General features: G+C 71.3%; 126 protein-coding genes, 3 tRNA genes and 8 pseudogenes. 65 read left to right on the top strand and 72 right to left on the bottom strand.

Going from position 1 to position 175,493, the window contains the following annotated elements; all coding sequences use genetic code 11:
- Positions 1-152: 152 nt before the first annotated feature.
- The 5 genes from clpX to ACGF2V_RS02665 form a co-directional block, all read right to left on the bottom strand.
- Positions 153-1,451, bottom strand: coding sequence for an ATP-dependent Clp protease ATP-binding subunit ClpX (clpX, locus tag ACGF2V_RS02685; protein ID WP_362023220.1), 1,299 nt, complete (start codon positions 1,449-1,451; stop codon positions 153-155).
- 176 nt (positions 1,452-1,627) lie between these two features.
- A complete protein-coding gene (locus tag ACGF2V_RS02680) occupies positions 1,628-2,311 on the bottom strand; it encodes an ATP-dependent Clp protease proteolytic subunit (protein ID WP_351522557.1) in 684 nt (227 codons plus the stop codon).
- Between the two features lie 78 nt (positions 2,312-2,389).
- The gene (locus tag ACGF2V_RS02675; protein WP_362622729.1) at positions 2,390-2,995 is read right to left on the bottom strand and encodes an ATP-dependent Clp protease proteolytic subunit; all 606 of its coding nucleotides are present in this window, start codon (positions 2,993-2,995) and stop codon (positions 2,390-2,392) included.
- A gap of 295 nt (positions 2,996-3,290) precedes the next feature.
- A complete protein-coding gene (gene tig, locus ACGF2V_RS02670) occupies positions 3,291-4,727 on the bottom strand; it encodes a trigger factor (RefSeq protein WP_362622526.1) in 1,437 nt (478 codons plus the stop codon).
- A gap of 233 nt (positions 4,728-4,960) precedes the next feature.
- Positions 4,961-5,037, bottom strand: a tRNA-Pro gene (locus ACGF2V_RS02665).
- A gap of 196 nt (positions 5,038-5,233) precedes the next feature.
- Between ACGF2V_RS02665 and ACGF2V_RS02660 the strand changes: the two genes are divergently transcribed.
- Positions 5,234-5,307 (top strand) — tRNA-Gly (locus ACGF2V_RS02660).
- Between the two features lie 140 nt (positions 5,308-5,447).
- On the opposite strand, the gene ACGF2V_RS02655 is transcribed toward ACGF2V_RS02660, so the two are convergent.
- Complete coding sequence (locus tag ACGF2V_RS02655) at positions 5,448-5,642, bottom strand: hypothetical protein (protein ID WP_362622528.1); 195 nt, start codon at positions 5,640-5,642, stop codon at positions 5,448-5,450.
- 498 nt (positions 5,643-6,140) lie between these two features.
- On the opposite strand from ACGF2V_RS02655, the gene ACGF2V_RS02650 reads away from it, so the two are divergent.
- Positions 6,141-7,310, top strand: coding sequence for an acyltransferase family protein (locus ACGF2V_RS02650; protein WP_362622531.1), 1,170 nt, complete (start codon positions 6,141-6,143; stop codon positions 7,308-7,310).
- Positions 7,311-7,622: 312 nt separating this feature from the next.
- Here ACGF2V_RS02650 and ACGF2V_RS02645 read toward each other — a convergent pair whose 3' ends face one another.
- The 3 genes from ACGF2V_RS02645 to ACGF2V_RS02635 are packed head-to-tail and all read right to left on the bottom strand — an operon-like array spanning position 7,623 to position 11,611.
- On the bottom strand, positions 7,623-8,078 hold the full coding sequence (locus ACGF2V_RS02645) for an HD domain-containing protein (protein ID WP_362704252.1): 456 nt from the start codon (positions 8,076-8,078) through the stop codon (positions 7,623-7,625).
- Positions 8,079-8,087: 9 nt separating this feature from the next.
- A complete protein-coding gene (locus ACGF2V_RS02640; RefSeq protein ID WP_362704250.1) occupies positions 8,088-10,589 on the bottom strand; it encodes an ABC transporter permease in 2,502 nt (833 codons plus the stop codon).
- Positions 10,589-11,611, bottom strand: a complete 1,023-nt coding sequence (locus ACGF2V_RS02635) for an ABC transporter ATP-binding protein (protein ID WP_362704247.1) — start codon at positions 11,609-11,611, stop codon at positions 10,589-10,591. Before ACGF2V_RS02635 ends, ACGF2V_RS02640 begins: the two co-directional genes overlap by 1 nt.
- 167 nt (positions 11,612-11,778) lie before the next feature.
- On the opposite strand from ACGF2V_RS02635, the pseudogene ACGF2V_RS02630 reads away from it, so the two are divergent.
- Positions 11,779-11,998: pseudogene (locus tag ACGF2V_RS02630) on the top strand (cation/H(+) antiporter); the annotation flags it as partial.
- 251 nt (positions 11,999-12,249) lie between these two features.
- Here the strand turns inward: ACGF2V_RS02630 and ACGF2V_RS02625 are convergent.
- A complete protein-coding gene (locus ACGF2V_RS02625) occupies positions 12,250-13,395 on the bottom strand; it encodes a PP2C family protein-serine/threonine phosphatase (RefSeq protein WP_362622541.1) in 1,146 nt (381 codons plus the stop codon).
- 105 nt (positions 13,396-13,500) lie between these two features.
- On the opposite strand from ACGF2V_RS02625, the gene ACGF2V_RS02620 reads away from it, so the two are divergent.
- Positions 13,501-14,733: a GNAT family N-acetyltransferase gene (locus tag ACGF2V_RS02620; protein WP_362622544.1), complete on the top strand. Its 1,233-nt coding sequence runs from the start codon at positions 13,501-13,503 to the stop codon at positions 14,731-14,733.
- Between the two features lie 213 nt (positions 14,734-14,946).
- Here ACGF2V_RS02620 and ACGF2V_RS02615 read toward each other — a convergent pair whose 3' ends face one another.
- Both ACGF2V_RS02615 and ACGF2V_RS02610 read right to left on the bottom strand, forming a co-directional pair.
- Positions 14,947-15,756, bottom strand: a complete 810-nt coding sequence (locus tag ACGF2V_RS02615) for a DNA-formamidopyrimidine glycosylase family protein (RefSeq protein ID WP_362704244.1) — start codon at positions 15,754-15,756, stop codon at positions 14,947-14,949.
- Positions 15,757-15,936: 180 nt separating this feature from the next.
- A complete protein-coding gene (locus tag ACGF2V_RS02610; RefSeq protein WP_362622549.1) occupies positions 15,937-16,425 on the bottom strand; it encodes a ribose-5-phosphate isomerase in 489 nt (162 codons plus the stop codon).
- Positions 16,426-16,943: 518 nt separating this feature from the next.
- On the opposite strand from ACGF2V_RS02610, the gene ACGF2V_RS02605 reads away from it, so the two are divergent.
- Positions 16,944-18,434: an amino acid permease gene (locus tag ACGF2V_RS02605; RefSeq protein ID WP_362622552.1), complete on the top strand. Its 1,491-nt coding sequence runs from the start codon at positions 16,944-16,946 to the stop codon at positions 18,432-18,434.
- Between the two features lie 134 nt (positions 18,435-18,568).
- On the opposite strand, the gene ACGF2V_RS02600 is transcribed toward ACGF2V_RS02605, so the two are convergent.
- A complete protein-coding gene (locus tag ACGF2V_RS02600; protein WP_362622555.1) occupies positions 18,569-19,165 on the bottom strand; it encodes a biotin transporter BioY in 597 nt (198 codons plus the stop codon).
- A 432-nt stretch (positions 19,166-19,597) separates the two neighbouring features.
- On the opposite strand from ACGF2V_RS02600, the gene ACGF2V_RS02595 reads away from it, so the two are divergent.
- Positions 19,598-21,064 carry an amino acid permease gene (locus ACGF2V_RS02595; protein ID WP_362622557.1) on the top strand — a complete coding sequence of 489 codons (1,467 nt, stop codon included), beginning with the start codon at positions 19,598-19,600 and terminating at the stop codon, positions 21,062-21,064.
- On the opposite strand, the gene ACGF2V_RS02590 is transcribed toward ACGF2V_RS02595, so the two are convergent.
- Positions 21,054-21,773: a histidine phosphatase family protein gene (locus ACGF2V_RS02590; protein ID WP_362704240.1), complete on the bottom strand. Its 720-nt coding sequence runs from the start codon at positions 21,771-21,773 to the stop codon at positions 21,054-21,056. The genes ACGF2V_RS02595 and ACGF2V_RS02590 overlap by 11 nt on opposite strands.
- Between ACGF2V_RS02590 and ACGF2V_RS02585 the strand changes: the two genes are divergently transcribed.
- Complete coding sequence (locus ACGF2V_RS02585) at positions 21,772-22,971, top strand: FGGY-family carbohydrate kinase (RefSeq protein WP_392910495.1); 1,200 nt, start codon at positions 21,772-21,774, stop codon at positions 22,969-22,971. The two genes, ACGF2V_RS02590 and ACGF2V_RS02585, sit on opposite strands and share 2 nt — an antisense overlap.
- 40 nt (positions 22,972-23,011) lie before the next feature.
- Here ACGF2V_RS02585 and ACGF2V_RS02580 read toward each other — a convergent pair whose 3' ends face one another.
- Positions 23,012-23,458, bottom strand: a complete 447-nt coding sequence (locus tag ACGF2V_RS02580; protein ID WP_362704237.1) for a hypothetical protein — start codon at positions 23,456-23,458, stop codon at positions 23,012-23,014.
- 160 nt (positions 23,459-23,618) lie between these two features.
- Between ACGF2V_RS02580 and ACGF2V_RS02575 the strand changes: the two are divergent.
- Positions 23,619-24,065 (top strand): annotated as a pseudogene (locus ACGF2V_RS02575) (superoxide dismutase); the annotation flags it as partial.
- A gap of 130 nt (positions 24,066-24,195) precedes the next feature.
- On the opposite strand, the gene ACGF2V_RS02570 reads toward ACGF2V_RS02575, so the two are convergent.
- The gene (locus ACGF2V_RS02570) at positions 24,196-25,068 is read right to left on the bottom strand and encodes an alpha/beta hydrolase (RefSeq protein ID WP_362704234.1); all 873 of its coding nucleotides are present in this window, start codon (positions 25,066-25,068) and stop codon (positions 24,196-24,198) included.
- A gap of 185 nt (positions 25,069-25,253) precedes the next feature.
- Here ACGF2V_RS02570 and ACGF2V_RS02565 point away from each other — a divergent pair, with 185 nt between their 5' ends.
- Both ACGF2V_RS02565 and ACGF2V_RS02560 read left to right on the top strand, forming a co-directional pair.
- Positions 25,254-25,931 carry a CatB-related O-acetyltransferase gene (locus ACGF2V_RS02565; protein WP_362704231.1) on the top strand — a complete coding sequence of 226 codons (678 nt, stop codon included), beginning with the start codon at positions 25,254-25,256 and terminating at the stop codon, positions 25,929-25,931.
- Positions 25,928-26,767, top strand: coding sequence for an MOSC N-terminal beta barrel domain-containing protein (locus ACGF2V_RS02560; RefSeq protein ID WP_362622578.1), 840 nt, complete (start codon positions 25,928-25,930; stop codon positions 26,765-26,767). Before ACGF2V_RS02565 ends, ACGF2V_RS02560 begins: the two co-directional genes overlap by 4 nt.
- A 72-nt stretch (positions 26,768-26,839) precedes the next feature.
- On the opposite strand, the gene ACGF2V_RS02555 is transcribed toward ACGF2V_RS02560, so the two are convergent.
- The 3 genes from ACGF2V_RS02555 to ACGF2V_RS02545 form a co-directional block, all read right to left on the bottom strand.
- Positions 26,840-27,547: a hypothetical protein gene (locus ACGF2V_RS02555; RefSeq protein WP_362622581.1), complete on the bottom strand. Its 708-nt coding sequence runs from the start codon at positions 27,545-27,547 to the stop codon at positions 26,840-26,842.
- A gap of 310 nt (positions 27,548-27,857) precedes the next feature.
- Positions 27,858-28,067: a DUF397 domain-containing protein gene (locus ACGF2V_RS02550; RefSeq protein WP_362622584.1), complete on the bottom strand. Its 210-nt coding sequence runs from the start codon at positions 28,065-28,067 to the stop codon at positions 27,858-27,860.
- Positions 28,064-28,945, bottom strand: a complete 882-nt coding sequence (locus ACGF2V_RS02545) for a helix-turn-helix transcriptional regulator (RefSeq protein ID WP_362622587.1) — start codon at positions 28,943-28,945, stop codon at positions 28,064-28,066. Before ACGF2V_RS02545 ends, ACGF2V_RS02550 begins: the two co-directional genes overlap by 4 nt.
- 216 nt (positions 28,946-29,161) lie before the next feature.
- Between ACGF2V_RS02545 and ACGF2V_RS02540 the strand changes: the two genes are divergently transcribed.
- Positions 29,162-29,566, top strand: coding sequence for an ATP-binding protein (locus tag ACGF2V_RS02540; RefSeq protein WP_362704228.1), 405 nt, complete (start codon positions 29,162-29,164; stop codon positions 29,564-29,566).
- A 197-nt stretch (positions 29,567-29,763) separates the two neighbouring features.
- Here ACGF2V_RS02540 and ACGF2V_RS02535 read toward each other — a convergent pair whose 3' ends face one another.
- Positions 29,764-30,615 carry a hypothetical protein gene (locus tag ACGF2V_RS02535; protein ID WP_362704226.1) on the bottom strand — a complete coding sequence of 284 codons (852 nt, stop codon included), beginning with the start codon at positions 30,613-30,615 and terminating at the stop codon, positions 29,764-29,766.
- A gap of 109 nt (positions 30,616-30,724) precedes the next feature.
- Positions 30,725-31,741 (bottom strand): winged helix-turn-helix domain-containing protein, encoded by a 1,017-nt coding sequence (locus ACGF2V_RS02530; RefSeq protein WP_362704223.1) that lies wholly within the window; start codon positions 31,739-31,741, stop codon positions 30,725-30,727.
- A gap of 61 nt (positions 31,742-31,802) precedes the next feature.
- Here ACGF2V_RS02530 and ACGF2V_RS02525 point away from each other — a divergent pair, with 61 nt between their 5' ends.
- Complete coding sequence (locus ACGF2V_RS02525; protein ID WP_362704221.1) at positions 31,803-33,116, top strand: MFS transporter; 1,314 nt, start codon at positions 31,803-31,805, stop codon at positions 33,114-33,116.
- Here the strand turns inward: ACGF2V_RS02525 and ACGF2V_RS02520 are convergent.
- A complete protein-coding gene (locus tag ACGF2V_RS02520) occupies positions 33,103-33,561 on the bottom strand; it encodes a GNAT family N-acetyltransferase (RefSeq protein WP_362622598.1) in 459 nt (152 codons plus the stop codon). The two genes, ACGF2V_RS02525 and ACGF2V_RS02520, sit on opposite strands and share 14 nt — an antisense overlap.
- A gap of 346 nt (positions 33,562-33,907) precedes the next feature.
- Complete coding sequence (locus ACGF2V_RS02515) at positions 33,908-34,558, bottom strand: DsbA family protein (protein WP_362622601.1); 651 nt, start codon at positions 34,556-34,558, stop codon at positions 33,908-33,910.
- Between the two features lie 221 nt (positions 34,559-34,779).
- On the opposite strand from ACGF2V_RS02515, the gene pepN (ACGF2V_RS02510) reads away from it, so the two are divergent.
- The 5 genes from pepN (ACGF2V_RS02510) to pepN (ACGF2V_RS02490) all read left to right on the top strand — a co-directional run bounded on the left by pepN (ACGF2V_RS02510) (position 34,780) and on the right by pepN (ACGF2V_RS02490) (position 46,475).
- Positions 34,780-37,413 carry an aminopeptidase N gene (gene pepN / locus ACGF2V_RS02510; protein ID WP_362622603.1) on the top strand — a complete coding sequence of 878 codons (2,634 nt, stop codon included), beginning with the start codon at positions 34,780-34,782 and terminating at the stop codon, positions 37,411-37,413.
- A gap of 210 nt (positions 37,414-37,623) precedes the next feature.
- A complete protein-coding gene (locus tag ACGF2V_RS02505) occupies positions 37,624-38,820 on the top strand; it encodes a hypothetical protein (RefSeq protein ID WP_389045445.1) in 1,197 nt (398 codons plus the stop codon).
- Between the two features lie 241 nt (positions 38,821-39,061).
- A complete protein-coding gene (locus tag ACGF2V_RS02500) occupies positions 39,062-42,370 on the top strand; it encodes a S8 family serine peptidase (RefSeq protein WP_362622609.1) in 3,309 nt (1,102 codons plus the stop codon).
- Positions 42,371-42,688: 318 nt separating this feature from the next.
- Complete coding sequence (locus ACGF2V_RS02495; protein WP_362704217.1) at positions 42,689-43,720, top strand: aspartate-semialdehyde dehydrogenase; 1,032 nt, start codon at positions 42,689-42,691, stop codon at positions 43,718-43,720.
- A gap of 178 nt (positions 43,721-43,898) precedes the next feature.
- Positions 43,899-46,475, top strand: coding sequence for an aminopeptidase N (gene pepN, locus ACGF2V_RS02490; protein WP_362622615.1), 2,577 nt, complete (start codon positions 43,899-43,901; stop codon positions 46,473-46,475).
- Between the two features lie 145 nt (positions 46,476-46,620).
- Here the strand turns inward: pepN (ACGF2V_RS02490) and alc are convergent, their stop codons facing one another.
- The 5 genes from alc to ACGF2V_RS02465 all read right to left on the bottom strand — a co-directional run bounded on the left by alc (position 46,621) and on the right by ACGF2V_RS02465 (position 51,837).
- Positions 46,621-47,802, bottom strand: coding sequence for an allantoicase (gene alc, locus ACGF2V_RS02485; protein WP_362704214.1), 1,182 nt, complete (start codon positions 47,800-47,802; stop codon positions 46,621-46,623).
- Positions 47,803-47,846: 44 nt separating this feature from the next.
- Complete coding sequence (locus tag ACGF2V_RS02480; protein ID WP_362622621.1) at positions 47,847-48,785, bottom strand: LysR substrate-binding domain-containing protein; 939 nt, start codon at positions 48,783-48,785, stop codon at positions 47,847-47,849.
- A 187-nt stretch (positions 48,786-48,972) separates the two neighbouring features.
- Positions 48,973-49,203, bottom strand: coding sequence for a hypothetical protein (locus ACGF2V_RS02475; RefSeq protein WP_362622624.1), 231 nt, complete (start codon positions 49,201-49,203; stop codon positions 48,973-48,975).
- 141 nt (positions 49,204-49,344) lie between these two features.
- Complete coding sequence (malQ, locus tag ACGF2V_RS02470; protein ID WP_362704211.1) at positions 49,345-51,555, bottom strand: 4-alpha-glucanotransferase; 2,211 nt, start codon at positions 51,553-51,555, stop codon at positions 49,345-49,347.
- A complete protein-coding gene (locus ACGF2V_RS02465; RefSeq protein ID WP_362622630.1) occupies positions 51,556-51,837 on the bottom strand; it encodes a hypothetical protein in 282 nt (93 codons plus the stop codon).
- Positions 51,838-52,270: 433 nt separating this feature from the next.
- Between ACGF2V_RS02465 and ACGF2V_RS02460 the strand changes: the two genes are divergently transcribed.
- Complete coding sequence (locus ACGF2V_RS02460) at positions 52,271-55,288, top strand: beta-N-acetylglucosaminidase domain-containing protein (protein ID WP_362704208.1); 3,018 nt, start codon at positions 52,271-52,273, stop codon at positions 55,286-55,288.
- 383 nt (positions 55,289-55,671) lie between these two features.
- Here ACGF2V_RS02460 and ACGF2V_RS02455 read toward each other — a convergent pair whose 3' ends face one another.
- On the bottom strand, positions 55,672-56,208 hold the full coding sequence (locus ACGF2V_RS02455; RefSeq protein ID WP_351518123.1) for an HNH endonuclease: 537 nt from the start codon (positions 56,206-56,208) through the stop codon (positions 55,672-55,674).
- 331 nt (positions 56,209-56,539) lie between these two features.
- Between ACGF2V_RS02455 and ACGF2V_RS02450 the strand changes: the two genes are divergently transcribed.
- From ACGF2V_RS02450 to ACGF2V_RS02385, 14 genes are all read left to right on the top strand, one after another.
- The gene (locus tag ACGF2V_RS02450) at positions 56,540-57,607 is read left to right on the top strand and encodes a mechanosensitive ion channel family protein (RefSeq protein WP_362704205.1); all 1,068 of its coding nucleotides are present in this window, start codon (positions 56,540-56,542) and stop codon (positions 57,605-57,607) included.
- A gap of 329 nt (positions 57,608-57,936) precedes the next feature.
- Positions 57,937-59,160, top strand: a complete 1,224-nt coding sequence (locus ACGF2V_RS02445) for an ROK family transcriptional regulator (protein ID WP_362704202.1) — start codon at positions 57,937-57,939, stop codon at positions 59,158-59,160.
- A gap of 147 nt (positions 59,161-59,307) precedes the next feature.
- Positions 59,308-60,645: an ABC transporter substrate-binding protein gene (locus tag ACGF2V_RS02440; RefSeq protein WP_362704200.1), complete on the top strand. Its 1,338-nt coding sequence runs from the start codon at positions 59,308-59,310 to the stop codon at positions 60,643-60,645.
- A gap of 106 nt (positions 60,646-60,751) precedes the next feature.
- The gene (locus tag ACGF2V_RS02435; protein ID WP_362704485.1) at positions 60,752-61,633 is read left to right on the top strand and encodes a sugar ABC transporter permease; all 882 of its coding nucleotides are present in this window, start codon (positions 60,752-60,754) and stop codon (positions 61,631-61,633) included.
- Between the two features lies 1 nt (position 61,634).
- The gene (locus tag ACGF2V_RS02430; RefSeq protein WP_362704198.1) at positions 61,635-62,543 is read left to right on the top strand and encodes a carbohydrate ABC transporter permease; all 909 of its coding nucleotides are present in this window, start codon (positions 61,635-61,637) and stop codon (positions 62,541-62,543) included.
- A gap of 2 nt (positions 62,544-62,545) precedes the next feature.
- Positions 62,546-63,811, top strand: a complete 1,266-nt coding sequence (locus ACGF2V_RS02425; RefSeq protein ID WP_362622648.1) for a 6-phospho-beta-glucosidase — start codon at positions 62,546-62,548, stop codon at positions 63,809-63,811.
- Positions 63,802-64,815, top strand: coding sequence for an N-acetylglucosamine kinase (locus tag ACGF2V_RS02420; RefSeq protein ID WP_389047754.1), 1,014 nt, complete (start codon positions 63,802-63,804; stop codon positions 64,813-64,815). Before ACGF2V_RS02425 ends, ACGF2V_RS02420 begins: the two co-directional genes overlap by 10 nt.
- 634 nt (positions 64,816-65,449) lie before the next feature.
- A complete protein-coding gene (locus tag ACGF2V_RS02415) occupies positions 65,450-66,862 on the top strand; it encodes a hypothetical protein (RefSeq protein WP_392910475.1) in 1,413 nt (470 codons plus the stop codon).
- Positions 66,863-66,960: 98 nt separating this feature from the next.
- The gene (locus tag ACGF2V_RS02410; protein ID WP_362704478.1) at positions 66,961-67,962 is read left to right on the top strand and encodes a glutamate ABC transporter substrate-binding protein; all 1,002 of its coding nucleotides are present in this window, start codon (positions 66,961-66,963) and stop codon (positions 67,960-67,962) included.
- 267 nt (positions 67,963-68,229) lie between these two features.
- A complete protein-coding gene (locus ACGF2V_RS02405; protein WP_362704195.1) occupies positions 68,230-69,555 on the top strand; it encodes a hypothetical protein in 1,326 nt (441 codons plus the stop codon).
- Between the two features lie 61 nt (positions 69,556-69,616).
- Positions 69,617-72,355, top strand: a complete 2,739-nt coding sequence (locus tag ACGF2V_RS02400) for a tetratricopeptide repeat protein (RefSeq protein ID WP_362704193.1) — start codon at positions 69,617-69,619, stop codon at positions 72,353-72,355.
- A gap of 2 nt (positions 72,356-72,357) precedes the next feature.
- Positions 72,358-73,800, top strand: a complete 1,443-nt coding sequence (locus tag ACGF2V_RS02395; protein WP_362704190.1) for a PP2C family serine/threonine-protein phosphatase — start codon at positions 72,358-72,360, stop codon at positions 73,798-73,800.
- Between the two features lie 203 nt (positions 73,801-74,003).
- A complete protein-coding gene (locus ACGF2V_RS02390) occupies positions 74,004-75,362 on the top strand; it encodes a VWA domain-containing protein (protein WP_362704188.1) in 1,359 nt (452 codons plus the stop codon).
- A gap of 220 nt (positions 75,363-75,582) precedes the next feature.
- The gene (locus tag ACGF2V_RS02385; RefSeq protein WP_362704185.1) at positions 75,583-76,803 is read left to right on the top strand and encodes an FHA domain-containing protein; all 1,221 of its coding nucleotides are present in this window, start codon (positions 75,583-75,585) and stop codon (positions 76,801-76,803) included.
- A 42-nt stretch (positions 76,804-76,845) separates the two neighbouring features.
- Here the strand turns inward: ACGF2V_RS02385 and ACGF2V_RS02380 are convergent, their stop codons facing one another.
- Complete coding sequence (locus ACGF2V_RS02380; protein WP_362622668.1) at positions 76,846-77,829, bottom strand: methyltransferase domain-containing protein; 984 nt, start codon at positions 77,827-77,829, stop codon at positions 76,846-76,848.
- Between the two features lie 426 nt (positions 77,830-78,255).
- On the opposite strand from ACGF2V_RS02380, the gene ACGF2V_RS02375 reads away from it, so the two are divergent.
- Together ACGF2V_RS02375 and ACGF2V_RS02370 are read left to right on the top strand one after the other, a co-directional pair.
- Positions 78,256-78,660 (top strand): globin, encoded by a 405-nt coding sequence (locus ACGF2V_RS02375; protein WP_362622670.1) that lies wholly within the window; start codon positions 78,256-78,258, stop codon positions 78,658-78,660.
- A 135-nt stretch (positions 78,661-78,795) separates the two neighbouring features.
- Positions 78,796-81,951 (top strand): Tn3 family transposase, encoded by a 3,156-nt coding sequence (locus ACGF2V_RS02370; RefSeq protein ID WP_362704183.1) that lies wholly within the window; start codon positions 78,796-78,798, stop codon positions 81,949-81,951.
- A 45-nt stretch (positions 81,952-81,996) separates the two neighbouring features.
- On the opposite strand, the gene ACGF2V_RS02365 is transcribed toward ACGF2V_RS02370, so the two are convergent.
- The 3 genes from ACGF2V_RS02365 to ACGF2V_RS02355 all read right to left on the bottom strand — a co-directional run bounded on the left by ACGF2V_RS02365 (position 81,997) and on the right by ACGF2V_RS02355 (position 84,062).
- Complete coding sequence (locus ACGF2V_RS02365; RefSeq protein ID WP_362704181.1) at positions 81,997-83,151, bottom strand: serine hydrolase domain-containing protein; 1,155 nt, start codon at positions 83,149-83,151, stop codon at positions 81,997-81,999.
- A gap of 202 nt (positions 83,152-83,353) precedes the next feature.
- Positions 83,354-83,830 carry a Clp protease N-terminal domain-containing protein gene (locus ACGF2V_RS02360; RefSeq protein ID WP_362622679.1) on the bottom strand — a complete coding sequence of 159 codons (477 nt, stop codon included), beginning with the start codon at positions 83,828-83,830 and terminating at the stop codon, positions 83,354-83,356.
- Entirely contained in the window at positions 83,817-84,062 is a 246-nt protein-coding gene (locus tag ACGF2V_RS02355; protein WP_362622682.1) for a hypothetical protein, read from the bottom strand. Before ACGF2V_RS02355 ends, ACGF2V_RS02360 begins: the two co-directional genes overlap by 14 nt.
- A gap of 260 nt (positions 84,063-84,322) precedes the next feature.
- Between ACGF2V_RS02355 and ACGF2V_RS02350 the strand changes: the two genes are divergently transcribed.
- Positions 84,323-85,249 (top strand): recombinase family protein, encoded by a 927-nt coding sequence (locus ACGF2V_RS02350; RefSeq protein WP_362704179.1) that lies wholly within the window; start codon positions 84,323-84,325, stop codon positions 85,247-85,249.
- 70 nt (positions 85,250-85,319) lie between these two features.
- Here the strand turns inward: ACGF2V_RS02350 and ACGF2V_RS02345 are convergent, their stop codons facing one another.
- The 7 genes and pseudogenes from ACGF2V_RS02345 to ACGF2V_RS02315 form a co-directional block, all read right to left on the bottom strand.
- Positions 85,320-86,018, bottom strand: a complete 699-nt coding sequence (locus ACGF2V_RS02345) for a hypothetical protein (RefSeq protein ID WP_362704177.1) — start codon at positions 86,016-86,018, stop codon at positions 85,320-85,322.
- Positions 86,015-86,437, bottom strand: a complete 423-nt coding sequence (locus tag ACGF2V_RS02340; protein ID WP_362622688.1) for a thioesterase family protein — start codon at positions 86,435-86,437, stop codon at positions 86,015-86,017. Before ACGF2V_RS02340 ends, ACGF2V_RS02345 begins: the two co-directional genes overlap by 4 nt.
- Positions 86,438-86,443: 6 nt before the next feature.
- Positions 86,444-88,108, bottom strand: a complete 1,665-nt coding sequence (gene ettA, locus ACGF2V_RS02335) for an energy-dependent translational throttle protein EttA (protein WP_362622691.1) — start codon at positions 88,106-88,108, stop codon at positions 86,444-86,446.
- A gap of 441 nt (positions 88,109-88,549) precedes the next feature.
- Positions 88,550-89,899: an LAETG motif-containing sortase-dependent surface protein gene (locus ACGF2V_RS02330; RefSeq protein WP_362622694.1), complete on the bottom strand. Its 1,350-nt coding sequence runs from the start codon at positions 89,897-89,899 to the stop codon at positions 88,550-88,552.
- 792 nt (positions 89,900-90,691) lie between these two features.
- Positions 90,692-91,099 (bottom strand): annotated as a pseudogene (locus tag ACGF2V_RS02325) (single-stranded DNA-binding protein); the annotation flags it as partial.
- Between the two features lie 168 nt (positions 91,100-91,267).
- Entirely contained in the window at positions 91,268-93,673 is a 2,406-nt protein-coding gene (locus tag ACGF2V_RS02320) for a GTPase (protein WP_392910462.1), read from the bottom strand.
- Positions 93,661-95,373, bottom strand: a complete 1,713-nt coding sequence (locus ACGF2V_RS02315; RefSeq protein WP_362622746.1) for an ATP-binding protein — start codon at positions 95,371-95,373, stop codon at positions 93,661-93,663. Before ACGF2V_RS02315 ends, ACGF2V_RS02320 begins: the two co-directional genes overlap by 13 nt.
- Before the next feature lie 326 nt (positions 95,374-95,699).
- Between ACGF2V_RS02315 and ACGF2V_RS02310 the strand changes: the two genes are divergently transcribed.
- Positions 95,700-95,772, top strand: a tRNA-Arg gene (locus ACGF2V_RS02310).
- 191 nt (positions 95,773-95,963) lie between these two features.
- Here the strand turns inward: ACGF2V_RS02310 and ACGF2V_RS02305 are convergent.
- Positions 95,964-96,164, bottom strand: a pseudogene (locus ACGF2V_RS02305) (pyridine nucleotide-disulfide oxidoreductase); the annotation flags it as partial.
- A 62-nt stretch (positions 96,165-96,226) separates the two neighbouring features.
- Here ACGF2V_RS02305 and ACGF2V_RS02300 point away from each other — a divergent pair.
- Positions 96,227-96,586, top strand: coding sequence for a zinc ribbon domain-containing protein YjdM (locus tag ACGF2V_RS02300; RefSeq protein ID WP_362622697.1), 360 nt, complete (start codon positions 96,227-96,229; stop codon positions 96,584-96,586).
- A 67-nt stretch (positions 96,587-96,653) separates the two neighbouring features.
- Here the strand turns inward: ACGF2V_RS02300 and ACGF2V_RS02295 are convergent, their stop codons facing one another.
- From ACGF2V_RS02295 to ACGF2V_RS02275, 5 genes are all read right to left on the bottom strand, one after another.
- A complete protein-coding gene (locus ACGF2V_RS02295) occupies positions 96,654-98,171 on the bottom strand; it encodes an FG-GAP repeat protein (RefSeq protein ID WP_362622699.1) in 1,518 nt (505 codons plus the stop codon).
- Positions 98,172-98,546: 375 nt separating this feature from the next.
- Positions 98,547-99,467: an ABC transporter permease gene (locus ACGF2V_RS02290; RefSeq protein WP_362704174.1), complete on the bottom strand. Its 921-nt coding sequence runs from the start codon at positions 99,465-99,467 to the stop codon at positions 98,547-98,549.
- On the bottom strand, positions 99,464-102,223 hold the full coding sequence (locus tag ACGF2V_RS02285) for an alpha/beta fold hydrolase (RefSeq protein ID WP_362704172.1): 2,760 nt from the start codon (positions 102,221-102,223) through the stop codon (positions 99,464-99,466). The genes ACGF2V_RS02290 and ACGF2V_RS02285 overlap by 4 nt, the downstream gene beginning before the upstream one ends.
- Positions 102,224-102,446: 223 nt before the next feature.
- Complete coding sequence (locus tag ACGF2V_RS02280; RefSeq protein ID WP_362622748.1) at positions 102,447-103,079, bottom strand: DUF4291 domain-containing protein; 633 nt, start codon at positions 103,077-103,079, stop codon at positions 102,447-102,449.
- A gap of 262 nt (positions 103,080-103,341) precedes the next feature.
- On the bottom strand, positions 103,342-103,836 hold the full coding sequence (locus ACGF2V_RS02275) for a transglycosylase SLT domain-containing protein (protein ID WP_362622707.1): 495 nt from the start codon (positions 103,834-103,836) through the stop codon (positions 103,342-103,344).
- 517 nt (positions 103,837-104,353) lie between these two features.
- Between ACGF2V_RS02275 and ACGF2V_RS02270 the strand changes: the two genes are divergently transcribed.
- Positions 104,354-104,779, top strand: a complete 426-nt coding sequence (locus tag ACGF2V_RS02270) for a hypothetical protein (protein ID WP_362622710.1) — start codon at positions 104,354-104,356, stop codon at positions 104,777-104,779.
- Between the two features lie 207 nt (positions 104,780-104,986).
- Here the strand turns inward: ACGF2V_RS02270 and ACGF2V_RS02265 are convergent, their stop codons facing one another.
- The 4 genes from ACGF2V_RS02265 to iolC form a co-directional block, all read right to left on the bottom strand.
- The gene (locus ACGF2V_RS02265) at positions 104,987-106,486 is read right to left on the bottom strand and encodes a CoA-acylating methylmalonate-semialdehyde dehydrogenase (RefSeq protein WP_362704169.1); all 1,500 of its coding nucleotides are present in this window, start codon (positions 106,484-106,486) and stop codon (positions 104,987-104,989) included.
- A 105-nt stretch (positions 106,487-106,591) separates the two neighbouring features.
- On the bottom strand, positions 106,592-108,472 hold the full coding sequence (gene iolD, locus ACGF2V_RS02260; protein ID WP_362704167.1) for a 3D-(3,5/4)-trihydroxycyclohexane-1,2-dione acylhydrolase (decyclizing): 1,881 nt from the start codon (positions 108,470-108,472) through the stop codon (positions 106,592-106,594).
- Positions 108,469-109,449, bottom strand: a complete 981-nt coding sequence (gene iolB, locus ACGF2V_RS02255) for a 5-deoxy-glucuronate isomerase (protein ID WP_362704164.1) — start codon at positions 109,447-109,449, stop codon at positions 108,469-108,471. Before iolB ends, iolD begins: the two co-directional genes overlap by 4 nt.
- 55 nt (positions 109,450-109,504) lie before the next feature.
- Positions 109,505-110,770: a 5-dehydro-2-deoxygluconokinase gene (gene iolC, locus ACGF2V_RS02250; protein WP_392910656.1), complete on the bottom strand. Its 1,266-nt coding sequence runs from the start codon at positions 110,768-110,770 to the stop codon at positions 109,505-109,507.
- Between the two features lie 148 nt (positions 110,771-110,918).
- On the opposite strand from iolC, the gene ACGF2V_RS02245 reads away from it, so the two are divergent.
- The 3 genes from ACGF2V_RS02245 to ACGF2V_RS02235 all read left to right on the top strand — a co-directional run bounded on the left by ACGF2V_RS02245 (position 110,919) and on the right by ACGF2V_RS02235 (position 115,399).
- Positions 110,919-111,932, top strand: a complete 1,014-nt coding sequence (locus tag ACGF2V_RS02245) for a sugar phosphate isomerase/epimerase (RefSeq protein ID WP_362704160.1) — start codon at positions 110,919-110,921, stop codon at positions 111,930-111,932.
- Positions 111,933-112,371: 439 nt separating this feature from the next.
- Positions 112,372-112,680 carry a heavy-metal-associated domain-containing protein gene (locus ACGF2V_RS02240; RefSeq protein WP_362622723.1) on the top strand — a complete coding sequence of 103 codons (309 nt, stop codon included), beginning with the start codon at positions 112,372-112,374 and terminating at the stop codon, positions 112,678-112,680.
- A 214-nt stretch (positions 112,681-112,894) separates the two neighbouring features.
- Positions 112,895-115,399 carry a heavy metal translocating P-type ATPase gene (locus ACGF2V_RS02235; protein ID WP_392910453.1) on the top strand — a complete coding sequence of 835 codons (2,505 nt, stop codon included), beginning with the start codon at positions 112,895-112,897 and terminating at the stop codon, positions 115,397-115,399.
- A gap of 591 nt (positions 115,400-115,990) precedes the next feature.
- On the opposite strand, the gene ACGF2V_RS02230 is transcribed toward ACGF2V_RS02235, so the two are convergent.
- Together ACGF2V_RS02230 and ACGF2V_RS02225 are read right to left on the bottom strand one after the other, a co-directional pair.
- Positions 115,991-117,289 (bottom strand): citrate synthase, encoded by a 1,299-nt coding sequence (locus ACGF2V_RS02230; RefSeq protein WP_362710213.1) that lies wholly within the window; start codon positions 117,287-117,289, stop codon positions 115,991-115,993.
- A 128-nt stretch (positions 117,290-117,417) separates the two neighbouring features.
- Positions 117,418-119,718 (bottom strand): ATP-dependent RecD-like DNA helicase, encoded by a 2,301-nt coding sequence (locus ACGF2V_RS02225; RefSeq protein ID WP_362710147.1) that lies wholly within the window; start codon positions 119,716-119,718, stop codon positions 117,418-117,420.
- 233 nt (positions 119,719-119,951) lie between these two features.
- Between ACGF2V_RS02225 and ACGF2V_RS02220 the strand changes: the two genes are divergently transcribed.
- Both ACGF2V_RS02220 and ACGF2V_RS02215 read left to right on the top strand, forming a co-directional pair.
- Positions 119,952-120,494, top strand: coding sequence for an SRPBCC family protein (locus ACGF2V_RS02220; RefSeq protein WP_362628373.1), 543 nt, complete (start codon positions 119,952-119,954; stop codon positions 120,492-120,494).
- Between the two features lie 386 nt (positions 120,495-120,880).
- On the top strand, positions 120,881-121,603 hold the full coding sequence (locus ACGF2V_RS02215) for a hypothetical protein (RefSeq protein ID WP_362628375.1): 723 nt from the start codon (positions 120,881-120,883) through the stop codon (positions 121,601-121,603).
- A gap of 12 nt (positions 121,604-121,615) precedes the next feature.
- On the opposite strand, the gene ACGF2V_RS02210 is transcribed toward ACGF2V_RS02215, so the two are convergent.
- Positions 121,616-121,822 (bottom strand): hypothetical protein, encoded by a 207-nt coding sequence (locus ACGF2V_RS02210; protein ID WP_362710150.1) that lies wholly within the window; start codon positions 121,820-121,822, stop codon positions 121,616-121,618.
- Between the two features lie 397 nt (positions 121,823-122,219).
- Here ACGF2V_RS02210 and ACGF2V_RS02205 point away from each other — a divergent pair, with 397 nt between their 5' ends.
- Both ACGF2V_RS02205 and ACGF2V_RS02200 read left to right on the top strand, forming a co-directional pair.
- Positions 122,220-123,041, top strand: coding sequence for a helix-turn-helix transcriptional regulator (locus ACGF2V_RS02205; protein ID WP_362628381.1), 822 nt, complete (start codon positions 122,220-122,222; stop codon positions 123,039-123,041).
- Entirely contained in the window at positions 123,028-123,234 is a 207-nt protein-coding gene (locus ACGF2V_RS02200; protein ID WP_362628384.1) for a DUF397 domain-containing protein, read from the top strand. The genes ACGF2V_RS02205 and ACGF2V_RS02200 overlap by 14 nt, the downstream gene beginning before the upstream one ends.
- A gap of 178 nt (positions 123,235-123,412) precedes the next feature.
- Here ACGF2V_RS02200 and ACGF2V_RS02195 read toward each other — a convergent pair whose 3' ends face one another.
- The 6 genes and pseudogenes from ACGF2V_RS02195 to ACGF2V_RS02170 all read right to left on the bottom strand — a co-directional run bounded on the left by ACGF2V_RS02195 (position 123,413) and on the right by ACGF2V_RS02170 (position 130,915).
- Entirely contained in the window at positions 123,413-123,811 is a 399-nt protein-coding gene (locus ACGF2V_RS02195) for a hypothetical protein (protein WP_362710153.1), read from the bottom strand.
- A 474-nt stretch (positions 123,812-124,285) separates the two neighbouring features.
- A pseudogene (locus ACGF2V_RS02190) lies at positions 124,286-124,414 on the bottom strand (hypothetical protein); the annotation flags it as partial.
- Between the two features lie 330 nt (positions 124,415-124,744).
- Positions 124,745-125,053 carry a hypothetical protein gene (locus ACGF2V_RS02185; protein ID WP_362710156.1) on the bottom strand — a complete coding sequence of 103 codons (309 nt, stop codon included), beginning with the start codon at positions 125,051-125,053 and terminating at the stop codon, positions 124,745-124,747.
- A gap of 25 nt (positions 125,054-125,078) precedes the next feature.
- Entirely contained in the window at positions 125,079-129,764 is a 4,686-nt protein-coding gene (locus tag ACGF2V_RS02180; RefSeq protein WP_362710159.1) for a putative T7SS-secreted protein, read from the bottom strand.
- A 3-nt stretch (positions 129,765-129,767) separates the two neighbouring features.
- On the bottom strand, positions 129,768-130,412 hold the full coding sequence (locus tag ACGF2V_RS02175; protein WP_362710162.1) for a hypothetical protein: 645 nt from the start codon (positions 130,410-130,412) through the stop codon (positions 129,768-129,770).
- Positions 130,409-130,915 (bottom strand): SseB family protein, encoded by a 507-nt coding sequence (locus ACGF2V_RS02170; protein WP_362710165.1) that lies wholly within the window; start codon positions 130,913-130,915, stop codon positions 130,409-130,411. The genes ACGF2V_RS02175 and ACGF2V_RS02170 overlap by 4 nt, the downstream gene beginning before the upstream one ends.
- Before the next feature lie 417 nt (positions 130,916-131,332).
- Between ACGF2V_RS02170 and ACGF2V_RS02165 the strand changes: the two genes are divergently transcribed.
- The 5 genes from ACGF2V_RS02165 to ACGF2V_RS02145 all read left to right on the top strand — a co-directional run bounded on the left by ACGF2V_RS02165 (position 131,333) and on the right by ACGF2V_RS02145 (position 142,223).
- Positions 131,333-132,496, top strand: coding sequence for a serine hydrolase domain-containing protein (locus ACGF2V_RS02165; RefSeq protein ID WP_392910446.1), 1,164 nt, complete (start codon positions 131,333-131,335; stop codon positions 132,494-132,496).
- A gap of 782 nt (positions 132,497-133,278) precedes the next feature.
- Positions 133,279-136,302, top strand: coding sequence for a type 2 lanthipeptide synthetase LanM family protein (locus ACGF2V_RS02160; protein WP_362710168.1), 3,024 nt, complete (start codon positions 133,279-133,281; stop codon positions 136,300-136,302).
- A 312-nt stretch (positions 136,303-136,614) separates the two neighbouring features.
- Positions 136,615-136,806, top strand: a complete 192-nt coding sequence (locus tag ACGF2V_RS02155) for a hypothetical protein (RefSeq protein WP_362710171.1) — start codon at positions 136,615-136,617, stop codon at positions 136,804-136,806.
- A gap of 76 nt (positions 136,807-136,882) precedes the next feature.
- Complete coding sequence (locus ACGF2V_RS02150; RefSeq protein ID WP_362710174.1) at positions 136,883-139,900, top strand: AAA family ATPase; 3,018 nt, start codon at positions 136,883-136,885, stop codon at positions 139,898-139,900.
- 202 nt (positions 139,901-140,102) lie between these two features.
- Positions 140,103-142,223: a BTAD domain-containing putative transcriptional regulator gene (locus ACGF2V_RS02145; protein ID WP_362710177.1), complete on the top strand. Its 2,121-nt coding sequence runs from the start codon at positions 140,103-140,105 to the stop codon at positions 142,221-142,223.
- A gap of 133 nt (positions 142,224-142,356) precedes the next feature.
- On the opposite strand, the gene lanKC is transcribed toward ACGF2V_RS02145, so the two are convergent.
- The 3 genes from lanKC to ACGF2V_RS02130 form a co-directional block, all read right to left on the bottom strand.
- Positions 142,357-145,041 (bottom strand): class III lanthionine synthetase LanKC, encoded by a 2,685-nt coding sequence (lanKC, locus tag ACGF2V_RS02140; protein WP_362710180.1) that lies wholly within the window; start codon positions 145,039-145,041, stop codon positions 142,357-142,359.
- A 36-nt stretch (positions 145,042-145,077) separates the two neighbouring features.
- On the bottom strand, positions 145,078-146,637 hold the full coding sequence (locus tag ACGF2V_RS02135; RefSeq protein ID WP_392910440.1) for an MFS transporter: 1,560 nt from the start codon (positions 146,635-146,637) through the stop codon (positions 145,078-145,080).
- 220 nt (positions 146,638-146,857) lie between these two features.
- A complete protein-coding gene (locus ACGF2V_RS02130) occupies positions 146,858-147,046 on the bottom strand; it encodes a hypothetical protein (protein ID WP_362628418.1) in 189 nt (62 codons plus the stop codon).
- Positions 147,047-147,489: 443 nt separating this feature from the next.
- Here ACGF2V_RS02130 and ACGF2V_RS02125 point away from each other — a divergent pair, with 443 nt between their 5' ends.
- From ACGF2V_RS02125 to ACGF2V_RS02095, 7 genes and pseudogenes are all read left to right on the top strand, one after another.
- The gene (locus tag ACGF2V_RS02125; protein WP_362710183.1) at positions 147,490-148,728 is read left to right on the top strand and encodes a radical SAM/SPASM domain-containing protein; all 1,239 of its coding nucleotides are present in this window, start codon (positions 147,490-147,492) and stop codon (positions 148,726-148,728) included.
- A complete protein-coding gene (locus ACGF2V_RS02120) occupies positions 148,725-149,570 on the top strand; it encodes an iron-containing redox enzyme family protein (RefSeq protein WP_362710186.1) in 846 nt (281 codons plus the stop codon). Before ACGF2V_RS02125 ends, ACGF2V_RS02120 begins: the two co-directional genes overlap by 4 nt.
- Positions 149,567-149,767 carry an aroma-sacti cluster domain-containing protein gene (locus ACGF2V_RS02115; RefSeq protein ID WP_283851676.1) on the top strand — a complete coding sequence of 67 codons (201 nt, stop codon included), beginning with the start codon at positions 149,567-149,569 and terminating at the stop codon, positions 149,765-149,767. Before ACGF2V_RS02120 ends, ACGF2V_RS02115 begins: the two co-directional genes overlap by 4 nt.
- Before the next feature lie 420 nt (positions 149,768-150,187).
- Complete coding sequence (locus tag ACGF2V_RS02110) at positions 150,188-153,826, top strand: adenylate/guanylate cyclase domain-containing protein (protein ID WP_362626866.1); 3,639 nt, start codon at positions 150,188-150,190, stop codon at positions 153,824-153,826.
- 161 nt (positions 153,827-153,987) lie between these two features.
- Positions 153,988-154,837 (top strand): annotated as a pseudogene (locus ACGF2V_RS02105) (S8 family serine peptidase); the annotation flags it as partial.
- A complete protein-coding gene (locus ACGF2V_RS02100; RefSeq protein WP_362626869.1) occupies positions 154,824-155,453 on the top strand; it encodes a GAF domain-containing protein in 630 nt (209 codons plus the stop codon). The pseudogene ACGF2V_RS02105 and the gene ACGF2V_RS02100, both read left to right, overlap by 14 nt.
- A gap of 101 nt (positions 155,454-155,554) precedes the next feature.
- The gene (locus tag ACGF2V_RS02095) at positions 155,555-156,352 is read left to right on the top strand and encodes a sugar phosphate isomerase/epimerase family protein (RefSeq protein ID WP_362626872.1); all 798 of its coding nucleotides are present in this window, start codon (positions 155,555-155,557) and stop codon (positions 156,350-156,352) included.
- 61 nt (positions 156,353-156,413) lie between these two features.
- On the opposite strand, the gene ACGF2V_RS02090 is transcribed toward ACGF2V_RS02095, so the two are convergent.
- Complete coding sequence (locus ACGF2V_RS02090; protein ID WP_362626875.1) at positions 156,414-156,887, bottom strand: hypothetical protein; 474 nt, start codon at positions 156,885-156,887, stop codon at positions 156,414-156,416.
- Between the two features lie 13 nt (positions 156,888-156,900).
- Positions 156,901-158,172, bottom strand: coding sequence for a helix-turn-helix transcriptional regulator (locus tag ACGF2V_RS02085; protein WP_362710190.1), 1,272 nt, complete (start codon positions 158,170-158,172; stop codon positions 156,901-156,903).
- Between the two features lie 23 nt (positions 158,173-158,195).
- On the opposite strand from ACGF2V_RS02085, the gene ACGF2V_RS02080 reads away from it, so the two are divergent.
- The 6 genes from ACGF2V_RS02080 to ACGF2V_RS02055 all read left to right on the top strand — a co-directional run bounded on the left by ACGF2V_RS02080 (position 158,196) and on the right by ACGF2V_RS02055 (position 163,312).
- Positions 158,196-158,873, top strand: a complete 678-nt coding sequence (locus ACGF2V_RS02080; protein ID WP_389047677.1) for an ATP-binding protein — start codon at positions 158,196-158,198, stop codon at positions 158,871-158,873.
- Between the two features lie 303 nt (positions 158,874-159,176).
- Positions 159,177-159,707: an NUDIX hydrolase gene (locus tag ACGF2V_RS02075; RefSeq protein ID WP_362710193.1), complete on the top strand. Its 531-nt coding sequence runs from the start codon at positions 159,177-159,179 to the stop codon at positions 159,705-159,707.
- Positions 159,708-159,814: 107 nt separating this feature from the next.
- The gene (locus ACGF2V_RS02070; protein WP_362626884.1) at positions 159,815-159,982 is read left to right on the top strand and encodes a hypothetical protein; all 168 of its coding nucleotides are present in this window, start codon (positions 159,815-159,817) and stop codon (positions 159,980-159,982) included.
- Between the two features lie 84 nt (positions 159,983-160,066).
- Positions 160,067-161,059, top strand: a complete 993-nt coding sequence (locus ACGF2V_RS02065; RefSeq protein WP_362710195.1) for an NAD-dependent epimerase/dehydratase family protein — start codon at positions 160,067-160,069, stop codon at positions 161,057-161,059.
- Between the two features lie 22 nt (positions 161,060-161,081).
- The gene (locus tag ACGF2V_RS02060; RefSeq protein WP_362710198.1) at positions 161,082-162,137 is read left to right on the top strand and encodes an NAD(P)-dependent oxidoreductase; all 1,056 of its coding nucleotides are present in this window, start codon (positions 161,082-161,084) and stop codon (positions 162,135-162,137) included.
- A complete protein-coding gene (locus ACGF2V_RS02055; RefSeq protein WP_362626893.1) occupies positions 162,134-163,312 on the top strand; it encodes a DegT/DnrJ/EryC1/StrS family aminotransferase in 1,179 nt (392 codons plus the stop codon). The genes ACGF2V_RS02060 and ACGF2V_RS02055 overlap by 4 nt, the downstream gene beginning before the upstream one ends.
- A 23-nt stretch (positions 163,313-163,335) precedes the next feature.
- Here the strand turns inward: ACGF2V_RS02055 and ACGF2V_RS02050 are convergent, their stop codons facing one another.
- Both ACGF2V_RS02050 and ACGF2V_RS02045 read right to left on the bottom strand, forming a co-directional pair.
- Positions 163,336-164,232 (bottom strand): glycosyltransferase family 2 protein, encoded by an 897-nt coding sequence (locus ACGF2V_RS02050; RefSeq protein WP_362626896.1) that lies wholly within the window; start codon positions 164,230-164,232, stop codon positions 163,336-163,338.
- Positions 164,233-164,375: 143 nt separating this feature from the next.
- Positions 164,376-165,446 (bottom strand): EamA family transporter, encoded by a 1,071-nt coding sequence (locus tag ACGF2V_RS02045; protein WP_362710201.1) that lies wholly within the window; start codon positions 165,444-165,446, stop codon positions 164,376-164,378.
- A 159-nt stretch (positions 165,447-165,605) separates the two neighbouring features.
- Here ACGF2V_RS02045 and ACGF2V_RS02040 point away from each other — a divergent pair, with 159 nt between their 5' ends.
- Positions 165,606-166,514: a LysR family transcriptional regulator gene (locus ACGF2V_RS02040; RefSeq protein ID WP_362710219.1), complete on the top strand. Its 909-nt coding sequence runs from the start codon at positions 165,606-165,608 to the stop codon at positions 166,512-166,514.
- Between the two features lie 117 nt (positions 166,515-166,631).
- Here the strand turns inward: ACGF2V_RS02040 and ACGF2V_RS02035 are convergent, their stop codons facing one another.
- The 4 genes and pseudogenes from ACGF2V_RS02035 to ACGF2V_RS02020 all read right to left on the bottom strand — a co-directional run.
- The gene (locus ACGF2V_RS02035; RefSeq protein WP_362710204.1) at positions 166,632-167,630 is read right to left on the bottom strand and encodes a hypothetical protein; all 999 of its coding nucleotides are present in this window, start codon (positions 167,628-167,630) and stop codon (positions 166,632-166,634) included.
- Positions 167,627-170,743: a helicase HerA domain-containing protein gene (locus ACGF2V_RS02030; protein ID WP_362710207.1), complete on the bottom strand. Its 3,117-nt coding sequence runs from the start codon at positions 170,741-170,743 to the stop codon at positions 167,627-167,629. Before ACGF2V_RS02030 ends, ACGF2V_RS02035 begins: the two co-directional genes overlap by 4 nt.
- A 14-nt stretch (positions 170,744-170,757) precedes the next feature.
- Positions 170,758-171,156, bottom strand: a complete 399-nt coding sequence (locus tag ACGF2V_RS02025) for a hypothetical protein (protein WP_392910676.1) — start codon at positions 171,154-171,156, stop codon at positions 170,758-170,760.
- Between the two features lie 147 nt (positions 171,157-171,303).
- Positions 171,304-171,372, bottom strand: a pseudogene (locus ACGF2V_RS02020) (zinc-ribbon domain-containing protein); the annotation flags it as partial.
- A gap of 461 nt (positions 171,373-171,833) precedes the next feature.
- On the opposite strand from ACGF2V_RS02020, the gene ACGF2V_RS02015 reads away from it, so the two are divergent.
- Positions 171,834-173,732 (top strand): glycoside hydrolase family 3 protein, encoded by a 1,899-nt coding sequence (locus tag ACGF2V_RS02015; RefSeq protein WP_362710211.1) that lies wholly within the window; start codon positions 171,834-171,836, stop codon positions 173,730-173,732.
- A gap of 131 nt (positions 173,733-173,863) precedes the next feature.
- Here the strand turns inward: ACGF2V_RS02015 and ACGF2V_RS02010 are convergent.
- Both ACGF2V_RS02010 and ACGF2V_RS02005 read right to left on the bottom strand, forming a co-directional pair.
- A pseudogene (locus ACGF2V_RS02010) lies at positions 173,864-175,135 on the bottom strand (S28 family serine protease); the annotation flags it as partial.
- A 19-nt stretch (positions 175,136-175,154) separates the two neighbouring features.
- A partial coding sequence (locus ACGF2V_RS02005; protein WP_392910425.1) for a zinc ribbon domain-containing protein occupies positions 175,155-175,493 on the bottom strand: 339 nt, incomplete at its 5' end.

The raw sequence follows: 175,493 nt of genomic DNA, 5'->3' as shown, positions 1-175,493 counted from the left end.
TACTACTTCGAACGCGAGTGCGAGCTCGTCTCCCTTCTCTCGCACGCGGCGCTGCTGGTCGTCGACGCGCGCCCCCCCGGCCCCCCCCGCCCCGCGGCGCGCCCCCCCCCCCCCCCCCCCCCCCCCCCCCCCCCCCTCACCTATGCGTACCGCTACGCGGACTTCTCGTGGCGGCCGCCGTCGTTCTTGCCGATCGTGCGCGGCTCGCGCGGGACCAGCGTCGGGTTCACGTTGTCGCGGACGACGTCCGCGGTGATGACGACGCGGGCCACGTCCTTGCGGGACGGCACCTCGTACATCACGGATTGGAGGACCTCCTCCATGATGGCCCGCAGGCCACGCGCGCCCGTGCCGCGCAGGATCGCCTGGTCGGCGATGGCCTCCAGGGCCGGGCGGTCGAAGTCCAGCTCCACGCCGTCGAGTTCGAAGAGACGTTGGTACTGCTTCACCAGGGCGTTACGCGGCTCGACCAGGATCTTGAGCAGCGCCTCGCGGTCCAGGTTGTGGACCGAGGTGAGCACGGGAAGACGGCCGATGAACTCCGGGATCATCCCGAACTTCACCAGGTCCTCCGGCATGACCTCCTGGAACTGGTCGCTCGCCTCGATCTCGCGCTTGGAGCGGATCGTCGCGCCGAAGCCGATTCCCTTGGCGCCCGCGCGCGACTCGATGATCCTCTCCAGCCCGGAGAAGGCACCGCCCACGATGAACAGCACGTTCGTCGTGTCGATCTGGATGAACTCCTGGTGCGGGTGCTTCCGGCCGCCCTGCGGCGGGACGGAGGCGGTGGTGCCCTCCAGGATCTTCAGCAGGGCCTGCTGGACGCCCTCGCCGGAGACGTCACGGGTGATCGACGGGTTCTCGCTCTTGCGGGCGACCTTGTCGATCTCGTCGATGTAGATGATCCCGGTCTCGGCCTTCTTGACGTCGTAGTCCGCCGCCTGGATCAGCTTGAGCAGGATGTTCTCGACGTCCTCGCCGACGTAGCCGGCCTCCGTCAGCGCCGTCGCGTCGGCGATGGCGAACGGGACGTTGAGCATGCGGGCCAGGGTCTGCGCCAGCAGCGTCTTCCCGGAGCCGGTGGGGCCCAGCAGGAGGATGTTGGACTTGGCCAGCTCGATGGCGTCGTCACGGCCCTGCGCGCCGCCGTTCTCGCCCGCCTGGACCCGCTTGTAGTGGTTGTACACAGCGACCGAGAGGGCCTTCTTCGCGGGCTCCTGCCCGACGACGTACCCCTCGAGGAACTCGTAGATCTCACGCGGCTTGGGGAGTTCCTCCCACCGCACCTCGGAGGTCTCCGCGAGCTCCTCCTCGATGATCTCGTTGCAGAGATCGATGCACTCGTCGCAGATGTACACACCGGGTCCCGCGATGAGCTTCTTCACCTGCTTCTGGCTCTTTCCGCAGAACGAGCACTTGAGCAGATCGCCGCCATCACCGATGCGTGCCACGAGGTGCTTCCCCTTCGCCTGGGAGCAGCTTGGTTCAGCGGCTCCTGGTGCCTCTATCCGACGGTACCTTGCCTTGCCCCCCGTTCGGGCCCCCCTTGGCGCGGTTCACGCGGTTCGCGCGGTCCAAGCGTCCTCAAACCGCCTGAATCCGCCGCGCCAAGGGATGAGGGCCGACGTCAGGCGGCCGCTCCGGCCGTGCTCTTGCGGGTCGACACGATCTGGTCGATCAGACCGTAGGCGAGGGCGTCCTCGGCGGTCAGGATCTTGTCGCGCTCGATGTCGTCGCGGATCTTCTCCAGCGGCGTGGTGGAGTGCTTGGCCAGCAGCTCCTCCAGCTGGGTGCGCATCCGCAGGATCTCGTTGGCCGCGATCTCCAGGTCGGAGAGCTGCTCACGGCCGGTCTGCGAGGACGGCTGGTGGATCAGCACCCGCGCGTTGGGCAGGGCCATCCGCTTGCCGGGCGTGCCCGCGGCGAGCAGGACGGCCGCGGCCGAGGCGGCCTGGCCCATGCAGACGGTCTGGATGTCCGGCTTCACGAACTGCATCGTGTCGTAGATCGCGGTGAGCGCGGTGAACGAGCCGCCGGGGCTGTTGATGTAGACGGAGATGTCACGGTCCGGGTCCATCGACTCCAGGCACAGCAGCTGGGCCATGACGTCGTTGGCCGAGGCGTCGTCGATCTGCACGCCCAGGAAGATCACGCGCTCCTCGAAGAGCTTCGCGTACGGGTCGTACTCGCGCACGCCCTGCGAGGTGCGCTCCACGAAGCGCGGGACGATGTAGCGGTTGTCCACCTGCGGGCCGGTGTAGAGGCCGCTCGCGGAAGCGCCGGGGAAGTTGTTCATGTGGGTGTTCACCATCCTGGTGGCGTTCTGTGGCTGGGGGTCTCGGCGTACGAGAGGTGCGCGCGGCGAGGAGCCGATCCGGCGGGTGCCGGATCAGGCGCCGGTGCCGCCGCCGCCCGGAACGCCCGATGCGAACGAGATGATCTCGTCGATGAGGCCGTACTCCTTGGCCTCCTCCGCGGTGTACCAGCGGTCGCGGTCGCCGTCGCGGATGATCGTCTCGACCGTCTGGCCGGAGTGTCGCGCGGTGATCTCCGCCATCCGCTGCTTGGTGCGCAGCAGGTACTGGGCCTGGATCTTGATGTCGGAGGCCGTACCGCCGATGCCGGCCGAACCCTGGTGCATGAGGATGTCGGTGTTCGGGAGCGCGAAGCGCTTGCCCGCGGTACCGCCGGTCAGCAGGAACTGGCCCATCGAGGCGGCCATGCCCATGCCGATGGTGACCACGTCGTTCGGGATGTACTGCATGGTGTCGTAGACCGCCATGCCGGCCGTCACCGAGCCGCCGGGGCTGTTGATGTAGAGGTAGATGTCCTTGTCCGGCTCGGCGGCGAGAAGAAGCAGCTGCGCGGTGATCCTGTTGGCGATCTCGTCGTCGACCTGCTGGCCGAGGAAGATGATGCGTTCGCCGAGCAGCCGGCTGTAGACCTGGTCGCCGAGTCCTCCACCGAGGGACGGCTCTCCGGCGGCGTAAGGCATCAGATTCGTCACGTGTCCACCTGCTCGTCTCTGACGGCTCCGGCCGTCTCAGCGTCTTCGTACCGGGTGGGCGGGGACTCCCCTGCCCTTCCTATTCATGGACCCTAACGCGCAGGTGGGACAACGCCATCCCGCTTCCCCAACTGTTCGCTGGGAGCGCAAGCTCCGCAGTCCGCACAAGGGTTGTGGGCCATCACGCGCCTGCCGTCGGCGGCCTCGACCGTGGGCCTCCGGTCCAAGTCGACGGGCTCCGGACGCACAGCGTCCGGAGCCCGTCGTACGGATCGTGCGAGGCTCAGGCCTCGTTCTTCTCCGCGGCGGCCTCGGTCTTCTCCTCCGCCTTCTCGGCGGCGTCGGCGGCTGCCTCGGCCACGGCCTCGGCGGAGCCGTCGGCGGCCTCGACCGTCTCGATGGCCTCCTCCTCGTCCTCCAGGTCGACGGGCTCACCGTTGGTGTCGACGACCTTGGCGGCCTCGACGACCACGGCCAGCGCCTTGCCGCGGGCGACCTCGCCGACGAGCATCGGCACCTGGCCGCCCTCGACGACCGCCTGGGCGAACTGGTCGGGGCTCATGCCGGAGGAGGCGGCACGGCGCATGAGGTGCTCGGTGAGCTCCTCCTGGTTGACGTTCAGCTTCTCCTTGTTGACGATCTCGTCCAGGAGGAACTGGGTCTTGATGCCCTTGACCGCCTGCTCGGAGGTCTCGGTCTCGAACTCCTCGACCGTCTTGCCCTGGATCTCCAGGTACTTGTCGAGGGTCAGGCCCATCTGACCGAGCTGGTGGTGCTCCAGGTTGTGGCGACGGGTCTTGACCTCGTCCGCGAGGAGCTTCTCCGGGATCGGGACCTCGGCCAGCTCCAGCAGGGCGTCCAGGACGCGCTCCTGGGCCTGGGTGGCCTGCTCGTACTGGCGGCTCTCCTCAAGGCGCTTGCGGCTGTCCGCCTTCAGCTCGTCGAGGGTGTCGAACTCGCTCGCCATCTGGGCGAACTCGTCGTCCAGCTCGGGGAGCTCACGGGCGGCGACGGCGGTGACCTTGACGGTGACCTCGGCCTCCTTGCCCGCGGCCGAGCCGCCCTTCAGCTCGGAGGTGAAGGTGGCCTCGCCGCCCGCCTCCAGGCCGGTGACGGCGGCGTCGATGCCGTCGAGGAGCTCACCGGAACCGATGGTGTACGAGACACCCTCGGCGACGCCGTCCTCCAGGACCTCGCCGTCGACCTTGGCCTGCAGGTCGACCGTCACGACGTCGCCCTCGGCGGCGGCGCGCTCGACCGGGCTGGTGGAGGCGAAGCGCTCGCGGAGCTGCTCCACGGCCTTCTCGACGTCCTCGTCGCCGACCGAGACGGCGTCGACGGTGACCTCGATGCCGGAGTAGTCCGGGATCTCGATCTCGGGGCGTACGTCGACCTCGGCGGTGAAGGCCAGCAGCTCGCCGTCCTTCAGCTCGGTGACGTCGACCTCGGGCTGACCGAGGACGTTCAGCTCACCCTCGTTGACGGCCTCGGTGTAGAACTTCGGGAGGGCGTCGTTGACGGCCTCCTCCAGCACCGCGCCGCGGCCGAACCGCTGGTCGATGACCCGCGCCGGGACCTTGCCCTTGCGGAAGCCCTTCACCGTGACCTGCTGGTTGATCTTCTTGTACGCCGCGTCGAGGCTGTCCTTGAGCTCCTCGAAGGGCACCTCGACAGTGAGCCGAACCCGGGTCGGGTTCAGGGTCTCCACGGCGCTCTTCACGGTTCGGTCTCCTTGTGGCTGACTTCTTGGGGTTCTGCTCCGCCGCACGGGAGGCGGCTTCGCGGACCGAGCCCGGTACATCAGACACACGGGCACGCATTTTGCATAGTAACGGCAAGGAGACGGACTCCCACAATGCGCTCTCGCCGGTGCTCCGCGATCCCGCCGGGGCGATCCCGGCCGACCCTGTCGGTGGTCCGGGATCTCGCCGGGTGGTCCGGTGTACGTGCCGGTGGTCGGGGTGGCCGGATTCGAACCGACGACCTTCCGCTCCCAAAGCGGACGCGCTACCAAGCTGCGCCACACCCCGTCGGTGCGACACGTAGGGTACATGCAGACCGTGCGGTGCATCGGCCGCTTCGCGGGGGCGGCTCGGAACGGGCGCCTCGCGCGGGTCGTATCCGGACGCGATACCGGGGGGGCGGCCAACGGGTGTGCGGGCAGCGCCCGCGACCCGCTACGATGCTTCTCGTGCCGCCGGTCGCCGGACCTGCGGTGCGGCGTATGCGGGCGTAGCTCAATGGTAGAGCCCTAGTCTTCCAAACTAGCTACGCGGGTTCGATTCCCGTCGCCCGCTCCATGCCAAGGGCCCGGTCCGACGAGATCTCGTCGGACCGGGCCCTTCGCGTTGCTCTCCTCAGCCCGTCGCCGTCCGCGGCGTACGCGCCTCAGTGGGCGTGCGCACGCGTCGTGCGTCCGGGTGGCGGCGTCGGGGCGGGGTCAGAAGCTGATCTGGCCGATGGTGTGCGCTATCGAGTCCATGAAGCGCTGGATCGTCGGCGCTATGCCGGTCGACGCGAGGAAGAAGCCGAAGAGCGCGGCGACGACCGCGGGGCCGGCCTTGATGGATCCGCCTCGGATCATGACCACCAGGATGATCGCCAACATCAGCACCACAGACAGCGAAATGGCCACAACTGATCACACCCTCGGTCGGTCCGCCTTGCCGGCCCGGAGGCATGCGGCCAAGCACCCCTCCGAATCCCTCCATCGTGCCATCAACTCCCGTCCCCACGCCGCTGAGTGACGGATCGCACTGACGGGATCACGCCATCCTTGCGCCCCCCGCGCCTCATGTGCGCCCCGGGGCGCACGACCGTACGGGGTCGGCGTCACCCCCCGCCCCCCGCGCCTCCGTGAATCACGTGAGTGCCGCATCACTCGTATGTCAGAAAATCGCAACAGCTCATGAACATGACGGTTTCCGCATTCGCACACTTCATTCACATGCAATTCTCAGGCTCGCGCACCACGGAATTCCCGCGCCAAAAGGTGTTCAATATGCCCTGCCCAAGGGGGATAAATGCGGGCATATCAGACAGTACTCCACGGTTTCACGAGGGAGTGGACGCGTACATGCAATTCCTGCGGGCGGTTTCACGAATTGCGATCGGGACGTCTATGGTGCTTTGAATGTTCAAAGCTCCGAACGTATTTCAGAGGGCCCCGCTCCCATCGGCGACCCGGGAGTCGGAGCCCAGACACCGAGGGCCGATGACCTCTGCGGCCGCGTCCGGTACCGCGACGACGGGCCCCGCGCCGGCGACGCGCGGAAATCCGGTGGCCGCCCCGGAGAAGAAACGGGATCCCTACTTCGACAACGTCAAATATCTCGCCATCGTGCTCGTGGCGATGGCGCACGCGTGGGAACCGGTGATGGAGGGAAACCGGACCGTCCGCGCGCTGTACATGGTCGCGTACACCTTTCACATGCCGGCGTTCATCGTCGTCTCCGGATATTTCTCCCGCTCGTTCGACATGTCCGCCACCAAGGTGAAGCGTCTGGTCACCGGAGTCGCCGTGCCGTACGTGGTGTTCGAGACGGCGTATTCGCTGTTCAAGCGGTACGCGGGCGACACTCCTGATCATCCGATCAGCCTGGTCGACCCCTGGTACCTCACCTGGTTCCTGATCGCCCTGTTCATCTGGCGCCTCACCACACCGCTGTGGCAGGCGCTGCGCCATCCGCTTCCGGTGGCGCTCGTCGTCGCCGTGCTCGCCTCCTTCTCACCGACCATCGGCGACGATCTCGACCTCCAGCGCGTGCTGCAGTTCCTGCCCTTCTTCGTCCTCGGTCTGCGGCTGAGGCCCGAGCACTTCGATCTGGTGCGCCGGCGCGAGGTGCGGATGCTCGCCCCGGCAGTGTTCGCCGCGGCCGTGGCGTTCGCGTACTGGGCGGCGCCGCAGATGCAGCTGGGCTGGTTCTACCGCAGCAACAGCGCGCAGGAGATGGGCGCTCCGTGGTGGTCGGGCGCCGTGATGACCCTGCTCATGTTCGGCTGCGCACTCCTGCTCACCGTCGCCTTCCTGGCCCTGGTGCCGCGCCGCGGCACGTGGTTCACCATGCTCGGCGCCGGGACCATCTGCGGCTATCTGCTGCACGGCTTCCTGGTCAAGGGCCTCGAGTACGCCGGGTTGTTCGACGCCTACGACTGGCTGTCATCGCCCGCCGGGATCGTGCTCGTCTCCGTGGTGGCGGCCGGTGCGGTGACGCTGATGTGCACGCCCCCGGTGCGGCGGGTGCTGCACCCGGTGACCGAGCCGGAGATGGAGTGGGCGTTCCGGCGGGGCGCCGGACGCTGACTGCGCAGGGCCGACCCCGTGTCGGCCCTGCGTCGGCTCCGTGCCGGCCCCGCGTCGACTCCGTGCCGGCTTCTCGACTGTCTTCTCGTCAGGAACCGGTTCCGCGCCCGGGTCGGGCCTTCGCCGGATCGGCCCCTTCGCCGGGATCAGTCCTCGCCATGTTGGCTTGAATTGAGTGCACGGTGGGTGATTCGCGCCAGGGCGTGTTTCGAAAGTGGCGTCGTCCGCCCGAAGGGCGGGGCCCGCGGCGTCCGGTGCGGTGCATCGCATCCGACGCCGCGCGCTGCTCCACCAGGGGTGACGGGACAGCCCTTAGGTGAGGCCGAGCAGTCGCCGGACGTGCGCATATTTTTCGGCCAGCCGGGTACGGGTCGCCGGTTCCAGTACGGCGAGACGGGCCGGGTCGGCGTTGTGCGCCAGGTCGGACTCCTTGATCAGCAGGGCGCCCGGCGTGTCGAGGATGCGCCGGGTGTACGCGCCGAGGTCCTCGCCGTCGCGCTTGGTGACGGCGAGGACCATGTCCTTGACCTGTTGCGGCAGTGCGGCCCCGGCCAGCCATTCCTCCGACAGGACCCCGTCCTCGACGGCGTCGTGCAACCAGGCGGCGGCGATCTGTTCGTCGGTTCCTCCCCTGACCCTGACCCCCTCGGCGACGGCGTGGAGGTGTTCCGCGTACGGACGTCCGGCCTTGTCCGTCTGCGTGCGGTGAGCGGTGCGGGCGATCGCCTCGACTTCGGCCAGGTCCAGGTTGCTGCGTGGCGTGGTCATGACCCGACTCTACGGACGGGCGGCCGTCCCGCGCAGGGCCGCCCGGGCCGGGATCGTCGCGGCGGCGAGCCCGAGCCCGATGGTCATGGCGACGAAGGTCCCGTACCACACCGGTGGGATGTGAGGGGGTTCGCCGGTCAGCCCCCTCATCATCGGGTTCAGCGTGGCCAGTGCGATGGCGGTGCCGAGCCCGGCCCCGGCCACGGTGACGAGCAGCGCCTCCCAGCGGATCATGCCCATGATCTGGCGGCGGGTGGAGCCGACGAGGCGGAGCAGGGTCAGTTCGCGGCGTCGGTCCAAAACGGTCATCACCAGGGTGTTGACGGCGGCGACGGCGGCGAATCCGCCGAGGACCGCGGCCATGACCATGTTGGCCCATGCGTTGAACTCGCGGTCACGGTCCCGCGCGGTGGCAGAGCCGGACGGGTCGGTGACGGTGCCGAGCGCGGTGAGCTTCCGTGCGGCGGCGGGGGTGGCCCGCACCAGCAGTTCGGAGGCGTACGGCGAGGTGACGCGGGCCCGTAGGTCGGCGGCGGGGAGCGTGACGAGGCCGGTGCCCAGGCCGCGGCCGTAGACGGCGACGATCTTCGGGGACGCCTCCGTGCCGTCCGGAAGGCGCAGTGGGAAGCGGTCGCCCGTCCTGCGGCCGGTGGAGTCGGCGAGGGTGGTGTCGATGGCCACAGTGCCGGGGCGCAGGCCGCCGAGCGAGCCGGTCCGGACATCGAGGTCCTGGACCTCGGTCAGTGCGTCGCCGGTGCCGATGACGCCCTGTGCGGAGGTGTTCCGCATCATTCGCCCGTCGCCCGAGCCGACGGTCACGAGGACTGAGGTGCGGAGCAGTCCGACGGCCGTGGAGACGCCGGGGGTGGCGGCGGCGCGCGCGGTGGCGTCGGAGGCGAGCCCCCCGGCGGCGGTGACGACGTGGTCGGCGGTGATGGCGTCGCGCTGCTGGTGTGCGATCACCCGCTCCTGGCTGGTGTGCATGAACACGAGGGTGGAGGAGAAGGCCATGGCGAGCACGATCGGGGTGATCGCGGAGGCCAGTCGCCGGGAGTTCGTACGGGAGTTGGCGGCGGCCAGCGAACCGGAGGCGCCCGCACCGCGCAGCGGGAGGCCGAGGACGGCGGCGCAGATCCGGGCGATCAGCGGGCCGAGCAGGCCGACGGCGAGCATGAAGAGCATGACGACGCCGAGCGCGGCGTTCGCCGCGTCCTCGCCGCTGTCGGCGCCCGCGACACCGGCGAGGACGATGCCGCCGATGAGCGCGGCGATGCCGAGCGGGGTCCGGACCCGGCCGTACGGCGGCTGTTCGACCGCTGACTGTGCGAGGGCGAGACCGGGTTCGATCCGGGACGGGCGACGGGCGGCGAAGTAGCCGGCGGCGAGCGCGGTGAGCATGGTGGTGGCCACGGCGATGGACAACGGCAGCCAGGACACGTGCAGGCCGACCGCCTCGGGAACGGCGCCCTTGTCCCGGAGCTGTCGAAACCACCAGTGGGCCAGGGCGGTTCCGGGCAGGCAGCCGAGCGCTCCGGCGAGCGGGGCGATGAGCAGCGACTCGGTGGCGATGGTGCGGCGCAGTTGGCGGGGGGTGGCCCCGATGGCGCGCAGCATGGCGAACTCGCGTCTGCGCTGGCCGACGGAGAGGGCGACCGTACCGGCGGCGGTGAAGACGGCGACCGCGGTGGCGACGCCGCCGAAGGAGCCACCGAGCGCGATGAGGAGTTCCTCGGCGTGCGCGAGGTCCGAGTCCTCGACGGCTCCCCGGCCGTCCCCGGTGTGGACCCGGGCCCCGGCGGTGTGGCCGACGCTCGCGCGCACCCGGTCGGCCAGGGTTGCGGTCGCGGTGCCGGGAGCGGCGAGCACGGCGATGGCGTCGACCCGGCCGGGGTGGCCGGAGAGCTTCACGGCCTCGCGGTCGCCGAACCAGACGGTGCCGGTGCCGTTCTCGGTGGCGACCGCGGCGTCGACGGTGCCCGCGACCCGGAACTTCCCGGCGCCCGCGGGGGTGTCGAGGTCGAGGATGTCGCCGACCTGCGCCCCGGCGCCGGTGGGGACGACGACCTCACCGGTGCGGGGGGCCTCGCCGGTGAGCAGCCGGGTGCCGGTGAGGGCGGCGGAGCCCCAGCCGTGGGCGGCGAGGAGGACGCCGTCCCGGCGTACGGGGTAACTGACGTCACCGATCGCCGTGGCCACGCCGGGGACCGAGGCCGCCTTGTCCACCAGGGATTCGGGGAGCCGTGCGGTGTCCGGTACGAGCGTGCCCACGTCGACCTCGCTCTCGCCGCGGCCGATCGTCATGTGGACCCGCTGGTCGGCGGCGACCACGACGGGCGCCTTCGCGTAGCGGTCGGCGGGGACGGAGGCGCGCAGGCCGGTCTCCAGCAGGATGCCGCAGGCGGAGACGATCGCGGCGGCAAGCAGGAGGGCGACGAACGTGCCGACGAACGCCGCGGGTCTGAAGCGGACGGCCGCGCGGGCGAGGCCGTTGGGAAGGCGTGGGACGAACATCAGGCCGCCGCTCCCGCGCGGGCGACGCGGCCGGCGGTGGCGCCCCCGGCCGCCGGTGCGGCCGGTGCGGTCTGCGCGGTCAGCGTGGTCAGCCGGGCCGCGATCCGTGCGGCGTCGGCGCGCGGCAGGCTGTCCACGATCATCCCGTCGGCCAGGAAGAGGACCCGGTCGGCCCAGGCGGCGGCGGCCGGGTCGTGGGTGACCATGACCACGGTGGCGCCGAGCCCGTCCACCGCGTGCCGGAGCAGGCCGAGGATCTCGGCGGCGGTGGTGGTGTCGAGTGCGCCGGTCGGCTCGTCCGCGAAGATCACGTCGGGGCGGGTGATCAGTGCGCGCGCGACGGCGACGCGCTGCTGCTGGCCGCCCGAGAGTTCGCCGGGGCGACGGGCCCCCTTGTCGCCGAGGCCGACCGCGGTGAGCATCTCGGCCGCGGCGCGGCGGCTGCCGGCGCCGCCGGTGCGCCGGCCGGCCAGGCGCAGGGGCAGCAGGACGTTCTGCTCGACCGTGAGGGACGGAAGCAGGTTGAACGCCTGGAAGACGAAGCCGAGACGGGTGCGGCGCAGTTCGGTGAGGCGGTTCTCCTTCATCCCGGTGATCTCGGTGCCGCCGAGGCGGACGGAGCCGGCGGTGGGGCGGTCGAGCCCGGCCGCGCACTGCAGGAAGGTCGATTTCCCGGAGCCGGAGGGGCCCATGACGGCGGTGAAACCGGAGCGCGGGAGGGCGAGGTCGATGCCCCGCAGGGCGTGCACGGCCGCGTTGCCCCGGCCGTACTGCCGACGGACGCCGCGCAGTTCGATCGCGTACTCCGCGCGGTCCGTGCGGTCGGTGGAGTCCGTGCGATCCGCGAGGTGCGGGCGGTCGGTGGAGTCCGCGCGGTCCGCGCGGTGCGTGTGGTCGGCGAACTCCGCTCCGCCGTTCCGTATCCGCTCGTCCTGCTGGGCCCACAGGGCCCGCTCGCCGCGCTGGGCCCGCTCGTGCACGTCCCGCTTCCGCGCGCCCTGCCTGGTGCGTCGCAGCGCCATGATGTCCGCCTTCCGTTGCTCACCGGCCGCCTTTCCGGCCGGCGATTCGAACGTACGGATCACGGGCAGGCGCGGACCATGGCGCCTGCTGGCGGATCGGGGGTGGGGCAAACCCGAGGTCGGCGGTCGCGAGCCCGGGCCACAGGGACGACGTGCTCTCCGGGATGGTCTCGGCACGGGTCCACGGCTTCGGCGCGCAGGCCGCGGCTGACATTCCGACCATGCTGACGGCCCGCGGCGAGTTCGCCCCGATCCTCGCCACGACGGCCGCGGGCACGGGGGCCGGACAAGCGGCTCCCACCGTTCATCGCCGGTTACGTGCTCGTCCTCGCGGTCCTGTCGCCGCCGGCCGCCGGACGCTCGCACTGGCCGGCCCGCGTCCTGCCGGCGGCCGGGACAAGGGTCCGGGCCAGGGCCGCGGCGGTGACAACGACGACAGCGCGGCAGGGCTCCCGGTCCCGGCCTGAGGGGAACAGACGTGCGCCGGCCCGTCCGCGTACCGGGTGCCGGCCCGTTCCGCAGGCCGGTGCCCGGCCCCGCAGGACCCGTCGGCCCCGTTGCGCGGACCGCGCACCGCTCGGGTGCGCGGTCGTGTGCCGCCCGGGTGCCGTACGTACGGCTCGGAGCCAGCGCCCCGCTCAGGCGGTCCGTGACAACAGCAGCAGCGCCCGGTCGTCGTTGACGTCCTTGGCGCACGCCTCGATCAGATGCCAGGCCGCGCCCTCGAATCCGGTCGCGACATAGCGGTCGGCCTCGCCCGTCAATCGGTCGATGCCCTCCGCGATGTCACGGTCGGACGCCTCCACCAGGCCGTCGGTGAACAGCATCAGCACGTCGCCGGGGGCCAGCGAGCCCTTCACGGCGTCGAACTGCGCCCCGTCGTACACGCCGAGGAGCGGCCCCTCCGCGGCCTTCTCCTCCCACCGGCCACTGCCCGCGTGCAGTTGCAGGGCTGGTGGGTGCCCGGCGGAGAAGAGTTCGTAGTCGCCCGATTCGAGGTCCAGGACCAGATGGATCGAGGTGGCGAAGCCCTCCTCCCAGTCCTGGCGCAGCAGATAGCCGTTGGCCGCGGGGAGGAAGCCGTGCGGAGGCAGCGAGCCGAGGAGACCGCCGAAGGCTCCGGACAGCAGCAGGGCGCGGGAGCCCGCGTCCATGCCCTTGCCGGACACGTCGGTGAGAACGGCCTCCAGGGTCTGGCCGCCGTTCGTACGGGCGGCGACGACGAAGTCGCCGGAGAAGGACTGCCCGCCGGCCGGGCGCAGCGACATCTCGCGGTGCCAGCCCTGCGGCAGCCGGGGCAGGGCGCTCTGCACCCGGATGCGTTCGCGCAGGTCGAAGAGCATGGTGCTGCCGCGCCGCCACGGCACCCCGACCCTGGCCCGGAACTGGGCGAGGACCAGCCCGAAGAAGCCGCAGGCCGCGACCACCAGGACGATGCCGGGCGTGACCCGGGCCGGACCGTCCTCGTAGGGGCCGAGTCCGAGCGACTCCACGATCAGGGCCAGGGCGGCGGTCGCGTACACGCTGAGCAGGCTCGCGGGGCGCAGCAGCAGACCGCCCGCCACGATCGGCAGGCCGAGCGCCGCCGGCGAGAACCACACCGGGTTCAGCAGGGTGGCGCAGGTGATCGCCGGAACGGTGAGCAGCAGACCGGCCAGCGCGATCCAGTCGGGCCCGTCGCCCCGGAAGTAGTCGACCCCGGATTTGCGCAGCGCGATGCGCGCCCGGTGCACCGATTTCCGCAATCGGGCCGGGTACGTCTCTGCTCCTGCGCGACGGGCCATTGCTGGGGACCCTATCCACCCGGCGGCTTCCGGTGCAGGGGGACCCCGTGACAATGCGTTCGAAATCGGGTCGACCGCATGCTGCGCCCCTGATAGGTATGCACCATGACGACCGAGCTTCGCGTACTGCGCCCCTCCGAGTGGAACCAATGGTTCACGTGTCTGGAACTCGCTTTCGGCGGTATCGCGGAGCCACCGGAGCAGCGTGAGCTGGATGAGCAACTGACCGAGCACGAGCGGTCGATCGGCATCTGGGACGGTCCCGACGTGGTCGCCACGTCGGGGGCGTTCAGCTTCCGGGTCGCCGTGCCGGGCGGGGCGCTGGTGCCCGCGGCCGGGGTCACGATGGTGAGTGTCGCGTCCACGCACCGCAGGCGCGGACTGCTGACCTCCATGATGCGCCGACAGCTCGACGACGTCCGGGCGCTGGGTGAGCCGTTCGCCGTTCTGACGGCGTCGGAGCCGGTGATCTACGGCCGGTTCGGTTACGGGGCGGCCAGTCGGCAGATGTCCCTGACGATCGACACGGACCGGGTGCGGCTGACGGTGCCGGAGGGCACCGACGCGGTCCGGCTGCGGCATGCGCGGCCGGACGAGGCGATGGCCGCGTGCGAGAGCGTCTACGCGCAGTTGGTGCCCGGCCGTCCCGGCACCCCTGCCCACGGCCCCGGCTGGGAGCGCAAGCCGATGGTCGATCCGCCGAGTGACCGTCAGGGGGCCTCGGCGCAGCAGTGCGTGCTGGCGGAGCTGGACGGCGAGGTCGTCGGCTATGTGACGTATCGCATCAAGCCCGACTGGGACATGTCCGGCCCCCGGGGCACGGTGATCGTGAACGATCTCGACGCGCTGGACCCGGCGGCGTACGCGGCGCTGTGGCGGTTCGTCTTCGACATCGACCTGACGTCGACGGTGGAGGCGCGGAACCGGCCGGAGGACGACGCGGTGCTGCATCTGGTGTCGGACGTGCGACGGTGCAACGTCCGGCTCCGGGACTCGCTCCATGTACGGCTGGTGGAGCTGGGGGCGGCGCTGGAGGCGCGGACGTACCGGGCGCCGGTGAACGTGGTGTTCGAGGTCGAGGACACGTTCTGCCCCTGGAACGCGGGGCGTTGGCGGCTGACGGGTGACGCGAAGGGGGCGGCGACCTGTCGGCGGACCGAGGACCCGGCCGATCTCGCACTGTCGGTACGGGAGTTGGGCTCGGCGTATCTGGGCGGCGAGTCCCTGACGGCGCTGGCGCGGGCCGGGCGGGTACGCGAGCTGCGGCCCGGCGCGCTGGCCGAGGCGTCGACGGCGTTCTCCTCGGACGTGGCACCGTGGCTGCCCCGGGGATTCTGACCCGGAGGTTCTGCCCCCAGGGGTTCTGACCAGCGTTCTGACCCGGAGGTTTTGCCCGGGAGGTTCCGAGAAGGCCCCTCGGGGCCCGGTATCCCCGCTCGAGGCCGGTCCCCCCAACGGGGTCCGGCCCCCACCGGGTCCGGTTCCGCGCCACGGCCTGGACTGGTCCCGATCGGTCCTTCCGGCCGACGGGCGGGTCGCCGACGGACCGGCTCAGGCCCGTTGGCAGCCCGGGCACCAGAAGAGGTTGCGGGCGGCGAGATCGGCGGTGCGGATCTCGCCGCCACAGATGTGGCAGGACTGCCGGGCCCTGCGGTACACGTACACCTCGCCACCGTGGTCGTCGACGCGCGGCGGACGACCCATGGCTTCCGGGGTGTGCTCGGGACGGACCGTGTCGATCCGGTTGTTCCTCACGCCCTCGCGCATCAGCGCCACCAGGTCGGCCCAGATCGCGTCCCACTCCGCGCGCCGCAGGTCCTTGCCCGGGCGGTACGGGTCGATGCCGTGGCGGAACAGCACCTCCGCGCGGTACACGTTGCCGACGCCCGCGACGACCTTCTGGTCCATCAGCAGGGCCGCGACCGTGATCCGGCTGCGGGAGATCCGCCGCCAGGCCCGCTCGCCGTCCTCGTCGGTCCGCAGCGGGTCCGGGCCGAGGCGGTCGTGTATCGCGCGCTTCTCGGGCTCGGTGATCAGGGCGCAGGTGGTGGGGCCGCGCAGATCCGCGTGGTGGTCGTCGTTCACCAGGCGCAGCCGGACCGTCCCGGTGGGCGGCGGGGCCGGGGTGGCCCCGAAACCGAGCTTGCCGAAGAGCCCCAGGTGGATGTGGACCCAGCCGAGGTCCCCGAAGCCGAGGAAGAGGTGCTTTCCGTGTGCGTCGACGCCGGTGAACGTCCGGCCGTCGAGCAGCGCGGCGCTGTCGGAGAACTTGCCCTGCGGGCTGCTCACCCGTACCGGCCGCCCGGCGAACCTGTCCCGGTGGTCCGCCGCGAGGCGGTGGATCGTGTGTCCCTCGGGCACTGCGGCGGCTCTCCTCGGTGGCAGTGACGGTGACGCCGGCGGCGACGGTGGCGGCGACCGCGGCGGGCGGTGTCGCGGACGGTCGGTCGCGCCGCCGTGACGGGGCTGACGGCGGGAACCGCACCGGGCCGGATGCGGCTGTGCCGCCGGGGGTTCCGGCGGCACAGTGGTGGTTTTCGGTCAGCCCTGCTGCGGGTGGTGGGCGGGGATCGGCGGGAGGTCGCCGGTCGTCTCGTACGCCGTCAGCATCTCGATGCGACGGGTGTGGCGCTCCTCACCGGAGTACGGGGTGGCCAGGAAGATCTCGACGAACTTGGTGGCCTCGTCCAGCGAGTGCATCCGGCCGCCGATGGCGACCACGTTGGCGTTGTTGTGCTCGCGGCCCAGGGCGGCGGTCTGCTCGCTCCAGGCGAGCGCGGCGCGCACGCCCTTGACCTTGTTGGCGGCGATCTGCTCACCGTTGCCCGAGCCGCCGATCACGATGCCGAGGCTGTCCGGGTCCGCGGCCGTCCGCTCGGCGGCACGCAGGCAGAACGGCGGGTAGTCGTCCTGGGCGTCGTAGATGTGGGGACCGCAGTCGACGGCCTCGTGGCCCTGGGCCGTCAGCCACTCGACGAGGTGGTTCTTGAGTTCATAGCCGGCATGGTCCGAGCCGAGGTACACGCGCATGTTCCGAGTGTGGCACGGAAGACGCCGGGCGGCCGTCATCGGGGTCATGTCACGGACGGCACCGGGCCCGCCCGCCACAGAAGGCCACCGCCGATGGTGCCGCGTGACGTACGGCACACCTCATGCGGCACGGCAGGAGGATGTGTGAGGCACGGCACCGCCCCGCCCACGGCATGGCGCGGATCGGCATGCGGTACCACGCGCGCGGTGAGGCGGTGCCGCGCGGGGGGACGCATACGGGACCGCCCCGGCGCGGGGCCGGACGCCCCTGGCGTGATGCGTGTGCGAGTCCTGTGTGGGAAATGCCTCACAGGCAACTTTTCTCCCAAGAAATCGGAATGAAGTCTTCCGTTCTTGGTGTCCGAGAGGCTTCAATGCACCACGCCCTGCTCGCGGTGTCCGCGGCCGGGGCGACCGCGCCCCACCGCGGTATTCGTGGCCGAGCGACCGCGCCCCACCGCGGCATTTCGCACGGCGGCCGGGGCGTGCACGAGTGATCGGCACACGTAAGGACTCCCATGACGTCGCAGACGACTCCGACCAGGCAGGACCGGTCCGACGGGCCGACCCCGGCGAACTCCTCCGGTGGCCTCCAGGCGGGCCTCAAGAACCGCCACCTCTCCATGATCGCCATCGGTGGTGTCATAGGCGCCGGCCTCTTCGTCGGTTCCGGTACCGGCATCGCCGCGGCCGGACCGTCCATCCTGATCTCGTACGCGCTGGTCGGCCTGATGGTCGTCTTCGTGATGCGGATGCTCGGCGAGATGGCGGCGGCGCGCCCCACGTCCGGTTCCTTCTCCACCTACGCCGACCAGGCGCTGGGCCGCTGGGCCGGTTTCTCGATCGGCTGGCTGTACTGGTTCTTCTGGGTCGTGGTGCTCGCCGTCGAGGCGACGGCCGGCGCCAAGATCCTGGAAGGCTGGGTACCGGGCGTCCCGCAGTGGGCGTGGGCGCTGATCGTGATGGTCGTCCTGACCGCGACGAACCTGGTGTCGGTCGGGTCGTACGGCGAGTTCGAGTTCTGGTTCGCCGGCATCAAGGTCGTGGCGATCGCCGCGTTCGTGGTCGTCGGCCTGCTGGCCGTCTTCGGGCTGCTGCCCGGCTCGGACAACCCGGCCACCGGGTTCGCCCATCTCACCGACTCCGGCGGGTTCTTCCCCTTGGGGGTGGGCGCCATCCTCACCGGTGTGCTGATGGTCGTCTTCTCCTTCATGGGCAGCGAGATCGTCACCCTCGCCGCGGGTGAGTCCGAGGACCCGCAGCGTGCCGTGCGACAGGCCACCAACAGCGTGATCTGGCGGATCGCCGTCTTCTACCTGGGCTCGATCCTCGTCGTGCTGTGCCTCGTGCCGTGGAACGACCCGTCGCTCGTGAAGGACGGCAGCTATGTGGCCGCCCTCAACGCCATCGGCATCCCGCACGCGGGCCAGGTCATGAACGTCATCGTGCTGACGGCCGTGCTGTCCTGTCTGAACTCCGGTCTCTACACCGCCTCGCGGATGGCGTTCTCGCTCGGCGAGCGCGGGGACGCGCCGAAGGCGTTCGCCCGGGTGAACAAGCGGGGCGTGCCCCAGGCGGCCATCCTGTCCTCCGTGGTCTTCGGCTTCGTCGCGGTGTTCTTCAACTACCAGTGGCCCGACACCGTCTTCCAGTTCCTGCTGAACTCGTCCGGCGCGGTCGCGCTGTTCGTCTGGCTGGTCATCTGCTTCACGCAGTTGCGGATGCGGGGCATCATCCTGCGCGAGTCGCCGGAGAAGCTGGTCGTGCGGATGTGGCTCTTCCCGTACCTGACCTGGGCGACCATCGCGATGATCTCGTTCGTCCTGGTCTACATGCTGACCGACGACAGCGGGCGTGAGCAGGTGCTGCTCTCGCTGCTCGTCGCGGCGCTGGTGGTGGCGATCGCGCTGGTGCGCGAGGTCCGGCAGCGGAAGGCCGCGGGAGCCCCGCAGGCCGTGAACGCGGCAGACGCCGCGAAGGGCGGGGCCGCGCAGGAGGCCCGGGCCTGAACGAGGGCCCCACGCCGCTCCTGACGTGGGGGCGCGAGAACGCGGAAGAGGCTCCCCGGCCGTGACGTGTCACGGCCGGGGAGCCTCTTCGGTTCGCGTGTACGGAGGTACGCGGGTGGTGCGCCCCCTGAGCGTCAGCCCCGGCGGCCGACCAGCTTCCAGGCCGCGGGCAGCACGCCCATCGCGAGCGCGGCCTTCAGTGCGTCACCGAGCAGGAACGGCACCAGGCCGGCCGCGATCGCGGCGCTCGCCGACATGCCGGTGGACAGCGCCAGGTACGGGACGCCGACGGCGTAGATGATCGCGGAGCCCAGCACCATCGTGCCCGCGGTGCGCAGCACGGAACGGTCCCCGCCCCGACGGGCGAGGGCGCCGACGGCGGCGGCGGCGAGCAGCATGCCGAGGACGTAGCCGAACGACGGGAAGCCCATTCCGGACCTGGCCTCGGCGAACCACGGCATCCCCGCCACGCCGACGAGCGTGTACACGGCGAGGGAGAGGAAGCCGCGGCGGGCGCCGAGCGCGGTGCCGACGAGGAGCGCGGCGAAGGTCTGGCCCGTGACCGGGACCGGGGAGCCGGGGATCGGGACGGCGATCTGGGCGGCGACCCCGGTGAGCGCGGCGCCCCCGAGGACCAGGGCCGTGTCGACGGCGTAACGGTGCCTGGCGGCGGGCAGCAGGTCGGCGAGGACCGCTCCGGTACGGGCAGGGGCGGCGGCAGCAGTGCTCATCGGGACTCCGCGGGGTGAGGACAGGTGGGGACAGACTGGACCGACGTTAGCCCACGGGTTGACGACCGATCACCGTCAGCGGCTGACAAGCGGTGATCGAAGCAGTGATGGAGTTCATACAAAGACGCCCGGGCAATCATGCGGTGGCGTGATGCTCATCACTGAGGCGAGAACGGACGCGTTTCACCGTTCGCTCACGCGAGCCCCTCCGGAAGAACTGTAGGTTCCCCCCAAAAGCCGGTTGCCGACGCTTTTTCCGGCACGTCCCGCCGAGGGCGCCGCGTGCCCGTATGTGCACGATGTGTGAGCATCGTGCCCGTATGGCGGACAGTGGTTCCCGGCCGCCGGTGCGCACGCTCAGACTGTGCCCGACGTCCCCCCACGCCACACCTCGCGTCCCCCCATGTGTCACCTACCGAACAGAGCACGTCCATGTCTCGGAATCCCACTTCTTCCCCCACCGAAGACCCCACGGAGCCCCGGGCCGCAGCCCGCTCCGACTCCCCCGTCGAGTCCCCCGCGACCGTCATCGCCGCCCCCGCCGACGGCGGGCTCACCCACGGGCTCAAGCAGCGGCACCTGTCGATGATCGCGCTCGGCGGTGTCATCGGCGCCGGGCTGTTCGTCGGCTCGGGCGCCGGCATCGCCGCCGCGGGCCCGTCGATCGTCATCGCGTACGCCGTCTCGGGGCTGCTGGTCATGCTCGTGATGCGGATGCTCGGCGAGATGTCGGCCGCGAACCCGGCCTCCGGTTCCTTCTCCGTCCACGCGGAACGGGCCATAGGACCGTGGGCGGGATTCACCGTGGGCTGGGCGTTCTGGGTGCTGCTCTGCGTCGCCGTCGGCCTGGAGGGCATCGGCGCCGCGAAGATCGTCACGGGCTGGCTGCCGGGCACCCCGGAATGGGCGTGGGTCGCGCTGTTCATGGTGGTCTTCCTCGGTACGAACCTGGCCTCGGTGAAGAAGTTCGGCGAGTTCGAGTTCTGGTTCGCCACCCTGAAGGTCGTGGCGATCACGCTCTTCCTCGGCCTGGGCGTACTGGCGGTCCTCGGCCTGCTGCCCGGTACGGACGCGCCCGGCACCAGCAACCTCACCGGCGCGGGCGGCTTCCTGCCCAACGGCGCCGAAGGACTGGTGATCGGTCTGCTCGCCTCCGTCTTCGCGTACGGCGGTCTGGAGACCGTCACCATCGCCGCGGCCGAGTCCGAGGACCCGGTGCAGGGCGTCGCCAAGGCCGTGCGGACCGCGATGTGGCGGATCGCGCTGTTCTACGTCGGCTCGATGGCCGTCGTCGTGACCCTGGTGCCGTGGAGCGACCCGCAGATCGTGGAGGTCGGCCCGTTCTACGCGGCCCTGAAGCACGTCGGAATCGGCAGCGCGGCACAGATCATGAACGTGGTCGTCCTGGTCGCCCTGCTCTCCGCGATGAACGCCAACATCTACGGCTCCTCGCGCATGGTCTGCTCGCTGGTGGCCCGGGGCCAGGGCCCGCGGCGGCTCGGCCGGATCTCGTCCGGCGTGCCGCGCGCGGCCGTCCTGGCCTCGTCGGTGTTCGGCTTCCTGTGCGTGCTGCTCAGCTACTGGCGTCCCGACGACGTCTTCCCCTGGCTGCTCAACATGATCGGCGCGGTGATCCTGGTCGTCTGGGTCTTCATCGCCGTCTCCCAACTGATCCTGCGCGGCCGGATGCAGCGCGAGGCCCCGGAGAAGCTCGCCGTGCGGATGTGGTGCTTCCCGGTGCTGACGCTGGTGGCGCTGCTGGCGATGGGCGGGATCTTCGTCCTGATGCTGGGCCAGCCGGACACGCGCGACCAACTGGTCGCGAGCGGCGCCCTCACCGCCGTGCTGATCGTCGCCGGTGTCGTACGCCAGCGGCGGGCCGCGGCCGTCACGGGCTGACGTCGGGTACCCGGGGCGCATCCGGCGCGTCCGGCACGGCGGGCACGTGCGGCGCGGTGGGCGCGTGCGGCGCGGCGGGGGCGTGCGGCGCGCACGGCACGTTGAGGGAGAGCAGCGCCCCGCCCCGCTCCCCGATCCGTACCTCGCTGATCGCCGTGTTCCGCAGCTTCGGGAAGGCCCGGCGGTAGGCGCCCAGCGGGATCGACAGCAGTTCGCAGAGCACGAGCCTCAGCAGGGTGTTGTGGGCGACGACGAGAACCCGCTGTCCCGGGTGCTCGTCCGCGATCCGGCGCAGTGCCGTCGCGCCCCGGGCCGCCGCCGTCCGGGGGTCCTCGGCCCCGGGGAACGGATGGGCCACCGGGTCGGCGCGGTACTCCCCGCCCCGCCGGGGGTGCTCGGCCTCGAACTCCGCCAGCGTGCGCCCCTCCACCTCGCCGAAGTCGCACTCGCGCAGCTCGTGGTCGCGCCGGGGCGTGAGGCCGAGCGCCCGGCACGCGGGCCGCGCGGTCTCGATCGCGCGGGTGAGCGTCGACGTCCAGACCGCGTCGACCGGGTTCCGGGCCGCCCACTCGCCCAGTTGCCGGGCCTGGCGGAGCCCCTCGTCGCTGAGCGCGATGTCGCTGACCCCGGCATAGCGGTTCTCCGCGTGCCAGACGGTCTGTCCGTGGCGGACGAGCAGCAGGGCGGCCGGGGCCGCACTCGTCGTCATGGGTCCTCCGTTCGGTGGGGGGAGGCGGCCGTCGGCCGGGGACGGACCCGCCGGTCGCACGCTCCCGCCCCGGCCCGGCCCGGTCGCGGCCCATGCCCGGGCCCGGGTATGGGCCGCGACCGGGCCGGGGAGCCAGCCGCGCCGCTCCAGCTCGTCCACCAGCGCGACGTACGGCTCGGTGTACCACGCGGTGCGCGCCGGACGCGGGCGCAGCACGTGCCGAAGTCGTACCATCCGGTTCGCGGCCTCCGCCTTCCAGCGGCTGACGGGGGTCCGGGCCACGGACGTCTCCGACGCGTCGATGCCCTTCCTGGACCCGATGACGCGTACGTACTCCGCCGATGTCGTGGCGGCGCTCGGCCTCGGGCACCGGGCCGCGCTCCTCGCCCCGGTCAGCGACCCGGTCGCCACCGCTGAGCTCCCCTCGGGTGTACGGATCTCCAACGGCCCGTACGACCTGCCGGCCTGCGCGCTGGGCGCGGGCGTCACCCGGCCCGGCGACGGTCTGCTGATCGTCGGCATGTGTCTGGCCGCGCTCGTGGCGACGGAACGGCTCGACCTGGACGGCGAACCCGCGGGCCTGCACATCTCCACCGACCGTCCCGGTCACTGGCTGCGCGCCATGCCCGCGATGGCCGGCACGGCGGCCCTGGACTGGGTCCTGGCCACGACCGGCGTACGCCACACGGACGTCGACCGGCTGCTCACCACCACCCCGCCGGGCGCCAACGGCGTACGGGTGCGGCCCTACTTCGCCCCCTCCGGCGAACGCGCCCCCTTCCTCGAGCCCCGGCTGCGCGCCGAGTTCCTCGGGGTCTGTCTGGAGACCACCGCGGCGGACCTGGTCCGCGCGGTCTGCGAGGGCATCGGTTTCGCCGCCCGCCACTGCCTGGACGCCGCGGGCCTCACCGGCACCCTGGCGCTGTGCGGCGGCGGCACCCGCTCCCCCGCCTGGACCCGGCTGTTCGCGGACGTGCTGGGCCGTCCGCTGCGGATCGTGGAGGGCGAGGTGGGTGCGCGGGGCGCCGTCCTCTCGGCGGCGCGACGCTTCGGCGCGGCGCTGGACACGGCCGCCTGGACGGCCCCGAGGGAGGTGGTCGAACCGGACCCCGCGCGTGCGGCGTTCTACGCCAAGGCGTACGAGGACCATCTGACCCGCCTCGCCGAGGCCCGCACGCGAGCCCGCGCCCGCGCCTGAAGCCGGGCCTTACCTGTACCCGCGCCCGCTCCCCGTTCCCTCACTTTTCCCCGGGACCGCGCCGGTCGGACGCCTCGCGGCGGACCCGGTAGCCGTCCTCCGTGTCGGGGTTCACATCGAAATACATCTCCGGCTCGTCCCTGCTCCGGACGGGCCGAAGCAGGGCGAATCCGGCGTCATCGGTGAACGAGCCGCCCTCGACGAAGCGGAGCTCGACGCCGCTGCTCGGGTCCCGCTGCCCCTCCAGGTCCCACCTCCCCCTCCCGGAAAGGCTGCCCTCCCCGGGAGGGGGTGTGGAGAAGCTGAACTCGATCGCGCTCCGCGGGATGCCTGACATGTCGAACGTGCCGTCCGCCCGGAACTCGATCCGCCCGCCGCCGGAGCCTTTCCAGACACCGACGACCTCCTCGGAGCGAAGTTCCGGGCTCTTCCCCCCGCACCCCTGCATCACGAACAGGGCCACGAACAGCAGCAGAGGAACAGCCACACATATCGCACACCCACGAAAACGTCTCATACCCAGCCCACTCGCTACTTGTAGATCTTTTCCTGCCAGCGGATATCGACCCGGAATCCCGCGAAGTACCCGCCCATATGGCGCGGCGCCTCGTTCACGACCTCTTGCCCCTTGACCTGGCCCGGGACGAATGACTTTCCACCTCCCCGGCCACATCCTGCACTCGATCTACTGGCACAACATGACCGGTGACGGCGGCGGCGAGCCCCTCGCGGCGGACGGCGTCGGCGACCTCGCGGACGCGATCACGGAGTCGTTCGGTTCGTTCGCCGGTTTCAAGGCCCAGCTGACAAAGGCCGCGGCCACCACGCAGGGCTCCGGCTGGGGCGTGCTGGCGTACGAGCCGGTCAGCGGCAAGCTGATCGTCGAGCAGGTCTACGACCACCAGGGCAACGTCGGCCAGGGCTCCGTCCCGATCCTGGTCTTCGACGCCTGGGAGCACGCCTTCTATCTCCAGTACAAGAACCAGAAGGTCGACTTCATCGACGCCATGTGGGCCGTCGTCAACTGGCAGGACGTGGCGAAGCGTTACGCGGCGGCCAAGGAGCGCGCCGACGTGCTGCTGCTCGCCCCCTGACCGGGAGGCGCGTGAACGTCCTGCCTCGTGATCGTCTTCTCAGCCTTCACCGGGCAGGCGGATGAAGAAAGGACCCCCGCCAGGACGTGACCTGGCGGGGGTCCTTCCGTCGTGTCGCCACGGCAGGACGTCAGGGCGCGGCGACGTGCTTGAGCAAGGTGCTCAGCACCTGCTCGGCGTGGGTCCAGAGCACCGACCCGCCCGCGTCGGGCACCAGGTGCCGGACCGCGCCCGGGATGCGCGCGGCCAGCCCTTCGCCGTGATCGGGCGAGTGGCCGGTGTCCTGCTCCCCGTACCAGAGGTCGACGGGCACGGCGATGTCCGGCAGCGCGATCCCCCAGTACCCCATGGCCAGGACGGTGTCGCGGGCGTATCCGTCCGCTCCCTGCGCGAAGGCTTCGTCGAGGGCGCGGCGGTAGGCGGCGGCGAACGCGGGCTGCCGGTACACGGCGAGGTCGCGGTCCGGGCTGCCGGACATGACCAGGTCCCACATCGCCCGCGGGGTGAACCCGGCGAAGATCTTCTCGGCGGCGGCCGGATCGGACACCACCAGACCGACGAGGCCCCGCAGGTCGTCCGGGAGCGCCTCGGCGAACCGCGGCTCGGCCACCTCGTCCGCCCCGGAGACCACCGCGAGCGCAGCGACCGTTCCGGCGGCGGCGCAGGCGAGGGCGAAGGGCGCCCCCTGCGAGTTGCCGACCATCAGTGGCCTGCCCAGACCGCGCAGGGCCGCGAACGCCCGGATGTCGTCGGCGAAGTCCTCGAACGTACGGCCGGGCAGCGGCGAGGAGACTCCGAGCCCGGGGCGGTCGACGGAGATCAGTCGCACGCCGATCCCGTCCAGCACGTCGGCCCCGAACCCGAGATGCCTGCTGGTGGCCGCGCCGGGCGACAGCAGCACCGGCGCGCCGTCCTCCGGTCCCCACTCCGCCCACCCCAGCAGCCGCCCTCCCGGCAGCCGCTCCGTACCGATACGAACCGGGTCGATCACGCGCAGATCCATGCGCCTCATCCTGAGCGGGTCCTTGGGACCTGTCGAACGGATTACGCCGGGCAGGCGGCTCGCGCACGGACAGGCGGCGAAGGGCCGGTCCCGCCCGCGCCGGCCGCGAAGGCGCGTTCCCCTCCCGGGCGTCGAGTTCCCGGGAGGAACTCGTCCCGGGTGAGGCGGATGCGATGATGAGGGCCATGAATCCCGTCCCCGACAACCTCGCCGTCGACGACGTCCCCGCCGATCCCACCGTGCTCCACCCGATGCCGGGGCAGCCCCGGGTCGTGCTGCTGAAGCCCCTGGTGACGTCCGGGCTGATCGAGGTCGGGGACTTCTCGTACTACGACGACCCGGACGACCCGACCTCGTTCGAGACCCGCAACGTGCTGTACCACTACGGGCCGGAGCGGCTCGTCATCGGGAAGTTCTGCGCGCTGGGCACCGGCGTGCGGTTCATCATGAACGGCGCCAACCACCGGATGGACGGCCCGTCCACCTTCCCGTTCCCGTCCATGGGCGGCTCCTGGGCCGAGCACTTCGACCTGCTGACCGGGCTGCCGAACCGGGGCGACACGGTCGTCGGCAACGACGTGTGGTTCGGATACGGCGCCACGGTGATGCCCGGCGTACGGATCGGGCACGGCGCGATCATCGGCGCCGGTTCGGTCGTCACCGCCGACGTGCCCGACTACGGCATCGTCGGAGGGAATCCCGCGCGTTTGATCCGCACCCGCTACGACGACAAGACCGTCGCCCGGCTGCTCGCCCTGTCCTGGTGGGACTGGCCCCTCGACCACCTCACCCGCCACATCCGCACCATCATGTCCGGCAGCGTCGACGAACTCGAAGCGGCCGCCCCGGAGGGGACACCGTGACCATCACCGTTCGCGAACTCACCTACTACCCGGTCAAGGGCTGCGCCGGAACCGCGGTCGATTCGGCACGGGTTCTCGGGACCGGCCTCGAACACGACCGTACGTTCATGGTGGTGGACGCGACGGACGGCGCGTTCCGCAGCCAGCGCACGCACCCCGCGATGGCCGCGATCGGGGTCGAAGTCCTGGACGGCGGCGCGGCGTTGGCGCTGTCCGCCGAGGGCGTCGAGCCGCTGCGGCTGGACGTTGACCGGGGCGGCCCGCACCGCGAGGTCAGCATGTTCGACCAGCCGCTCGGCGTCGCGTCCGACCAGGGGGACGAGGTCGCGGAGTGGTTCTCGGACGCGCTCGGCGCCAAGTCCCGCCTGGTGCGGGTGGTTCCCGGCTTCGACCGGGACGGCTGGGGCGACACCCCCGGCAAGGTCAACTTCGCCGACGCGCACGCGGTGCTGGTCGCCTCGACGGCCTCCCTGGACGACCTCAACGCCCGCATCGCCGCCCGGGGCGACGCGGCGCCCGTCCCGATGGACCGCTTCCGGGCCAACATCGTCCTGACCGGCGACGACGAACCGCACTTCGAGGACCGGGTGCGCCGCATGACCCTCGGCACGGTCGAACTCGCCCACTCCGTACGGGCCACACGGTGCGCCGTCCCCATGGTCGACCAGCGCACCGGCCGCCGCGCGGGCCCGGAGCCGATCCGGACCCTGTCGACGTACCGTCGCGAACCGGAGTACAGGAACAAGGTCAGCTTCGGCGCGAAGAACGCGGTGGTGCGCGAGGGCGTGGTGAGCGTCGGGGACGGCGTCGAGGTCGCGGAGTGGCTCGGCCGCTGATGGAAGACCCCATACGGTCGCCCCGACCTGGACCGGAACGGACCGGACCGGGTCGGGGCGAGCGAAGGAGGATCAGGGCAGGAGGTAGCCGAGCGTCCCGCCCATGATCTGCCCCTCGCAGTCGGGCTGGTGCGACTCGAAGATCTGCCGGTTCTCCTTGCGCAGGCAGCGCAGCAGCGGCAGGCTCGACGTTCCGGCGGGCGGTGCGGCGTACAGCCAGCCGAGGCGCGTCACGTAGGTCTGACCCTCGCAACCGACGTCGGTGGTGGCGAAGTGGTCGCCCCGTACCTGGCAGAGGTAGAGGGGCATGGTGTCCGGGCTGGGCGCGGTGAACAGGGTGCCCAGCGGGCCCTGGAGGTCGTAGCCGACGGGAGCGTCCCACGGGGTGCTGAGGGTGTCGGAGCTCTTGTGGTAGCGCTTGAGCACGAAGGTCGGGGAGCCCACGTTGGGCTCACCGGTGCACAGATACTCGATGTGCACCTGCACCCACCCGTTCGGGAGCGAGTTGACGACGGCGGGGCCGGCGCTCACCCGACATTCGGAACGCGCGAAGCCGCGGGCAACCGCCGCGTCGAGTCCGCTCTGCCGGGCGGACTGCTCGGCGACGTTCAGCGGGCCGCTGCCGAAGCCCTTGACGTAGAGCTTGACGGGCCCGACGGACGCGGTGGCGGCCGGGGCCGCGACGGCGGTGCCACCGAACGCGGTCAGGGAGAGCGCGGCGGCGAGCGCTGTGGCGAGAGCGGCGGCGGACCGGCCGACGGCGCGGCGGAACAACCTCACGGGCATACCTCGTTCCGGCAGGCCGGTGCACGCCCTTCCTACGAGGCCACGCGCACCGGCAGGGTCAGTACGACAGGGCATGAATATCAGGACGAATTGCCTCTGTTGGCAAGCCTCACGCGGTATGTCCGGTTCCGCGAGGATGCTGGCCGAATGGTTACCCTTGACCGCGCGCCAGCTGCCCGGGCAAGAGGCCGGGGCAAGCTCTCCGCCGGGCACGCATCGAGGGTCGTTCCGGGGTTTGAGCCCCGCCCGCACGCCAAGCCCGGTACCTTCTCGCGTCAACCACGGCTACCCCTTTCGGCCCGAGTCAGCCGTTGAAGGCTCCGGCCTTCACCCCGTCGATGAACGCCGCCCAGCCCTGGGGGGCGTAGAACTGGAGCCCGCCGTCAGGGTTCTTGCTGTCGCGCACGGCCCGGCCGCCGTCGGCGGTGTGGGCGACCTCGACACAGTCGGCGGCCTGCCCTCCGGTCGAGTAGGAGGACTTGACGAAACGGGAGTTAACGACGCGGTTGCTCACGATTCCTCGATCTCTTCAGTGATGCTGTTCACGACCGACTTTATGAAGGCGACACTCTGGGGCGGCGTGAGAGCCGCAGACCTGAGAGCGTCAAAGGCATGCACATAGCTGGGCATGACATCAGAGTCTTCCAGAATGACGCAGTTGGAAGCCGTGTCATGCACAACAACTTCCGGTGCCGTCTCGCGCGCGTAGGAGAAAGCGACGAAGGAAGGTGACGCTCTCGCCGCAGCCCACTCACTGATGGGCAGCACCTGAATGGTCACGTTCGGCCGCTTGGCCATCTTCGCAAGGTGCGTCAACTGCTCCTGATGGACGGCTCGATCGGGCATCCGACCGGTCAGCGCCGGCTCCCAGATGACTGCGGCCAAGCGCGTACCGCGCTCCTCGAAGGCTCGGCGACGCGCCTCCCTCACCTTGACAACCAGGTCCGCCGCGGCGTCATCGACGGCATCGGGACTGGCTTCCGTCAACGCCCGCGTGTACTCCGGAATCTGGAGCAGCCCCGGCACCACCAATGGTTGCCATGTACGGATGTACGTCGCGTCGGACTCCAATGCGAGAAAGTCACCCAAGACATCACGCATGGGCCGGTCGGTCTTGAAGTCCATCCACCAGCCACGCTTGTTGCTGTCGCGCGCCAGTTTCTCCAGCAGCTTCCGTTCAGCCTCGTCCTCGACCTCGTACAGGTCGAGCAGTACGCGCACATCACCCACCCGGGCGCTGACGGCTCCCGACTCGATCCGGCTGATCTTCGCCGTCGAACAGGCCACCGCCTCGGCCGCGTGTTCCTGGTCGAGGAGCGCGTTCAGGCGTAAGCGTTTCAGCGCCGCGCCCAACCGGCGACTGCGCACCGTGGACTTCCCACCTGCGGGCATACGTCCCCCTCACTTTCCGAACCAGTCTGCCCAGCAACTGCCCGCAGACGCCAGCACTTGCCACCCAAGAGTGAATGCAAGCTTGCAGATTTGATTCGCTTGCATCTCGGCAAGTCCCACCTCTAGCGTGGCCCGCATCACAGCATGACGCCAAACCGGCGCACTCCGTGACCACGATTCCGTCTGCCCACGCTCACCCACGACCTTGGGGGACCCATGTCCGGGCGCACGCACATCAAGAGATTCCGGGTCCGCAGGGACTCCGTTCCAGCGGCCCGGCACCACGCCGAGCACGTCCTGACCGAGTGGAGACTTGGCGGGCTCATCGACGACACCGCCCTGATCGTCAGCGAGTTGACGACCAACGTCGTCAGCCATGCCAAGGGCACCGGTGACTACTTCGAGCTGGGTTTACGCCGTCGCCACAGCACCCTCGTGCTGGAGGTGTCCGACTCCTACCAGTGGCGCATGCCCGAACTGCGCACGCCTTCGCTGGACGACCTGTCCGGCCGCGGGCTGGTCATCGTCGACGCCCTCGCCGCGAAGTGGGGCGTACGGCCGCGCGATCCGGGCAAGACCGTGTGGGCACAACTGCCCATCGGGCGGCGCGAATCGCCCTGAGGGCCGGGCTCCCCGGCCGTGGATCGTCCGTCCGCACCCGCAGCACGTACATGCGGGTGCGGACGGGTCCCTGCCCGCAGGTGCGGGCACGTCACCGGCTCAACGGGCCCCTGTGTCCACGCTGTTGTCCCGGCCCGTGTCGAGGGAGTCCGCGATGTGGGCCATGACGGACCAGATGATGGCCTTCTGGCACTGGCTCATGTCCTTGGTCCCGATGTACAGGGTGTTGTCCCGCCGACCCGGTAGTTCCCCCGGGTGCCGTCCGCCTTGAGCTTGACGCCTTCCATGCGGCGCTGGAGGTGGGGGACGGTGATGGCGATCTGCTGGGCGTCCACGGTCATCCGGGTGACCTCGTCCCACGGGATCTCGTCGGCGGCGTCGTCGACGTAGAGGTACGTGGCGCCGATCTCGAAGGGCGGATAGCGGACATCGCCGCCCCCGGCCAGTTCGCTCAGGATGAGCCGTACCCGCGCCTCGACGACGCGGTCGACGATCCCGCCGAACATCGGCGTCAGGCTGCCCCGGGACCGGAAGAACGTGTGCGGGAAGCCGCCGCCGCTGTCGGGGATGAAGTAGTTGCCGGAGAGGTGGCAGGCGATTTTCTCGTTCGCCGTGTACAGACGCGCGACGATCTTGTCCGAGAGCGGCCGCGACGACCCGCCGACGTAGGTGACCTCGTGGGACAGCGTGACGTCGTGGAAGTCCTCCCAGGCATACGCCCACCGCACCCCGCGCCGGCCCCGGTAGACGATCCCGTCCTCGTACAGGTCCAGCCAGGAGACGAAGGAACGGATCAGTCTGACCGCTCCCCAGACGGACAGCAGGAGGCAGACGGCGTCGAATATGAGGTGTCCGACGCCGTGCGTGGCGAGGGATTCGTCCAGGAACAGGAAGAACGCGACCGCCGGGACGACGGTCATGGCGAGCTTGCCCATCGTCGGGCGTTCCCGGTAGGGGGCGAGGAGCCGGCCCAGTTCGGCCGGGTCCGCCGTCCGCCGCCCCTTTCCGCCGGTGCCGCTCCCGCCGCTCCCGCCGCTCCGGTCCGCCATGGTCGCTCCCCCTTGCTCGACCCCTTGTCGTCTTCGCTCGCTCAACGGCGTGTGGGGCGACCGGCGTTCGGCGCCCATCGCCTCCCGGCTCCGATGTGCTGTCCGCAGCCTATGCCCGCCCCGGGCGGGCGGCGGGCCCGGCGTCCGTCCGGCCGTCCCGCCCGGCGTCCACCAGCACGTCCCCCGCGTCCGTACGGAAGTACAGCACCGACCGACCGGCCCGGCGCCGGTCCACGAGACCGGAGTCCAGCAGCACCTTGAGGTGGCGGCCCACCGAGCCCAGGCCCTGGCCGGTCAGCGCCACGAGCTGGGTGGTGCTCTTGGGGTGCGCGAGGAGGACCAGGACCGCCGCTCGCGCGGGGCCGAGCAGCCGGCCCAGGGCGTCCGGCACCCGTTCCCTGTCCGCGTCGGCGAGGGCGCCCGAGCACGGGTAGACGATCGCGTACCGCAGGGCGTCGTCGGCCCAGGACACCCAGCCCGCCCTCTGCGTGACCGGTACGAGGAGCAGCCGCGCCCCGGACAGTTGCTTCGGCGGGTGGTCGTGCGCGTTGATCCGGAGCCGGCTGCCGCCGAGCCACCGCATTCCCGGGCGCAGACCGCTGAGGGCGGCGGCCCAGCCGTCCCGGCTCAGCTGCCCGGTCCGCGCGACCACGTCCGCCTCGATGATCCGGCGACGGCGCGGCCAGTCCGGCAGGACGGTGTGCCGCCAGACCCAGTGCAGGACGTCGGCGGCGGACCGGGCCAGGTCGTCGCGGTCCAGGAGCGGCGGGAACGGCCGGTCGCCGAGGGACAGCACGAGGTCGGACCGGGCGCGCTCGGACGTGGTGGCCCGGACCGGGGCCAACTCCTCCTCGAAGGTCGGCGTGCCCTCGCCCGTCGGGGTGGGGGTGATGAAGTCCGCGTTCCAACTGCCGCAGAGCGCCACCGGTACGAGGAGTGCCGCCACCGGGTCGGCGGCCTGCCGGGCCCGGTAGGCGGGCAGATGCGCGGCGAGCCAGGACCGTTCACCGGGGTGACCGGCGCTCCCCCGCTCCAGGGACTTCAGGGCGGCGACGGTCTCGGCGAGCGGTGAGACGACGAACCTGCTCCCGGCGAGCGTGTCCGTGTTGATCTCCCACAGGCCCATGACGTTTCGCCTCCGCGCGAAACAGTAACGGCCCGCGCCGACGCCCGCCCAGACTCCCCGCATGCGCACCTACCGGGAACTCTTCCGGGTGCCGCGGTTCCGGCCGTTCTTCGCGATCAGCGCCCTGCAGGTCGCCGCGTCGACGGTGAGCGGGCCGGCCCTGGGCACCCTCGTCTACTCCACCACCGATTCACCACTGCTGGCCGCCCTGTCCATGTTCGGCCCCTCGCTCGCCCAGGTGATCGGGGCGACCGCGCTGATGTCGGCGGCGGACCGGCTGCCGCCCCGGGCCGCGATGAGCGGCATGGCGCTCGCCTTCGCGGCGGCGACCGCCGTGCTCGCCGTACCCGGGCTCCCGCTGCCGGGCGTCTTCGCGATCATCCTGGTCGAGGGGGTGGTCGCCGCGGTGGGCGGCGGGGTGCGGTACGGACTGCTCCACGAGATCCTGCCCAAGGACGGTTATCTGCTGGGGCGTTCGGCGCTGAACATGTGCACCGGTCTGGCGCAGGTCTGCGGGTACGCGGTCGGCGGGCTGCTGGTCGTGACGCTGTCCGCGCGCGGGACGCTGATGGTGGCCGCCTGCCTGTACGCGGCGGGGGCGGCCGTGGCCCGGTTCGGGCTGGCGCGCCGTCCGCCCCGGGCCTCCGGGCGGCCGTCGGTCGGTGAGACGTGGCGGGTCAACCGGATGCTGTGGTCCTCGGGACCGCGCCGCCGGACGTATCTCGCGCTCTGGGTGCCGAACGGGCTGGTCGTCGGCTGCGAGTCACTGTTCGTCCCGTACGCCCCCGGGCACGCGGGGCTCCTCTTCTCCTTCGCCGCGCTGGGGATGCTCGTCGGGGACACGGTGGTGGGCCGGTTCGCCGCTCCGTTGCGGCGGGGACGGGCGGCCACACCGCTGCTGCTGCTCCTGGCCGCGCCCTACCTGGTGTTCGCCGCACGTCCGGGGCTGCCCCTCGCGCTCGCCCTGGCCGCGCTCGCCTCAGTCGGGTTCGGGGCGAGCCTGCTGTTCCAGGAACGGCTGATGGCCCTGACCCCGGACACGATCACCGGCCAGGCGCTCGGGCTGCACGCCTCCGGCATGCTCACCATGCAGGGGGTCGCGGCGGCGCTCGCGGGCTCCGTCGCCCAACTGACCTCGCCGGGAACGGCGATGGCCGTGATGGCGGGGGCCTCCCTCACGGTCACCCTGGCCCTGGCGGCGGCCGGGCGGCGGGACACGGAACCGGCGGACACCGGGCCGACGGGCGCCGGTCCCGCGGCTCCCGGTCCCGCCGATCCCGGTCCCGCGGACGCGGGGCGCGTGGGCCCCGGCCCTGTGGACCCCGGTACGACGGACGCGGGGCCCGGTACGCGGCGGGGTGTCAGCGCGGAGTGAGCACGTACTCCATCAGCGGCAGCACGCGTCCGGGGATCGAGCCCGACGGGGTCTCCCCGATCCGGACCGCGCCCATCGCCCGGTAGAACGGTTCCGCGTTCGGGTCGGCGTCGATGGTGAGCCGGGCGAAGCCGAGGCTTCGGGCCTCCGCCGCGGTGTGCTCGAACAGGCGCCGCCCGATGCCCCGGCCGATCGCGTCGGGGGCGATGAACATCATGCCGAGGGCGCCCTCGGGCGGGATGCCGTCCAGGGTGGTGAAGCCGAGGACGCGCCCGTCCTCCTCGGCGACCGTCGTGCGGCGGCGCTCGACGTCGGCGGGAATCAGGGTGAGCTCGTCGCGGCAGGCGGCGAGGAATGCCGCGTCGTAGTCCCAGTACCCCTTCGACTCCAGTGCCAGTTCGGTCAGCAATCCGGCCTCGTGCGCCCGTGCCGGTCGCAGGTCCATGTCCGCCCCTCCGTCGTCCCCGTGCCGTTCGGTCCCTCGTCCCGTCCCGCTCCGGTGTTCCGCCCCTCCGCTCGGCGCCTTCGCCGCCGTCGGGGGCTCGCCGGGCCGGGACCGCCGGACCATGATCCATGCTCTCGCCCATGGACGCCACGGACTTCCGGCGCCCGACGGCCGCCCCCTGCCGCGCCGCGCCGTGCGCCCGACGGGCCGCCCGCCGTGCCCAGGGGCACGGGGGTGTGCGGGACCGGCTCGTGGCCCGGTCCCGCACACCCCTGTCGTCACCTCGTCGGCGGCGGTGCCGCCGTCGCCGGGCGGTCACCGGGCCGGCGCCGGACTGCCGCCGGGCTCAGTCGAAGATCGGGCCCTGCGTACGCGTCCGCTTGATCTCGTAGAAGCCGGGGATCGACGCCACGAGCAACGTGCCGTCCCACAGCTTCGCCGCCTCCTCGCCCTTCGGGGCGGGGGTGACGACCGGACCGAAGAAGGCGATCTGCTCGCCGTCCGCGCCCGGGACGGCGATGACCGGGGTGCCGACATCCTGGCCGACCTTGTCGATGCCCTCCTTGTGGGAGGCGCGCAGCTCGGTGTCGTAGGTGTCGCAGTCCGCGTGGTCGGCCAGCTCGGCGGGCAGGCCGACGTCCTCCAGCGCGCCCACGATCGCCTCGCGAGTGGCACCCTCGCCCCGGTTGTGGAAGCGGGTGCCGAGCGCCGTGTAGAGCGGGCCGACGATGTCGTCGCCGTGCTTCTGCTGGGCGGCGACGACCACGCGGACCGGGCCCCACGCCTGGTTCTCCAGCATGTCCCGGTACTCCTCGGGCAGCTCGTCGAGCTTGTCCTCGTTGAGGACGGCCAGGCTCATCACATGCCAGCGGACCTCGACGTCACGGACCTTCTCCACCTCCAGCATCCAGCGGGAGGTCATCCACGCCCAGGGGCAGAGCGGGTCGAACCAGAAGTCGACGGGGGTCCGGCCGGTCGCCGTGCTGTTCTCGGACATCTCTCTCCTCATCGGGACCTCATCGCACGTGATGCGGGCGTGCGCCCGTGCCCGCATACGCACATGCGGGCGTGCGCACATCTGGGCACAACGCCGTCGTGCGCACCGCTCATTCCCGCGCGCGGGCCGGTCGACGACGTGGCCGCCCGGCCGGACGACGGCATGGGAGGATCAAAGTAATCGAACGTACACAAAGGAACGTGACACAAAGGAGTGTGCCCGTGCCCGGTGAGAACCTGTCCCGCGACGAGGCCCGCGAGCGGGCCGAGCTGCTGAGCGTCGACGGTTACGAGGTCGTTCTCGATCTGCGTTCCGCCGTCGGCGGGCCCGACGGGGAGGGCGGGTCCGAGGGGACCGGCGACGGCGCCTCCCCCGGCCCGCTGACCTTCCGCTCGGTGACGACGATCCGGTTCCGCACCGCGCGGGCGGGGGCGTCGACCTTCGCGGACCTGGTGGCGCCGAGCGTGAACGCGGTGACGCTGAACGGGCGCCCGCTCGACCCCGCCGCCGTCTTCGACGGCACCCGGGTGGCCCTGGAGGACCTGCCGGAGGGCGAGAACCTCCTGGTGGTCGATGCGCAGTGCGCGTACAGCCGGACCGGCGAGGGCATGCACCGGTTCGTCGACCCGGAGGACGGCGAGGTCTACCTCTACACGCAGTACGAGCCGGCCGACTCGCGCCGGGTCTTCGCGAACTTCGAGCAGCCCGACCTGAAGGCTCCCTTCCGCTTCGAGGTGGCGGCGCCCGAGGGCTGGACGGTCTGGAGCAACGGGGCCGTGGAGTCGCGGGACGACGGGGTGTGGCGGTTCGCCGAGACGAAGCCGATCTCGACGTACATCACGGCGGTCGTCGCCGGTCCGTACCACTACGTCACCGACTCCTACACCCGCACGTTCGAGGACGGCACCACGCTGGAGATCCCGCTCGGCGCGATGTGCCGCAAGGGGCTCGCCAAGCACTTCGACGCGGACGACGTCTTTTTGATCACCAAGCAGGGCCTGGACTTCTTCCACGACCACTTCGACTACCCGTACCCGTTCGGGAAGTACGACCAGGCGTTCGTGCCCGAGTACAACCTGGGCGCGATGGAGAACCCGGGCTGCGTGACGTTCCGCGAGGAGTACATCTTCCGCGGCAAGGTGACGCAGGCGTCGTACGAGGGCCGGGCCAACGTCATCCTGCACGAGATGGCGCACATGTGGTTCGGCGACCTGGTCACCATGCAGTGGTGGGACGACCTGTGGCTGAAGGAGTCGTTCGCGGACTTCATGGGCGTCTTCGCCATGGTGGAGGCGACCCGGTTCAAGGACGGCTGGATCACCTTCGCCAACAACCGCAAGGCGTGGGCGTACCGAGCCGACCAACTGCCGTCCACGCACCCGATCACGGCCGACATCCGTGACCTGGAGGACGCCAAGCTGAACTTCGACGGCATCACGTACGCCAAGGGCGCGTCGGTGCTGAAGCAGTTGGTGGCGTACGTGGGCCGGGAGGCGTTCCTGGAGGGCGCCCGGCGCTACTTCAAGAAGCACGCCTACGGAAACACCCGGCTGGACGACCTGCTGTCGGTGCTGGCCGAGACCTCCGGGCGCGACATGACCGCCTGGTCCCGGTCCTGGCTCCAGACCGCGGGCGTCAACTCGCTGACGCCGGTGGCGACGCACGACGCGGCGGGCCGGCTCACGGAGCTGGCCGTCCTCCAGGAGGCGGCCGAGTCCCACCCGGAGCTGCGCCCGCACCGGGTCGCGGTCGGGCTGTACCGGAGGGCGGCCGACGGGAACCTGGTGCGGTACGCGCGCGCCGAGGTGGACGTGGCGGGGCCGCGCACGGTGGTCGAGGAGCTGGCCGGGGCGGAGCGCCCGGAGCTGATCCTGGTCAACGACGACGACCTGACGTACTGCAAGGTCCGCTTCGACGAGATGTCGCTGGCGACGCTGCGGGAGCACCTCGGGGATCTGACCGATCCCCTCGCGCGGGCGCTGTGCTGGTCGGCGCTGTGGAATGTGACGCGCGACGGCCTGATGCCGGCCCGCGACTTCGTCTCCCTCGTGCTGGCCTTCGCCGGCCGGGAGTCCGACATCGGCGTCCTGCAGATGCTGCACGCCTGGGCCCGGACGGCCGTGACCCATTACGCGGCGCCGGAGTGGCGCGAGGAGGGCGGCAGGGCGCTGTCCGAGGGCGCGCTGCGGGAGCTGCGGGTCGCCGGCCCGGGCAGCGAACACCAGTTGGCCTGGGCGCGGTTCTTCGCGTCGGTCGCCGACTCGGAGGCGGACTTCCGCCTGCTGTCGGGGCTGCTCGACGGCTCGGCCGGCATCGACGGCCTGGACGTCGACCAGGAGCTGCGCTGGGCGTTCCTGTCGCCGCTGGCCGCGCACGGGGTGGTCGACGTGTCGGTGCTCGACGCCGAACTGGCCCGTGACGACACGGCGTCCGGCGAGCGGCACCAGGTGCGCTGCCTGGCCTCGCGCCCCTCGGCCGAGGTGAAGGCGCGCGCCTGGGCGGACGTCGTGGAGTCGGACGCGCTGTCCAACGCGCTGACGGAGGCCGTGATCGCGGGCTTCGCGCAGCCCTCGCAGCGCGAGCTGCTGGCGCCGTACGCGGAGAAGTACTTCGCCGTGATCGAGCGGGTGTGGGCCGAGCGCTCGATCCAGACCGGGATGAACGTGGTGCGGGGCCTGTTCCCGGCGCTCCAGGACAGCCCCGCCACGCTGGAGGCGACGGACGCGTGGCTGACCGCCCACGCGGACGCGGCACCGGCGCTGCGGCGGCTGGTGCTGGAGGCGCGGGACGACCTGGCGCGGTCGCTGCGGGCCCAGGCGTGCGACGCGGGCACGACCGCGCCGACCGGGATCTGACGGGGGGACGGACGCGGGCCCGGTGGTCCGATGGTCCGGTGGGGGCCGTTCCGGCGGGGATTCCTGTCGGGGCGGCCCCTTCCGCCGGGCCGTCGCGGCGGCCCTTTTCGGCCGCGGGACGCACACACTTGAGGACTGTGTTGTCCCGGTTTGCCGACGGGTCTGTAACAGCGGGTTGGTACCGGGGCCGGATGCGGGATACCCGGACACATGACGCCGAATTCCTCGTACATCCCGCCTTCCCCCCGCCGCCTCCGCATCACCGGCGATGTCCGACAACGCGTGCTTTCGGCAGTGCAGTTGCGGGCGTACGGCGTGTCCGCGGCGGAGGCGGCCACGCGGTGCGGCGCCGGTGGCCCGTGGCAGCAGCCGCTGCCCGGCGTGTACGTCCTGCACCCGGGACCGCCGTCCGTCGAGGAGCGGCTGCGCTCCGCCCTGCTGTACGCGGGCCGGCCCCCGGCCTCCCTGCGCCGTGGCACGCACGGCCTGCCGAGCGGACAACAGCCGGGCCCGGGCGGACGGACACGAGCGAACGGGCAGGCGGGGAACGGGCAGACGGGGAACGAACCGCCAGGCGCGGACGGACGGCCGGGCACGGACGGGCAGGCGTGTCCGGGCACGGACCCCGGGTACGGGGAGGCCATGCTCACGGGGCTCGCCGCGCTCGTACTGCACGGGTTCACGGCGGCGGTGCCGTCCGGTACGCCGGAGCGGATCGACGTACTCGTGCCGCGCACCCGCCGCCTGCGCTCGGTGCGCGACGTGCGCCTGGTGCGGGCCGCCGACCGTCCCCGCCCGGAGCAGGTCCGCGGGCTGCCCGTGGCCCCGGTGGAACGGGCGCTCGCGGACGCGGTCGCCGGGCTCTCGGACGGGTCGGCCGTACCGCGGCTGCTCACCGCTGCCGTGCGCGACGGGCACGCCGAACCTAACGCTGTCTTACGCGAGTTGAGCCGGGCCGGGCTGTTGGACCGTCCACACGTGGCGGACGCGGTCGACGCGCTGCTCGTCGAGGGACGCGCACGGGCGGAGGACCGGCTGTACGCGCTGGTGCGGTCGTATGGCCTGCCGGAGCCGTTGTGGAACGTGGACCTGCGGCTGCCCGGGGGCCCGCACCTGGGCGCGGTGGACGCCTACTGGCCCGAGCACGCGGTCGCCGTGGTGCTCGACGTGAGGGCACCCCGTCACAGCAGGCTCGACGGCGACCGGCGCCAGGCGGAACACGACGCACACTGGTCCGCCTGCCTCGCCCAGCGGGAGCATCTGGAACGGCTCGGGGTCACCGTCGTCCATCTCCCGCCGGAAAAGCTCCTCGACGCGGCCGAGCAGCAGGCGGTCGTGGCGCGTACGGCCCTGTCGGCGGCGGCCGACCGCGCACCGGCCGCCCGTCTGGTCATCCTGCCCCGCTGACCACACGCGGCATCACACGCATCGCGCACCGCGCCACGCGCACCGCACCGTACACACGCCACGCCCTCGCCCCAGAGGCCGCTTTCGACCGTTTCATTCCTGATGGCACATCAGACCCGTTGGCGGGATGCCGCCATGTCCACATCTCGCCCCCCCACAACTCTCCACAACCCCTGTCATTTACGAAAGGGTGAGCGGTCATCCGGTACCGAATTCCGGACCGTCTCTTTCACTTTCAGGGATGCTGATGACCACCGAGTCCTCCAGTCTCATACCCGGGGCGAGACGCGCGGCCCGAGTCGCGGCTGCCGCCGGCCTGGTGGCCGCGCTCGCCGCCACCGGCGCGGCCCCCGTCTTCGCCGTCGACAACCCCGCGCCCGGCCCGGTCAAGTCCGCAGCCGAGGACGCCTCGAAGGACAAGCTCGGCGCGACCGACGCCGAGGTCCTCGCCAAGGCCAAGGCCAAGGGCGAGAAGAACATCACGATGATGGTCGCCACCGCTCCCGGTGCGACCGCCCAGGTCGCCAAGCAACTGGACGCCGTCAAGGGCTCCGTGCTGGGGCGCGCGTACGACAAGCTCGGCTACGTACGGGCCACCGTGCCGACCGCGAGCGCCGACGCGACCATCAAGGCCGCCTCCAAGCTGTCCTCCGTCCACGGCATCGATCTCAAGCAGGAGATCAAGCTGGACGACCCGACGCCCGCGGGCGACCGCGCCGCCGGGGCCACGAGGACGAAGGTGACCGGCAGCTACCCGGCGCCCGACCAGAAGACCCCGGCGAAGAACCCGTACAACCCGTCCTTCGAGACGGGCGCGGTGGACTTCGTCGAGCAGCACCCGAAGGCCGACGGCCGCGGGATCACCATCGGCGTCCTCGACTCGGGTGTCGACATCGGCCACCCCGCGCTGCAGAAGACCACCACGGGTGAGCGCAAGATCGTCGACTGGGTGACCGCCACGGACCCGGTCAGCGACGGCGACGGCACCTGGCTGCGGATGACCGACGCGGTGTCCGGACCGGCCTTCACGCACCAGGGCCGCACGTACAAGGCACCCAAGGGCGACTACCGGATCAGCCTGTTCGCCGAGGCCGCCACCAAGGGCGGCGAGATGGCGGGCGACCTGAACCGCGACGGCGACACCACCGACGTGTGGGCCGTGCTGTACGACCCGGTCACCGGTGACGTGCGCGTCGACCTGAACGACAACGCCGACTTCACCGACGACGCGACCCTGAAGCCGTACAAGGAGAAGCACCAGGTCTCCTACTTCGGCAAGGACGACCCGCGCACCGATGTCGTCGAGCGCATCCCGTTCACCGTGGAGACGCGCAAGAACGTCGTCCACAACGCGGCGGGCGCCAAGGCCGACTTCGTCAGCATCGGCGTCATCGAGGGTGCGCACGGCACCCACGTCGCGGGCATCACCGCCGCGAACGGCCTGTTCGGCGGCAGGATGAACGGTGCCGCGCCCGGCGCGAAGATCGTCTCCTCGCGTGCCTGCACCTGGTCCGGCGGCTGCACCAACATCGCGCTCACCGAGGGCATGATCGACCTCGTCGTGAACCGCGGTGTGGACGTCGTCAACATGTCGATCGGCGGCCTGCCGCCGCTGAACGACGGCAACAACGCCCGCGCGGAGCTCTACAAGCGGCTCGTCGACATCTACGGCGTCCAGCTCGTCGTCTCGGCCGGCAACGACGGCCCGGGCGTGAACACCATCGGCGACCCCGGTCTCGCCGACCATGTCATCTCCGTCGGCGCGTCCATCTCCAAGGAGACCTGGGCCGCCAACTACGGCTCGAACGTCACCAAGAAGTACGCCATGATGCCGTTCTCCTCGCGCGGTCCGCGTGAGGACGGCGGCTTCACGCCGACCCTGACGGCCCCGGGCGCCGCGATCAACACCACCCAGACCTGGCTGCCCGGCGGTCCGGTCAAGGAGGCGGGCTACAGCCTGCCGGCCGGCTACTCCATGCTCCAGGGCACCTCGATGGCCTCGCCGCAGGCCGCCGGCGCCACCGCGCTGCTGCTGTCGGCCGCGAAGCAGAGGAACATCGAGCTGCCGCCGGCCGACCTGCGCACCGCGCTGACCAGCTCCGCCACCCACATCAAGGGCGTGCCCGCGCACGCCCAGGGCTCCGGTCTGATCGACATCGTCGGCGCCTGGAAGCTGATCGAGAGGCAGGGCACCCCGGCGCACGAGTACGCCGTGAAGGCCCCGGTCGACACCGCGATCGACTTCGCGCTCAAGACCCCCGGTTTCGGCACCGGTCTCTACGACCGCGAGGGCGGCCTGAAGGCCGGCCAGAAGAAGACGTACGACGTCACGATCACCCGCACCACGGGTCCGGACAAGGCCGTCAAGCACCGGCTGTCGTGGAAGAACAACGACGGAACCTTCAAGCTCGTCGGCCCGTCCACCGTCTCCCTGCCGCTGGACCGGCCGGTCACGGTGAAGGTCCAGGCGAAGCCGGGCAGCAAGGGCGTGCACAGCGCGATCCTGCGCGTCGACGACAAGAAGACCGTCGGCGTCGACCAGCAGATCCTCACCACGGTCGTCGTCTCCACGGAGCTGGCGAAGCCCTCCTACGCGTTCAAGGCGTCCGGCTCCGTGCAGCGCAACAGCAGCACGTCGTACTTCCTGACCGTCCCCGAAGGCGCCAAGACCCTTGAGGTCGCGCTGAGCGGTCTGCGCTCCGGCAGCCAGACCCGCTTCATCTCGATCCACCCCTACGGGGTGCAGATGGAGGACAGCGCCACCATCTTCTGCTACCCGAACTACGAGAACCCGGCCAACACCTGTCGCCCCGACGTGCGCTCCTACAAGGACCCGCAGCCGGGCGTCTGGGAGATCGAGGTCGAGTCGCGCCGCACCTCGCCGCTGCTGGACAACCCGTACAAGCTGGACGTTTCGCTGCTCGGTGCCACCTTCGACCCGGCGGTGCAGACGCTCCCCGAGGCGAAGATCGGCACCCCGGCCCCGGTGACCTGGAAGGCCACCAACAACGCCGGTGACCTCGTGGGTTCGCTCAAGGGCGGTTCGCTGGGCTCGGCCAAGGTCGCCGAGCCGACGATCAAGACGGGTGACGAGCAGCTGTACACGGTCACCATCGGTGAGGGCGTCGAGAAGCTGGACGTCGCCATCGGCGGCACCTCGGACGCCAACGCGGACCTGGACCTGTACGTCTTCAAGGGCAACACCCAGGTCGACAAGTCCACCACGGCCGGCTCCGAGGAGGCGGTCAGCCTGGAGAAGCCCGCCGCCGGTACGTACACCGTCCTCGTCCACGGTTACGACGTCCCCGCCGGGACCAGCACGTACGACTACCGCGACGTGTACTACACGCCGTCGCTCGGCACGATCAAGGTCGACGAGTCGAAGGCCGTGAACCTGGCGGGCGGCGCCTCCACCGAGATCGCCGCCGAGGTGTCGGTCGCCGGGGCGGCCCCCGCGGGCCGGCAGTTCTTCGGCGAGGTCCACCTGGTGAACAGCCGCGGCACCGCGGCGGGCACCGGCAGCGTCGTGATCGAGAAGGTCACGCCGTAACGGACACCGTGTCCGGCATGTGATCCGTACGACAGTGGGGGGGGGGGGCGGGCGCGCCCCCCCCCCCCCCCCCCCCCCCCCCCCCCCCCCCAGCCGGGCCGCCGCGCACCCACCCCCTGTGTCCCGCGCGGCGCCGGCCCCGCCCCCCCCCCCCCCCCCCCCCCCCCCCCCCCCCCCACTGCCATGCGCGCCGCGCCCGCGCACGACCGGGCGGGCGGGCACTGTCCACACCCCGGACAATGGATTGGACAAGGAAGCCGTGGACATACGCATCATGGAGCGGCAACCGTGACAGTTCGTACGTTCGAAGGAGTTCCCGTGAAGGTCGGAATCGTCGGCGCCACCGGTCAGGTCGGCACAGTCATGCGCGGGATCCTGGCCGAGCGGAAGTTCCCGGTCGACGAACTGCGGCTGTTCGCCTCCGCGCGCTCCGCGGGCTCCACCCTCGCGTGGGAGGACCGGGAGATCACCGTCGAGGACGCCTCGACGGCCGACTACACCGGACTGGACATCGTGCTGTTCTCGGCCGGTGGCGCGACCTCGAAGGCGCTGGCCGAGAAGGTCGCCTCGCAGGGCGCCGTCGTGATCGACAACTCCTCCGCCTGGCGCAAGGACCCCGCGGTCCCGCTGGTGGTCTCCGAGGTCAACCCGCACGCGGTCGCCGACCGCCCCAAGGGCATCATCGCCAACCCGAACTGCACCACGATGGCCGCCATGCCCGTGCTGCGCCCGCTGCACGAGGAGGCTGGCCTGGAGGCGCTGACCGTCGCCACGTACCAGGCGGTGTCCGGTTCCGGGCTGGCCGGCGTCGCCGAGCTGCACGGCCAGGCGTCCAAGGTCGTCGCCGACGCCGACCGGCTCACCCACGACGGCGGGGCCGTCGACTTCCCCGAGCCCGCCGTCTACAAGCGCCCGATCGCCTTCAACGTGCTGCCGCTGGCCGGTTCCATCGTCGACGACGGCTCCTTCGAGACCGACGAGGAGCAGAAGCTCCGCAACGAGTCCCGCAAGATCCTGGAGATCCCGGAGCTGAAGGTGTCCGGCACCTGCGTCCGGGTCCCGGTGTTCTCCGGCCACTCGCTCCAGATCAACGCGCGCTTCGCCCGCCCGATCGGCGTCGAGCGCGCCTACGAGCTGCTGAAGGGCGCCCCGGGCGTCGAGATCTCCGAGATCCCCACCCCGCTCCAGGCAGCGGGCAAGGACGCCTCGTACGTGGGCCGGATCCGGGTCGACGAGACCGTGGAGCACGGCCTCGCGCTCTTCGTCTCCAACGACAACCTGCGCAAGGGCGCGGCGCTGAACGCGGTGCAGATCGCTGAGCTGGTGGCGGCGGAGCTGAAGAACGGCTGACGCGTCCGCGTACGGACCACGCACGGGAGAGGGCGGCCACCGGAGTGCGGTGGCCGCCCTTTCCTACGCCCGCGTGCTCGCCCGCGTCCGTCCGCGCCCGCTCGCGTTCCTCCGCGCTCCGCCCGGGCCTGCGACGTGGAAGGATGTCCGAAAACGTCACACCCAAGGAGATGACCGCGTGCCTGGCACGAATCTGACCCGCGAAGAGGCACAGGAGCGGGCGCGCCTGCTGACCGTGGACGCGTACGAGATCGATCTCGACCTCTCCGGAGCGCAGGAGGGCGGCACCTTCCGGTCCGTGACCACGGTGCGCTTCGACTCCGCCGAGGCCGGTGCGGAGACCTTCATCGACCTGGTCGCGCCGACCGTGCACGAGGTCGAGCTGAACGGCAGGACGCTGGACGCCGCGGCCGTGTTCCACGACTCGCGCATCGCGCTCCCGGACCTGGTCGCGGGCTCCAACGAGCTGAAGGTCGTCGCCGACTGCGCGTACACCAACACCGGCGAGGGCCTGCACCGCTTCGTCGACCCGGTCGACCAGCAGGCTTACCTCTACACCCAGTTCGAGGTCCCGGACGCCCGGCGCGTCTTCGCGAGCTTCGAGCAGCCCGACCTGAAGGCGACGTTCCGGTTCACCGTGAAGGCCCCGGAGGGCTGGACGGTCGTCTCGAACTCCCCGACGCCCGAGCCGCGCGACAACGTCTGGTCCTTCGAACCGACGCCCCGCATCTCGACGTACATCACGGCGCTGATCGCCGGCCCGTACCACGCGGTGCACAGCAGCTACGAGAAGGACGGCCGCACCGTTCCGCTCGGCATCTACTGCCGCCCGTCGCTGGCCGAGTACCTCGACGCGGACGCGATCTTCGACGTCACCCGGCAGGGCTTCGACTGGTTCCAGGAGAAGTTCGACTACGACTACCCGTTCGCCAAGTACGACCAGCTGTTCGTCCCCGAGTTCAACGCGGGGGCGATGGAGAACGCGGGCGCGGTGACCATCCGCGACCAGTACGTGTTCCGCTCGAAGGTGACGGACGCGGCGTACGAGACGCGCGCCGAGACCATCCTGCACGAGCTGGCCCACATGTGGTTCGGCGACCTCGTCACGATGGAGTGGTGGAACGACCTGTGGCTGAACGAGTCGTTCGCCACGTACACGTCGATCGCCTGCCAGGCGTACGCGGAGGGCTCGAAGTGGCCGCACTCCTGGACGACGTTCGCCAACTCCATGAAGACGTGGGCGTACCGCCAGGACCAGCTGCCCTCCACGCACCCGATCATGGCGGACATCCGTGACCTGGACGACGTGCTGGTCAACTTCGACGGGATCACCTATGCCAAGGGCGCCTCGGTCCTGAAGCAGCTGGTGGCGTACGTCGGCATGGACGAGTTCTTCAGGGGCGTCCAGGCGTACTTCAAGGCCCACGCCTACGGCAACACCCGCCTGTCCGACCTGCTGGGCGCGCTGGAGGAGACCTCCGGCCGCGACCTGAAGACCTGGTCGAAGGCGTGGCTGGAGACCGCGGGCATCAACATCCTGCGCCCGGAGATCTCCACGGACGGGAACGGCCACGTCACCTCGTTCACGGTCCTCCAGGAGACCCCCGCCCTGCCCGAGGGAGCGAAGGGCGAGCCGACGCTGCGCCCGCACCGGATCGCGATCGGCGCTTACGACCTCGACGACTCCGGCAAGCTGGTCCGTACGAACCGGATCGAGCTGGACGTCGACGGCGAGCGCACCACCGTGCCGTTCCCGGCCGGCACCGCCCGCCCCGCCGTGGTCCTGCTCAACGACGACGACCTCTCGTACGCGAAGGTCCGGCTCGACGAGGAGTCGCTGCGCGTCGTCACCGAGCATCTCGGCGACTTCGCCGAGTCCCTGCCCCGCGCCCTGTGCTGGGCCTCCGCGTGGGACATGACCCGCGACGGCGAGCTGGCGACCCGTGACTACCTCTCCCTGGTGCTCTCCGGCATCGGCAAGGAGTCGGACATCGGCGTCGTCCAGTCCCTGCACCGCCAGGTGAAGCTGGCCCTGGACCTGTACGCGGCGCCCGAGTGGCGCGAGGCCGGTCTGACCCGGTGGACGGAGGCGACGCTCGCCCACCTGCGCGCGGCGGAGCCGGGCAGCGACCACCAGCTCGCCTGGGCCCGCGCCTTCGCGGCGACCGCCCGCACCCCGCAGCAGCTTGACCTGCTGGCCGCGCTGCTGGAAGGCAAGGAGACCATCGAGGGCCTGGCCGTCGACACGGAGCTGCGCTGGGCATTCGTCGAACGGCTCGCCGCGACCGGCGTCTTCGAGGAGGACGAGATCGCGGGCGAGTACGACCGCGACAAGACGGCGGCGGGCGAGCGCCACGCGGCGACCGCCCGCGCAGCCCGCCCCACGGAGGCGGCGAAGGCGGAGGCGTGGGCCTCGGTCGTCCAGTCCGACAAGCTGCCGAACGCCGTCCAGGAGGCGGTCATCACCGGCTTCGTCCAGTCCGACCAGCGCGAGCTGCTGGCCCCGTACACGGAGAAGTTCTTCACGGCGGTCAAGGGCGTCTGGGAGTCCCGCAGCCACGAGATGGCGCAGCAGATCGCCGTCGGCCTCTACCCGAGCATCCAGGTCTCGCAGGAGACCCTGGACGCCACGGACGCCTGGCTGTCCTCGGCGGAGCCGAACGCGGCCCTGCGCCGCCTGATCTCCGAGTCGCGCTCCGGCGTGGAACGCGCCCTGAAGGCCCGCGCGGCGGACGCGGCGGCGCCCACCACGTAACCACGGCCCGTACGGGAGACGGCGATGCCCCGGACCGCAGCCGCGCGGTCCGGGGCATCGCTGTTCTCCGTTCCCGGACGTACCAGGGGCACCGCTGTTCAGCAAACCATGCTCCTGAGCCCCGGGGCGCAGCCGCACAGACGGGTTACACCAGGGCCCGCTCGAAGCGGCGGGTCAGCTCGGCCGCGCCGGTCTCCGTGAGGGTGCCGTGCAGCCGCATCCGGGCGACGCCCCCGTCGGGGAAGGCGTCGAGGCGGACGTGGGTGACGACGGCGCGGGCACGCAGCACGAAGCGGTGGAGGGTGTCGGGCTGGAGGCGGGTGCGGGGGATGATCTCGCACCATTCGCCCGTTTCGCCGTCGCGGCCGTGCAGGGCGATCCAGCCGGCCGCGTTGCCCTTGAGGCAGGCGGTGTCGATCTCGACCGCGCGGACCGCGCCCTGGGCGGGGAGGCGGAAGCGGACCCAGTCGTGGGTGTCGCGGACCCGGCGGCGGCGGTTCTCCCAGCCGTCGTCCATCCTGCGGGAGGTGCCCGGCAGGATGATCTGGGTGGGCGAGGAGTAGAAGCGGTCGGAGGCGTCCTCGTAACGGCCGCCGTTGAGGACCGAGATCAGGTCGATCGTGCCGAGCGCGGCGAGCCAGGCCGGGTCGGGGACGACCTCGCCGTGGACGCGGAGGCGGGCGATGCCGCCGTCGGGGTGCTGGCAGAGACGCAGGTGGGTCCAGCGCCGGCCGCTGGTGATCGCGAAGCCGTTGGCGGCGTGGCCGCGCACCGGGGCCGGCGGGAGGATCTCCTGCCACTTCACGTCGTCCGTGAGAAGTTCCTCCGGGCTCGGGGCGCCGTCGACCGCCGTCGCCTGGACGGAGACGCGCTGCGGGTAGTTGCCGCGGAAGTGGGCCGTGTCGACGACGATGCCGCGGATGACGCCGGGGGCGCCGAGGCGGATCAGGGCCCAGTCGTGCTCCTCGGGGGCCGGGAACGGGTGGTGCGCGTCCGCACCGCGTCGGCGGCGGGTCTCCCAGCCGTCCATGACCTTGCCCTTGTGGCCGAAGCGCTCGGGGTCGAAGACCGCGCGCTGCGGGACGAGGAGATTCTCGCGCTGGGCGAAGAACTCGTCGTTGGCGGCGATCACGCCCGCGCCGAGACGACGGTCGGCGAGGTCGACGAGATCGGTGAACGGGAGGTCGGTGGTGCGGTAGTCGGCGTACGGGTCACCGCCGCCGTACGGGGTCGCGTCGTTGGCGTGGGGGTCCTCGGCGGCGTTCTCGTGGTGGTACTCGTGCTCTTGGGACTTCCCCTGCTGGTTCTCGTTCCGGTCGAAGGTCATGGGGGCCACTGTCGCCATCGCCGAACCGGCAGGTCCATCGAAAGTTACTGCACTGTCCGTGCAGTTGAAGTGAACGATGCTGCCGTCCCGGTGAGCGCCGTGAGGACCCGGGCCACCGCGGGCCCCCGCTCGGCGCCCTGCCGTACCGCCGCCATCACATGCCGTCGCGGCTGGTCCGCCTCCAGTACCCGCAACACCACGCCACCCCGGCAGCCGCGCCGTTCCGCCGATGCCATGCGCGGGATCAGCGCCACCCCCATGCCCGCCTCGACCATGGCCAGGATGGCCGTCCAGCCCGCGGCGCTGTGCGCCTGCTCGGGTACGAATCCGGCCGCCTCGCACGCCGCCGTAGTGATCCGCGACCAGGGGCCGGAGCCGCCGAAGATCCAGGGGTCGTCGCGGAGGTCGGCGAGCCGGAGCCCGGGCACGGCGGCCAGGCGGTGGCCGACGGGCAGGGCCACGTCCAGCGGCTCCGCGAGCAGCGGCAGCACCGCGAACCGGGGGTCGTGGGTCGCCGGGGCGTGGGCGGCGAGGGAGAGCGCGAGGTCCGCGTCACCGGCGGCCAGCAGTTCGTATGCCTGCGCGGCCTCCGCCTCCCGCACCCGCACGTGCGGGCCCGGGCGGTCCTCGGCGCGCAGCCGCCGGACCGCCGGTACGACGAGGGCGGGCACCGCCGTGGAGAACGCCGCGACCCGCACCTCACCGGCCTCGCCGCGCAGATAGTCGGTCAGTTCCGCGTCGGCGCGCTCCAACTGGGCGAAGACGGCTTCGGCGTGACGCAGCACGAGGTGCGCGGCGTCGGTGAGGCGGACCCGTCGCCCGTGGGCCTGCAGGAGCGGGACGCCGAGTTGCCGGGACAGGGTGGACAGTTGCTGCGAGACGGCCGACGGGGTCATCAGCAACGCCTGCGCGGTCGCGGTGACCGTGCCCCGGTCGCGCAGCGTGCGCAGGATGCGGAGCTTCTTGAGGTCCCAGTCGGTCATGGGCGCGAACCGTCCGGGCGTCCGGGAACGGCTCGGGGCCTTTGCCGCCCGGACACGCGTGTGCGCCGCGCGGCACAAGGTACCGGCGGCGCACTCGGCGGGAGCGGGTCCGTGTCCAGGACACGGGTCGTCCGCATCCAGGAAACGGGTCCGTCTCCGGACGCGTCGGGCCGTCTCCCGGGGTTCGTCAGGCCTGCTTCTTGGACTTGTCGAAGATCATGACCAGGCCCGCGATCACCACGTACAGGGCGATGGGGGCCACGACGTACAGGCCGACGGTCTCCATCACGCTCAGGCCCGGACCGGGGTCGTCACCGTCGTCCCGGGTGAGCGCGAGCGCGGGGGACGACATGAGCAGCATCATCAGCGTCGTTCCGGCCGCGACGGCGCCGGCGCGCATAGCGTTCTTCTTGTCCACGGTGCAAACGTAGCGAACGCCCACGACGGGCGCGCGCCCGGGGGTGCCGTACGGGTCCCGGGACCGCGTACGGACGGCATACGGACCGCGTGGGCCCGGGTTCGCGGCGGGGTCACCGTCGGGTGCCGGGCCCGGTGCGCGTCACCGGCCATCTGGTCCCTGGTCCTCGTGGGGGCGGAAGATCTCCATCAGCCGGTGCAGACGGGGCGCGGCGGCCAGTTCCTCCAGGGTGACCGCGTCGCCCTCCGCATCGGCGACGGGCAGCCGCCAGTTGGGGTACTGGTCCCAGGTGCCCGGAACGTTCTGCGGGCGGCGGTCGCCAAGGGCGTCGGGGAGCCAGACACCGACCATGCGGGCGGGGGTGCGCAGCAGGAAGCGGTGTACGGCGCGGACGGCACCCTCCTCGTCGCCCTCGCCCTCCGGGAGCAGGCGGAGCCGGGCGAGTTGGCCGAGCCACTCGGCGGTGTCGTGGGCCTCCGCGGCCCGTTCCTCCGCGAGGCCGCGGGTGAGCAGACCAAGGCCGTGACGCAGCGCCACGTGATCGCCCGTCAGCCGGGCGGCGGTGGGCGGCAGGTCGTGCGTGGTGGCGGTGGCCAGGCAGCTCTCGCGCCACCGCTCGGGGGCGAGGGGGCGGCCGGTGCCGTCCCAGTCCCGTTCGAACCAGAGCACGGAGGTGCCGAGCACACCGCGGCGGGCCAGCGTCTCGCGCACCCGCGGTTCGACGGTGCCGAGGTCCTCCCCCACGACGACGGCCCCGGCGCGGTGCGCCTCCAGCACGAGGACGGCGAGCATCGCCTCGGCGTCCTGGCCGACGTACGCGCCCTCGGTCGGCGGGCGCCCCTCGGGCACCCACCAGAGCCGGAACAGCCCCATGACGTGGTCGATGCGCAGGGCCCCCGCGTGGGCGAGGAGACGGCGCAGCAGTTCGCGGTACGGAGCGTAGCCGGACGCGGCGAGGGCATCGGGGCGCCACGGGGGGAGCCCCCAGTCCTGGCCGTGGGCGTTGAAGGCGTCCGGGGGCGCGCCGACGGACATGCCGTGCGCGAGGGTGTCCTGCAGGGCCCAGGCGTCGGAGCCGCCGGGGTGCACACCGACGGCCAGGTCGTGGACGATGCCGACGCTCATCCCGGCCTCCACGGCGGCGCGCTGGGCGGCGGCGAGCTGTTCGTCGGTCAGCCAGGCGAGCCGGCAGTGGAAGTCGACCCGGTCCATCAGGTCGCGGCGGGCCCGGGCGGTCTCCTCGGAGCGGGGGTCGTGGAGGGCGGGCGGCCAGGTGTGCCAGTCGGGGCCGTGCACCTCGGCGAGGGCGCACCACAGGGCGTGGTCCTCCAGGGCCTGCCCCTGTTCGGCCAGGAAGTCGCAGTAGGCGGCGCGGCGGCCCGGGGTGAGGGGGACGTCCCGGACGAGTTCGAGGGCCTGGCGTTTGAGTTCCCAGACGGCGTCCCGGTCGATCAGGGCCCCCTTGTCCAGGACGGTGTCGGCGAGCGCGGCGGCGCCCTGCCGCAGGTCGTCCAGGGTGGCCCGGTCCGGTACGTGTCCGTACTCGGGGATCGATTCGACGTGCAGATGGACGGGGTCGGGGAAGCGCCGGGACGACGGACGGTACGGGGACGGGTCGGTGGGGTCGCCGGGCACGGCGGCGTGGAGCGGGTTGATCTGGATGAATCCGGCGCCGAGTGCGCGCCCCGACCAGGCGGCCAGATCGGCGAGGTCGCCGAGGTCGCCCATGCCCCAGGAGCGGGCGGACAGCAGGGAGTAGAGCTGTACGAGGAAGCCGTGGCAGCGGGCGGGCGGGCCCGGCGCCCGCGGCGGGGCGACGACGAGCGTGGCGCCCGCGCTCCGGCCGCCCGGCTCGCGCACGGACAACCGGTGCACGCCGAGCGGCGGTTCCCTCCACCACGCGGGGGCCGTCGGCTCGCCCGCCCCGGCGCCCGCCTCCGTACCCGTACCGGCGGCCCCCGCGCCCGTGCTCGTGGTCCTGGCCGAACGAGCGCCCCGGCCCGGGGTCGTGCCGCCGCCCGCTGCGGCGGCCCCGATCCGCATGGAGGGCGGCGGGGGCGAACCGGCGTCCTCGAGGGCGATGTCGAGCGTGGTGCCGGGCGGCAGGGCGGTCAGCGCCGCGGGAGGCGGCTCCCCGGACCACACCACCAGCGTCGGCGGGAGGAGCGCGGAGCGGGCGGCGGACTCGGCGGCGACGAGCGACTCCTGTACCGCCTCGGGCGTGGCGGCGTCCACGCCGAGCGCGGCGAGCACGGCGACGAGCGTGTCGTCGGGGACGGGCACCGTGACACCCGCGGACGGGGAGGAGGGGGTGGCGACGCCGTGCAGTGCGGCGAGCCGGGACAGACCCATTCAGACTCCTGGGGACTCCATGCCCCACGTGCTGCCGACGGTGGCCGGCTCGCTGATCAGCGGGGCATTGACGGCGAGCGGGGGTTCGCTGGTCAACGGGGTGGCCTCGGCGAGCGGGGGCTCGCTGGTCAGCGGTATGGCGTCGGCGAGCGGCGGTTCGCTCGTCAGGGGGCCGGGGCCGGGCGCGGGGAACACGCCGGGCGACGACGGGCAGGGGAGCGGATCGGGACCGGGTGCCTGTCGGGAGAGGGCGGAGAACAGAAGCTGCGCGGCAGCGGGCATGGTGACCTCCTGGCCGTGGCGGAACAGGGCACAGCGCGCCTACCCGGCCGGCCCGGCCGCAGACGCAGGCGTTATCGCAACGAGTTCAACGTGCCCCGAGTCACATTCCGTTTCCCTGGGCCCGGCTCTCCGCAAGTCGTCCGCCGATTTCGGCCATTCGGCGTCATCTTTGGCGCCACATGCCGACATCCGACCCTCTCTCACCGCCCCCACCACATCGGGCATTTACGACACAACAGCCACGTGCATTGACACCCTCGCGCGCGGGTGGTGGGCTCGGAAGCCGCCGGTGGAACGACGCGAGCGCCACCGGCGAAAGCGAGGCGAACACCGGTCGGGGCAGAGCATGCGCCACCGGCGGGAGCGCGGGAGAAGCGCCGGTCGGGGCGAACGACGCACCACCGGCGGGGCCAGGGGAGCGAGGAGACGGGCGATGCGGCTCAGGTGCGGGAAGCGGGCGACGGCCGTCGCGGTCGCCGTGCTCGGCGGGCTGCTCTCCACGGGAACACCGGCCGCCGTCGCGGCCCCCTCGGCGCCCGGCTCCCCCGCCGTCACCACGCCGGACCGCACGGACGAGGGCGCGCCGCCCGCCGTGTGGCCGCGCCCCCAGTCCATCGAGAGGTCCGGCCCGTCCGTCCCGCTCACCGCCGAGGTCACGCTCGTGGCCGACGCGGGCACCGATCCGTACGCGGTCGACGCGCTCCGGCAGGTCCTGCGGGACGCGGGCGTGCGCACCGTCCACGAGACGCTGCCGGGCCGCGGCCCCATCGTCCGGCTCGGCGGCGACAGCGCCGGGGACGCGCTGCGCGCGCTGCGCGCTGCGGACCGCGACGACCTGCCCTCCGGCGGCTACCGGCTCGCGGTCGGCCGGGTCGCGGGCCGGGACACCGTCGCCGTGGACGGCGTCGGCGAGGACGGCCTGTTCCACGGCGTGCAGACGCTGCGTCAGCTCATCCGGAACGGCGGCGTCGCCGGGGTCACGGTCCGGGACTGGCCGGGCACCGCCGTGCGCGGGATGACGGAGGGCTTCTACGGGCAGCCGTGGACCCGTGCCGAACGGCTGGCGCAGATCGGCTTCATGGGGCGCACGAAGCAGAACCGCTACCTCTACGCGGCGGGCGACGACCCGTACCGTCAGGCCCGTTGGCGCGACCCGTACCCCGCCGACCGGAGGGCCGACTTCCGGGCGCTGGCCGAGCGGGCCCGCGCCGAGCACGTGACGCTGGGCTGGGCCGTCGCCCCCGGCCAGAGCATGTGTCTGGCGTCGGACGATGACGTGCGGGCGCTGACGAAGAAGATCGACGCGATGTGGGCGCTGGGCGTGCGGGCGTTCCAGTTGCAGTTCCAGGACGTCAGCTACAGCGAGTGGCACTGCGGCGACGACGCCGACACGTTCGGCAGGGGCCCTGAGGCGGCGGCCCGGGCGCAGGCGCGGGTGGCGAGCGCGGTGGCGCGGCATCTCGCGCAGCGGCATCCGGGCTCGGAGCCGCTGTCGGTGATGCCGACGGAGTTCTACCAGGACGGGGCGACCGCGTACCGCACGGCGCTCGCGAAGGAACTGGACGACCGGGTGCAGGTCGCCTGGACCGGTGTGGGGGTCGTGCCCAGGACCATCACCGGCGGGGAACTGGCCGGTGCTCGCGCCGCGTTCCGGCATCCGCTGGTCACGATGGACAACTACCCGGTGAACGACTACGCGCAGGACCGCATCTTCCTCGGCCCGTACACCGGCCGGGACCCGGCGGTGGCGGCCGGGTCCGCGGCGCTGCTCGCGAACGCCATGGAGCAGCCGTCGGCGTCCCGCATCCCGCTGTTCACCACCGCGGACTTCGCGTGGAACCCGAAGGGGTACCGGCCGCAGGAGTCCTGGCGGGCGGCGATCGACGATCTCGCGGGCGGCGACGCCGCGACCGGGGACGCGCTGCGCACGCTGGCCGGGAACAGCGCGACGTCCGTCCTGGGCGGTGACGAGTCGGCGTATCTGCGGCCGCTGCTGGACGCGTTCTGGCGGTCGCGTACGACGCAGGACGCCGTGGCGCAGGACGGCGCGGCGCGCGCGCTGCGGGACGCGTTCACCGTGATGCGGCAGGCCCCGCAGCGGCTGAAGGGAGCGGCCGACGGGCGGCTCGACGAGGAAGTGCGGCCGTGGACCGAGCAGTTGTCCCGGTACGGCCGGGCGGGCGAACTGGCCGTCGATCTGCTGCTGGCCCAGTCGCGCGGCGACGGCGCCGCCGCGTGGCAGGCGTCCCTGGCGCTGGAGCCGCTGCACAGGGCGACGAAGAAGAGCGGCGCGACGGTCGGTGAAGGGGTACTGGGCCCGTTCCTGGACCGGGTGCGCCGGGAGGCGGACGCCTGGACCGGCGCGGACCGGGCGGCGGGCACGGTGAGCCGGGCGCCGGGCAGCTACACGGTGCGGCTGGAACGGCCCCGTCCGGTGGAGACGGTGACCGTGATGACCGAGCCCGGGAGCGGCGGTGCGACGCTGGAGGCGCACGTGCCCGGCGAGGGCTGGCGAAAGCTGGGACCGCTGTCGGAGACGGGCTGGACCCAGACGCCGGTCCGGGGGCTGCGCGCGGACGCGCTCCGGATCAGCCGGCCCGTCGACGGTCCGGCCGTTCCTCCGGTCATCACGGGTGCGCTGCCGCCGATCGTTCCGGAGGGCACGACCGGAAGCGACGACGCCGCCGGGGACGCGGCGGCTCCGCGCGTACGGGCGCTCGTGCCGTGGTTCGGTGACGAACCGGCCGCCCGGCTCGATCTCGGGCGCGGCGAGACGGACGCCGAGATCGGCGGCGGGCCGCAGCGGGTCCGGGCCCGGCTGGCCGCCCGGCGCCCCGCCGAGGTGCGGGGCACGCTGACCGCGCGGGCTCCCAAGGGCATCGAGGTGAGCGTGCCGAAGCAGACGAGGGTGCCACGCGGCTCCCGCACCGACGTCCCCGTCGAGATCACCGTCCCGGCGGGCACCCCGGCGGGCGAGTACGAGGTACCGATCGGCTTCGGCGAGGAACGCAGCACGCTCACCGTCCGGGCCTATCCGCGCACCGGGGGCCCCGACCTGCTGCGCACCGCCACCGCGTCCTCCTCCGGCGACGAGACGCCCGACTTCCCGGCGTCGGCCGCCTCCGACGGCGATCCAAGGACCCGCTGGTCCTCACCGGTCGAGGACGGCGCCTGGTGGCAGGCCGAACTGCCGGGTCCGGCCCGGATCGGCCAGGTGGTGCTGCACTGGCAGGACGCCTACGCCTCCCGCTACCGGATCCAGGTCTCCCCGGACGGGCGGAACTGGCGCACGGCTGCGACCGTGCGGGACGGGCGGGGCGGGCGCGAGTCGGTCCGGATGGACGCGAAGGACACCCGCTTCATCCGGGTCCAGGGCGATGGCCGGGGCACCGGGTTCGGCTACTCGCTCTGGGCCGTGGAGGCGTACGCCGTGGCCGGGCAGGACAACTGACCTTCCCCGGCATACCAGCCCCGGGAAATCAGGCCGACATACATCGGTCCGAGCCATCGCCTCGTCCACGCCGAACGGTTGCGAGCAGGGCAGGGCGGCCTGCACAGGTGGCGTGCCCCGTGCGGATGGCTGCCGCCCTTCGACGACCCGCTTCGCACAGCGCGAGAAAATGACGGATGAATCGAACCGGCCAGTGGCCGAATTCACAGCTCTCCTACGCGGCTGCGGCGCCCGGGCCTGAAGTCCCAGACCTCGGGCCGACGGTCGTGGCCGGGGCACGCGGTGCCGGCGCGGGCCCTCCGCCCTGAGACCGCGCTCCCGCTGAGCCGAGGTGCGCGCGGCACTCCGCGAAACCGTCCTCCCGAGACGCAGAAGCCCGGATCCTAGGCTGATACGCCATCGATCCGGGCCATCGCGTCGTCCGCGCCGAAGGGTTGCAAGTACGGCAACCAGCGCGGGTCGCGATGCCCCGTCCCGATGATGCGCCAGGCGAGGCCCGTGGGCGGGGCGGGCTGCTGGTGCAGCCGCCAGCCGAGCTCCGGCAGGTGCCGGTCGGCCTTGACATGGTTGCAGCGGCGGCAGGCCGCGACCACGTTGTCCCAGGAGTGCTGGCCGCCGCGGCTGCGCGGGATGACGTGGTCGACGCTGGTGGCGGCGGCGCCGCAGTACATGCAGCGGCCTCCGTCGCGGGCGAACAACGCCCGGCGGGTCAGGGGGACGGGCCCCCGGTAAGGGACCCGTACGAACCGTTTCAGCCGGACGACACTGGGCGCCGGGACGACCCGGGTGGCACTGTGCATGAAGGCGCCGGACTCCTCGAGACAGATGGCCTTGTTTTCGAGCACGAGGACGAGAGCGCGGCGGAGCGGTACGACGCCGAGCGGCTCGTACGACGCGTTGAGAACCAGGACATGCGGCACGGTGGACGCCTCCTTGTACGCCGGCGGCGCGTGGCTCGCGCCGGGACGATCCGATCCGATTTTCTCCTCACGCCCGGTCGAAGCGCCACCACGTGCGGGTAACGGGCCGCAAGGATTCTTCACCGTCACCGGCCGCTCACCCCCGTCGAGGCCCACCGGAACGGGCTCTTCCGGGCCCGTCGCGGCAGAGACGGCCGCCTGGTGTGCGATCGGCCACACGTGCGCCCCGGCGCCCCCGTAACGCCTCCGTCCGCTCCGTCGCGACGTGTGGTGCTCATTCACTGCCCCGTTAGTGTGGTGGGCCTGTCGCACCCCATCCGGAGGTTCCGTCGTGTCCCTGTCCGCCCTGTTGACCGCAGCCCCGTCACCCGGGACCGGCAGCTCGCTCGGCGAGGCCGCCGAGCAGGCCGGGAACGCCGCGAGCTGGGTGGAGGAGAACTGGTCCACCTGGCTGAGCATCGGTCTGCGCATCGTGCTCATCGTGACGATCGCGATCGTGCTGCGGACCGCCGTCCGGCGCGCTCTCACCAAGCTCATAGACCGGATGAACCGCAGCGCACAGGCGGTGGAGGGCACTGCCCTGGGCGGGCTGCTGGTCAATGCGGAACGCCGCCGTCAGCGCTCCGAGGCGATCGGTTCCGTGCTGCGTTCGGTGGCGTCGTTCCTGATCCTCGGTACGGCCTGCCTGATGATCCTGGGCGCGTTCCAGATCGACCTCGCCCCGCTGCTGGCCTCCGCGGGTGTGGCCGGTGTGGCGATCGGTTTCGGCGCGCGCAACCTGGTCACCGACTTCCTCTCCGGAGTCTTCATGATCCTGGAGGACCAGTACGGCGTCGGCGACACGATCGACGCGGGCGTGGCCAGCGGCGAGGTCATCGAGGTCGGCCTGCGGGTCACCAAGCTGCGCGGCGACAACGGCGAGATCTGGTACGTGCGCAACGGCGAGGTGAAGCGGATCGGCAACCTCAGCCAGGGCTGGTCCACGGCCGGTGTCGACGTGATGCTGCACCCCTCGGAGGACCTCGACCGGGTCCGCACGGTGATCGACGAGGCCGCCGCCGCGATGGTCAAGGAGGACCCGTGGACCGAGCGGCTGTGGGGCCCGGTGGAGATCCTGGGCCTGAGCGATGTGCTGCTGGACTCGATGACGGTCCGGGTCTCGGCGAAGACGATGCCCGGCAAGGCGCTGGGCGTGGAACGCGAGCTGCGCTGGCGGATCAAGCGGGCCTTCGACGAGGCGGACATCCGGATCGTCGGCGGCGTCCCGGCCCAGGCGGAGGAGGATCAGGCCCCCGACCCGACGGCCGGTGTGGCCGCCCCGTCCGCGTTCGCGTCGGCGACCTCGCCGCAGTCCCTGGCCACGAACCCGATCACCCCGCCGTCGAACCTGTCGAAGTAGCCGGCTTCCCGCAAGACGCCCGAAGGGGCACCCATGGATCGACGGATTCGCGGGTGCCCCTTCGACTGGCCTGCGGCCCGCACTCGGGCTCTCCGACAGGGCCGGCCTCTGTCCCGCTCCCGGCTCCGGCTCCGGCTCCGGCTCCGGCTCCGGCCCACGGTCCCCGGGACCGCAGGCAACCGAACGGCCGCCTCCACGTAACGCTTTGGTTGCCGCAGCGATGCCGACCATTGACGACCAGGCCGCGGCGCCATACCGTCCTGTCACCGAATAGGAAAGTTTCCTAACAACTTTCCCCACAACCTTCCGACACAGGGCAGGTGGAGCTCATGGCCGGAACCACACCGGGCACCCCCCGCGTTCTGCGTGCCATGAACGACCGGGCCGCCCTCGATCTGCTGCTGGAGCACGGTCCGCTCTCCCGCACGAGGATCGGCAAGCTGACGGGGCTCTCCAAGCCCACGGCCTCGCAGCTGCTGGCGCGGCTGGAGGCGGCCGGACTGGTCGTCGCCACCGGGACCGTGGCGGGGCGGCCGGGTCCGAACGCCCAGCTCTACGCGGTGAACGCGCGGGCCGCACATGTCGCGGGGCTGGACGTGAACGCTCGGCGGATCCTCGCCGCCGTCGCCGATGTGACCGGCGAGACGGTCGGGGAGTTCGAGCTGCGCACTCCGGGCCGGCGCGCCGACTGCGTGGTGCGGCAGGTGGCGGACGCGCTGGACGGGGCGGTCAAGGACGCCGGGCTCACCCGCTCCGAGATCCAGCGGGTCGTCATCGGCACCCCGGGCGCCTTCGACCCCGGCACCGGGCGGCTGCGGTACGCCTCACACCTGCCCGGCTGGCACTCCCCCACGCTGCTGGACGAGCTGGCCGCGTTCCTGCCGATGCCGGTCGAGTACGAGAACGACGTGAACCTGGTCGCGGTGGCCGAACAACGGCTCGGCGCGGCGCGGGGGCACGAGGACTTCGTCCTGTTGTGGAACGAGGAGGGGCTCGGCGCCGCCCTCGTGATCAACGGACGGCTGCACCGCGGCTTCACCGGTGGTGCCGGTGAGGTCGGTTTCCTGCCGGTGCCGGGCGCACCGCTGGTCCGGCAGGTCGCCAAGGCGAACTCGGGCGGTTTCCAGGAGCTGGCGGGCGCGCAGGTGCTGTCCCGGCTGGCCCGGGAGCTCGGCATCGACGACGAGTCGGTCCGCGCCCCGGGCACCCATCACGAGGTGGCGTCCCGGCTGCTCGCCAGGGCTGCCGAGGTCGCGGAGGCGGGCGAGGAGGGCCCGTACACGCGGCTCCTCGACCGGTTCGCCACCGCGCTCGCGACCGGGCTCGCCTCCATGGTCGCCGTGCTGGACCCGGAACTCGTCGTGCTGTCCGGCGACGTGATCGCGGCCGGCGGGGAACCCCTGCGCGGCCGGGTGGAGTCCGAACTCGACGAACTGGCGGCCTCCCAGCCCCGGTTGATCGTCGGCGCCGTGACGCGTCGCCCCGTTCTGCGCGGCGCGCTGGAGAGCGCCCTCGTCACCACCCGCGACGAGGTCTTCGACACCTCGCGCTGAATCCGCACAGCCGCTCCGAGACCCGTTCCTCGTTCCTGAATCCGCTCCTCGCGTCCCATCCGCGTCTCGCTCCGAAGCCGTTCCCCGCCCGACCCCACTCCGTACGTCACCCCCTCTTCCGCACCTCGTACACCGGGAGTCTCCGCCATGTCCGCAGTCCGCCGGAAGTCGGCCGCCGCGCTCGCCGCGACCGCCGCGCTCACGCTGTTCGCCTCCGCCTGTACCGGCCAGAGCAACTCCGGTGCCACGGACGACGCGTCCAAGGAAACGACCATCACCTTCTGGCACGGCTGGAGCGCACGGGGCGAGGTCAAGGCGATCCAGGACACGGTCGACGCCTTCCAAAAGAAGCACCCCAACATCAAGGTGGACGTCGTCGGGAACATGACCGACGACAAGATCAACCAAGCGCTGCGGGCGGGCGGTTCGAAGGCTCCGGACGTCGTCTCGTCCTTCACCACGAACAACGTCGGGAAGTTCTGCTCCTCGAAGGCGTTCGTCGACCTGAACCCGTTCCTGAAGCGCGACGGCATCGACCCGGACAAGACGTTCCCGAAGGCGATGAACGAGTACACGCAGTTCGACGGCGTGCGCTGCACCGTTCCGCTGCTCGGTGACGCGTACGGCCTCTACTACAACAAGGACGCGTTCGAGGCCGCCGGGATCAGCGACCCGCCGAAGACCTGGTCCGAACTGTCCAAGGTCGCCAAGAGGTTGACCAAGACCAAGGGTGACTCGTACGAGCAGCTCGGGTTCATGCCGAACTACCACGGCTACGAGTCGACGACCGAGCACTACCTCGGCGGCTGGGACCCGAAGTACTTCGACGCGGACGGAAAGTCGAACATCGCCAAGGACCCGGCGTTCGCCGCGATGCTCACCACCCAGAAGAAGCTGGTCGACGACCTCGGCGGGTTCGAGAAGCTGGAGAAGTACCGCACGTCGTTCGGTGACGAGTGGGGCGCCAAGCACCCCTTCCACACCGGCCAGGTGGCCATGCAACTGGACGGCGAGTGGCGGCTGGCGATGGCCGAGGAGAGCAAGCCGGGCTTCGAGATCGGCGTGGCCCCGATGCCCGTCGCCGACGACCAGGCCGACACCTACGGCAAGGGCTACCTCACCGGCACCGTCGTGGGGATCGCCGCCACCTCGAAGAAGCAGAACGCCGCCTGGGAACTGGCCAAGTACATGACCACCGACACCGACGCGGTCGTGGACTTCGCCAACGCCATCCACAACGTGCCGTCCACGCTGGCCGCACTGAAGTCACCGAAGCTGAAGTACGATCCGCGCTTCAAGACGTTCCTGGACATCGCCGCCGACCCGAACAGCACCACCACCCCGCCCTCGGTGAACGGCGGCGCGTACCTGGTGTCTCTGCAGAACCTCGGGTACGACATCGAGAAGGGCAGGCAGGAGGACATCGCGGCGGGCCTGGAGAAGACCGCCGCCGAGATCGACGCGGCGATCGCGCAGGCGAAGTAGCGCCGCGATGAGCAAGCGAACGGACACACTCGCGCCGCCGGTGAAGCGCCGGGAGCCGACCCTCGGCGCGAAACGCGGAAGAGCGGCACTGTGGACCGCGGCCTTCATGTCGCCGTGGCTGATCGGGTTCTGCTTCTTCTTCGCCTACCCGCTGATCTCCACCCTCTACTTCTCCTTCACCTCCTACGACGGTTTCACCGCCCCCGAGTTCAGCGGGCTGAAGAACTGGCAGTTCGTCTTCGGCGACTACCCGCTGTTCTGGCCCGCTCTGCGCAACACGCTCTGGCTGGTCGTGGTGATGGTGGCCTGCCGGGTGGTGTTCGGCCTCGGCGTCGGACTGCTGATCACCAAGATCAAGACGGGGGCCGGAGTCTTCCGCACCCTGTTCTACCTGCCGTACCTGGCGCCGCCGGTCGCGGCGACGCTCGCCTTCGTCTTCCTGCTCAACCCCGGTACGGGCCCGGCCAATTCGATCCTCGGCGCGCTGGGACTGCCCACCCCGGGCTGGTTCACCGACGCCACCTGGTCCAAGCCCGCGCTGACCGCGCTCGCGGTGTGGGGGGTGGGCGACCTGATGGTGATCTTCATGGCCGCGCTGCTCGACGTGCCGAAGGAGCAGTACGAGGCGGCGGAGCTGGACGGGGCGGGCCCGCTCCAGCGGTTCCGCTTCGTCACCCTGCCGAACATCGCGCCGATCGTGATGTTCGCCGTGGTCACCGGGATCATCCAGGCGATGCAGTACTACACCCAGCCACTCGTGGCCGGGAAGGTCGCCTCGGGGGTGATCGGTGGCTCCGGGCAGTCGTTCGAACCCGGCTATCCCGACAAGTCGACACTGACGCTTCCGCAGCTCGTCTACAACCTTGGCTTCCAGCGCTTCGACTACGGCTCCGCCGCTGTGACCGCGCTCGTTCTGTTCGTCCTCGCCATGGCGTTCACCGCACTGCTGATGCGGCGCCGCGGCGGGCTGATCCAGGCAGGTGAGTGACGTGGCGCAGACGCTCGACACCCGCGAGGCGACGGCCGCGGCCCCTGCGCCGGCCCCCGCCACCCCGGCCGCACGCGTGGCGCGCCGCAAGGCGCTGCTGAACTGGATCGCCGTACACGCGCTCGGCGTCGCGGCGGCGCTCTTCTTCGTGCTGCCGTTCGTCTTCCTGGTGCTCACCTCGCTGATGAGCGACCAGCAGGCTCTGACCCGCGATCTGTGGCCGCACCCCTTCGAGTGGGGCAACTACAAGAAGGTGTTCGACACCCCGGGCTTCCTGACCTGGTGGAAGAACACCCTGCTGTACGCGGGGCTCGGCACGGTCCTGACGGTCGTCTCGTCGCTGCCCGTGGCGTACGCGCTCGCCAAGTTCCGTTTCCGCGGCCGGCGTCTGTCGCTGATGCTCGTCATCTCGATGATGATGCTGCCGCCGCAGGTCGTCGTCATCCCGATGTACCTGTTCTGGGCGAAGCAGCTCGACCTGTCCGGCACGCTCTGGCCGCTGATCATCCCGATGGCGTTCGGCGACGCGTTCTCCATCTTCCTTCTGCGGCAGTTCCTGCTGACCATCCCCGACGAGTACCTGGACGCGGCGAAGGTCGACGGCTGCGGCGAACTGCGCACCCTGCTGCGGGTCGTGCTGCCGATGGCCAAGCCGGGGATCGCGGCCGTCGCGCTCTTCCAGTTCTTCTACGCCTGGAACGACTACTTCGGCCCGCAGATCTACGCCTCCGAGAACCCGGCCGCCTGGACGCTCAGTTACGGACTGGAGTCCTTCAAGGGGGCGCACCACACCGATTGGAACCTGACCATGGCCGCGACCGTACTGGTCATGGCCCCCGTGATCCTCGTCTTCTTCTTCGCCCAGAAGGCGTTTGTCGAGGGCGTCACACTGACCGGAGTAAAGGGCTGACCATGAAGCTCGCTGTAGTGGGTGGCGGGTCCACCTACACCCCTGAACTGATCGACGGATTCGCCCGGCTGCGGGACACGCTGCCCCTCGAGGAGCTGGTGCTCGTCGACCCGGCGGCCGACCGTCTGGAACTCGTGGGCGGCCTCGCCCGGCGGATCTTCGCCAAGCAGGGCCACCCGGGACGGATCGTCACCACCGCTGATCTGGACGCGGGCGTCGCCGACGCCGACGCGGTCCTGCTCCAGTTGCGCGTCGGCGGACAGGCCGCCCGCAACCAGGACGAGACCTGGCCGCTGGAGTGCGGCTGCGTCGGCCAGGAGACCACCGGCGCGGGCGGCCTCGCCAAGGCCCTGCGCACCGTCCCGGTCGTCCTGGACATCGCGGAGCGGGTCCGCCGCACCAACCCGGACGCCTGGATCATCGACTTCACCAACCCGGTCGGCATCGTGACCCGGGCGCTGCTCCGGGCCGGGCACAAGGCCGTGGGCCTGTGCAACGTGGCGATCGGCTTCCAGCGGAAGTTCGCGCGGCTGCTCGACGTCGCGCCCGCCGATGTGCACCTCGACCACGTCGGGCTCAACCATCTCACCTGGGAGCTGGGGGTCCGCGTCGGCGGCCCGGACGGCGAGAACGTCCTGCCGAGGCTGCTCGCCGAGCACGGCGACACGATCGCGGGCGATCTGCGCATGCCCCGGGCGATCGTGGACCGGCTCGGCGTCGTCCCCTCGTACTACCTGCGGTACTTCTACGCGCACGACGAGGTCGTGCGGGAGCTCGGCACCAAGCCGTCCCGCGCGGCCGAGGTCGCCGCGATGGAGAAGGAACTCCTCGCCATGTACGGCGACCCGGCGCTGGACGAGAAGCCCGCGCTGCTCGCCAAGCGCGGCGGCGCCTTCTACTCGGAGGCGGCCGTGGACCTGGCGTCCTCGCTGCTCGGCTCGGGCGGCTCCCCGGTGCAGGTGGTCAACACGTACAACAACGGGACGCTGCCGTTCCTGCCGGACGACGCGGTGATCGAGGTGCAGGCACGGATCGACGGCACGGGGGCGACCCCGCTCCCCGTGCCGGAGCTGGACCCGCTGTACGCCGGTTTGATCGCCCATGTGACGGCGTACGAGGACCTCGCCCTGGAGGCCGCGCTTCACGGGGGCCGCGACCGGGTGTTCAAGGCGCTGCTCGCGCATCCGCTGATCGGCCAGTTCGAGTACGCCGAGGCGCTCACCGACAAGCTGATCGCGCACAACCGGGAGCACCTGGCGTGGGCGTGAACGCTTCGGTCCTCGCGAGCGACCCGGCCCTCGTGAACCCTTCGGTCCTCGCGATCGACGCCGGGAACAGCAAGACCGACGTGGCCGTGATCGGCGCCGAGGGCGTGATTCTGTCGGCCGCTCGCGGCGGTGGTTTCCAGCCGCCCGCGGTGGGCGTGGAGGCTGCCGTCGAGGCGCTCGGCGCGATCGTCGGCCGGGCCCTGGAGCTGTCCGGCGTCCCGTCCGGCGTCGTCACGCACGTGTCGGCCTGTCTCGCCAACGCCGACCTCCCGGTCGAGGAGGAGGAGTTGGCGGCGGCGCTGCGCGCCCGGGGCTGGGGCGAGTCGGTCGAGGTGCGCAACGACACCTTCGCGATCCTGCGCGCGGGGGTGGACGAGCCCCGGGGCGTGGCGGTCGTCTGCGGTGCGGGCATCAACTGTGTCGGCATGCTGCCGGACGGGCGGACCGCGCGCTTCCCCGCGATAGGCCGCATGTCCGGTGACTGGGGCGGCGGTTCCGCGCTGGCCGAGGAGGCGATGTGGTTCGCCGCGCGGGCCGAGGACGGCCGCGGCGAGCCGACCGAACTGGCCCGCGCGCTGCCCGCGCACTTCGGCCTCGACTCGATGTACGCGCTCATCGAGGCCCTGCACCTGGGCAGGATCGAGTCCGAGCGGCGCCACGAGCTGGCCCCCGTGCTCTTCGCGACGGCCGCGGCCGGGGACGCGGTGGCGGGTGCGCTGGTGGACCGGCTGGCGGAGGAGGTCGTCGCGATGGCGTCGGTGGCTCTGGGCAGGCTCGGCCTGCTGGCCGAAGAAACGCCGGTGGTGCTGGGCGGCAGCGTGCTGGCGGCCCGTCACCCCAGGCTCGACGAGCGGATCGCGGACCTCCTCGCGGTGCGGGCGCCGAAGGCGGTCGTCCGGGTGGTGACGGAGTCCCCGGTGCTGGGGGCCGCGCTGCTGGGCCTGGACCGGACGGGGGCGCCGCCCGAGGTGCACGAGAGGCTGCGCGCGCTGTACCGCCGCTGACCGACCGGGCCCCGGCTCCGGGGTCCGAGGTCTTCGGGGCCCGAGGTCCTCGGTGCCCGAGGCTCCCGGGGGCCCAAGGTTCCCGGGAGGCCAAGGTCTCCGGGAGCCCGACGTCTCCGTGGCTCGCGGTCTTCAGGGGCCCGCGAGGGTCTCCGGGGGTGTCCCGGTCCTCCTCCAGGCGCGTCCCCCGGCCTTCCGGAGAAGCGTGTCCCGTCCTTCCCCGAGGCGTCCCGCGGTGTTCGTGCCGCAGGACGCCTCTCGCGTACGGGAACCGATGAGTGCTCGCGGACGTGTTCATGAAAGGGGATCGGTTCGCTCCGGGGCCCACGCCGGTATTTCGCTCCGGGGCCCACGCCGGTATCCGATCCGGGGCCGCTTCGGAGTTCGGTTCGAGGTCCGCGCCGGAATCCGGTTTCGGGGTGCGGCCCGGTCCCGGTTCCGGGGCCCGGTCCCCGCTCGGCTTGATCGGCGGCGCGCGCCTTGATCGAATGCGGGTGGACCCGTCGTGGACCGCCGCGGGATCCTGGCGTTCCCGGTGTGGAGGCCGGTCCACGCGGCCATACTTCTGGCCGGGTACCAGCTCCCCCGACCGGTCGGGGGCCGGGCCACCGTCAGCGACCGAGGGGGAGGTCAAGTGACACACCCGCCGAATGTGCGCACCGCACCGGAGCACGCGCGGGCCCGGCCTTCCGCGCCCGCGGCCGTACCCGTGCCCCAGGCCCCGCCCGTTCGGCCGCATCCCGGTGTCTGGGCCGTCACGTCGCGTCGGCTGCGGACGGCGGCGACGACCGAGCCGGGCCGGCTCCGGATCATCGGGGCCGTGCTGGCCCTGTGCGTCGTCGCGTTCGGGGCCGTGACGACGTTCGAGATCGGCGACCGGGCGGCCGCCGCGGACGACGTGGTGCACCGCAGCCAGCCGCTGAGCGCGAGCGCGGCGGCCATCTACCGCTCGCTGGCCGATGCCGACACCGCGGCGGCCAGTGGCTTCCTGGCCGGGGCGCAGGAACCGCGCGCGGTCCGCGACCGGTACGACAAGGACGTCGAGGAGGCGTCCCGGCTGCTGGTGCGCGCCGCGGCCGGCACCGACCCGGCCTCTGAGTCCGGGCGCGAGATCACCACGCTCAACAAGGAACTCCCCCGCTACACGGGCCTGATCGAGCGGGCCCGCGCGAACAACCGCCAGGGGCTGCCACTGGGCGGCGCCTACCTCCGGTACGCGAACCAGAAGATGACAGACGTCCTGTTGCCGGCCGCCGAGCGGCTGTACGCGGCGGAGACGGACCGGCTCGGCCGGGACGCCGACGAGGCCGGTGCCTGGCCGTTCCTCTCGCTGGGGCTCGGTGGGCTGGCGGTGGCCGCGCTGTTCTGGGCGCAGCGGCGCAACTACCGCCGGACGAACCGGGTCTTCAACCACGGGCTGCTCGTCGCGACCGCCGCGTCGGCCGTGGTGCTGCTGTGGCTGGCCGTGGGACACACGGTGGCCCGCGCCGAGCTGCGAAACGCCGACACGCACGGGCAGCAGTCCCTGGACGTGCTCAACCACGCGCGGATCAACTCCTTGAAGGCACGCGCCAATGAGAACCTCACCCTGGTCGCCCGGGGAGCCGTGCTCACCCCGGACGGCAGGAACGACAAGTACGAGACCGACTACAACACGGAGATGAAGGCCCTCGACGAGCAGCTGGCGAGGGCCACGGAGCTCGCCGGCGCCGACGACCGGGGAAACGCACCGGTGAAGGCCGCGATCGACGCGGTCTCCGAGTGGCGGGACCGCCACCGGACCGCCCGCACGACCGACGACAGCGGCGACTACGACGGCGCGCTGGAGCAGATCACCGGTCCGGAGAAGTCGACGGGCGAGTCGTTCGGCCGGGTGGACGACGCGCTGGCGCAGGCGCTCGCCCATGAACAGGACCAGTTCACCACGGCCGCGAACAACGGTCTCGGGGCACTGGTCTGGCTGCCGGTCGGGGCCGCCGTGCTCGCCGCGCTGGGAGCGGTCGCCGCGATCGTCGGCGTCAACCGCAGGCTCTCGGAGTACCGGTGAGGACGGGAGTGGGAGCGAGAGGAGGAGCGGTGATCAGGAAGCGTACGGGAGCGAGGTCCGCCACCGGCAGACTGCGTGGCTGGGGCGGTGTGACGGGCATGGCCGTGGCCTGCGCGGTGACGGCCTCGCTGACGCTGCTGCCCCTCTCCCGCGCCGGTGCCGACGCGTTCGGTGGCGACGCGTTCGGTGGCGACGCGTTCGGTGGCGTCTTGGGTCCGGGTACGGAGTACGCGACGCAGACCGGGGCCGAGGACTGCGCGGACCCGGAGGCGAGCCTGCCGCCGTCCGGCGCGGACGGCCCGAGCATCGCGAGGATCAAGGCGCGCGGAAAACTGATCGCGGGCGTCGACCAGAACAGCTTCCGCTGGGGGTACCGCGACCCGGCGAACCGTCGGCTCGAAGGCTTCGACATCGATCTGGTGCGGGCCATCGCCAAGAACGTCCTGGGCGACCCGGAAGCGGTGATCTTCCGGGCCATCCCCACCAACCAGAGGGTCGCCGTCCTGGAGAACGACAAGGTCGACGTCGTCGTCCGGACGATGACGATCACCTGCGAACGGGCCCGTCAGGTCTCGTTCTCCACCGCCTACTTCCAGACCGGGCAGCAGGTCCTCGCGCCGAAGAATTCGACGATCACCGGGTACGACACGTCCCTGTCCGGCAAGCGGGTCTGCACCGCCGAGGGCTCGACCGCCTACGACGCGCTGAAGAGGCGGTCGTTCGGCGCGCTCTTCGAGGACGAGCACGACGGTGCCGCCGCGGACGAGGACCGGCTGACCGTCCCCAACCAGCTCGACTGTCTGGTGCGGCTGCAACTGGGCGAGGTGGACGCTGTGGTCACGGACAACGCGCTGGCGGCCGGGCAGGCGGCCCAGGACCCGGCGGTCGAGCTGAAGGGCGGCAAGCCGTTCACCACCGAGTACTACGGAGTGGCGACGAAGCGGGGCGCGGACGACCTGGTGGCCCGCGTCAACCAGGTGCTGGTCGGCTACCGCAGCGGTGGCGCGAACAGCCCCTGGATGCTGTCGTACCGCAAGTGGCTGGAGGCCGGTCTGCCGGGCCTGACGGCGCCACCGGCACCCAAGTACCGGAGTCGCTAGTGCCGGGCGGGGCACTGGTGTTGTGAGAGGGGCACTGGTGCCGTGAGGGCCGTGGGAGGCATTGTTTGCCCGGAAGGACATCGGTGGTGCCCGGAAGGACATCGGTGGCGGGGACATCGGTGGCGGAGCGGCCGGTGGGCGCCGCAACGGCAGCAGTGACAGCAACGGCAGCAGTGACAGTACAAGGGCAGACGAGGCAGTGGCAGGCGAGGCAGTGGCACTGATCCCGGCGGGTCCGTCCCGGCGGGAGGAGCTGAGAGGTGATCGATGAGCGTCGCGGGCCCCTTCCCCGGCTACGCGGAACGGCCCCCCGGCCCGGTCATGGACCGGGAGGAGGCGGACCGTGTGCTGGACCGGCTGGGCGCGGAGCACGAAGCGATCGAGACCTCGCTGCTCGCCCTCCAGGACCACGCGGGCCGTCGGCTCCTGGAGGGCGCCGACCTGACCGGCATCACCAAGGAGCGGTGGGCCGCCACCGAGCGGTCGATCGCGCTGCTGTGGGGATACTTCGACGCGTACGCGGGCACGCTGGCCAGGGCCCGCGCGGTGCGGTCCCGTCGCCGCAACCCCAACCGCGACGATCTCGTGACCCTCACCGACCTGCTGCGTGGCCGGAGCGTCACCGTGGCGCACGCCGCCGGACCCACCGATCCGTCGGCCGGCCGGCCGGCCAGGCTCTCCGAGCGGTTCACGCTGGAGGAGCTGGTCGCCCGGATGAACGATCTGTACGCCCGCTCGCTTGACGTGGTCGTCGCCTCCGACTCCGTGTGGTCCGCGCTGCCCGCCCGGATCGACCTGCTCTCCGCCGAACTGCACCGCACCCGTTCGCTGGCGCGGTCGGTGGGTGTCCGGCCCGGTGAGCATCCGGCGGGCGACGACCTGGAGGCGGTCACGCAGGAACTGGCCACGCTGCGGGGCCAGGTGATCTCCGATCCGCTCGCCTTCTGGCTGTCGGGGCCGGGCAGTGCCGCGCCCGGCGGCGGACGCCCCGACACGACGCGCTACGACCGTGCGGCCCGCGCCCTGGAGGACGTGCGCCGCGAGATCGAGGCGGTCCTCGCCGTCCGGCAGGACGCCGAGCAGCGGCTGGTCCGGCTGCGCGACGTCCTCTCGCGCGCGGACCGGACCCTGACCGAGGCCAGGGCGGCGCGCGGTGAGGTATTGGCGAAGATCGCCGCCTCCGAGGTGCCCGCCGTGAGCGGCCCGGCGACCGCGCTCCAGGAGCGGCTGGTGGCTGCTTCGGAGTACCGCAGGCACGCCCAGTGGCACCGGCTCTCGCCGCTCCTGGAGTCGCTGGAACGGGAGGCCGAGGAGGAGCTGCTGCGCGCCCGCGAGTCGTTGACCGCCGTCACCGCGCCGCTGGCCGTACGGGCAGAACTGCGCGGCAGACTGGACGCGTACCGGGCGAAGGTGGCCCGGCACGGCCTGGCCGAGGACCTGATGCTGATCGAGCGGTACGACGTGGCGCGCCGGATGCTGTGGAGCGCGCCGTGCGATCTGCGGGTCGCCGCCCAGGCGGTGCGGCGCTACCAGGAGACAGCCACCGAACTGCTCTCCCAGGGCCGGGCCCCGGAACCGGAGGACGGGCGGTGAGCGCGGGCAGGTGCGGGGCAAGACGGCCGCCGCGGCGGTGGTACGGACAGGGGGACGGAAGATGAGTACGCAGTGCCAGCGCCCCACGTGCGAGGGCGGTTACGAGGACGTGGGCGGCGGTGAGCTGTACTGCGACACCTGCGGCCTGGCCCCGGTCGTCTCCCCGACGGGCATGGTCGGTTCACCGCCCACCGGGCTCGCGGGCGGCGGCGCGAACGCCCCCGGCAGCCGGGGAAGCCACGGAAGCCGGGGCGGCAGCGGCGGCTCGCGGGCGTCGGCGTCGCATGCCTCCTCGCGGTCCTCGTCCCGTTCGTCGACGTCCCGGCGGTCCGTCTCGGGCCGGCTCTCGCGTTCACTGTCCTGGACGGCCGCCTCCCCTTCCGTGTCGGTGCGTTCCTCCGGTTCGTCCTCGGGCGTGTCCGGCCGGGACAGGCTGGGCGTGGGTCTGGTGCAGGTACCGGACGTGCCACGGCCCGACCCGCGGTCGGAGGTGATGGCCCACCCGGAGGTTCCGGAACGGAAGCGCTTCTGTTCGCGTTCCGACTGCGGCGCGCCGGTGGGCCGGTCCCGCGGCGAACGGCCGGGCCGTACGGAGGGGTTCTGCACCACGTGCGGGCACCCGTACTCCTTCGTGCCCAAGCTGGCCGCGGGCGACGTCGTGCACGGCCAGTACGAGGTGGCGGGCTGCCTGGCCCACGGCGGGCTCGGCTGGGTCTACCTCGCGGTGGACCGCGCCGTGTCGGACCGCTGGGTCGTCCTCAAGGGCCTGCTCGACACCGGTGACCAGGACGCCATGGCCGCCGCCATCTCGGAGCGCCGGTTCCTCGCCGAGATCGAGCACGCCAACATCGTCCGGATCTACAACTTCGTCGAGCACCTCGACCAGCGCACCGGCTCGCTCGACGGCTACATAGTGATGGAGTACGTCGGCGGCAAGGCCCTCAAGGAGATCGCGAACGAGCGGCGCACCCCGGCCGGGAGGCGCGATCCGCTGCCGGTCGAGCAGGCGTGCGCGTACGGCATCGAGGCGCTGGAGGCGCTCGGGCATCTGCACAGCCGCAACCTGCTGTACTGCGACTTCAAGGTCGACAACGCCATCCAGACCGAGGGTCGGCTGAAGCTGATCGACATGGGCGCGGTGCGCCGGATGGACGACGCCGAGTCGGCCATCTACGGCACGGTCGGCTACCAGGCACCGGAGGTCGCCGAGGTCGGCCCGTCGGTCGCCTCCGACCTGTACACGGTCGCGCGGACGCTCGCGGTGCTCACCTTCGACTTCCAGGGCTACACGAACGTCTTCGTGGACTCGCTGCCCGACCCGGACAACATCGAGGTGTTCCGGACCTACGAGTCGTTCTACCGGCTGCTGGTACGGGCCACCGACCCGGACCCGGGGCGGCGGTTCGCCTCGGCGGCGGAGATGGCGGAGCAGCTGACCGGGGTGCTTCGCGAGGTGGTGGCGCTGCAGACGGGACGGCCGCGACCGGCGCTGTCGACGCTGTTCGGTGCGGAAGTACGGGTCACGGACACGCGGTTGTTCACGAAGCCGACGGGCGAGGTGTCCCGGCTGGGGGTCCGGGACGCCGAACCGGCGCCGTCCGGGATCTTCGGGAGGCGCCGCCGGAATCGTGGGGGTACGGGTACGGGTACGGCGGGCGCACCGGCGGTGGCGGGTGCTTCGGGTGCCGCCCTCCCCGGGCCCCGGGTCCCGGCAGCCGTTCCGGGAACGCCGTCGGTGCCATCGGCATCGTCGCTGCCGTCGGCGTCGGTGCCGTACGTCCCGCACGCCCCCCGGCCCGCCGGGCTCGACGTACGGGCCGCCTCGCTCGCGCTGCCCGTACCGCGGGTCGACGCGGGCGACCCCAACGCCGGCTTCCTCGCCGGGCTGATGGCCACCGCCCCGGCCGACCTGATCGCCGCGCTGGGCAACGTACCGGCGCCTTCGCTGGAGACCCGGCTGCGTGAACTGCGCGCCCGCCTGGAGACGGGCGAACCCGACGCCGCCGGACGAACCCTGGCCGAGCTGGAGCGCGGGCACCCGGACGACTGGCGGGTCGTCTGGTATCGCGGTGTCACCTCGCTGGTGACCGGTGCCTACGAGAACGCGGCATTGTCCTTCGACGCGGTGTACGACGCGTTCCCTGGTGAACCGGCGCCGAAGCTGGCGCTGGGGATCTGCGCGGAGGTGCTGGGGCAACTGGACAACGCCGCCGAGTACTACCACCTGGTGTGGACGACCGATCCGGGCTTCGTCAGCGCGGCGTTCGGCCTGGCCCGGGTGCGGCTGGCGGTGGCGGACCGGGCCGGGGCGGTGGCGGCGCTGGAGTCCGTGCCCGAGGCGTCGATCCACTTCACGGCGGCCAGGGTCGCCGCGGTGCGGGCACGCCTGCGCGAACGGGCCGCGGACGAACCGCTGTTCGCCGACCTCCGGGCCGCCGCCGACCAGGTCTCGGCACTGGCGGGATTCGGCCTGGACCCGGTGCGCCGCGAGGAGTTGTCGACGGAGGTGCTGGGGACAGCGCTCGACTGGGTGCTCTCCGGCCGCCCCGCGGCCGGTGGCCCGCCGCCGTGGCCGAACGGATCCGGTGGACCTGGTGGACCCGCCGGATCCACCGGACCCAGCGGGCCCAGCGGCCCGAACGGGCTGGGGACGCTGCTCGGCAGTGAGTTGGACGAGCGCGGCCTGCGGTTCGGGCTGGAGCGCTCGTACCGGATGCTCGCCCGGCTCGCCGAGCCCGGCGACGAGAGGATCGAACTGGTGGAGCGGGCCAACCGTTTCCGCCCCCGGACGTGGGTGTGAGGATGTCGCAGAAGCCCCAGGAGACGGCCCTGCCGAAGTGCCCGGGCTGTGAGGAACCGGCCGAGCCCGACGACCGGTTCTGCGGTGCGTGCGGATACGACCTGTCGGCCGTGCCCGCGCCACCGTGTGATCGCCCGACGGTCGCCCTGACCGTGCCGGCGGTGGCGGACCGGCCCGAGGGGGCGGGCGGGCCGGAGGACTTCGAACTGGCCGCGCCGGCCGCCGCGGACACCTCCGCGACCGCGCCCGGAACCGCAGGACCTCCCGAAAGCGCCGGGTCTTCCGGAGCCACGGGTGCCTCCAGAACCGCAGAACCTTCCGGAATCACGCCCCCGCCCGGCACCACGGGTGCTTCCGGCACCCCGGCCGCCTCCGGGCCCACGGCTGCCTCCGGCACCCCGGCCAACGAGGCACCCGCACCGGCCGCCAAGGCACCCGCCCCCTCCCCCGTGGCACCCGTGCCCGACCCGCGTACCCGTACCGACGGGCCGTTCGCGACACCGCCGGCCGGGACCAAGCTGTGCGTGGCGTGCCGCGCCGGACGGGTCGACACGGACGGCTACTGCGAGAACTGCGGTCACGCCCAGCCGCGCGAGCGCGACCACGTGGAGCAGGAGCTCGGTTCGGTGGCCGCCGTCAGCGACCGGGGGCTGCGCCATCACCGCAACGAGGACTCGTTCGCCGTCTCGACCACCGCCCTGCCCGACGGTTCACCGGCCGTCGTCGCGATCGTGTGCGACGGCGTCTCCTCGGCGAGCCGCCCCGACGAGGCGTCGGCCGCCGCCGCGAACGCCGCCAACGAGGCACTCCTGGAGTCGCTGCCGCGCGGCACCCACCCGCAGCAGGCGATGCACGACGCGATCGTCGCGGCCTCGAAGTCGGTCGACTCCCTGGCCGGGGAGGCCGGCCGGGCGACGGAGCACGATCCGGGGCGGCACCAGAACGCCCCGGCGTGCACCCTGGTCGGCGCGGTCACCGCGGGCGGTCTGCTGGTGGTCGGCTGGGTCGGCGACAGCCGCGTCTACTGGGTGCCGGACGACCGTTCCGCCCCGCCCGCCCGGCTCACCGAGGACGACTCGTGGGCCGCGCAGATGGTGGCGGCGGGCCTGATGAACGAGGCCGATGCGTACGCGGACGCCCGCGCCCATGCGATCACGGGCTGGCTCGGCGCCGACGCGTACGAACTGGAGCCGCACACCGCGTCGTTCAAACCGGACCGGCCGGGTCTCGTGGTGGTGTGCACGGACGGCCTGTGGAACTACGCGGAGTCGGCCGCGGAGATGGCCGCGGCAGTACCGGCCGACGCGCGGTCGCGACCGCTGCACGGCGCGCGGGCACTGGTGGGGCACGCACTCGACGGCGGGGGCCACGACAACGTAACAGTGGCGCTGTTGCCGTTCGCGGTGACGCCGCGGGGGGCAGGATCGGGCTGCGAAACCCCGTGAACGCCGTTGCGTAACGCTTGGTTCCGGTTCGCTTCCGGTTCGTCTCCGGTGCGTTCTGGATTCTGCGCGCTTTCCTCCTGATTCCGCCCTGATCACCCGGTTTCATCCAGAGTTCGTCCGTGTCCGTTCCGCGCCGCTTCCCTGTCTCATCCCTCTCGCAGCTGTCCTCATCCGACGCCTGGAGTTCCCGAGGAGCCGATCAGATGGCCAACTTCGCCAAGTCGAACGTGCCGCAGTTCTCCGTCGAGGTGTACCAGAACGAATTTCTCCCGGCCGGCGGCCGCGAGGTCAACGCGATCGTCACGGTCACCTCGACCGGAGGCGGCACCACCGGCGGCGTTCCGCTGTCCGGTGCGGCTTCCACGGCCGTGCCCGGATCCGGCCGGGCGGCGGGCGCCGGCGTGGTGATCATGGTCGACTGCTCCGGTTCCATGGACTATCCGCCGACGAAGATGCGCAACGCCCGCGACGCGACGGCCGCGGCGATCGACACCCTGCGCGACGGCACCTCGTTCGCGGTGGTCAGTGGCACCCATGTCGCCCACGAGGTCTACCCGGGCGACGGAAGGCTCGCGGTGGCCGACGCGCGGACCAGGGCCCGGGCGAAGGAGGCGCTGCGTTCGCTCGCCGCCGGTGGCGGTACGGCGATCGGCACCTGGCTGCGGCTGGCCGACCGGCTGCTCGGCGCGGCCGATGTCGGGATCCGGCACGGCATCCTGCTGACGGACGGCCGCAACGAGCACGAGGCCCCGGGGGATCTGCGGGCCGCTCTCGAATCGTGCGCGGGCCGTTTCACCTGTGACGCACGGGGTGTCGGTACCGACTGGGAGGTGAAGGAGGTCACGGGCATCGCCTCCGCCCTGCTGGGTACGGCCGACATCGTCGCCGACCCGGCGGGTCTGTCCGCGGACTTCCGGCGGATGATGGAGAACGCGATGGGCAAGGAGGTCGCGGACGTCGCGCTGCGGCTCTGGACGCCCGTCGGGGCCCAGATCATGTTCGTGAAGCAGGTCGCGCCGACGGTCGTCGACCTGACCGGGCGCCGCACCGAGGCGGGCCCCCGGGCCGGGGACTACCCGACGGGTTCGTGGGGCGACGAGTCGCGCGACTACCACGTGTGCGTACGGGTGCCGGAGGCCGGGATCGGCCAGGAGATGCTGGCCTCCCGGGTCTCGCTGGTCCTCCCCGACCCGGCGGGCGGGGCGCCGCGGACGCTCTCCCAGGGGTTGGTGCGGGCGGTGTGGACCGACGACATGGCGGCGTCCACCTCGATCAATCCGCAGGTCGCGCACTACACGGGCCAGGCGGAGCTGGCACAGGTCATCCAGCAGGGGCTGGACGCCCGCAGATCGGGAGACTTCGACAGCGCGACCGCGAAACTGGGCCGTGCGGTACAGCTGGCGTCGGCGTCCGGGAACGAGGACACCGCGAAACTGCTTTCGAAGGTGGTGGATGTCGTCGATGCGGCGACCGGTACTGTGCGACTGAAGGCGAAGGTCGCGGAGGCCGACTCGATGACGCTCGAAACGCGCTCCACCAAGACCGTCCGCGTCAAGAAATAACCACACGAACAACCGGACACCGACGTCCCGCACACTGGAACACTCGAACACCGAAACACCCGCACGACGCCCGGCCGCGCGGACGCAGGGCCGCACGGGGCACAATCGCACAGCCGTACTGTCGGGCCGCCCGGCCGGAGCGAAGTGATCCGTCGGGTGGCGAAGAGCACGAGGAATGACGGCCCCGCGGGGCCGGACGACGAAAGGGGGAAGCGCCGACATGCCGACCTGCCCGAACGGACACCAGTCGGGTTCCGAGGACTGGTGCGAGGTCTGTGGCCATCGCATGACCGGCGCGGGCGCTCCCGCGGGTTCGGTCCCTCCGCCACCTCCCCCACCGCCCGCTCCCGGCTACGGCGGGCCCCAGGGACCGCCCGGCGCCCAGACCCAGCAGGCCGAACTGTGCCCGCAGTGCCGCACGCCCCGCGAGGCGATGGCGCCGTTCTGCGAGGAGTGCCGCTGGAACTACCTGACGAACACGGCGACGTCCTACACGCCGCTGGCCCCGCGCCCCAGCGTCCCCACCGCCCCTCCGCCCGGCCTGAACCTGCCGCCGGGCTTCCAGGCGCAGCAGCCGTCGGGGCCCCAGCGGATGCCCGATCCGTTCGAGTACCAGGGCTCACGGCCCTCGCAGGTGAACCGCCCGGCCGAGCCTCTCTCCCCCGAGCAGGCGAGCCGCCCCGAGCCCCCGGCCCCCGGCCCGGCAGCCGTGCCCGGCCCGGGTCCGCAGGCACCACGGTCTCCGCAGCCGCCCCAGGCAGCGCAGCCTGTGCACCCCTTCCAGCAGCAGGGGCCGCCTGCGCCGTCGCCGTTCCAGCAGCAGCCGGCGCCGCCCTCGTTCGAGCGCCCCGGTCCGCCCGCGCCCTCGGTGCCCCAGGCGCCCGCGCCGCAGCCGCCCCGGCCCTCGCAGCCGAAGCCGCCTCAGTCCGCCGACGACGACTGGATGCTGTCGCCGCCGTCCCGGCCGCAGGAACCGCAGCCGTCGGTCCCGGCGCAGCAGCCGCCGTCGCCGGGCGGGAACCAGAACCAGCCGCCCGCGAGCTGGACGGTCGTCATCGCCCCGGACCGTGAGTACTTCCTGGCGATGATGCAGCGCAGCGGCCCGGAGGCGACCGGTCTCAACCTGCCGGCGTACTCCCCGGAACAGCGGGTCGCGCTGACCGGCAACCAGGTCACCGTCGGCCGTCGCAGGCACAGCACCGGCGAGTCCCCCGACATCGACCTGTCCGTGCCTCCGGAGGACCCGGGCGTCTCGCACCAGCACGCGGTGCTGGTGCGGCAGCCCGGCGGCGGCTGGGCCGTGGTGGACCAGAACTCCACGAACGGCACCACGCTCAACGGCGCCGAGGACCCGGTCCAGCCCTATGTTCCCGTCCCGCTCAAGGACGGCGACCGCGTGCATGTCGGGGCATGGACGACGATCACCATCCACCGGGACTGACGGGCCGAGGGCGCCACGCCGGAACCACCGGGGCACCCGGGCCTACCCCTCGGGCAGTGGCCAGGCGTACGGCCCTTCGGGGTCGTCCAGCCAGGCCCACTGCCGCCCGCCCCGGACGGTGATGCCGAACCTCTCCCTCCCGGGGCGCCCCTCGCGCCGCCAGAGGGAGAGGGCCTCGTGCGGGTCGAGGCTGGATCCGGTCAGCTCCAGCAGGAACCGGAAGGGTTCGTCCTCGCTGAAGCGCCTGGGGAGCGCGCCGGTGTGCGGGCGCCCGGCCGGCCCCCTCGGGCTGCCCCGCAGCGGTACGAAATAGGCGGGCGTGCGCAGGAACCGCCCCTCGGCGCACCTTCCGCGCACGGTCACCCGCACCTGTAGCACGATCAGCCCGCTGGCGAGCGGCGCCAGTATCCGCGCGTCCGGGGCGCACTGGTCCAACCAGGCGGGCGGTACGCGCGCGAGGGTGCAGGTCGCGATGATCCGGTCGTACGGGCCGCGCGGGGGCCAGCCCCGAGTCCCGTCACCGGTGATCACCGCCGGGTGGTGCCCGGCCACCGCCAGGTGCCGGCGGGCCGACTCGGTGATCTCCGGGTCGAGGTCCACGGTGGTCACGGCGTCGTCGCCGAGCCGGTGCGCGAGGAGCGCCGCGTTGTAGCCGCTGCCCGCACCGATCTCCAGGACCCGCTGCCCGTCGCGCACATCCAGTTCGTCGAGCATCCGGGCCATCAGCGACGGCTGGCTGCTCGACGAGATCAGCTCGCCGTCCTTGATCCGGATGGCCAGCGCCTCGTCCGCGTAGGCCCCGCGCAGCCACCGGGCGCGGCGGGCCGGGTCGGGGTCCTCGCACCACAGTCGGTCCGTTCCGCCGGCCACGAAGTAGTACGGCACGAACAGATGGCGCGGCACCTCCTCGAACGCGGCCCGCCATCGGGGGTCGCCCAGTGCCCCGCGGGCCACGATCCCCCGCACCATCGCCCGCCGTTCCCCGGCGGCGGTCTCGGCGAACCGGTCCTGCTGCGTGTCGTGCATCTCTCCGCCTTCCTGGTCTCCCCTCCCCGGCCTCCCCGCACTTTCCCTGATCCCCGCCTTCTGGTCTCCACCTTCCTGCGCCCGGCCCCCGGTGGCCAGGACCCGGGCCGGGGCCGCCGTCCGCAGGTCCGCATCCGGCGGTCGGCGGGATGGGGTCCCCGGCCCTGTCGTCACGGTGTCGTCGTTCGGCCGGAGACCGGGCCGTACGGCGCGGCGCGTGCGAGCGCAAGGCGGAGGATCGTCCTCGTGCGGGACGGGAGAGGACGACTGCGACGACACCGCGAGGGACGGGGTCTGCCCTGCTCGCGCGAAGCCGAGAGCTCGGGGAAGTGCCGGGCGCCGCACGACAGGCGGCAGTCCGAGGACAGGTCCTGGGCCAGTCCTAGGCCCCGAGTACTCGGCCGGTGCGTCTGCGACGATGGACGGGTGACTGAGATTCCGCGCGACACGCTGCAGGAGCAGACCTTCTACGAGCAGGTCGGCGGCGAGGAGACCTTCCGGCGCCTGGTGCATCGCTTCTACCAGGAGGTCGCCGAGGACCCGCTGCTCCGACCGATGTACCCGGAGGAGGATCTGGGCCCGGCCGAGGAACGGTTCAGGCTGTTCCTGATCCAGTACTGGGGCGGGCCCCGTACGTACAGCGAGCGGCGCGGACACCCGCGGCTGCGAATGCGGCACGTCCCGTTCCGGGTGGACCGAGCGGCGCACGACGCGTGGCTGGCCCACATGCGGACCGCCCTCGACGAACTCGGGCTGGCGCCGGAGCACGAGCAGCGGCTGTGGGACTACCTCACCTACGCCGCGGCCTCGATGGTGAACACCGAGGGCTGATCCGGCCCCGGGGATCAATCGAACCGTGGTTGGCGCTGAGATTGATCTTGGTCGTTTAACACAGTTCCGGGATGCGGCGGCAGGTTTCTCTGGAAGTCCGGTGGGCTCGGATGACGGGTGGCTACCGTCCGCCGGGTGCCGGTGGAATTTCTTACTGATGTGCAGGCGGCGGCGTACGGACGGTTCGTGGAGGAGCCGACGCGGCCGGAGCTGGAGCGGTTCTTCTTCCTGGATGACGTGGACCGGGACCTGATCGCGTTGCGCCGTACGACGGCGCACCAGCTGGGGTTCGCGGTGCAGATGTGCACCGTCCGGTACGTCGGCCGGTTCCTGGTGGACGATCCGCTGGACGTGCCGTGGTCGGTCATCGAGCACTTGGCCGCGCAGTTGCAGATCGAGGACGCGTCGGTGGTGAAGCGGTACACCGAGCGGGCGAAGACGGCGTACGAACACGCGTGGGAGATCCGGGACGCCTACGGCTACCACTCGTTCGAGGACGCGGAGTGGGGGCGCAAGTTCCGCGCTTTCCTGCACGGGCGGGCGTGGACGGGCGCCGAGGGACCGGTGGCCCTGTTCAACCAAGCGGTGGGATGGCTGCGCCGCCACCGGGTGCTGCTGCCGGGCGTGAGCGTGCTGGCCAAGCAGGTCGCATCCGTACGTCGGGTCGCGGAGAAGCGGCTGTACGCGACGGTGGCGGGCGCTGCGCGGCGGGCGGACGCGTCCTTGTCGGAGGATCTGGTGGCGCTGCTCGGGGTGCCCGAAGGGCGGCGGATTTCGGAGTTGGAGCGGCTGCGCCGGCCGCCGACGCGGACGACGGGCGCGAGCATGGCGAAGGCGCTGGAGCGGGTGGATGAGATTTCGGCGTTCCGTCTGGGCCGGGTGAAGCTGGACAAGGTGCCGCCGAACCGGCTGGCGACGCTGGCGCGGGTCGGTCTGGGGTCGAAGGCGCCGATCCTGGAGCGAACGCCGGAGCCGAAGCGCACGGCGCTGCTGACGTCGGTGGTGCGGCACCTGGAGGCGTCCGCGATCGACGACGCGCTGGATCTGTTCTCGGTGCTGATGCAGGTGAAGCTGATCAGCGCCGCGCGGCGGGCGACGGACCGGGACTGGCTCGCGGCCCGGCCTCGCGTGGCGAAAGCGTCGCGGATGCTCGATGGGGTGTTCCGGCTCTGGAGCGAGCAGCTGGACCTGGTGACCGAGAGCGATGCCGACCTGGACGCGGGCGCGATGTGGCGGGCGCTGGAGACGGAGATCGGGCCGCGCGAGGAGGTGGTGGCCGCCTCGGCGCTGCTGGGAAAGCTGATCGGGCCCGCGGACGAGGAGGCCGAGGCGGAGATACGGCGTCTGCTGGCCACCCGCTACAACACGGTCCGCCCCTTCCTGTCGCTGCTCGGGGAGTCGTCGGCGCTGGGGGCGGCCTCCGGTGGCAAGCGGATTTTGGAGGCGGTGAAGCGGCTCCCGGCGCTGGCGAGGCGGAAGGTGAAGGCCAAGCCGCTGCTGCCGCGTGAGATCGACGCCAAATTAGTGCCGGCGGCGTGGAAGAAGGCGGTGTGCTCCAATCCGGAGCTGCCCGAGGGGGCGGTGGACCGTGACGCGTACGTGGTGTGCGTGCTGGAGCAGCTGTTCCGCGCGCTGAACCGGCGCGACGTGTTCGCCTCGCCGTCGAACCGGTGGGCGGACCCTCGGGCGCGGCTGTTGGACGGCAAGCAGTGGGAGGCCGTCTCCGAGGACGTACTGCATGGCCTGAGCCTGGACGAGCCGGTCGAGGAACATCTGGCCGGGCAGGTGCGGGCCCTGGACGCGGCCTGGCAGCTGATGGCGGAGCGTCTGGAGGAGGCCGGGCAGGACGCGAAGCTCAGCTTCGAGGTCCAGCCCAATGGCCGGTTGAAGCTGAACGTCGACCGGCTCGGCGCGCTCGGCGAGAGCGAGTCTCTGAAGTGGCTGCGCCGCAGGACCACCGCGAAGATGCTCCCGAAGATCGACCTGCCGGACCTGCTGTTCGAGGTCGACTCCTGGACCGGATTCCTTGACACCTTCGTGCACTTGGGGGACGGCCGTACCCGCATGGAGAACCTGAAGACGTCCCTGGTGGCGCTGCTGGTGAGCGAAGCGTGCAACATCGGCTACGCCCCCGTCATCGATGCCGACGACGAGGCGCTCACCGGGGCCCGGCTGGTCCACGTCGACCAGTACTACCTGCGCGCCGACACCATCGCCGCGGCGAACGCGAAGCTGATCGAGGCCCAGGGGCGGGTGCCGATCGTGGAGCACTGGGGCGAGGGCCTGCTCGCGTCCGTCGACGGGCTGCGGTTCGTGGTGCCGAAGCGCACCATCAACGCCGGTCCGTCGCCGAAGTACTACCACTTCAAACGCGGAATTACATGGCTGAATGCCGTAAATGACCAGGTAGCGGGCATCGGGCAGATGGTCGTGCCCGGCACCCCGCGCGACTCCCTGCACATCCTGGACACCCTGCTGAACCTCGACGCCGGGGTGAAGCCGGACATGGTGGCCACCGACAACGCCTCCTACTCCGACATGGTGTTCGGCCTGTTCTCCCTGCTCGGCTACAACTTCTCGCCTCGCTTCCGCGACCTGGCCGACCAGAGGTTCTGGCGGGCGGAGCTGCCCGGCGTGGACACCGGCGGGTACGGGCCACTGGAGCCGCTGGCCTGCAACAAGGTGAACCTGAACAAGGTGATCACGCACTGGCCGGACATGCTCCGGGTGGTCGGCTCCCTGGTCACCGGGCAGGTGCGGGCGTACGACCTGTTGCGGATGTTCGGCCGCGAGGGACGTCCCACCCCGCTGGCCACCGCGTTCGCCGAGTACGGGCGGATCGCCAAGACCCTGCACCTGCTGCGCGTGGTCGACCCAGTCGACGACACCTACCGCAGGCAGATGAACCGGCAGCTCACCGTGCAGGAGTCCCGCCACAAGCTCGCCCGGGACATCTGCCACGGCAAGCGCGGGCAGATCATGCAGGCGTACCGGACGGGACAGGAGGACCAGCTCGGCGCGCTCGGGCTGGTGCTGAATGCCGCGGTGCTGTGGACGACTCGCTACCTGGATGCTGCCGTCCAGGAGTTGCGGGCGCTGCCGGCCGAGGAGCGTGAGCACGACGTCCTGGACCAGGACGTCGCCCGCGTCTCCCCGCTCAAGCACGCGAACCTCAACGTGCTCGGCCGCTACAGCTTCCGCTCCTCCACCCCGGTCGACGGCGGCCTGCGCCCGCTGCGTGACCCGGGTGCGCCGGAGCTGGACGAGGACAACGACGACGGGCAGGAGTGAGTATCAGGAGCCGGCCAAGCCCGACCCGTGACCGGTGTTCAGAGGTCAGCTCCGGCGGCAGAACTTCGCCTGAAGTAGATCGGTGAAGATACCGATGGGGTCGTCCCAATCGCCGTTGCTCCAGTCGCCGTTGACGTTGGTGGTGACCATCCGTTCGCCATCGCGAGCGCCGTAGGCGTAGGACCACGATCCGAAGAGTGCACCCCCCATGCCCCAGACCGTTTCCCCGCAGGGCAGTCTCACTGAGGAAACGCCGAGGCCGTAGGCGGCGTTGGGAATCCAGTCGCGGGTGGGCACGGTGGTGAACATGTCACGTTGTTGGTCCGGTGGCAGCATCCGGCCCCCCAGCAGGGCGCGGAAGAACCGGTTGAGGTCCCCGGCGGTGGAGATCATGCCGCCGGCTGCCCAGAACATGGATGAATCGAGCTCGGTCGCGTCGTGGACCGGCGCGCCGGGGTCGGTCTGGAACAGCTTCGTGTAGTGCCGGGAGTGTGGCCCGTGGATCGTCGGATCGCTGCCGTGCGGCAGGTACGTACCAGTCAGGCCGAATGGGCGGGAGATCCGCCCTGCGATCTCCTCGGCAAGCGCGCGGCCGGTGGCCCGTTCGATGATCATGCCTGCGAGGACGTAGTTGGTGTTGGAATACGCCCAGCCCGAACCCGGCGCGAAGGTGTGCGGATGGGACATGGCGATCTGCACCAGCGACTCGGGCGGATGTGTCTCGTAACGGTTCAGTGCTTCCTGGTCATCGGTGTAGTTGAAGATCCCGCTGGTGTGGTTGAGCAGCATCCTGACGTTCACCCTGGCGCCGTCGTGGTGATGGCCATGGACCACGCCGGGCAGCCACTGTTCAGCGGTGTCGTCCAGGCTCAGCCTGCCTTCCGCCGCCAGCTGCAGCACGACGGTGGCCACGAAGGTCTTGCTGATGCTGCCGATGCGGAACCGGTCCTGTGGTGAACGCTTGCGGCCGGTTCGGGTGTCGGCCACTCCTGCGGTCCCGAACCACTGTCGGCCGCCGTCGCAGACCTCGGCGAGAATGCCGGGAAGGCCGCCTTGAGCCACGGCTTGCTGAAGTAAGCGCTGGACCGCCTCGTGGCCCTCGGCCCCTGAGGCCGGCGCGGACTCAGATACCGAGCCCCCTGCTTTGGCCGGTTCGGCGCCCGGTCGGCCGCTGTCTGTGTGAGCGGTGTGCTGGTGCATGTGGTCCTCCTTGTCGTGTGTGACCCGTGGATGACCGCCCGGCCCTTCTCCACGGCGTGATTTACTGGCCCACCGGCTCTCAGCAGGGACTTAGCGCCCAGCGCAGCGTGCGACGCTTCGCGCACGCCTACCGGACCCGCTGTACATCACGGCAAGGGGCACGGCCACGGGGTGAACTGGCCGCGTCAGCTGATCCCGGTGGTCACTGCTCCTGGCTGATGAGTGTCTGTCGAACGCGGTCCGCCAGCTCGGCCTGATCGATACCGGCCAAGGCGAGAGCACGCGGCACGGTGCCGATTTGAGCCTGAAGGATCCCGAGCAGCAGATGCGCTGACCGCAGGTCCTTCTTGCGAGCGGAGGAGAAGCTCCGCTCCAGCGCGAGTCTGGCGGACGCACCCATCTTGGGCTGCTGGGAAACGTGGCTCGGCCCGGGAAGGCCATAGGCGGCCGGAGACACTCCAACCATGCTCAGGCTGTGCTCGAATTCTCGATCCAGTGCCTCGCGGACAGCAGCGCGATCGAGCCCGACCGAGGCCAGGACCTGCTGAGCGGTAGACCCCTGATCGGCGGCGAGCGACAACAGAAGATGGTGCGCGTCGATCGTCGCCGACCCATCATCGCGAGCTTCGTCCATCGCCCGCACGATGACCCCATGCAGGTACTTGTCAAACGCGCTCATCGCCGCGCCTCCTCAGCTTGACTCCGGCGGCGATGAGCCGCTTGGCGTGCTTCTTGTGGACGGCTTGGCGGGTGACACCGAGCGCCTCGGAGACCTGCGGCCAGCTCCAGCCCGCCCGCATGGCCTGCTCGACAGCGGCGTCCTCCAGTTGATCGGCAAGGCGCCGCAACGCCACGACAGCCGCCAGGGCGTCAGCGGGCTCAGGGGGAACGGAATTCTCGCCGACGGACATGCAGGCAACTGTAGTTGACTAAAGAAGATAGTCAACCCCAGTTGCTAACGGCTGGGGGTGGGCGGAGCGATCCCGCCGGAGGCTCGTGACCACGGGCTCCCTGTCGGCAAAGGATCGTTTGGCGACAGGCGGCCGACGCGTCCAATGAACCCGTGCAATCCGGGGTTCGCGGCGGCTCGAATCCAATCAGATCCGATGGTGATTGCTGACAGGGTTTGACGACAGATAGGGTCCGATCCTCCGCACGGAAGGGGCCCTCGGTGGCGAACCTGGTCTACAAGCGGGTCTCGACCGACCAGCAGTCGACCGACCGTCAGAACCTCGTCCTGGACGAGGCCGGGATCGAGGACCCGGTCGTCTTCGAGGAGGACCCGGGCACCTCCAGCCGCCTCCACCCACTCCAACGGTCGAAGTTCAGCGAGCTGCTCACGTACGCGCGGCCGGGCGACACCGTGCACATCTCCGAGATGTTCCGCCTCGTGCGCGGCACCAGGCACATCCTCGACGTGCTCGAGGTGTTCCACCGCGACCGCCTCGCCCTGCGCATCCACGACGGCGCGTTCTCCGCGATGGACCTCACCGCCCGCCACCCGCGCACCGGAGAGCTGTTGTCCACCGTGAAGTTCATGGTGCAGACCCTCGCCGCCGCTGGCGAACTCCAGCGCGACCTCCAGCGCGAGTTGACCTACGACGGATTGCGGGCCGCCGAGGCCAAGGGCAGCAAGGGCGGACGCCGCCCGGCCGTCACGGCCGCGAAGGCCGCCGCCGTGCGCGCCGGATACCTGGGAGGCCAGTCCATCGCCGGCCTGGCCCGCGACCACCACGTCAGCCGCGGCGCCATCCGCACCGCCGTCGCCGACCTCATGCCCGAGCACACCGACGATCGCCAGGACACCCTGGCACCGGAGACCGCGGTCACCCTCGATATGCCGGGCAAGGTCGCCGACTTCCTGCGCGCGGCCGAACTGGAGCCCGCCGAGCGGGCAGCGCTCGACCAGGGCGTGACCGTACGGCGCGGCCAGGGCTACACACTCCGCGTCAGCGCCGTCCCCGCCGTGCACCGCGGACTCCTCGCCCGCTGTCAGCCGCTCGACGGCGGCCATGGCGCCCCGGCGGTCCCCGCCCAGCGCAAGGCCCGTCGCGAGTACGAGAACCGGGTCAGCACCCTCGCGTCGACTGGACCATGATCAATCTCAGCGCCAACCACGGTTCGATTGATCCCCGGGGCCGTGATCCGGGGCCGAGGACCGGGCCCCCTCAGCCCGCGCCCACCGACACGGCGAGCCCGCCGCCGAGCCCGCTGCCGTGGCCGCGCAGCGCGATCGAGCCGAACGGGGTGCGCAGCCGCAGCCAGGACCCGGCGGCGAGCAGGGCGGCAGGGAAGCCCGGTGCCGGGCGGAGGAAGCCCAGGGACAGGGCGGCGTGGACGGCCCGCAACGGGAGTTCGGTCGTGCCGATGGTGCGCGACCAGATCTCGCGGCCGATCAGGTCCCGTTCGGTCCGGGTCCGCCGGGTCTCGGGCAGTGCCTCGTCGCGGGTGCGGAACTCCGCCACCGCGGCGGTGACGGCCTCGCGCAGGGAGACCGGGTCGGGCAGGCCCGGCAGTTCGCGCCAGCCGCCGCGCGGCGGGAGCACTCCCGTCCACGGCGGTCCGGTGACGGCGGCGGGCGGGGGGCCCGGAGCGGCCCCGCCCTCGGTGTCGAAGGACCCGAGGGACTCCAGAAGCTCCCCGGCGGACACCGTGATGTCGAAGTCGTGGCGCCCGGCCAGTCGTGCCGTGCGGATCGCCAGCACCTCGAACGACGGCGGCCTGCCGAACACGGCCAGCGCGCTGCCGCCCGCCTGCATCCGCACCGCGGCGGCCCGGTCGTAGTGGAGGAGCCGCGCGAGGAAGGCCGCGAGATCCGCGGTCTCCCTCGCGTCGGCGAACTCCAGCGGCAGCACGGGTACGGTCATGCCGCCGCGTGCTCCTCGACCAGGTACTGCTGGAGGAAGAGGTTCTCCTCGGCGCTGATCCGCCGGGGCCGCTGCGCGGCCAGGTCGTACGGGACGACGACGGTCGTGGCCCGCACGTACACCTGGTCCGGGTCCTTGATCTCGTACGAGATCGTCAGCGACGCGGCGCCGATCTTCGTGACCCACGACTCGATGGTCACCGGCTCGTGCCGGTGGACCAGCGGGCGCACGTAGTCGATCTCGTGCCGGGCCACCACGGAGCCGCCCGAGAAGGACGGCGAACCGTCACCCGGCGCCAGCCGGAACATGAAGTCGATGCGCGCCTCCTCCAGATAGCGGAGGAAGACGACGTTGTTGACGTGCCCGAAGGCGTCCATGTCCGACCAGCGCAGGGGGCACTGGTAGATGTGGCGTGCCAAGACGGATCAGCCTCGCGTCAGCTTCTTGTACGTGGCACGGTGCGGACGGGCCGCGTCCGGACCGAGGCGCTCGATCTTGTTCTTCTCGTACGACTCGAAGTTGCCCTCGAACCAGTACCACTTGGAGTCGCCCTCGTACGCCAGGATGTGCGTGGCGACGCGGTCCAGGAACCAGCGGTCGTGGGAGATGACCACCGCGGCGCCCGGGAACTCCAGCAGGGCGTTCTCCAGCGAGGACAGGGTCTCGACGTCGAGGTCGTTGGTGGGCTCGTCGAGGAGCAGCAGGTTGCCGCCCTCCTTGAGCGTCAGTGCCAGGTTGAGGCGGTTGCGCTCACCACCGGACAGGACGCCGGCCGGCTTCTGCTGGTCCGGGCCCTTGAAGCCGAACGCGGAGACGTAGGCCCGCGAGGGCATCTCGACCTGGCCGACATTGATGTAGTCCAGCTCGTCCGAGACGACGGCCCAGAGGGTCTTCTTCGGGTCGATGTTGGCCCGGCCCTGGTCGACGTAGGAGACCTTGACCGTGTCACCGATCTTGATGGAGCCCGAGTCGGGATTCTCCAGGCCCTGGATCATCTTGAACAGCGTGGTCTTGCCCGCGCCGTTCGGACCGATGACGCCGACGATGCCGTTGCGCGGCAGCGTGAACGACAGGTCGTCGATGAGGACCTTGTCGCCGAACGACTTCGAGAGGTGCTCGACCTCGACGACGATGGAACCGAGCCGCGGGCCCGGCGGGATCTGGATCTCCTCGAAGTCCAGCTTCCGCATCTTCTCGGCCTCGGCCGCCATCTCCTCGTAGCGGGCGAGACGGGCCTTGGACTTGGTCTGCCGGCCCTTGGCGTTGGAGCGGACCCACTCCAGCTCTTCCTTGAGCCGCTTGGCGCGCTTCTCGTCCTTGCGGCCCTCGACCTTGAGACGGGCGGCCTTCTTGTCGAGGTACGTGGAGTAGTTGCCCTCGTACGGCAGGGCGCGGCCGCGGTCGAGCTCCAGGATCCAGTCGGCCACGTTGTTCAGGAAATAGCGGTCGTGGGTGACCGCGACGACGGCACCGGCGTACTTGGAGAGGTGCTGCTCCAGCCAGTTCACCGACTCGGCGTCGAGGTGGTTGGTGGGCTCGTCGAGGAGCAGCAGGTCGGGGGCCTCGATGAGCAGCTTGCAGAGCGCGACGCGGCGCTTCTCGCCACCGGAGAGGTTGACGACCGCCCAGTCGCCGGGCGGGCAGCCCAGCGCGTCCATGGCCTGCTCCAGCTGGGCGTCCAGGTCCCAGGCGTTGGCGTGGTCCAGGTCCTCCTGGAGCTTGCCCATCTCCTCCATCAGCGCGTCGGAGTAGTCGGTCGCCATCAGCTCGGCGACCTCGTTGAAGCGCTTGAGCTTGCCCATGACCTCGGCGGCGCCGTCCTGCACGTTCTCCAGGACCGTTTTCGACTCGTCGAGCTGCGGCTCCTGCATGAGGATGCCGACGCTGTAACCGGGCGAGAGGAACGCGTCACCGTTGGACGGCTGCTCCAGGCCCGCCATGATCTTCAGCACCGTGGACTTACCGGCGCCGTTGGGACCCACGACACCGATCTTCGCGCCCGGCAGGAAGTTCAGGTTGACGTCATCGAGGATCACCTTGTCGCCGTGCGCTTTGCGCGTCTTGCGCATGGTGTAGATGTACTCAGCCAAGAGAAACCGTCCGGCTATCGATGTGTGGGCAGATACACCCCATCTTGCCTGACGTCCGTCCCCGGACGGAAACCAGCCCGGTGGACGCCGCCCCGTGCCCCGGGCCGTCTCCGCGACCGCTTTCCGGGCCACCTTCCGGGGCCGTGCCCGAGGCCCGCGCTCCGGGCCGTCAGGACATCCCCGGACCGGCCCTCACGGCTCGGTCCGGACTGACCGGGTCGGCCCCGCTCGGCCGGTCCCGACCGCCGGACCGGCGCGCTCGGCGTGCCCGCCCCGGCGCACCCGGGTCTGCCCCCGGGCGCCCGGCCACCCCGCTCCCTGCCCGCCCCTGCCCGCCCCTGCCCGCCGGTGGCCCGCGTACGACGACGGCCCCGGTACGCGTTCACGTACCGGGGCCGTCATCGCGCGGGCGTGACGCCACGCTCGCGACTCGTCACCGCGTCACTGCGCGGAGGGCCGGGTCTTGCGCTTGCGGAGGAGGAAGACCGCACCGCCGCCGACGACGACGAGGGCGATCGCGACACCGGCGATGACCGGGGTGGCGCTGGAGCCACCGGTCTCGGCGAGGTCACCCGTGGAACCGGTCGAGCCGCCACCGGACGTGGCCGGGGCCGGCGTGCCCTCGGTCTGGGTCTCGTGGCCACCGTTGCCGCCGGCACCGCCGGTGCCACTGCTGCTGGTCTTGCAGTCGAGGACGCCCTTGAACGTCTTCGAGAAGCCCCCGGGGCCGGTGACCGTGATGTCGTACGCCTGGTCCTCGGCGACCGGGACGGTCACCGTCTCGGACTTGCCCGCCTCGACGGTGTGCTTCTTCCCGGCCAGCTCGAACGTGAACGTCTCGTCGCCCTTGTTGCTCGCGGTGACGTCCACGCCGCCCTTGACGCAGTTCTTCTCCGCCGAGACGGCCGGGATCGCGCCCTGCTTGGCCCAGGTCGCGGTGGCGGTCGCGGAGACCGTGGACTCGCTGGAACCGGCCAGGATCATGGTCTGGCTCTTGGTCGCGCTGGCGAATGCCCGGCCGACCGGCACCGAGGTGGTGGCCTGGACGGTCAGCGAGGCGGAACCGTCGGCGGTGCCCGCCGGGACATCGAAGTACAGCTCGCCACCGTTGACCACGGAGGCGAGGGGCTTGCCGCTCTTGTCGGTGACCTTGACGCCGCTGGCGGAGTCCGCGGGCGGGGTCACGGTGGCCTGGCCAGCGTTGGTGCGGACGGTGATCGGACCGAGGCGCTCGCCGGACTTGCCGGAGACCGCGGCCGGGTCCAGGACGAGGGACGCCTTGGGCTCGGCCTGGTTCACGGCGTTCTTCTCGAGCCAGTCGGCGAGCTTCTCGGCCGCGGTGTCGGTCGCCTCGACATCGACGTTGTCCGAGTAGCGCCAGATGGCGACCTGGGTGCCCGCCGCGGCGGTCTTCTCCGTGAGCGGGCCGGTGCCGGCTTCCTCGGCCAGTGCCGCGAGGTTGTCGACCTTCGGGTAGGAGTGCTCAAGAATCCAGCGGATCTTGCCGGCGTTCTTGTTGCCGCCGAGCGACGTCTGGTCCCAAGGCGTCTCCAGGTACTTCGCCCGGTTCTGCGTGGGGTTGTGAATGTCGATGCAGTACGTCTTGAGCTTGCCGCCGCCATCGACGGTCATCTCGAAGACACCGGCGGGCAGCTGCTGGTTCTTGCCGTCCGCGTGGAGCACGGCGCGGTCGTAGGTCTTCAGCCCGTCCAGGACCGCGGCCGCGCCGCCTTGATGCTGCGGCGCCTCGTCGGCGACCGCGCTGCCGGCGCCGACGAAGGTGCCTGCCATGACCAGACCGGAAGCCACCACCGACGCGGCCAGTCGCGCCATGCCCCGCCGACGTGCGGCAGGCGTCTTCAAGGAAGACGAAACGGTCGCTGAATCAGCAGAAAACACAGAATTCCCCTCCGGGCGGGACCCTCCGCGCCTGCTGCGCGTGTGGGGATCGTCCCGCCAGTCGACTCAAGTGCCCCGTGAGTACGGGGGCATCCTAAGGACGAAGCGATGAACAATCCCCTGTCACGACGTCATATAACCATTCCGACTCGGAATCGTTATCGCCGGTGCGGCGCATTGACGCTCCAGCAATCCCCGTCCGTCCCGCACCCGGGCGCGTCGCCCGACACCCGTACGAACGCTTCACGTCACCAACGTCAGTGTGTTACTGCTCTTTTGGCGCCCCGCCATCCTCGTGCTCCGTTGTCGTGCGGCACGCCCGCCGTCCTCTCCACGCCCAGTACGCCGAGCACGTACGGTCGGTTCACCCCGTTCACTCCCTCCGCTCTGTTCGGTCTGTTTTTCCGTCCCGGCCGGCCCTTTCGACCCGGCCGGTCCTCCCGATACGGCCCCTCCCGAACCGGCCGCCCCGCCTGATGCAGGCACACCGCCCGAACAGGCCGAGCCTTCCGAACCGGCTGGTCCTTCCGATGCAGGCATCCCTCCCGATCGGGACCACTCGCCCAGTCCGAGGGCCGCTTCGGCCCCGAAGACCGTTTCCGCCCCGGCCGCCACGTTCCCCCTGAGCGCCCCTCCCGACCAATCCGGTTCGTCCGCGCGCGCCGATGCACCGCCCGCGCCACCCGCACCGTCCGGCGTCGCACCCCCGGTTCGTACATCGAGCCCCGGCCCTCCCCTGATCACCCGCCGGAACGCCGATGTCCCCCGCGTCAGGTCGTGCCCCACGGCGACCGCCTCGACGTCCACGAACGTCCGGTGTCGCCCCTCCCGTTCCTCCTCGCGCACCTTCAACCTGCCGTGCACGACGAGTGGTTCCCCCACGGCGACGGAACCGGACAGATTCGACGCCAGCGCCCGCCACGCCCACACGGTGTAGAAGCTGGTGTGCCCGTCCGTCCAGAACTGCTTCTCGCGATCCCAGCGGCGCGGTGTCACCGCGAACCGGAATCGCGCCATTGCGCCGGTGGCGGTCTCCCGGTACTCCACCGCCGTAGCCGCGTTGCCCACCAGCGTCACCAAGGTGTCGTTCATGACTCCGCCTCCCCTTCGGTCCTCCGTGCACGAGCCACGGACGTCGGCCACCGGTCGTCGACCACCCGTCGTGGGCCGTCGGCTCCGGCGACCGCGTCCGCGTCCGCGTCCTCACGGTCACAGATCCCAGGTTGAAGGAGAGGCGGAAATCCTGCCGGCGCCTGTGGACTACCGAACAGTTGTGGAAAACTCCGTCACCGCCGCGTACCGCTCCCGCACTTCGCGGTACCGCACGAGTTCCGCCGCCACCGGGTCGAGCACCCTCGCCCGCCCGCAGGCCGCCGCCGCTTCCCGCAACCGCCGCTCGGCCTCCTGCCCGTACCGCCGCGCGGGCCCCCGCGCCGCGGCCACGCACGACCACTCCACCAGCGGCCCCCCGACGACACCTGCCAGCATCACCAGCGCGGGAACGAGGAATCCGGATTCGAGCACACCGGTGATCCGACCCACCAGCCACAGACCGCCGAAGACCTGCAACAACGTCATCGACGTCTGGGCCAGCACTGCGGCGGGCCACCATCCGGGCCGCGGCGGCCTCGCCCCCGCGCGACCGCCGTGCCCCGCGCCGGACCCGCCGAGCACTCCGGCCGCGCCGGTCACCACCGCTCTCACCCCCTTCCTCGAACCACCCGCACGATCCGCACCCCCCGCCACACCCACACCACCGACCTCGTCTCCATTGACCACATCCCCGCCATCTGCCGCACCACCCGAACCGGCCGAACCACGCGCGTCGCCGCCGTCCCCACCGATGCCGACCGCGCCGTCCACATCGTCCGCACCGGCCGCGCCCGCCGCGCCACCAGTACCGCCCACTCCCTCCCCTCCCGTGACGCTCGTGATCAGTTCGTCCAGCGCCTGTGGCAACCCCTCCGCGCCGGTCACCGCCGCCTCGCGCACCGCCTGTGCCCAGGGGGCCGGCAGCCCCCCTGCGGCCTCGTCCGCCAGGATCCGGACCGCCTGCTCGACACCCTGCCGGGCGGTGAGCCGGTCCTCCGGCGACGCGGACCCCGCCGGGCACTCCGGACGTCCCGGCCGCCGCGTGGACTCGTACCGGCGCCACAGCCGCAGCCATGGCGTGCCGCACGCCCGCTCCGCGTTGCTGCGCCACTCCCGCTCGGCCGCCTGGCCCGCCGCTGCCGCCCCGACGGCCTCCGCGAGCCGGTCGGCGAACTCCTCCCGGGCCCGTTCCCCGAGACCGGTCCGCCCCTCGGCGACGTACAGCGGACGGAGCCTGGCCGCGGCGGCGTCCAGGTCCGCGGAGAGACGGAGCGCCGCCGCCCTGCGCTCCTGGACGAACCGGCCGAGCAGGTGGCGCAGTTCGCCCACGCCCTCGCCGGTGAGCGCGGACAGGGACATGACGGTGGCACCCGGTTCGCCGTGTTCGCCCAGCGCCATGCCGTCCTCGTCCAGCAGTCGGCGCAGATCGTCGAGGACCTGGTCGGCGGCATCGCCCGGCAGCCTGTCGATCTGGTTGAGCACCACGAAGGTGACCTCGGCGTGCCCGGCGAGCGGCCGCAGATAGCGCTCGTGCAGGGCCGCGTCCGCGTACTTCTCCGGATCGACCACCCAGATCACCGCGTCGACCAGCGCGAGCACCCGGTCCGCCTGTTCTCGGTGCCCGGCCGCCGCGGAGTCGTGGTCGGGCAGGTCGACGAGGACAAGCCCCTGAAGCGCCTCGTCGGCGCCCGCGGCACCCTGCTGTGGGCGCCGCCTGAGCCGGCCGGGAATGGCGAGCCGGTCGAGCAGCCCGGCGGCCCCGTCGGTCCAGGAGCAGGCGAGGGGTGCGGAGGTGGTCGGCCTGCGCAGCCCGGCTTCGGAGATCTGGGCACCCGCGAGCGCGTTGAAAAGGGTCGACTTGCCACTGCCGCTCGCTCCGGCGACGGCGACGACCGTGTGCCGGGAGGAGAGCCGGCGGCGGGCCGCCGCCTCGTCGAGCACCCGTCCCGCTTCGGCGAGGGCGCCCGCGTCGATCCGGGCCCTGGACAGCCCGACGAGTTCGCGCAGCGCGTCGAGCCGTGGCCGCAGCGGCCCGCCGGACGGTGCGTATGCCTCGACCTGGGTCCGCATGCCGTCGTCCGGGCCGTCACCGGACTCGGCGGACACCGCCCTGACAGCCGCGCGCCGGGCGATGAGCCCGTCGTTCCAGCCCGCTGTCGTCGCCGGGACGTCCGCACGCCCGTCGACCGACTGCCCCCGGCTCGATCGTTCCTGTTCACCGCCCTGGTGGCCCTGATCGTCGTGCGGGCACTCCCGATCGGGATCCCAGCGGGTGAGGTCGCGATACGGGCCGTCGTGTTCATGACGAGGACCGTCGTGGTCGCGCTCAGAACGACCGCAATCAGGACGGTCACGGTCAGGATGATCACGGCCAGAACGGTCCCGGTCAGAACGGTCCCGGTCAGAACGGTCCCGGTCAGAACGACCGCGATCAGAACGGTCGCGGTCAGAACGGTCATGGCCAGAAAGGTCATAGCCAGAACGGTCATGGCCAGAACGGTCGTGGTCGTCGGGAGACGCGGCACCGGCGCCCCGGCTCGCCCCCTCGTCGATGACGGCAGTCAACGCTGCCACCTCTCCTTCTGCAGTACGGACAGCGCGGCGATGAGTTCGGCCTGCGGCTCCGGGGCCACGTCGAGGGCGTCGAGCGGCGCGAGCCGCCGGTCGCCTTCCTCGTCGAGCACCCGGCCTACGCAGTCGGTGAGCAGTGCGCCGCCCCTGTCGCGCAGCCGCAGCGCGCCCTGGGCCCCGATCCGCTCGGCGAGCTGCTCCCCTGCGGCGCGGGTACGCCGCCCGCCGAGCAGGGCGGCGGCCAGGAGCGCCGCCACCGTCTCGACGTCGGGTGCGGTGTTGCGTTCGAGCCGGCGGACCTCCTCCTCCGCCAGTTCCTCCAGCACGCGCCGCCACCGCCGTACGGCCACGGCGATCCGGCCCTCGATGTCCTCGGCCGGCCCCCACCCCCCGGCCTCCCGGCCGATGTCCCCGTAGCCGATGCCTCCGTAGCCGAACGCGCCGGCCGCGGGTTCACGCCGCCAGGCCGTGCGGATCTGTTCGTCGGCGGCGGCCACGGCGCACCGCAGAAGCGCGCCGAGGCTTTCCACCAGCGATTCGAGGAGTTCCTCGGACGTGCTGTACAAGGGGTATCCGCGCCACCGGGTACGGGCGTCCCCGGCGAGCACGCCACCGTTGCGCAGCCGCCGTTCGACCCGGTCCGCCTCGGCGCGGTACGCGTCCTCGACGACCGCGGTCAGCCGCACCGCCGCCGCGTGCTGCGCCGCGACGGCCCCGGCCAGCGCTGGCAGCCGTACGTCCAGCGAGGCGATGACCCCGGCCACGGTGCGCCCGACAGCCTGCTGGCGGGCTGCCGGGTCCTGGGCACGGTGGCTGAGCCAGGCCCTGAGCGGGGCGACGGCGGTGGTGGGCAGCAGCCCGCTGCCACCGCCCGCCGATTCGGGCAGTTCCGGGATGGTGAAGCGCGGCACCTCGCCGAGACCGGCCCGGGTGAGCAGCGCCCCGTACTGCCGCGACACCTCGGCGATCACCTGGTGCGGCACCCGGTCGAGGACGGTGACGAGTGCGGCGTCGTACTCCTTGGCGGTACGCAGCAGATGCCAGGGCACCGCGTCGGCGTAGCGCGAGGCCGTGGTGACCATCACCCATACGTCCGCGGCGCAGATCAGCTCGGCGGCCAGCACCCTGTTCCGTACGACGAGCGAGTCGATGTCGGGCGCGTCGAGCAGCGCGAGCCCGCGCGGCAGCCCGGTGGCGGTCTCGACGCGCAGTGTGGTCCCGTCCTCCACGCCTTCGTCCTCGCCGTCGTCGAAACCGTCGAGGTCGTCGGCCCCGCCGAGACCGTCGAGGCCGCCGAGGCGTTCGCGTCCGTCGATGTCCCGCGTCTCCTGCGGCGGCAGCCAGACCCTGGTGAGCTGCGGCAGGACGCGGGCCCCCGCGAACCAGTGGTGATCGTCCGGGTGGCAGACGAGCACCGGCGTGCGCGTGGTCGGCCGCAGCACCCCGGCCTCGCTGACCAGCCGCCCCACCAGCGAATTGACCAAGGTCGACTTCCCGGCCCCGGTGGATCCTCCGATGACCGCGAGCAGGGGCGCTTCGGGATTCTTGAGCCGGGGAAGCAGATAGTCGTCGAGTTGGGCGAGCAACTCGCTCCGGGTCCGGCGGGCGCGAGCGGCCCCTGGCAGCGGAAGCGGAAGACGCACGGCGGCGACACGGTCGCGCAGGGCGGAGAGTGCGTCGATGAGCTGAGGCCGTACGTCCAAGGTCACCACATGCGAAGAATGCCCAATTTTGGAGCCTTTTTGAAGCGTATAGCCACCCCTGCGCGCCGGTTCCTCCGCAGAATTCAAGTCAGGACAGAGGGGACGAGTGGGGCGCAGGCATAACGAGTACACAACACCCGGGGCGGGAGTCGTAAAAAGCGATGCACGAATCGACTCCACCTGCGATTATCGGTTCACTTCACCGAACCTCCACATCGTGCCACGCAGGTGAAGCAACCGGTACGAGGCGATCAGGGCCCTATCCTTGTTCCGGCAGGTCACCGGCTGGCCCGGCCCAGGGCTCCTGGCCACCGAGGCCACCACCGGCCCCCGTAGCTCAGTGGATAGAGCAGGTGCCTTCTAAGCACTTGGCCGCAGGTTCGAGTCCTGCCGGGGGCGCACATCGCAAGACCCTCCTTCGGGAGGGTCTTTTTGCTGGTCGGGGGCAGCTTTCGGCCGGGGGCGGGGGTCACCGGGAACCGGGGTCGGGTGGTCCTGAATGACGACGGCAGCCGTAACCACTACCTCGGCCTCGCTGGTCACGGGGATTGCTTTCCGAACGTCACCGCCATCGCGTCCCGTGACCTGCCTCAGCCCTGGGCAAGCAGTTCCCTGGCCGCGTAATAGGCGTGCAGCGCCGCCTCGCTGCCGGAGCCGAGGGCGGTCGTGATCCGTTGGAAGCGGGCCGCTCGGACGTCGTCGGCCACGATGACGCGGGGGTGCTGGTCGGTCGGCGGGCAGTATCCGTCGGTGCCTCGGACGAGGTCGCCGGACGGTGCGGCGGGCCGACTGCGCGCAAGACGATCAGTTGCAGAGTTTCGCAATTCAGATATCCGGAAGTTACCGTACCGAGGTGATCGAGAATCTGCCGCCCTGCCCGACGTGCTCGTGCGAGTACACCTACGAGATGAACGCCCTGGTGGTGTGTCCCGAGTGCGGCCACGAGTGGGTCCCCGCCGAGAGCGACGCGCAGGACGAGGGCGCTTCCGGGGAGCGGGTGATCAGGGACTCCGTCGGCAACGTGCTGAAGGACGGGGACTGCGTGGTCGTCGTCAAGGCGCTCAAGGTGAAGGGCAGCCCTTCCGGGATCAAGGCGGGCACGAAGGTGCGCGGCATCCGGCTCGTCGACGGGGTCGACGGCCATGACATCGACTGCAGGATCGACGGGTTCGGGGCCATGCAGCTCAAGTCCGGCGTGGTCAAGAAGGCTTGACCTCGATGCGGGACCGGTCACACCCGGGCGAACGGGGCGGGGACCGGTCCCGCGGAGAGTCTGCCGGTCAGCGGTTGAACGACGATCCGAGCCTCGCGTTCGTCGGGGTCGTGCCCAGCGTCCCGTGGCCGAAGGTGAACGATCCCTTGGCCGTCGGGCCGGAGGCGGTGGTCGGGAAGACCCAGAGGGAGCCCGCGTCGGTGTTCTCGCCGGGGGCTCCGACGAGCAGTTCGGCGCGGCCGTCGCGGTTCGCGTCGACCAGGGTCGCGGCGGCGCCGAAGCGGTCGTTGGGCTCGGCCGCGCCGGGGACGTCCGCCGTGTCCTGGTTGAAGCCCACCGTGCCCTTGCCCGTGGGGCCTGACGCGGTACCGGGGAGGACCAGGACCGAGCCCGCGTTCTTCGTCGTGCCCAGGTCCTCACTGGAGACGCCGACGGCGATGTCGCCGTAGCCGTCGCCGTTCACGTCGCCGATGGAGACGGAAGCGCCGAATCCGTCGGACCGTTCGGCGGCGCCCGGGACGCCGGGGCTGTCCTGGTTGAGGACCCGGGCCCGGTCGCCCCGCGGGCCGGTGGGGCCGCCCGGCACGTAGGTGATCATGCCGCCCTTGGCGAGCGGCAGATCCACGTCGCTGTCGTATCCGTCGACCGGGCGGCCCACGACCAGGTCGGCGTACGTGTCGCCGTTCACCCGGCCCGCCGTGATGGTCTCGCCGCCCTGGAGGCGGTGGCCGTCCGCGCGTTCGACGACGGTGTACTCCTCGTTCAGGCCGGTGTCGCCGCCCTCGCGGATGAGGATGCGCCGGGCGTCGTACTCGTCGCCGTCGTGGACCACCGCGGCCAGGTCGTCGCGGCCGTCGCCGTCGAAGTCGCCCGTAGTGATGTCGAGGTAGCGCAGGTCGTCCATGTCGCGGATCACCCTGACGGGAGCCGCCGGACTGCCGTCGCGCCCGAACGGGCCGGACAGGACATGCGTGTCGCCCTGTCCCCTTCCGAGGGTGACGACGTCGACGGCCCCGTCGCCGTCGAAGTCGCCCACGGCGGTCCTGATGCCGATCCCGTCATACCGCTCCTCGCCGGTCAGTAGCGTGGCTCCGCCGGACAGGCCCTGCGCCCCGCCCCAGACCACGGTGAGCGAACCGGCCTGTTCGGTCGTGCCGGCCGCCTCCCCGGGCGCGCCGATCAGGAGGTCGTCGTACCCGTCCCGGTCCAGGTCGGCGGAGACCAGCGAGCTGCCGAACGCGTCACCGGCCTCGGCCCCGTCCGGCACGCCGGGCGAGTTCTGGGTGAGGACCTGCTTGGTGGAGGTCCGCGGGCCGCTGCCGGAGCCGTACACCACGCCCACGTAGCCGGCCCCGGCCTTGCCGTCGACGGTGGCGCCGGGCGCGGTGAACGCCACGTCCGGGTAGCCGTCCCCGTTGAAGTCGTCGCGCCCCGGGGGCTGGGCGGGGGCGGATGCGGCGGACTCGGGCGTGGGCGCGGGTGCCTGGGCGGTGGTCGGGACGGCGGCGGCCGGCAGGGCGGTGGCGGCGCTCGCCACGGCGACGGCGGCCAGAACGGCAGCGGTTCCGAGAACGCGGGATGCCATGCGGATTCCTTCGTTCGGGTGTATGTACCGGCACTTCGGATGTGTACCGGTGCTCTGCACACTCGGACCGGCTGCCGGACGCGTTGGTTGCGCGGCCGGTCGCTACCGTCACAGCACCTCCACCCGTACGCGGCACCATGCTCACACGCGTACGCGGCATCCTGCCCGCGGAAAGCCCCACGGAAAGCCCCGCGGAAAACCCCGTGGAACGGCCCGTGGAAAACCCTGCGGAACGGCCCCGCGCAGTCGGTCCGTACGAAACGGCCACGCGCAGTCGGCCGCACGAACGGCCACGCGCGGTCGGTCCGCGCGCATGGCCCCGCGCAACCGGTCTCCTCACGAACGGCCTCCGGTTGCCGTACGGGCGGCAGCGGCTCAGGACACCACGTCCTTGCGGCTGAACCCCCTGAAGGCAAGCGCGAAAAGGATCAGCGCGTACGCCACCGAGACCGACGCCCCCTTCACCATGCCGCCCCATTCCAGCTCGGGCTGGAGCGCGTCCGCCCACGCGAACTGCCAATGCGCGGGCAGGAATGCGCGCCAGGAGCCGAGCGCGGTGACGGCGTCCAGCACATTGCCGACGATCGTCAGCCCGACCGCCCCGCCGACGGCGCCCAGCGGGGCGTCGGTCCTCGTCGACAGCCAGAACGCCAGCCCAGCCGTGACCAGTTGGGACACGAAGACGAACGCGACGGCGAGCGCCAGCCGCGACATCGCCGTCGAGGCGTCGAGCGCGCCGCCGGTGGGGAGCTGGAGCGGCCCCCATCCGTACGCGACGGCTCCGGCGGCCAGTGCGACGAGCGGCAGCAGCACCATCGCGGCCAGGCTGAAGCCGAGCGCCACGACGAGCTTGCTCCACAGCAGCCTGGCCCGGGGCACGGGCGCCGCCAGCAGGTAGCGCAGCGAGGACCAACTGGCCTCGGACGCCACGGTGTCGCCGCAGAACAGCGCTACCGGGATCACGAGCAAGAACCCCGCGGACACGAACAGGCTGGTCGCGGCGAAGTTCGCGGCGGACGCGGTCGCGGTGTCCATCAGAGTGATCCGCCCGCCACCACCGCCGCGCGAGGACGGAGAGCCGCCGATCGCGAACGCGGCGATCAGGACGAACGGCAGCACGGCCAGCGCCCCGCCCATGAACAGCGTGCGGCGCCTGCGCAGTTGGCGTACCGCCTCGACACGCAGTGGCAGGGTGCGCCGGGCGCGGTAGCCGGGCGCCCCCGTCCCGCTCTCGGGGCCGGACGCCCCGGTCGCTCCCGACGCGTCGATCGCCGCGTCGGTCTCTGTGACGCTCATGCGGAGCCTCCGGAAATCAGGGTGAGGAACGCGTCCTCCAGGCGGCGGTGCGGCCCGACGCCGGTCAACGGCACATCGAGCCGGACCAGTTCGGCGATCAGGTCGGACGTCGTGGTGGTGGTCCCGTCGAGGCGCACGAGCAGCCCTCTTCCGTCGTCCGTACGCGTGGCCGAGCCGATTCCCGGCAGTGCGGCGACCTTCTCCACGAGGGGGTCGGGCAGTTCGCGCGCGGCGGTGACGAGCAGCATGCCGCCGGGGCCGGTGATCTCGGCGACCGGGCCCGCCTGGACGAGCCTGCCCCGGTCCATGACCACGAGGTGGGTGCAGGACTGTTCGACCTCCGAGAGGAGGTGGCTGGAGACGATGACGGTGCGGCCCCCGGCCGCGTACCGGATCATCACGTCCCGCATCTCGCGGATCTGGGGCGGGTCGAGCCCGTTCGTCGGTTCGTCGAGGATGAGCAGGTCCGGCATTCCGAGCATGGCCTGGGCGATGGCCAGCCGCTGCCGCATGCCCTGTGAGTACGTGCGGACGGCGCGGGCGAGCGCGTCGCCGAGCCCGGCGATTTCCAGGGCCTCGTCGATGCGGGAGTCCTCGGCGGGGCGGCCGGTGGCCCGCCAGTACAGCTCCAGGTTGGCGCGCCCGGACAGGTGCGGCAGGAATCCGGCGCCCTCGACGAACGCCCCGACGCGCGACAGCACGGGCGCGCCCGGCCGGACGGTCCGCCCGAACACGCGGATCTCGCCGTCGTCCGGTGTGATCAGGCCCATGAGCATGCGCAGGGTGGTGGTCTTGCCCGCGCCGTTGGGTCCGAGGAGTCCGAGCACCTGCCCCTTCTCGACCCGGAAGGACAGGTCCTTCACCGCGAACGGGGCCTCCCCTGCTCGACCGAGGCTGAGAGCTCGGGGAAGGCCGGCGGACCCGGCGTACCTCTTCGACAGGTCGGTGATCCGGAGGGGCACGTCGGCGAGCGCCGGATCGAGGTCGGAGGCGGTGCCTGGCGACGAGGGCGCGGTACGGCGGGCGGTGAGCAGCAGCAGGGCGGCGATCACCGCGGCGGCGACCGGGAGCCCCCACGTCCACCGGGGCAGGGCCGCCTCGGCCGTCCTCAGGGCGGGGGCGGTGGGGACGGTGAGCGGGCCGGTGGTGGTCACGGTGTACGTCGCCGGCTCGGCCGGCGAGGCGTAACCGAGGTCGGTGGCGGAGAGGACCAGGCGGAGCCGGTGCCCCGCGTCGAACCGGTGGTCGATGGCGGGCAGGGTCAGCTCCACGTCCCGGCCCTGCTGGTCCGGCATGATCCGGAACGGGGCGACGAGTTGTGCGGGCAGCACCTGCTGCCCGCCGTCCGGCGATACGTCGTACACCTTGCCGAACAGCACGGCGTCGCCGTGGTCCGCCTTCACGTTCAGCCGCACGGTCGGCGAACCGGTGACGCGTACGTCCCCGTCCAGCGGCGCGGAGTCGAAGCGCGCGTACTGCCCGGGGAAGTCCATGGAGAGGCCGACGCCGAGCGAGGACAGCCGGGTCAGCCCGCCGCCGACGCCCGGTACGGCGGAGATGCCGGGCGGATTGGCCCCGGCCGGATTGCTGAACGTCCGCGTCCGCCGTCCGAGGCCGATCGTCTCCTCTTCGTCGCCGCCCAGTCCCGGGTACGTGGCGCTGCTCGCCCCACGCGTACGGGCGGCGCCGTCGGTGGAGTCGACGCCTCCGGTCCGGGTGACGCGGAAGGCCGGCCCGGTGTCGGTGCTCGTGTCGTCCTTGAGGTACCGGTCGAACCAGTCGGTGATCCGGCCCTGGACCCGATCGGCCTCCAGGTCACCGCCGTCGTGTCCGCCCGCGATCCAGTCGACGGCGACCGGTGCGCCGTTGCCGCTGATGGCTCGGGCCATGGCGTCCGCCTGGCCGAGCGGGAAGAGGGAGTCGGACTGGCCCTGCACGATGAGCGCGGGCACCTCGATGCGGTCGGCGACGGCGCTCGGGGACCGTTCGGTGAGCAGTGTGCCCGCGGCGGCGTCGGGCTTCCCGGTGACGGCGACCCGTTCGTACATCGCGCAGATCCGCTTCTCGAACTTCTGGCAGCCGCCGCCCGTGGTGACGAAGATTCCGGCCCACAGCTTCTTGAAGACCCCGTCGGGGAAGAGCGCGTCGGCCAGGTTCCAGTACGTGATCTGCGGTGCGACGGCGTCGACGCGCCGGTCATACCCTGCGGTGAGCAGCGAGACGGCCCCGCCGTAGGAAGCGCCGGTGACGCCGACGCGCGGGTCGCCCTTCGCGTCGAGCCGCACCTCGGGCCGGTCCGCGAGCCAGTCGATCAGCCGGGAGACGTCCTCGACCTCGCGGTCGGGGGCGTTGAGCGAGATCTCCCCGCCCGACTTCCCGAACCCCCGGGCGGACCAGGTCAGGACGGCGTACCCGGCACCGGCCAGCCGCTCGGCCTGCGCCCGCACGTCGTCCTTGCTGCCACCGAACCCGTGCCCGATCAGGACGGCCGGGCGCCGTTCGGTGCCGCCGGTGGTGAAGTACGAGGTGTCGAGGGACACACCGTCGAGACGCATCGTCCGGTCCTGGCGGTGCACGGCGGGGCCGCCGTCGTCGGCCACGGCGTTCCACGTCCCGGCGGCGCCCAGTACGGCGAGCGCCGCGAGGCCCGCGGCCCACCGCCCCCGCCCTCGTCCTCGTCCGTGCCCGCCTCCACGTCCGCGTACACGAGGCAGCGGAGGCCGCCGCCGGGACGTACGCGCTTCAGGGGTCTCCATGGTTCCCGACCCTAAGCGGACGGCCGCCGTGCACGGGCAGCCGCCAGGGGGAAGTCTCGGGCCGCCGCACGGCGTACGTCCCGGCACGGCGTACTCCGTACGCGGTACGCCGCGGGGCGAGAGAGGCCGAGGCACGCCAGCCCCCGGACGACTCCGATGACCGGGCTCATCCACCCCGTGGGGCGCCGCAGCGCGAACGGGAAGAGGACCGCGCCGATGCCGTTCAGCTTCTTCGTGGCTCCGCAGTCGCTCCGACCACCGGGAGCGGCGCACCGCCGAGCGGGTACGGCACCTCCCGCGGCAGGAGCTCGGCCGCCTCGTCGAGCCGCCCCGCCGTCACGTGTTCGTGGACACGCCGGGCCAGCGGGGTGACATCGCGGATCGAGACCGTCCACTCGTCCGCGTACCGCCGCGACGCCTCGCCGGACAGGCCGAGTTGCAGGGACCGGTACGGGAGCCGGCCGAGGCGGAGGTCGCGTTCCGGGTCCCACTGGACGCGGGCCGGGCTCCGGCGCAGGCTGCCCTGCCAGGCGGCACGGTCGGTGTGAACTCCGCCCACGTAATGCGAGAGTTCGGAGTGGGTCAGCGCCCAGTCGAATCCCTCACGGGTGATCTCGACGGCCAGGACGGTCTCCTGACCCTCCTTCATGGCCCAGCCGCAGCGGTACATCATCCACAGGAAGCTCGGCTTGATCCATGTCATGCGGTCGCGCTTCCACGCCTCTGGGAAACGCCCGTCGCGCGCCGCCGGCTGCCCGATGAACGGGGCGTACGCCTGGTAGACGGTGATGGTCGTGTCCGTGTATTGGGCGCGGATCTCGTGCTGCGGCCTGACCGGCACGGTCGTGGTGGTCATGGCGGCCGGAGTGGCTGAGGAGGTCACAGCGGCCATGGTGGGCGCGGCGGGCGCGGTGGCCGTGGTGGCCGTGGTCGGGTCGGTCATGGCCTCATCACAGCATCGGCGGGTGGTGCGCCGCGAGCGAGTTGTCCCGCACCCGCGTGTGGACGCCGAAAACCGGAGCAGGGAAGCCGTGACGGCTCCCCTGCTCCGGTGCGTTCCGGGCTTCCGCCCCGGGGCCCTCGGGCCCCGGAACGGTCGCGCGGTCCCGACTCCCCTGTCAGTAGGCGGAGTTGACGTTGTCGATGGAGCCGTAGCGGTGGGCTGCGTAGTTCGCGGCGGCGGTGATGTTGGCCACCGGGTCATAGACGTTCTGGGACGTCCCGCCGACGTGGTAGGCGTTGAACGTCGGGTCGATGACCTGGAGCAGCCCCTTGGACGGAATGCCCTTGGCGGCGTTGGAGTCCCAGTTGTTGATGGCGTTGGGGTTGCCGCCGGACTCACGCATCAGGTTGCGGTGGATTCCCTCGTACGAGCCCGGGATGCCCTTCGCACGCATGACCTCCAGCGCCTGCTTGATCCAGGCGTCCACGTTGCCACCGCCGGACTGGGTGGGAGCGGCGGCGGGAGCCTGGGCCGGAGTGGCGGCCGAGGCGGACGGGGCTCCACCGACGGTGCCGGCGACGATCGCCGCACCGGCCACGAGGACACCCAGCGAAGCCTTCTTGGCGCGGGTCGTGCGAGCGAAATTCTTGGACATCGCAGTGATCTGCATTCAGCAATTCCTCTTCGATCGGGTGGTGATGTCAAAAATTGTTATGCGAGGAGGAAATCCAAGTCAACGAGGCGGTTTTACTAAAACGAATCGTACGTGGCACGGGAAATGACCGACCAATGCCGTAGAACCCCGCGCATGCCCGCCCGAACGTCCTACTAGGCCGCCTCATAGTGACCGCCGCCACATGACCCACCCCACACGACAAACGTCCCGAATCGGCATAAAAGTGGCGCGCATCACGTGGCCCGGGTCACAGAAAAAGCGCCTTATTCACTCACCGTCATACGAGAAATGCTCCGCGCATTCATTCGCGCGGCGCATTCATTGCGGCACCCTCGAACAGGCCCTGCCGCACGTGACGGCCCCGCCCCTCGGAGGTACAGACGTGCATGACCTCGGAACTATCGACGTGCATGACCTCGGAGGTAATTGAGCGGATGCCGCGCCCGTTCGTACCTTCCTCGTGCGGCACGCACCATCGCCGACCGCATGACAACGACAGGAGAACCCAGTGATGTCGTACCGGAACGCGAGTACGGACCCCGCGGGCACGACGGGCATCGCCCGCACCGACGGACTGCTCCGGATGGCCCTCATGGCGGACGTGATCCTCACCGGCGCCAACGGCATCGGCTATCTCGCGCTCGCCACCGTCCTGGACTCGTTTCTCGGCGTGCCGCGCTCGGTGGAATACGCGGTGGGCGTGTTCCTGACGGTGTACGCGGCGTGGGTGCTGTCCGTCTCCCGCCGGGCGGACCTCAGCAGGGGCGCGGTCACCGTCGTCATCGCCCTGAACACCGCCTGGGCCGTGGCGAGCGTCGTCACCGTCCTCGTGGACGCGCTGACGGCGACCGGGATCGGCAACGGCTGGATCGTGTTCCAGGGGCTGACCGTGGCAGGGATGGGAGCGCTCCAGTACGCGGGGCTGCGGCGCATGTGAGCACCCACGTCCGCCCCGACGCAAGCGCCCCGTTCCCGGCCCACGGCCTGCCTCGGGACCGCGGTCTGCACTCCCGCGGTGGCCGTCCGGGCCCGTGGTCTACCGGCCCCGGACGAACGGGTGACGGCCCGTCCGGACACGAGGGGTGCGTCCGGGCGGGCCGTCGGGCGGGGTGGTGGATGGCGGGCCCCGGAAAGGGGTGGTGGATCAGTGGTTGCGGGGGAAGCCCAGGTCCACACCCGCCGGGGCGTCGGCCGGGTCCGGCCAGCGGGTGGTGACGACCTTGCCCCGGGTGTAGAAGTGCACACCGTCGTTGCCGTAGATGTGGTGGTCGCCGAAGAGGGAGTCCTTCCAGCCACCGAAGGAGTGGTAGCCGACCGGTACCGGGATCGGCACGTTGACGCCGACCATGCCGGCCTCGATCTCCAGCTGGAAGCGGCGGGCGGCACCACCGTCGCGGGTGAAGATCGCGGTGCCGTTACCGAACGGCGAGGCGTTCATGAGGGCCACGCCCTCCTCGTACGTCTCCGTCCGCAGCACGCACAGGACCGGGCCGAAGATCTCGTCCTTGTACGCGTCCGAGTCGGTGGACACGCGGTCGAGGAGGGAGAGGCCGATCCAGTGGCCGTTCTCGAAGCCCTCGACGGTGAAGCCGGTGCCGTCCAGGACGACCTCGGCGCCCTGGGCCGCCGCACCCGTGACGTAGGAGGCGACCTTGTCGCGGTGGGCGGCGGTGATCAGCGGGCCCATCTCGGAGGAGGGGTCGTTGCCCGGGCCGATCTTGATCTTCTCGGCGCGCTCCTTGATCTTGGCGACGAGTTCGTCACCGATGGAGCCGACCGCGACGACCGCGGAGATCGCCATGCAGCGCTCACCGGCGGAACCGTACGCGGCGGAGACGGCGGCGTCGGCGGCGGCGTCGAGGTCCGCGTCCGGCAGCACCAGCATGTGGTTCTTCGCCCCGCCGAGCGCCTGGACGCGCTTGCCGTTGGCGGAGGCGGTGGCGTGGATGTAGCGGGCGATCGGGGTGGAGCCCACGAAGGAGACCGCGGCCACGTCCGGGTGGTTCAGCAGACCGTCGACGGCGACCTTGTCACCGTGCACGACGTTCAGCACACCGTCCGGGAGACCGGCCTCGGCGGCCAGCTCGGCCAGCAGGTTGGCGGTCGACGGGTCCTTCTCGCTGGGCTTGAGCACGAACGTGTTCCCGCAGGCGATCGCGAGCGGGAACATCCACATCGGCACCATGGCCGGGAAGTTGAACGGAGTGATTCCCGCGACGACACCGAGCGACTGCCGGATCGCGGAGACGTCGACCCGGCTGGACACCTGGGTGGACAGCTCGCCCTTGAGCTGCGTCGTGATGCCGCAGGCCAGCTCGACGATCTCCAGACCGCGGGCCACCTCGCCCAGCGCGTCCGAGTGCACCTTGCCGTGCTCGGCGGTGATCAGAGCGGCGATGTCCCCACGGCGGGCGTCGAGCAGCGCGCGGTAACGGAAGAGGATCGCGGTGCGGGTCGCCAGCGAGGACGTGCCCCAGGTGGCGTATGCCTCCTTCGCGGCGGCGACCGCGGCGTCGACCTCTTCGATGGACGCGAGCGCCACCTGGGTGGTGACCTCGCCCGTGGCCGGGTCGGTGACCGGGCCGTAGTTGCCCGACGCACCCTCGACGGTCTTGCCACCGATCCAGTGGTTGACGGTCTTCATGACGGAGCTCCTTCGGTGGCGTCTTCAGGTGTCTTCAGGTGTTGCATGGCGGTGGCGGTGCGGTGACGCGGACGGTCCTCGGGTGCCTGAGCCGCCGTCGCGGCGTCAGAGGTGGTGACGTCTGCCGGCGACATGCCGGTCGTACGTCTCGCGGGCCTTCACAGCCGACGGCCGGGTGGCCGTCTCGGCCACGGGAACATCCCACCACGCCTGCGCCGGAGGAGGGCCCGACACTGTGTCTGCCGTTTCGGTCTCGACGTAGACACAAGTGGGAACGTCCGAGGCGCGCGCCTCGGCGAGGGCTTCGCGCAGGTCGCGCACCGTCCTGGCACGCAGAACCCGCATGCCGAGCGAGCCGGCGTTGGCCGCGAGATCGACGGGCAGCGGCGGGCCGGTGAAGGTGCCGTCGTCGGCGCGGTGACGGTAGGCGGTGCCGAAGCGCTCGGCGCCGACCGACTCGGAAAGGCCGCCGATGGACGCGTAGCCGTGGTTCTGGAGCACGACGAGCTTCACGGGCAGTTCCTGCTGTACGGCGGTGACGATCTCGGTGGGGTTCATCAGGTACGTGCCGTCGCCGACGAGGGCCCAGACGGGGCGGTCCGGGGCGGCCAGCCGGACCCCGATCGCGGCCGGGATCTCGTAGCCCATGCAGGAGTAGCCGTACTCGACGTGGTACTGGTGCGGCGAACGGGCCCGCCAGAGCTTGTGCAGGTCGCCGGGGAGCGAACCGGCCGCGTTGATCAGGATGTCGTCCTCGGTGACGAGCGCGTCGAGGAGGCCGAGGACCTGGGCCTGGGTGGGCCGGGCATCCGGGTCGTCGGCCGTGAACGCGGCCGTCACCCGGCGTTCCCACTCCTCCTTGGCATCGGTGTACTCGGTCTCGTAGGCCGGGTCGACGCGGTGATGGTGCGCGGCGAGCTCCACGTCGAGCGCCTTCAGCGTGGTACGGGCGTCGGCGACGAGCGTGAGCGCGCCGAGCTTGTGGGCGTCGAACCCGGTGATGTTGACGTTGAGGAAGCGGACCGCCGGGTTCCGGAAGAGGGTGGCGGAGGCGGTGGTGAAGTCGGAGTAGCGAGTGCCGACGCCGATCACCAGGTCGGCTTGGCGGGCCAGCGCGTCGGCGGTCGCGGTGCCGGTGTGGCCGATGCCGCCGACATCCGCCGGGTGGTCGTGGCGCAGGGAGCCCTTGCCCGCCTGGGTGGAGGCGACGGGAATGCGGGTTGCGGAGGCGAACGCGCCGAGGGTCTGCCCGGCCCCGCTGTAGCGCACGCCGCCGCCCGCCACGATCAGCGGCCGGCGGGCGCCGCGCACGGCCCGTACCGCCCGCTGAAGTTCGTACGGGTCGGGGGCGGGGCGGCGCACGTACCAGACGCGCTCGGCGAAGAACTCCTCCGGCCAGTCGTACGCCTGGGCCTGCACGTCCTGCGGCAGCGCCAGCGTGACCGCGCCGGTCTCCGCCGGGTCGGCGAGCGTCCGCACGGCCCGGAGGGCGGCCGGGACCAGGGCCTCGGGGCGGGTGATCCGGTCGAAGTAGCGGGAGACGGGGCGCAGGCAGTCGTTGACGGAGACGTCGCCCGCGCACGGGACTTCGAGCTGCTGGAGCACGGGGTCGGCGGGCCGGGTCGCGAAGGTGTCCCCGGGCAGGAGCAGGACGGGGAGGTGGTTGACGGTGGCGAGGGCGGCTCCGGTGACGAGGTTGGTGGCGCCGGGGCCGATGGAGGTGGTGACGGCGTGCGCGGAGAGCCGGTCGGTCTGGCGGGCGTAACCGACGGCGGCATGCACCATGGCCTGCTCGTTGCGGCCTTGGAAGTACGGCATGGACCGGCCGGACTCGACGAGCGCCTGGCCGATCCCGGCGACGTTGCCGTGGCCGAAGATGCCCCAGGTGGCGCTGATCAGTCGCTGTCTGCGGCCGTCGCGCTCCGTGTACTGGCGGGCCAGGAAGGCCACCAGGGCCTGAGCGGTGGTGAGTCGGCGGGTGCTCACGGGCGTGCCTCCGGTCCGTCGTCCGCGGTCTCGGTCCTGATCTCCGTCCTGGTCTTCTCCGCCCTGGTCTCCGGTCCGTGCGCGGGGGCCGGGCCGTGCGCGGGGGCCGGGCCGTGCAGCGGGAGCCTCGGGTCCACCGGTTGCGACGGCCAGGTGTCGCGGATCCAGGCGTGGTCGGGATGCTCGGTGATCAGCCACTCCCGCTCCTTACCCGGGCCCGCCATGACGTTGAGGTAGTACAGCGTTCGGCCGGGCGGGGCGATGGACGGGCCGTGCCAGCCGTCGGGGATGAGGACCGCGTCGCCGCCGCGAACCTCGGCGAGGACGTCCGTGCCGCCGGAACGGGACGGCGACACCCGGTGGTAGCCGAGGCCGTCGCGCTCCACCTCGAAGTAGTAGATCTCCTCCAGCACGGACTCGGCACCGGGGCGGTGCTCGTCGTGCTTGTGCGGCGGGTACGACGACCAGTTGCCGCCGGGCGTGAGGACCTCGACAGCGATCAGCCGGTCGCACTCGAAGGTGTCGGCGGCGGCGAAGTTGTTGACCTGGCGGGAGCAGTTCCCGGAGCCGCGCAGCTCCACGGGAACCTCCGGCGCGGGGCCGTAGCGAGCGGGGAGTCGTCGCTCGCACTTCGCTCCTGCCAGGGCGAAGCGGCCTCCTGCGCCGGAGGCGATCTGTGCGTGGGTGTCGCGCGGTAGGTAGACGAAGTCGGACACCCCGCTGAACACGCTTTCCCGGCCCAGCAGTTCAAAGATCTCACCTGAGATGTGCACCGTACAGCCACCCGTCAGCGGCAGGACGATCCACTCGCTCTCCCCGGTGACGAGCGTGTGGATTCCGCCCGGCTCCAATGCGAGCACGCGCAGGCCGGACCGGTCCCAGCCGGCGCGTTCCGGGGAGATGTCGAGGGTGTAGGGGCCTCTCGCCGTGCTGCCCGCGCGGAGGTGGTACCGCCGTTCGTCGCCATCCGTCGTCATGGCTCTTCCTACCCCTTCCTACCCGTCGCCCTGCCCTGCCCGTCCCGTCCCGCACTCATTGCCCTGCCCTGCCCGTTCCCCGCCTCTGGCCCGGTTCTGTCCGTTTCCGCCCGTGGCCCTGCCCTGCCGTTTCCCGCCCGTGCCCTGCCCTGCCGGTCCCACTCGTCGTTGGGGCCCACGAGGTGGGTCCGGCTCGGCGGGAGGCGACGGCCCCTTCGGCCACGGCCGTCTCGACCTCGTGGGGGAACGGCATGGCGGACGAGCAGGAGAGCCGGGAGGCCACGATGGCCCCGGCGGCGTTGGCGTACCGCATGACGCGCGCGGTGTCCCAGCCGGCGAGCAGCCCGTGGCAGAGCGCACCGCCGAACGCGTCGCCCGCGCCGAGACCGTTGACGACCTCGACGGACAGCGGCGGCACGTCCGTCACCGTGCCGTCGCGGTGGACGGCGAGCACGCCCTCGGGGCCCCGTTTGACGACGGCGAGTTCGACGCCCGCGGCGATCAGGGCGCGGGCGGCGGCGTACGGTTCGCGTTCACCGGTCGCGATCGCGCACTCGTCGAAGTTGCCGACGGCGACGGTGGCGAGGGCGAGAGCCTCGCGGTAGCGGGCGCCGGGGGTGTCCGGTTCCGGCGCCTGACCGGGGGCGTTCGGTGCCTGACCGGGGCTGCTTGGTGCGTGACCGGGGGCGTCCAGCGCGATGGACGCGTTCGGCGCGATGGACGCGTCCGATGGGGTGGCCGCGTCCGATGGGGTGGCCGCATCCGATGGGGTGGCCGTGTCCGCAGCGATGTCGTCCCAGAACATCGGGCGCCAGTCGAGGTCGAACACGGTGATGCCGGACCGGTCGCGGGCACGCAGCGCGGCGAGGGTCGAGGTGCGGCTCGGCTCGGCGCACAGGCCGGTGCCCGTCACCCAGAAGACCCGGGCGGACCGGATCGCGTCGAGATCCAGTTCCGCGATCCGGATCTCCAGGTCCGGGGCCTTGGGGCGGCGGTAGAAGTAGAGCGGGAAGTCGTCCGGCGGGAAGACCTCGCAGAAGGTGACCGGCGTCGGGTACGCGTCGACGGGCGTCGCCCACCGTTCGTCCACCCCGAACTCCCGCAGTTGCCGGCGGAGATAGTCCCCGAAGGCGTCCCGTCCGGTGCGTGTCACCAGTGCGGTCCGTCGGCCGAGCCGGGCTGCCGCGACGGCCACGTTGGCGGGCGAGCCCCCGAGGAACTTCCCGAACGTCTCGACACGGGCGAGTGGCACACCGATCTGGAGGGGGTAGAGATCCACACCGATGCGGCCCATGGTGATCACGTCGTACGGCTCGGGCAGCGGCTCAGGCATGGGCGTGCACATCCCTTCGACCGACGGCACCGACGGCTGTTCAAGGTCTAATCGCCTCCTGAACACCTGTCAACACTATGTCCGGACATAAGGACGAATGATTGACAGGGGTTCCGGGGGCCGGAAGGCTGACCGCATGGCCCCTCCCTCCCGAGCACCGGCTCCGTCGCGCATCCGCATCGGTTCGGCACCCGACTCGTGGGGGGTGTGGTTCCCCGACGATCCGCGTCAAGTGCCGTGGCAGCGCTTCCTCGACGAGGTCTCCGAGGCGGGATACGAGTGGATCGAGCTGGGCCCGTACGGCTATCTCCCGACCGATCCGGCCCGGCTCACCGACGAGACCGGCCGCCGGGGGCTCAGGGTGTCGGCCGGGACGGTCTTCACCGGATTGCACCACGGGCCGGGCGTGTGGGACCGGACGTGGGCGCATGTCGCCGACGTCGCGGCACTCACGCGGGCGATGGGAGCCGGGCATCTGGTGGTCATCCCGGCGTTCTGGCGCGACGACCGGACGGGCGAGGTCCTGGAGGACCGCGAGCTGACCGCGGAGCAGTGGCGCGACCTCGCCACCCAGACGGAACGGCTGGCCCGGGAGGTGCGGGACCGGTACGGGCTGCGCGTCGTCGTCCACCCGCACGCCGACACCCACATCGACGGGGCGGAGAACGTCGGCCGCTTCCTCGACGCCACCGATCCCGATCTGGTCGCGCTGTGCCTCGACACCGGCCATTACGCGTACTGCGGCGGTGACAGCGTCGAACTGATCGAGACCTATGGCGAGCGGATCGGCTATCTGCACCTCAAGCAGGTCGATCCGGCGGTCCTGGCCCGAGTGGTGGCGGACGAGGTGCCGTTCGGGCCCGCCGTGGCGCGGGGCGTGATGTGCGAACCGCCGGGCGGGGTGCCCGCGCTGGAACCCGTGCTCGCCGCGGCCCGCGCCCTGGACGTCGACCTCTTCGCCATCGTCGAGCAGGACATGTACCCGTGCCCGCCCGACAAGCCGTTCCCCATCGCCCGCCGCACCCGGGAGTACCTCCGCTCCTGCGGCGGCCCGCGCCGCCCCGACGCACCGACCGACCCGCGCGGGAACGGTCTGCCGGCCGACCCGCGTGGGAACGACGTGCCGACCGGACCGCACCGGGCCGGCTGACACGCCGAACCGCTCCGACCGCCTCGGCCGACACGCACGCCCCGGCGCCGCGCGCCCGGCTCCAGCGCTTCCAGGCAGACCACCCGCCGCTCGCATCGAACGGCCTGGTCACGCACCGAACAGCCTGGTCACCGAGACCACCTGGCCGGCGCTCCGGCACGCGGCCCCGAGCCGTACGACGAACCCGCTCCCCCGCCCCCGATGCGAGGCGGCTCCTGCAGCGTGATGCCCTCTCACCCGCCTGCGGGGCCCGCCCGTCAGCGCGGCACTCGCATTCATACCCCCTAGGGGTATAGTGTGATGAGTGTCGGAGCCCACCGGACCTGCCGGGTCACCGACGCCATGCCGTTTCACGCTCGTCGCGACCGAAGAGTCGCGACCGAAGCGTGGAAGTCGAAGAGTCGCATTGCGAAGAGTCGCAGCCGAAGAGGAGAACACCATGACCGCCGAGACCCAGCTTCCCCAGGCCACCGGTTCCTGCTGCTCACCGAGCGGCTCCTGCCACGACGGCGCCGGTGCCGACTCCGCCGCGGGCGCGGTGACCACCGTCTACCAGGTGTCCGGCATGACCTGCGGGCACTGCGAGGGGGCCGTCTCCGAGGAGATCTCCGGTATCAAGGGAGTCACCTCGGTGAAGGCGGTGGCCTCCACCGGCCAGGTGACCGTCGTCTCCGATGCCCCCCTGTCCGAGGAGGATGTGCGCGCCGCGGTCGACGAGGCGGGCTACGAGCTCGTCGGCACGGCCTGAAACACGAACCCGGCGCACGCGATACGCCGGACGCACCGCCAGGACTCCGCACACCGGAGCGCTGAAACAGCACTGGGGCACTGGATCCGCTCCGAGATACCGGGCACGGCCGCTCTACCCGGATTGCCCCGTATACCCCGTGTTGTCGCCGGGCCGGACCTGCCAGCAGATACTGGTGGGGTACGGCCCGGTCGGCGTTTCAGGAGTTTCGGACATGCACAGCGCGACGGAGGCCGGGGCACCGGCGACGGAGGACTTCCGGGCCGAACTCGCGATCGGCGGGATGACCTGCGCCTCCTGCGCGGCCCGCATCGAAAAGAAGCTCAACCGGATGGACGGCGTCACCGCCACGGTCAACTACGCGACCGAGAAGGCGCGGGTGTCGTTCGGTCCGGGGACCGCGATCGCCGACCTCATCGCCACGGTGGAGAAGGCCGGATACACGGCGCAGCCCGTATCCCGCCCCGCACCGGCCCCTTCCTCCTCCCCCGCCCCGACGCAGGTCCCCGCGCGGACCGCCACGACCCCGACCCCCACGGGTCGGACCGCCACGTCCCCGACCCCCGCGTCCCCGACCCCCGCGTACCGGACCACGACGTCTCGTACCGCCGCGGACGCCGATCAAGCCGTCGGTGTCACCGCCCGAACCGTCGACGCCTCCGACCGATCCGCCGACGTCACCGAATCGGCCACCGACACCACCGAACGCACCGCCGACGCCGTCGACACCGCCGAACGGGATGCCGACGCCGTGCTCGCCGCGCTGCGGCAGCGTCTGATCGTGTCGGCCGTCCTCGCCGCCCCCGTCGTCCTGCTCGCGATGATCCCGGCCTTCCAGTTCGACAACTGGCAGTGGCTCTCCCTCACCCTCGCCGCGCCCGTCGTCGTCTGGGGCGGGCTGCCCTTCCACCGAGCCACCTGGACCAACCTGCGGCACGGGGTGGCCACCATGGACACCCTGGTCTCGGTCGGCACCGTCGCCGCCTTCGGCTGGTCCCTGTGGGCCCTGTTCCTCGGCGATGCGGGCATGACCGGAATGCGGCACGGCTTCGACCTCACCGTCTCGCGCCAAGGAGCCTCCTCCACCCTCTACCTGGAGGTCGCGGCGGGCGTCATCACCTTCATCCTGCTCGGCCGCTATCTGGAGGCGCGGTCCAAGCGGAAGGCCGGATCCGCCCTGCGTGCGCTGATGCACCTGGGCGCGAAGGACGCCTCCGTCCTTCGCGACGGCACGGAGGTACGCGTACCCGTGGGCCGTCTGGTCGTCGGCGACCGCTTCGTCGTGCGCCCCGGTGAGAAGATCGCCACCGACGGCACGGTCGTCGAGGGTGCGTCGGCCGTGGACGCCTCGATGCTGACCGGGGAGTCCGTCCCGGCCGATGTGGGCATCGGCGACTCCGTCACCGGTGCCACCGTGAACACCTCCGGACGTCTCGTCGTCGAGGCGACCCGGATCGGTGCCGACACGCAGCTCGCCCGGATGGCGAAGCTCGTCGAGGACGCGCAGAACGGCAAGGCGGCAGCGCAGCGCCTCGCGGACCGGATCTCGGCGGTCTTCGTCCCGGTCGTCATCGCACTCGCCCTGGCCACACTGCTCGTGTGGCTGTTCGTCACGAACGACGTGACGGCCGCGTTCACGGCCGCCGTCGCCGTGCTGATCATCGCCTGCCCGTGCGCCCTGGGCCTGGCCACCCCGACCGCCCTCATGGTCGGCACCGGACGCGGCGCCCAGCTCGGCATCCTGATCAAGGGACCCGAGGTCCTGGAGACCACCCGCCGCGTCGACACCGTCGTCCTGGACAAGACCGGCACCGTCACCACCGGCCGCATGACCCTCCTCGACGTCCACACCGCCCCCGGCACCGACGAGACCGACGTCCTGCGCCTCGCCGGCGCCCTGGAACACTCCTCCGAACACCCCATCGCCCAGGCCGTCGCCACCGGCGCCGCCGAACGCACCGCAACCCCCCTCCCCACCCCCGAGGACTTCACCAACATCCCCGGACTCGGCGTCCAGGGCGTCGTCGACGGCCACGCCGTCCTCGTCGGCCGCGAACAACTGCTCGGATCGGCGGGCATCAGGATCCCCGCCGATCTGGCCGGTGCCGTGACGCACGCGGCGGCCGGGGGCCGCACCGCGATCGTGGTCGCGTGGGACGGCGAGGCGCATGCGGTCCTGGAGGTCGCCGACGCGGTCAAGAGCTCCAGCGCGGCGGCCGTCGCCGAACTGCGGACGCTCGGACTCCGTCCCGTTCTGCTGACGGGCGACAACCGGGCGGTGGCCGAGGCGGTCGCGGCCGAGGTCGGGATCGACACGGTGTACGCGGAGGTCATGCCCGAGGACAAGGTCGACGTCGTCAAAGAACTCCAGTCCCAAGGGCGCTCGGTCGCCATGGTCGGCGACGGCGTGAACGACGCGGCGGCGCTCGCACAGGCCGATCTGGGCCTGGCGATGGGGACCGGCACGGACGCCGCGATCGAGGCGAGCGATCTCACGCTCGTTCGTGGAGATCTCAAGGTGGCGGCCGATGCGATCAGACTCTCCCGGCGCACCCTGACCACCATCGAGGGCAACCTTCTCTGGGCATTCGGCTATAACGTCGCCGCCCTGCCCCTTGCGGCGTTTGGGCTGCTCAATCCTATGATTGCCGGAGCGGCGATGGCGCTTTCATCGGTCTTTGTCGTGACGAACAGCCTGCGGTTGCGCGCCTTCACGTAACTTCCACAAAGAGACTTAGATCACATCGATTTGAGGGTAACCATCCGAGGGGTTCGCGAGTCTAAGAGTGCGATGCCAAGGATGTCTTGGGGGACGTCCGGCGAAGCGTCTTGGGGGACGCTTCGGGCAAGCGTTGGCCGGGGCACGTGCACCGGGGAGCTTTGAGCGGCCCTCCCGTGCGTACGTACCCCGGCAGATCGCACCGGAAGTACAAGTGAAGAGCACAGTCCGCAGTGGGCGAGAGCATGCCCAGGGGCCTCGGCTCCCGCAGACACCCGGCCGGATCCCGTGGGGGGAATCCGCTCCGGGATATGGGAAGCGCCTCGTTGCCGGCCCGTGGGGGGATCGGCGGCGAGGCGCTTCTCCTTGCCCGCCCCCTTTTTCCTCTCCTCCCGCGGAACTTCTGCCCCCGGAACTTCTGCCCCCGGAACGCGAATCGCCCCGTGCTCCGCGCTCTGTGCGACAGCGCGGTACACGGGGCGAAGACCCACCGGCCGACCGGCGGCCGGAATGGTGCGAGGGACCACGAGCCTCAGCGGCCCGGGCCCGGACGGACCGGGCTCGATCGGCTCGGGTTCAGCCCGCTCGGGTTCAGCGGCTCTCGACCGGGACGAAGTCGCGCAGGACCTCACCGGTGTAGATCTGGCGCGGGCGGCCGATGCGGGAACCCGGCTCCTTGATCATCTCGTGCCACTGGGCGATCCAGCCGGGGAGGCGGCCGAGCGCGAACAGCACGGTGAACATCTCGGTCGGGAAGCCCATGGCCCGGTAGATGAGACCGGTGTAGAAGTCCACGTTCGGGTAGAGGTTGCGCGAGACGAAGTACTCGTCGGAGAGCGCGTGCTCTTCCAGCTTCAGCGCGATGTCGAGCAGTGCGTCGGACTTGCCGAGCGCGGACAGCACGTCGTGGGCGGCGGCCTTGATGATCTTGGCGCGCGGGTCGAAGGACTTGTAGACGCGGTGGCCGAAGCCCATCAGCCGGACGCCGTCCTCCTTGTTCTTCACCTTGGTGATGAAGGAGTCGACATCGCCGCCGTTGGCCTGGATGCCTTCCAGCATCTCCAGCACCGACTGGTTGGCGCCACCGTGCAGCGGGCCCCACAGCGCCGAGATGCCGGCGGAGATCGAGGCGAACATGTTCGCCTGCGAGGAGCCGACCAGACGCACGGTGGACGTCGAACAGTTCTGCTCGTGGTCCGCGTGCAGGATGAGCAGCTTGTCGAGCGCGGAGACGACGACCGGGTCCAGCTCGTACTCCTGGGCGGGGACCGAGAAGGTCATGCGCAGGAAGTTCTCGACGTACCCGAGGTCGTTGCGCGGGTAGACGAAGGGGTGGCCGATCGACTTCTTGTACGCGTACGCGGCGATCGTCGGCAGCTTGGCCAGCAGCCGGATCGTCGAGAGGTGACGCTGCTCCTCGTCGAAGGGGTTGTGGCTGTCCTGGTAGAACGTGGACAGCGCGCTGACCACCGAGGACAGCATGGCCATCGGGTGGGCGTCGCGCGGGAAGCCGTCGAAGAACCGCTTGACGTCCTCGTGCAGCAGCGTGTGCTGGGTGATCTCGTTCTTGAAGGCCGACAGCTCGTCGACCTTGGGAAGCTCACCGTTGATGAGGGTGTACGCGACCTCGAGGAACGTCGAACGCTCGGCGAGCTGCTCGATGGGGTAGCCGCGGTAGCGCAGAATGCCCTGCTCACCGTCGAGGTAGGTGATGGCCGATTTATACGCCGCGGTGTTGCCGTATCCGCTGTCCAACGTCACGAGACCGGTGTTGGCGCGGAGCTTGCCGATGTCGAAGCCCTTGTCCCCGACGGTGCTCTCGATCACCGGGTAGGTGTACTCGCCGTCGCCGTACCGCAGCACTACAGCGTTGTTGGTGTGCTCGCTCACGTCATCCCTCACCGACGTAGTCCTCTTCTTCGAGGTTCCCTGACTGTCTCCACCCTCCCCCATTCGGCTCAGGAGAGTGCACTCGAGGTCGTCCATTGGACCTACTCGCGGCACTGAGTGCCGCGAGGTTACTCATCCTGCCCCCTTGCTACCGGTTCCGGAAGAGCCGCGTGATGTTTCCCACCGATTTGATCGATCATTTTTTCCGGGGACCCTCCGCCGGAGCCTCCCTCCAGCCGGAAATCCAGCGCCGTACAGCGTCTGCCCGCGGAAACCGTGCGGACCGCCTGACCGATGGCCTGGCGGGAGCCGACCAGGACGACGAGCTTCTTCGCCCTGGTCACAGCGGTGTAGAGGAGGTTCCTCTGGAGCATCATCCAGGCGCTCCTGGTGACGGGGATGACGACGGCGGGGTACTCGCTGCCCTGGGAGCGATGGATCGTCATGGCGTACGCGTGGGCCAGCTCGTCCAGCTCGTCGAAGTCGTAGTCGATCTTCTCGTCCTCGTCGGTGAGGACCGTCAGCTTCTGCTCGTCCTGGTCGAGGGCGGTGACGACGCCGACCGTGCCGTTGAAGACGCCGTTCTCGCCCTTGTCGTAGTTGTTGCGGATCTGGGTGACCTTGTCGCCGACCCGGAAGACCCGGCCGCCGAAACGCTTCTCGGGCAGGTCGGGCCGACCCGGGGTGATCGCCTGCTGGAGCAGCCCGTTGAGCACGCCCGCGCCGGCCGGGCCGCGGTGCATCGGGGCGAGGACCTGCACGTCGCGCCGCGCGTCCAGGCCGAACTTCGCCGGGATGCGGCGAGCGGCCACGTCCACCGCGAGCCTGCCCGCGTCCTCGGTCTCGTCCTCCACGAAGAGGAAGAAGTCCTTGAGCCCCTGCGTGAGGGGCGGCACCCCGGAGTTGATCCGGTGCGCGTTGGTGACCACCCCCGACTGCTGGGCCTGGCGGAAGATCGTGGTCAGCCGGACCGCCGGGACGGGGCTGCCGTCGGCGAGGAGATCGCGCAGCACCTCCCCCGCGCCGACGGACGGGAGCTGGTCGACGTCCCCGACGAGCAGCAGGTGGGCACCGGGTGCCACCGCCTTCAGCAACTTGTTGGCGAGCAGCAGATCGAGCATCGACGCCTCGTCGACGACGACGAGATCGGCGTCCAGCGGCCGGTCCCGGTCGTACGCGGCGTCACCGCCCGGCTTGAGCTCCAGCAGCCGGTGCACGGTCGACGCCTCGGCCCCGGTCAGCTCGGAGAGCCGCTTGGCCGCCCGCCCGGTGGGCGCGGCCAGCACCACCCTGGCCCGCTTGACCCGGGCCAGCTCCACGATGGACCGGACGGTGAACGACTTCCCGCAGCCGGGTCCGCCGGTCAGCACGGCCACCTTGCGGCTGAGCGCGAGCCGTACCGCTGCCTCCTGCTCCGGGGCGAGCGTCGCCCCCGTACGCGTCGCAAGCCAGGCCAGGGCCTTGTCCCAGTCGACGTCCTGGAAGGCCGGCAACCGCTCCTCGGGCGTCCGCAGCAGCCGTCGCACCTGTGCGGCGAGCGAAACCTCGGCCCGATGGAACGGCAGGAGATAGACGGCCGTGACCATCTCACCGCCCTCGGGCGACGGCACCTTCTCCCGTACGACGCCCTCCGGGTCCTCGGCCAGTTCGGCGAGGCAGTCGATGACCAGCCCCGTGTCGACCTGGAGCAGCTTCACCCCGTCCGCGATCAGCCGTTCCTCCGGCAGGAAGCAGTGCCCCTGGTCGGTGGACTGCGACAGCGCGTACTGCAACCCCGCCTTGACCCGCTCCGGGCTGTCGTGCGGGATGCCGACGGCCTGGGCGATCTTGTCGGCGGTGAGGAAGCCGATGCCCCAGACGTCGGCGGCCAGCCGGTAGGGCTGGTTCTTCACGACGGAGATCGAGGCGTCCTCGTACTTCTTGTAGATGCGCACGGCGATGGAGGTGGAGACGCCGACACCCTGGAGGAAGACCATCACCTCCTTGATCGCCTTCTGCTCCTCCCAGGCCGCCGCGATCATCTTCGTCCGCTTCGGTCCGAGCCCGGGCACCTCGACCAGGCGCTTCGGCTGGTTCTCGATGATGTCGAGGGTGTCGACGCCGAAATGCGTGGTGATCCGGTCCGCCATGACCGGGCCGATGCCCTTGATCAGGCCGGAGCCGAGATACCGGCGTATGCCCTGGATGGTGGCGGGCAGCACGGTCGTGTAGTTCTCCACGACGAACTGCTTGCCGTACTGGGAGTGCGACCCCCAGCGCCCCTCCATCCGCAACGACTCCCCCACCTGGGCGCCGAGCAGCGAGCCGACCACGGTCAGCAACTCGCCCGCGCCCCGGCCGGTGTCGACGCGGGCGACGGTGTACCCGTTCTCCTCGTTGGCGTACGTGATGCGCTCCAGCACACCTTCGAGGACCGCCATGTTGGACATACTCCCGACGGTATCGGGCAGCGCCGACAGTGCGGGGGCGGGGCTGCGGGTCGAGGGGCAGGTCGGGGCCGGGCTTCGGGTGCCCCTCTCAGGCGCCGGGCCAGGGCCTGTTGCGCACGCGGTCCAGGTCCGGGACGGGAACGGGCGGCCCGGCCGCAACAGCCGGGGCCGGGCGCCTCGGAGGCGAGGGGTACTCTCCGAAGAGCAAAGGGAGAGCAAAAGAAGGAGATGCTGTGAAATACGCCGATGGTCCGAGCACGCACAGTGTCGTCCACATCGAGGCGACCGTGCCGCAGGTCTGGGCGTTGGTGACGGACATCCACCTGCCGGCCAGGTTCAGCCCGGAGTTGCAGCGCGTCGCCTGGCTCGACGGAGCGACCGGGCCCGTGGTGGGCGCACGCTTCGAGGGCATCAACCACCACCGGATGCTCGGCGAGTGGCGGACGGTGTCGCAGGTGATCGAGGCGGACGAGCACCGGGCGTTCGCCTGGGCCGTCCTCGACCCGGAGGGCCGGTACGGCGAGGCGACGCTGGACCCGGAACGGTGCATGTCGTCCTGGCACTACGAGATCGAGGCCGAGGGCACGGGCACCCGGCTGCGGCAGACGCTCCGCATCGGTCCCGGCCGCAGCGGGCTCACCGCGGCCATCGAGAGCCGGCCGGACCAGGAAGAGCAGATCATCGCCTTCCGGCTGAAGGAAGTGCGCGTCGGAATGGAGACCACTCTCGACGGCATCAAGACGCTCGCCGAGAAGGGCGGTCGAAGCGGCAGCTGAACCGGAAGGGCTGACGCCGCATCGGAACGACCGATGGGCTTCACGCCTCGACCGCTCCTCGCTTCACACGACCGAGCGTGACGGGTCGGCCGTACCGCGCGCGTCGCGGACGGACCCCCCACACTGACCCTCACTTGTCAGGGACCTGTGAGCACGGCGTAGGGATGCCGTCTGTCCACGACGCGCGGCTCCTTCCTCCCAGGAGCCCGTGTCATCGCTTCCGGGAGCACGCGTCGTCGTTACCGGGGACACTCCTGGTTACTTCCGTGCGCCACGGAACGACCACCGGACGCACTCGAACCAGCGCCAACTCCCTTGCCGGACCGTACGCTTGAGACATCCGAACGTTTCACCTCGAAGCGTTCGGTCACAGGGGGAGGTCGTACATGCAGGCTTCGGAACTGGCCGCGCGTGCGGTGCGGGTGCTGAGCGGGGACGCGCCGCTCCCGGACCGGCAACGGGCAGCGGTAAGGGAACTGGTGTGGGGACGTCTCGGGCAGGACTCCCTGGGGGCCTCGGCGCTGGCCCGCTTCCAGGAAAGGCCCGACGAGGGAACGGCGAGCATCGTCGGTTCCGTCCTCGCCGACGAACTACGCACCGACCCTGACTTCGCCGCCCTGCTGCGCAGAGCCCTGAACCCGCCCGCCCCCGTCCCGCCGCCCCCTGCCCCGCCCAAACCGCCCGCCGCTCCCCCGCGCGACACGGTCGGCTCTCCGGGGGCCACCGCCCGCCGCTCGCGCGCCGGCGCGGTTTCCCCACCGCAGTTCCCGCCCTCCCCGCCGGCCGCCGCATCACCGCGACCGGCCGCCGCCCCGTTCCCCGCCGTCCCCGACGCGGCCGACGTCAGGAAGGTGTGGCTGCTGGGGTTCCCGCAGTTGCTGCTGGCCTACGTCGTCATGGTCCTTTTCACACGGTTGAACGGGCCGGAATTGCTGGCGGCCCTTCTCCTGCTCGCCTCGACCAGCCTGGCGGCCTACGGAGCCTGGTTCGGTATCCGTCTCCTCTTGCGCCGCACGAGCAGCGTGCCGCTCATCGCCGGAACCGTGGTCGACGTGCTCGTTCTGATCAGGCTGGTCATCTGGCTGACCTCTTGGGCAGCGGCGTTGTGACCTCTGACCACGTCACCGGGGGCCCTGCCCGGTCAACTGCGTGAGCCGGGCTCCCCGACTCTCCGCGACCCGTTTGACGTCCCGCAGGGACTCCGTCAACCGCGAGGCCAGGAAGTGCAGTTCGCTGCCGGTCACCCGCCGGTCCGCCAACAGTGCGTCGGCATGACCGAGCAGGTCTTCCGCCATGCCGAGCTGAATGCTCTCGATACCGTCGGCCATCCGCGACACATGGCCGGTACCGTCGCCGATGGCGTAACACGGCCCGCCGTCCGCCCTGCTCCAGGGCAACAGCCTCACGGCGCCGCAGCCGTCCGCCCCTCCTGCCTGCCCGGTCACGCGGCGGCCTCCGCCGCCCGACGAACGGTAGCGGGACCGGCCACGTACACACAGCAATGCGGCCGGGCAACAGCCGGGCCCGGACGCACCAAGCTCACCCCCGATGACTTGATGAGCCGACGGACGAAAGCCTTCATGACGACGTGCTCTCCTTACGTAATTACCCAACACGAACGGATGCGTTCTGTGACGAACCCATCACAGATTGGGGTCGCACCTGCATAGGCTCAAGGGATTCGGGCTTGACACCGCGCTCGTCAGAAAAGGGAGTTGGTGCCGCATGGTGCTGAGGAAGCCGCGCACACCGAGGGAGAAGTATGGGGAGGAGCTGCGGCTGCGGCGGGTCGCGGCAGGACTGACGCAGGAAGCGTTGGGTGACCAGGTGGTGTGCTCACCCACGCTGATCAGCCACTACGAGGCGGGACGACGACTCCCGAAGCCGGATAACGCGCAACGGATCGACCTGGCGCTGAACACTGACGGGTTCTTTGTCAGGTGGCTCCAGGATCTGGACTCGAATTACGCCGACTACTTCGCCGCGGTTGCCGAGTTGGAGCGCGAGGCTGCGGAGATCCGGCAGTTCGGGGCCCAGCTCGTCCCCGGGTTGCTTCAGACCCCCGCGTACGCCCGTGCTGTGTTCCAGGCGGCACGCACCAACTTCACCCAGGACGACCTCGACAAGGCGGTGGCGAATCGTCTGGCACGCGCAAAGCTTCTCCAGACGCCGTCCGGTCCCATCGCCTGGACCCTCCTCGACGAATCCGTGCTCAGGCGACGCGTCGGCGGGCCACTCGTCATGGCAGAACAGCTGCGCACAATCGCAGACATGGCCGAGAGCGGGCGTCTGCGCCTCCACGTCCTGACCTTCGACGCCGGTGCCCACGCACTGTTGGAAGGGATGCTCTATCTGCTGAACTTCAGGGACGCCGCACCGATTGCCTACGCCGAAGGTCTCTACACAGGCAATCTGATCGATGATCCGGCGCTGGTTGGTGCCTGCCACACGGACTACGCTCTCGCCCTGGGAGATGCGGTCTCACATCGAAAGTCTGTGGCCCTCGTCAGAGCCATCGCGGAGGAACACGAACATGCACAGCGCTGAACACGCCTTCACTGGGTGGTACAAGTCCAGCTACAGCGGGGCGAACCAGGGTGAGTGCCTTGAGGTCGCCCGTGGCCACGCCACCGTCCCCGTCCGCGACAGCAAGAACCCGAACGGCCCCGTACTCGTACTCTCCACCGACGGTTGGACGGCGTTCGTCACAGCGGTCAAGGACGGCAGCCTCGGCGCCTGAACCGTCCTACGCCGAGCCGCGCAACCGCACGCCGCCCCGGCCTGGTTGCGGTCGGGCCATTCATGACAATGGCATCCCTTGCTCCTGGCGAGACACACAAGGCTGCCGCAAGGCCGCAGGCGGCCCGAACCGCAGGCATACATCCGCAGTCAGTCACGGCCTCCCCGACGGGGCTGCTTCACGCAGGGCGGAACCCCAGCGTCCTGCTTGCTCCGGTGGAGATCTTCAGGAGTGCCTCGTGATCGCTGGGAGGAGTACGGAAGCCGTGGCTTCGCGCAGCGTCAAGAAACTCCTGCGGCAGGTCGATAACGTATCGCTCGACGTGTGGCGCCAGGTCCTCACGCCAAACAAAATGACCGTCGGTGAGCAACGATGATCCACCTGGCACACGGAAGGCCCCTTCAATGACATCCGCTGTCATCTCCATGACATCGAAGATGGGGTAACCCGACTTCAGGTATTTGACAACGTCGCGAACCGGATACTTTCCTGCCCCTGATTCTGGGGGAGGGATAGGACCTCCCCAGGAAGATTCATGTCCTGGATCCATTTCTCGGTAAAAGCCGATGAGCTTCACGTCAACCTCCTGTAATGGGAAGGAAAATTCGCCAATATCCGCCATTGTCGATCTGCGGCACCTGCCCTCGACCGGACAGCGGATTGGTGCTGACTCGATCTGTAGGCGCCCTTACGGTAACGCCCATTTCATTGGCGATCTGCTGGGCGATCCCTGACCCATCCGCGCCGGGATGACTGACCATGAGACGCAAAGAATCACCGCCGTAATGTGGATTATTACGGATAGCGTCAACGAGCTGCCCTCCGTTTACTGGCCCATCGGCGTCCGTGACCCCATCTCCCAACGCCGTCGCACCGGACTCGCCCTTGATGCCCGGGGGCCCGTACGCCGTGATGGCCTGGCCGGCTGGGAGCCGGACCTGGCCCTACGGTCACGACAGTGTCCTCGTCCTGCCGGAGGATGAGCCTTCCGGCGCTACCCGTCGCGACTGGTACACCGCGCCCTGATGGCTGGTCTGTTCACCTAAGGGCTGTCCCAAGTGAATCGAGGCTCCTCGACCGCAGTCTCGCCGTTGTCCGCCAAGCGTTGCCTCGTGGTGCGTCGGCCCAGCGGGTCGAACCTGTACCGCCACCGAGTACCGTCGCGGGTAGAAACCCCCGATGTGGCACCTGGTGGCCGCCCCGCAAGGGTTCAAGTGCTCACGAAGCACTGCCGTTTCTGCCCATCGGCCTGCTCCACGGGTATCGGCACCAGACTGCATGTCGCTGGGGCGGGGACGGTGAACGTGCCAAAGCGCCATCTTTGCAGTCATCCAGGCGCTGGCCGGCGTCGAAGCGTGCTCACGGGAAAGGAGCCGAGCCGTCGCCATGAGCAGACGACCGGCGGCGAACTTCTACCTCGCTATCGCCTCAATGCCTCATTGTCCAAAGGGAACACCGCATTGAAAATGGACAGCATCTCCGCCTTCCCGACCCCATCCGCGACCGAACCTCAACAGGACCCCGCTCCCGTGTTCGCGTTACGAGTCCCAAAGCCATCGATCCAATCGGAAAGGAGATCCGTGAATTCCTCGTCCGACATGACGCTTCCGCCAAAGTCGAATCCTTGCCAGGCGAGCGCCCGCTGAAGAACATCTACCGGGATGCCGAATGCGCTACGAAAGACTGCAACAAAAGAAACAGGACCAAATGCGGGACCGAGAAGCCCCTTCGCCAGGCTCCCAAGTTCCGTCACTCCCGCTCCCCGATGGCCCGCCTCCTGAAGGCCATGAATGACGCGCCGCATAAAATCATCTCCCATGGATCCTTCTTCCATCCTTTTTCAGCTAACGAGAGGGCGACCTAAATATAACACCCACATTACTGTAGCCACCATGTGGCCCTCTTAGCTCAACTATTTCAACTTCAGTAAACCCGTAGCGTGCAGCCATCTTACCAGTAAAGGTAGATCGCGCAGCCTCCTCGAGAGCCCGCATATCTCCAGGCAAAGCACTTCGGGCAGCGGAATTGAAGGAATCCAAGTTATCTCGCAGCGTCCCTCCATTCTGCCAATAGCCTTTGACGCCCTGCACGTCGCTACCGAAGCTCTTCATCGCACTATCGAACATCTCTGAACCACGTGGAGTGTCCGGCCCCTTCTCGATTACCAAGCTCATAACGCCCCTATCGTCCAGTTCTGCCACGATCCCCTTACCACTGGGGTAGACGTCCATGTATGGACACGGCGCAAGCCCTAGAGGGTCCGCCCATACGTGCGGATTCTTGACGTACGCAACCGGATTTGGTGCGGGTGGCAGCCCTAAAGGGTCGAGCGAGAGGTAGCGCGCAATTTCCGGATCATAATATCGAAACAGATTGTAATGAAGACCTGTTTCCGCATCGAAATATTGCCCCGGAAAGCGTAAGGGCGTGTAAGCTACGCTCTCCCTTTTCCAGGCGGTTGCACCCCACAACGCGGAACGCGCCTGCCACGCAACTTGCCCCGACTCATCGATGAGTTCCCTCGGCGCCCCGACAAGATCCGTAACGATCGAGAAGAAGCGTTCGTCTATGATCCGCTGAGAAGCGTCGGGCGATATTATCCGCTCAGCCTGAACGAGCGGGTGCAGGCCATCATGTTCCCAGGTCAACGCGACGAAATTTGATGCTTTCTCAGCATACGTCACTTGCTCGCAAAGGATACTGCCATCCCAGGCGAATACTATTTCCTCCCGGCCTGAAAGTCCGTCCACGTCGATTCGACGCTTGCGTATACGGCGCCCCAGAGGGTCATACTCGTATTTCCATTCTGCGCCGTCTGGCGTGATTACCGAAGCAAGACGGTCCTCTGCATCCCATTCGTACCGCCAGGTGTCCGGTTTACGAGAAAGGCGGTTCTTCTGACGGACGGTGAGGCGACCAAGGGCGTCGTGCTCGTATCGGACGGCACCGGCGTGAGTAATGGCTGTGCCGGAGTAGGAGCGGGGGCCGACGGCTTCCTGTCCCGAGTGGAAACTGGGCGAGTTGGCTTGTGTCTGGTTGCCCGCTGCATCGTAGGCGTAGCGCTCGGTCCAGTTAGTAGCGTGGACGGCGGTAACGCGTCCAACTCTGTCTAGCTCAAAGGATTTTTTACCGGAGAGCTGGTCGGTGAGCCCTGCCAGATGACCGTCGGCGCGGTAGGTATAGCCGCGGTGCTGAATGCTGTTGTTGTCCAGGTCGGTGACCTGCTGGTCGATGAGGCGGCCCAGCACGTCGTATTGGCTGGCCACGCTGATGACGCTGCCGATGTGGCGGGCGGTCTCCCGGCCTGCTGCATCATGTTCGAAGGTGAGAGTACGGCCAGAGGTGGTGAGGGATGTGCGTCGGCCTGCGGCGTCGTAGGCCCAGGCGCTGTGCACACCGCTAGGTGTCCTGCGGCTGGTGCGACGGCCAAGGGCGTCGTACTCGTACGACACAGTCCGGTCGTTCACGGTCTCCGACTTCAGACGACCGTGTCGGTCACGAAGACGGGTGAGGGTCGTCTCCGGTCCGGTTGCCTGGGCAAGTTGGTCGAAGACGTCGTATTCGAAAGTGGTGACCACGCCTGCGGCGTCCTTGAAGACGATGCGGTCGAGGCTGTCCCGCTGGTAGCGGATGGTCTGGCCGAGGGCGTCGGTGCGGGCTGTGAGACGGCCTGCCGCATCGCGTTCGTACGCGAGCGTGCGGTCGTCGAAGTCGGTCTCGGACATGAGGTGCCCGACCGCGTCATAGCTGTAGGTCCAGGTCAAACCCTGAGGGTTCAGGACCTGGGTGAGTCGGAGTGCGGGGTCGTAGGCGAATTCGTAGCGCACGCCGTCCGGCCCGGTGCGGGCGGCCATGCGGTCGAAGTGGGTGTATTCGAAGTGGGAGACAGCGCCCAGGGCATCGGTGTGCGTAAGGCAGTTCCCTTCTCCGTCGTACGCCCAGGACTGCGTGGAGCCATCAGCATCAATACGGCGCGACAGCTTGCCCTCGACATTCCATTCGAGGCGGGTGACCGCACCAAGGGGATCAGTGAGGACGGCAGGACGTCCGAAACCGTCCCGAACAACATGGCTGGTGGCACCCATGGGGTCTGTGATCCCAGTAGGAAGGCCGGCCGCGTCGCTGCTGATCCGGGTGGTGTTGCCGAGCGCGTCTGTCACGGACGTGACGTGCCCGGCCTCGTCGTACGTGTAGGTCGTCGTCGCACCGGAGGCATCGGTGACCGACGTACGGTTGCCCCGCTCGTCGTAGGTCTGCCGGGTGACGAGGCCGTCCGCTCCCCTGACACGTACCGGCAGGCCCAGGTCGTTGTAGTCGGCGGTCAGTTCCCGTCCGTCCGGGCGGACCACCGAGGTGAGGCGGCCGAGCTCGTCGTAGGTGGACCGGGTGACGTGTCCCAGGGGATCCGTGACGGACAGCAGCCGGTGAAAGCGGTCGTGCTCGAAGCGGGTAACGGCTCCCAGCGGGTCGATCTCAGCCACCACTTGTGAGCGTTCGTTGATCAGGTATCGCGTGGTGTGGCCGAGGCCGTTCGTCATCGACGTCGTGCGCAGGCCGGAGGCGGGGTCAGTGTCGTCCCAGGTGAAGTGGGCTTCGAGGTGACCGTTGGTGCCGGTCTGGTACACGCAGCGGTCGTGTTCGTCGTAGACGTACTCGTACCGGCTGCCGTTGGTGTCCGTCCACGAGGTGATGCGGCCCTGCTCGTCGCAGCCGAAGCGCAGGGGTTTGCCGGAGGAGTTGGTGACAGAGGTGAGGTGGCCGTCGGTATAGCCGCAGCGGAGGATTTCCTGATCGGTGCCATCCGGTGCGGCGCTCGCCAGGTGCAGGGCGGTGACCCGGCCGTCGTTCGTCGTGAGCTTCAGGTGGTAGCCGCCGTGGTGCACGATCGACGTCGGAGCACCGGTCTCGTCGTACTCGAAGGTGATCCAGCGGCCGTTGCGGTCGTCGATCTGGGCCAGGAGTGCCAGCTCGCCGTTGGGGTGGTCGATGAAGTGCCGGACCCTGCCGGTTTCGGGGTCGGTGATGGTGTAGCCGTCGTCCACCCGGTCCAGGGGCCAGCGGCGCCCGTGGGTGGGCATGACGGGGACGCCGGGGGCGGGGTGGGGGTAGGCGAGCAGGCTGCCCTCGTTGCAGCTGAAGACCACGCCTTCCGCGTCGATCTCCAGGCGTTGGTCGACCGTGCTCGACCAGCCGGTGCCGAACCAGCGGCCGGCGCGGTACGAGGAGTCGAAGACACGCTCGAAGACAAGAGGCAGCGATCCCGGCAGCACGATGTCCGTCTGCGGGAGCAGCATGCGTCCGGTCGCGACATCGATCGGGTCATTGGCGCATTTGACCTTGCTGCACTGGTTGGCGTTGGGATCGGGGGCGTTCTCGTGCCCTTGTCGGTTCTTGCCTGTGGGGTGTTTGAGGAGGTCCTTCATGCCGGCCCGCAGGCCGCCCTTGACCAGACCACCACCCTTCGTGCCGACCATCTCCGGGACGAGTCGGCCGATGAATTCGGAGGGGTCGCCCTTGGCGGCGTCCCAGGCGTTCTTGAGTGCCCGGTCGGGGTTGGCCGCGGTGGAGACGAGGCCCGCGAGCGTCGTGTGGATGCCCTTGTAGTACTCGGCCGGGTGCGTCAGGTTGTACGGGTCGGTGGGGGTGACCGAGCGGACGAAGTTGAGTAATCCGGCGGTGCCTTTGATGACTCCGCCGCCGAAGTGGGCCAGCTCGATGCCCTGCCCGACCACGTGGTCGTATGCCTCGTTCTTGAGCCGGTTCAGGCCGGTGGGTTCCTTCGGCGCGTGCGCCATGGCGGTGGTGATCGCGCTCTTGGCCGTTTCGGCTGCCTCGTCGCGCGACTGCCGGGCGTGCCGCAGTATCTCCTGCGCGTGCTGTCGCTTGGCCTGCCCCGGATCGGAGAACTCCCCCGGATGCGGCAGCGGATGGTCGGTGTTGCGGGCGGCGTTGTACGCCTCGGCCTTCTCCCGGAACGCGGCGGCAGCGGTCTCGTAGTCCTGCTTGCCTTCCCTGTACAGCGCGATCGCCTCACGGGCCTTGCCCTGCGCGCTGGTCACGGTCTGCGCGTACGTCTCCAACGCCCCGGCCGCGTCTTCGAACGCGTCCGCCGCACGCAGCCAGTCCGTCGGCAGGGTCTCGAACTTCCGCCGGAACGCGTCGGCCGCCTCGCCCTTCCAGTGGCCGGAGTCGAGCCGTTTCATCCCGCTGCCGACCAGGTCGAACGCGCGCTGGAAGTCTCGGAGGTTCTTGACCGTCGCGGCGATCTTCTCCGGTTTGCCGTGGATCAGCTCATCGGCTTCCTCGCTCTGCCCGAGCTGACGCTCCCCGACCTCCGCTCCCAGTGAGGACGCGGTCGCGTCCCCCCAGTCCTCGACCCCGTCCGCCCAGCCGTGCGCGCCGACCTTGTCCAGTCCCGCGCCCACCACGTCGGTGCCGACGTCGATCGCTTTCCCGGCGAGTTCCTTGCCCTGGTCGACCACACGGCCGGCCCCGTCGATCAGTCCGTCGCCGAGCTTCCCCCAGTCCACGCCTCAGTCCCCCTGCCCCGACCCCCGCGGTGTCTGCGCGGTCGTCTCCGGCGACGTACCCGAGTGGCCCCTGAGCCGCTCGGCCGCCCGGTCCAGCACCTCCGAATCCATTACCCCGGAATCCTCGGCGGGGTCCGGTGGTCCGACCCCCAGATCACGGCCCGTGTCCCGCCAGGCCTGCTCCACCTCTCCATACGCCTTCAGCGCCGACTCCCCGCTGAAGTCCGGGTTGTCGTAAGCAGTCTGGCCGCTGATCGTGTCCCAGCTCATGTTCCTGGCCTCGTCCTCGGACAGGTGCGGATTGCCGTTCAGGGAGTTCACACCGATCTTGAACGAGTCCTTGACGTACTGTTCCTGCTCCGCGAAGGCTCCTGCCGACAACCCGACGCCGAGGGCGAAGTTGTTGCCCTTCTGCGTCAGAGCCCGCACGCCCCACTCCCAACGGTCACAGAACGTCCGGAACTCCGACGCCAGCCCGCCATGCCCCAACTCCAGCCCCGACAGGCCGAGATCCGAGAAGCCACGCCCCGCCGACGCCTCACCGACCATCCCGAGATCCTTCAACTCGGCATGCGCCAGATCGATCCCCTTCGCGATAGCGGCCAGCGCCTCGGGCGGCACGTGCAGATCGGCACCGTCCTCGCTCACACCACACCTCCGAGATCCACCGCCACCGCATCCGGCACGATCCCCGCCACCGGCGGGAACAGCATCCCGTCCTCGCTGCCCGCGTCCAGAGCCACCCCCGCCGGTCCCGGCAGCATCGGCACCATCACATCCAGCAACCGTGCCCCCAGAACGGTCCGATAGGTCCACTCCCGCTCACCATCACCACGAGCCTCAGCGAACCTGGCGAGTGCCTCTTCGTCCGAGAACGCACAAATCCACCGCACCCCGTTCTGGTCCGCGGACCACAGATCCCCGCCCGCATCCAACGGCACCAGCACCGCCGTACGCCGAAATTCGCCCAGCAGCACAGCAAATTCGCGCCGAGCAACCGCCGCCGGGTCCCCCTCCGGCGTCATGACAGAAGCCGGTCCGGGTGCCTCACGTGGCGCCGAGGGCGCTTCAGAAGCAGACCAGTCGACCAACTCAGCAATCCTTGACCGGCGTACGGGCGGTTCTGATGTGACATCACCGTTGTCGAACACGCGCCGAATGCTGCCACGACGCTCTTCCCGGAAGCAACGAACAAAAGCAGCCAGCCGGACAGGCCGCGCTTGCCGTTCCCCGCACGACTCCGCTGAGAAACAAGCACTGCCTCACGAGCCCGTGGTGGCAGCGAGCGACATGAATCAAGACAACTGACGACGGGGCAGCTTCGCAGCGCTGCGGTACCGGTCCCCCACGGCCGAGAAAACGCCCGGGGTCCGCTGGGCCACCTGTTGCGCGCCCAGCGCGCCGCTCCTCGCCCCTCCTGCGCCGTTCCTCGTCGTCTGAGCGCGGCCGGGGGATAGCCCTACCCGCAGCCGGGCGGTTGGCCGGATCGTCCCGGGTGATCGCATCCGAGAAGCTGGGGCCCGGTCCACACCGCCGATCTACCAACGATCTCCATAAGGGGCTTACTCGTGCATGAGCAGACAGGGCAGAGGTTGCGTTCGTCCGGGCGACGGAGGAATGCCCTCGGGGCCGCAACGGCCGTGGCCGTGGTGGTCGGCGGCATCATGGCGATGAGTGCGCCGGCGCCGTCCACGGCATCGGCCGCGCCCAGGCCGGACACGGTTCAGCAGGGCTTGAACGCACTGGTGGGCTCCGAGGGCGTGCCCGGCGCGCTGGCGAGCGTCAAGGGCCGTGACGGTCGCACCCGCACGTACACCGCGGGTGTCGGTGACCTGGCCACCGGCACCAAGGTGCCCGGCGACGGACAGGTGCGGATCGGCAGCAACACCAAGACGTTCACCGCGGTGGTCGTGCTGCAACTGGTCGCTGAAGGCAAGGTCGGCCTCGACGCCCCGGTCGACACCTACCTCCCCGGCCTCCTGCGCGGCGACGGGATCGACGGACGCCGCATCACCGTACGTCAGCTCCTCCAGCACACGAGCGGGCTTCCCAACTACACCAAGTACCTCGGCGACGACATCCGCTCCTACGAGCCCCGCGAGCTCCTCGACCTTGCTCTGCAGCACAAGGCCGACTTCGCCCCCGGCGCGCGGTGGGAGTACAACAACACCAACTACCTGGTGGCCGGTCTCATCGTGCAGAAGGTCACCGGCCGCCCGCTCGCCGAGGAGATGGACCGACGCGTCATCAAGCCCATCGGGCTGCGTCACACCTACTTCCCCGACCCGGGCGAGGTGACCATCCGGGAGCGCCACCCCAAGGGCTACTACCAGGACTCTCCAGGCACGCCGCTGGTCGACGCGACGCAATGGGACCCATCCTGGGCCTGGGCGGCCGGCCAGTTGGTCTCCACCAACGCCGACCTGAACCGCTTCTTCTCCGCGCTCCTGTCCGGTCGCCTCCTTCCGAAGGCTCAGCTCGACCAGATGCGCACCACCATCCCCGCCGGCTACCCCTTTCCCGCCGGTGCCCGCTACGGGCTGGGGCTCGTGAGCACCCCGCTGTCGTGCGGCGGCGTCTACTGGGGCCACGGCGGCAGTATCACCGGATACGAGACCCGGGGCGGCGTCACCGAGGACGGGCGCGCCGTCGCTGTCGCAGTCACGACGCAGCCGGGCCAGGCCGTCAAGGAACGCATGGACAGCATCGTGGACACGGCCTTGTGCCGCTGACCCACGTCACCAACCTGATCGCACAACGCACCTGGTGTCGTACCCGGTGCGGGGTCCGGCTCCCGGCGGTCCGGTGGCCGGGGTCTGCGCCCACGGCTGCCGCTCCGCGAAACGGCGCCCGGAGGGACGGAATCGGCGCCCGGGTGGAAGCGGGTCGAAACAACGAAACGGGGTCCGGTCGAAGTGACCGGACCCCCCTCGCTTTCCCCCGTCAGGGCTTCCCGATCCCCCCAGATCCCCTCCCCGGAAGCGCCCGACGCCAGATACGACTCGGCGGCCCCCGGAACGGTTGCACGCCTTGACGATCTCTTTACCTTGGAGGCAAATGGGGCGTCAGAAATGTCTCAGGACACCGGTGTTGGGCGTAGCGGGCGGCGACCTCCGCGAGGACTTCGGAGCCGCCGCGGGCCCAGAAACGCCTGGTTGAAGGGTGAGCCGGAGATGCGGGACCCGGAGACGGGTGAGCCCGGAGCGGGTAGTCCAGAGGTGCGCGAGCCGGAGGCGGGGCGAGCCCGGGGTGGTGAGTTGGCGACGGGTGAGCCCGGGGCGGGTGAACCGGAAGCAGATGCACCCGGGCGGTGACCTGGAGGGACAAGCCGTCGGCGGTGGCCGTGCCCGGGACTCGTCCTCGTCACTCGTCCTCGTCACTCGTACTCGTGACTCGTACTCCGCATGCGGGCCGGGCAGAAAGATGGGGGCGCTTCCCCCATGTCCGCCGGGGCTCGCGTCGGGAGTATGGACGCGGCGGACCGGTGACACCGGCGCCGGACCGAGGAGGTGCGATGACGGGTGACGAAGCGATGGGCGGCGCACGGCTGTGCGTCTCCCCCGTGACACGTCCCTCTGCTGCGGACCGGACCGGCGCGCCCAGGTTCGCCCTGCTGGACGGACCGTGGTGGCGGCCCGCGCTCACCGCCGGTGAACCGCTTCCCGAGCACGCGCCGGACTGGGCGGTGTTCGTCCGGGACGCGGTCCTCGCCGCTCCCGAGAAGGCGGTGATCGACGACGGGGACCGTTTTCCGGGGCTGCGCGGCTTCGCGCGCGCCCTCGCCCCGCTCACGGCCCGTGCGGCGGAACACATGCTGCAGGGACTGCCCGAGGAGCCCTATCCTCACGCCGAACTCACCTCCCTACAAAGCGACTTCGAGCGGCATCTGGCCGGGAGACTCGCCCGGCTCGCCGCCCGGACCCTGGTCCTGGAACTGCATCTGGCACGGAAGGACGGACGGCTGGCCGGGGAGAGCCCTGAGGACCGGTTCACGGACTTCGTGCGGCTGACAGGTTCCCGGGACGGACTGGCCGCGCTGTTCGCCACGTACCCCGTACTCGCCCGCATCCTGGCGCGGGCCGCGCTCGATGCCGCCGCGGCGCTCACCGAGATGCTCGTCCGGTTCGCCGCCGACCGGCCGGCGCTGCCGGGCGGGGCGGCCGATGACGGGGCGGCGGGTGACAGGACGGCCGACGGGCGGCGACGCGGGCGGCTGGTGGGGGTCGAGCCCGGAGCCGGGGACGGTCACCGGGGCGGGCGGACGGTGATGCTGCTCAGGTTCGACGACGACTCCCGGCTGGTCTACAAGCCGCGGCCACTCGCCGCGCACCGGCACTTCAACGACCTCGTCCGCTGGTTCAACACGCTGCCCGGCACTCCCGGGCTCCGTACGCTCGGCGTGCTGGACCGAGGGGACTACGGCTGGGTGGAGTTCGTCGCGGAGCGGCCCTGCCGCTCGGCCCGCCAGGTCGAGACCTTCTACCGGCGCCTGGGCGCGCTGCTGGCCCTGCTGCACGTGCTGGACGGGACCGACCTGCACTACGAGAACCTGATCGCCGACGGGGAGCACCCGGTGCTGGTCGATGTCGAGACGCTGTTCCACCCGCCGCTGCCGGCCGCGGAGTCGGAGGATCCGGCGGCCCGCGCCCTGCACGACTCGGCGCACCGGGTGGGGCTGCTGCCGCAACTGCTCGTCGGGGACGAGACGGCCCTGGACATGTCCGGCATCGGCGGCGGTCAGGCCGCCCCCTCCCCGGTCCGCACCGCCGACTGGGCCGATGCGGGGACGGACCGGATGCGTCTGGTGCGTCGGCCGGGCCGCTTCGACGGCGCGGCCAACCGGCCCCGGCTGACCGGGACTCCGGCCGATCCGTCCGCGTTCACCCGGTCGCTCTGCGCGGGATTCCGTGCCGGATACACGGCGATCAGCCGCTCCCGGTCCGAACTCCTGCATCCCGGCGGGCTGTTGGAGCAGTTCGCGCAGGACGAAGTGCGGGTGGTGGCCCGGCCGACCTGGGTCTACACGACGCTCCTCGACGAGTCGACACATCCGGACCTGATGAAGGAGGCGGGCGAACGGCACAAGGTACTCGCCCTGTTGGGCACCGACGTGCTCGGCCCTTCCATACTGCCCGGCCTGCTGGACGAGGAACTCGACCAGTTGTGGTCGGGGGACGTCCCCCTGTTCACCGCCCGGCCGGAGGAAACCGGCCTGTGGGGCGGAACGGGCCGCCCCCTGCCCGGAGTTCTCGCCCGGACGGGGCTGTACCGGGTCCGGGCGAAGCTGGCCGCCATGGACACGGTGGACCGGCAGGACCAGGAACGGATCATCCGGGCCGCGATGGTGACCACCTCGCGCGAGCCCGCCCACGGCTCCGGCTCCGGGCCGCGCAGGGTCCGTACGGCGGCGACCGCCCCGGAGCCGGAACATCTGCTCGCGGCGGCCCGGTCCGTCGGCGACGAGCTGGTGTCGCAGGCGTACTCCGGACCCACCCGGCTGAACTGGATCGGGCTGGAACTGCTCGGCGAACGCTACTGGCGGCTGGGACCGATGGCCGCCGACCTGGCGGGCGGCTACACCGGTACGGCGCACTTCCTCGCCCAGCTCGCCGCGCTCACCGGCGCGGACCGATACGCCGCGGCCGCCCGGGACGCGCTGACGCCCCTCGCCGGACTGCTGGACGCGCTGCACAACCGTCCGGACGATCTCGGCCCGGTGGGCTCGGGCGCGTTCGCCGGGCTCGGCGGGATCGCCTACGCGCTGGGGCAGGTCGCGGAGACACTGGACGACCCCCGGCTACGTGAACTCGTGCTGCCCGCACTGCGGTTGACCCGTGCGGCGGCTGTCGCGGAGAGCGAGTACGGAGTACGCGGCGGCACGGCCGGCGGGCTGGTCAGCCTGCTCGCCGGTTACCGGGCCACCGGTCGGGCCGACGTATGGCGCGGCGCCGAGCACTGCGCCGGGCTGCTGCGCGAGGCACCGCTGCCGGACAGCGCGGGGTTCGCCGACGGGGCCGCCGGGATCGGCTGGGCGCTGCTGCGGTTCGCGGAGGCGGGCGGCGGTGAACCGTACCGCGCCTCGGGGCTCGCGGCGCTGCGGTCCGCGACCGGGACCGTGGACCCCGGTGTCTCCTGGTGCCGGGGCCGGACGGGCGTCGCCCTGGCCGTGCTGGACAGCCCCGCCGCGCGGGCCGACCCACGGCTGGCGGCCTGGGCGGGCGAGGCACTGGACGACATCGCGCACGTGGACCCACCGCTCGACGACAGCCTGTGCCACGGCGAGTTGGGGGTGCTCGAACTCCTGCGTCTGGGCACGACGGCGAGCGCCCGTGCCCGTTGGGTGGAACGGGCGGGGGCCCTGCTGGCGGCGGCCGACCGGGCCGGGCCACGCTGTGGGACGCCCGGCCAGGTGTCGCATCCGGGGCTGCTGACCGGGCTCGCGGGGATCGGGCACGGACTGCTGCGGGCCGGCTTCCCCGACCGGGTGCCGTCGCTGCTGCTGCTCGCCGGGCCCACCGCACCAACGTCCCCCGGGTGAGTGCGCGGCTCGTCCGTCGCGGCGCATCCGACGTGGCGTAGCTGTCGCGGCGTACGCGTCCGGTGCGCCTGTCGCGGCACTCGCCGTACGCCTCCGGTCACGATCCACCGCTCCACACACATGCCGCAAGGCGCTCCGCCGAACCGTCTCGGAGCGCTTCGGAACCACCCGGGCGCCATCCCGGCGCTCCCACAGGACCCTCCGGGCACCATCTCCGGGACCCTTCGGAACCACACCGGCACCACCTCGGAACCACACCGGTCACCACTTCGGAAAGCACCTCAGAACCCCTCACGAGAAGAGGCAGGAACCATGCAGACGAACGACGTGTCGGCCTTCCACACCATCGAACTCCTCGACGACGGCGCCACCGAGCACCCCGCGGGCGGGATCGCGCTCGGCCGGCACGGCGCTCTCGGGCTGCGCAGCAGACTGCTCAGAGTCTCGGAGGGCGAGTCCGGCTACACGAACGACCTGCCGTTCACCACGATGACCATAATCTGACCAGACCCCAAGTGCTCGGCGAACCAACATGTTTGGCGTACTCCCCGGACGGTTTCGGCTCAAGTAGCCTGCGTCCATGCGTGCCACTTCGTCGGTGATTGTCGGGAGAGTCGCAGAGACCTGCCTGCTGAGCAACGCCCTGGACGACGCGTCGCGACGTTCGGGGCGTGCGGTTTTTTTCGTCGGGGACGCGGGCATCGGCAAGTCGCGGCTGGTCGGTGAGTGCGCGTACCAGGCGTACGCGCGGGACATGCCGGTGCTGCGCGGCAGGGCCACGTCGACCGGGCTTGTCGTGCCGTTCCGGCCGCTGATCGAGGCGCTGTCCTCGCGGTTCCGGGCGGCCGGGCCGCCCACCGACCCGGAGCTGGACCCGTACCGTCCGGCGCTGGCCCGACTGGTGCCCGAGTGGCGCCAGGGCTCCTCGCCCGGCTATCCGGAGACGGTGGTCGAGCTGGCGGAGGCGCTGCTGCGGCTGCTGTCGGTGCTCGGGAAGGAGCACGGGTGCGTGATCCTGCTGGAGGACCTGCACGACTCCGACACCGAGACGATCGCGGTGGTGGAGTACGTCATCGACAACGTGGCAGAGCTGCCGGTGCTGCTGCTGGGCACGCTGCGCCCGGAGCCCGGTGTCGCACTCGACCTGGTGCGTTCCGCCGAACAGCGGCAGGTCGCCACCGTGCGGGAGCTGGCACCGCTCGGTGACGCGGAGGTGCGGGAGATGAGCGCCTCGTGCCTGGAGACCACCCCGGAGGAGGTACCGCAGGCCACGCACGAGCGGCTGACCGGGCGGGCCGGCGGCAACCCGTATCTGGTCGAGGTGCTGCTGGCCGATCTGCTCGACTCCGGGCAGCTACGGCGCTCCGGGGACCGGTGGCAGGCGTACTGCAGCCCGGACGCGGCGGTGCCGACCGGGGTGGTGCGCAGCTGGGCGCGGCGGCTGGACCGGTTCGACGCTCCGGTGCGCGAACTGCTGTTGTGCGCGGCCACGCTGGGCAGTCAGTTCTCCGTCACCGTGCTCCAGACCGTCACCGGGCTGGACGACCGCACGCTCTTCAGCCATCTGCGCTCCGCCGTCGAGGCGAGCATCATCGCCCCCGACGGGGCTGACCCCGACCGCTACACCTTCCGGCACGCGCTGACCGCCGAGGCGCTGGTGGCCTCGCTGGCCCCGGCCGAACGGGCCGCGATGGCCCGCCGCGCGGCGGTCTCCCTGGAGGCGGTGGCGCACGAACTCGGCGATGAGCAGCTCCAGTTGATGGCTTCCCTGCAAATGGCCGGGGGCGACAGGACCGGTGCGGCCCGGCAGTTCGCCGCCGTCGGGCGGCGGATGCTCGCGGCGGGCGCCTCTGGGTCCGCCGTCATCCTGCTGGAACGGGCGCGCTCGCTGGCCCACGCGTCCGATGTGCGGGCCGTCACGGAATCGCTGGCGGTCGCCCATGCCGAGGCGGGTGAGCTCGACACGGCCCTGGCGCTGGCCGCGGAGCTGCCCCCGGTGCCGGCGCGTTCGGAAGCCGCCGAGCAGCGCGGCGATACCCATGTCCGGATCGCGTGGGCGGCCGTGATGGCGGAGCGTACGGACGAGGCTGCCGGTCAGATCAGGGCCGCCCGGGGCGTGCTCGGCGCGTCTCCACGGCCTGAGAACGAGGCGGCGCTCGACGTGGTGGAGGGACACCTGGCGCTGCTGCCCGGCCATGCCTGCCCCGGGCGGGAGGGGACAGCCGGGGAGGGGACGGGTCCGGAAGGAGCAGCCGGGGAAGGGGCAGCCCGGAAGGAGGCGGCCGGGGAGGCGGCGGCCCGGGAGGCGGCGCGGCAGGCCGTACGGGACGCGGCGCGGCGGGCCGCCACCGTGGCCGAGGAGCGAAACCTTCCCGTGGTCGCCTGCCAGGCATGGCAGTTGCTGGCGCTGTTGTCCCGGGAGCACGGATTCGACGAGGCCGATTCCTGTCTGGAGCGGATGCTGTCCGTGGCCGAGCAGCACGCCCTCCCGGTGTGGCGGGTGGAGGCGCTGGTCCGGCTGGGGGCCAACACGTTCATGCGGACCGGTGACCCGGCCCGGCTGGAGACGGCCCGGACCGCCGCGGAGTCGCTCGGCGCACTGGTGCCGACCCAGACCGTGGACGGGCTGCTCGCCATGAACGCGGTGATGCGCGGCGAGTGGGACGGGGCCCACGAGATCATCGAACGGTCGGTGGCCGCCAGTGCCCGGACCCGCAACCTGGGGGCGCATCGCTACCTGCTGCTGGCCTCGGCGACGCTCGCGGCGCACCAGGGCCGAAGACGGGACCTGGACCGGGCGCTGGCCCGGTTCCGCCGGGCGGGCGGCGAGGAATCGCAGCTCGTCCCCCTGCAACTCGGGCTGTGCCGTGCCTTCGCCGCGCTGCTGGACGAGGACTCCCGCCGTGCGCTGGCCGATCTCGACGCATCGCTGGCCTGGGAGAGCGAACATCCCAGCTTCTTCTATCTGAGCGGGCGCTACGGCCTGCGTCCCCTGCTGCGGACGATCGAGGGGCTGGACGGGCGGGCGGAACTCGCCGCCGTACTGGAGAGCCCCGGCGCCGACCTGGCCTGGAACCAGCTCTTTCTGCGGCTGGCCGACGCCGTCCTGCGGGGCAGGGAGGGCGATACGGAACGGGCCGCGCGGGTGGTCCGTTCGGCCGTCGCGGACGCCGCCGCGTTCCCGCTCGCCCGTCACCTCGGGCTGCGGCTGGCAGCCGGTGCGGCGCTCGCCGAGAAGTGGGGCGATCCGGTCGCCTGGCTGCGGGCGGCGGAGGAGTACTTCTACACGGCGGGGATCCAGCCGGTCGCCGCCGCTTGCCGGGCCGGACTGCGGCAGGCGGGCGTCAGCGTCGGGCAGCACCGGGGCGGCTGGGACCGCATACCGGCGAGGCTGCGGACGAGCGGGGTGACGCCGCGCGAGTACGAGGTCTTCGTGCTGCTGGCGGAGCGGCCGGGGAATCAGCAGATCGCCCGGCGGCTCTCGATCTCGCCGCGCACGGTGGAGAAGCACATGGCGAGCCTGCTGAACAAGACGGGCCGATCGGACCGGGCGGCGCTCTGCGACTTCTCGGCCGAGTGTGCGGCGGAGCACGACTGACCCGTACGTCGGCCGGTACGGGCCGGAGGGCGGCTCGTACGGGTCCGGGTGTCCAACATGGGGGCACGGGGCGGATTTGGTCGGGCTCCGGTACGGAACATGCGGGAACGGCACCGATGTGGGGGCGGTCTCCCCCGGCGGACCATCCAGGGGTGCGACCGGCAGACCGCCGTCCGTCCCCCGGTTCTTCGGAGGCCCGTCCATGACCCCACCCCCCATCCGCACATCGCCGCCCGGCGCGCTCAGCCTCTCGCTCCTCGGCCCGCTCTCCGGACGTGTGGACGGGCGGCCGCTGCCGCTCGGCCCCCGAAAACAGCGGCTCGTCCTGGCCATGCTGCTCAGCCGGCCCAACACCCCGGTGCCGGTGGACGTCCTGACCGACGCGGTGTGGCCGGACGCGCCGCCCCGTACGGCACGCAAGAACCTTCAGGTGTACGTCAGTTCGGCCCGGGCACTGCTGGGCGCGCGATGTTCGGGAGGGCCGGACGGCGACGACCGGGAACGGCTGGTGCACTCCTGCGGCGGTTATGTGCTGCGGGTCGGCGAGGACGAGTTGGACACCCTGCGCTTCCGGTCGCTGGCCGCGGCGGGACGGCGGGCCGCCGACGAGGGTGACCCGTCGGCCGCCGCCGGACTGCTGCGCCAGGCGCTGGACCTGTGGCAGGGGCCGCCGCTGCACGGGCTGTGCGACTCCCCGGAGGTCGCCGCCGAGGCGGAGCGGCTGGAGGCCCGGTGCCTGACCGTGCACGAGGACTGGGCCGAGACGGAGATATCCCTGGGGCGGGCGTCCGCGGTGGTGGACGGGCTGCGGGACCTCGCCGAGCGGCATCCGCTGCGCGAGCGGATCCGTACCGCGTGGATGGACGCGCTGCACCGGACCGGCAGACGGGCCGAGGCACTGGCCGTGTACGACGACTACCGGCAGTTGCTGGCACGGGAGTTGGGGCTGGAACCGGGGGCCGCCATCGCCGCCCGGCACCGCGCGATACTCACCGGACGCAGCGGCGGCGCCCGCCCCGGGCCGTCGTCCGCACCGGCCTCGCGGACACCGGCGGCGCCGGGCCCCGTCTCGACACCTGTGCCCGTACCGGCACAGGGAGCGGCACCGGCGGCGGCGCCCGCACCGGTGTCACGGACCGTGCTGCCCGCCGTCGTGCCCGACTTCACCGGGCGGGGCGAGCAGTTGCGCGAGCTGCTGGACGTCCTGGACGGGGAGAGCGGCCGGGTGGTCGTGGTCACCGGGGCCGCGGGAACCGGGAAGACCGCTCTCGCGGTGCGGGCGGCGCGTCTGCTGGCGGAGCGGTATCCGGACGGCCTGATCCACATACGGGTCCGCGACGAACGGGGGGTGGTCCGCCCGCCCTCGGAGCTGGCCGGGGAACTGGTCCGGCGGACGACCGGCGCCGCGCACCCCGCGCAACCGGCGCCGGACGCGGAGCAGTGGCGCTCCTGGTCGGCCGGGCACCGCTCGCTGGTCGTGCTCGACGACGTACCGCACGAGGGAACGGTGCGTGAGCTGCTGCCGGGCACCGGCCGCGGCTCGTTCGTACTGACGGCGCGGGGCCAACTGGCCGGTCTGGCCCCCGTGCACCGGATCGCGTTGCCCCCGCTGGCCCCGGCCGAGGCGCTGGAACTGCTCGGCCGGCTGATCGGGCCGGGCCGGGTGGGCCTGGACCGGGCCGCGGCGTTGCGGATCGCCGAGTCCTGCGGGTTTCTGCCGCTGGCGGTGCGGGTGAGCGGGATGCGGCTGGCGGTGATGCGCCACCTGCCGCTCGCGGAGTACGCGGAACGGCTGGCCGACCCGGACGGGGCCCTGGACGAACTGGTGGCCGGTGACGTCTCGGTGCGGGCCCGGCTGGCCTGCGGCTGGCAGGACCTGTCGCCCCTGAGCCGGCCCGCGCTGACCCGGCTCGCCCGCGCCGTCCGCGAGGGGCCGTTCACGCTGCCGGAGGCGACGGCGGCGTTCGGCTGCGACGAGCGCCGGGCACTGCGGACGGTGGAGTCGCTGATCGACGCCGGGGCCGTGACCTGTCCCAGCGGCGAGGTCACCGCGCACGCGGTGCTCTACGAACTGCCGCGCCTGACCGCTCTGTACGCCCGCGAGCAGTCGGCCGCCGCCCCGGCACCGGCCGAGGTCCCAGCACTGGCCGATGAACCGGTACCGGCCGATGAACCGGTACCGGCCGATGAACCGGTACCGGCCGATGTCCCCGAGGCCCCAGGGGCCCCCGGGACCGGGCCCGGACTCTCTGGGCTCACCAGGGTCTCCGGGCTCGCAGACCCGGCGGCCCCGGTCTCCCGCACCGCGCTGCCGGTGGGATGAGCCCGCGTCCCTCGCCCCGCTCCGTTCTGCCCCGCCCCGCAGGCCGGAGCGAGGCGGGGCGGCGGCGCGCGCAGTACGGCGCCCAAAGTGTGACAAGCACGACGCGGCGAAGCACGACGCGGCGGGCCGCCCGTCACCCCAGCGTCAGCACGTCCAGCAGGTCGGGACGTTCGTCCGGCGCGGCGAACATCGTGTGCAGCGCGAGCAGCACCCCGGCGGCCCCGGTCGCGAAGTCGGCGGAGAAGCGGCGCAGTCGCGCTCCCGGCACCATCAGCCGGTCGTGTTCGGCGACCAGATGCCAGGAGAGGTTCCGCACCGAGTCCAGCAGTTCCGGGCGCCACGCCTCGACGCCGCCGTTCCCGGGACGTGCCGACCGGTGATCGGGACGTGCCAACTGGTGGGCGGTCGCCGCCAGTCCGCTGCGGCCGGTGATGAGCCCCGGTTCGCGGACGAACTCCAGCACGCACCCCTCCTCGACGCCGGGCAGCAGCGCGGCGAGCGCCGGGTCCTCTCGGTGGGCCAGGTAGCGCTGGGCAACCAGCGCGATGCCGCCGCTGCCCTGGTCCAGGTAGAGGAGGTGGCGCTTCCCGTCCTTCACCTGCACGCTGCCGCCGGGCATGTCCACGCAGTGTCCGGCCTCCCGGGTGAGGGCCGCCCCGGCGGCACGGAGCAGCCAGTCCTCGCCGGTGTGCGCGTACAGCTCGAGTTGGAGCAGCGCGGCACCGGAGAGCCCGCGCAGCAGGCCCGCCGAGGGCGGTGCGGGCGGGCCGTCGGTGGCCTCGCCACGGACCAGCGTGTCGAGCTCCCAGGCGGTCCGCAGGGCCCGGTCGAGGAGTTCCCCGTCAAGGAGTTCCGCGCCGAGCGCGCCGGAGCCGCCCGAGCCCTTCGAACCGTCGGGGCCGCCCGAACCGCCCGAGCCGCTCGAACCGTCGGAGGTGAGCGCGGCGAATCTCAGGGCCGCCAGCGCCGTCCCCGCCGTGCCGGTGCGCAGGTCGGCGGAGGCGGCGGCGGGTGCCCGCAGCGCACGGTCGAGCAGTTCGCGGGCCGCCTCGCGGCGCCCGAGCCGGGCAAGCACCAGGGCGATGCCGGGCAACCCGTCGTACAACCCGCCGGGAGCGTCCGGGTCGCGCCGCAGAGCCGCCCGGGCCAGCCAGTCGACGTGCTCCTCGGGGACCGGGGCGCCGACGCGGTGCAGCGCGTACAGCACCCCGGCGGCACCATGGGCGGCGCAGGCGCCACCGGTGGCGAAGCCTGCCAGGTCGCCGGGGTAGAGCCGGTCGGTGCGCTCCGGGGTGGCCCCGGAGCGGATGCCGGCGAGCAGCCCCTCGCGGATGCCGGGCCAGTCGGGCACCGGGCCGCGCAGCAGCGCGTCCACCGTCGGCTCGCCGCTGTCCGCCGGGAGGCCGTGGGCGAGGGCGGCCGGCCGCGGCGGCCCCGCGTCGGAGCCCAGCCGGTACCGGGCACGGGCCCAGCGTTCGAGGGTGAGGGCCTTGCCCCGGTCGTGGTCGGCCACCTCCATCAGCGGCATCAGGGTGTGCAGCCAGATCGCCCAGAGCGCGTAGGCGTCCGCCTCGGTTCCCCTCTTGACGCCGAGCGGTGCCTGGAGTCCGGGCGCACCCGCCAGCGGTGTGTCCCGATCGTCGAGATCGGTGGCGTACTCGAAATCGATCAGGACCACACGGCCGTCGGGGCGGATGATGACGTTGGCGGGGTGCACGTCCGCGAACCGCAGTCCGCGGGCGTGGATGTGGTCGAGGGCGTGGGCGAGCCCGGTCGTGACTGATTCGACCCAGCGGGAGTAGGCGTCGAGTTCGGCGGGGGTGCGTTCGCCGCGCACCAGCGGGAAACGTTCGACGATCTCGTCGAACAGGGTGGTGCCTTCGATGTACTCCTCGATCAGGAAATGGTGTTCCCAGACCGTGCGGACGCCGTACACCTCGGGCACGCAGTCGAGTCCGGCGAGCCGGGTCAGGGCCCGGTGCTCACGGTGCAGCCGGGTGACGGCGTCGTCCCCGGCGGGGTCGAGACCACAGTGCGGCCGGGCCTCGCGCAGCACCACCCGCTGCTTGGTGGTGCGGTGCTCGGCCAGATAGATGCCGCCCGCGTTGGAGAACTGGATTGCCTTGGTGACCACATACGGGAAGCCGTCGTCGCGGGCGGCGGCACGGGCGGCGAGATGGGGGCGCAGCGGCTCGGGAACCGCCACCCACTCCGGTATGCGGAAGACCACGCCCCGGGTGTCGGGGACGAGTTCGCCGGACGGGTGGCGCATCGCACGGACCCGGTTCCCGTCGGCGTCACGGCACCAGTGCTCGACGAACGCTCCGTAGCGAACGTGGACGGGAGAGTTCCCGATCCGCAGATCGCTGAGGATGTACGGTCCGCTGCGCCCGTCCAGGGCCCGGGTCAGGGCGTCCAGGACCCGCAGGAACGCGGCTTCGCCGTCGGGGTAGAGGGTGATGAACTTGCCGGCGCCGGACCGGTTCATGTACTTGGCCGACATCAGCCGCAGGGCGCGTGCGCTGCGCAGGAACTTGAACGGCACCCTCTGTTCCAGGCAGATCCGGGCGGTGTCGGCGAGGGTGCGTTCGGCCTCGTCGGGAAGGGTGGAGATGTGGATCTTCCAGCCCTGCTCGGGCAGTTGGGCGGAGGCGGGGTGCAGCGCGGTCCACAGGCCGGTGGTGCCGCGCCGCCAGCCCTCGGGCGGTTCGGCGCGGTCGAGCGGGTAGCGGGTGTCCTCGTCGGGCAGCCGGGCCGGGGTCTCGTAGTAGCGGCGGTCGGCGATGCAGTACAGCTGGGTTTCCTGAATGCCGGGCACGGCAATACCTCCTGGGGCTGATCCTGTGACGCGTGGTCAGGGGCGGGGGCTGCCGGCCCCGGTGCGGTCCGCGCGGATCTCGTGCGCGGGGATCTCGTCCGCGGGGGACTCGTGCGCACGGATCTCGTGCGCGGGGGACTCGTGCGCGGGGGACTCGTGCGCACGGGCCTTGCGCACGAGGGGCCCGTTGGCGGGGCTCCCGCTCACGGGGCTCCGGTTCGCAGAGACCGCCTCCTCGGCGATCCCGTCCGCGGCGATCCCGTCCGCGCGGGTCTCTTTCTCGTACGGGGCGGACCGGGCCGGGACCCCGTCCCCGGCCGGGCCGGAGGACTCGGAGGACCTGGCCAAGCTGGAAGACCCGGAGGCCCCGGAGGGCACCGCCGCCGCCGCTATCACTGCCGGGCCGGGCCGTGCGGACGGGGCGAGCGTGACGACGGCGGCGGACACGGCGAGGACCGCGGCGATCGCCCCGAACGTCGCCCGGCTGCCGAAGGCGGTGAGGAGCGCGCCCCCGGCCAGCGGCCCGAACGGCTGGACCAGTGAGGAGAGGAACCCGGCGGCGCTCTGCACCCTGCCCACCCGGTCGCCGGGGGTGACAGCCAACAGGGTGGAGAGGAAGCCGATGCTGGCCACCGTGGACAGGCACATGCAGGCGGCGCAGAGCAGCCCGGCGAACAACGGGACCCGGACCCAGGCCATGGCGAGGGCGCTCGCCACGCAGAACCAGCAGGTGGCGGCGATCAGCGCCCAGGTGTGGCGTTCCGGGCGCAACCGGGGGGCGAGGAGCGCGCCGGTGAGCGCGCCGACCGAGATGAAGGTGACGACGGTGCCGCCGCCGAGCCCGGACCTTCCGCCGCCCGAGAAGACGGTCAGCGCGGTGAACGTCAGGGCGCCGAAGGCGAAGTTCATGCCGAGTCCGAAGACGAGGAGCACGGTCCGCAGATAGGGCAGTCGCCACAGGAACGAGAGCCCGGCGGTCAACTCCGCCTTGCTGAAAGCGGATCCGGCTTTGGTCGCGGCCCTGGACCGGGTGCGTACCAGGGCCACGCAGATCGTGGACAACAGGAGCCCGATGGCCTCGGCGAGAAACGGCAGGACCGGGTGCAGACCGAACAGGGCGCCCCCGACCATCGGCCCCACCAGTCGCGCGGTGGCGGTACGGGCCTGGAGGCGGGCGGTCGCGGTCCCCATGTCCTCGGGGGGCACGACGCTGCGCATCAGTCCGAAGGCGGCGGGCCCGTAGAGACTGCCGATGACGGCGCCCGCGCCCGCGACCAGCAGTACCAGGGGCAGCGGGACGTGTCCGGTCCACACGGCCACGACGAGGGCGGCGACGACGCAGAAACTGCCCAGATCGCACAGGCGCATCAGCCTGCGGCGTTCCACCCGGTCGGCCATCACCCCGCCGGGAAGCATGGTGATCAGGACCGCGGTGACGGACACCGTGCTGATCGCACCGGCCTGCACGGCCGATCCGGTCTCGCGCAGTACAAGAAGCGGCAGGGCCAGTGCGGTCATCTGGGTGCCGAGAACGGCGAACAGGCCGCTCATCCACAGCAGTCGGAAATCCCGGTTGGTTCGTAGCGAGGCGGCCATCGTCGGCTCCCGGTCGGTGATTCGGGGACAGGGCTCGGCCGGTGGCCCGGCGAAGGCGACGGCCTGGCGGGGGCGGGCGGGGACCCGGTGAACGCGGGCCCAGCCCGGGAAAGCGAGGCGGGGCGGTCTCCGTTTCACGGAGCCGCCCCGTTCCGGCCGGCCGGGCGCCACTGAGGGGACGTTCGCTCCCCGCGGTGGCGCCGCGGCCCGGTCATAAGCCTTACTGCTCCGACAGGACGAGGCTCACGGTGCTGACGCAGCTGCCGTCGACCGGCTCGTGGTAAGCAGCGGTCTCCTGGAGGTCCAGCACGGAGTGCGCCTCGACCTCGGGGGTCTCGTTGTTGTCGTCGGCGACGGGCTTGGTGTTCTCGGACATGGTGGTCTCCGTCCACTCGTCTATCGCGGTCATCTCCGGTCGTCCCGGGCAAGGGCCCGGTCCTTCCGGTGCGGCCGGCGGGTGCCTGCCGCTGACCAGAAAGTTAGGAGGCCCGGCCTGGCAAACGGCTCGACGACGGTATGGAGGCGGTATCGCGGCTGTTCACCGGGGATGGACCGGCGATGGACGGACGACGGGCGGGGACGAACGGCGGTGCGGGGGCGCCCGCCGGGCCGGGCGGCGGGCCGCCGGACGGCGCCCGACCCGCATCGGGCCTGCGGACATACCGGGTCCCAACCGTTTCCGGGCCGGTGCCGAACCGTCCGGCCGGAGGCTGTGTACGCGCACGGCTGCCGCGCGCCGCACCTCCCGTACGTCTCGCACCTCCCGTACGTCCGCAGGTCCAGGCACCTGCCCCGTACCCCTCGCACGTCCCACGCCCGGAGACGCCCTCTACGCCCGAAGGAGACGGCCGGATGGAACTCGCCGAACTCATCGGACTGCGTCCGGTCCCGGCCGGTGGACTGCTGGTCACCCTGACCCGGCGTTGCCCGCTGCGCTGCGCCCACTGCTCCACCGGCTCCGCGCCGGAGGTCCGGGAGGAGCCGGTGGCGCAGGCGCTGGAACGGTTCGTCTCCTCGTTCACCGCCGCGGACCGGCCCGAGGTGATGATGCTGACCGGTGGCGAGCCCCTGCTCCGGCCGCGCCTGGTGGCCGCGCTCGCCCGTTCCGCGCGGGCCGTCGGCACCCGGACCGCACTGCTCAGCGGGATGTTCTTCGCCCGGTCGGGCGGGCTCCCGGATCCGGTGCGGCGTGCAGTGCGAACGCTCGACCACTTCTCCGCCAGCCTCGACCTGCCGCACGAGCGGGAGGTGCCCCGGGCCGCGGTGTTCCGGGCGGTGCGCGAGATCCGCGAGCTGGGGGTCGCGGTCAGTTTCCATCTCACCGGGACCGGGGAGGACGACCCCTACCTCGCGGACGTGACCGCGGACATAGACCGGACGTTCGACGGTACGGTGCCGTCCCTGGTCAACGAGGTGCGGCCGTTCGGCCGTGCGGCGTCCTGGGCCCGCCCCGCGCGTGCCCTCCGCACCACCCCCACCGCCCTCAACGCCCCCTCCACCACGCCCACCGCCCGTAGTGAGCCGGACGGCGGGGGCGCGCGGCCGTGCGCGATGGCCGCGTGGCCGGTGGTCGCCTTCGACGGGACGGTGCTGGCCTGCTGCAACCAGGACACCGTGGACCGCCGCCCCGCCCCTCCCCACCTGCGGCTCGGTCATGTCGCGGAGGACGACTGGGCCTCCGTACGGGCACGGACGCTGCGGTCGCCGCTGCTGCGGCTCGTCCGCACCGTCGGCCCGGCCCACCTGCGGCAGCGGTGGGCGCCGGGCGCCCCGGCCGGTTCCTACTGCGGGGACTGCCGGGCCCTGGGCGACCGGTCGGAGGTGGTCGCGGCGGCCGACGCGCTGGCCTCGGGCGCCGCGGGCGCGCTGCTCGACCTGACGTCGGCCCGGCAGCAGCACGCCCAGGGGCCGGTGGCCCTCGTACGGCGCCACGGCTGCGCCGCGTACGCCGGCCTGGTGGCGGTCCCGGACGGCGGCGAGCGGAACCCGGACCGGGCTCCCCGCCCGACTCCGTACCCCGCCACCTGTCCGGCTCCCTACCCGGCGACCTGTCCGGCTCCGTCCCCGATGACGGGAGGCCCCCGGTCATGAGCGCCACCGAACCGCCCACCCCGTCCGCCGCCGCGCGCCTGCCGAAGGCGCGCGGCGGCGGACGGGGGCTGTCCACCTCCGAGCGGCTGTCCGTCTCCGAGCGGCTGTCCGTCTCCGACCGGCTGTCCGTCTCCGACCGGCTGCGCGTCAAACTGTCCTTCGCCGAACCGGCGTTGCGGACGGCCCTGGCCGGACTGTGGCGTACCGAGGGCCTGTTGCTCCGCTACCGGGTGTACCTGTGCACCATGCACTCGGTGATCCGCGCCTCCGTACCGCTGATGGAACGTGCCTGCGAACGGGCCGCACTGCTCGGGCGGTACGGCGATCCGCTGAGTGCGTCGCTCGTCCCCTATCTGGACGGCCACACCCGGGAGGAGGCGGATCACGACGCCTGGTTGCTGGAGGACCTGGCCGCCGCGGGCGGCGATCCCCGGGACGCGGTGGACAAGATGCCCGATCCGCTCGTCGCCTCTCTGTCCGGCGCCCAGTACTACTGGATCGAGCACCACCACCCGGTGGCGCTGCTCGGTTACATCGCAGTCCTGGAGGGCCACGCCCCGGCCGCCGGACTCGCGCCGCGGCTGGCCCGGCTGACCGGGCTGCCCGCCCCCGCCTTCCGTACCGTGCACGAGCACGCGCGCCTCGACGACGGTCACTCCGCCGAACTGCACGCGCTGCTCGACCGACTGCCGCTGTCGCGGGGGCAGGAGACGGCGGTCGCCGTCAGCGCCCTGCACACCATCGACGCGCTCACCCAGTTGTTCGTCCGGCTCGGGCGCGCCGTACCGGACCGTCCGGTGCGGGGGGCCGGACGGTCCGTCTCGTTGGGAGGCCCGTCATGACCGAACCACCGGACCGGCTCGCCGTGCTGTACGGCGCCGGGTTCGCCGTCGATCTGCTCACCGATGAACAGCGCCAGGTACTGAACGACCTCGCGCCGGAGGAACTCACCGTGCTGCTCGACATCAAGTCCCGGCTGGACGCCGTCGGACCCGAAGTGGAGGCACACGGCGAGATCGCGGGCGGCGCCTTGTTCTAGTGCCGCATCAGGCAACGTTTGCCCCGTCGCACCGCCCGGCACGCACGCTCGCGGCGTTGGCCGAAAGCCCACGTAGCCCGCTACGAGGGCATTCGGCCGCCTTGCGATCGCACGCACCGGACGCCGCTCCTTCCGGGCAAACCTTGCCGGTCACGGCACTAGTGTTTCGAAAGTCCCGTCCGGCCCGCGACGCCCTTCGGGTGGACGACGCCACTTTCGAAACACGCCCTCGTGCCCCTCCCGGCACTGGCGCTGCGACCGGTGCCGGGGTCGGGGCCCACCGGCCCGGGCCCTTCGACACCGGCCCCATCGGTTCGGGTGCCACCGGCACCGGTCCCGCCCGTTCCGGAGGAAAGAGGCAGAAACACGCACGAACGAGCAGGGACGAAACAAGCAGCGACGAGCAGAGAGGAATCGCCGATGAACTGCACCTCGTGCCGGAACGAAACGCCCGCCGCCGCACGGTTCTGCCCGTCCTGCGGCACCCCGTGCCCGGCACCCGCCGCGTCCGCCCCACCGGAGGACGAACGGAAGCTGGTCACCGCGGTCTTCTGCGATCTGGTGGGTTCGACGGAGCTGTCCGGACAACTCGATCCGGAGACCCTGCGCAGCGTGACCCTGCGCTATTTCGCCGTCATGAGCGAACGGATCGAGGCGCACGGCGGCACCCCGGAGAAGTTCATCGGCGACGCCGTGATGGCCGTGTTCGGAGTGCCGGTGATGCGCGAGGACGACGCGCGCAGGGCACTGGCCGCGGCGCTCGGAATGCGCGAGGCGCTGGCCGATCTCAACGCCGAACTCGAGGCCGCGCTGGGCATCCGGCTGCGCATCCGGATCGGCGTCAACACCGGTACGGTCGTGGCGGGTTCCGACGCCAGTGCCCGGCAGGCACTGATCTCGGGCGAGACCGTGAACGTGGCCGCCCGACTGGAGCAGAATGCCGCGACCGACGAGATCCTCATCGGCCCGCAGACCCTGGAGGCCGCGGGTCCGACCGTGGTCGTCGAGGAGGTCGGCCCGCTGCGGCTCAAGGGCAAGAGCGACCGGGTGACCGCGTACCGCCTGATCGCGCTCGGCGCCGACGACCCCGAACTGCTGCGCCGTTTCGACGTGCCGTTCATCGGCCGGGCCGAGGAACGGGCGACGCTGGACGAGGCCCTGGACCGGACGGCCCACGGGGCCGGTCCGGGGCTGGTCCGTCTCGTCGGCGACGCCGGGATCGGCAAGACCAGGCTGGCGCGCGAGTGGCTGGCCGGGCTCGCCGGACCGGGCCGGCCGGTCATCGGTACGGGACGCTGCCGCAGCTACGGCGACCACGGCACCCTGACCCCGTTGGCCGACGCGGTGCGGGAGGCGCTGGGCTCCCCCGACGCCCGGGAGGCCCTCGGCGCGGCGGCCGGGCGGGCGAGGGCCTCGGTGGCGGACGCCCGGGCGGTGCTGCGGGGCGGTCTGCTGCACGACGGCACGCCCAACGCCCCGTTCGAGGACATGTGCGCCGCGCTGATCACCGTGCTGGCCAGGGCCGCGGGCCGGCTCCCGGTGGTGCTGGTCATCGACGACTGGCACTGGGCCGAGCCGTTGCTGGTGCGGACGGTGGACCGGCTGGCCGGACCGCTCGGCCGGGCGGGCGTGCTCATGGTGTGCCCGGGCCGCCCGGACGGCCCCCCGCCCGCCGCCGATCCCCCCGAACACCCGGCGCAGTTGCTGCCGCTCGCCGGTCTGTCCCGTGAGGAGGCGGCCCTGCTGGTCCGCGCACTGACCGGAACGGCGGAGACGAGTGCGACGGCGGACACGACCAGAACGGCGAACGCGACTGCGACTGCGACTGCGGACACGACCGGGGCGGCGGACACGACCGGGCCGACCGATGCGATCGGTACAGCAGGGCCTACCAGCACGCACGCCCCGCACGCCCACACCGCGCACGCCCACCCCCCGTACAACCACCTCCCACACGACCGCGCCACGGACGACCACGGCCCCTACGCGCACGAGACGCACGGACACGACGCGCACGCGCACGAGATGCACGGACACGACGCGCACGCGCACGAGACGCACGGGCACGACCTCTACGGCCATGACCTGTACGACCGTGCCGAGGGCAACCCGCTGTATCTGGAACAGCTCCTGATGCCGACCGGGCCGGACCGGCCGAACCCGCTACCGGACCCCCGTACCACCGGCGAACCGGCGCTCCCGCCGACCCTGCAGGCGCTGCTCGGCGCCCGGATCGGCGCGCTGGAGCGCACCGAACGCGCCACACTCGACCTCGCCGCGGTCCTCGGCCGGGACTTCACCGCGCCCGAACTCGTCCGGCTGACCCGGGTCGCGCGCGCGTCGGAGACCGCGAACCGGTACAGCCTGTCCGACCCGTACGAGCAGCCCGATCACACGTCCCCCGCTTCCCCCGCCTCTTACGTCTCCCCCACCTCTTACGTCTCCTGCTCCTCCCACATCTCCCCCGCCTCCCACGGATACTCCGCCTCCCACACCACTCAGGACGATGGGCCATCGGTGCCGGACGACGACGACCGGATCCGGGTGACCCGGGCGCTGGCCCGGCTGCGGCGGCGCCGCCTCGTGGAGACCGCGCCGGGCGGCGATCCGGACCCGGGACGGCACCGGTTCAGCAGTGGCCTGGTCCAGGAGGTCGCGTACGCCTCGATGTCCAAGCGGGCCAAGGCGGAACGGCACGCCTGGGCGGCCGAACTGCCCAGTGTGACGGCGGCGGGCGAGGCGGCGGTGGGCGGTCATCTGGAGCGGGCGTACCGGTACCGGACCGAACTCGGTCTGGCCGACGGCCGGGCCGACGCCCTGCGAGTCCGGGCCGCCTCCGCGCTCGCGTCGGCGGGGGCGCAGGCGCTGGCCCGTTCCGATCTGCACTGGGCGCAGGGGCTGCTGGAGCGGGCCGTGGACCTGCATCCGCCGGGCGACCCCGCCGCGGCACCGGCGCTGCGCCGGCTCGGCGAGGTACGGCTGGCGCTCGGTCACCCGGAGGAGGGGGAACGCCTGTTGCGGCAGGTCCTGACCGCCAAGGCGGCGCCGGTCGAGGCCGCGCACGCCCGGCTCGCTCTGGCGGCGCTGGACCCGGCCGCGGTGAGTGTGTCCTCGGCCGCCCGCGCGGTGTTGCCGCTCTTCGAATCCGCGGGGGATTCCGTCGGACAGGCGCGGGCCCGGCTGCGGCTGGCGCAGCAGTTGCAGCGGGCTGGACGGCACGAGGAGGCCGACCGTGATCTGACGCTGGCCCTGGACCACGCGGTGCGAGCCGAGGCGGAACCGGAGCGGGCGGCGGCGCTCGGCGCCATCGGGATCTCGCTGTGGCGGGGCCCGGAGCCCGTACCGGTCGCGGTGGCGCGCTGCCGGGACCTGCTCGCCTCGCACGGGGCCGGACGGCCCGCCGTACGCACCACGCTGAACTGCCCGCTGGCCGTGCTCCACGCGCTGCACGGCCGGGCGGACCGTGCCGGGGAGTGCCTGGCCGAGGCGGAACAACTGGCCGAGGACCTGGGCTACGCGGAGGCGGAGGTGTTCATCCCGGTGTTCCGGGCGTCGGTCGAGGCGCTGCTCGGTCGCACCGATCCGGCCCTGGGCCTGCTCGTCCGGGCGGACCGCGCGGCGGCGCGCGCCGGGGCCCGGTCCATGCGGCCGGCCATCGCGCTGGAGGCGGCGCGGCTGCTGCTCGACGACGGCCGGCCGGACGCCGCCGGTCCGTGGCTCGAAGAGGTCGGGGCGCCCCGGGCGCTGCCGCACGCGGACCGGGTGGACCTCGCCGGGCTGCGCGCCCGGCTGGCGGCGCAGGCCGGGGAGCGGGAGTCGGCCCTGCGCCGCGCGGACCGCGCCGTACGGGATGCCCTGCTGACCGATTCGCCGCTGGTACGTGCCACGGCTTCGCTGGACCGGGCGCGGACGCTGGCGCTGCTGGACGACCCGGACGGGGCGGCAGCGGCGGCGTGGGAGGCCCGGGAACGGTTCGCGGAGAAGGGACATCTGCCGGGCGAGCGGTGGGCGGCGCGGCTCGCCGCGGGACCGGCGGCGGCCACGACGGAGAAGAGCTGAGGATGACAACCACGGAAACGGCACCGGGGTCGGCGCCCTCATCGCGACCGACCCCCGAACCGGCACCAGCGCCGCGCCCGACCCCCGAACCGGCACCAGCACAGGCACCAGCACCGGCACCGCGCCCGACCGCCGCACGCGCCCCCGCGCCCACGGCGGGGCTGACGTGGAGCCTGCGGGGGCGCGGCCCCGACGACGTGGTGGTCCGGGCCGACCCCGGTCCCCGGCCCGGCGGTGGCGACGGCGCCCCCGTGCCGGGCACCGGGCGGGGCGTACGGGTCTGCGTGGTGGACTCCGGGGTCGAGCGCGACCATCCGGGGGTCGGGCCGGTCGCCGGTTCCTGGGTGGTGGTCAAGGATCCGGAGACCGGCGACACCGAGGTCGGGGAGACCGACACCGGGGACACCTGCGGGCACGGCACCGCGTGCGCGGGCATCATCCGCCGGACCGCCCCGGAGTGCGAGCTGTACAGCGTCCGGGTGCTCGGGGAACGATTCTCCGGCACCGGGGACGTCCTGCTCGCGGGGCTGAGGTGGGCGGTCGAGCAGGGCTTCGACGTGGTGAACCTGTCGTTGTCCACCACCCGCGCCCGGTTCGCCCAGGAGCTGCACGCGCTGGCCGACCACGCCTACTTCAGCCGCACGGTCGTCGTCGCCTCGGCGCACAACAGCCCGGTGGAGAGCTATCCGTGGCGGTTCGCTTCGGTGATCTCGGTGGGCAGCCACCAGGAGGACGACCCGGATCTGCACCTCTACAACCCCGAACCACCGGTGGAGTTCTTCGCCCCCGGCCAGAACGTGTCGGTGCCCTGGCTGGGCGGCACGACGATCCGTACCACCGGGAACAGCTTCGCGACCCCGTACATCAGCGGGCTGTGCGCGCGTCTCCTGTCGGCGCATCCGAGGATGACGGCCTTCCAGCTCAAGAACGCCCTTTATCTCTCCGCGGCGAACGTGCGGTTCGGCCCGCGGACCTCCGATCCGGCAGGAGAGGTCTGATGACTCCGAGAACCGAATCAGCGTCAGTGACGTCAGCGACTCCGGGAACGGCTCAGGAGGCGCTCCCGGCGGTGGCCGCGGCCCGGCGCGAACTCCTCCAGTCCGTCGTCGACGTGGCGCGCGCCATCTTCGGCGCGGCGGCCAGCTCGGTCTTCCTGCTGGACGAGGACGCGGACGAGCTGGTCTTCCAGGCGGTCTCCGGCCAGGGCGAGGAGTTCCTGGTGGGCCGCCGTTTCCCGGCCGGGCGCGGGATCGCGGGCTGGGTGGCGACCTCGGGCGAGCCGATGGTGGTGGACGACCTCACCGCCGCCCCCTCCTTCGACCGGTCGCTCGCCGAGTCCACCGAGTACGTGCCGAACGCCCTGATGGCGGCCCCGCTGATCAGCGACGACCGGGTGCTCGGCGTGCTGGAGGTGCTCGACCCGTCGCCGTGCGCCCGTACGGACCTGCGGGAACTGGACCTGCTCGCGATGTTCGCCCGGCAGGCCGCCGCGGCCCTGCGGGTGGTGGCGTACGCCCCGGCCGATGCCGCGACGCACCGCGCGGGCGGACGGCTGGACCCCCGTCAGCGGGCGGACGCGCTGCGGCTGCTGGGTAGCCTGGAGCAGCTGCTCCGAGAGCCGTGCTGAACCTCCGCCAGGAGCCGTACTGAGCCTCCACCAGGAGCCGTGCTGCCTTCGGGAGCCCGGACGGGCAGCGCCGAACGGCGACGACGGAAGGACCACACGCGGTGAAGCTCGCTTTCTCGACCCTCGGGGTGCCGGGCATGCCGATGGCCGTTGTGGTCCGCCTCGCCGCCGAACACGGCTACCAGGGCGTGGAGTTGCGTGCCCATCCGGAGGAGCCGGTGCACCCCGGCCTGTCGAAGCCCGAACGGGCGGCGGTCGCCGAGGAGTTCGGGAAAGGCGGCGTCGAGATCCTGACCGTGGCCGGGTACGCCCGGGTCGCGGCCGAGGGCGACGACGGGCCCGTGCTGGACGAGATCGTCGCTCTGGTGGAGTTGGCCCGCGACCTGGGCGCGCAGAACGTGCGGGTCTTCCCGGGTGCCGGCGGCCAGGACCCGGCGGCGGCCGACGAGACTGCCGCCCGCAGGCTGGCCGCCGCCGCGCCGCACGCCGAGGACCTGGGCGTGCGCGTCCTGCTCGAAACCCATGACTCGCACCGCGCGGGCGCCGACGTGGCCCGGGTCGTCGGCACGGTCGGCCACCGGCGGATCGGCGCGCTGTGGGACGTCATGCACACCTGGCTCGCCGGCGAGGACCCGGCCGCGAGCCACGCCGTACTGGCCCCGTACCTGGGCTACGTGCAGGTCAAGGACATCGCTTCGGCGGACGACCCGGCTCCGCTGTCGCTCGGCGCCGGAGTGCTGCCGCTGGCCGCCTGCCTGGACGCGCTGGGCGGGGACGCCTGGGACGGCTGGGTCTGCTGGGAGTACGAGAAGCGGTGGCACCCGGTGGCGGCGGAACTGCCGGACCTGCTGGCCGCCGGGAGGGAGCACCTGCTGCGGTTGGGCGCGGCGGGGCGGTAGGGCGCCCCGGCGGATCCGCGCGGGCGCGACGGCTTGCCGGGCTCACACGCCCGCCTCTTCTCTACCGCGAGGCCCCGTCTGGCCAGATGATGGTGACGGGCACGCCTGTTTCGCGTGCATAGCTGACGACATCTGCTGTTCCTCCGAAGCCACGGGCGGGCTTGCCGTCCCATACGGCCAGGAGGTGGTCGGACAGACCTACGAGGATTTCGCTACCAGCCTGGTGAGCTTCCGATGTCGACTCGATGCGCCCGGTACGGTGAACGTCCGAAGCCTTGCTGAGCAGGTGGTCGTAGTCGGGGTGATGCCAGTCGGGCAGTCCGGCCCGGTATTCGGTTGCCGGAATAACGACTTCGAGCCTGGCGCCCGCGTCGAGCGCAACCTGTGCCCACCATGCGTCAGGGCCGTCGGCAATGCAGCTGATGGCGACGAGGTCGGTGGTGTCCAGCGTCTCGATCTGGGCGGCGAGGCCGACACGAACCTGTTCGGCCACGTCCGCGGGGAGGCCGCGGTGGCCGGTGATACCGATACGCATGTGGCTGTCTCTCTTACAGATAGGTCGCGTGCAGCTGAGCATCGAACTCGCGCACCATAGCGGTGCGTCCGGGATCCGTGTAGGTGGAGCGGAGGCGTCGCGCCCGTTCGACGATCTTTCCCGAGCGGAGCCGGATGCCTTCTCCAAGGGCGCGTGATGCCAGGGCGAATGCCGCATCCGCGTCACCGGACCTGAGATGGCTGGTGGCGGCGTCAATGGTCAGCAGCGCCCTCTGTTTATCGTTGCCGTTGCTGAGCGCGACGCCGATGTCCTTGTCCGATACCCGAATGGGTAGCGAGGAGGCGAGGCGAGCCGCGCAAGTGATGCGGCAAGAGGCGATCTTGCGCTCATCGAAGGCGAAGATCCAAGGCCAGACGACGGGGCCAGCGGGCATCTTGCTCGCATGGCGTTCACACGCACGCAGGGCGCGTTCGCAGGCGGAGCGGTCGCCCTTGCTTGCGTGAGCGATGGCCTCAATGGATGCCAGCCACACGGTTGCAAGCACGGGAACGTGATTGTCGAGGTGGTGGCGGGCTTCGCTGACCAGACGCAAGGCTTCGTGCGGGGCCCCGGTGTCCGCTTCGAAGCTGGCCAGGCTGCCGATCTGGTAGGCAACAAGGAGCTTGTCACCAGAGGCATGGGCGGCTTTGATCGAGGAACCATACCAGCGGCGTGCGGAACCGTAGTCGGCCATGTCCCAGGCGAGCCAGGCGGCGAAGCTGGCGGCCTCGCTGCCAGCCGAGGCCACGCGGGCACGATACGCTGCATCCGTCTCGGACTGGGCAATGCTTTGGATGAGCCGTAGGTGTCCGTGAACTGTGTCGGCGAGATCGCTGGAGATGGTCGTGGCGTCGAGGCGCCGGTACGAGGTCGTAACTAGGCGTAGGGCAGCGGCTGGAGACGAGTCGCCGCCCGTCGGCCCGGCTGATGGGGCAGGTGCGGCTGGTATGGCTGCTGCTAGACCAGTGGCGAGGAATTCGCGACGCTCCACGGGAGAGATTCCGTTCGACTTCTGATTGGCAAGGCCGACCAGTTCGAAGGGGAGCCCCAGGGCTGTTGCGGCCTTCGCCAGAGTAATCATGTTGTACGAACCTGATCGGCTGTTTTCGAGCCGTGAGACAGCGGACTGGGTTAAGCCGCATTGGCCTGCGAACTGCGATTGGGTCATGCCCCGGACGCGCCTTGCCCGTCTGATGACCGCTCCGTAGTCGCCGGTGCGGCTCGCATCCTTGATGTCGCCATGGGCGTGCCAGTCATTTCCTTGTGTCACCACGGTAGGCAGCATCGCACCTCTTCACACCTGTGGATATGCGCTTGGCGGGTATTCGTATGCACGGAATGCATGTGGCGTGGAGCGTTCGCCGTCGACACGGTTGGCTTGTCCCTGCAAAGACCCGAAGACAGCCGGGAGTCATCTCTCCTGCCGCCAAGGGGGACACCGTGACTGCACACCTGAAAGAACCGACACCCTGTACGCCACCGAGAGGACAGGGACGACCTGATCACGATGAAGCCGTGCATGACGGGGCCTTACCCCTCGCCCTGAATGAGGGATCTATGGCTCTGGCAGAGCGCGATGCGCAGCCGCACGTTCACCGGTACGTGGCGGAGATGCCCACGGCGCCCCAGCACGTCGGTGCTCAACGCCGAGGTGTTGCCGCGTTTCTCCGACGCTCCGGCATCGAGTGTGAGCCGGTGGACACGGTCGTCGTGGCGGTCAGCGAACTCCTGTCGAACGCCGTGCTGTACGGCGGAACGGACACAGTGGAGCTGTCCGTCACGTACGACGGCCTCCGGGGCAAGGTGCGTGTCGACGTGAACGATCGGACGCCCGGGGCACGGGCCGAACCACGCCTCCCTGGAGACGACCAGGAGGGAGGCCGCGGCCTGCTCCTGGTCGGTGCGCTCGCCGATGAGTGGGGAGTCAGCGAGGACGGTTGCATCACCTGGTGCCTGATCGATGCAGGTTCCGGAGCCGACCTATGACGCTTGCCACCACCCCGGCGAGAGCGGCACTCGTGGGCGAGGGGCGTCCCGTTCTCGGTGCAGGCGGATGACCTCGATGGTCGTCGACTTGCTCGACGAGATGCAACCGATCCCCTGACCACGCAGCCGCCCGTTGTCCGCCCTCGTCGCGGGCCGGGCGGTTCCTACCCCGTTTCGGTGTGCCAGCCGGAACGAACGCCCCCACGCTCTCCCCGGGCGTGGACGAGGGCTGCCCTTCCCCACGTCCGGGGCAGGACAGCCCGCACCGCCCAAGGCCCGAAACGACTACGAGACGGAACCGACATGAAGCCACCCCCAGTTGATCTGGTCGCGCCGCCGGCGTGCCGCTTCGGCGGATTCGCCTGGATTCCGAACGAGCACGGCGAAGTGCTGACCGTGTCCGCGAACGATGGTGAGCAGGCCGGAAGTCACCGGCTGCCGGGAGGGCACGCCGGTGAACAGCAGTCGAGCCTTGTCGCGATGGTCAACCACGTTCGGTACGAGACCGGCATCACTCCCACACCGGTCCGGCTGCTGGGCACGGACTGGGTCCCGTACAGCCCGGCGACGCCCGCGGCCATGGGGCAGTACTTCGTCTATCTCTGCGGCAGGGTCCGGTCGCTTACGGGGGTCACTCTTCCGCCTGCGGCTGAGGGCACTGGGCTTGAGCTGTCCAGCTATCTGTGGCAGACCGCTGACACGGCTCGTCACACCATGCGGTCGCCCCAGTACCGCCGCTTTCTCGGACTGTGGAGGGCATGGCGTGACGGCAGGACCGCTGTTCTGCACGACGGGCCCCCTGCCTTGTCCGCCATGGCTACGGAGGCGTTGTGACGTCTCCTGGGGCGCTGACCACGCCGGGCCCTTCCGGGGAAGGCCATGTGGGGTGGCGCGCTGCGTCTTGACTCCGTGCTGAGAGCCGCCGGGATCACGCTCCCCGAGTGCAGCCCCAGGCGAACGGCTCGGTCTGCTTCCTCGAAGCGGAGTCCAACGGCTGCTGCCCGCGCTGCGGAGGCGACGAGCACGTCCAGCTCGAATCGATGACTCCTGAGCACGCGTTCGCGTTCGTCAGATTCCTGGCCTCGGCAGCACAGCTCTCCCCGAAGTGATCAACGATTCCCTGCTCATCCAAAATGATCAGAAAGGTAGCGACCATGCAAGACTCTCGCTTACGGGAGCTTGGCGGAGCCCGAGTGCTCGTCACAGGGGGCGGTGGCCTCGTCGGCAGCCGCATCGTGGCACTGCTGAAGGCGAACGGAGCCCAAGCACGTGTCCTGGACCGGCTCGACGCCTACCCTCATCCGGTCCGCAGGCTCTTCGACATCGATGCGAACGCCGCCGAAGTGGTCCTGGGGGACGTACGCGAGGCTGCGACCGTCCGTTGGCTGATTCAGCAGGCCGACTACGTGATTCACGCTGCGGCGTACGCAGATGTTGCCGCGTGCACCCGCAAGCCCGAGGTCGCCTTCGCGGCGAACCTTCAGGGCACGCAGACCGTACTGCAGGAAACACTTCGGTCACCTGTGAAGCGATTGGTGTTCGTGTCCTCGGCGTCCGTCTACGGCAATGGCGGCGACGACGTGCAGGAGTTCACCGAGAGCCAGCCGCTGGTACCGATCTCCGTCTACGCCAATACCAAGCTGTGGGGCGAACATCAGGTCCGGCTGATGCTCGGTGGGTCGGAAGGCCAGCAGTACTCCGTGCTGCGGTACTTCTCCGTTTACGGCGAACCTCAGGTGCCGAAGCCCGGATCACATTCGTGGATGGTGCCGTGGCTTTCGATGTCGGCCCAGCTCGGCTTGCCCATGCGCCTGAACGGCGGAGGCCGACAGGTCCGGGACATGGTGCACGTCGACGACATCGCCCGCGCCACGGTACTGGCGCTCATCGCTGACGGTGCCGCAGATCAGACCATCAATGTCGGCAGCGGCCGGGGGACGTCGGTCCGCGAGATCGCCGGGGTGATCGCCCGCCACTACCCGGAGGCCGAGCTGATCGATGCGCCCCTGCCGGGAGGAGATCCCCTCGGCGGGTATGCGGACACTCGCCGGTCCCGGGAGCTTCTCGGCTGGAAGCCGACCATCACGCTCGAAGCGGGCATCGACCGCTATGTCACCTGGCTCAAGTCCAACCCGGACGTCGTCCCCAACTGGATGGCCCCGTCTTCTTCCGCCCTCGCCGTCTGATCTCATCGAAAGAGAGCGCACCGTGCGTGTTGTCCTGCTGGGCGGAGCCGGGTACATCGGCTCCGTGGCCGCTGACCTCCTTGTACGCCAGGGCCACGATGTCACCGTGGTCGACGGCTTGATCTACAACCGCGACGACGACCCCACCAAGATCCTGCCTGCCACGGCGAAGTTCGTTCACGGCGATCTGCGCGACACTGTCGTTCTCCGGGGCGTCTCGGCCGGTGCGGACGTGGTCGTGCATCTCGGTGGGCTCGTCGGTGAGCCCGCCTGCGCGGTCGCTGAACGGCTCGCGGTCGAACTCAACTACGTGGCCCCGGTACTTGCTGCCGAAGCCGCCGCACAGGAAGGCGTCGGCAGGTTCGTCTTCTTTTCGTCATGCAGCGTCTACGGCCGCCACGAGGGCACTGTCGACGAGGACACACCGACGAACCCGTTGGGCATCTACGCCCGGACCAAGGTCCTGACGGAAGAGCGCCTGCCCGCGGTTCTGGGCGGCATTCCCACTACGATCCTGCGGCTGGCCACCGTCCACAGTCTGTCCCCGCGGCAGCGCCTGGACTCCGTGGTCAACCGCATGGCGTCGCATGCGGTTGCCGACGGTCGTATTCGTCTCAACGGTGGAGGCCAGCGCCGCCCCCTCGTGCACATCAATGATGTCGTGCATGTCCTGGCTCAGGCCCTGACCATGTCCGGCGATCATGTCTGGAACGTCGGTAGCGACCTGGAGAACCACACGATCGGCGACATCGCCAGGATCGTCGCGAGCGTCGTCCCCCGAGCTTGGATCGATCATGGCCCCGAACTCGACGAGACCGACGCGCGGGACTACCGGGTGTCGTTCGCGCGCCTGCGGGAAGCGATGCCTGGAGCCTGCTCCACCACCCTGAAACAGGGGGTGGAGGAGATCGTCGAGGCCGTCGCCGCTGGCATCGCCAAGAACCCGCAGGACTCGCAGTACGACAACCATGCTGGTCTGCGCCTCGCCATCGCCGGCGACAGGGTCGCCGTACTCGGCTCCCCGGACTGCGAGCGCCTCCATGCCGAGTACCTGGCAGCCTTCGGAGAAGGACGATGAACGCCCGCTCCGAGGTCTTCCTCCCTTGGAACAGGCCGTCCATCGGAGACGAGGAGATCGCCGAGGTCACCGACACCCTCCGCTCGGGGTGGCTGACCCACGGGCCGAAGGCCACCCAGTTCGAATACGAAGTGCGCCAGGCACTGGGCCAGGAGGACAGCTTCGCCGTGTCCTCCTGCACCGCCGCCCTGCACCTGGGCCTGCTGTCCGCAGGTATCGGCCCCGGGGACCAAGTGATCACTCCAAGCTTGACGTTCTGCGCCGCACCCAACGCGATCTTCCAAACCGGAGCCGACCCCGTCTTCGTCGACGTGGATCCTGACACGTACAACATCGATCCGGCCGCCACCGAAGCCGCGATCACGGGCGATACCAAGGCCATCGTGGTGATGCACTACGGAGGCCATCCGTGCGACCTGGCCGCGTTCCGGAAGCTGGCCGACGAACACGGTCTGCTTCTTGTCGAGGACGCCGCCCACGCACTTCAGGCAAGCCGCGACGGTTACCAGGCCGGCAGTGTCGGCGACCTCACGGCCCTGTCGTTCTACGCGAACAAGGTCATCACCAGCGGAGAAGGCGGCATGCTTCTGGGCCGTGCTTCTCTCGTCGAACGAGCTCGGCTGCTCGGGCGGCACGGCATCGACTCGTCCGTATGGCAGCGCCACGGCCGCCAGAACACCGCGGACTACGAAGTCGTCGCACCGGGCCTGAAGTACGTCATGTCCGACATCACCGCGGCCGTCGGTCTTCAGCAGTTCCGGAAACTATTGGCGTTCACGGCACGTCGCCAGGAGATCGCCGAGGCGTACAGCAGCGAGCTCGCGGGCCTGCCCGGACTGGTCCTGCCCACCGTGCTCGACGGGGTCCAGCACGGCTGGTTCCTCTACTCCGTCCTGATCGATCCCGAGCCCCGCGGCGCGACCCGCGACATGGTGGCCGGGCGGCTGCTCGTCGACCACGTGATCGGCACGAGCTGTCACTTCAAGCCGGTCCACGCACTCGCCGCGTACGACCTCAACCATCCGCGCAGCTGTCTGCGCGGCGGTCGGCAGAAGCACCCTCTCCGGGTCACCGAGCGGGTGGCCGGTCAGCAACTGTCGTTGCCCTGCTACCCGGCGATGACGGATGACGATGTCATGAGGGTCGTGCGCGCGCTGCACACCGTTCTGAGCTGAACGGCGCTGGGTCGTCTAGCCGGTCAGATGACCGGTGGGCGGCCCAAGCGTGCCATCCGCCAGACCGTACGCCAGCGAATCGGCTTCCGGGGCGGGCACGGCGTCCGTACGCCTTCGAAGAACCCGCCCCACCACGCGCGAAGCCCGGACAGCGGGGGGCGGCGCACCACGGTGAGGAGCGCCCAGACCCCCAGATAGACCGGGGCCAGAACAGCGGGAAGGTGTCGGCGGGCCAACCACACCCGGTTGCGTGCCACGTTCCGGTAGTAGGCCGCGTGCCGGGCCGGGGAGGTCCGGGGGTGCCGGAGAACCATGTCGGCCCGGTATTCGATGTCCCAGTCGGCGTCCAGGGCACGCCAGGCGAAGTCGGTTTCCTCGTGCGCGTAGAAGAACGGCGCGGGAAAGTCGCCCACCTCGTCGATCACGTCCATGCGGATGGCGTGGCCGCCGCCGAGGAAGGTGGTCACCTTCGACGAGCGCATGGGATCCGAGGCACGCAGGCGCGGTACGTGGCGCCGCTGGGTCAGTCCTTCCTCGTCCTCGATACGGAAGCCCACCACACCGAGCCGGGGCGAGGCTGCGAATGCCTCGCGGATGAGCCGCATCGTGTCCTGGCGCGGGAGCAAGCCGTCGTCGTCCAGGACCACCACCACGTCGATGTCACCCCGCTCCCGGAGACGGCGCACGCCCACGTTGCGGCCCCCCGGAATGCCGAGGTTCTCCGTGAGCTCGACGGCATCCACCCAGTCCGGCATCGGCGGCAAGGGCGCACCCTGCCCGATGACGACGGTGGGCACCGGCCCTCCGTCCTGCTTCTCCACCGAATCCAGAAGAGCAGCCACCTCGGCGGGGCGATCACCCATCGTAAGAATCACGTTGCCGAGCATCGGAGCGGAGGGAACGGGTGGCTTCTTGGGCATGACGCCGAGCTTAATGGCGCGGTGATCGTCGAATGCTCCGATCAGCCCCGCTCACCTCGCTGGGCCCCGTTCACCCTGACAAGGGGCCGACACGAACGGCGCAGCGCCGGACGTTGCACGTGCGGTGCGGGGGTGGATCCCAACTAACGCACGGTGGAGTCGTCGGCACCGAGCTGTGGCCTTGGACCACGGCGACCGAGGCCGACGGGCTGACGTCCGGGGCCGTCGGCGACCCGGTCGAGCGCACGATCTCGACCGACACCGTGCGCATCCGCCACCCCTGGAACCGCCGCCGTCAGCTCCTGCTCCGGCGCCGGAGCCGACCTCGGCTCGGGCTCCGGCACCCCCGCACGCCCCCGCCGCGTCCCGGCGAGCGAGGTGAGGGCCACTCCGCCCACCAGCAGCGCCGCCGCGCACCACCGCAGCGGGCTCACCGACTCGCCCAGCAGCAGTGCGGCCGAGGACATCCCGAAGACGGGCACCAGCAGGGTGAACGGGGCCACCGACGACGCCGGGTGCTGGCGCAGCAGGTAGCCCCAGGCGCCGAAGCCGAAGACGGTGGTGATCCAGGCGACGTAGACGATGATTCCGACTCCGCTCCAGTCGAGAGCGGCCAGCGCGGCGGCGTCGCGGTCCCAGCCCTCGAAGACGAGGGAGAGGCCGAGCAGCGGCAGCACCGGCACGGTGGAGACCCAGACCATGAAGTTGAGGGAGTCGGGCGGGGCGGCCTTGCGGGTCAGCACGTTGGACACGCCCCAGCAGGCAGCCGCCGCGATCACCAGGACGAAGGCGAGCACCGGCCCGCCCGTTCCCTCGTCGACCGCCGCCACCCCGATGCCCGCAAGCGCCACTCCCATACCCAACACCCGTGTTCTGCCCGGTCGTTCGCCAAGCGCGAGCGCTGCGAAGAGGGCCGTGAACACCGCCTGGACCTGGAGCACGAGCGAGGAGAGACCGGCGGGCATGCCGCGGTCCATGCCGATGAAGAGGAGCCCGAACTTGGCCACGCCGAGGACCAGGCCCACGCCCACGATCCACTTCCAGGCGACCTTGGGCCGGCCGACGAAGAAGACCGCGGGCAGCGCGGCGACCAGGAAACGCAGGGCGGAGAACAGCAGCGGCGGGAAGTGCCCGAGGCCGACTTCGATGACCACGAAGTTCACACCCCAGACGGCGGCGACCAGGGCCGCCAGGGCTATGTGGAGGGGACGCATGCGCCGAGGATCACCCGCGCCGGCCATGGAGCACCAGCGCCGATTCCTTCATGGTGGAATTGAGCAACGCTAATGAATGCGGTACCGACCATCGTCGAACGCGGTACCGATCAGACCCACACCGATGAATCGGCGAGAACCAACCCCCGGAAGGCCGCGGTGCTCGATCTGTCCCGGCTGCGCGCACTGCACGCGGTCTGCGTCCACGGCTCCGTCGCGGGCGCCGCCGCCGCGCTCGGATACACCCCGTCCGCGGTCTCGCAGCAGATCACCAAGCTGGAGCGGGAGACCCGTACGACCCTCCTCGAACGCCGCGGGCGCGGCGTCGCGCTGACCGAGGAGGCGCTCCACCTCGCCGCGACGGCCCAGCGGCTGCTGGCGATCGTGGAACAGGCGGAGACCACGCTGGAGGAGCGCCGGGGGCTGCCGACGGGACGGCTGTCGATCGGCGCGTTCGCGTCGGCGGCGCGCGGGCTGCTGCCCGGTGTGCTGGCCGGGCTGGAGCGGGACCATCCGGCGCTGGAGGTCCGGCTGACCGAGGTCGATCCGCACCTCTCGGTCGACCTGGTGGCCAAGGGCGTGATCGATCTGGCGGTCGCGCACGACTGGGACATCGCCCCGCTGCCCGCCCCGGAGGGCGTGACGCAGGCGCCGATCGGCGACGACCGGTGCGATCTGCTGGTGCCCGAGGGCCACCGGCTCGCGGGGCGGGACGCGGTGCGGCGCGAGGAGCTGGCGAAGGAGCGGTGGATCTGCCAGCCGCCGGGGAGGGTCTGCCACGACTGGCTCGTGCGGACGCTGCGCGCGGCGGGTTACGAGCCCGACATCCGGCACCAGGCGGAGGAGAACCACACCCAGCTCGCCCTGCTCGCCGCCGGTCTCGGGGTGGCGGTGATCCCGCGCCTGGGGCGGGGACCGCTGCCGCCGAAGGTGGTGGCCGTGCCGCTGGATCCCGTGCCGGTACGGCGGCTGTACGCACTGTGGCGTGCGGAGGCCGCCCGGCGGCCCGCGATCACCGCGGCGGTGTCCGCGCTGCAGGCGCACGCCACCACGCTCGGCCTGGCGTGAGGCGGAGGGGCGGACGGCGTGAGGCGGAGGGCGGAGGGCGTGAGGCGGAGGACGCGGGGTGGGGCACCTGACCGCGGAGCACGGCGGCACCCGCCCCGGCATGAGGCGCCGGGTCGCTCAGCCCCGGAAGCCGGTGGACGTGGATCGCGCGTTGTCGCCCCCGCTGTCGCCACCGCCGCCTCCCTCACCGTCGCCTTCCCCGCCTTCGCCGCCTCCGAAGTCCCGCCCGCCGCTGTCACCACCGCTCTCGCCGCCGTAGGAGCCGCTCTCGGCGTTCTCGCTGCCTTCGAAGCCGTCCTGCCGACCGTCCCCCGGGTCGAAGTAGTCCCGGTCGCCGAAGTCCCCGGAGGCGAGGTCACCGCGCCCGTCGTCCCCGCCCGCGACCAGGTCGGGGCTGTCGTCGCCGTCAGGGCCGTCGTCGCCCGTGCCGTCGTCCCCGCCCGCGACCAGGTCCGGGCTGTCGTCCCCACCCGCGTCCGTGCTGTCGTCAGCGCTGTCGTCCGTGCCGTCGCTGTTCTCCGAGACGGGTTCGGTGGTGTCGGACAGCACGTTCCCGTTCCCGTCGATCACCGTCGTGTGCACGGTGCCGTTGCCTTCCTTGTCCGTGGTCGTCGTCGTGATGGTGGTGTCGCCGTTCGCGGACGTCGTGGATGTCGACGAGCTTTCGTTCCCGTCCTTGTCCTTCACGGTGGCGCCGTGGGACTCCTCGATGTTTCCGCTGCCGTCGTCGTTCCTTTCCTGCCACTGCTTCTCCGTCGTCCCGTCGCGGCGCTCGACGGTGTGCTCCGCCCGGTCCCTGGTGGCCCCGGTCTGCGGGTCGTGGGCATGCTCGGTCCGGTCGGTCGTCTTCTGTCCCTCCGAGTCCCGGCCCTTGGTCTCGTCGCCGCTGTGGGTGACCCGTCCCTGCGCGTCCGTGCGCTCCTTGTGGGCTTCCTCGGACCCGTCCTGGTGGATCGTCCGCCGTTCGCTCGTGGTGTCGACCACCTGGCCGTTCCCGTCCCTGTGCACCGTCTGCGTATCGACGTGCCGGTCCTGGGGGGCCTGCGGCGTGCGGTATTCGTGCTCGCTCCTCGTGTACGTGTCGCCGGAGGCGCCCGACGAGCCGCTGATGTTCACGGTTCCTCCGCCTCTGTCTCCGCCCGTGTCCCCGCTCCCGCCCGCGCCCCGGCGCCCCTGCCCGCACGAGCGAGCAGGTCCGTCATGGCTCTCCGTTCGACGACCGGGTGCGCCCACTCCTCGGCGGCCAGCATCTGCTGCCCGAAGCACAGAGCGATGCAGCCGGCGACGTCCCGCAGCCGCGCCGCCAGTTCGGCGTCCTGCCCCTCACCGGGGAATTCGACGAGCTGGTACGCCGCGTCCTGGCAGACCTCCCAGAGCGCGCGGCGTCCTCCTTCGCGCGAGGCGCGGTCGGCGTCGCGCGCCCTCGCCCACGCCTTCGCGAAGCCACCGCCCGCCACCAGTTCGCCGACGGGAGCGGCGCACAGGCACGGCCCCTGCCGGTCCTCCCAGATGCGGGCGCAGGACGGGAAGGGCCCGTAGCGATCGCCCAGCAGGGCGATCAGCAGCCGTCTCAGCTCCGCGACGGCGCCCGCCGCGTCACGGCCCTCCACGTGCGCGCCCAGCGCGTTCTCGATCGCCCCGGCCACGGCCGCGACCTGAGCGTACGACCAGTCGGCCCGCGCACCGCGCGTGTCGGCGAGGAGCCGGGAGCCATGACGCGCCAGGCGCCCCAGCAGCGCCGGCCGCTCGACCCCCGCGGGCCGCCGGGACTCCACCGTGGCGACGACATCGGGCCAGCAGCGGTCCAGTGCGCCAGGTGTCTGCACCGCCGAGTCGACGACCCGCGCGAACACGCGCATCACCCTGCGTTCCCGGACCAGGGAACGCGCCGCGTCACAGGCGCCCGGGACGGCCAGGCACCGCTGGTCGCACTCGGCGGACGGGGTCAGCCCGGCCACGCGCGAGGCCATGCGGTCCCGAACCTCACCGGCCGTGGGCCAGGAGCCCGCGCCCCCTTTGGAGGGCGGCACCTGCACCAGCAACGGCGCGTCCTCCCCGTCCGTGAACACCGCGGCCCGCCCGACCGGCAAAGTGGCGAGAGCGACGTTCTGGGCCTGGGTCGTCAGCATCGTCGATCCCAGTACGTCCCGGTCGTCCCCGGCAACCACCCGGTGGGCCACCTTGAGGCCGGTGTTCTTCAGCACCTCGGGCGCGAGCTTCGTCGGAACCTGGTCGACGACGACGATGCCCTGCCCGTAGGCGCGAACCTCCGACAGGAGTTGGGTGAAGGTCTCGACCGCCTTGCCCCGTGCGTCGGCCTGCCCCTCCACGACTGCCCTGCCCGTCGTGTTGGCGAGCAGTCGGTGCGCCTCCTCGACGACGAGGAGGTGGCGCAGTTGCTCCGTGTCCCCCTGGAACCGCCGGTGTTCGGCCAGCCGGATCATCAGCAGCCCCATCATGAACGCCTTGTCGTCGTCGTCCCCCATGCCCTCCAGTTCGAGAACGGTGGGACGGCCGAGCAGCAGCTCGATGGGCAGCGAGCGGCGGACATCGAGCATGCGCCCCTTGCCGCCCGTGCGAAGGCTGTTGAGCCGGGTGCGCAGCGCCGCCAGGATGTTCCCGGTGACTTCGGAGTCGTAACCGAGGCGCGGCACGACCTGCTCGACCTTGGACACGAGGTCCGCGAGCGTGGGAAACGCCGCGGCGCGCTCGAAGTCGCCGTCCAGCCGCCGGTTGGTGCCGTAGGTCACTTCCCATCCGCGCGCGGTGTAGACCTCGTGCAGGCAGACCTCCAGCACCTGGGGCAGGGGCGTCCACATGCCGAAGCTCGCGTTGAACACGGAACGCAGCAGGTCGAGGTGGACGGCGGCCGAGGTCCCCTCGGGGACCTCGAAGGGATTGAGCCTGAACGGCGAGACCGTCTCGTCGCCGAGCGTGAAGATCTGCAGCTCGTCGCGGAGTTTCTCGTCGCGCAGCAGAGACCGGTACTCCGTCTTGGCGGGCTCGACGACGAGGAACGGCACACCGCCGCTCGCGGCCTGTCGCATCAGGTGGAACACGGTGTTGGTCTTGCCCGAGCCCGTGACCCCGGTGACGAACGCGTGACGGGTCAGCCGGTCGGGACGCACCCCGTAGGACGTGGTGGTCACCCGCTGATGCTCCACCAGGGTTCCGAGGCCGAGTGCCCCGCCGACGGCGGGCGGCGGCACGGTGTCGAACTCCGGCACCCGGGTCACCGCGAAGCCGTTGGTCTCCGTGCCGGGAAGGTGTACGTAGGCGGCGAGCTGGGCGGAGGTGAGCAGTGTCTGGTGCTGGAACGGGTGGCGGTAGTGACCGGGGGACTCGTCCGGCACGGGATCGGGCAGCGCCCACCGCGCGGCCAGCTCCGGCACGTCCTCCCGGTCCCATACGCGTACCGGCTCCGACAGCGACTGTTCGGCCGAGAAGATCCCGCGCCACATGCCGGCGAGCGGATAGTAGCTCCGCGCGTCTCCCAGGAGGTACACGGCGGTACGCCAACCGCCGGTGTTCTGGGCCTCGGTGAGGTCGTCGAGCCGCAGCCTCAGCAGTTCGTCGTACGTGTCGGCGAGCGGGCTCGGGACGCCCCCGAGCTTGGACGCGGTCTGCACCGACCGTCTCTCGTTGATGAGTTGCAGGCGCAGGTCGCGTACGAGGGCCTCGCCCACCGGCTGTGCGAGGACGAGCGCCGCCCATCTCAGGCCCGCCAGCGAGCGGAGCAGCCGGTCGAAGGGGAGGAGGCCGTCGAACGCCTCCGGGGGTTTGAAGGCCGGGACGCCCAGTGCCAGGCCGCCGAGTTCCCAGTCGCCGCCGGTCGCCTCGTCCGGGCTGATGTCGACGGTCGAGTACAGGGTCTGCAGACCGATCTCGATGAGGCGCTCGTTCGCCTCGACCGACTCCGGCGTCCCGTGGGCCGGCAGCCAGGTCCCGATGCGGAGCCCGGCCCGCCCCGGTTCCGCGCCGACGAGAAAGCCGAGCGGCACTTTGTAGTGGGAGAGCCCGACCAGGAGGTCGCGGGTGACGGGGCAGCGCTGCTCGTCACCCGCGGACGGCCGGGACTTGTCGGTCCGCCCGATGCCGTCGACGTGCATCAGCGCGCGCAACTCGAACGGCGCTTCGGTGAGGCCCGTCCCACCGCTCAGGGGTGGTGGCCGGAATCCCGTCCGCTGGATGTAGTCCACGTCCTGTGCGGTGAGGCTTTCGACGGGCATCGCGGGCTCCTCGCTCAGCCGCCGCTGAATGTCTGGACGAATCCCCAGAGGATGAATGCGAGAATGGCCACGAAGAAGATGATGAAGAGGACCAGAGCGATCCGGGGAATGCCCTTGGCGCGGACTCTCGCCCCGGTCGTGAGATTCTCCACCTCGCTCATGCGGAATGTCCCGGATTTCATCGTGCCGGTCCCTCGCACCCAGTCGCCGTCGCTGATGGAGCCTTCCACCCGGTATCCGCGCATCTCCGCCGGAATGAGCTGGACGCGGTTCCCGGAATCGTCGTAACGCTCGATGCGGAAGGTCCACACCGCCTCGGAGGCGTCCCTCTGCTGCTCGGTCCGGAGCTGGACGCCGTGCACCTGTCCTTCGACGACGCGCACGAGGCCGGCGGGAGGTGGTGGCTCCGGCACACCGCGCCGCCTCGGCGCCTCGCTGCCCGGACCACCGCCCCAACGGTCGCCGGAGCGGCCGTCCGGCGAGAGCGGCGGACCGTCCGGGCGAGGGCTCCAACTGCCGTCGCGGTAGCTTGAGTTCTCGTCGGACCGATCGTTCTGGGGTCGGCCGCAGCGCCCGCATGTCCGGGCGCCCGTCGGCACCTCGGCACCGCAGTGTGGGCACGAAGTCACGGGATCACCCCGGTCGTTGCTCGGTGGTGTGTTCGCTCAGCACGTGCATCTGGCTCAGTGTCCGCTCAGCAGTGCATCCGGCTCAGCAGTGCATCTGGTTGAGGGCGCGGCGCGGTCACATCGGTTGCATCGATCGGCCGCCGACCACACGTCGCTCCCGCGGTTCTCGATGACACGACCATTGTCACCCGTGTGGAGCCGGGTCGCGCGCCGAACCGGTTCGAGGCCGAACGCGTTCGGCAGGCCCGGGGCCGACCGGTCGGTCGGCAAGGAGTCCGGGCCCATCGGCACCTTGCCGTGCGACGGCACCGGCGCTGCGCATTTCCGCCCACACCTCCACGTGTCACCGCCTGTCTCGGACCGGACCCTTGACCGGAAGTTATTTTCTGGATATCCGTGCTCATTGGAAGTTTCTTTCACCGTCTCGTACCCGATCTCCGAGCAAGGCCGAAGGAGCTCACGTGCCCCACCGCACCTCCAGACGCACGCTTCTCACCGCCACCGCCGCCACCGCCGCGGTCGCCGTCACGGGCGGGGCCGCCGCCCCCGGCGCCGCGGCCTCCCCCGGGATCTCGCCCGCCGTGGCCGCCCAGAGGGCCACGGCCACGCGCGGCGGGCTCGCCGCCGGGCACCACAGGTCGGCCGCCACCACCAGGCGCCTCAAGCGGCTCATCTCCCGCATGAGCCTGGAGGAGAAGGTCGGGCAGCTCTTCGTGATGCGGGTCTACGGGCACTCCGCCACCGCGCCCGACCAGGCCGACATCGACGCCAACCTGGCCGAGATCGGGGTCCGCACCGCCGCCGAGCTGATCGCCAAGTACCACGTCGGCGGCATCATCTACTTCGCCTGGGCCCACAACACCCGCGACCCGCACCAGATCGCCGACCTCTCCAACGGCATCCAGCGTGCCGGGCTCGCCGAGCCCACTCCCCTGCCGCTCGTCATCGCCACCGACCAGGAACACGGCATCGTGTGCCGGGTCGGCGAGCCCGCCACCCTGCTGCCTGGCGCGATGGCGCTGGGCGCGGGCGGATCGCGCTCCGACGCCCGCCGGGCCGGGCAGATCGCGGGCGCCGAACTGGCCGCGCTCGGCATCAACCAGAACTACGCGCCGGACGCCGACGTCAACGTCGACCCGGCCAACCCGGTGATCGGCGTGCGCTCCTTCGGCTCCGACCCGCAGTCCGTCGCCGGGATGGTCGCCGCGCAGGTGAAGGGGTATCAGAGCGGCGGTGTAGCCGCGACGGCCAAGCACTTCCCGGGCCACGGCGACACCAGCACCGACAGCCACACCGGCCTGCCGGTCATCACCCACACCCGTGAGGAGTGGGCGGAGCTGGACGCGCCGCCGTTCCGGGCCGCGATCGCCGCGGACATCGACTCGATCATGACCGCCCACATCGTGGTCCCGGCACTGGACCCGTCCGAGGACCCGGCCACCCTGTCCCGCCCGATCCTCACCGGCATCCTGCGCGAGGAACTCGGCTACGACGGTGTCGTGGTGACCGACGCGCTCGGCATGGAGGGCGTACGGACGAAGTACGGCGACGAGCGCGTACCGGTCCTCGCCCTGAAGGCGGGGGTCGACCAACTGCTCAACCCTCCGGACCTCGCCGTCGCCTGGAACGCCGTCCTGGCCGCCGTGACGAGCGGCGAACTCGACGAGACCCGGCTCGACGAATCGATCCTGCGGATCCTGCGGCTGAAGACGAAACTCGGCCTGTTCAACAACCCGTTCGTCAGCCACAAGGACGTGGACCGGGTCGTCGGGACGCGCGCCCACCTCGCCGCCGCCGACCGGATCGCCGAGCGCACCACCACGCTGCTCGCCAACGACGGCGCCGTGCTGCCACTCTCCCGCCGCTCCCACAAGAACCTGCTCGTGGTCGGTGCCGACCCGGCCTCCCCGTCCGGCACCACCGGGCCGCCGACCACCACCCTCGCCGCCGCGTTCACCGAACTCGGGCACACGGCAACGGCGTTGTCCACCGGCACCGCACCCACCCGGACGAAGATCGACGAGGCGGTGGCCGCCGCCCGGGGCAAGGACGCGGTGGTCGTGGGGACGTACAACGTGTCCGCGACCAGTTCCCAGCGCACCCTGGTGAGCGCCCTCGCGGCGACCGGGATCCCGGTGATCGCCGTCGCGATCCGCAATCCGTACGACATCGCGCAGCTGGCGGGCACCGGGGTCGCGGCGAGCCTGGCCACGTACTCCTGGACCGATGTCGAACTGCGCGCCGCCGCCCGGGTCATCGCCGGCCACGCCCGGCCGCGGGGCACCCTGCCGGTGCCGGTGCAGCGCGCGGACGATCCGGCGCGGGTGCTGTACCCGGTCGGACACGGGCTGCGGTACTGACGCCCGGCCGCTTGCCGGTGGGAGGTGCGCGGTGCGCGGGGCCGGACCCCGCGTCCCTCCCACCGGCCCCGGAAGACCCGAGGGGAGGGGGACCGCGCGCCGCGCGCGGTCCCTCCCCTCACACGAACCGGTTACGGGCGCACCCCGTGCTCGTTCACCACGTCCCGGCCGTCCCGGCCGTCCTGCCGGACGTCGAGCCGCGCGTCGAACTTCGCGAGCGGCTTCGCCTGCGACGGGTCCTGCTGCACGGCGGCCGGGGCGACGCCCGCCCAGCGCAGGACGGCCGCGGTGGCCTTCGCCCGGTCGGCCTCCTCAAGCCCGGCCACGTTGGCGCCGTGGTTGCCGCCGGGAACGGTCATGACATAGCTGTCCCGCGCGCCCGCGCCCAGCCGGAAGCGCTCGGAGCCCCACGGGTCGTTCTCCCCGTAGACGTAGAGCATGCGGTTGGCGCGGTGCTTCACCCAGGTGTCGACGTCACGCATCGCCGACGGCTGGAACTTCATCGGGATGTCGCGCGGCACGAAGTTGCGCGGCGGCTGGTACCCGTACCGGCTCAGCTTCCCGAGCCACGGCTGCTTGATGTCGGGCGAGCCGAGCTGGGTGCCCGCCTGGTAGTAGTACGGAACGTACCGCTCCAGGCCCTGGTCGGTGTAGGCGGAGAAGCCGGAGATCGAGTCGACCGAGTCCCAGATCTCCTGGTCGGCGGCGGACTTGGCGTCGGCCGGGACGGTGTCGCAGTCGGCCAGCAGGCTGTACTGCCAGAACGCCCAGACGTAGTCCATCACGACGGCCTCGTAGGCCCGGTCCAGCGAGCCGAGAGTGCTGAAGGTGTAGCCGTTCACCTCGGCGTACTCCCGGAACCTCTCGCCCAGGGGCCCGCGGCGGATCAGCGCCTCGCGCTGCACCCCGTTCAGCCGGTCGCGGCACTCCTTGGTGCCGACATGTCCGAAGAACCGGTCGTAGGCCGAATCCTCCTTGTTCACCACGTCGTTGGGCGCGACGTACGCGACCACGCCGTCCATGTCCCTCGGGTGGAAGCGCTCGTAGTACGTGGCGGTCATACCGCCCTTCGAACCGCCGGTGGCCAGCCAGTTCTTGGCGTAGATCCGCTTGAGCGCGGTGAAGACGCGGTGCTGGTCGTCGGCGGCCTGCCGGACGTCGAGCTTGGACCAGTCGGCGGGCGACGGGCGTGACGGGGTGAAGAATCGATACTCCAGGGAGACCTGGTTGCCGTCGATGATCCGGGTCGGCTCGGAACGGCTGGGGTTCGTCGAGACGTTGTAGCCGCTGGTGAAGAAGACGGTCGGACGGGACGTGTCCTTGTGCAGCAGGGTCAGACGCTGCTGGAACGTGCCCTTGGACGGGCGCCGGTGGTCGACCGGCTGGGTGTATTCGAGGACGAATTGACTTCCGCTCCCCGGGCTAGAGCCCGGGGATTCCTACCACGGTCGGCTGACCGTCTCGGTGGGTTCCTGTTTCACCGCGCTGCGCCGGGACGAGTCCCGGTCTTACCTGCGCTCCGCAGGCTGACACGGCCAGTCCGGCCGCCTTGGCGACGTTGACCGCCGCGTTGATGTCCCGATCGAGGACGGCCCCGCAGGCCCCGCACTCCCACACGCGAATGTGAAGGGGCTTGGGGCCGTCCTTGACGCCGCACTGCGAGCACACCTGGGAGGTCGGCTCGAACCGTCCGATGCGGAGGAATCTGCGGCCGAACTTCGCGGCCTTGTACTCCAGCATCATCACAAACGCGGACCATCC

Source organism: Streptomyces sp. NPDC047982, from assembly GCF_043204165.1.
In the GTDB taxonomy this organism is placed as follows: Bacteria; Actinomycetota; Actinomycetes; order Streptomycetales; family Streptomycetaceae; genus Streptomyces.
Note: the sequence above shows the minus strand (reverse complement) of the source record. Positions and strands in the feature narration are given on the sequence as shown.

What these genes read in the sequence shown, in the direction of transcription:
- ACGF2V_RS02680 (WP_351522557.1), bottom strand. Translation starts at nt 2,311, where the DNA reads ATGGTGAACACCCACATGAACAACTTCCCCGGCGCTTCCGCGAGCGGC.
- ACGF2V_RS02675 (WP_362622729.1), bottom strand. Translation starts at nt 2,995, where the DNA reads ATGCCTTACGCCGCCGGAGAGCCGTCCCTCGGTGGAGGACTCGGCGAC.
- ACGF2V_RS02650 (WP_362622531.1), top strand. Translation starts at nt 6,141, where the DNA reads ATGTTCAAAGCTCCGAACGTATTTCAGAGGGCCCCGCTCCCATCGGCG.
- ACGF2V_RS02645 (WP_362704252.1), bottom strand. Translation starts at nt 8,078, where the DNA reads ATGACCACGCCACGCAGCAACCTGGACCTGGCCGAAGTCGAGGCGATC.
- ACGF2V_RS02640 (WP_362704250.1), bottom strand. Translation starts at nt 10,589, where the DNA reads ATGTTCGTCCCACGCCTTCCCAACGGCCTCGCCCGCGCGGCCGTCCGC.
- ACGF2V_RS02635 (WP_362704247.1), bottom strand. Translation starts at nt 11,611, where the DNA reads ATGGCGCTGCGACGCACCAGGCAGGGCGCGCGGAAGCGGGACGTGCAC.
- ACGF2V_RS02625 (WP_362622541.1), bottom strand. Translation starts at nt 13,395, where the DNA reads ATGGCCCGTCGCGCAGGAGCAGAGACGTACCCGGCCCGATTGCGGAAA.
- ACGF2V_RS02620 (WP_362622544.1), top strand. Translation starts at nt 13,501, where the DNA reads ATGACGACCGAGCTTCGCGTACTGCGCCCCTCCGAGTGGAACCAATGG.
- ACGF2V_RS02610 (WP_362622549.1), bottom strand. Translation starts at nt 16,425, where the DNA reads ATGCGCGTGTACCTCGGCTCGGACCATGCCGGCTATGAACTCAAGAAC.
- ACGF2V_RS02605 (WP_362622552.1), top strand. Translation starts at nt 16,944, where the DNA reads ATGACGTCGCAGACGACTCCGACCAGGCAGGACCGGTCCGACGGGCCG.
- ACGF2V_RS02600 (WP_362622555.1), bottom strand. Translation starts at nt 19,165, where the DNA reads ATGAGCACTGCTGCCGCCGCCCCTGCCCGTACCGGAGCGGTCCTCGCC.
- ACGF2V_RS02595 (WP_362622557.1), top strand. Translation starts at nt 19,598, where the DNA reads ATGTCTCGGAATCCCACTTCTTCCCCCACCGAAGACCCCACGGAGCCC.
- ACGF2V_RS02585 (WP_392910495.1), top strand. Translation starts at nt 21,772, where the DNA reads ATGGGTCCTCCGTTCGGTGGGGGGAGGCGGCCGTCGGCCGGGGACGGA.
- ACGF2V_RS02590 (WP_362704240.1), bottom strand. Translation starts at nt 21,773, where the DNA reads ATGACGACGAGTGCGGCCCCGGCCGCCCTGCTGCTCGTCCGCCACGGA.
- ACGF2V_RS02570 (WP_362704234.1), bottom strand. Translation starts at nt 25,068, where the DNA reads ATGGATCTGCGCGTGATCGACCCGGTTCGTATCGGTACGGAGCGGCTG.
- ACGF2V_RS02565 (WP_362704231.1), top strand. Translation starts at nt 25,254, where the DNA reads ATGAATCCCGTCCCCGACAACCTCGCCGTCGACGACGTCCCCGCCGAT.
- ACGF2V_RS02545 (WP_362622587.1), bottom strand. Translation starts at nt 28,945, where the DNA reads ATGCCCGCAGGTGGGAAGTCCACGGTGCGCAGTCGCCGGTTGGGCGCG.
- ACGF2V_RS02540 (WP_362704228.1), top strand. Translation starts at nt 29,162, where the DNA reads ATGTCCGGGCGCACGCACATCAAGAGATTCCGGGTCCGCAGGGACTCC.
- ACGF2V_RS02535 (WP_362704226.1), bottom strand. Translation starts at nt 30,615, where the DNA reads ATGGCGGACCGGAGCGGCGGGAGCGGCGGGAGCGGCACCGGCGGAAAG.
- ACGF2V_RS02530 (WP_362704223.1), bottom strand. Translation starts at nt 31,741, where the DNA reads ATGGGCCTGTGGGAGATCAACACGGACACGCTCGCCGGGAGCAGGTTC.
- ACGF2V_RS02525 (WP_362704221.1), top strand. Translation starts at nt 31,803, where the DNA reads ATGCGCACCTACCGGGAACTCTTCCGGGTGCCGCGGTTCCGGCCGTTC.
- ACGF2V_RS02520 (WP_362622598.1), bottom strand. Translation starts at nt 33,561, where the DNA reads ATGGACCTGCGACCGGCACGGGCGCACGAGGCCGGATTGCTGACCGAA.
- ACGF2V_RS02515 (WP_362622601.1), bottom strand. Translation starts at nt 34,558, where the DNA reads ATGTCCGAGAACAGCACGGCGACCGGCCGGACCCCCGTCGACTTCTGG.
- ACGF2V_RS02505 (WP_389045445.1), top strand. Translation starts at nt 37,624, where the DNA reads ATGACGCCGAATTCCTCGTACATCCCGCCTTCCCCCCGCCGCCTCCGC.
- ACGF2V_RS02500 (WP_362622609.1), top strand. Translation starts at nt 39,062, where the DNA reads ATGCTGATGACCACCGAGTCCTCCAGTCTCATACCCGGGGCGAGACGC.
- alc (WP_362704214.1), bottom strand. Translation starts at nt 47,802, where the DNA reads ATGACCTTCGACCGGAACGAGAACCAGCAGGGGAAGTCCCAAGAGCAC.
- ACGF2V_RS02480 (WP_362622621.1), bottom strand. Translation starts at nt 48,785, where the DNA reads ATGACCGACTGGGACCTCAAGAAGCTCCGCATCCTGCGCACGCTGCGC.
- malQ (WP_362704211.1), bottom strand. Translation starts at nt 51,555, where the DNA reads ATGGGTCTGTCCCGGCTCGCCGCACTGCACGGCGTCGCCACCCCCTCC.
- ACGF2V_RS02465 (WP_362622630.1), bottom strand. Translation starts at nt 51,837, where the DNA reads ATGCCCGCTGCCGCGCAGCTTCTGTTCTCCGCCCTCTCCCGACAGGCA.
- ACGF2V_RS02460 (WP_362704208.1), top strand. Translation starts at nt 52,271, where the DNA reads ATGCGGCTCAGGTGCGGGAAGCGGGCGACGGCCGTCGCGGTCGCCGTG.
- ACGF2V_RS02445 (WP_362704202.1), top strand. Translation starts at nt 57,937, where the DNA reads ATGGCCGGAACCACACCGGGCACCCCCCGCGTTCTGCGTGCCATGAAC.
- ACGF2V_RS02440 (WP_362704200.1), top strand. Translation starts at nt 59,308, where the DNA reads ATGTCCGCAGTCCGCCGGAAGTCGGCCGCCGCGCTCGCCGCGACCGCC.
- ACGF2V_RS02435 (WP_362704485.1), top strand. Translation starts at nt 60,752, where the DNA reads ATGTCGCCGTGGCTGATCGGGTTCTGCTTCTTCTTCGCCTACCCGCTG.
- ACGF2V_RS02425 (WP_362622648.1), top strand. Translation starts at nt 62,546, where the DNA reads ATGAAGCTCGCTGTAGTGGGTGGCGGGTCCACCTACACCCCTGAACTG.
- ACGF2V_RS02410 (WP_362704478.1), top strand. Translation starts at nt 66,961, where the DNA reads ATGGCCGTGGCCTGCGCGGTGACGGCCTCGCTGACGCTGCTGCCCCTC.
- ACGF2V_RS02405 (WP_362704195.1), top strand. Translation starts at nt 68,230, where the DNA reads ATGAGCGTCGCGGGCCCCTTCCCCGGCTACGCGGAACGGCCCCCCGGC.
- ACGF2V_RS02400 (WP_362704193.1), top strand. Translation starts at nt 69,617, where the DNA reads ATGAGTACGCAGTGCCAGCGCCCCACGTGCGAGGGCGGTTACGAGGAC.
- ACGF2V_RS02395 (WP_362704190.1), top strand. Translation starts at nt 72,358, where the DNA reads ATGTCGCAGAAGCCCCAGGAGACGGCCCTGCCGAAGTGCCCGGGCTGT.
- ACGF2V_RS02390 (WP_362704188.1), top strand. Translation starts at nt 74,004, where the DNA reads ATGGCCAACTTCGCCAAGTCGAACGTGCCGCAGTTCTCCGTCGAGGTG.
- ACGF2V_RS02385 (WP_362704185.1), top strand. Translation starts at nt 75,583, where the DNA reads ATGCCGACCTGCCCGAACGGACACCAGTCGGGTTCCGAGGACTGGTGC.
- ACGF2V_RS02380 (WP_362622668.1), bottom strand. Translation starts at nt 77,829, where the DNA reads ATGCACGACACGCAGCAGGACCGGTTCGCCGAGACCGCCGCCGGGGAA.
- ACGF2V_RS02365 (WP_362704181.1), bottom strand. Translation starts at nt 83,151, where the DNA reads ATGCACCAGCACACCGCTCACACAGACAGCGGCCGACCGGGCGCCGAA.
- ACGF2V_RS02360 (WP_362622679.1), bottom strand. Translation starts at nt 83,830, where the DNA reads ATGAGCGCGTTTGACAAGTACCTGCATGGGGTCATCGTGCGGGCGATG.
- ACGF2V_RS02355 (WP_362622682.1), bottom strand. Translation starts at nt 84,062, where the DNA reads ATGTCCGTCGGCGAGAATTCCGTTCCCCCTGAGCCCGCTGACGCCCTG.
- ACGF2V_RS02345 (WP_362704177.1), bottom strand. Translation starts at nt 86,018, where the DNA reads ATGACCGTACCCGTGCTGCCGCTGGAGTTCGCCGACGCGAGGGAGACC.
- ACGF2V_RS02330 (WP_362622694.1), bottom strand. Translation starts at nt 89,899, where the DNA reads ATGGCAGGCACCTTCGTCGGCGCCGGCAGCGCGGTCGCCGACGAGGCG.
- ACGF2V_RS02295 (WP_362622699.1), bottom strand. Translation starts at nt 98,171, where the DNA reads ATGGCATCCCGCGTTCTCGGAACCGCTGCCGTTCTGGCCGCCGTCGCC.
- ACGF2V_RS02290 (WP_362704174.1), bottom strand. Translation starts at nt 99,467, where the DNA reads ATGAGCGTCACAGAGACCGACGCGGCGATCGACGCGTCGGGAGCGACC.
- ACGF2V_RS02285 (WP_362704172.1), bottom strand. Translation starts at nt 102,223, where the DNA reads ATGGAGACCCCTGAAGCGCGTACGTCCCGGCGGCGGCCTCCGCTGCCT.
- ACGF2V_RS02280 (WP_362622748.1), bottom strand. Translation starts at nt 103,079, where the DNA reads ATGACCACCACGACCGTGCCGGTCAGGCCGCAGCACGAGATCCGCGCC.
- ACGF2V_RS02275 (WP_362622707.1), bottom strand. Translation starts at nt 103,836, where the DNA reads ATGCAGATCACTGCGATGTCCAAGAATTTCGCTCGCACGACCCGCGCC.
- ACGF2V_RS02270 (WP_362622710.1), top strand. Translation starts at nt 104,354, where the DNA reads ATGTCGTACCGGAACGCGAGTACGGACCCCGCGGGCACGACGGGCATC.
- ACGF2V_RS02265 (WP_362704169.1), bottom strand. Translation starts at nt 106,486, where the DNA reads ATGAAGACCGTCAACCACTGGATCGGTGGCAAGACCGTCGAGGGTGCG.
- iolB (WP_362704164.1), bottom strand. Translation starts at nt 109,449, where the DNA reads ATGACGACGGATGGCGACGAACGGCGGTACCACCTCCGCGCGGGCAGC.
- ACGF2V_RS02245 (WP_362704160.1), top strand. Translation starts at nt 110,919, where the DNA reads ATGGCCCCTCCCTCCCGAGCACCGGCTCCGTCGCGCATCCGCATCGGT.
- ACGF2V_RS02240 (WP_362622723.1), top strand. Translation starts at nt 112,372, where the DNA reads ATGACCGCCGAGACCCAGCTTCCCCAGGCCACCGGTTCCTGCTGCTCA.
- ACGF2V_RS02235 (WP_392910453.1), top strand. Translation starts at nt 112,895, where the DNA reads ATGCACAGCGCGACGGAGGCCGGGGCACCGGCGACGGAGGACTTCCGG.
- ACGF2V_RS02225 (WP_362710147.1), bottom strand. Translation starts at nt 119,718, where the DNA reads ATGTCCAACATGGCGGTCCTCGAAGGTGTGCTGGAGCGCATCACGTAC.
- ACGF2V_RS02215 (WP_362628375.1), top strand. Translation starts at nt 120,881, where the DNA reads ATGCAGGCTTCGGAACTGGCCGCGCGTGCGGTGCGGGTGCTGAGCGGG.
- ACGF2V_RS02210 (WP_362710150.1), bottom strand. Translation starts at nt 121,822, where the DNA reads ATGGCCGACGGTATCGAGAGCATTCAGCTCGGCATGGCGGAAGACCTG.
- ACGF2V_RS02205 (WP_362628381.1), top strand. Translation starts at nt 122,220, where the DNA reads ATGGTGCTGAGGAAGCCGCGCACACCGAGGGAGAAGTATGGGGAGGAG.
- ACGF2V_RS02200 (WP_362628384.1), top strand. Translation starts at nt 123,028, where the DNA reads ATGCACAGCGCTGAACACGCCTTCACTGGGTGGTACAAGTCCAGCTAC.
- ACGF2V_RS02185 (WP_362710156.1), bottom strand. Translation starts at nt 125,053, where the DNA reads ATGGGAGATGATTTTATGCGGCGCGTCATTCATGGCCTTCAGGAGGCG.
- ACGF2V_RS02160 (WP_362710168.1), top strand. Translation starts at nt 133,279, where the DNA reads ATGACGGGTGACGAAGCGATGGGCGGCGCACGGCTGTGCGTCTCCCCC.
- ACGF2V_RS02155 (WP_362710171.1), top strand. Translation starts at nt 136,615, where the DNA reads ATGCAGACGAACGACGTGTCGGCCTTCCACACCATCGAACTCCTCGAC.
- ACGF2V_RS02150 (WP_362710174.1), top strand. Translation starts at nt 136,883, where the DNA reads ATGCGTGCCACTTCGTCGGTGATTGTCGGGAGAGTCGCAGAGACCTGC.
- ACGF2V_RS02145 (WP_362710177.1), top strand. Translation starts at nt 140,103, where the DNA reads ATGACCCCACCCCCCATCCGCACATCGCCGCCCGGCGCGCTCAGCCTC.
- ACGF2V_RS02135 (WP_392910440.1), bottom strand. Translation starts at nt 146,637, where the DNA reads ATGGCCGCCTCGCTACGAACCAACCGGGATTTCCGACTGCTGTGGATG.
- ACGF2V_RS02130 (WP_362628418.1), bottom strand. Translation starts at nt 147,046, where the DNA reads ATGACCGCGATAGACGAGTGGACGGAGACCACCATGTCCGAGAACACC.
- ACGF2V_RS02125 (WP_362710183.1), top strand. Translation starts at nt 147,490, where the DNA reads ATGGAACTCGCCGAACTCATCGGACTGCGTCCGGTCCCGGCCGGTGGA.
- ACGF2V_RS02120 (WP_362710186.1), top strand. Translation starts at nt 148,725, where the DNA reads ATGAGCGCCACCGAACCGCCCACCCCGTCCGCCGCCGCGCGCCTGCCG.
- ACGF2V_RS02115 (WP_283851676.1), top strand. Translation starts at nt 149,567, where the DNA reads ATGACCGAACCACCGGACCGGCTCGCCGTGCTGTACGGCGCCGGGTTC.
- ACGF2V_RS02110 (WP_362626866.1), top strand. Translation starts at nt 150,188, where the DNA reads ATGAACTGCACCTCGTGCCGGAACGAAACGCCCGCCGCCGCACGGTTC.
- ACGF2V_RS02100 (WP_362626869.1), top strand. Translation starts at nt 154,824, where the DNA reads ATGACTCCGAGAACCGAATCAGCGTCAGTGACGTCAGCGACTCCGGGA.
- ACGF2V_RS02090 (WP_362626875.1), bottom strand. Translation starts at nt 156,887, where the DNA reads ATGCGTATCGGTATCACCGGCCACCGCGGCCTCCCCGCGGACGTGGCC.
- ACGF2V_RS02085 (WP_362710190.1), bottom strand. Translation starts at nt 158,172, where the DNA reads ATGCTGCCTACCGTGGTGACACAAGGAAATGACTGGCACGCCCATGGC.
- ACGF2V_RS02080 (WP_389047677.1), top strand. Translation starts at nt 158,196, where the DNA reads ATGCGCTTGGCGGGTATTCGTATGCACGGAATGCATGTGGCGTGGAGC.
- ACGF2V_RS02075 (WP_362710193.1), top strand. Translation starts at nt 159,177, where the DNA reads ATGAAGCCACCCCCAGTTGATCTGGTCGCGCCGCCGGCGTGCCGCTTC.
- ACGF2V_RS02055 (WP_362626893.1), top strand. Translation starts at nt 162,134, where the DNA reads ATGAACGCCCGCTCCGAGGTCTTCCTCCCTTGGAACAGGCCGTCCATC.
- ACGF2V_RS02050 (WP_362626896.1), bottom strand. Translation starts at nt 164,232, where the DNA reads ATGCCCAAGAAGCCACCCGTTCCCTCCGCTCCGATGCTCGGCAACGTG.
- ACGF2V_RS02045 (WP_362710201.1), bottom strand. Translation starts at nt 165,446, where the DNA reads ATGCGTCCCCTCCACATAGCCCTGGCGGCCCTGGTCGCCGCCGTCTGG.
- ACGF2V_RS02030 (WP_362710207.1), bottom strand. Translation starts at nt 170,743, where the DNA reads ATGCCCGTCGAAAGCCTCACCGCACAGGACGTGGACTACATCCAGCGG.